Genomic DNA, 230,686 nt, shown 5'->3' with positions numbered 1-230,686 from the left:
CGAGCATGTGAACTGACTCCGTCAACAATGGCGGCTGTGCTGGGACTGGCTGATGAAGCCATTGAGCAGGTATGCGCCCAGATTACAGAAGAAATTGTGGTACCCGCCAATTATAACTGTCCGGGCCAGGTAGTTGTCTCGGGAAGTGTTGCGGGCATTCAACTGGCTGAAGAACGCTTAAAGGCGGCTGGTGCCAAGCGTGTGGTGCCATTGGCGGTCAGTGGCGCCTTTCACTCTCCGTTTATGGAACCGGCACGTACTGAATTTGCTGAGGCCGTTCAGACGATGTCATTTATTGCCCCCCGCTGCCCGGTTTATCAAAACGTAAACGCTCAGGCAACCACAGACCCAGAAACCATAAAAGCGAATATAATTGCACAACTAACGTCACCAGTACGTTGGACACAATCCGTTGAGCAGATGGTGGCCGACGGCGCTACCGAATTTTATGAGTGTGGTCCTGGCAAAGTGCTTCAAGGGCTGATAAAAAAGATTAGTCCAGCCACCCCCGTTTCAGATATTTGATCAATAAGTAGGCACTTGTGAATCAGTAGATAAGTCGTTTGTCGTCGTGAAAATGTCATTTTTTTTGGGCGTGTATTTGTTTTTAACACCCGGCAAACATTATCTTTGCACTCGCAAATGCAAAATAGCCCGATAGTATAAGGGTAGTACAACAGATTTTGGTTCTGTTTGTCTAGGTTCGAATCCTGGTCGGGCTACAATAAAAAAAGCCGCTTGACAAAATCAGGCGGCTTTTTTGTGTTTAAAAGATAGCTGTCTTTTTCGTTTAGAAAGCTCTGAAAATCAAAAAGCCGCTTTCGTAAAAGCGGCTTCGAACTCATCTATAGGCTAGAGGACCTAAAAGTGGTCCCGGAAGGGGAAATTCAGGATGTAGATTAAAAGAGTTTTTTGATGTCAATCCGGCGGTGCATGTGCTCCTCATCTTTAAAGGGCAACATTACAACCACTTTTCCGTGTTCGTGCGCAGCTTCGATATGATCGGCATCAACAAACGAAGGAATATCCAGAACTCGCAGAAACATAGGAACGGCCAATCGCTGGCTGCTTCCTTCCTCCTGCTGTACAGATGTGCTTACCAACAATGTGTAAAGAACAAGTTTATTGCCCTCAACCAGTACGTTAAATGAGTTGGCTTTTACACCGGGCGCCGATAGGGTAATAACCAGACGTTCATCTTCACGCTCAACATTCATGGTCGTCTGAGTGGATCCACCATAAAGCGTATTTAATAAATCAATCTGACCGCCTGTCCCCTGAAATACGTTTTCTATAGCTTTCATAGTGGATGTCGTTTACTGTTCAAGTACTAGTTAATAGACAAACCTCGTGCCTAACGAATTGATGTCCTTTTTCTCCGTCAAGCTGTCAGTAATTTGCTATTGATTTTAGCGTGAATATGCCTTTTTGACACGATAGAGGCTTACTTATATCTTTTTACTACGTATGTACGTAAATTCAATAGTGTTGCGATTTATGGTCTGTATGTGGTTCTCTTTCTACACATCTCCACAGATACACTCCATTAGCAAAAGCTGGCTGGCTTGCCGTACCTTTGTAAAATTATGCATATCAGAATTGGAACGCGCAGTAGCCGGTTAGCAGTCTGGCAGGCGGAACACATACAAACGTTACTACAGAAAGGCGGCCTGACGTCGGAGTTAGTCCTGATCGAAACCAAGGGCGATTTAGTATTGGATCGGTCGCTGGCGAAGATTGGCAGCAAAGGCGTATTTACGCAGGAGTTAGAAGATCAACTTCGGGACGGCACCATTGACATTGCGGTTCATAGTGCAAAAGATTTGCCATCGAACCTGCCATCTGACCTCAGTATTATTGCCTTCACTGAACGCGAACTGGCCAATGATGTACTGGTGAGTCGAAACAAAATGCTGTCGCTTGGCGGTGGTGAGGCTTTCCGAATTGGTACGTCATCTACACGACGAGTGGCCATGCTTAAGCATTATTGTCCGCATCTCGCTACGGTTGATATGCGAGGCAATCTGCAAACTCGAATCCGTAAGCTCGACGAAGGTCAGTGCGATGCCCTTCTACTGGCCTACGCGGGTGTTCACCGAATGGGGTACGACGACCTGATTGTCGAGCACTTGCCGATTGCCGATTTTACACCCGCCGTCGGACAGGGCAGTATTGCTATTGAAATTGCCGGTTCGTTAGACAGCCAGATCGTTGAGGCCATCAAGCGCGCTATAAACCACGAGCCCACAGAAGCCTGCCTGCGGGCCGAACGTGCCTTTTTGGCACGGCTCGAAGGAGGTTGCAGCATTCCATCCTTTGCGCTGGCTCACTGGACAAACGACCAACGTATCAGCCTGACGGGCGGTTTAGTTAGTCTGGATGGTTCTCAATTACTTCGCGAAACCTTCGCCGGAGCGCCGGAAGAAGCTTCACTACTGGGACATTCTCTGGCGGAAAGTATTCTGGAACGGGGTGGCGACCAGTTATTACAGGAAATCCGTTCACAATTATGACCGTAGTTATTGCCCAATCCGATGCCGACATTGAGCGGTGTTTACCCGCTATGCTGGTGCTACGTCCTCACCTCACACCCGAGAAGGCGTTAGAACAAATCCGCTTTCAACAAGCCAACGAAAACTTTGTACTGGCGTTTGTTGAGGTGATGCCGCATTCCGATGGTGATTCTCCTGAACCGGCTCCGGCTGTCATAGGCTACCGGTACATGACGTTATTATATAGCGGCAAGACACTCTATATCGACGATCTATCGACGCTCCCCAGCGCCAGGGGGAAAGGCTATGCCAGTCAGTTGCTGGATTTTGTCATCGATCAAGCCCACCAGGCGGGTTGCCAATGTGTTTCGCTGGATTCCGGTCAGAATCCAGCTCGTTATGATGCCCACCGTCTATATCTCAATAAACGATTCAACATTGCCAGCCATCATTTCAAACTGGACTTGTAATAGGGTTGCAATTCAGTAATTTGCGTCTGCCTTTTTCTGCTAAAAACAGTATTGATCCGGTATTATGAATCTGTTTCGAATTAGTTGGAGTAATCTGAGAGATAAACCGCTGAGCAGCTTTTTGAGTGGGTTATTGATGACATTTGGCATCACGATTATCTCGTTGCTGCTGTTGCTCAACAAGCAACTGGACGACCAATTTCGAAAGAATATTAAAGGGATCGACATGGTGCTTGGGGCTAAGGGCAGCCCATTGCAATTGATTCTGTCAAGTATCTATCAGATTGATTCACCAACGGGCAACATTCCACTCGAAGAGGCCGAACGACTCACGCGCAACCCCATGATTAAAACGGCGATTCCGTTATCCATGGGCGATAATTACCGATCGTTCCGCATTGTTGGCACGAACAAAAAATACCTGGAGCATTTTGGCGCTACTGTAGCACAGGGTACACTATTTCAGAAGGATTTAGACGTAGTGATTGGCCCGCGCGTTGCCAATGTGGCAGGTTTAAAGATCGGCGATACGTTCTCTGGATCGCACGGGCTCGATGCCGAAGGCGAAGTGCATGCCGATACGAAATATAAGGTAGTAGGCATTCTGAGTGCAACAAATACCGTTGCCGACCAGCTTATTCTAACACCCATTTCGAGCGTGTGGGCAATCCACGCGCACCATGAAGAGCACAACGAAGTGGGAGAGGCACACGAAACTGGGGAAGAACATGAGGCTGGTGATAAACATGCACATCATGAAGGTGAAGCCCATGAAGCCGAAGAGCACCACGACGACGACGCTCCGCGCGAGATTACGAGCATGCTCATCAAGTTTCGGAACCCAATGGGCATGATGCTGGCGCGGGGCATCAATAGTAACTCCAAATTACAGGCTGCACTGCCTAATATTGAAATCAACCGGCTGTTTTCGTTGCTTGGCGTCGGCGTTGAAACGCTGCGTGGCCTGGCCATCGTCATTATGCTCATTTCCGGCATCAGCGTGTTCATATCGCTCTATAACTCCCTGAAAGAGAGACGCTACGAAATGGCGCTTATGCTATCCATGGGCGCCACGAGAGCCCAGCTTTTCGGGATGCTGGTCCTCGAAGGGCTTGTCTTATCACTCATTGGTTTTGGTTTGGGAATTCTGTTTAGCCGCGTTGGATTGTGGTTATTTTCGAGCAGCGTATCTGAAGATTACCACTATAATCTGGCCGCCTTTGGCATCCTTCCCGAAGAGTGGATTTTATTGGGTGTTGCCATCATTATTGGCTTACTGGCCGCTGCACTCCCTGCTTTAGGCGTCTACCGCATGAACATTTCGCGCACGCTGGCCGAAGAGTAGAATAGATAGATATAGGATGTAGGAGATATGATGTAGCTGACGCGAAAGCAATATATCATACCTCCTATATCATCCATCTCTCTCATCATCCCAATACGTTGTAGATAATCACCGGTGCGGCTTTATTTTTTAGGGTTACCTCACCGATACGCTCACACGTAAAGGATTCGGCCACTTGCTGTTGTGCTGATTCAACAATGACAATCTGGCCAGCTTGTGCTACCGATTGCAAACGTTGCGCCATATTGACCGCATCACCAATCACCGTGTAATCCAGCCGCCGTAGCGTAGCAGAACCGATATTACCAGAAACCATTTCGCCACTATTGATGCCAATGGATACCTGCGGATGATAATTCGGGTGGTTAGGCAGGTTGTCTTCGAGCGTGGCTACCTGCGCCCGTATGGCCAGACCGGTTTCAATGGCCCGATCGAGGTGGTATTCGCCCCGGTAAACGGCCATCACAGCATCGCCCATAAACTTATCTACGTAGCCGCCCTGGGCGATTATCTCCTTAACCATTACGTCGAAATAGCGATTAACCAGCCGCACAACCGTATCCGCCGATTCGCGTTCGGAGATGGCGGTAAATCCGCAGATGTCGATGAATAGTACGGTGGCTACAATGGTTTCACTGGCCGACAGCGACGTTTCAAACTCGGGCCGACTCATGAACGTAAGGACCGATTCATCCACGTACATCCGCAGAATATCGTTTTCTTTTATGGCTTGCAGCGTTTTCCGGAGTTGCTCTACATACTCCATCGTTTTCTGCATTGTCCGCTCCAAATCCTCAAAATTGACCGGTTTAGTCACGAAATCGAACGCGCCCCGGTTCATCGCTGTGCGGATGTTATCCATGTCGCCATAGGCCGATACAATGACGGATTTAAGCATCGGGTTAGTTTCGTGTAGCTTGACCAGCAACGTTAAACCGTCCATACCAGGCATATTGATGTCTGTCAGCACCATGTCAATATCCGGCTGTTCAGCCAGGACCGCCAAGGCTTCCACGCCGTCATGAGCATAGACAAATTCGTATAGCTTCTCCCGAATCTGGCGCCGGAATTTCTGCTTAATAAGCAGCTCCAGGTCAGTTTCGTCATCAACTACCAAGACTTTTGCCTTCATACGATCTCTTTAAGTTTTTGTTTCAGAACCGCAAAATCGAGCGGTTTTGTCAGGAAGTCATTTGCTCCCAGATCGACGGCCATTTGCTCTGAGTTAGGATCGCCATAAGCCGTAATCATCATCACAACGGGGGATGGAGGAGTATTAAACTCTTTCCGAATCTGACGTAACAACTCGAACCCGCTCATGCCGGGCATATTGATGTCAGACAAAATCAGGATAACTTCGGATGCGTGCCCGTTGAGGTAACTCAAAGCCTCTTCGCCGGAATTGGCAAAATCCAGGCGAAACTCTTCATTCCGAATTTCGCGTCGGAAACGCTGCTGGAACAGGTCTTTTACGTCCGGTTCGTCATCAACTACTAATATTTTCAACATACCTGCGGAACCCATCAGTGATACGTATTGAGTGAACTAGTTTTAATTTTCAAAGAGGTCATTTGGTAGCGCTGGGTGGCGTTAGGTACCGCGCCAGAAACCGATAAATTTCATCACGCGAATCGCGCGCCAGCTTGGTATCGAGCCGGTTGAAGCTATGGCCGCCCGGCGCATCCTGGTAAATTTTGTACTCAAACTTTTTGTCATGGGCTTTCAGCGCGTTGATCAGCGATTCAACTTCCAGCACATTTACATCTTCGTCGTTGGTATTGGTATGGATCAGGAGCGGTGTTTTAAGCTTCTGGGCGTTCCAAACCGGCGACCGACGACGGTACTCCGCTACGTTGTCGGACGGATCTTTCCCGATATGCGCAGCATCCGAAAATATGGTTCGATACGCAGCCGGTTTGTAACCCAGCCGGGCAATAATATCCGAAACGGGCACACCGGCATACGCTACTTTATAATCTTCAGGATGATCGAAAATATTCATCAGCGAAATCATACCACCGTGACTCCAGCCTATAATGCCCACTCGATCGGTATCGACCTGTGGCATGTTTTCAACAGCCCAGCGCTTACCAGCCAGTACATCGTCATTTTCGTAATCACCATAGTCAATTTGCCGGTAGAATTCACCACCGTAACCAACGCTGCCCCGGTATTCGGGGGCGAGGATCAAATATCCCTGGTCCAGCAACTCACGGACGACATGTGCATAGAGCGTACTAAAATCCCCGTGGATACCATCGTGGACAAAAATAAGCAGGGGCAGCTTTTTCGCCGACGCAAACTTCTTCGGAGCGAAGGTATAGGCTGGGATCACAACCGGGTTCGTGGCACCTTGCCCGGTCGGATTTTTGATCACGTGGGGTGGCTTACTCCCATACCGAATTTTATCAATCGTCGCTACGTCGCCCAGTTTCTGGTACCACAGTAAATCATCGACGTTTTTGGCTAGTCCCTGATTGGCATAGCGAAGGCTTTCTTCCAGCATCCGAACCCGCTCGTTCAGGTCAGGTGATGCAGATGGAGTGGGCGATGGAGCAGGTGACGGTGCGGCCATTTGGCCATACGTAGTGACATGAATGAGGCTGATTAGTAAGAGGATATACAGGTTGTGCATGAGTTGATGAAGGTATTGGTTAACTATCAGTAGGCTTTCAGCGAGCACCGTAGCATAGCACTATTCGAAAGTCCTGTATCTTTTTCTCAGCTCAGGCCGAGTGTTGTTACGTGTATCAGGCGGGAATCGTGATTTTAAACGTGGTGCCTTCGCCTTCTTTGCTATTTACTTCCAGGGTTCCGTTATGCCCCTTAGTCACAATGTCATACGCCATGGACAAACCCAGGCCAGTTCCTTCGCCGGTGGGCTTGGTCGTAAAAAAAGGCTGAAAAATCTTTTGTTTGACAGCCTCCGGCATCCCCGTACCATTATCGCCGACGGTAATTACTACTTCCCCATTCACGCAACGTGTACTGACCGTTACGGTTGGCTTATAGTTGGGATCACCCCCCTCTTTCTGGCGTTGCTGAACGGCGTAGAAAGCATTGGTAAACAAATTGAGCATTACCCGTCCCATATCCTGCGGAATCATGTTAACCAGGCCGAGAGACGTATCAAAATCACTGGTGAACGTAGCGTTGAAGCTTTTGTCTTTAGCCCGTAGACCATGGTAAGCCAGTCGCAGGTATTCATCGGAGAGCGCGTTAATATCGGTGGGCTCCCGCTGGCCGGTGCTGGTGCGGGAATGTTGCAGCATGCCTTTCACAATAGACGCAGCCCGACCACCATGATGCGTGATTTTCTGTAGGTTCTGCTTAAGGTCGGCCAGTATTTCCGTTTCCAGTTCAACGTCCCGATCTGGCTTGGCATGTTCCTCTTCCAATTCGTCGATTAACTCAATGCTCACTTCAGAGAAGTTGTTGACGAAGTTGAGCGGATTCTGAATCTCGTGCGCAATACCCGCCGTCAGTTCACCCAGCGAAGCCATTTTTTCGCTCTGGACGAGCTGCGTTTGCGTCGTTTTCAACTCTTTGAGGGCCTCCTCCAACTCTTCTTTCTGGCGGGTAATCTCAGCGGTACGTTCGGCAACTAAATATTCGAGTTCGTTCTTTTTATTTTCAATGATGCGCCGTTGCTCAGCTTCTTTCTCTCGCTCCAGACGTATTTTTTCAAGCGATTTTTTCTGGTTCGCAGCAATAACCGCAAACGTGATCAACCAGATAATTGAGAACGTAGCACCCGACTCAAAATAATCATCGGTTTTTTCATAAAAAGAATAGGAAAGCGATTTTGCCAAACTTTCCAAACAACTGATTATGGCATAAGGTGCTATGGCAAATAATAAGGTCCGGGCCGGACGGAAGTCATACAGTTGCCAGACGGTATAAGCAATTGACAGGAAGACGATTAACTGGAACCAGATTAGCCACGGACGCGGAAATACTTCCCCAAGCCCTATCAGTATGAAGCCTGTAAGCCAAACCCGTTTAAAGTACATGTCCCACTCCGGTAGCCGAGTGGGCGTTTCCAGGAAATTGCGAACGTAACGGATTACGAAAAATGCAACAAAAATCGCGACGTATGACTCTCCATCTGCCCAGTTCATACGGCTTGTTCGTTTACAGGGTTTGACTGACGGGCAATAAGTGCGTTCTGCCGACGGATACGCCCCGACAAGCTCCGAACGATGCTACGTAGCACTTCGCCCCGCTCTTCCATGAGATCATAAAAATCGTCCTGATCAATGCGCAACAGCCGAACATCGGTGATGGCTTCGGCCGTTGCCGAACGGGCTTCGGTATCCAGCAAGGCCAGTTCACCGAAGAAGTCACCCCGGCTAAAACGAGCGAGTTCGGTCTCGCCATCAAGAATAGCGACTTCGCCCGTATAAATGACATACATGCCCGTACCGAGATCCCCTTTATGAAAAATGGTATCACCGGTCTGGTGCTTCTCTTCTTTCATGATCGGTGTAATACTGGCCAGTACGTTGTTAGGCGTCAGATCGAATAAACTGGTATGCGCCAGTAGCAAGACCCGGTCGTAAGCTGAAATCTGATCGGCTGAATGCGGTGAGTGACTCATAAGCAAGGGAGATAAAGCAGAAAAGCGCGATGCTAACCGTTGACGAGCTGCCGATGCATCTTCCGAAGGCAAACTCCGCAAAACAATACTAACCGTCCAGGCCGAAAAAACCGTCTCACCCGCTCGCAAAATAAACTCCCGGATGGATTCGGATTCGGGCATTGGGCCAAGTTCTGCATCAAGTATACGTATTTTTTCGGAGCGGGGCAGATCATCGACCAGTACCTGCAAAGTTTGGTACGTCACTCTGGGCACCAAATTATCGAGCATTTCGAGCGCATTGGCCCGGCGTTCGCGGGCGTGATGCCCAATACCCATTCTGGCTCCGGCAATCGTTTCGGAGTCGTAGAGTTGCGTCAATATATCAAACAACCGCTGGATTAGTACCGATAGCTCATAATCAAGCGTTTCGGTCAGATCAGGATCGGTCAGACTTCCCTGCATGAGTCGTTGTGCCAGGGCAACTTCATCGCGCATCAGACCGCGAAACATATCGTCGTCAGCAGGATCATTCGGGAAACGACGTAATGCCCGCAGGGCAGCACTACGTATCATCAAATCCGGTTGCTGAGCAAGGGAATTCAGTAGCTGACGGCTTTCGGCGGTATGAATAGCCCCACAAATGGCGGCAATACGTTCCAGCGTCAGTCGGTCAGGCGCTGATTTTCGCATCTGATTCAGGGCGGGAATCGTTTCGTTACCTCGGCTTTTCAATGCCTGCGTAACAGTCCGACCAATAGTTTTATCCGTCAGGTTGCTCAGTAAATAAGTCGTTAGTCCAGCATCGGGTAAGTAACCGGCCGCAGCAATAGCCGCTTTTTTTACGTCAAGATTAGAACTTGCCAATCGCTCAGTCACTAGCGGCACAAGGTCATTCAGTCGCAGCGATGCAATCAGTGTCAAGGCAATTTTCTGGTGCTCGGGATCGGCGTCGTTTGCTAATTGCGTTACTCCCTGACGAGCCGCCACATCCCGGGGGTTCAATTCCAGTACCCCCCTGATAGCCCCCTGCCGAATATATAAATCGGTATGATTCAGCAACGGCGCCAGTTCGCTCGGTTCGGCACTAATACGCCGTCCCAGCAAATAAGCCGCCTGTTGCCGCAACAACGGTTCTGCATCGGTCAACGCAATGTGCATCAACTGGCGTACAGGTACAGACTGATTCTGATGGGCAATTGCATCCATCGTTCGCCGTCGGATATCGGCATCAGGATGGGCTAGCAACGGCAGCGTTTGATGCGCCAGTTCAGCAGGATTGTAGGCATCGAGCCAACCGATGGCCATTAGTACGTCATCGGAATTAGCGCTTTGCAATTGATTTACCAGACTCTTTTTGGCCGCGGTGGGCATCGCCAGTTGCTCACTCTCCAGAAAGCGACGACCAATGGCATCATTCAACTCATGCAAATACCGCTGGTACGTATGGCGCAGTAACCATATGGCCCCAGCCAGTGCTCCAATCCACACCAAGGGTACCCATGACTGGAGGTTAGCATGGAGAATAAAAATCATGAATCCGGCAATTCCCAGACCCAATGGCTCATAAAGCCCCTTCGCCAGCGTATGGCCTTTAAGCCGCTGGGGAGGTAATAAAGGCTGAAATAATACCAGAAAGACCGGATCGAACAACGCCCGACGAACGACTTCGAAGACCAGATAAAGCCCACAGAAATAGACGAGCAATACGGTTTCGTTCGTAACAAAGCGGTTCAGAAATGTTAGGATTACCAATCCGGCTAAGGCTACCCAGGGCAGAACGAGCAGGGAGCGCTGTACACCAAACTGGTCGAGCACCTGACGCGACAGGAGTAATTTAGCCAGCATCGCCAAGCCATACGTCAGCGCCAGTACGTAGCTAACGTAGCGAATGACATCGGTCTGGTCGTGAAACCGGTGTTTGACATTAATGAAGAAGTTATACTCGATTTCAGTCGCCACAGCCGCTAATGCCGCCAGGCTGACACACATATAGAACACCAGTTCGCTCCCACCAAACCGCTGACCTATCAGTCGCGACGGTTCGCGACGGGCGGGGCGCGGTGGCTGGTGGGGCGCGTGCACATCGTGCGACTGAATGGTTAACTGAAGCACATATAGTGCCGCCAAAAACGCCCCGAAGGCAACGAGTATCAGACGGAGTACATCGGCATGGGCATGTACTAAAGCCGTTAGAATACCGCCTATTGCTTTGGCTGGCATATCGCCTGAACTGATTACGCCAAACAAACGCTTGCTTTGCCGGGTATCGAAGACAACGGCCGAAACGCCCCAGAATTCAAGATTTGTCAGTAGATATATGAGTCGATAGCCCGTCATAATCGCTACCGCTGCCGCAACCGAGTGGCCCACAATAACCAGAATTCCAACGACAAGGGTCATGACAACAGCCGCCACTAATACCCGTACAGCCAGACTACGTAGCACCAGTTGATGCTCAAAATAGTCGTATAACCGACCGACAACAATCATCGCCACCGCCGATGCAATGTAGGCAACGGGCAGACTGGTTTCAGGATGGTTTTCCAGCAGAATGGCATTGGCAGCCACATAAATGAGGATCGTGCCAATACCTAAAAGAAAATTATGGACAAAAAATAGCCCTACCGTTCGGCCTTCATCTGGCCGAATACCCAGGGCACGCTGCCATCGTTGAGTAAAAGGAGAAGGTTGATAAGTAGGGGCTGCACCAACGTTCATAAGCAGGTTCTGCGACACGATTTATCGTCAAATATAATCACCTGTCTATAAGAAGACGACAGCTTGCCGAGGAATATGGCCCTATATTAGCCAAAAGCGGGTTATGGCTAATATCTCGTCCTATTGTTCTGCACTACGTCCTCCCCTTTTGCTCATATTGACACGGTACTTAATACGGTACATATCATTGAACAAGATCGCTCGAAATTGGGTTGGAGGCACCAAGTTTTTTTAGAGTACACCACCTGTCCGTCAAACTTTTACCGTACTTTTGCACCCAATTCTTTAATCAATTGTCTAAATTATTATGAAAATCGCAGTCGTTGGGGCTACTGGCTTGGTCGGTGGCGAAATCCTGAAGGTGCTGGCAGAACGCAGCTTCCCTGTTTCTGAACTCATTCCCGTTGCTTCCGAGCGGTCGGTTGGTAAACAGGTCGAGTTTAAGGGTAAATCATATACGGTTGTTAGCTTCGAGGATGCCATTGCTGCCAAACCTGCCATTGCGATTTTTTCGGCGGGTGGTAGTACGTCGTTGGCCCTGGCCCCCAAATTTGCGGAAGCGGGCATCACGGTTGTCGATAACTCGTCGGCCTGGCGCATGGACCCCAGCAAAAAGCTGGTCGTTCCCGAAATCAATGCGAACACGCTGACGCCCGAAGATAAAATTATTGCCAATCCAAATTGCTCAACGATTCAGATGGTGGTGGCCCTGAAACCACTCCATGATCGCTATAAGATCAAACGTGTTGTCGTTTCGACCTATCAATCCGTAACGGGTACGGGTAAAGCCGCCGTCGATCAGCTTTACGCCGAACGGGCCGGAGATACCGACGCACCGAAAGTGTATCCCCACCCGATTGATCTGAACGTACTGCCGCACATTGACGTCTTCCTCGACAATGGCTATACCAAAGAAGAGATGAAGATGGTCAATGAGACCAAGAAAATCATGGGCGACGATTCGATTCAGGTAACGGCCACCACGGTACGTATCCCAACGATCGGTGGGCACTCCGAAGCCGTGAACGTCGAATTTGAAAACGAGTTTGATCTCAGCGAAGTCGTTGACTTATTGACGAATGCCGAAGGCGTTATTGTCCAGGACGATCCGAAAAACAAAATCTACCCGATGCCGCTGACAGCGCATGGTAAAGATGAAGTCTTTGTGGGTCGTATCCGGCGCGATGAAAGCCAGCCCAAAACACTGAATATGTGGATCGTGGCCGACAATCTCCGCAAAGGCGCGGCAACCAACGCGGTCCAAATTGCTGAATACCTGCTGAAACATAATCTGGTGGAAGCGGAAGCAGTAGCCGCGTAACCATTCTTCCTGAATAAAGACCAAAAGTCCCGTTCGGCAGTAAGCTGGGCGGGACTTTTCGCTTATATTACGTAGCGAATTTACCGTATACAGGTTGTTTTCAATGGAACAAGAATCTTTTTCAGCAAGCGTAACGACAGCCCCTCCCGTTATCCAACTTCAGAATATTCATAAATCATATGGCTCAACGCCGGTTCTGAAAGGGATTGATTTAAGCGTAGCGGCTGGTCAGGTCGTCGGCTACATTGGCCCGAATGGCGCCGGAAAATCAACGACCATCAAAATCCTGATCGGTATGCTGCCCGACTACACAGGTGAAGCAAGGGTATTGGGTATGGACGTAAAAACCCAGTCACTCGAGATTAAGCGCCGAATTGGTTACGTTCCCGAAAATGCAGCCCTGTACGATACGCTGACGCCCATGGAATATCTGCAATTCATCGGTCAGTTGTACAGCCTGGATGCTACAGAAATCGAGCGAAAAGCCCTTGATCTGCTACGTCTGTTTCAACTCAGCGATCATGCAAACGCCCGCATGACAACTTTCTCGAAGGGGATGCGCCAGAAAGTCTTGCTTATTTCGGGGCTGCTCCATAATCCCGATGTTATTTTCCTGGATGAACCCCTGTCGGGTTTAGATGCCAACGCGGTGGTGCTGGTCAAGGAAATCATCCGGCAACTGGCAAACAGTGGCAAGACAATCTTCTACAGTTCGCACATTATGGACGTAGTGGAAAAGATTTCAGACCGGATTATCATTATCAATCAGGGTCAGATTATTGCCGATGGTACGTTCGCCGAATTGCAGCACCAACGGCCCGAATCGCTTGAACAACTCTTCGCCGAGCTTACCGGCAGCGAAGGCCAAACGGGCGTAGCGGAGGAATTTATTCATACGCTGAAGAATTAGTGTTTTTGTGATGCTGGCGAAGGAAGCATCTTCGGAATAGACAATAACTGCTGTTAGCGAAGATGCTTCCTTCGTCAGCATCACAAAAACATGACAACCTTAATCCTTTGGCTTCTCGATCGGCTGCAACCGCTGATTCGGGCGCTGGGTGCCGATTATAGCCAGCTTCGGGCGATTGTCCAGGTCAAACTAACGATGGATAACCGCCGACCAAGTGTCGGGCTGGGTCGTTATGGCAAGCAATCGGCCGAAAGCAACAACAGCTTCACCCGCGTCCTCCTTGTCTACACCTTAATTGGCGGGCTGATTAGTCTGGCCATGCTGGCCGCTCCCGAACGAGACAGGCTATTTTTTCCACTTACGCTGCAATTCTCGTACATCATGGCCCTGTGCGCTATGACGCTCATTTCTGATTTTTCGTCGGTCATTCTGGACTCGTCTGACAACCAGATCATTTTACCGCGACCCGTCAACAGCCGAACGCTCTGGCTGGCTCGCGTGGTGCATATTACCAGTTACCTGGCCTCCATTGCGTTATCCTTATCCATAGTGGGTGTGCTGGTTGTCACCTATCGATTTGGGGCACTGGCTGGCCTTTTGTATTTATTAATGAGTCTGCTATCGGCCGTACTGATGGTGTTTTTGACCAATGTATTCTATCTCGTCCTGATGCGTTTCATCAGCGAAGAAAAGTTACGCGAGGTCATCAACTACTTCCAGATCGTGATGGCAATCCTGTTCTACGGTGGCTACCAGCTTTTACCCCGCCTGATGAACGCGCAAACGATGCTGACCGAAGCCTTAACGCATCAATGGTGGCATTACCTGATTCCACCGATGTGGATGGCGGGCGCTGTCGATATGGTTGTTCGCCCTATGGTTGACGCAACGCACCTGATTTTCGGAGCACTGGCCTTACTGACGCCCTTCGCTGGGGTATGGTTCATGAATCGGTTTCTGACTGCCGGTTTCACGCAAACATTAAGCCGTATTGATCAGGAAAGTTCTACCGTCATTCCTGCTACGTCAGCACAGGGGCAACACCAGGGTCAAACGGGCTGGATCGAACGCCTATCCGATTGGTTTACCGACAGCCCGCTCGAACGGGCAGCCTTTGCGTTTACGTGGCGCATAACGGGCCGCGATCGAAAATTCAAGTTAAAAACGTACCCTCAGTTAGGGTTTGGGCTGGCCTACGTCGTGGTTATGTCGGTTCGGGGACAGAGTTTTGGATCGACCGGCTTTTTCTATCTGTTTGCGCTTTATTTCGCGAGTCTCTACGTACTGGTGGCGCAAAATCAACTGGGTATCTCGGATAATTACCGGGCGTCCTGGGTTTATGGCAGTGCACCCATCCGTAATCCAGGCGATGTATTATCAGGAGCCCTGAAAGCGCTAATGGTCAAATTGCTAGCCCCATTTTATATCGTCGTGTCAGCCTATATTCTGTATCGATATGGCACCGATAAAATTGACGATGTCTTACTCGCGTTCAGTAATTCATTGATCATGCTGGTTAGCGCGGCCTCACTCTCAACCCATTATCTGCCGTTTTCGACACCCCCGGACGCGTTAAAACAAAACAACACGGCCCGCGGCCTGCTGATCAGTATTGTTCTGGGGATTGTTGGTTTCTCACACTACGGCCTGACTTTCCTACCCTATGGCGTCTGGATAGCCATCCCCCTATCAGCGGGTGCATTCTGGTATTTGCTACGTGTGTACCGAAAGACGAGTTGGGACAAAATCGAGATGGGGTGATAAAACTTACAAGATTATCTTCTTACAGTTATTGCTATTATAGGTTTTTCTACTTGAGGTTTTACATCCTCCTGCCACAAAGAAAAAGCTGCAATTGATTGTAAATCAATTGCAGCCGTATTATGTGCCGAAGGCGAGACTCGAATATACTTAATTTCAATATTTTGCGCATACACTAAAAATTAACAAAAATGCCCCTTATTTAATCAGAAACGGCATTTTTGATTAAACCTAAGATTAACTTGAATTAAGTACTATTCAAATAAATTAAGCAATTCCGTCCCCCATTCCGTCCCCCAATATTATATTTGTGCTGAAGTAATTATCCTTTTTCAGCAATGGCACGATCAGCAGAAAGCCCTATATCCTACGTTCTTCGAGACCCTAACGGAAAGACCGCAACTCCAATAATTGGCTTAGTGCGATTTAACAATGAGCGTTTGAAAGTGGCTACAGGCTTTAAGGTCAAACCAGCACATTGGAACGAAGACCGTGGACGGGTAAAGAACGTAGTTGATGCACTCGATAAAGATGAAATCAACGGATACCTAGAACGGACGGAGAAAGCCGTTGGTAGTATTATCGCTGACCTTAAATCAAATCTTATTCCATTAACGAAGGAGACAGTCAAACAGCGAATAGATGATTATCTAAATCCAGTTGTTGAGGTTGAAAAACCAAAAACACTATTAGACTTTGTTCGCTGGTATATCGAAACGTGTCCTACCCGTCTGGTACGTGGCTCAAAAGCCAGGACAGGACGCTTTATTTCTCCTGACACTATCAGACGATACAAGACAACGCTAAACGGCCTAGAAGCCTTTGCTAAGAGCTATCCTCGTCCTCTCTTATTTGATAACATAGACGGCGCTTTCTATAAATCATTTACGGCCTGGCTTACTGCAAAAGACTATGCCACCAATAACGTCAGCAAGTACATAGAAAATGTTAAGGGCTTTATGAGTGCTGCCGTCGATGAGGGCTTTACGTCAAATATGGCCTTTCGCAAGTTTGCTAACCTTCGAGAGGATGCCGAAAACATTTACCTGACTGAAGCTGAATTACAACGTATCTACGAGCTTGATCTAAGCAAGGTTACCCGATTGCAGCAAGTGCGTGATTTGTTCATCTTTGCCGCTTGGACAGGTTTGCGTTTTTCCGACTTCTCTACGCTGCAACCTGAACATATTAAAACCGATGAAAGCGGTAACCAATACCTTGACTTACGACAGCGTAAAACGGGCGGACGTGTGCAAATTCCTATCGTTCACGAAGTCGTAACGCAACTACTAACAAAGTATAACAATAGCTTACCGCCTGGCATCTCGAATCAGAGGACGAACGACTACTTAAAAGAGATTTGCCAGCTAGCCGAAATAAACGACCGGATTCTAAAGCATGTCACTAAAGGCGGTAAAGCTGTTGTAAAGACTTCTGACGGTTGGGGTAAGATGTCAGCAGGTGTTGAAAAATGGACGCTTGTAACTACGCATACAGCGCGTAGGAGCTTTGCCACCAATATGTTTAAACGAGGTATGCCTACTCTACTAATAATGAAGCTGACAGGCCATAAGAAGGAGAGTGAGTTCCTGAAGTACATCAAGGTTGATGCCGCCGAAACCCTTGATTTGATGCGTCAGTATTTGGGACCAAAGATGAAGATTGCCTGAACTTATAAAAGACCGAATTATTCACGCTACGAAGCCAGATAACTAAACATAGAGAATACACCTGATCCAATTAAGCCCGACTAAGTGTGAATGTCAGCCCATCGTTCACACCTAGTCGGGCTTAATCGTGCTTATCAAAAAGCCGTTTTGGTCACCTTTGTTTTATAAATAAGTGCTCCCAAAAACAGCTAAAAACACGAAATATGGACATGATATTAATGCCTGCCGATCAATTGAGGATGTTGATGTTTGAAGAGGTCAGCAGGGCTGTAAAAGACAATTTATTAACAGTCATACCAACTGCAATACCTGACGAATTACTTACGCCAGAAGAAACAGCTAAGCTTTTAAAAGTATCTAAGGTTACTCTATGGCAATGGAGTAAGCCAGCACTTGGCATTCTAAACCCGCGACGTATAGGCAACCAGGTTAGGTATTTACGAAGTGAAGTAATGGCAGCAGCCAGACCAACTAGAGGCTAAATATGACTGCTACAACAGAAACCCGATTGATAGGGTATTACAAAAACCGGAGTACTATTGAAGGCTCTGACATTACGATCCAGCAATTTTTAGACTGGATAGCTTTAGGCCAATGGAAAAACCATGTTGAATGGGTTCGTGAACCAGGGATTGAGCCGAAGGAGTACGACCGACGTAAAAGCCTAAGCCCTTGTGTAACCATTGCTGGAACCTTTGAGGGGGAAAAGAAAGCCGACAACCTACGGGAATCGTCTGGACTGCTGGCGGCTGATTTAGACCACTTAGGCGAACGAACCGAATCAATCCGGTTTCAGCTTTCACAAGACCCCTACGTTTTGGCCGTATTTAAAAGTATTGGCGGTAAGGGCTTATGCGTAATTTTTAAAATTGAGCCGAGCCGTTTTGCTGATTCGTTTCAAGGGATTGCGGATTACTTGATTAGTACTTACGGCTTGGTAGGCAAACAGTTTGATCCTTCGAGTAGTAACGTAAACCGCTTGCGGTATATCAGCTATGACCCGGATTTATTCACCAACTGGAAAGCAAAGCTATTTGCCAAATATCCCAAAAAGGATAAGAAAGCGCCTAAGCCCAAACAGTACATTCATACGGATGACGACATACAATATATTTTAGACCAGATTAATAGTCGGGCGCTGGACATTACCGGAAGCTATCAAGAATGGTATAAAATAGGCTGGGCGCTTATCAGTAAGTACGGCGAACAGGCACGGGATTACTTTCAACAGGTAAGCCAGTATAATAGCTCTTACGATCCTGACGAATGCGATAAAAAGTTTAAGTACCTAACCGATACGTTACCTCACTCTATAACTATCGGAACCTTTTACTATCACTGTCAACAGGCGGGGATAGACATAATGACTCCTAGCACAAAGGAAGTCGTCAGCGTGGCCGCAATGTCAAAGCGTAACAAAGTTACAAAGGCTTCGGCCCTTGACACTATGCTGAAAATGACAAGTGCTAAGGAAGAACAGGCCGAATTAATCATAGATCAAGTCTATGCCAGTAATGAGCCTTTTGATACACAAGACAGCTTATTCGACCAGCTTGAATTATTTCTGAAGCAAAACTATCCGATGCGTCGGAATGAAGTTTCCCGCTATATCGAAGACGAAAACGGAAGGGGCTTAATTGACGAAGATTTCAACGGAATCTGGGTTCATGCCGTGAAAGCGTTAGGTGACAAGGTAAGTGATAAAATGGTGAACAAATTAATCCACTCATCCTTTACCCCAACTTATAACCCGTTTAAAAACTTCTTTCAGGAACATAAGAAACGAAAGCCAGAAGGCGTAATCAAAGCCCTTGCTGAAACGATAGAAACCAGTACCGGACTTGAAGACAATTCGTTCTTCCCTGATTATGCCGAATTCATTATTCGTAAATGGTTATTAGGGCTAGTATCGGCTGTCTTTGATGAACACTGCCCGCTTGTGCTGGTACTGACAGGGAAAAAGGGGACTGGAAAAACAGAATTCTTTCGCCGTCTATTACCTCCTGAACTCAAGCGATACTTTGCCGAAACAACCTGGCCTATTAGTAAGGATACGGATTTACTAATGTCAGAAAATATAATAACCTGCAATGACGAATGGAAAGGTAAGACAGTGAAAGACCCGGAAACGCTAAAGGGCTATGCATCGATTGACGTATTCACTTTACGCGAACCCTATGGTAAGTCAATGGTAAAACGTCGTCGGTTGGCTCTGATGTGTGGCACATCAAACCCGACACAGATTATTAGCGATCCCGACAATAACCGCAAGATCGTAGCGATCAACGTCAAGTCAATTGATTATGCAGCTTACAATGCCATAGACAAGATCGATTTACTGATGGAGGCTTATCATGCCTATATGAGTGGAGAACGTCACCACTTGTCTAAAAACGATATAGAACGGCTTGCGGATGAGGTAAGAGGTTTTGAAGATTACTCTCTCGAACATAACCTAATCACTGAGTATATCCAAAAGCCAACCGGGACTATTGGGGAAGATGTTCAGCGACTCAGTACCACTAAGATCATGCTCTATCTGGAAAATAAAGCCAATGGTCGAAAACTATCTGAAACGATGGTTGGTCGGGAATTGGCCGCCATTGGCTACGAGAAGAAACGCTACCGGGGGGACAACCAAAAGCGACTATACGGGTATGATGTCATTTTAGAAGGGTAGTTGTCCCTGCTTTTGGGCCTGTCCCTACTTGTGTCCTATGGTTTTTTATGACAAGGTGGGACAACTAAAATGCACTAAATCAATCCCTTATAGACTCTGTCCCTACTTACCCTACTTTTTTTATAAAGATATATTATAAGAGTAGAGAGGTAGTGATATAAAGCACATATCATAAAAATACATACACTATATGTATAAATTTTGAAAAAGCCGAATCATGTAGGGAAGTAGGGACAAAATAAGCTAAAGTACTCATAATCAGACATATAAGCGTCCCTAGTAGCTAAAAATTAAGTAGGGACAAAGCAGGGACAGTGAGAAGAGTAAGGACAGTAAAACCAAATCAAAAAATGCATAACACAATTCGATTTATCCGGCCAACAGGCCAAACCGACATGCCCTATTACAATCTGGGAGACCTAGTTTCCTTTCTAACCGCCAAAGGCATTATTCGTCAAGGTGAGATCAAACCCAAAAAGGGTAAAAAATGGCTGAAGATAATTGATGATCAGATTTATTTTCATTGGGCTACGATGGACGCTCTAATGGCACAATTCAAAAGGCGACTCATAAACCCTTCAGATTGGACCAACAAACAGAGTCTTTTCCGCAAAATCTATTTCGAAATAGATGACCCAAACCATCTATTTCAAGGCTTTGGCCGGGAAGAAGTAACACAATTTTTTCAATCAATCTAAACTCAGTAAAATAATGAATACCCAAATAGAAACACCTGCCTACGTAGTCAATGTCTGTTATCCTGTCAAAACGCAACGAAATAAATCATTTACGTTTAGAGGTCCCGATCTACTAAGTGCAAGGCATATTGCTTTCCAGGCAGCACAACAGATAGCCGTTGAGAAAAACCCAAACGACGTCATAGATATAACCATAGAGTTAGTCGAAACGTGTCGTAGCATAGTAGGGGGCAAACATCGTTCCATAGCGACGATTGTCAATCAGCGCCTTAATCGTACTTCCTTCATATCCGAAGAAGACATCGACTTACTATTGGAGGTTGATCGTAACTCGTTGTTCGCAAAGTCACTTCCTGATTCAATCTTTTTGACAATCGGCCTGAACCGAAGCCATAAAGACGGCAACTCTTTAGAGGTCATACAGAAGGTATTAACTGCTGATGAACTAACCTATTATCAGCAACACGGGTACGTAACAAACCTACCTCAACACCAAGAATAACCAATTAACTAAAAACAGCTAAAGAAAAGAAATGGCAAGACCAACACAATACAATCCCAACGTACACCCTGAACAAGCTAGAAAGTTTTGTTTATTGGGTTACACAGATAGGGATTTAGCGAAAGAATTCGGCATAAGTGAAAGTACCCTGAATCGCTGGAAAAACAAGTTTCGGGAGTTTTGGGAGGCACTATTAGAAGGGAAGCAGATTGCAGACGCCGAAGTAGCACAAGCGTTTTACAAAAGAGCAGTTGGCTTTGAGTACCCGTCTGAAAAGATTGTAACTATATCCGTAGGTGACGGCTGCTCACGGGTTGAAAGAGTACCTATTACCGTCGTTGTTTTACCTGATCCCTCAGCCGCTTTGAACTGGCTAAAAAATAGACGCCCTAAAGAATGGCGGGATAAGGTAGAGGTTGAACATTCAGGAAAAATTGATACGAATGATCTTTCTACGCTGTCTGACGAACAAATAGAAGCTAGGCTAAAGGAGTTAGAAGCTAAGAAATCCAATAAATAAAATAGACCAATTCATGTTCAAAGGTGTCGGATTCGATGCCTTTAAACATGGAGGTCAAAGACAGCAAAAGACAATTATGAACGATCAAATTGACGGATTATATATTTCGGGCGTATGGGTTTGCGAAGCGGACGCCGTGTTAACATTTCAAGGTAACGACCTTACGCAACCTGACGCCCGTACTGCTTCATACTCGAATAGTTTCACCTTACCCGACAGCCTAACCGTTCGGGACTTATTACAAGGTGCTGAACAGGTTGACGCGGGCGGGGGGCTTATTTATCAACAGTTGCCCGCTCAGCTTATAGACGAAGGCGAAGTAATATTTAGGGGTGTCGCTGAGTTCGTTAGTTTTAAAGGGGGTTGGAAAACTAACCTTTATGACAGTATGATTTCGTTCTTTGATGCGATCAAAAAAAAGAACCTGCAAGACCTCGATTTAAGCCGCTTAGACCACAGTTGGACCCTTGACTATATCACTAAGATTGCGGGCGCTGCTGAGGGCGTTGTTTATCCTTTAATCGACTATGGCGGTATTGATTCGGGCGTTGTGCCGTATGACACGATGACGCCCGCAATTTATGTTAAAGACATAGTAGCTCAAATCTGTAAAGAAGCGGGTTATAGACCTGTTGGCGACTGGTTAGACGATCCTTTGTTTAAAGCGCTGGCGTTGCCGTTCGTCGGGCAAGACCCTAAATCACACGATCAAGATTGGATAGACGACCGAAGCGCCAGGGTAACGACGCCAGCGGATAACGCTATCATGCTGAAGAATGGAAGCCCGATTAATATGCTGTTGCCGCTGTCAAATGACTCCTCAAAGGGTTATGAGCAAGGCAAGTTAAAGCCCTATAGTACTACGCGTTACGCTTACGTAGTGCCCCAAAATATGCGGGTGCTAGTTGAGGCACAAGTTCTTTTCTACTCGTTAACCAGCTACGGCGCTGCTGAAGTGCGGTTGATACTTGAACGGAACGGACAGGAAGTAAGGCAGGAATATTTTACAGTTGGCGGGTATGCGGATCACATGGATGCTGGCGATTCATTGATGATTAACACGTCGGTAGATTGTCTAAAAGGGGACGAATTGACGCTACGGCTTACGGGATCATCCCGTACCAGCATATCAAAATATCAGTACTTTTTTACGCAAGCCGTGGGCGATATGTGGGCTGACTTCAAACCTGATGCTTCAGTACATTTGGGAGACTTATGGCCCGTTTCGGCCAATATGCCTGACGTGTCTTGTAGCGATTTAGTGCTTACGATTGCTAAGGCCATGTGTGGTACCTTTGAGGTCGATAGCTTCAGAAAAACCGTTCGATTAAACCGACTAGACAGCGTTTTAGAGAATCGGGCAAACTGTCGGGACTGGTCCGAAAATGTAGACGAAAGTGAAGAACCTGAATTATTCGTACAAATTGAGCCTTACACGGGTAAGAATTGGTGTAGATGGAAAGAGAACGATAATAAGTCAGATATAGGCTACGGGGACGGTTTTTTAAGCTGTGGCAACTCTCCGAATCCAGCCGAAACCCCGCTATTTGACTTGCCATTTATGGCGTCTGTTCAGTCGGCTAATACGGTTAATTCTTACGGTGCCCCTATCCTGATTAAAACGCGGTCTATTTCGGTTTCTGGCGACAGTACAACCATTGACAAAAACGATGCAGCGCCCCGCTTGATCCTGATAGAACCAACAAAAAAGGTTGAAGTCCAGACCAAAGTAGCCAGCACGGACGGGGCTATTCGGGAAACTCCTGTAACGCTTACGGCTTGCTGGTTTGCCGTTCGCCCCGAAGGTGCCCGAACGGAAAGTAACAGCTTCAGCCTGGCGTTTTCTCCGGTACTAGGACAGACCGAAGAACCGCTATTAGTCCGCTATTTTGCAGCCCTTAAGCGAACGTTACGGCGTCCCCGAATGCTAACGGTGTCAATGTACTTGCAGCCCTCAGACATTGCCATTTTAGACCTGTCTATACCTATCCGCCTGCAACGGGTTCGGGCGGGTTCGCTTGATCTAAACGACGGCTACTATTATCTAAATAAACTAAGTTCCTATCGGTCTGGTCGAACCTGTAAAGCAACTCTAATCGCGGTTTAAGGTAGCTTGATGAATCACTACCAATAAATTTGACCGATCTTCAAAAAATCAGGATTGAAAATCTATTCAAGTTATGCAACTATAAATAAAATAGGATTATACATTAATCTGATTCTTGTTTTATTTATAGTTGCATATTATTGAAATCATTTTACTTATCTTCTTCTTTTTTCTTTTCTTCTTTTAATTCTTCATAAACTGCGTCTTCAACGGTACCTATTTCATCAGATGCCGGTATTTGATTTTTATCAAAAACTTTATCAAGCGAAGATGTATTTTCAACTATAAATTGAGATGATTCGACTCCGTGTAATTTAATAGTATTTTTATATTCTTGCTTTAATAACTCTAAAGATTCCGTATCGTTGTTTAGCCTTGCATATTCCATTTCTTCTTTTAAGAAATTTAATCGATGTTGCGTTTTTGCTGTCAATCTTTCTAATCTTTGAAAGCTTTTACCACGCCATAATATAACTGCAATAATTCCACCTATTAGTGCTCCAGCGCCACCCGTTGCGACAATAGTAACACCCCCAATGATCCCAAGAGTTGTTCCCAAGGTTGCACCAGTTGTAATACCCAATGCGCCATACAATACGCTTGATGGCTCTTTATTTATCCGGTCAGAAAGGTCAAGTGCATTCTTGGGGTCGCTATAATCTATCTGTTTTTTTGCGTCATCAACTTGATTGATAGCGCTTTTAATTTCATTTTTTTTTAGAGCGCTCATATCAATAATTTAATGCAGTGTCAGATTTAATAATTTTATGCCCCCTTTTCAAAGCTTGTTCTGCTTTAAATACGGCGATACTTATATTTAACAATTGCTTTTTATATGACAGAAACTTATTATAAGTAACATAGATAAAAAATATCATTATTAACATCACAACTATTATTAACACTTGTGCATAAGCTGAAATATTTATTGAAGATATAAATGACAGTATAAGCGCGTAAGAAAGTAGCAAAAAAAGTGCTATAGATATTATTAATGACAAAAGTGGAGCTAGAGAGTAAGTTTGTTCCTTTTTGAATTTTAACAATTCTAAATTATCTTCTAAATCTTTAAGTTTAAAGCTGAGTTCTGAAATCAACAATTCTGTAGACTTATCATCACTTAAATTATTATCATTAGGAAAGTCATCAGCCGTCGTCATAGCCAAATTAGTATTTAGTACTTGTTTAATATTATCAATAAGCTAACAATGTAACATGTATCTTACATTTTATTTTGAGCGGTATATTAGTTAGATCATTTATAGTTGAAGCCCTTAACTCTCAAGTGCTTTACACTTTGCAAGAACTGTAATCGACCACGTTTTTCCTACGGGAAAAACACCCTTTTTAAATGTAAAATCTCAAGAATCAACATTTCTAATAACCTCTTATGGGCCAATTGACTAAACAGTTGCTTTTGCAGGACATACCGCTTGCTCAATCACGAAGTGACCTGTGCAATATCGTCAGGTCTACAATATTGAATAATATTGTATATTTATACCAACACAGCTAAATGGTAATGGCAGACATTAAACAGCAGATAGGTCAACAGATACGGGAGGCTAGGAAGGCAAAGGGACTAACACAGAAGGAGTTAGCAGTGAAGTTAGGCGTTGGAGAAACGACAGTCAGTCATTATGAAGCTGGAAAGCAAAATCTTACTATCGAAACCCTAGCCAAAATAGCCACCGTTTTAGAAGTAAAGTTTGATCCTACATTTAAATAAATATTTTTTTACCACATAGGTTGGTATATATATGCAGTTTGCTTAATATTGTTCTATAATGCAAGTGAAAATCACTTGTTTAAACATGGATAACCCCAACGCTACAAACTTGGCGGAATGAACGTTGGGGCCATGTGTCAAATCTAATCTTTCAATTAAAATGAACACGAACCAAAACTACGTGGGTGGGGGAAATTATGCAAGCTCTATTGAGCAAACGGCGCAAAACGCAGCCTCAACAGGTTCTATTGAAGTAAACACGCCAGGAAACATCTTGCACAGACATTGGCAAAGTCCAACTGTAGAAGGAGTTGTATCAACGTACTTTGAAGCCAATAGCGCAGCAGATACCATTGATGCTATTACAAAAATGCTTGGTGCTTGGTTAACTGAGACAAACAAAGTAACTGGGGAGCTTCGAAACGACTTGCGGACTATTGACGGAGCGAACACGCTATCTACTGCTTTTCGGCTGATAAACTTGATTAGTGAAGTTGAAGAAAGAAATATATTCTCAGTTTTAAGGGATATTAATAATTAAATAAAAAGTATTTCTCTAGAAATTTATTTATTCTAATACGCCTGGTTTTATATACTAAAAACAGGCGTATTTTTATGACCAAAAGTAAAATATGTTCAAAAGAATGAAATATATGAAAAGTATAAGTAGTAAGGAAAATCTAATGCAACTAAGCTTAATAAAATATGGAATATTCCATATTTTATTAACTGACATTATGGAATATTCCATAATGATATAATATAGCCAGTAGCGAAATAAAAAGATTTTATTATAATGGTTAAAGTAAGCATATACTAAAATATACTTTAATAAAACTAAATTAAGTCAAATACTAAAAGTCTTTCTAATCTCTCCAGTTGCATTGAAAGTTTACAGGTACTCTTTTTTATGACACTACATACATTTAATATAGAACTTTCTAATAAACCGGACAGAACGGGAAGGTCGTCTGTAATGATTCGCATTCATCTAAGAGGGCATAAACCAGCCAGGGTTTTAACGTCCGTCAAAATTGACAAGGCAGTTAAATATTGGAACCCAAAAAAAACTTGGGGAAAATGGGTTTTTAAGCATCCTAATAAAGAAAGCCTAAATATTGAAATCGAACATGAATACCTACGAATAAAGGAACAGGTTCAAACTTGGCAGCGGGACCAGCCCAACACCTTGCAAATTCCTTTGCTACTAGCCGAACGTTTCCGAATTGGTATTTCAGATTTGTATTTCGATTGGACAGACAAGGTATTAGACGACGCCAAAGAACAAGCTTTTCAGACCTACAAAAACAAGCGGATAGCTTGCACCCTATTTGAAAAATTCGCGGGTTCACAGACGCCCTTAGAATCGGTTTCGTCTACACTGGTCCGACAGTTTCAGGATCATTTACGAAAGGAAACATTACCGCTTACCGGGAAGCGCCGTAAGGGGTCAACCATTAACGGGATATTGACCCGCTTACACAAAGTACACCAAGACGTTTTAATCAAGCGGGGGATTAGTCCGAAGCGGGCTAAAACGCTTTCCCCCTGGCTGGATGCTGAAACGCTGGCCACGCTGAAGCCGAAGAAAGCAAAGCTGAATGAATCGAGCATAGCGAAAGTTTCGACCGTTCGGATAAAAACGCAAAAACGAACCATTACGCCAGAGGGAACACTAGAAGTCTGGATGCTGGCTTATTCGCTTGCTGGTGCCCGCTTTGGCGACGTAATGAAGCTAAGGTATAGGGAGTTTGAAACGGACGAATTTGGAACCCCTGTAAGCTTGCGCTATGAAATGATGAAAACGGGTAATGTAATGAATGTTCCCGTTTTTGCCGACGCTTGGCAGATACTTAAAAAGTACTGGAAATTGGGCGCTAAGCCAACAGACTACGTTTTACCTTATCTGAAGAATACAGCGCCTTACGCTAAACTTGTGACCTATGAGCAGTACCGAACGGCACCCTTCGAGCTAAAGCAAAGGTATTCTGTAAAAATCACTTCACTTAACACAAAAATGAATGTTTGCCTAAAAGAAATCGAACGCGCAGCCGGATTAACCGAACCGTTACGCTTTCACAATTCCCGGCATAGTTTCGCGGACCTGGCACGGCGAACGATGGAAAAAGACGGCAGCATTACAATGTATGACATTCAAAAAATGATGGGACATAGTGACTTTAAGACAACTGAAATATATACAAAAGACTTGCAAGAGCGGGACACAACCCAGGCCATGAATGCAATTTTTAACAGGAAGATAGGCAAGGCTGCTGATTGCGAAATGGCTTCAAAATAGAAGCAGCATGTAACAAGCAAACCAATTGGTGAAGACGAAGCCGCTGCTTACCTAAGTCGCGATCTTGACACGCTGAGGTACTACCGAACGTTAGAGCTGGACTCATTTAAGAAAGGCGGTTCACGCTGGTATACTAAAGGGATAATAGACGACTGGCTTACTACGGGTAGGGTTAATCAGCATCGAAAACGGTAAAAAATGGCTTCGCAGTAGTCAGGATGTTTTGTTTCTTAGCTACTTCAGTATATTGAATGTAACAAAACTATCTACCGTATAGTCAATTCATTATGAATGCCTTTGATGTTTTCAGAATTTACGATTGATCAAAATAGTAGTTGAGAAAAAAAAGCAGTTTTACTACTTTTTTCCAAAACAACGCTTTATTATTCACTAATTGTCACAAAAAAATGACAATATTTCCATATAATATTCTGTAAGTAATCCACCAAAGCCGCATGGGGACATTAAGGCTTTCATATCTGGCTATTGTGTGAAACAGTCCCCCCCTGGTAGGGCAAGTAAAAGAGAATAATATAAAAGGGGGCACGGCTCGACAGGCAGTTTGTGGCTCGTTGGTACGCTCCGGCCGACACGAGAAACGCTTAAAAACCAGCAACAATTATAAGTAACGTTCCCACAACACGGCTACTAATGTATGAAAGTTTTGGATTGTATATATAAAATGGACTCACTGATGAATAAAGATGAAATTCTTACTGGTTTATACAGCTATTTAATCAATAATCTGCCACAAGCTGGTTTAGCCGTCATAATAAAGAATGATATACGTGTTGAGAACTTCTTTACCGTTTACTCAGGTATGTATTTGAATACTCTACTGCAAAATGACCAAATTAAGAGCTTCTCGCTTCAAAACACACTTCTCTTAAAAGGTCGAAAAAGAGTTCATATAGATGTTGTATTTACAGATGCAGAAAACTGTACGACTTATATAGAGTTTAAACATTTCTCTATAGCGCAAACGAGAGGTAACGGGCGGCAATTATCTTTTTATACAAGTAACTCAGCCGAAGGTCGAAAAGTCGGTATAGTTGGAGACTGTATAAAGTTTGACCAACTACGTAGTAAAGCAGAAATAAACGATACAATTAATTTAGTTTGTTGTGCCTTCACTACTCCAAAGCCGACTCAATCAAAAATCGATGATATGATTTCACGTTTTGATGAATATCCCGAATTATCTGGTTGGAAGTTGCAATTTCCAGTTCCTTTTGCTCAACAGACCTCTACATTTGGCTTAATAACTTTACAAAAAGAAGCAAGTTCAATGCGTTAATTTTTCGCTTTATATGGGCAGTTTCTCGGCGACAGGAAGCAGGCCGCAGAGTCAACGCGGTCAGCCCAAACAAACGAGGGTGTAAAGGTTGATGTTGCGTTTGTTGTCTTGAGTGGTTTCTTTATCTATTAACCCCTTTGGGTATTGGGTGATGAGAATAGCAAATGACGTAGTAGTGGGCTCGCATGCGATAAGTAGCACTTGGGGTTTGGCAGCTTTGGGCTTTAAGGCAAGTCACCTGAGAAAAGTCAAACGCCCCGGTTAGGCAGGTTCAAAAGGTCTCCATTTCCAAGTTCCGGCTGACAAGCTAACCGTCCCGGTTGGGCAGAAAAGCGAGTTAGTTGGGTTCCGGGCGCCAATATATGTCTTCTCACGAATCAAGTTTGAATGGATAAGCTTTTAAGCTGTTTTAAGGCAATGGTTCATCTGCTCACGCAGATAAATCTATCAATTCATGCGGCAGAAAAAATTAAAGAAGAATCAGAAGTATTCCGTTTTCTGATTCAATTTGATGGGTACTATTCCAGATTTCCGGCAGACTTAGCCGTCGGAGCAGTTCTTTATAATCAAGCCTTATTGCTTTCTTGTTCTATGCTGGATGAGTTCCACCGAGAATTTACAATCCATGCCTGTCCCGAATGGAAAAACAGAATTATAAAATTCAAGCGTCAAATTAGACCTGTTACAAAGAGGATAGCCAAATGGACTGATTTGAAAACGTACCGAAATGAGATTTTGGCTCATCCTTTGCGAATCGAAGGGCAGTCCATTTTTGAAAAAGCAGACAAGAGCCTGAAGTATAATATTCCTTTCACAAACCGGGAAATTAAACTCCTTTGTGAATTACTAGGTCTTATTACCAAAAACATTGGTGTTGAGTTTCCAGAGTTAAGAGATAGATTAGTATTCACAGAAATCATTAACGACAAGATAGTACTTGACTTCACAGAAATTGACTTTGACGCTGAATTTCAAGCAGTATGCGAAGAAATAAAAATGCTAGGCTTGGCAATGACCTAGCAATCGCATCTTTCCTAATAGGTACATCGTCGCCGAAGCAATGTAGCTGTTTTCACAGCCCCTATAGCAATTCTCGATAAGCGAGCAGAATCGAACTGCACTTTCAATTTCCGAGTCTTGGTTGACAAGCCGCCCCCCCGTAGGCATACTTTGAAAAAATAAGGTGGTTGCCGTGTGATAACCCGAACGCCCCCGTTGACAGATTAGACAAACAAATAAATTTAGTCAGTAACTTGCTATGGAAAATACATCAGTAAACATGAAAGAAATTATTCAAAGCCTTAATCTCCCAAAGCAAATACTTGATAAAACAGAGGAGTTGATGAAAACTCTTTTCGGTCCTGCTACGAAAGAACTTGGTGAACTATTTGCTGACAAGATGCGGTATCGCAGACTTAAAAACCAAATAAGTATTTTCAACAAAACTGTTTACTTATTAGAACAAAATAATCTAAAGCCTAAAGAACTTAAACTTAAAACTCTTGTCCCCTTACTTGAGCAATGCTCTTTAGAGGAAAACGAAGAGTTACAAGAAAAATGGGCAAATCTACTTACTAATATCGCAACCTCACCTGAAAATGGACTAGAACCGAGGTTAGTAAAGACTTTATCTAATTTAACTCCATTAGAAGCTCAAATATTAGATTTTTCGTTTGATGAGATGCATAAAAATAGAGCGGAGGCACTTGAACAACGTAAAAAATGGGGTAAGCCATTTATAAATGATACGCTCGAAAGTATCAAACTGAACAGTATTATAATTAGAGCGGATAATATTAAGAAACGATTCAAAATAGACGATCAATTTATATCTATTTGTATAGATAATATGATATTACTAGGATTACTCAAATATGAAGACCCTGAAGTAGAAATAGACAATGGCTCTTCAAATGGAGAATTAGTCGAAAATGAAGATAAGAAACAAAAAGTTGAATTAGATTTAAATGTATCTGCCAGTTTTAATCAATCAAATGACTTTAAAATCACACCTTTTGGTAGATACTTTGTAGAAAGTTGTAAAACTCCGAAAATTCCTAAATAGTAGTTATACATATTAAATCTGATTTAAGCTGCTGTGTAGTCGTATTTCGCCTCTACCATTGACTAGTATCTTTTCATACTTAATCAGAATCTCTTTAGTAAAATATTTGATACTAATATTATTCTAGCATAGCTATCGCTTTTTACTCACTAAAAAATGCCTAAACTTCTTATGAAGCAATCCAGGAAATCATACTATAATCCTAAATGGCATGAATTTTCTAAACAAGTAAAGTATAGAGACGATTTCAAATGTTTAAAATGTCATAGAAATGAATTAGAAACCACTCTCCAAGTACACCATAAACACTATATTCCCAAACGTCTACCTTGGGAATATGCTTTAAGCGATTGTATTACATTATGTAAAGGTTGTCATGCAAGAGAACATAAAAAAATTGAGCCCGCTACAGGATGGGTATTAATTTCAGTTGATGACTTAGGGGGTCTCAACGGTACTTGCGAGCGTAGTGGATGTGGTAATGAATTGAGATTTGAGCATCTAATTTACCATCCAAATTGGGGCTATATGAGTGTAGGAAGTTCTTGTGTAGAGAATTTAACTCAGGAAGATAGGAATTTGAGTGTTGAAATTTTAAAAATTTACAAGCGTATCAGTGACTTTATTAATAAAATGATCTGGGAGGGTGGAATTACTCGAAATGGTAAAGATTACATTTTTACTCATTATAAACAACACACGTTGAGGATTTACGGAAAAGAAAACGATTTTGCTTTTCAAATAGGTTTAAAACTAAAAGAAAAAAAGAAATACGAGTATGGAAAAATAATTAGGGCAGTGAACAAAAATTTAATGCAAACCAAAGAGTTAGCTTATATTGTTCTAATAGGTACAATTGCGGAATCAGAACAAATGAAAGAAACACTTAGAAACATTTATATAATGACAAGATAAAGTATAAATTTTATTAAAAAATTATTCAATAGAGGTATTTAAAATACTATATCAATTTTATTAAAATTATCTATATTTTATACAACATATCTAGGGCATTGAAAAAGAGCCTATAAAGTATTTCGCCCCACAAGTGATTCAACCACTTTAAAAGTAAATTTATTGATTTTCAAATCTGTTGTGAATTTGTACTAAAAATTACATTTTATGAAATGACATCATTTTAGCAGTTTCAGAAAATAAGTTTATATATTAGCAACTATAACTGCGTTCAAATAGGATAGCTTTATTAATATCTAAAGATTTTTTTCTTCGTTTTCTTGCACTATCAGCCGAATGTAATAGCTTCTCTGTAATCTGTAAATTAAAAGGCTGAATATCAGTTGGATTATAATATATTTTTAATTCTTGATCTACATTAAAAGACCCTAGACCAATATTATATTGTTTGAATACAGCTAAATTATTAATAGCGGGGTTTACATATTTTTCATCTAAAATTACAAATGATTTATTCGAAAAATTTAAATATCTGAAAGCTTGTATTAATGCTCTTCTCCAATTCTTTAGTTTTAACTCAACTGATATAATATAATATTCATTTTTCAAACTTGAATCAAATAGTATGAAATCAGGAATACCAAACAAACCTTGATATTCTTGCAAGACAAGACTTGATCCACCTTTGATATAACTAAAAAAATGCTTTGCCATTTCGGCTTCGCTATTAAATTTATTCATGGCCCGAAGTTAAGAACTTCTCATACATATTCAAAACAGTTGTCCAAATATATAAATGTGATCCGTCGCTATTTGGGTCAAGTAAAACTCCAGAATCCGATATATTTGTGAATAATTTTATAGCTGCTGCGAAAGCGTTTTTCAAGTAATTTATTCTTTCGCTCAAATCTTCAGGCAATGATCGAACTTGATTAAAAAATACATAAAAGTAGTGTAAATATGGTTGAGGCTTTGCAAAATGCCATTTATATTCTGGTACAAACATCAGTGGTTTATACTCACTTTCCTCGAATAATTCTTCATAATTTGGATATAAGGTTTTTAAGCCAGCTAAATATGAATAGTCAATCCATTGGAATAATTTACCACTATAAATTCTAGCGTTTGGGCTTCGTTGAACTGAATTTTCAAGATCAAGGAAACGTTTGTAATTAAAAGATCGTAAGTTTTCGTATGAGCCAATAGATATTGAATCTGGATTAGCTACAGAATAAAGTAAACCTTCAACATTTGAATAACCTATATGCACTTCCAACTGATTTATCTTTAATGCATTAATGAAAATTAAGGCACTGTATAAATAATTAGTATCTTTAATTTGCTTGCTGGTAAAGCTATTCTCGAAAATAACATAAATACCGTCAATATTTTGTATTCCTGTTATCCAATTTAGCAGATCTTCTCGTTTCTGCTTGTCTGTAAGCATAATAGATTTAACTATAACAGTAAGTAAAATTTTCTTATCAATATTATTTAATCTTATATATTCGCAAAACGGATTTATAAAATATTCAAACTGTTGTTCAAAATAACTCGATGGTATTTCTTCATAGTATCTTGCTGGTATAATAATATATTCAAAATTATTTTTCAATTGAAAAGAAACACATTCAGACGCTAATTTGCCGTAATGTTCCGAGAAATCAACCGTATTGAAATTATCAACTATATTTACAGGAAAATAAGAATATGTTTCTAACATGCCCTTGTTTTCACTAGGCAAGTAAATTTGAGGGTCTAAAAAGCTGGTTTCTCTTAAAGACAAATCTAATTTTTCAATATCACTAGATTTAACATTAACTGGTGAATATATTAGGCCGTCACCTACAGAATTTGTTTCAAAGGAAGAAATATTCCACTTATGGCGGAACCCTGTCTGATGAAAAACTTTCATATTAATTTATTTAAGGAATTTTTTAAAATTTCTACAGTTCTAAATCGCCTATAAGGCTGTTGAGCAAGCAAAGTATTTACAAAAATATTGAAGTCTGCCCCACCTTCAGGTTTGACATCAGGCTTAACATAGTGACCATTTAAAATATTTTCGGGTATAGATGATGAATTTCCAATAAAAGTTGGATCAAAAGGATGATAACCCAAGTATATCTGTAAGATTATAATACCTAATGCAAAAAAATCTGTTCTTTTATCAATATTATTTTTCTGGTTTAACAGTTGCTCAGGAGAAGCATATATAGGTGTGCATGGACCCATCGAAAAGAAAGACCTTGTAAGCGAATCTTGGTCCAAGAATCGTGCAATTCCTAAATCCAATATACACGGTGTTAAATCTGGTCTTATTATAATGTTATCAGGCTTAAGATCGCGATGAACAATATTCATTTCCCATATTATTGTAAGTGCATTTATTAATTGACTTAATAGTTTGATTATGCTGTCTATGTCTGTAAACAAAGCAGTCGACTTTGTTAATGTGTTTCCTTCTATATACTCTTCAATAATGTAGAACTTATTATTAATAAGATCAATTTCAAAGAAATAGTGTTTTGGATAATAAATTGAGTTGATAGCTTTAAATGCTTCAATCTCTCGCCTTATCCGCTCTAATGATGAAGCACTACTGAATGATCCCTCTTTTAATACTACTTTACCAAAAGTTGGGTGATTCGCACTGTACACAGACTTTTGCCCACCCACTGCTACTCCCACCTGATTTGTACACTTAGCAAATTCAGCGTTCATCTGTTATATATGATATATACAAAAAGTTTAATTAAAAATAACAAAAATTATATTTTAATTATTCGATTTATGTTTCAAAAGAAATTTTAGTAGTACTGAAAGATTTCATAGGATATGTTTTACTTGTATAATAGCAAAAAAAATGCTAATTTAATATCGATTGAGCACTGAACTTTAACGGCAATGCAAGTACCACATACTAAGTCAATATGTTTTAATGGTATTGGAAAGAGATACAATAACGAAGATGCTTTGTATCCAAAAATCCCAAATTCGTATACTAAAATATTTATTGTCTGTGATGGAGTTGGTGGGAATAAATGTGGGGAGATTGCGTCAAGAATTATGGCAGAATCAATTGCATATCAGGTTAACATATGCAATGAGGGTCTTGACATTGCATATCAGTTGAGTTTGGAAAAACTTAGACATTATGCTTCTGATTTTCCACAAAGTAAGGGAATGTCAACAACTGTAGCTTTAGTCAATTTTAGGAATAATTTTTGTGAAATTGGATGGATTGGCGATAGCCGTGTGTACTTTGTAAGAGATGGTAGAATTCTTTACCAAACTAAAGATCATTCTTTAACCAATAAACTGGTGGAAGAAGGTCGATTGACTTATGAGGAAGCAAATAATTCTCTTTTAAAAAATTATATTCTTCGGTCAGCTAGTAGTGATAGTGCAAATAGCAGCTTTCTGGACAAAATGATAATAAATGACTTAAGGGTAAATGATTACTTTTTATTATGCACAGATGGCTTTACAGAAGCTGTCTCGAATGAGATGATTGAAGATTTATTGAAAAGCTGTAATGATCTAGATTTTATTAGTGATTATTTTTATAATCAATGTACCTATAAGTCTAATGACAATTATACAATGTACTTGATCAAATATATCTGCTAAAAACAACTAGTACGAGCAGATGACTCTTAATTTGTTTCTCAGATTTCTATATGGGTAGTGAGTCATAATTAAATTTACAACGCTTTAGTCAAGACAAAATTAAATTCCGTCCCCCATTCCGTCCCCTACCCACAAAGAAAAAGTCGCAACCAACTGATTTACAATTGATTGCGACTTAATTCTGTGCCGAAGGCGAGACTCGAACTCGCATGTCCGTAAAGACACACGCCCCTGAAACGTGCGTGTCTACCAATTTCACCACTTCGGCAGCTCGTTTCCCCGTGTTGGGATGGCAAAGATAAGGTTCTCACGTCTGATCACGCAAGCCTTTTATTGAAATTTTTTCGACCCTACCGATCAAATAGAAGCCGTTGACCCGGTTTTTCCATCAAAAACTGGCCGTTTTGATAGATTAATTCGCCCGATACAATTGTGTGGGTAATACTCGCGCCGAACGTATGGCCTTCCAACGGCGACCAACCGCACTGATACAGAAGGTTTTGCCTGGAAACGTTGGTCGTATGTCGCGCATCGACCAACACCAGATCGGCCCAATAGCCTTCACGAACATAGCCACGCCGGTCAATCTGAAAACAGTCCGCGGGTGCGTGGCACATTTTCCGGACAACGGTTTCAAGCGAGATTTTACCCTGCTTTACGAAATCGAGCATTAGCAACAGGGGATGCTGTACCAATGGCAAGCCCGATGGCGCCTGCCAGTAGCCTTGCTGCTTTTCAGCCCACGTGTGGGGGGCATGATCGGTAGCAATAATATCCAGTCGGTCATCCAGGAGGGCAGCAAACAAGGCTTCTTTATGATGCGGAGCCTTTATTGCCGGATTGCACTTGATTTGATTTCCCAGCCTTGCGTAATCGCTACTGTCGAACCAGAGGTGATGCACACACACTTCAGCGGTGATCCGTTTCTGAGTAAGCGGCAGGTCATTATCAAAAAGAGCCAGTTCGTCGACCGTCGAGATATGCAGTACGTGCAAACGAGCGTTATGCTGCCGGGCCAGCCCAACAGCCAGTGATGATGAGGTCATACACGCGGCCTCATTCCGTATCAGGGGATGTAATGCCGCTGTGGCTTCGTCGCCGTAGTTCTCCCGATAGTATTCAGTGTTAGCGCGAATGGTAGCTTCATCCTCGCAATGGGTCGCAATAAGCATTGGGCTCTGGCTGAACAAGCTATTCAGCACCTGTTCATTATCGACCAGCATATTGCCTGTCGATGAGCCCATAAATACCTTAATACCACAAACAGTATGCGGATCGGTACGTAGCACCTCGGCAAGGTTATTGTTCGAGGCACCCATGAAAAATGAGTAGTTTGCCAGCGACGTCCGGGAAGCAATCGCGTACTTATCGGCCAGCAACTCCTGCGTCAGCGCATTCGGGACCGTATTGGGCATCTCCATAAAGCTGGTCACTCCGCCAGCCACAGCCGCCCGTGCTTCGGAGTGGATCGTTGCTTTATGCGTTAAACCCGGTTCCCGAAAATGTACCTGGTCATCAATGACGCCTGGCAACAAATACTGACCTCCAGCATCTATGACCTGATAAACGCCGTTGTCAGACAGTCCTGATTTAATCTGAGCAATGAAGCCGTTTTCTATCAGTACGTCGGTCTCAATGGTACGTCCTTCATTAACTAAACGCGCGTTACGAATCAGAAGTTTACTCATAACAAGCGTGCGGCTTCTTTCGCGAAGTAGGTCAAAATCACATTGGCACCGGCCCGTTTAATGGCCATCAGCGATTCCATCATCGCCCGTTCGCCGTCGAGCCAGCCGTTTTGCGCAGCTGCTTTAATCATGGCGTATTCGCCACTTACGTTATAAGCAGCAATAGGCAAATGGAAATTGTCGTTCAACAATTTGATGATGTCCAGATAGGCCAGCGCGGGCTTGACCATCAAGAAATCAGCGCCTTCTTCATAATCAAGCTGGGCTTCGATGAGGGCTTCCCGACTATTGGCAGGGTTCATCTGGTACGTTTTCTTATCGCCAAACTTCGGTGCCGAGTTAAGCGCATCACGGAAGGGACCATAGAAAGCACTCGCGTATTTAGCGGCATAGGACATAATCGCTACGTCGTGAAATCCACCTTCATCCAGTACCTGCCGAATGTAGCCAACGCGACCATCCATCATATCGGACGGACCAACGATAGTAGCGCCAGCCTGTGCCTGTGCAAGAGCCATTTTACCCAAAACCTCCAGCGTAGCGTCGTTCAGAATTTTGCCATCCTCAACAATGCCGTCGTGCCCATCGGAACTGTAGGGGTCCATCGCGACATCGGTCATGATGACAACATCAGGGAAACGATTTTTTATGGTCCTGATGGCTTGCAGATATAGACCGTCGGGATTGTAGCTTTCGGTAGCGTATTTATCTTTTTTCCCATCAGAAAGGTTGGGAAATAAATCAAATGATTTGACGCCCAGATCAACACATTCCTGAATTTCTTCCAGCAATAAATCGAGCGAGTACCGATGAATGCCCGGCATCGACACCACTTCCGAACGAACGTTCTGCCCTTCGGTAATGAAAATTGGCAGGATAAAATCAGTAACCGACAGGCGGGTTTCCTGCACCATATCGCGGATAACAGCCGACTGGCGATTCCGACGAGGACGACGTATTAAGTTCATAGTTTTCGGTATTCGGTATTCGGTTTACAGTTTATTCATCAGCCAGCTAACCGAAAACTGTAAACTGAATACCGTCAAACAATCAATTTAAATCCTTCGCCGTGTACGTTGACAAGCTGAACTGCGGGGTCTTCTTTGAGGTATTTACGCAGTTTCGTTACGTACACGTCCATGCTTCGGGCGTTGAAATAGGAATCGTCGCCCCAAACCATTTTCAATGCAAAACTACGACTGACGGGCTGATTCAGGTTCTGTGCCAGCAACTTTAATAATTCTGATTCCTTGCTGGTTAGTTTCTGAGGCACTCCGTCGGCGGCATCTGCCAATTGATTTTCGGTCGCCCGAGATAGCAGTTGATGCGGGTAATCAAATGAAAATGAGCCAATCTGATAAACACTCGGTTCGACGGAATCCGTTGACCGCTGATACCGGCGGAGGATCGCCTGGATACGTAGCAACAGTTCCTCCATGCTGAAGGGTTTGGTCATGTAATCATCCCCGCCCACCTTAAATCCCTGAATCGTATCTTCCTGCATGGATTTAGCCGTCAGGAAGATAATAGGAACGTCGCGGTGATCCATCCGTACTTCCTTCGCCAATGTGAAGCCGTCTTTTTTGGGCATCATTACGTCGAAAATGCAGAGGTCGTACTTACCTGCCATGAATAACTGTAACCCCTGATTCCCATCAGTGGCGCGGTCGGTTTTATAGCCTTTCATGGTCAGGTATTCCTGCACCAGTGCACCCAGATTGGGATCGTCTTCTACGAGGAGAATGGTTGGCATAAAATAAGTAGTCAGTCAATAGTTATTAGTCGATAGTACGTTTCAGGGATGACCACTATCGACTAATGACTATTGACTTTCTTGTTTATAAGGTAAAATCACTTCAAACGAACTTCCCTTGCCGGGATGGCTTTCGACATGAATATGGCCGTGGTGCTCGTCAATCATTTTTTTGACGTAGCTCAGACCAAGGCCAAACCCTTTCACATCATGCCGATTTCCGGTGGGTACCCGATAAAACTTTTCAAAAATCCGACTCAGCTGATCCTTGGTCATCCCAATGCCCTGATCGGCAACCGTAATGCTGACGCCTTCAGGTAGACTACGTGTACTGAGCGTAATATGCGGACTTTCGGGCGAGTATTTCAGGGCATTATCCAGAAGATTATAAACAATGTTCGTCAAGTGTAGTTCGTCGGCTTCAACGACCTCCTGATCGGCATCGAAGTGTAAATCAAGCTCACCACCGCGCTGCTCAATCTGCAAACCCAGGTTGTTCAGAACTTTTTCAACTACGTCGTGCACATTAACTGACGAAAAATTGAGCTTGATCTCACCCCGGTCCAGTAGCGCCATTTGCAACACCTTCTCTACGTGCGAACCAAGCCGTCGGGTTTCATCCCGGATAATACCCATGTAGCGGATCAGCCGCTGGTCGGGTTTTGTAGCAAGTTCGGGTGAAGTACCGTACTCATTTTCTGCTACGTATGCTGGCCGCAATTGTTCCTGCGCCATTTCGACGGCCAGTGAGATCGTCGAAATGGGCGTTTTGAACTCGTGGGTCATATTATTGATGAAGTCATTCTTGATGTCAGCCAGTTTCTTCTGCCTGACAATCGTACTAATGGCAATGTAGAAACACGCCAGAATGACCAGAATCAACACCACTGACGCGCCAAACGTAAAGCCTAGTCTCCCCAGAATAAACTGCTGCTGGGTGGGGAAATAGACATAGACGTAGTTGCCTGTTTCGATAAAATTATTGGGGAAAAGAGCCGCTTTATAGCCGTCAACATCAAATTGTTGAGCGCCCATACCCAGGGATGTAAACAGGAACTGTGGTTGTTTACGCGTTCGAACCGCATACGCAAATGGAATATTGATCCCTCGCTCAACTAAGGCCTGCCGAAGCAACGTATCGATCGCCATTCGATTAACGCGATCTTCAACTGGGCGATCAGATAATAGCAAGCCTTTTAATATATCCTTGATTCTATGCGCCTGTTCTTCGGCCCGATGCTGGCTCATACTCGCCGGGCGCGTAACCAAGCCTGAAGTGGCAGAGGCAACAGCATTTTCCTGCTGGGCTTTCCGCAGTTGCGTAGCCTTGGCACGTTTTCTATGGGCGCGTGCTATTGAATCATTCTGACGTGCCAACTGATCTACCTGGGTATTGATTCGATTCAGTTCGTTTATATATATTTTTTCAGCCCAGGCATTAAATTGTTCCTGCTGAGCCAATTGCGCTTGCCAGTCACCAACAGCCATCAATTCCTCCTGCTTACGAAAAAACTCTTCCACAATGGCCGTTTGTTCAGGAGATAGCGGCTGTACAATTGGATGTAATACATCTGATTGGACAACCATCGTGCCCGCCGGAGACAGTTGTCGGGTGCCTGCCTGTCTGCCCGACGTAGCATAATCACCCTGCTTTGAGTGCGCCAAGTAATCGGATTGAGTAGGCGTATTATGTTGAATAGTCGGTTTCTTTTTTATTGCCCTGTCTTCTTTTTTAGCGATGGCCATGAGTCTGCTCTGTTGCTCACGAGCTTGGTATCGCCGTTTTGTTAAGTAAAGTATCTCCTGGCGTTCCAGCGTCCGGACAACTTCCTGGAGGGCGTCGGTCACTTTATAGGCAAACTGTTCTTTCTGCAATTGCAGCGCACTGCTAATCCAGTATAGCTGCAAGCCAACCAGACCCAACAGCCCTATGGTCATCAGGGCTACAATCCAGCGTATGCGTTGTTTAGACATTTTTTTTACTCCTCATGCAACCTTACCCCAACTTTTACATCTATAAGAAAGCCATCGTGGTGGTCAGTAAAAGTACGAACCACGAAGGCTACAGATTGGCTTGTTAACAAACTTTAACAACCCCAGTATCAATCGGTTTCGCAACGTATCGTTCTTTGTTCCCAATTATTTACTGCTATGAAAAAAACAGTTTTTGTAGGTTCCCGGTTCGTTCCGGCTCTATTGTTGGTAGCCACACTAAGTGGAGTTGCTACCGCTCAGAAGACAGTATCTCCATCGCCTAAGTCGGAGAAAAATGACCTGAATGTCAGAATCATCGAACGGAATGGCAGCGAGGTTCGGGAAATTGAACGCACGTATCATATTGACGGCATGAGTGACCCTGAACGCGATAAATTGGTGACGAAACTAGTCGATTCGCTTAAAGCAACCCGGAAAGGGGGTGCCCAACGCCAGATGACAATCATTGTTGAGGATACTAATGGCGATCAGCGCGTCACCCGTGAGCGGCTTAAAATGAATAAGCGCTCCGTTCCCGCCGATGCTTACGTACTACGTGGCCGGATTCCTAAATCCAATCAAGACTTTTGGAATAATCGGAACTGGCGCTACGAGTTTCGTAAAGGGACAGATTCACTCGCAGATCAATTCAATCGGTTCAAATTTCAAATCCCCCGAGATTTTGACCGGCAGATTGCCCGGCCTTTTGAAGATTGGGCTCGCAATCTCAACGGAAAACCGTCGACCATTCGTGGCCTGGATGCCTACCCTAACAATCCAGACCACAATCAACTGAATGTTCGCTTCACCGCACCGGCAAAGGGCGACGTCAGCATTATTGTCACGAATCCTAAAGGAAAAGAGGTAGCTAAACGCGAAATCAAGGACTTCTCAGGCGAGTTTGTCGGCCAGATTGACTTAGGCAAGAACACGCAGGGAGCCTTTTTCATAACCGTCACTCAAAATGAGGATGGGGCAGTTAAACGAATTGTCGTAGAATAATATACGTGGTGGCGATTGGTCGCTGATTGAAATGAGTCACCAATCGCCATTCACCTCATTTTCAAAATAATTTAAAAAATTTAGTACTATGTATTGCAAGATACCAATCTAAACCTATATCTTTGCATAGTAAATAAATCTAAAGGCTATGAAAACCCTCCTAATTGTCGGAATCTTACTGGTAGGCATAAGCGGACAGGCGTTCAGTATGGGGCATCCGCACAATATGTTTGCGGCCCGGAAGCAACTACGTGCTAAAACATCGGCATCGGTAGCCAAAACCAAAACCTCCACATCGCTATCCTTACAGCAGACTGTTCAGGTAGCCAAAACTACACTGGGAGATCGCTTGATTGCCGTGCTTTCTCATGTGCGCCCAGCGCAAGCCTATTAATTTAGCTGTTTTCTAAAGTGCCATCAGACGTTTCATTGTTGCGACATACGGGCGCACCACGTCTATCTTCTCTCCTTGTCCATCCAGGACGCTCTTTGCATAACGTACTGATTACGTTGCCATAAGGGCCACAAAAAACCGACTGACCACTGTCAGTTTCTCTTTCAGCCAGTGCCTTGGGAACTTACCGAATAATAAATCATTATATAAATACTTATCCGCTACACTTATATAAAGCAGGATTACTCATTTTTAATTTTGTATTAATCCGTTGCGAATATCATTTAATCTACATTATTTCGTTAAAAATTTAGACAATTCAACGACAGCTCTTAGTTTTTGATAGGATTAGGCTATTTTTATGGTTCGGCCCGAAACCATCGATTGCTGACCGTACCCTTTTACTTACCGAGTGCCCATGCGGAACATTGTTGTACGACCCCTTTTACTTGTCGGCCTCCTGTTCGTCAGTCTAGTAACTGCGTTTGGATTAATGAAACCGGGTCGCCATATGTGGGCCCGGCTCTCTCATAAGGCACATTCAAAAACGACCCACAAACGGGTAATAGCTCACGTCGCACCCAAAGCTGTCCTTGCGTCCTACGTTTATGGACCAGCAGCCAAACCGGTTGAGGTGTTTACCATGACAGACAGTGGTCAACATTGGGTAGATAGCGTCTTTCATACGCTAACGCCAGAACAAAAGGTCGGGCAGTTTTTTATGGTAGCTACATTCTCCAATCGCCATGAGAATCACTATCAATATATTGACCATCTGATTCAGAGTAATAACATTGGCGGATTGATTTTCTTTCAGGGTGGGCCTTATCGGCAAGCAGCCCTGACGAACCGCTATCAGGCTGAGTCGAAAGTACCTTTGCTTATTGGCATTGACGGCGAATGGGGTTTGGGCATGCGGCTGGACAGCACCATGGAATTCCCTAAGCAAATGTCGCTGGGTGCCATTCGAAACAACGAAGTGATTTACCGAATGGGCGCCGAAATCGGTCGGCAATGCCAGCGACTGGGTATTCACATCAACTTTGCCCCTGTCTCCGATATCAACAGCAACCCAACTAATCCGGTCATTGGAATTCGATCATTCGGCGAATCGAAGGAGAACGTAGCCCTCAAAGCGTCGGCCTACATGCGGGGATTACAGCAAACACATGTCATTGCAACCGCCAAACATTTTCCGGGGCATGGCGATAGCAATGCCGATTCGCATCACACGTTGCCAACGATCAGCCGGTCGTCGGAGCAAATGCGGGAAATTGATCTTTATCCATTCCGCAAACTTATTGCCGATAGCCTGATGGGGGTCGTGACGGGTCATCTGCACGTACCGGTTATGGACAATACACCCGCACTGGCTGCTACGTTGTCGGAGAAGATTGTTACTGAACTATTGAAAAAAGAACTCGGCTTTCGAGGATTGGTCTTTACCGATGCCCTGAATATGGGCGGTATCAGTAACCGATCGCCGAAGGCGCTGGACGTCAATCTGCGGGCCTTAATTGCAGGCAACGACATTCTGCTTTATCCGGAAAACGTTCGCGACGCCACCACAAACATTTTAAATGCTGTTCAGCAGGGGATTATTACTCAGGAGTTTATTGACGAAAAAGTCAAAAAAATCCTGCGGGCAAAATATTGGGCGGGACTCAATAACTACAAGCCGATCAATCTTGGTAACCTGGCCGCCGACCTGAATTCTCCCGAAGCTGAATTACTAAAGCAGGAACTTTGCGAACAGTCGGTTACGGTGGCTGACAATAAGAATGATTTGCTTCCATTGAATCGTTTAGATACGTTGCGATTAGCGTCCATTGCCATTGGTGCTGAGCCAGGTAATGTATTTCAGAAAACACTGAACCAATATGCACCGTTTCAGACAGTTGCATTTCCGGGCAAATTAGCTTCCGAAATTGACTTGAATAACGCGCTGGCTCAGCTTGGCGATGTTAATACGGTGGTGGTTAGCTTTCATAAAATGAGCGAATCCGCTTCGCGGAAATATGGCATTACCAAACCTTCGATTGATTTAATCGCACGACTCAAACAGCGGGGTATAAAAGTGATTGTTACCGCCTTTGGATCACCCTACAGTTTGACTCAGTTCGCCGGGGCCGACGCGTTGGTTTGTGCCTATCAGGAGCTCGATGATATGCAACGGGTGGTGCCACAAGTCTTATTCGGTGGTTTGGGCGCTCGGGGTATGCTACCCATTTCAACGGGTGATATGAAAGTGGGCATGGGCCTGACGTTAAATCCCGAAGGACGACTCTCGTCCGGATCGCCGGAAAGTGTTGGTATGAAGTCAACGGTTCTAAACCAGATCGACGCGATCGTGCAGGGTGCCGTCAAGAATCACGTAGTGCCTGGCTGTGAGGTCCTAGTCGCCCGGAAAGGAAAGATTGTGTACAGCAAAAATTTTGGTGCGCTGACCTATTCGCCCGGTGCCGAAAAAGTAACCGATGAGACGTTGTATGATCTGGCTTCGCTCACTAAAGTACTGGCTACGTTACAATCCGTAATGGTGTTGTATGACCGTAAGCAGATTGATCTGAGTCAGAAAGCGTCCTTCTACTTACCTGAGCTACGAAATACGAACAAGCAAAACATTATCATTCAGGATCTGCTCTGGCATCAATCGGGTATGGTATCGTATTACCCGACCAGTTGGGACCGTACTCGTTTACCAGGCGGAGGATTAAAAGCAGAGTACTATTCTACGACCCATGATAGTCTGCACACGCTTCAGATTGCGCCAACGCTTTGGGGTGTACCAGCGCTACGAGATTCCGTTTGGAAATGGGTAGTTCACTCGCCCATGTCGAAAAAAATGGACGAGTCGGGCAAGCCCGCTTACATTTATAGCGACCTGAACTTCCTGACATTGCAGAAAATTGTGGAGCGTGTTAGTAAAGAGCCTTTAGATAAGTTCGTTACAGAAAACGTATACAAACCACTGGGTCTGCACCAGCTCGGCTTTACACCTTTACTACGTCTTCCGCACCCACAATGTGCTCCAACGGAACAGGATACGTACTACCGGAATCAGTTACTGGTGGGCACTGTTCACGATCAGATGGCGGCCGTACAGGGTGGAATTTCGGGTCATGCCGGTCTTTTTGGTAATGCTCATGACATTGCTACCTTATTGCAAATGAACCTTCAGAAAGGCATATACGGCGAACAGCGCATCTTTCAGCCAATGACGGTTCCGTATTTCACCCAAACCCTGAGTAACCGTAGCCATCGCTCATTAGGATGGGACAAGCCAAACCCCGAAAGCGCGAGTAGTGTCTATATGGCTCAGCAAGCCTCCCCGCGCTCATTCGGGCATACGGGCTTCACGGGAAACGTAGTGTGGGTTGATCCCGACGAAGACCTGATATTTGTTTTCCTCTCTAATCGTATTTATCCCACAGCCGGGAATACGTCTATTAATACCACGAAGCTTCGCCGACGGATTCACGAGGTGATTTACAGCGCCATTCAATAATATTCCGCGGCCTTCAACCAACCAATAAAAGTAAGAAGACTGGCCACTGGTCTTTTATGGTTGAATTTTATCCTGATAGAAACCAATCCATTTTTCTTCCTCATTGGCAATCATTGTACTGCTTGCTGCTTATCTCTATATCGACTGAACGGTGCTATTGTCTGAGCACCACGACAAGATCGTGAGATCATCTATAAATACCTTAACTTTAGGCCCAGAACTGTTTCATTGTTATTGCTTATGAATGGACGTAATTTCTACTCCTATTTATTTATCTGGTTATGCATCTCTGGTTTAGTAACCCGCAGTTTTGCTCAGACCATCACGACCATTTCGCCTGCCAGCGTTTGCCCAGGGGGAGCCGTTACCATTTCATATACAATAAGCGGCACATTTACTGCTGGAAATACATTTACGGCTCAATTATCCGACGCGGCTGGCGCCTTTACAGCTCCAGCCAGTATTGGCAGCGTGACCAGCACAAGTGCCGGATCGGTTAATGCCACGATTCCAGCAACAACGGCCAACGGAGCAGGGTATCGCATTCGGATTGTTTCCAGCGCTCCCGCTGTGACTGGCACGGCCAGTGCCCAGTCACTAACAGTTAATGCACCTTCGGCACCGGGTGTCACTCCTCCTACAGGAGGTTACTGCCAGAATACAACGGCCCCTGCTTTGATAGCGACCCCTTCCGCAGGGGGCATCCTCAACTGGTATGGCACGAATGCCACGGGCGGTGTAGCGTCTAACCTCACTCCTACGCCCAGCACGACTCAGTCGGGAACCTTTACCTACTACGTCAGCCAGACCGTCAATGGCTGTGAAAGCTCCCGAGCCCCCATTCCGGTGACCGTCGTGCCAGCTGCCAATCCTCCAGTCACGGCTAACCTCAGTTACTGTGTAGGACAAACCGTACCGGCTCTGACAGCCAATGGCGAGAATTTGAAGTGGTACTTAACCCAAACAGGAGGCACGGCGTTGCCCGCGGCCCCCACACCGGCTACCAATGCGGCTGGTTCGACCACATACTATGTTAGCCAGGTCGCGGCCTTTACCTGTGAAAGTAGCCGGGCCAGCCTGGTCGTAACCGTCAACGCGATACCTTCGGCACCGGGTGTCACTCCTCCTACAGGAGGTTACTGCCAGAATACAACGGCCCCTGCTTTGATAGCGACCCCTTCCGCAGGGGGCATCCTCAACTGGTATGGCACGAATGCCACGGGCGGTGTAGCGTCTAACCTCACTCCTACGCCCAGCACGACTCAGTCGGGAACCTTTACCTACTACGTCAGCCAGACCGTCAATGGCTGTGAAAGCTCCCGAGCCCCCATTCCGGTGACCATCGTGCCAGCTGCCAATCCTCCAGTCACGGCTAACCTCAGTTACTGTGTAGGACAAACCGTACCGGCTCTGACAGCCAATGGCGAGAATTTGAAGTGGTACTTAACCCAAACAGGAGGCACGGCGTTGCCCGCGGCCCCCACACCGGCTACCAATGCGGCTGGTTCGACCACATACTATGTTAGCCAGGTCGCGGCCTTTACCTGTGAAAGTAACCGGGCTAGCCTGGTCGTAACAGTCAACGCAACGCCTTCCGCACCAGGCGTAAGCCCTGTTGGTATCTGTTTGAATGGTTCTTCTTCTCAATTGTCAGCAAATGGTACAAATTTGAAATGGTATAGCGCCACGGATAATCTATTAGGAGAAGCCCCTACACCTGGTACAGGTGCTGTAGGAGATCAGGTATTTAAAGTGTCTCAAACATCAGCAGCTGGCTGTGAAAGTCCCAAAGCGACGCTGACCGTTACCATTAAGCCACTACCCAATGCGCCGGGTGTAGTGAATCGGGCTTTCTGTTTACAAACGCAGGATCAGCCAGCACAAAATGTGGAAGCGCTGAATGCGTTTGGTGAAAACCTGAAATGGTATAATCCGGATGGGACGTTTACTACGATTGCGCCTGTACCCCCAATCAGTCAGACTGGTGTGCAAACTTATTCAGTTAGTCAGACGTACAATGGATGTGAGAGCCCAAATAGATCTACTCTTCTGGTAACAGTAAGTACTGCAGCCCTGCCGGTTGCTATAAAGTCGCTGGTTACATACTGCATAAACGACAAAGCTGTGCCGCTGGAAGCTACCGGCGAGACGGGTGGCAGTCTGCGCTGGATTGACCCCTATGGAAATGTTTCGAACGTAGCCCCTACCCCTCTTACACTGAATACGAGCATTCAGGCCGGCGGTGATCCTTTTTACGTCTATCAGATCGGATCAAACGGTTGTTATAGTGGGCGAACAACGATCAAAGCGCTTGTCAATGCATTGCCAACTCTCTCACTGGTTCCCTCTGCAACCAGCATCAATCTGGGACAGCGGGTCGGCTTGCAGTTGAAGTTTACGAGTGCAGCTCCGTTTAGCTATACCCTTACAAATGGCCTCACAGGTGTAGTGAACAAATCAGATACAACGCTTTCGTTACTGCCAACCAGTACGACAACGTATCAAATTGTGACAGTAAAGAACAGCTGTGGTGTTGGGCTACCGGGTAACCCAGCAACAGCAACTATTGCCGTTCGCGTACCTACAATCACGACCAGCACGTTGACGCAGTTAACTGCCTGCGTTGGTACGTCGCTTTCGGTTCCGTTCACGAGTACCGGCGATTTCAACACGGGAAATTTATTTAGATTTGAACTGGTAAGTGTGGCTGATACGTCAAAAAAATTCAGTGTACAAGGAACAGCTACTGCTTCGCCTGTAACGGCACCCTTACCGCTGACGCTGGCTAGTGGCCAGTATTATGTCCGCGTTAAAGCGGATAATCCTGAGATTGCCATTATCGGGAGCAAAAGTCCGACTCCATTGACAATACGATCACTGGCCACGGCGACAATGACAGGTACGCAGAAAATTTATGAAGGGTACCCCGGCAGTCTAACCTTTACATTCGGGGGAGATGGTCCCTGGACTGTTACGTATGCAGACAGCGTCCAGAGTTACTCGGCAGTTGCCACAACCAACCCATATCCAGCAGAAGTTCGGCCTACCCGCACAACTACGTATCGCCTGACAAGCGTTGCAAACGGATGTGGCACTGGTACGATTTCAGGGACAGCAGTTATTACCGTATTACCTCTATTGGGCATCGATGACAATTCCCTCGATCCGTTGGTAAAAACTTACCCCGTGCCAACGACGTCTATCCTTACGGTGGAAGTCGACCTACCCCTGACTCGTGACCCAGCAACCCTCTCTCTAACTACAATGAGCGGTCGGCCAGTCTTACAACAGACGACGCGTAACAAGCGTCACGAGCTTGACCTTACTGCGCAACCAAGTGGTTTGTACCTTCTCCACATACAGGTTGGAGATCGGCAAACGACGCGAAAAGTGCTGAAACAGTGAAAATAGTGGGAAGTCAATGAGGGCAACTGCTATTGGCTTCCCACCAATGACTAGTTTACTCATGCCCGACGAATACTTTATGGAGATTGCACTTGGTCTGGCTGAAGAAGCTGCCACCGATGGTGAAATTCCCGTTGGTGCTGTTATTGTTTGTCGTAATCGAATCATTGCCAAAGCCCGCAACCAGACGGAACGGTTAAAGGACGTAACAGCTCATGCCGAACTGATGGCCATTACATCGGCCACGCAATACCTGGGCAGTAAGTATTTAACAGATTGTACGTTATACGTCACCCTGGAGCCCTGTGTGATGTGTGCAGGCGCCTTGTTCTGGGCGCAGATTGGTCGATTAGTCATTGGCGCCAGTGATCTCAAACGAGGTTACAGCCGAATTGAGCCGTCGGTATTACATCCCAAAACCCGGCTCGAAACAGGCGTTTTGGCCGAAGAAAGCCAGATGTTGTTAACGAAGTTTTTTAAACACTTAAGAACATAAATTTAACCAGGCTTGTTAACTTACCCGAATAGTCTTCCATTCTAACAAAATAGTAAAATGGCTTTTGTATTAGATCCCCTGCCCTACCCTAGCGATTCGCTCGAACCCAATATTGACAAGCAGACCATGGAAATTCACCATGGAAAGCACCACAACGCCTACGTAACGAACCTGAATAATGCTATTGCCGGAACTGACATGGAGAATAAGTCCATTGAAGATCTGCTGGCTAGTGTGAGTAAGGCTCCTGTAGCTGTTCGTAATAATGGAGGTGGGCACTATAACCACACGTTGTTCTGGAATACAATTTCTGGCAACGGCGGTGGCCAACCTACGGGTACGCTTGCAGAAGCTATCAATCAGAAATTTGGCTCCTTCGATACGTTTAAAGAAGAATTCACGAAAGCGGCAATCACTCGTTTTGGTTCAGGCTGGGCGTGGTTACTCGTAACTCCCGAGGGCGAGCTAGCGATCGCGTCTTCGCCTAATCAGGATAATCCATTAATGGACATAGCCGAGGTGAAAGGCTTTCCAATAATTGGTCTCGACGTATGGGAACATGCTTATTACCTCAAGTACCAGAACCGTCGGCCAGACTATATTGCTGCTTACTTCAATGTCGTGGACTGGACTGCCGCGGAAAAACGGTACCAGCAAGGAAAAGCAGCGTAAGATTTTGTCGATGAATTATGGATGGTGAATGATGGATTAGGTTAATTCAACAAAAAAAGTCTCATTCACCATTCATAATTCGTCTTTGAATCTTATCTTTGCACTCCTAAAACGGTGATTGTAGCTCAGTTGGTTAGAGCGCCGGATTGTGGTTCCGGAGGTCGCGGGTTCGAGCCCCGTCTTTCACCCTTCTAAAAAGCCCTGAATTTCAGGGCTTTTTTTGTTTATATATCTATTCTTTTCTTCTCTGTTTCACGATTGCTCTCGCTATTATCATAAGGAATAGCCACCGGTATTTTGTTTATTCTTTTACAGAAAAAGTTAAACAAAATGATAGTAATAGGGTTAATAAGCGTATCAGAGGGTGGTGGAAGACGAGATAGATTCCGGCAACTACTGTTTTAGAAAAAGTCTATTTTCCCTAAATTTCGTTTCAATAGTTAGCCTATCAATTGTTTTCCATGAGTAGTTACTCTATTAAAGATTTGGAGCAGCTTTCGGGTATTAAGGCCCATACACTGCGCATCTGGGAACAACGCTATAATATCATTGCTCCGCAACGTACTAATACAAATATTCGGACCTACGATGATCAGGATCTCAAGCTAGTCCTGAATATTTCGTTGCTAAAAGATCACGGATACAAAATCTCGGAAATTTCGAAAATGTCGATGGAGGAAATGCACCTTGAGGTGCTTAAAATTTCGTCCCGGCAGCTCAACTACCCTGACCAAATACAAGCACTGACTCTGTCTATGATTGATCTGGATGAGGAACGTTTCGAAAAAATTATCAGTACGAATAGCCTGCAATTCGGCTTCGAGAATACGATGATTCATATCGTTTATCCTTTCTTAAGCCGTATTGGTACGCTCTGGATTACAGGATCAATAGGCCCGGCCCAGGAGCATTTTATGACCAATCTGATCCGGCAAAAACTTATCGTAGCCATTGATGGTCAGATGAGCAAGCTTTGGCCAACGGGTAAAACATATATGTTATTCCTGCCTGAAGGTGAATTTCATGAGATCAGCCTTCTTTTCGCCAATTACATGATAAGAAGTCGTGCGAATAAAGTCATTTATTTGGGGCAGAGTATGCCATTCAACGAATTGATCTTTGTATATAAGCTTTATCAACCAGACTATCTCTTTACAGTACTAACGTCAGTGCCCACCAATCACGAAGTTCAGCCTTTTGTGAATCGGTTGTCCCAGACGTTTCCTAATTCACAGGTACTGCTAACCGGCTATCAAGTAGTTGGGCAAGATATCATGGCTCCGGAAAACGTTAGGATCATCAACCAAATTGAAGAATTAATAGGAATAGCAGGCCCCTAAGTTCCCACCTACCTCGAAACCAACTAGTACGTTGCTGAAATAACGTAGCGAAATAGTAATATCATCAAGAGGGAGCTAAATTAACTCCTGAACAAACGCCAGCGCTCGGCGTTCAGCATACGTATGCGAATCACGAACTACCTGAAAACCAACGTGTCCACCTGTTAGGGGCGTTTCCAGAAAAATGTAGCGATGCGTTTCAGCCAACCAGCCGGGTGAGCATTCAGGTGATAGGAGCGGATCATTTTGGGCATTCAGCACTAAAGTCGGCACCGTAATACCAGCCATAAAGTTAATGGCTGATGCCTGCCTGTAAAAATCGTCGGCATCATGGTAATTGTTAACTGGAGCCGAAAAAAATTCATCGAAATCGCGCCAGCGTCTTACTTGCTGCACTTTACTCATATCTAACCGTCCAGGAAAACGGTCGGCTTTCTGGTTCAATTTGACTAGTAACTTTTTCATAAACCGATTGCGATAGAAGCGATTCGATGGGCGGTCGAGAAGCACTGCGCTAGCGCCCAGATCTGTCGGCGATGAAATGGCAACACCTCGTTTAATGGCATCAGGCAATTGATTTCCATGTACGCCAAGATATTTCAGCGTAATGTTCCCTCCCATACTATAGCCAATAAGTATTATTTCACCGTATTGCTTTGTATGCAGTGCATGATGAATTACTTCATTCAGATCCCCAATTTCACCGTGATTATAAAGCCGAAACGCTTGGTTCATTTCACCACTGCACGAACGACAATTCCAGGCCAGTACGTCGTAACGATGTTGAGCAAAAAGCTTGGCAGTTCCGCGAATGTATTGTCGATTACTGTCGCCCTCCAGTCCATGCGTCAATACAACTAACCGATTATGCCCAGCCTTTATCCAATCCAGGTCAACAAAATCACCATCGGCCAGGATAAGGCGTTCACGTTCGTAGGTTACGCCTAAAACCTTTCGCGTAAGACTAGGAATAACGGTCTGCATGTGACCATTATATTGATAGGCGGGGGGGCCAGGATAGGCCGAATGAATCAGTGGCATAGCTAGCCGATTACCGACTCACCGACTGTGGTGCCGATGTGGCCGACTTTTTGCGGAAATCTCCCTGTGAGAAATATTTTTCAATCAAACAGTACATTAGGATAAAAAAGTACCGGCTGCCCATTTCTTTAATTTTCAGTTTTGATTCACCGTATTTGCGATTCGTCCAACTGTTTGGTACAACTGCATAACTGTAACCGCGTACAATCGACTTCAGTGGTAGTTCGACCGTGAGATTAAAGTGGGGTGACAAGAAAGGTTTTATGCCTTCAATTGTCTCCCGTTTGTAGAGTTTGAAAGCATTGGTGGTATCGTTGTATTTAATGCCCATTACTAGGCGAACAATGAAGTTGGCAATGCGGTTGATGAATTTTTTGAGCGGTGGATAGTCAATTACTTTACCCTCTTTCTCCCAACGCGACCCGAATACGGCGTCAACATCGGTTTCCAGCATTTTATTGTAATACTTTACTAAATCTTCTGGATCATCCGATAAGTCAGCCATAAAGACGGCTACACAATCGCCCGAAAAGCGCTCCAGCCCATACCGGACGGCATACCCAAAGCCGTTAGGACCCGGATTGGTATGATACACCAACGTCGGGATTTCTGTAGCGGCCAGATTCTGCAATACCTTTAGCGTATTATCTTTCGAGTTGTCATTCGTCACAAAAATTTCGTGCGGAATCCCATACTTAGCCAGTGTCTGGTACAAAGAACGTAGCGTTGGCGGCAAAGACTCCTCTTCGTTATAAGCGGGTATGACAACACTCAATTTCATATATGGACTGTGGATACTTTACGTAGGAATAAAACGGATATCTACCAATTAATTAACCAGACAACGCATCTCACCGGTGTGGTAAAAGCCGGAGTGAACTATAAAGTTTTGAGATTGGCTCCGGCACAATATAATCACGAATGACATCTTTCGTCTTTTCCCAATCTGGTTTACCCAGGTAAATGTATTTGAGAGCCAGCCGGGCACGCCGGAAGTAACTTCCTTCGTATTGCTTGGCGTCGAGCATCATCCGGTAATACCGGGCAATATTCCGGCGCAAAATGGAATCATAGCGGTAATCCAGCTCACGATTAATATCACGATACATCTGGATTCGATTGCGCAGGAACGTCTCATCACGCTCGTTGTCGTGGAAACTGGCCCCCGCCCGATTCTTCCGATACACCGACATGACGTCTGGTATGTAGCCAATCTTACCAAGTTTAGCTTTTAGAATCAGCCGGGGAATATCACCACTCGACGACTCCCGGAACCAGCTTGGGTATTCTTTGATATTGTTCCGATACATGGTACTCGATGTAGCCATGAACCAGATTTCACTTTCGCCAATGAGATCGTCAACCGTGTAAAAGGGCTTCATATCCGGCCCATTAAGCAGGTGCGAAGGCGCGCCGTCTTCATACGTAATGAGCGCGTTATTAAAAACTGTCGAGTAATCGGGGTGAGCGTCCAGGAAATCAGCCTGTTTTTGCAATTTCAGCGGATCAGTCCAATAATCATCGCCATCCATCAGCGCATAATATTCGCCCTTGGCGAGTTTCAGCGTATCCAGAAAGTTGATACCTCCGTTTTTACCCAGATTGCGCGGATGTAGTACCCCTATCACCAAACCAGGATATTTCTTTTCGTACTCCTGAATAATCTCCCGGGTACCATCACTCGAAAAATCATCGCCGACGAGGATTTCGATCGGAAAAGTTGTTTTCTGCTCGAGGGCGCTATCGATAGCCTTACGGATGAATTTTTTTTGATTGTAGGTAATAATCAGGACACTGACTTTGATCATACGCGAAAAATGAACCCGGTCTGAACGCTACGTATCGGGCGTAAAGACCGGGCTCTTTAGTTAGCCGTGCAAAGATAGTAACCAGAAGTACATTCTGGTTCATTCGTTGAATGGTAGTGCCTGATTAAACGGCAGCCTCCGATGGCGTATTCTTAGCCGCTTGAATCTGGGTTTTCCATCCCTGAGGCTCATCTTTATCGGCAGGAGTTCCCCATGGATTATAGAAAGGCAGGATAGCCACCCACCGCCCGGCGGGATCTTCCCAACTGAAACGGTCTGCGAAACTCGACGGACTTACCCAGTGCGGCAGGTCATACCGGAACAGCGTCATGTCGCCAATATCCTGAAAACCCTCAGTTTCTACAATGTGATCGTTGATTACATAACCCGTCCCTCCCGAATGATAGTCTTTACCATACTGATTCAGGGCCAGAATCATCCCGACTTTCTGTGGATTGAGTGGATGCCAGTGCCGACCAAAGAAGCTGCCTCCTAGCGGATAATGAGTCACTTGTGGATGGAAATAGGGTTCGCCTTTGCGAATACCATATTCCTCATTATTACCTGTCAGGCTGTTCCAGAACTGACGCATCGGATCAAAAACGCTCAGCAACGTTTGCTTCATCGGCTCATCGAGATCCAGCATGGCGTCGAATGTATGATCGTGAAACAACTGCGGTGCTTTCTGAATTTTGGCAATGTGCAACCGCTGCTTATGTTGATTGTTGTCGAACGTATCGGGGCCTTCAGCTAGTGGGGTTTCGGCTGCCCAGGCACGCGTTGTATCAATTATGGCCCGGAGCGTGTTCTCTGGTATGCCCGTTTTTATGATAACTATATTTGGTTCATTCACCAAACGCATTACTTCTTCGTATGGAATCTCGGGAACAATCCGGCCATCCTTGAATTCAGCGTCAACTTTTATCAGGTATTTTGCTACTTCTTTCATAGTTTTTCGCTTACTGATTTAATACAAAATAGGAGGCTGCACGCGTAAAATGCAAACGCCCTGAAACTGATTTTACTCAACATAAGGCTGACTTTGATCAGTTACCGGTTGTGTCGCGTAGCCAAATCCCGATGCACCAAAGCCATTCCCGTTATAAAACATCACCCACTGCTCCTTATGAGGAAAAATGTGACAGTAATCCATCATCAGCGAATCCCAGCCTTCGGCCGATCGTTCGATGCCAGCCAGTTCATCTTTCCGTTCCCAGGTAATACCATCTTTCGACTCAGCGTATCCAATGCGATAACTACGTTGTACGTCAGTGCGGTAGTTGGTTGCGTTTCGATAGGAGAAATACATTTTGTATAAATCGCCATCTTTATAAACCGTCGGCCGACCGATCGCATCCGTAAATTCGTCATAGCCTACGCAAACGTGACCCGTACGTTCCCACTTGATGCCATCCTCCGATTCAGCGTATTTGACGTCATAAAAGGGTTCAGGATGACCATTGATCACTTCGATTTTTGTACAGGATAAGTACCACATCCGCCACCAGATCGACCCATCCGCTTTCTCTTCCCGCATCACACACGGCTGTGCAATCCAGACCTGATCGTAAATAGAGCGATCAAGCAAAGGGCCATCATATTTACGCTCAAAGGTCAGCCCACCATCCCGGCTGATGGCCAGCCCAATACCTAACCGGTAACTGGCCGTTTCGCTTTTGTTCCAACCCGTATAATACAACCAGATTTCATCGCCTACGGGTAAAAACCACGATGGCATGGTTCCTGTTTCATCGAACATGCCCACCGCCCCTTTGCTCAGACAGGCTTTGTCATGTATGTAGGTTACCTCGGATAAGTTGTCGGGATTAAGCTCAACAAAAGAAACAGCCGATGAAATAGCCTCATCCCGCGTGGAAAAATAGACGCGCAGTTTGTCGCCCATTGGGTAACCAAAAGGCACTTGCGCATGCGTCCGGCTGAAGGCTTGTGAGCCATCGGGTTTATAAATTAGTCCGTGTTTTGTCCACATTTGATGTAGTTGTTAAGGTTGGCTGTTTATACCGATCATTCCGTGCATAAACACGTGTTTGATCAATCTCACCAACGTAGCGGTAATTCGTGTCGATATAGCGTTTAAGTTCGGGAAACGTCTCGTAGCCATACCTGGCCCGGTCATTGAGCCAGGTTGAATGAGGTCCCACGGCATCCAGAAAAACAGGTGGTCGCGATGCCTGGATATTTCGCATATAGCGAGCACGGTGCACTTCCTGATCGCTCCCCATGACCTCACGAATTGTATGATTATCACAAACGCCCTGCGGCATTTGCGTTTCAACGTTAAAATTAGGTGCCCACCCCCATACGACCAGGTCTTCACCCGGTTTAGCCAGCTTCAATACTTCCTGTGCCGTTGGTGATACGTAGAAATGACGTAGTGCGAAAGGAATCTGACGATATTTATTCGACGGATTATCTCCTTCCATCAACGCATTTATACCAACCGAACCTAGAATTGCAGCCACCCAGAAAACGGTATGAACCGGCCTGCGAAACGTATCGAGGAACCAGGCATTCAGCAAACAAACCGGAATCACCAAATAGAGCAGGTAATGGGTAAACTCATTCCCCGGTTTGATAACGGCATAAGCACTTGAAACCAACACGGCCACACTGAAAAACAATACGTCACTTTTGCCATTTCCTTTACGGGAAAAAAGAATCCAGGCGATAACCAGGGCTAGAGTGGGCAATAGGAAAACGACAAAATCGCTGGTATGGCTAACGAAAACAGGAAAATGAGCAAGAAAGACCAGGAAACCGGCACCGGCACTATAGGCCAGATTACTCTGAATGTAAAAATGGATGAAGTCGCTAAATACACCAAAAAACAAGGTCAAACCGATGACGAAAACTGGAAACAGCAATCCACCGATCAATAGACCGCCCAACGCCCGCCAGAAACGGGAAGGTGTTAAGATTGGATATTGCCGGATCAATCCAATAAGCGCAGCGGCCACAATAATAAGCACCGTAGGCGTACCCTGTAATTTGGCAAACGGAACCAGGCTACTGACAAACCCTAATAAAAATAAACCAGCAACCGAATCAAAAGCTCGCTGCTTCCATAAGCGGGAATATTGCCAGATGGCCAGCCCAATCAGGGCCAGCGAGAGGTGTTCATTGGTGGCATGCAGAAAATCCAGATGCGTCGTAAATGCCAGAAAGGCAATGGCTGGAAAAATCGCCAGCCGGGCCGCCCGTGGGCTGAAGAAGTTTTCGATAGCGAAATAACCACCGGCTACACTTAGTAGCGTACACCCAAAAGCGAGCCAGCGAATAACTACATAATTGAGGGGTACACCAAAGAAGCCGGGTAAGGAAACAAAATAACAACTTAATGGCCCCATCGTGGCCCCATCCACGTATTTCCAATAAACAGGGTGATAACGTAGTGTAAGAGCCTGGGAAAGGAGTTGGCTTTCGTCGGGATTGAGCTCCCGGTTAATGAAAAGAACCAGAACTCGCTTAAAACATAACAAACCGATTAGCGCGACCAATAACCCGATCTGCTGCTTACGTGACAGGTCACGACCAAAATCAGCCCACATGCATAAACCTCCCACAAACAGAAAAGCGAGCCAGCCTCCTACTTCCCAGAACAGGGGAGATAATAACAAATTCATTGCAACTTTAAATCAATGACGCTCATGTCGAACGAAATGGCAGGTGAGTGTTTCTCCACTACGTTAGTAATCAACGGCCTAATAGTGGAGATATGATTTTTCTGTAGCCTTGCTTCCTTCAAGTATCACAGGGAAACAAGGCTACAGAAAATATGACGTTATTTTTGAAGTAACAATCGGGCAGCCATGCTATCGTGAATCTGGCCCATCGTCTCTTTTAAGTCGAAGGTCCAGTCCCAGCCGGGGTAATGCTGCTTAAATTTAGTCAGGTCAGAAATGTACCAGATATGGTCGCCACTCCGATTGGTTTCCGAGTACTGGTAATTCATTTTGTTACCCGAAATTTCTTCACATAGGGCGATAGCCTCAAGCATCGAACAGTTGGCGTAACGACCTCCACCCGCGTTATAAACCTCACCTGGGCGGGGATTCTGATAGAAATGCCAGAACATATTCACCAGATCCCAACTATGGATATTGTCGCGTACCTGTTTGCCTTTGTAGCCAAAAATGGTGTACTGATTGCCCGTTATGGCGCACTTCATCAGATAAGAAAGGAAGCCATGCAACTGCGCTCCCGAGTGATTGGGGCCCGTCAGGCAACCACCCCGGAAAACACCGGTATTCATACCAAAATAACGACCGTACTCCTGCACCATAATATCGGCAGCTACTTTGGAGGCACCAAAAACAGAATGCTTGGTATGATCGATACTCATGAACTCATCGATACCATTCTCGAAATAGGGATGGTTATGATCGATTTCCCAGCGGGTCTCGGTTTCAATGAGCGGCAGGAAATTGGGATTATCCCCGTAAACTTTATTGGTCGACGTGAAAATAAACACAGCCTCCGGACAGTGTAAACGCGTCATTTCGAGCATGTTCAACGTACCAACCGCGTTGACACCGAAATCGGTAAATGGCTCGCGGGCAGCCCAGTCGTGACTAGGCTGAGCTGCCGTATGCAAGACTAATTTTATATCTGTGCCAAATTCCTGAAAAATCGTCTCTAACTGACTCACCTCCCGAATATCGGCTGGACGATGCAGGTAGTTACTGTATGTTTCAGACAGGCGATTGCGATTCCACTCCGTTGAGCCATCAGCTCCAAAGAAGTATTGCCGCATGTTGTTATCAATACCAATGATAAGATCAAATTTATCAGCAAAAAAGGCAACCGCTTCGCTACCTATTAATCCAGCCGAACCCGTAACTAATGCAATTTTCATGTCGTTATACGTGCATAGGGCAAGTTATATACCCAAATAATACTACTTGTCAGGAAGTTTAACTGAACAAAGTAACGCAAATATCTCTACTTACGTTGCTTTTTAAGTAGTAAGTCTGACAAACGACCGTCGCTATTTAGCAAACGGTGAGGCAAAATAATAGCGATGAATCAGCGGGTATTCGCTTATCCATCGCTACTATTAATTGTATTTATCTGTATTAGGCGCCCTGCTGAAGCGATCCCTTTCCAAACAGTTTCTCGCGAATTTTCTGCGTCCGCGCGTCTAATGCTGGATTTGGTGTGTATTTATATTTCGTTTGTACAGCCGCCGAATCACGACCGGTTCCATATACTTCAGGATCACCAGCCCGGTAGTCAGCACGATAGTCGTCTGCCCGGTAATCGTTTTGACGGACCGTGTTATATTTCTGATAGTCGCAGGATGCCAGTGATAACATGGCTACCACCAATAAACCTGCACTGAATACGCGTTTCATAGCTACTTGATTACGAATTGATTCGACAAAAATAAGAAACAGTCGCTAGCCGACAGTCATTAGTCCTTAGTTTTTTTGTCATTGAGTCCTGATGACATAAAAATCAACCTCTACTGATTCAGTTTTCTGATTTCTTCCCAAACAAAACGCATCAACTCCTGTATATGCTCGCGAGAGAAATCAAACGGTACGTTGGCAGCAGCATAAATTTCGCGAATAGGAGCTTTGTAACCCAGACTCAAGGCTTTTTTGTAGCCATCCAGGCCCGCTTTTGGATCTCGGCGGTAGTTACGCCACACACCAATCGCGCCCAGCTGAGCAATGCCGTATTCAATGTAGTAGAACGGAACTTCATACAGGTGCAATTGCCGCTGCCAGATGTATTCCTGGTAAAAAGCAAAGCCATCCCAGTTGGTCACCGTGTCGGCAAATTGATTATAAATCCGAAGCCAGTTTTCACGCCGTTCAGCGTCCGTATGGGTAGGATTCTCGTAAATCCAGTGCTGAAATTTATCAATCGTAGCGACCCACGGCAATGTTTCGATGATGGATTCGAGGTGCTGTAATTTGGCGCGACGCAGCTCATTAGCATCATCAAAAAACACGTCCCAATGATCCATCGACAGCAATTCCATGCTCATTGACGCAAGTTCAGCCACTTCCATCGGTGGATTTCGGAATGCTTTCAGGGGCAAGTCGCGCGTCAGGAATGAGTGCACGGCATGGCCTCCTTCATGAACCATCGTCACTAAATCGCGCAGGCTCGACGTAGCATTCATGAAAATAAACGGCACCCCAATTTCCTCAAGTGGGTAATTATAACCGCCGGGCGCTTTTCCCTTTCGGGACTCCAGATCGAGGTGGCCCATGGCCCGCATGATGCGCAGATCATCACCTAACTCTTTATCGAGCCGGTCAAAGCAGGTAATGGCTTTTTCGAGCAGTTCGCTACCCGTAGCAAAGGGTTTTAAGGGGGGCCGACCTTCCACATCCACTTTGGTATCCCAGGGACGTAGCGGATCTACACGTAATTTCTGTTTCCGCTCGCGAGCTAGCTCATTCAACAAGGGCACAACGGCCTCCGCTACCGACTCATGAAAGTTAAAACAATCTTCCGGCGTGTAGTCGAAGCGACCCAGCGCAGCAAATGAATAATCACGAAAGTTGGTAAAACCGGCGTTAACGGCAATTTGATGGCGGAGATCCCGAAGGCGATCAAACAGTTGATCCAGCACCTCATGGTCTTTGTAGCGTCGCTCCCAGACTTTACGCCAGGCTTCTTCACGAACAGCCCGGTCGGTCGATTGAAGACGGTCACTGGCTTCGGGTAGCGTCATTTCCCGACCGTCAATGGTTACCGTCATGGCGCCAACGATAGCGCCGTACTTGCGTTCTTCGGTCTGAAGCTCGGTTTGCAGTGGAATGTTTTCTTCCCGAAAAATTTCAATGGCCTTTTTCATGCTACGTACCATCACGTCGTAGCCATCATCAGTCAGCTGACTCAGAAAAGGGCTATTAACAGCCATCAGGTCGAGGTCGTTACCGTAGGTGGTCATGGAGGGCTGAATCTCCTCAATGAAAAAATTCAGCTCCTTTACCAACTCTTCATTGGCCGTATCGCAGGTCATGCGAATATATCGCCAGGCGAAATTCTCGGACAGATAAGATTCCAGTTCACTACGATCGACCAACCACTGTTGAAGTTCTTCAGCGTTGTCGATGGAGCGATCAAGCAACTCCTCATAAAGTGGCTTAACATCGTCCCAGCTTTTCAATTCGATCGTTTCACCAATGAATGAACGGGTGGGCCGGGCAGGCAGGTTAATGGTTTCGTTTGACGTCATAGTACAAAGTAACGTAGCTGGTCAATGGCCAGTGAGCTAGTTATAATAAATTTTTTGTGCCTTCCAGTAAGTCGGTGTCTTTTCGCAAGAACAACGAGTAATGACTTAACTGTAAGCAGTTGGAAAACTTTTTTGTTCATAAAATTTGCATCTACGAAAAGCTTCGTATATGTTTGCTACGAAATTATTCGTAGATGAATTATGAGGCCAACTGACTCGGAATTGGAAATCCTGCATGTACTCTGGGCTAATGGTCCCAGCACTGTGCGGCAAGTGCACGAAAAATTGAGTCAAAGCCGCGATATCGGCTATACAACGGCGCTGAAACTGATGCAGATTATGTATGAGAAAGGCTTGCTCTCTCGCCAGGAAGACGCCCGATCGCATACGTACACGGCAACGGTTAGTCAGGAAGATACGCAACGAAATCTGGTGGATCGCTTTGTTGAAACGGCCTTCCGGGGGTCAGCCTCGAAGCTCGTGATGCAGGTACTGGGGCAACACAAAGCCTCCCGCGCCGAATTGGATGAAATCAAAAATCTCTTAAATGATCTGAACCGGGATGCCGGACGCCCGGACGATTCTGATTAAGCGAATTCATCCGCTCTCAGTAAACTGATTTTTCTAAACCAACGGACTTTACACAGCTTATGAACACGTTTAATTTTCTATCGAGTCCAGTGGCCGACGCTTTAGGCTGGACCTTGCTTCACGCCTTCTGGCAGGGATTCGCGCTGGTGCTACCGGTAGCGGTAAGTCTGCATCTGCTTCGTAATCAGTCGAGTGTGCTACGTTACCGCGTGGGCGTACTGACTTTGTTAACGCAACTTGTGGCCTCAGTCGCTACGTTCATCTGGTACTACAATCCCGCATCGGCCTTGCCCGTTCCTGCTACGTTAACAGGAGGTCAAATAATGTCCATTCGGTGGCAGACGGTTACCCAAACACTTCCCTGGCACCAGCAGATGCAGCAATTTCTGGAGAGTCATCTGAGTCAGTTCGTGCTGACCTACCTTATTGGCGTAGCCCTGTTTGGCGTGCGGCTTGCGGGCGGCTGGGTCTATTTGCAACAGCTAAGTAAAACGGCCAGCCTTCCTGCTACCGTCGTTTGGGACCATATGACAGATCGGCTACGGACGGCACTAGCTATTGGGGCCGTTGTGCAGGTTCGCGAGTCGGCCCGAATTGCGATGCCAATGGTTGTCGGTATTCTTAAACCCGTATTACTTCTACCGATTGGCCTGGCCACTCACCTGAGTATCCGCGAAATCGAAGCCGTACTGGCCCACGAACTGGCCCATGTCAAACGGCACGATTATGGAGTCAATCTGTTGCAATCGATCGTAGAGATTCTGTATTTTTTCCATCCAGCACTATGGTGGCTTTCCGCACGGGTCCGGGAGGAGCGCGAGCATTGCTGCGATGATCTGGCGGTGCAGGCTTGCGGGGGCGACGGACGTATTCTGGCCCATGCACTCGCCCGCATCGAGGAATTACGGCTTACACACCTTGAGACACCGGCGCTTGCCATGGCTTTTGCTTCGAAGCGGAAACATTTGCTGCATAGGGTTCGGCGGATGCTGGGCGCTCCAACTCGACCGTTCATATCAAACGGCAGTCTGGCCGGATTAACTCTGGCGACAATTCTGTTGATGAGCGTGTCGGTTTACGCCGTTCAACAGCAGGATAAGCCGAAGCCACGTAGTACCCAACCTCAACCAACGCGACGCCATAAGGCAGGCAATGGTACCGAATTCGGCATTACTGATACTAAGAAAGTAGATTATATTATCTGGAAGGGACAGAAATTACCCGCCAAACGCGTAGTTCAATTGCAGCAGCAGCTCGATCAGGTCATGGCTGGTCAGCTCTCCCTCGACGCCGTAAAGAAAGCGGACCGTGATATTTTATTGACTATTATCGAAACAAATCAGGGTTTTGGTGAAGGAATGGACGCATTGGGTAAAGGCTTAGCCCATATTGACTATGACAATATTGTCGCGTCGGCCCTGAATAACGTACCGCTTAGCCCGGATGGAACCGTAGAAGGTCTGGCTAAAGTTGATTACAATACCTTGATTAGTGATGCTTTTGCCTCATTAGATGCGTTAAAAACCCTACCCGATTCGCTTGTCAAACAACGTGCGTATCAACAGCATCAGATAGACAGCTTAAGCCAGCTTTTGGCCCAACGGTCGCAGCAGGCGCAGGCACTACGTTCACAGATGGAAAAATTCAGGTTTCCGGTTGACGAACTGAACCGGAATCAGGAAGTATTTATGTGGCGGCAACATAAGTTGATGGCACAGCGGGAAGCCCTGATCGAAAAACATCAACGGTTGCTGGAAAATGAAGGCAAGCAAAAGTTGAGTCAGGCGGAGATTGAAAAGCAGTTGGCCGCCCTAGAGCCGGAGATTAAAAAAATTGAAGGAAACGCGGAAGAGTTGACGAAACAGGTGGATCAACTCAAACTAAAACAGGATGAGTTTAAACGGCCGATGGACAAGTTAACCCGTGAATCGGAACAGCTCGACGCCCAGATCAATCAACTTGCCGACCAGCTTGGTAAATATGGTGACGGGATGGCCCGACTTGCACCAGAGGCAATGGAGCCATTAGAACGACTAGAAATACCCGAAGTTCCAGAGCTGCCAGAAGTGGCTCCCCGCCCGGCTCGTGCACCACGAATCAGGCATATGCCACGGCCAGCCATTGCGCCAAACGCTATTCATCAAGCAACACCGGCTGCGCCAGCACGCCCGCACCTGGCACCCATTACGCCTGCTCCCGCTGCTCCTCGTGCAAAAATTGCCAGACCACAACAGGCCAAGAGCCCTGTAGCCCCGAAAGTTGAAAACAAGTGACGAGATAACGTAGCGCGGGTGGAAACCCGCGCTACGTTATTTACTCAATTTCAATCACTACGTCCCGCCCGACGGGGTGAGCTACACAGGTCAGTACGTAGCCTGCTTTCAGCTCTGAATCCGACAGGCCATCTTCTTCATCCAGTTTCACTTTGCCCGAGATGCAACGACCCAAACAGGCTGTGCACATGCCCGCCTGACAGGAATACGGCAGGTCAATATCTAAATCCAACGCTGCTTCCAGAATGGTTTGATGCGGGGCAACAGCAAACTTATACTCACTGCCTTCATACAACACCGTCACTTCCGGCGAACCGCTTTCTGCGGCCGTTACCGGCTCTTCCACTACGTCGCCAGCGGGAACCGGAGCCGTCGCGTAACTTTCTTTATGTACACGCTCGGTTGATACACCTACCAGCGTCAATGCCGATCGGGCTTCGGCCATCATGCCATCGGGCCCGCAGAGGTAGAAACTAGCGTTCTGACGCTCCACGGCTGGCAACTGATCGAAAAGTTTGGTTAAAGTATGCTGATTTAAACGACCCTCTGCGCCTGTCCAGCCATTCGACGGCTGACTTAGAATATGCGTTACCTGAAACCGTGATCGGCCATAGGCCTGCTCCATCGCATCAAGATGCGCTTTGTAAATAATAGATTCCTGATTCCGATTGCCGTAGATCAACCAGACGCGGCTATTTGGCTCAACGTGCAAGGCCGATTTAGCCATCGAGAACAAGGGCGTAATACCACTACCTGCCCCGATCAGCACAACGGTCCGACGGCTCTGCGCATCAAGCTTCGGCACGAAAGTACCCATTGGCTCCAGCGTTTCCAGAATATCGCCCGGCTTGATCCGTTCGTATAAATAATTGGAAGCAAGCCCACCCGGTACGCGCTTTACAGAAACTGATAACGATACGTCGACGTGGGGCGACGATGCCATGGAATAAGACCGCCGTACTTTTTGGCCGTTGATGTTGAGCAGAAACGTTAAAAACTGGCCAGGCTGGTAGCGAATTTCTTCGCTGATAGGATGCCAGAAACTTATGGTCACGGCGTCGGCTGTTTCCCGAACGACGTCTTTTACTTTCAAAAAATACCGATTTGCCATTACTATTCAGATTGTCTTTTAATAAAACACTGAGGGAGCTACACGCACTACACAGAGTCTTCTTTGTGTAACTCGGTATAGCTCCCTCAGTGTTTTATTAAATTCTTTATACAAAGGTACGGCGAACCGCCGGAACTCACTCATCTTTATGAAATTCAACTAACCGCTCGATGGGCGCCTTTAGGATATTTCCCAGTTGTAACCCTATTTTTTCTACAGCCAGACGTAGCGGTTCGTTAAAATAATAGGCGATTGATCCTACAAAATTAACCGGCCATTGGCCCGCTTCGGGAAAGCGCTCAACGTAGGTAGTCAGGAAAAGCGTAAATGCGTCACTTAGTAACGTAGCGATATACGGGTGAGCGAGATGATCGGCAAGAAAGGGCGTAAACGACGCGAAATAGCGATTCGGGTATGGCTTTTGATAGGCGTTTTCTAGTAGTGTTGCCCGGTCGAGGGCATAGCGATTCTGGAAAGCTTCTTTAAGGTCGGCAGGGAGTCGTTCCTGAAAAAAATCGCGCACGAGCGTCTTACCCAGATACCCCCCGCTCCCTTCGTCACCCAACCAGAACCCCAGTGATTGGATGCCCCGTATGATTTGCGTTCCGTCGTAACAGCAGGCATTCGACCCAGTCCCTAAAATACAAATAATGCCGGGTTCGTGTCCTGCACTTCCTCGGGCCGCCCCCAGCATATCGCTGTTCACAGTAACGGTTTGCAAACTGGGCAATACGGCTCTCAGGGCATCGGCAACGATATAATTTACGGTTGGGCCAGTACATCCGGTTCCATAAAAAAACACGTATCTAACATCCGCAGCGTTCAGGTGCGGTGTCAGTTGAATACGTAACGTAGTGATTATTTGATCGGTAGTCTGATAATATGGATTGAATCCATCCGTTTGAATAGCGCGGGGCTGTCCATTGGATGTTACCAGCCGCCAATCGGTTTTTGTAGAGCCACTGTCGGCGATTAAAAGCATACATAATACGGTTTACAAGTCAACATGTATGGCTCACGGCTTACTATAGATCCATTAAATTAATTGTCCTACTACCGGAAATCGGTTGAATACGCCATCGGTATGCGGAGCGTCAATCAGTTCGTTCGTCAGGTCCTGACCGGCCCAGTGTTCATAATGGTGACCATTACGCCACAATCGTGAAGCTGATACGTCGTAAATAAGGCCTTCGTAAGCACACCAGATTTCGTCGCGGTCCTGTCCGTTACGTAAGGCTAACTGCGAGCGGGTAAACGATAGCATCGAATTGGTAAAAGTTGGACAGTTTGCTCCATTAAGTCAAACAAACGAATTATTGGGTATCGATTTTGCGAGTGACCACAAAATTAGCGTAACTTAGCCACTTCTGTTTATATGTATCAATTGATTATGAGAAAGACTTCCGTCGTCACTTTGCTTTCGGCAATGGTACTTGTCGGTTCATTAATGGGGTGTAAAAAAACATCCACACCGCCTGTTTCGGAGCTAATTGCCAAAGTTTGGACAGCCACCAAAGTTGAGGAAAACAACGTAACAGTCTATACAAAAGGGGGAACGAGTAATGTTCGGGACTATACTAAATTTAAACTCGATCTGAGCAAAGCACCGACAGCCAGTTATACCGAGTATGAGGGCAATACATTCGTTGGGCAATATGCGGTTCCTGATGATCAAACCCTTAACCTGACGAACCTGAACCCGCCACCGAGCGATGGGCCGACTATTCCGTTTACCATCAATTCCATCGACGACAACACTTTAGTGATTACGAAAACAAAGGGCAGCTTAAAAACGGGCGGCACCATAAATAAATACACGCTTACGAGTCAGTAGAATTACGTAAACTAATTACCGCATGAAGCCGTTCCGTACATCAAGCGGAACGGCTTTTTTGTTCAAGCCTATAAGGTTTCAAAAACTGCTTCGGTACGGTCCGCCGTTGCGGGTCCGGCTTATAGGTTTAGATTTAACATTATGACTGATTTAAACACACTGGGCGAAATTGGCCTGATTGAACGCATTCGACAGGCAACGCCTACGCCCACTCATACTGAAACAATACGAGGTATCGGCGACGATGCCGCCGTCTTTGCCTGGGGCGATGACTACGGGCTACTGTCTACCGATATGCTTGTAGAAGGCATTCATTTCGATTTGACCTACGTACCGCTAAAACACCTGGGTTATAAAGCGGTTACGTTTGGCGTCTCTGATATTGCGGCTATGAACGGGCTCCCCATACAGCTAACCGTCAACATAGGGCTGAGTAGCCGGTTTCCGGTTGAAGCCATTGATGAGTTGTATGAGGGCATTCGGGCGGCTTGCGTAGCTTATAATGTTGATTTAGTGGGTGGCGATACGACAGCTTCCCGTTCGGGACTTATCATTTCCGTTTCGGTATTGGGTAAGGTTCCGAAAGACCTGATTACGTACCGCCATACAGCGCAACCCAACGATGTCATTTGCGTAACGGGCGATCTGGGTGCAGCTTACCTTGGCCTGCAATTACTGGAACGGGAGAAACAGGTGTTTCTGGCTGACCCAAACATGCAGCCTAATCTTTCGGAAGAGCGAGCGTATCTGGTGCAGCGTCAATTACGTCCCGATGCCCGCACCGACATGGTTCATGAGTTGCGCGACCTGGGTGTTCGACCCACGGCGATGATTGACATTTCGGATGGGCTAGCCTCTGAGCTGCTTCATCTTTGCCACCAGTCGGGCACGGGTGCCATCATTTTTGATGAGAATATTCCCGTTGATGACCAGACGCTCCTGGCTGCCGACGAGTTTAAGATCAGTCCGATTACGGCTGCGCTGAACGGGGGCGAAGATTATGAGTTGTTGTTTACAGTTAATCCGCACGCCTTTGAGAAACTGGCAAACAACGCCCGAATCACGGCTATTGGCTACCTCACTGCTGACCCAACGCAGATTGTGTTATCAACCAAAGCTGGTCAGCAAACACCCATTCGGGCGCAAGGGTGGACCAACGTAACGACGTAGTAGTTGACTAGCCACGTAGCGACCTGACCACTTGCTGCAAATTTTAGTAGTGTAGACAAATGCAAAAACGGGTCAAATTTGATTTTGAGTACTATTTCACTAACGGCGGCAGCCTGAAGGGCGAAGATTTCCGTCTGGATATTGATGGTGTTGCAAATTTCCGGTTCGGACGTTAGTCAAGCTTTATTGATAGTCGGGATAGGCAAGTGCCTATCCCTGCGTGACGTATTGATAAATCCATTCAGACAGCGTAGCCATAACATCCAACGTAGCCTTATCATCCTTTATATCCTTCGACAAAAGAACCAGCACATACTTCCGGCCGTCGGGCAGGAAAACTATGCCCGAATCATGTCGAACGCCAGCTACGGAGCCGGTTTTGTGCGCCACTCTGACCCCGTTCGGCAGCTTGGCCGGTATGGCGGTATTGAATTTCTGATCCAGCAACGTAGCAATCATCGCTTTCGAAGCTTCGGGACTCACCGCCTTTCCCGTAGCAATCTTGTCGAAAATTACCATTAGGTCATAAGCTGTCGTCGTGTTATTGAGCCCTTGCGCGAACGCTTTGTTATCTTCCACCCCCCGCCGAACCTGAATATCCGTTGCACCCAGGTCGCGCATGGTTTTTGTTACGTTCTGGGCACCTACGCGCTCAATCACCAGGTTTGTAGCCAGGTTGCTACTCACGGTAATCATGTCATAAACTAAGGCGGCCAATGTCCGCTTGGTTCCAACGGCCTTGTAAATGCTGGTGTCACTATCATCCGTAGCCCGTAAACTGTATGGACTGCCATCGACAATGCTTTTAAAGTCCGTTGTGATCGTCACGGAATCAGACAGGTTCATTTTATGCTGATCGACCTGTTTATATACCTCAATCATAACGGGTGTTTTCATGGTACTGGCCGCATGGAAGGTGTCCCGTTCCCGGATCAGCAGTTCCTTACCCGTCCTTAAATCCCTGAAAGCGACAGCAAAGGTGCCAGTCTGTTTAGCTAGTTCAGCGTTGATTTTCTGGGTCAGCTGATCTAATGTTAGCTTGGTTTGTGCTGACGCCGACGACCAAGTAGTAAAGGCACACAATACCATCATGACCGCGGTCAACTTCTTGCTTTTCAGACTCATTGGCAGGTATTTGTTTAATCAAATTAAGGATAACCAGTATTCGGTACACTAGTTTCTAACCTTTACTCAACGTACGCGAAGAAACTTAGAATAGCAGTATTGCTCGCAAAATGGCTTCAGCAATAACGTATCTTTTTTAAACTCCAGGCCTTGCAGAAAAGGGACATTAGCCCGGTTCGTACTAATGAAAAAATTAATAAATAGATTGTCGGGGTAAGTTGGGTCGATTCGGTAATATTTAATCGGGGCGTAGTACGTCATTTCGGTACCGTTGCGACTCAGTGTGCCGTCGGTACCGAATGTTAACGTTTGAGGAGGGGCGCTCGGGTAGCGTTTTGTAGTGTAAAAAGACGTATCCCGGCTGACACGTATCGTATCAATTGTTACGACGTAAATGGAGTCTTTATTACGAGTAGAATCTTTTTGTTGTACGTATGAATACAGGATCGAATCTTTAGAAAATCGTCGTTCATAAAGCTGCCACGAGCCAGTAAGGCGTGAGTCAACGGTGCCGGGCGAAAAATCGGCGTTTTTTTCTTTACATGTGATGAGCAAACTGGCCAGAAATAATGCCAGACTTAAGTAGAGAACTTTTTTCACAAGTTAATCAGCAGTTCGTACAGCTAACGAACAGAGTGTTTCCGCCATTGTATAATATGGTCAGGAGGTGGTCAGTATGATTAGGAAGTAGCCAACAATAACGGACTATTTCCTGACCATACTGACCACCTCCTGACAACTTATCTACACAAACTCAGCGCCCCGCTCTTTAGCGTCGGCAACAAAGTTTTTCACCTTTTGCTCTTCTTCCTTGCGGCAAATCATCAATACGTTATCGTATTCAGCGACAATGTAGCCGTCTAAACCATTAACCACCACCAGACGATCTTTCGGCGTTTTGATGATACAGTTTTTGGTATCATACAACATGATATGGCCGTCAATCACGTTGAGATCGTCGTTCTTGTCCGACACTTCATAGAGCGATTTCCACGTACCCAGATCCGACCATCCAAAATCACTCAGCACGACATAGACGTTCTTGGCTTTTTCCATCACCCCGTTGTCAATCGACACACTACTGGTGAGGGAATAGGCCCTGTCAATAAACGCTTTCTCGTGGCTGGTATAATACTTGCCCGTTCCTTCGGCAAAAATCTCAGCGATCTCCGGTAAGTAAGCCTCGAAAGCTTTCATGATAGACTGGACGTTCCAGACGAAAATACCCGCATTCCACACAAATTCGCCACTTTCTACAAACTGCTGGGCTAGTTCAAGATGCGGTTTCTCCGTAAACGTCTTAACTTTTTTGATCGTTTTCTCCGACTCAGGAATGTACTGTATGTAGCCGTAGCCCGTATCAGGGCGGCTGGGTTGAATACCAAGCGTTACCAGAATGTCCTGGTCTTTCGTCGCATCCAGCGCCGACTGAATGGTACGTTTGAACTCCTCTTCTTTTATAATAATGTGATCAGCCGGAGCCACTACGATGTTGGCTTCGGGATCTTGCTGCGCAATTTTGTAGCAGGCGTAGGCGATACAGGGCGCGGTATTCCGGGCAATGGGTTCACACAGCACCTGATCGTCGGTCAGTTGGGGCAATTGCTGCTGGCAAAGGTCTTTGTAAAGCGCACTGGTAACGATAAATATATTTTCGGAAGGACAAACGCCCTCAAAACGATCGGCAGTTTGTTGAAGCAACGTTCGGCCCGTGCCGAGTACATCGTGGAATTGCTTGGGATAACTCGTCCGGCTGAAAGGCCAGAACCGTGTTCCTACCCCTCCCGCCATAATAATAACATACGTATGGTTCATTGATACTAAAAAGTAATGTTGTGACAAAGTTGCCACTAACTTACAGTTTTACGCTGGAAAAGTTTAGGATTTTGACTTAGAGGTATCACTAGACCACCGGATTCTCTAGTAGTCGCCCCCCACAGACCGGAGCAATGCCACAGCATACTGAACTTCCTGACTCCGAAGCTGCACTAACTGCTGTTCGGTAGTCAGTATCGTTCGTTGAGCATCGAGGACTTCCAGATACGTAGCAAGTCCCCGAATATAGAGTTCACGGTTGTACTGCTCCGTCCGACGAGCCAGCGCCAACGTTTGTCCTTGCAGGTCAATTTGCTGGCGCAACAACGTAAGATTATCCAAGGCAGTTTCGGCATCACGCTGCGCTACCTGTAACGCCTGCTGATACGTTTGCTGGCTGGTTTGTGTCAACTGCCTGGAAAGCGCAATGTTTTGGCGGGCGCGGTGACCTTCATAAAGCGGCACCGACGCATTAATGCCCACAATGTAGGTGGCAGCGCTGGGCGTAACCCAGTTGCCAATCTTACCGGAAAGTATTCCACCAGACCCTACCAGCGTCACACGTGGCAACGTAGTGGACTGCTGAAGCGTTACCTGCGCAGCCGCAATTTGGTTCTGTCGGCTGAACTGCAATAGATCGGGGCGACGCTGAATCTGTTCGGGCGCCACACTGGCATAGGGATAAACAGGAACGGCCGTAGGCAACGTACCGGACGAAATCGAGAATTGCGTGGGGTCTTGTCCACATAATTGCGCCAGTCCATTCACCAACTCAATGCGTGCCCGTTCAAGCCCTTTCAGCGTAACCTGCAAACCAGCGTAGTCGGTTTCGGCCCGTTGGACGTCAATCTGGTTGATCAAGCCAACCCGGAAGCGCTCACGAATAATTGCCAGCGTCGTATCGCGCGATTGAATATTACGTCGAAAAACGGCCTGCTCAGCATCATTGCCCCGAATAAGCATGTACGTCCGGGCAATATCGGAGGCCAGACTCAGGCGAAATGCCTGGTAATCGGCATCGTTGGCCTGCGCCTGTAAGTCCGCTACGACAATACCGTTCCGAATCCGTTTGAATAAATCCAGCTCGTAACTGGCATCAATGGGTAATAATTGAAAGGTGTTTAGCTGAAACCGTGGCAACAGATCAGCCTGATTCGCCACCGAAAGTGGCCGACGCTCCGACAAACTCTGGGTGGTGATTAAAGCTGAACTTCGCAGCGACGGCGATAAAAATGACTGCGCGATCTTGACCCGAATCCGGGCTTCTTCCAGCCGACTCAGCGCCGATTTGATGTTCGGACTATTATCCAGACCCAACTGAAGCAGGGACTCAAGCGTTGGATCACCAAAGCGCTTGAAACCACTAATCGTGAAAGCTGGTGCCTGGCCGTTCGGATAGCCAACGGCTGCCGACGTAGCACTAGACCCTGGCCCCGCGTTGGTCGTTGGGGCCTGTGGCTGAATCGTTACGGCACCTCCCGGCGCGTTGAGTGGCGTGGTTTGCGCCGTTGCCTGAAAAACTAGACTACTTACTAAAAAAGCACTACTAAAAAATTTGTTCATCGCAACGCTACGGTTTTTTCAGCAACGGACTTCCGAAACCGAACTTTCTGACCATCACGCAGACGGTCGTTTGGATTAGTAATAACAAGCTCCCGACCGGTTAACCCACTCGCGACTTCGAGCGTAGTGCCATAGTCGCGGCCGAGCGTGATGGGCACAAAGCGCACCCGCTGATCAGCTTCCACCACAACGACTTGTGCCCCTTGTGGAGTCATTTGCAAAGCATTGGCCGGAATCAGAATGGGCGAATTGGCCGCAATCATATCAAACTTGACCTGACTATACAAACCCGAAGGTAATTCCCGTTTCGGGTTTGGAATGGCAACTTCGGTTAATAAGGTCCGCGAATCGCTCCGTAACGTACCCGATGTGCGCACAACCTTACCAGCAAATGTCCGGTTTTTCAGCTCAGGTATGGTCACCGTAGCGGGCATGCCTACCTTGATGTATTGATAATAGGTTTGCGGTACGTCGATGAACACCCGCAGCATGCCTAACTCTGAGATAGTAAACAACGGCTGCCCCGCTCCCGGCGATACTAAATTACCATTTTCGGCGGTGCGGCTGGTAATTACTCCGCTAAACGGTGCCCGGATCTGTTGCAAATCCTTCAAGGCTTCTAACCGCCCAAGATTGGCCTGCGCGACCGATACCCCAGATTGCCGGGTATCGATATCCTGTTTGGCAATGGCGCCCGGCAATTGAACACTCTGCAAGCGTTCAAGGTTGGTTTTTGCCAGTTGCTGATCGGCTTTGGCTCGGGCAATATCCTGATCAAGTTCGGGCACATCGATGGTCGCCAAAACCTGACCTTCTTTTACCTGAGCACCAATATCGACGTACCACCGACGCAGAAAGCCCTGTGTGCGAGCATAGAGCGGTGTTTGTCGATACGGTTGAATCTGCCCGGGCAGCGTTAGCCCCGTCGTGTCCGACGAGTGTTTCAATAGTACGGTATTTACGATTGGATCGCGATTTTTTTCCCGCTCGGCAGCCGCCTGTAATTCCTGCGTGTTGCGAATGCGGGGCAGTACACCGAAAAACACAAAGATGGCGATCAGTGCCAGCAGTGGAATAGTGATGCGAAAGAATTTCATATAAGTACTTAAAAAACAATTAGTTCAATTTTTCAATAGCTATTACTGCGGTTTTGTTGAGCGGCCCGTACAAATGCGGAAACAGTTCATTATTGGTAGCCCTTTCGTAGCGTAATTCCTGCGTTAGCTTATCTACGTCAACATGCAGTAGTAACAAATCAGGTACGTTCTGATAATAGCGTCTCAGCACACCATCCACCTGTTTTTTTGTCGACATGTGGATAAAGCCTTCCGTTTGTAAACTACTCGCTTCATAATCCAGCTGGCTTTCCTGCGTCGCCCAGTCTGTTGCGGAAACGATGTGATAAATCAGATTCATTTTCTGAATTCGTTTAAGCTGTTCTCTTTTTACCGGCCAGATAACTAAATACGACGGGGACGAAAAGCAACGTAGTGAAGGTTGCCAGCAGCAAACCCCCAATTACGGCCCGACCCAGTGGCGCATTCTGTTCGCCCCCTTCGCCCAAACCCAGCGACATGGGTAACATCCCGATGATCATGGCAATCGCCGTCATCAGGATGGGTCGCAGACGGGTTCGACCGGCTTCCAGCGCTGCTTCGTAGGCACTTCCACCTACTTCGGGCAGATGATCTTTTGCAAAACTTACCAGCAGAATACTGTTTGCTGTGGCAACGCCCACGCTCATGATAGCTCCCATCAGCGACGGAATACTAAAAGTCGTGCCAGTTAGAAACAGCATCCAGACCATACCGCACAACGCACCGGGCAAAGCCGTAATGATAATAAACGGATAGCGGAACGACTGGAAATTAACCACCATCAGCAGATAGACCAGCAAAGCCGCAAACACAATACCTATTCCCAGCCGATTGAAGGCGCTTTCCATACTTTCAACCTGTCCCCGAATAGAGATGGTATTACCCGGTTTAAGTTGCGTTTTATAGTCAGCCTTAATTTTTTCCAATGCCTTAGCTACCGATCCCAAATCCGTTTTCTCGACAGAGGCATACACATCGTAGCTTGGCTGCGTGTTAACCCGGTTAATAATGACGGGCGTCGTCGTGCGCTTCACGGTCGTTACGTTGCTCAGCAACTGGGGCGAAATCTGACCCGGTATGATGGGCGTACGTAGCAGTTTTTCGTAGGAGTCCAGTTTATACGGTGGCGTCTGTACGGCAATCAGATACGGAAATCCGGTGGCTGGATCGGGCCAGAAGTTCGGCCGGGTTTGTCCGGTACCGCTCAACGAGATATTCATGTTCGTTGCAACACGCTGCTCCGTCAGGCCCAGTTGACCGGCCCGTTCGCGGTCAATATCCAGATACAGCTCGGGCGCGTCCAGTACCTGATGCAGGTGTACATCGACAGCCCCCGGAATCTGGGCAATTTTCTCGCGCATTTCGCGGGCAACCTTCAGATTATTGGCCCGGTCGAAACCCGACACCTGCACGTCAATGGCCGATGTCAGTCCGAAGTTCAGAATCTGGCTGACAATATCGGCAGGCAGGAAAAAATACGTAACGTCAGGCATTTCTTCCCGCAAACGAGCGCGTATTTCACGCACATAATCGTCGGTGGCGTGCGACCGCTCTTCATTGAGCGAAATCAGCAATTCGGCATCAGACGCGCCAACGGAGGAGTTGTCGGTAAAGATAAAGTTGTAGCGCTCCGAGGTTAGTCCGATGTTGCTGATGATCGAACCAACCTCTTCTTCCGGAATTACTTCGCGAACGATTTCGGCGGTTTTAGCGGCTACCTGTTCCGACGCTTCGAGTCGCGTTCCGCCCGGTGCCCGCATGTGCAATTTGATTTGCCCAGCATCAACCCGTGGGAAGAAATCACGACCGACAAACGGAATCAGGAGGCCGGTAAAGATGACAACGCCCAAAAATAAGGCTAGGACAATCTTACGATTCGCCAGAACCCATTCCAGTGCACCAATGTATTTGTTCTGAAAACGCTCGAAACCCGCGTTAAACCGGCTGTATAACGTAGCGCGGGGCGTTTCCCCATGCTCCATGCCCGCTGCTCCATGCTTCTCCCCACGTAGCATCAGGTCGGCCAGGGCTGGAACCAGCGTTCGCGACAGAACGTAAGAGGCTAGCATGGCAAATACTACAGCTTCGGCCAGCGGTCCAAACAGGAATCGAGCTGGTCCTTCCAGAAACAGCACCGACGTAAACACAATACAGATCGTCAGCGTCGACACGAGCGTTGGCGTCGCAATCTGTTGCGCACCTTCCAGAATAGCCTGACGTAGTGGCATGCCTAACTCTTCGTTGCGGTGAATGTTCTCGATCGTCACGGTTGCATCGTCCACCAGAATCCCGATAGCCAGCGCCAATCCGCCGAGGGTTTGGATATTCAAAGTTTCGCCCAGTAGGTATAGGGTTATAAGCGAGGATAGAATGGACAGTGGGATTGAAATAGCCACGATGAGCGTACTACGCCAGCTTCCCAGAAACAGCAGAATCAGGGCCGCCGTTAGCAAAGCGGCAATCATACCTTCAACCAATACGCCTTTGATCGACGCCCGCACAAAAACTGACTGGTCGAAAAGCTCCTGAATGCGCAAATTCGACGGAGCAGCCGCCCGAACGGTTGGTAAAATGGTATTACGGATCTTATCAACAATCTCCGTTGTGGAGGCATTCCCGGTCTTAACGATGCTCATCAACACGCCCTTACTGCCATCCTGCTTCACGATATTGGCCTGAACTGCCGCTCCATCGTGCACGTTAGCGACGTCGCGCATGTGAACAGTTGTGCCGCCAACCACCTTGATCGGTACGTCGTTCAGCGTCGTAATAACATCCGGCTTTGAATTCAGGCGAACATTGTATTCCCGCTCGCCTAAACGTAGTGAACCGCTCGGCAAAGTCAAATTCTGGGCAGAAACTGCGTTCGTAACTTCCTCAGGCGTTACGTTATAGGCAATTAGTTGGTCTGGTTCCAGATCCACCATGATCTGGCGGGTTTTACCACCAAATGCCTGCGACAGGCGACTGCCCGGCACGGTCGAAATTTGCGGACGTACGCGCGTTTGGGCATAATCGGTAATTTGGGGCTCAGTCAGGCTATCCGACGAAAGACCCAGCTGAAGTACCGGTACGTCGGTGGCATTATAGCGGACAATGAGGGGTGGTTGCGTGCCCTGTGGCATTCGGACCAGAATCGTCTGCGAAATAGCCGTTACCTGAGCAATGGCTTCCTCAATTTTTACGGATGGCTGAAAATAGATTTTCAGCACCGCGGTACCATTATACGTCTGCGATTCGAGCCGCTGAATGTCGCTAACGTTGTTGATGATCGACGTCTCGGAGAAGTTGGTAATCATCTTCTCCATTTCATTGGTCGAAAGGCCATTGTAGCCCCATAAGACCGATACAACAGGGATATTAATACGCGGAAAAATATCGGTCGGCATCTGCGTAACCGCCAGCCCACCCATAATCATTATCAGCAACGCCATAACGGCGATGGTGTATTTTTTTTCTAACGCTAAGCGGACAATCCACATAGTAAGCTTGAGAAGTGATTGGCATCAACAGAGTTACGTATTAACTCTATCTGGTAGTGGGACAAAATTACCAGTGGTCCTATCAGCGAAACAGGTAGGTTTTGTAGATTCACTGGTAAAAAATGCAGATTCCTAAAGTTGAGACAGTAAAATTACCAGTCACCCTCGGTTTACGCAGCTAGTGCATATAGCTGATCACGATAAGCCCGGGGAGTTATGCCCATAATGCTTTTAAAGAACTTCGTAAAATTTGATGGGTCTTCGAAATTAAGCCGGTAACCAATTTCGGCTACAGTAAGATCTGTATTACGGATCAGGTTCTGGGCTTCAAAGGCCGTCCGCTCGCGAATATGCTGCAGCGCTGTTTTACCCGTATATTTTTTCAGAATATCACTCAGATAATGCGGATGTATATGCAGTCGGTCAGCAGCTTCATGAACCGTTAATAACATGGGTGCCGTCTGATTGGGATCCGGCAGGTAATACATCTGTAGCAGGCTCTGGAATCGTTCAACCAATGATACAGGCTGCGAATAGTCGGTTGCCGAAAGCGTTTCACGGTAAATATGCCGACTCTTAATCATCAACGCCTGTAGCAGATGATAGGTTATATCCAGCCGGTCAGCTTTCGAGCGCGTGGGATGGGCAAATTCCTTATCGATCAGCTCAATTTGACCATATAGCTCAGCCACGTCAGCGGGCGCAATATGAATGAGTGGCTGGGCACCTTTCCGATAAAAAGGATACTCCCGCATTGGGTCGGAAAGCACCGACCGTTTTGTTACGTATTCCGATGTAAACATCAGCACGTAGCCGTGCCATTGATCCTGTTTGTGTATCGACCGCACCGTCCAGGGACGCAGGAAATAGAGGGTGCCTGGCTGGACACAGTATGGAACACCGTCCAGATGAATGGTACCTGTTCCTTCGGTTACCAAAGCCGCTACGTAGGTGCTGCTCCGAAAAGGTGGAATCACCTCACCCGGACCACCGAATTGCTCGAATGGAAACAAGCCGAAGCAACGGTTTGTGGAGTCGATTGATTTTACGGCCTTCAAAAAATCAGGCAAATTATCGTAGTACGGGATCGATTGATTTTCCACAGCGACGTATCGTAATAGACTATTCCAAAAAGAACCAAATCAGCAAGTAGTGAAACCTACCAGAGTATTACTACTTAATAACTAAAATAACGTTGAGTAGTATTGAATAAAAACAAGAAGCTAACAGGTAGTGATTTTCCTTTCCAACTTATAGTCAGGCAATTTAGTTGCATTTTTTCAAAAAAGCGATCTCAAAAATAGTACTATTTAAAGAATAAATTACTATGTAAGTCAAACTTACAGGAGTCAGACGACATAGCTATTAGCGCTTTACTGCTGATTATAGGCCTGAATGTAGGCGGCCATTTTCATACATATTACAGGCTGAGTCTATACAACACAATTATTGGAAAGTACCTGAGCAAGCACGTTAATCGGCGGCCTTCATATCAGATTCCAACAGAATAACTTTTGTTCTGTGCGGACCGGAAATCATTGTAATTTTGTTACCACAACAAAAAATAATTTAGGTTATGCCAAAGGCACAAATGAATACCGACAAGGGCACCATGCTTATCGAGTTTTACGAGAAAGACGCCCCCAAAGCGGTTAACAACTTTATCACGCTCGCCAAAAAAGGGTTCTACGACGGTGTTAAATTTCACCGCGTTATTCCAAATTTCATGATTCAGGGGGGAGATCCAACCGGCACTGGTGCGGGCGGACCGGGTTATACGATTGATTGTGAACTAACGGGCGAAAATCAATACCACGACCGGGGCGTTTTGTCAATGGCTCACCGGGGACGTAATACGGGCGGCTCGCAGTTTTTCATCTGCCACAACCGCCAGAACACAGCCCACCTTGACCGCAATCATACTGTTTTCGGAAAGGTTGTTGACGGTCTGGACATAATCGACCAGATTCAGCAGGGCGATAAAATTAACAGCATTACGGTGCTGGAAGACGAAGCATAGAAGAATGTAGTGTGGGAGAAAGGTCTCCCACACTACGTATAAACGGGTGTCTTTCGGTTTAATAAACCTCTAACAGCCAGAACGACCGCGCTGATTGCGCCAATCTCAGCCGTTAGCTGAACCGGGTTATAGTCACTTTGCTCTACGGCAATCGCTACGTACGCCCAGGCAAAGACCAGAATATAAGCTACACTTCGGTATCGGTTGAAGACGACTGTCCCCACCAGCAACCCAACGATCAGGATAGTCACTGCCCAGGTTGGCTCACTAAAGCCCATTAAACTAAACTCAGTTGCTTTCAAAAAGACCGCTACGTTCAAAATAGTGGCGACGGTTAGCCAGCCGAAATAAATCGAAAACGGAATTCGGGCTAGCCAGGTCTCCGTTGGAGAAGCCGCCGATTCAGGAAGAGTAGTTCCCTGATCAGTGGACACTAGCGGCATATGGGGTCTCGCTAGTAAACGTTGCTCAATGATCACCAGCGAGAAAAGCATCACCAGAATAATCACCAGAGCCAGACCGATCCGTTCATTATTGAAAAGTGGACTCCAGATGGCATTACAACCTGCGTTTAACACCACCCACCAGCCCACCGCTCGAAAACGCTGATTTGTTCGCTGTGAAGGCAATGCCTGATAGATGGCAAAAGCCAGTAATCCCAGAAAAATAATCCCCCAGATGGAAAACGCATAGCCCGCCGGCGTTATCAGCGTCTGGTATTTCCGGGAAACATCGCCATTTGTTTGTCCGCCGAACGCACCGGCGTTGGATAGGTAATTCATCACGATCAGCAGTACAATGCTGAACACGACAAAAAACTGCCGAAGTTTATCGTTTTGCATAAAAAAGAGGTTGATCGATATAACTATCAACCAACCTCTTTGGTGAATGTTTCCAGGACTTGTTACAACTCCAGAATCTTGATTTCTGTCCGGCGATTGCGCTGGTGTTCTTCCTCAGTTTTAGCATTTTTAACTACTAAACGAGTCTCGCCGTAGCCTTTTGCAACTAATCTATCTGCCGAAATACCCTGCGACACAATGTAATCGACCGCTGCTTTCGCCCGATTCTGCGACAGTTTCATGTTATAGGCATCTGGCGCACGAACGTCGGTATGCGAACTGAGCTCAAGCTTGAGCGTAGGGTTGTCTTTCAAAATCACGACGATCTTGTCGAGTTCGGGTGATGCATCAGCACGGATATTGTACTTGTCCAGATCGTAATAGATATTTTCCAGAACGAACGTCTTGTTCAGCACCGACTTATCCAGCAGAATCGCTACGTTGAACGTAGTATCGGTTTGCGGCTTGGTCAGAAAAACTTCGGGAATGCTTTTACCCTGCATCGTAAACGGCTCCCGACGTGTTAGATAGCCTTTTCGTTCAGCCAGAATCGTATAATCCTTGCCTTCCTGCAATGGATACTTGCCAAACGTACCCGGCTGTCCGGTCGTTACCTCCGCAATTGGCTGACCTGTTGCATCATCCAGAATTCTAACTCTGGCCGAATCCAGTGGAGCAACAGGCGTTTCATTGGCCGAGACCGTTCCGGCAATAAAGTAACGTACCGTTTTCGGCGCACTGCTGGCGGGCGGATTCTGAGCAATGGTTGGCGTTGAAGGGGTGAGCCCTTCCTGGAAGAAATAAATGTCATCGTCACCTTTGCCACCCGCTCGATTTGAGGCCATAAAACCATTGGCATCTCCCGTGTAAATCAGGCCAAAGTCATCGGCAGGCGAGTTAATAGGCTGCCCCATATTCTCAACCCGTGTTACCCCGCCTGAGCGTGTCGCTACAAAAATGTCCAATTTCCCTAAGCCTGGATGGCCATCGGAGGCAAAATACAGTTTCGCGTTGGGTGCTACGTATGGAAACATCTCATCGCCGGGTGTATTGATATCGCGCCCCATATTAACCGGGCGACTAAACCGACCCGACGCATCAATACTGGTACGGTAAAGGTCGATTCCTCCTGCCCCACCCGCTCGATTTGAGGCAAAATAAAGCGTTTTGCCATCCGCTGAAAACGCAGGAGAACCATCCCAAGCGGTCGAATCACTAATGGGAAGACGTAGCGGCTGGCTCCACGCGTTGCCATCCCCTAAGCGACTGATGTAAAGATCCACATCCAGGCCGCCTTTGCGCTTACCATTATTGCCACGCGCCAGAATCATCGTCTTGCCATCCTTCGAAAAAGCGGGGGTTCCTTCGTTCACGTCACCCTCAAAAACATTCGTACTAAACAGCTCGGGAGGTCCGGTCGGCGCAATGCTCCCTGTTTCGTCCGGATTCTGGGGTAGTTTGGTTTTGTATAAGCCCAACATCGGCAGGCCGTTATTTTTATAGACCTGATCCTTTCTTGAGGCCGTAAAAACCAATTCTTCACCCCGCACAACGGGTGCAAACTCAGCACCAGCCGAGTTGAGACTTCCCATGTTTTTGAGTGTAATGAGCGATTTGGTTTTAGCGATCATATCAATCGCCCGTAAGGTTTCCACTTCGCGCCTGGCCTTGTCGAGCGTTGCCTTGGGTGCGGACTTTGGCGCGTTAGCAACGTACTGTTGCAATTGCTCCAATGCCCCAGCATAATTACCCTCCGCTTTTAGCGCGTACGCATAATTAAAATGGGCCTCTGGTTCGGTCGTATTGGCAGCAAGGGCCTTCTGATAAAATGGAGCTGCCTCCGCGAATCGGTTCGACAAGCGATACGATTCCGCCATATAGTAGTTCAATCGGGCGGGGTCAATGGTGCCCGTAGCGGCTTTTTGGAACTGGGTCAGGGCTAAATTATATTCCCCAGCATCGTAGTGATGAACTCCTTTTTTATACGCCTGCATGGCCGAGTTGCAGCCCGTCAACCCGGTGGCTACTGCCATCGCTACCAGCATTACAGACAACGTATTGATTCTCATATGGATTATTGAGCAAAAACAAATACTCGCCCAAGATAAGGCAAATTCAGGCGGGTCTTACTTTTAACGAACACAATCCATGATTTATTGAACGCAAAGCGGGTGGAAATCCACACTTTATAGGCTCCAAAATAGGACGGATATAAAGTGTGGATTTCCACTCACATTACTCTTACTCTACAACTTAGTTACGCCTGCTGCGCTACGCTTGCTTCGTCGGCGACTTCTGTTTCATAGGCTTCCACAGGTACGCAGGCACAAACCAGATTCCGATCGCCGTAGGCGGAGTCAATCCGGCTGACACTCGGCCAGAATTTACGAGCGCGTACCTGTGGCAGTGGGAACACCGCTTTCTCCCGACTGTAGGGCCGATCCCATGTATCACTCAAGGCTACGGTAGCGGTGTGAGGAGCGTATTTCAGTACGTTAGCCGTACGGTCCGCTTCACCATTTTCCACCTCCCGAATTTCGTTACGGATGGCAATCATGGCTTCGCAGAAACGGTCGAGTTCGGCTTTCGATTCCGATTCGGTGGGCTCGATCATCAGCGTACCCGCTACCGGGAACGAAACCGTTGGTGCATGGAACCCATAATCCATTAATCGCTTGGCAATATCTTCAACCTCAACGCCCGCAACGGCTTTGAATGGACGGCAGTCGATTATCATCTCGTGAGCGCAACGACCGTTGGTCCCTGTATACAGCGTATCGTAGTGTCCTTGTAAGCGAGCTTTGATGTAGTTCGCATTCAGGATGGCTTTCTTCGTCGCATTTGTCAATCCTTCACCACCCATCATTGCAATGTAGGCGTATGAAATCGTCAGAATGCTGGCCGAGCCGTAAGGAGCCGCCGAAACCGCATGAATCGCCTGACTACCACCAATGTGTACCATCGCGTGGCCGGGCAGGAATGGCACGAGCTGGGGCGCTACGCCGATTGGTCCCATGCCTGGGCCACCGCCACCATGAGGAATACAGAACGTTTTGTGCAGATTGAGGTGGCAAACATCCGCACCGATCGTTGCCGGAGAAGTCAGGCCAACCTGCGCATTCATATTCGCTCCGTCCATGTATACCTGCCCGCCGTGCTGGTGGATGATATCACAGATTTCTTTGATGCTTTCCTCAAACACACCGTGTGTTGATGGATAGGTAGCCATCAGGCAGGACAGATCAGCACTGTACTGTTCCGCTTTTGCTTTAAGATCGGCCAGATCGATATTACCGCGCTCATCACATTTCACAATCACCACCTTCATGCCTGCCATTACGGCGCTGGCCGGATTTGTACCATGCGCCGATTGTGGAATCAACGCAATATTCCGATGATGGTCGTCCCGGCTCTCATGGTACGCCCGGATCACCATCAGGCCCGCGTATTCGCCCTGCGCGCCCGAATTGGGCTGCAACGACATGGCAGCAAAACCGGTGATTTCGCAAAGCCAGGCATTCAGTTCTGTAAATAGCTGCTGGTAGCCAGCCGTCTGTTCTTTAGGGGCAAACGGATGAAGCTTACCAAATTCAGGCCACGTAACAGGAATCATTTCTGCCGTTGCATTGAGCTTCATGGTGCAGCTTCCCAGCGAAATCATCGAATGAACCAGCGACAAATCTTTTTCTTCCAGCGATTTGAGATAACGTAGCATCTCATGCTCGGTGTGATGCGTGTTAAAAACCGAATGCGTCAAGTAGTCTGACTTACGAATAAGTTGCTCCGGCCAGGTAATTTCCAGTCCTTCCAGAATCGCATCAACGTCGGTTTTTACGCCAAATACCGTCAGTAATTCGGTCAGGTCGTGCAGCGTTTTTGCTTCATCGAACGAAATACTTACATGCTCACCATCAGGCAGATACCTAAGGTTCAATTGAGCCGCCCGCGCCGATTTTTTCAGCGATTCAGTATCGTCAACCCGAATCGTGATGGTATCGAAATAGTTTTGGGTGCTCACTTCGTGCGAACTCCAGCGTAGCGCCGTCGCAAAGATTTTAGTCAGCGCGTGTACCTGTTCGGCGATGGCCCGAAGCCGCTGCGGACCATGATAAACGGCATAGCTGCCCGCCATGACGGCCAGTAAAACCTGCGCGGTACAGATATTTGAGGTTGCTTTTTCGCGCCGGATATGCTGTTCCCGCGTTTGCAGGGCCATACGTAGCGCAGGTCTCCCTTCAGCATCCTGCGATACACCAATGATCCGGCCGGGAATCTGCCGTTTGAACGAATCGCGGGTCGCAAAAAAAGCCGCATGAGGACCACCGTACCCCATTGGAACCCCGAAGCGTTGCGAGGAACCAACCACGACGTCGGCCCCCATTTCGCCCGGAGGAGTCAACAGCGTCAGGGCCAGCAAATCAGCGGCTACAGCTACGGTGATGCCTAATTCGTGGGCGGAAGCAATTAGGTCTGTATAATCGAACACTTCGCCATCAGACGCTGGGTATTGCAGCAATAGCCCAAAAATAGAGCCATTCGTGAGGTCAACCGTGTGGTGATCACCAATCAATACGTCGATACCTATAGGGGTGGCCCGGGTTTTGATAACATCAATCGTTTGGGGATGGCACCGCTCCGAGACGAAAAACGTTTCAGCCGATTTTTTAGATGCCGGCCGGTTCGCATAGAGCATGTTCATGGCTTCAGCAGCCGCAGTGGCTTCATCAAGAAGCGATGCATTGGCCAGATCCATGCCTGTCAAATCAGAGACGACCGTCTGGAAATTCAGCAGTGCTTCGAGCCGCCCCTGCGCAATTTCAGCCTGATACGGCGTATAGGCGGTATACCAGGCTGGATTTTCCAGAATATTGCGAAGAATAACGTTCGGAGTGAGTGTATCGTAATAACCCGTACCGATATAGGATTTGAAAACTTTATTAAGCCCGGCAACTTTTTTAAAGTCAGCCAGAAACTGCATTTCTGACTTAGGTTCGGGCAAATTGAGTGGTTTGGATAGTCGAATAGCCGCGGGTATGGTCTGTCCAATTAGCTCGTCGATCGATTTGGCGCCCACTGTTTTGAGCATATCGGCCTGGGCCGCATCAGTTTGACCGTGGTGACGGTCTTCAAATATGTCTGTCTGCTGAAGATTTAGTTTCATGCCGGAGTTGCCCACTATTTCGTTTTAATGGAAACTCAAATTTACGCCAAAATGTGCAAATTGCCGGTACGTTTCGCCAGACAACGTCCATCAAGTCATTTAAATATATGTCTTTTGTTATCACGCCGTTGATAGATGTAATAAGGATTAACTATGGAATTGATTTGATGCGACTACCATTCACTGCTATGCCTGCCCTCTTATTTTCATGAAAGTTGTAATTCTCGCTGGCGGCCTGGGCACTCGCTTAAGCGAAGAGACCGTTGTCAAGCCTAAACCGATGGTCGAAATTGGTGGTATGCCTATCTTATGGCATATCATGAAAATCTATTCGGCGCATGGCTACAACGAGTTCGTTGTTTGTCTGGGCTACAAGGGTTATATGGTCAAGGAATATTTTGCCAACTATTTTTTGCATCAGTCCGACGTAACCATTGACCTGAGCACTAACCAGGTACAAATTCACGATTCATACGCCGAACCCTGGAAAATTACGCTTGTCGACACAGGGAAGGATAGCATGACGGGTGGACGTATTAAACGAATCCGGCATCACATCGGCAATGAACCGTTTTTATTGACGTATGGCGATGGGGTAGGCGATATAAATATTACGGAGTTAGTAGCTTTTCATCAGGCAAACGGCAAGCGCTGCACCTTGACGGCCGTTCAGCCATCGGCCCGCTTTGGTGCGCTGGATGTGAGCGATTCGAAGCACGTAAACTCATTTCTGGAAAAACCCAGGGGCGACGGAGCCTGGATCAATGGCGGCTTTTTCGTTTGCCAGCCCGAGGTTTTCAACTATATTGAGGGCGATCATACAAGCTGGGAACGGTATCCATTGGAAACACTGGCCGCAGAAGGCGAGCTAATGGCTTTCCAGCACACTGGTTTCTGGAAACCAATGGATACACTACGTGATAAACTGGAGCTGGAAACGGCCTGGAACGCCGGGACTGCCGACTGGAAAATTTGGTAAGCAATTTTATCTTATGATGCCATTCTTTGCGGACCAATACCGGAACAAAACTGTCCTGCTTACGGGTCATACGGGCTTCAAAGGTTCATGGCTGGCTTATTGGCTTCATCAGCTTGGGGCCAATGTTGTTGGCTATTCTTTACCTGCTCCCACGGATCCCAACCATTGGGCCTTGCTCGACTTACCCATCATCAGCGTAGTAGGCGACATACGTGATCTTTCCAGACTCCAGGAAATATTCCTATCCTATCAGCCTGATATTGTGATCCATATGGCGGCTCAAGCGCTCGTTCGCTATTCATACCGGCACCCAATAGAAACCATTGAAACCAACGTAACGGGCACGGCAAACGTACTGGAATGCGCTCGACAAACGCCTTCGGTGCGAGCCGTTGTGATTGTAACGAGCGATAAATGTTACGAGAATCCAGAGGATGGTCGTCCCTTAAAAGAAACTGACCTAATGGGTGGCTATGACCCCTACAGCATGTCGAAAGGCGCGGCTGAACTGGTCACGAGTAGCTATCGGAACTCGTTTTTCAACCCCGCCCAATACGGCAAAACGCATCAGACACTGGTAGCCAGCGTCAGAGCGGGCAATGTCATTGGCGGGGGCGACTGGGCTGAAGATCGACTCATTCCCGATCTGATAAAGGGTAGTAACTCTAATCAGCGCGTTACCATCCGCAACCCGGATTCAGTACGTCCCTGGCAACACGTACTGGAACCGTTGTCTGGTTATTTACTGGTTGGACAGCGGTTGCTACTGGGTGATACGTCCGTTGCCAGCGGTTGGAATTTTGGCCCCGCGCTAACTGACATATTACCCGTTCGGGACGTAGTTCGGCAGGCACAATCTCGCTGGCCAACGATCGGCTACAACGAAATGTCTTCTCCTGATAATCCGCATGAAGCGCATTTGCTACGTCTCGACTGCACGAAGGCACATGCGCAACTGAACTGGCATCCCGTTTGGGATATGCAGATAACTATTGCTCGAACCATCGACTGGTATCAGGCTTTTTACGAGCAAAAGCTACTTTTGACACAATCTGACCTAGCGGCTTATGTGCAACAGGCACGAGCGTCTAACCTAATCTGGACGCAATGATCTTTACGGAGACTCCCCTAGCTGGCGCTTATCTGGTTACATTATCGCCCCACAGCGACGATCGGGGTTGGTTCGTTCGGACGTACGACAAAAACGCGTTTGCTCAGATTGGTCATACAGGTACCTGGGTGCAGATGAATCATTCGCTCACTCGCCAGGCAGGTGCAATTCGGGGGATGCATTTCCAATATCCACCACATGCTGAAATTAAATTAGTACGGTGCATTGCCGGAAACGTCTTCGACGTCATTGTTGACCTTCGGGCTGGTTCACCAACATTTGGGCAGTGGTTTGGTGCAGAATTGTCGGCGACAAATCAGACGGCCATGTACGTTCCAAAAGGATTTGCGCATGGCTTTCAAACGCTAGCGCCGGATTGCGAATTAGTGTATTGCCACAGTGAATTTTATACACCCGAACACGAAGGAGCCGTTCGATTTGACGACCCGCAACTTGGTATTGATTGGCCCTTGCCAGTTACCGATTTATCCGTCCGCGATGCAAACCATTCACTTCTTACATCGTCCTTTACTGGCTTAATTGTCTGACTTTCATGGATTGTCGTTTTTGTAAAACTCCTTTACAGCATGTTTTTATCGATCTGGTCAATTCACCGGCGTCAAATTCATACTTAACGTATCAGCAACTTAACGAACCCGAAACGTTTTACCCACTGAAGGTCTTCACCTGTCACAATTGCTTTCTGGTTCAGGTCGATGAGTACAAAAAGTCGGATGCGATTTTTGATAATGACTATGCCTATTTCTCGTCCTTTTCAACGAGCTGGCTGGCACATGCCAAACGCTACGTTGCGGCCATGACGGAGCAGTTCAGCCTGACGGGTGATTCGCAGGTTATTGAAATTGCGTCGAACGATGGGTATCTGCTTCAGTATTTTGTTGAGCGGCAGATTCCGGTGCTGGGTATTGAACCCACAGCCAATACTGCCGCCGTGGCAATTCAAAAAGGCATTCCTTCGATGACCCGATTTTTTGGCACCGAATTAGCGCAGGAACTGCTCCAACTTGGCATGCAGGCCGATTTATTGCTGGGAAACAACGTACTGGCGCACGTGCCCGATATTGTTGACTTCGTGGCTGGTATGAAGCAGGTATTAAAACCCACAGGTGTTATCACAATGGAATTTCCGCACGTGTTAAATCTCGTTGAACAAAACCAGTTCGACACGATCTACCACGAGCATTTTTCGTACCTGTCATTCTACACCGTAAGCCAGATTTTTGAGTCACAGGGATTGACAATGTTTGACGTGGAGGAAATTCCAACGCACGGCGGTTCACTACGTATCTACGCGAAACATCAGGCTGATGACACGAAGGCCATCTCACCAAACGTAGCAGCCCTGTTGCAGAAAGAAACCGAAACTGGGCTCACGCGCCTGGATTATTACGAGGGATTTACGCAGAAAGCCTTTGAGGTAAAATTAAGCTTACTTGAGTTTTTGACGGCCCAAAAACGGGCGGGCAAAACCGTAGCGGCCTATGGCGCAGCAGCCAAGGGTAATACATTACTGAATTACTGCGGCATCAAAAACGATTTGATCGAGTTTGTCGCCGATGCCAATCCAGCTAAGCAGGGTAAATTTCTGCCTGCGAGTCATATTCCAGTGGTACAGGAGCAGGTTTTGCAGGAAAGGAAGCCAGATTTTGTTCTGATTTTGCCCTGGAATCTAACCGACGAAATTACCCGGCAGTTAGCGTATATTCGTGAATGGGGCGGCCAGTTTGTTGTACCGATTCCATCGGTCCGAGTACTATGAAAATTTTAGTCACAGGCGCCACCGGCTTCATTGGGCAGTACGTTGTTCGGCAGCTTCTGGCCGACGGTCATACGGTGGTAGCAACTGGCACCAGTCAAGTTAAAGCCAGCCAAGTTGACTGGTTCGATCAGGTAACGTTTGTCGAATATAACCTTCCTGTCGGAGGTGATAACCAGAATCTGTACGACTATTTTGATCAACCCGACGCGCTGATTCACCTGGCCTGGCAGGGATTGCCGAACTACAAAGCGACATTCCACTTTGAACAGAACCTTTTCCCACAATATCTCTTCCTTAAAAATCTCATCCATAACGGATTACAAAATTTGACCGTAACGGGCACGTGTTTTGAATACGGCATGCAGGAAGGGTGCCTGTCAGAGGATCAATTGTCCATGCCCGCAAACCCGTACGCGCTGGCGAAAGACACGCTACGAAAAATGTTACAAGCTTTGCAAACAGAGCAACCGTTTAGCCTAAAATGGGCGCGATTGTTCTACATGTACGGCGACGGTCAAAACCCAAACTCAGTCATACCGCTATTGGAGCGGGCAATTGAGCAAAGAGAAACGGTGTTTAATATGTCGGGGGGCGAGCAACTTCGTGACTATCTACCGGTTGAAGACGTAGCGATTTACCTTTGCCGGATAGCCACACAGATGAACGTATCAGGTATCATTAACTGCTGCAGTGGTCAGCCAATCTCGATCCGGCGGTTCGTAGAACATTACCTGCATACCAGGAACGCGACTATTTCCTTAAATTTAGGCTATTATTCATACCCGGACTATGAACCGATGGCCTTTTGGGGGAACAACCAGAAGCTCACTAAACTCTTACTAACCCCTGATGAATCCCATTGAAGCCTTCAAGCAGGAACGTGCTGACCGTATTGCTGGCTATGCCGATAAAAGCGACTTAAAAGCAGCAGCCTCCGTTTTTAACGAAGTATCCAATCGCGAACAATATTCCTATAATTTCACCTGGATGGGTCGGCCTATTATCCAGTACCCGCAGGATATGGTTGCCATGCAGGAATTGATCTGGCGCATTCAGCCCGACCTACTGATCGAGACCGGTATTGCACATGGCGGATCGCTGATTTTCTATGCTTCGTTGTTCGAGTTGATTGGCAAAGGCGAAGTCATTGGTATTGATATTGACATTCGGGAGCACAACCGGCGGGAAATCGAAGCGCACCCGATGTTCAAACGTATCACAATGATTCAAGGGTCGGCTATTGATGAAGCGTTAGTCGCTGAAGTAGGGAAACGGGTGAAAGGCAAACAAACGGTGATGGTTTGCCTCGACTCAAACCATACACACGCTCATGTACTACGCGAACTGGAATTGTATTCGCCCTTTGTGACGGTCGATTCGTACCTGGTTGTATTCGACACGATTGTGGAAGACATGCCCGTTAAAATGTATGACCGCCCCTGGGACAAGGGCAACAACCCCAAAACGGCTGTCTGGGAATTTTTGACGCAAACCGACGACTTTGAAATTGACCACTCGATTGACAATAAGTTGCTGATTTCGGTGGCACCAGAAGGGTATTTGAAGCGGATGAAATGAACACAGACAGCGCATTGCCATTAGTTAGTATTGTTATTCCGGTATATAATCAGCGGGTAGATTTTTTCCGGGAGGCCCTCTTGAGCGCGCTACAGCAAACGTATACTAACCTAGAGGTCGTGGTATCGAATAATCACTCAACGAACGACGTACCAGCCTATCTGGCAACCGTTAAAGACGCTCGCTTACGCATAGTTCAACCGACTATTTTTTTGCCAATGGTTGGTCATTTCCAGTTCGCTGCCGACCAGGCGCAGGGCGAATGGATACTATACCTCTGCTCCGACGATTACATATACCCTGACTGCGTCGAAACCTTGATGGCACACCTCGCTACAGGGCCTGCAACTACGGTGGCAGCCTATGGCGAGATTGAAAGTGTCGAGCACCAGAATCTGTCCGACGTTAAGTTCTATTACAATCGGCGTAAAACTGGACCACGCACGGCCGCTGAATCGATGAATGAGCTCCTGCAGGCACGTCCGTTTATAGCCTGGATGCCAGGTGGTATTATCCGTCGGTCTGCTTATAAGCAGGTGCGTCAAATTCTGTCGGGGGAATTCACGTATGCATTTGATCTGGCCCTGTTATTTAAATTACATGAACTCGGCGATGTATTTTACGTAAATAAGCCCTTGGGTAAGTTCCGATTCTGGACAGTAAAGGATGGTAAACTTGCTAACGACCGCTTTCTGGAATTCATAGGCGATACAGGTAAGTTGTGTTCACTCGTCGAGCAATCCCCCAAGCTACTGTCATACCTGACCGATGGTATGGCAGCGATGCAAAAGTGGCGTCAATACCAGGCGCAGCGCTGGTTGCTGGGGTTGCTGGTTGGTTACATAGCTGGTGACGTCGAAGCCGATAAGTGTAAAGCCGCGATTCAGGCTGTCGCTGAACATATTAGCCCTAAAATGCCGTTTTCGCATGTGTTACGCTGGGCTGTAAGTCGGCCACAATCGCTGGTTTTACGTCCGTCACTACGTAGTATGCATCGTGTGTATTCGTACGTGCAGTCAAAAATAAAGGTACCTTTTTAAGTAATCAACCCCAGCATTATAGATGGGGTACTTTCCCGGTATAGGATGAAAATTCTGATGTTATCCAGTTCTTACCCTCCCGACGCCTGCGGTGGGGCAGACTATGCCTATATGCTCGTAACGCATCTGGAGAAACTGGGTGTTGACGTGGAGGTATTTCATCGGTTTGACTGGAAAAACAATACCAGAGTCTTCGATTTTTTTCGGGAGCTGAACAAACGAACGTATAATATTGCCCATTGGCAGTACCCGACCGCCAATTTTGGTTTTTCGCTGATTCCGCACCTGAACAGTCTGGTCCGACGAAACATCATGACGTTGCATGAGGTAAGTTATGCGCATATCCTGCACCAAATTTCTTACTTACCATTTTCGCAGATTGAAGACCTGATTTTTACCACACCGTTTGAGCTGGAGTACTTCCAAAAACTGTTTCCCTGGCGACGAAAGAACCTGCACATCATTCCCATTGGCTCTAATATTCCACAGGCGCCCCCTGCGCCGATTCGCACCCGCGAAGTGCTGTATTTCGGGTTAATCACTCCCCGAAAAGGCGTTGAAAAGGTAATTGATCTGGCACAGCAGTTGAAAGAAAAAGGTAGTCAAACCATTCAGAACATTGTGATTGCCGGTCGTATTCCAGATGGGTATGAAGGGTATTACAATGACCTCAAACAGCGATCGGAAGGATTGCCCGTTACGTGGGAGATGGACCAGCCAGCCGAGGTTGTAGCCCAACGAATGGCAAAGGCATCGGTCGCGTACATTCCATTCCCCGATGGGGCTTCTGAACGACGGGGATCACTTAAGGCAACTTTACTAAATGGTCTTCCTACTATTGCGCCCGTAGGTAAGGCGACTTACAATGATTTACGGCAAGTCCTCATTCCGGCTGCCGATACGTCCGAAGCAGTACTCCATCAGATCGATGCCCTACTGCAGGATCAACCGACATGGCAGCGCTACGCGGATCAATCAGCCACGTATGCAACCCAATTTGACTGGCCTCAAATTGCCCGTCAGCACATTCAGGTGTATGAAGATCACCTGCGCCGATACCCGAAAAAATAGTTACCGAAGCCACTTCGGGATAAGTAGCCGATAAATATTACCTATCGTTAACCTGTTTACCAACGCGCCGAGTGGTTTGGGAAGCACCGAGCCAATTGGTAAAGACAATTCACTGCCGGCCAGCAATTCTTTGTCTGATATAGCGGCTGGCTGCTCTTGAAGTTTCGTTCTTTCCTGCTGAATTACAGCTCGATTTTTCCACAAATAGCGATACGTCTGAAAGCGGCTTTTTAAGAATGGCCAGCCACGCAGTCCATAAACCCACGTTATTAATTCAGTTAATAGCATCGCGGGGAAAAGAGCCACCAGCGTTTTCCGGGAAAAGAGTTTTAGAAAAGTAAGTAGCCGATTACGTTCCAGGTAGTAAAACTTAGCTGCGTTCAGGTTAAGTGTATAATGGTGTACAATCCTCGCCCGACCTTCACACAACAACGTAACGCCCTGCCGACGTGCCCGCAGTGACAGATCTGTGTCCTCAAAATACATAAAATAAGTTTCATCGAAGCCACCTAATTGCTTAATAAGCGCTGTCGGCCCAACAATAGCGGCCCCCGACAGCAATGAAACCGTATGCAGGGTAGCTAACGAATCGCCAGGTTGATTCAGGCCACGGCAGGTCGTAATGCCCGTAAAATGCATTTGATTTCCACAGGCATTGATCGTACCGTCGGGATTAAGGAGTTTAGGCGTAATTAATGCATCAGGAAATTGATGAGCCGTTTCCAGTAATCGTTGTAGACTCCCCGGCTGCAACTCTACGTCAGGATTCAGCAGGAACGACCATTGACCGCGGGCATGCGCCAGACCCAGGTTATTTCCACGGGCATACCCCGTGTTGGTGGTATTAATGAGTACTTTGCTATCGGGATAAAGGGTATGAATCCACGCTACCACTCCGTCGGCACCGTGGTTATCAACCACGATAATTTCATAGGAAAACGTAGTAGCCTGACCCAGAATCGTGGGCAGGCAACGTTGCAGATCACTCAGGCTGTTGTAAGAAACCAGTATAATACTGAGGTCAATGGTAGCATGCTGCGCACTGAGATCGATAGGCAATGCATCGGTCATGCCTTTTTACGGAGAGTCTCCATGTCAATCGTCAGTTGGGTTGATTTCTGTTGCTGCGCCATTTGCTGTTTGAGGTAGGCAATTTCCTGGGCGAGCGTTTTGATCTGATTCTGTAGCTTGGAATTAACAACGGACAAGTGGACTAAAAAAGCAATGATGGCAAAAATGGCCGCAATAAAGATCAGTGATGGCGGATAGTAAACGCCCAGCAACAGTGAAATCTGCTCCAACCCCCGACGCCAGATGGAGAAGATGATAAGAATGATGGTGCATACGATCCAGATAATTGAATATTCTTCCCGCAAACGTCCTTTAACGATCAGCCGAAAAAGCATGAACATGAACACAAACGCCACTATCAGGCCGATAATCTGGATAGTAATAGATAACGAAGCCATGCGATCAGGTGATTATGTTCGTTCAGGTTCTTTATTTCTAACTAGCCTGACGTAAATAAATAAAATGCCAAGTGTCACTTTAAGCATATAATAGAGCGCCCGGCTAGAATTGATAGAGGAGACGCCCCCCTGTCGTTCGCGCATTACAACAGGTACCTCCCGAATGCGTAAATTCGACAAACCAAACTGCACAATTGCTTCAGGTTCAGGATATTCATCAGGATAATAGCGACTAACAATCGCTAATGTCCGCCGGTTGAACGCCCGAAATCCCGACGTACTGTCGTGCACGGTCTGACCAATCAGCAATTGATTCAGCCAGCGAAAATAACGGATACCCAGCCTGCGCATACCTGTTGACTGAAAACCCGTTCGCTCCAGAAAGCGAGAGCCAACCACTACATCGGCTTCATCAGCTAAAATAGGCCGTACTATTTTCATTAACTCGTCGGCTGGATGTTGCCCATCGCCATCCATTTGTACGGCAATATCATAGCCTTGATCGTAAGCATACCGATAGCCCGAATGCATGGCACCACCAATACCAAGATTAACAGGCAAGTCCAAATGCAGGCAATCCAGCGAGCTAATGACAGACATTGAGTTATCCGTCGAGCAATCGTTTACTACTAATGTATCCAGATTCAGGCCATGCATCGCCTTTACACGATTGATGTCGGCCACCACCGAAGCAATGACCACTTCTTCGTTAAAACACGGGACAACAATCAATATACGGGGCTGAATGGGCACCATATGCTTACTCGTTAATCCGGTAAACCAGAATGGATCCCAGACTTGCAACCTGTTTCATACATCGGATTTCAACTGGCTGCGGCTGCTTATCGAATACTACATATTTTACGTTCAACTGCTTGAATCGAGGCGAACAGGGGTCCATCGCGACCACGCACCCATCCTCAAAGTTATTCTGAATATAGACGCTGTCAGTGCCGTTGATGAACGACGCATAAACCGTGTGTGCATAACGATTATAAGACGAATCACGACGCATCTGCGGGTCAAGTACTTTATAGATGTTTCTGGGTGGAATGTATTTTACGCCACTGAGTAAATCAATACCTGTCGCCGTCAGCAGATACGAAATATATTGACTACCGAATACTACCCAGCGCGCCTTGGGTTCCTGCTCATGAATACCCTGAACAGTTTTGTAGAGCGTATTTTCCGAAATTGGCGAAAGTCCTTTTGAGACGGGGTTTAATTTAAGATTCGGTAATAAAAACAAAACGATACCCACACTAAAAATAGCATTCCGGTAGGCAGGCTGCCAGGTTGGTATCAGTAGAATTCCCAGCGCCGTAAAAAATAGGATGGGCACGAAAAGTTGATACCACTGAAAAAAACCAGCGGAGTCGTTCACATTGACGTAGCCGGCGTATAGGATAAAGCCCAGAACGGCCACCCCACCCACAAAGGTGTATAACGAATTTTGCTGTTTCACCGAATGCCTGGACAGGTAATTTAAATACAGTACTGTCAGCAACACATTAGCAATACCAAAGGGAATTTGTGTCCGGCGCGTCGGGCTCATGTTCAATAATGTCAGCTTTGCCAGCGATTCAGGGAAACCCACCTCGATCCAGACATAGAGCAGAATAATGTATAGCCCCAGCAGCAATAAAGCCCAGTCTACTTTGCGATTCTGGAAAAATAAGAAGGCCATAAACGGCAGAATCAAGGGCGCAAACGTAATGTAATGCGATAGTTCGCAATGGTTCAACCAGTTTGTTGGAAACTTCGCATCGGACACTAACCAGCTAAAATACTCGGAAAACCAATTGGCAATAAATCCTGTCCCCCCCAATTCACTACGTTTCCCAGGGTATACGGTGCCGGTTATCGCATCGAAAGTGGGCTTAAGATCATGCAGGAAAAAATAGAATGTACCCCCAACGATAGCCAGCGCCAGCAGCCCTCCAGCTATTTTTAATGGCCAGTTCAGCTGGACTCGCTTCCACTCCTCGTTGTTTAGTACGTAACCAATAAATAGCAGACCGATAGCGTAGGCCAATGGAACCTGATAAGGTGGATACAGCACTAACGCAAAACTGACAAATGACCAGCCCATACCCAGGGCTGCGACCCAAATCTGTCGCTGACTGCGCGCATATAGCAGATAGGCAGCCGACACGAACAGCAGACAGGCACCTGGCACGGCATGAACGGCATTATAGAACCACGATTGTGTACCGGATGAAAGTAGAATCCAGACGCTACCAAATACTGATAACCAGAAATTGTTGCCTGTTAGTAAAAGCAATAGCAGGGTTATAGACCCCAATGCCATAAAAATAGTCATATTGACTCCCCAGGCGAAACCTCGATCTACATCGAAAATAAAATAACCCCAGTTTGTTGGGCGAAACAGGACCGTAAAATAGCGAGTAGGTGTAGTGAGAACTGGCGCTTTCTCTCCGCCGATGGTTTCATTTTCGAGCGGGTAGCCTTTCTTGGCCTGCGACATAATCCAGGGAATACCAACGGCATAATCATCCATCCGAATCCTGCGTGGTTGACCCGAAATCAGGCCACGCTGAGACGAACTTCCATCGGGAATAATCTGATTCCAGATCGCTACCGAACTGTAATTAATATTTGCTAATGTCAGTAGCAGAAACAAACCTACACAGATGCCAAGGAACCATTTCAGCCGCTTGTCAAAGCGGATCAACTCAAAACCCACGGATATACCTGGTGTAGTTGGAACAGCCACGCCAGGTTTAACAGGTGCATCGGCAGCTCGGCGCGCTGGTTCGGGTATTGGCTTTCGTTTAGAAGTTTTTGACATGATTGTTTCGCATCCGCGGAGTAGATTTTACTGCCTCGTTTGCCAGACGACGTTTCACCAAAATTAGAGCCTTGCCAATTCTGGTCCAAATAGTCGCCTTAATTTCAATCAGTTAAATTTTGGTAACTTGGCGGCTGCTTTTTCTATCCTATGTCTCCATTTATTAAGCGAATTGTTCCGCTGTTGCTAGCTATTGTGCTACTGGCTTATGCGCTCAAGGACATCTCATTCCGCATCATTGGCGAACAGTTTCAGCAAGCCGACTATGGCTTGATTGCTTTAGTTGGCCTGGTTACAGCAGGAAGCTATTTTTTACGGGGTAAACGCTGGCAACAACCCCTTCAGGCCATGGGCTATCATCCCACCGCCTTTCGGGCAACTGTCGCTATGCAAACAGGTGTAGTAGCTAGTATGATTGTGCTTGGCTCCGGCGAGATTACTCGTTGTGCTACCTTACAACGCACCGACGGCGTCCCTATCTCGCAAGGTATAGGCTCGGTTGTGGCCGAACGTATCATCGACCTGTTTATGCTGGTAGTGGTCTTACTACTGACAGTCTTGCTGGAATTTGCCCGAATGAAAACGTACCTGATTGGCTTGACGCTGGCTGTACCCAATACGTATGTTATAGTATGCACAGTAGGAATTATTGCGGTAGCAGGTCTTGGTATTTTCTGGGTAATACGTACCGATACGATACGAAATCACCCACTGATGATTAAAGTAGTCAACTTGTTTCAAGGATTCCACCGGGGATTCATGGCCATCCGTCAACTGCCCCAACCGGGCTTATTTATAGGTCTAACGTTGCTCAATCAGGTTTTAGCCTGGCTTGGCACCTACCTGCTGTTACTGGCCGTTGACTCAACACAGAACCTGCCCCCCACGACTGCACTTACGATTATGGCTGTTAGCTCATTAGGGGGGCTGGCAGTTCCAACACAGGGGGGTATCGGCACGTATCATTTTCTAGTTAGCCGTGCCCTGGTGCTGTACGGCTTCACCTTGGTCCAGGGTGCTGTTGTGGCTACGTTTCTGCACGCTGTCGGCTTTGGCATTAACTTGCTGTTAAGTAGCGCCAGTTTCCTGGTAGTGCCAATGCTGATTGCCAATGGGCCTGTAAAATCAGCTGAGAACGTATTAAAGTAAATAGTTGGCCGACCAGATTAGATGCACGCGAATTTATTTTTTAAAAGGATGCCCCAGGTAAATCATCACCAACGGCATCAGCAGAAATGGAATTTCCATCAAGGTAATTTTCAAGTTGCCAGTTTTTAAGGATAAAGCCATGATTGAAAGAATCATGACTGCATTAATCAGGTTGCCCGTGAAAAACGTCGGAGGAAATAAAACCATCAGCCCGACAGCTATAGACAGTAAGCTTATGAGTAAAATTCCGGTTTTACCGATACCAAGTTGTGTAAATAGGTTTGGTTCATCCGGTTTAACATCTACCGTCAATCCCTCCCAGCCGTGTTTGAAACTCAAAAAGGCTGTAGTCAGAATCAGGATTCCGCTTATGATTTTCATAGTTGACAAGGTATAGAGAATGGTTTTTTTGGGGAGCAGTCTAAAAATCAGTGCTTAATAACGAAGCTGTTTAGGATTATTCTTCTCCAGGTTCACTATCTCATTTTGTCAGTCTGCTTTACCCCTAAATCCCCTAAAGGGGACTATACTCAGGTACGTACCAAGTCCCCTTTAGGGGATTTAGGGGTAAAGCAGACTAGAAATAATAATCCTAAACAGGTTCAACTTTAATTCCCCCTCACTTCATGATGAAGTGAGGGGGAATTAAAGTTATTAAAGATTCATACCGCCCGAAACCTCAATACGTTGTGCGTTGATCCAGCGGGCTTCATCAGTACACAAAAACGCCACAACGCCACCAATATCATCAGGCTGACCGGTTCGTCCTAAGGCCGTAATCTCAGCAATATGTTTGTTGACCTGAGCATTATCCCGAACGACGCCACCACTAAAGTCGGTTTCTATGGCGCCCGGTGCAACGACATTCACCGCGATTCCACGCGCGCCCAGTTCTTTAGCCATATACATCGTTAATGTCTCAATGGCGCCTTTCATCGATGCATAAACAGCGCGCCCAGGGCTCGTAAAGCGCGTTAAACCCGTAGAAATATTAATGATACGACCACCATCATTAATAATCGGCAGCAATGTCTGCGTCAGGAAGTACACGCCTTTGAATTGAATATTCATCAACTGATCGAAGTCCTCCTCACGCGTAGTACCGATGGGGGTATTAAGGCCAATGCCCGCATTATTAATCAAGAAATCGAAATGGTCGGTGGCAAAGGTATCTTTTAAAACAGTGGTTAACTCGCCCAAAAAAGCGTCGAAACGGTTTACCTCTCCAGCGCTAAGCTGCAAGGCAACGGCTTTCTGTCCAGCCCGTTCAATCTCGGCTACAACAGCCTCAGCTTCCTCTTTTCTACTGTTATACGTCAGCACTACGTTGATGCCTTTATTAGCCAGACTCAACGCCATATTTTTGCCCAGTCCGCGGCTTCCGCCGGTTACTAAAGCGATTTTACTAGTAGTTGTCATTGTTTTGAATTGTTGTGAACTTACTTAACAGGCAATAAATTTTGTACCTACCTAGCCTGGTCGCTGGTTAAAATTTGATGGTACAAAGGTGGGACGGAAAGCAGACGGGTTGTTTGCAAACATCAATCCATTGTTTGCAAAATTCAAATCAGCCGCCTTAAGAGCGGAATCCCAGGGGAGATAATGAAGTCTGTTTCCTGAAAAAGTTGGAGAAGTGAGCGACCTGTTCGAAGCCCAGGCAATAAGCGATTTCAGAAATGTTCCAGTCAGTTTGTTTTAGCAGAATTTTAGCCTCTTGTACAATCCTGCCACTAATGATATCGGTAGTTGTTTTGCCTGTGTTTTCCTTTAATACTTTATTCAAATGGTTCACGTGAACGGCCAGGCGGTCTGCATAATCTTTGGCCGTACGCAGGCTCAGTTTTTGATGGTGGGATTCAATCGGGAATTGCCTTTCCAGCAACTCAATAAACAACGACGTAACGCGGGCAGAAGCCGTGTGAGCGGGGTATAATGACGTAGCGGGTTGCAGTTTCTGGCCGTAATGAATCAGTTCGAGTACATAATTACGGATCAGGTCGTACTTATAGACATAATCAGAAGACATTTCTTTGTAGATCTTCCTGAATATGAAGGCTATATCGTCCGATTCTTCATCAGAAAGCTGGAAGACAGGGTACCCGCCGGGCTGAAAAATCGGTAATTCATCCAAGACAACACCACTTTTGGTTTGAATTAAAAACTCATCGGTAAAGACGCAGAAATACCCGGATTGGTCCCAATCCTGAGGCAGCCAATGGTAAGGCACTTTGGGCGTAGCAAACAAGAGTGCATTCTTTTCAATGTCTATCACCTTGTCGGCATACTCGGCTCTGTTCCGCCCACTAATCCAACTTATTTTGTAATAGGCCCGTCGATTATACGGCATAAAAGGTTTTACTTTAACCTTAGCCATAATATCGGCCACGTTGAAGATATTAAAGTGGCCTATTTCTTTATTTATGCCTTCTGGCAAAAGCAGGTTCAAGCCATCTATGCCAGGTGGTGCAATTTGTTTGTAAAATTGATCGAGTGAGATAGTTTCCATAACCTGATTTGTAAAATTCAAATGTACGTATTTTGGCATAACTTTATCTCCATTGAAAATTCTACTCCGCATAATGACTGTCGTTACGTCGTTTTACGATTGCGTTGTATCTTAGCCAATAGATAGATTCATTAAAATACCCGATCATTTTTGATGACGTACAAGCAGTTACTACTAGGCGCCAGCTTACTGGGTCTGCCTTCTTTAAGCTTTGGTCAGGAAAAGTTTGCGACCACGATCACAGCCGCTGACCTCGAAAAACACCTCCGCATCCTAGCGGCCGATGATATGGAAGGCCGCGAAACCGGCCAGCCCGGCCAGCGCAAAGCCGCCGAATACATCGCCAGCCAATTTGCCGCCGAAGGGCTCAAGCCGATCGTTAAAACTGACGACGGAAAACTGGCCTACCAGCAACAATTCACCCTTTACAAGAAAGGTTGGGGCGAATTTTACATAAATGCAGGCGGCAAAAAATTTGAGTACCTGAAAGACTTCCTGGTAAATGGCCTGCTCTACTTGCCGACCGAAACAAAATACGAATCCGTATTTGTCGGCTACGGCATTGGCGAAACAAACTACGACGACTACGCCGGGCGGGACGTAACGGGCAAAGCCGTTGTCATGCTGGATGGAGAACCTAAAACCGCTGACGATAAACTGCTGATAAGCGGCACCAACCAGGCCTCCAAATGGGGTGGACCCAACGGCTGGCGAGCGAAAAGTCTGCTGGCCAAGGAAAAAGGCGCGGCTCAGGTTTTCATTATTTCGGCCGAATCACCGGAGGCATTTAAGCAATTGCTCGCGCAACGTAGCGCGTTACAGGCTCGTTTCAATAGGTTGACTCTGAAACCGGGCGCCGAGAATGTAGGATCGGTAGGCGTCTTTCTCATTACAGCCGAAACAGCGTCCGCTTTACTCAATACCTCGGTCACTACGCTTGACCAGACCACGACACAACTGGCGCAATCGGCCAAACCCGTTACGTCATCGCTGGCGGGCAGCGTAAGCGTCAAGGCCGATCGGGTGGAAGAAAAAGCGCAATCCTCGAACGTACTGGGCTTTATCGAGGGTAGCGACAAAAAGGACGAAATCCTGGTGATTTCAGCACACTACGACCACATTGGCATTAGCGCCGATGGCCAGATCAATAATGGGGCTAACGACGATGGCTCCGGCACGGTATCCGTTCTCGAAATTGCGCAGGCCTTTGCTAAAGCCAAAGCTGCCGGAAAAGGCCCACGCCGGTCCATTCTGTTCCTGACCGTCTCAGGCGAAGAAAAAGGCTTACTGGGATCAGAATATTATGCCGATATGAATCCGGTGATTCCGCTCGAAAAAACAGTTGCGGACCTGAATATCGACATGGTTGGCCGGGTGGATGACTTACATCAGGGCAAATCAGAGAACTATATTTACGTGATTGGTTCCGACAAGCTTTCGTCTGATTTGCACAAAATCAGTGAAGCGGCCAATCAGAAATACGTAAAAATGGAGCTGGATTATAAATACAACGACCCGAAAGATCCTGAACGGATTTATTACCGCTCCGACCATTACAATTTCGCCAAGCACGAGATACCCATTATTTTTTATTTCAACGGTCTGCACGCCGACTATCACCGCCCCACAGACGATATTGAGAAAATTGACTTCAACCTGGCGGAACGTAGTGCCCGGCTCGTATTTTACACCGCTTGGGAAATAGCTAACCGCGAACAGCGCCTGGTAGTAGACAGCCATAAGCAGTAAGCCAACGGCCATTCGTGAAGGTTGACGATTGGAATTTGATTAATGATTGTATAAATGAATAGCCCTAATGTACCAAACCTTGTACATTAGGGCTATTGCTACGTAGCGAGCGTAATTTTTATCGGTTAATTCTTACCACCCGACACCTTACCTGGTTTTGGGGCAACTCCCGGTTGGGTAATTTCAAAATTTTCTTTCTGCTTGGCATCAACGACCATCTGGCGAACATCGGCCAGCAGTTTTTTGGCGTCATAAACGATACCATCTTTCACCGTATACGTAACACCACCAACGCGCTCTACCTCGTTCTTTTCGTTCAGGTGAATAGCGCCCGTGCCGTACAATACTTTCAGATTCGCCAGCGGATTTTGGTCAACAATCACAAAATCAGCGAGTTTTCCTACTTCAACAGAACCAATTTGATCATCCATCCCAAGCGCTTCGGCCCCTTTTAACGTAGCGGCACGAATCACTTCAAGCGGATGAAAACCGGCTTCGCGCAGGAGTTCAAGTTCGCGGATGTAGGCGAAGCCGTAAAGCTGATAAATAAACCCGGAATCAGAACCGGCTGTGACGCGCCCTCCCCGGTTTTTGTAGTCGTTGATGAACGCCATCCAGAGTTGGTAATTTTTCTTCCAGGCTACTTCCTGCTCCGTTCCCCACGATTGCCAGTACGACCCGTGCGAAATCCGGCTGGGCCCATAGAACCGCCATAGGCTCGGCATCGTATAATCATCATGCCATTCGGCCCGGCGAGCCAGCATCAATTCGCGATTGGCTTCGTAAATATTGAACGTAGGATCGAGCGTAAAATCCAGTGCGATCAGTTCATCCATCACCTTATTCCAGCGGGCGGTACCCGGCTGGGCGGCCTGTTGCCATAAGTTGCCCGCTTCTTCGAACCGGTTTTGCTCGTTGCTGTAATTATATGTAACGGGGTAATTCTGAACGGTTTTATCTTCAAACAACGCTTCTGGAAGACCATACCAGTGTTCCAGCGATGTTAACCCTGCTTTGGCTGTGGCTAAGGCGTTCATCCGGGCCACTTCAAGTTGTGCATGGTGGCAAGCCGACCGAAGACCAAGTTTTTTATTTTCCTCCAGTGCTGCCTTAAATATGTTTGGCTCCGCCCCAAAAAATTTAATGCCGTCGGCTCCCCGTTTGGCATTCAGTTGTACCCAGGCGCGGGCTTGCTCGGGTGTGCTGATTGGTTCTTTAGCCCCCTGGCCAAATACCGTATACGCTTTAATACGTGGCGCCGTAATTTCGTTACGTTCACTTTTGGCGCGGTGTTCGAGAACCCAGTCGAGGCCATTGCCGCAGGATGGGTCACGAACGGTGGTGATCCCATGTCCAAGCCACAGCTTGAAGACGTACTCTGCACTAGCCCCCTGTGCCTGGCCACCAATATGCCCGTGCATGTCCACAAAACCTGGCATCAGGTACATGCCTTCGCAGTTCAGTTCCTTATCACCAGCGTTCGCTTTCGGGCGACTTTTCGGATCGATTGGCACACCGGGGTAGCCCACTTGCTTAACCTGAGTGATCTTGTTTTTCTCTACCACAATATCTACCGGCCCAACCGGGGGAGCACCAGTGCTATTGACGAGGGTGACACCCCGGATGATGAGTTTACCGAAGGGGCCTTCGCCCTCATGTCGTGCCGGGGATTTTGCAACCTGAGCCGTGAGAGAATGGACAATGAGGAGTGAACACTGCAAAAGAAGCAATGATCGGACGTAGAAGCGTGTCATGCGTAGGAAGTTGATTGAAGAAACAGTTGTAAGATAAGCGAAACTAGCGGACTTTTGCAACGTAACGTAGCAGATAGCGCGAAAGCAAAAGATAACTTTATAGCCTCTGGTGCCGTTTTAGTGTAAATTATTCGCGCCAATCACAAAAATCACAACCTGCCTATCGTCAGTATATTACGGTGGGCAAAACAACTAAAATTGCGTTTTGTCCCCCTTCTTCCGACGCTACGTCTTAACTAGGTCAGGCGGCAGACACTACGACAAATGACCAAGATCTTATGAGCCGCATTTTCATTTGCCTACTTTGTATCATTACGCTGGCCTGCTCCAGCAATAGCGACAAAACTAAAACCTCGACCGACGAACCCACGTATACGCTGATCTTTTTGGATAAAACACGGAGCGTTAATGTTGATAAAGCCTTTATTGCCCGAAAATACCAGCAGGCGCTGACCGACATTATTGACCAGAATATTAAGCAGAAGGGTGATAAACTGGAGGTCTACTTTATTCACGAAAATACGTCCAAAGCCCGCGCCCTGAACATAACAGCGCGAACGGAGATGGAAGACGTATCAGCAGCCAGTCCAACCGATCGTGAAGCCGCCGAAACCGAATTTTCATTAGCCTTGAACCGCGAAAAAGCGCTGATTCGGCAGCGGGTGCTGCAACAGTTGGTCGCACAAAACACGGGCGCATCGAATCAGGAAACCGATATCTGGGCGAGCTTACCCGTTATTGCCAAAGCCAACGAGACGGGCGCAACCGTGAAAGTGTATTACCTGAGCGATATGATCGAAAGCGTTAAAGGAACCACCCGGCGGGATTTTCAGGTAAAACCACCCAAGGACAACGCCCAGGCCGATGAATGGGCCAAAGCTGATGTCGAGCAATTGAAACGCTACACCATTGGCAGTCCAGACATCACCATGATTCTACCCTTTGAACCAAACGCATCCGTCAAAGAAAACAACCCCGCCGTGACGCAATACTGGCAAAAACTGTTTTCAGAACTGGGCGCAGGGAACGTGACGGAAGAATAATTCCAGGCATAAAGGCGTCTTTTAGCCATACGCTTCTCTCAACACAGTTGCTCTTCAAGCAGGTCAGGTTCAGGACATAGGTACCGAAATATTCGTCAGTACGCGCCAGTTAGGCTGAAACCTCCGCTGGAATCTCAAAGTGATAACCCTCAGAAAAACCCGAAAAATCTTTTTTCAGACAGTAGGACGTTAGCGATAATCCATCACCTTCTCGCCGGACGGATAAATAATGAAACATAGGCTTGTACTCTGTTGCCAGATCGGGCAGGCGGGTTGGGGAGGTATTTAAGGGTTGCCGCAGTCCACCGCCACCACCAATGACCAGAAACGTTTTTCCCTCAAACTCATACCGTTCGAAAGCGTGCGAATGGCCGGTTATAAACAGACGCCCTTTTTGAGACCGAATGTAATTTGGCACAAAGCGTTGCTGTACTAATTTTGACGAGCCAACCAGCTTGCTATTCGAGTAAGGCGCGTGATGGCACGTAACGATAACAACTTTCACCTCAGGATCGGCATCCAGCTCGATCAATGTCTGCTCGTACCAGGTTTGCTGCTTGACTAAATCGGCTACTGACAACGTACTGAAATTAGAGTTCAGCATCACCACCGCAATGCCGTCCGTCGTTTTCACGTATCCCGTAGGAATATGTTCCGGAAAACGTTGTTGAAAATTTTTGGCCCCCTTTCTCGGCCGGCCCATTACGTCATGATTACCCATGATTGCGTAAACGGCCGTTTGAACCTCCGTACATTTTAGCAGAAACTGATCAATAATCCGCCACTTATTAGTGCGGTATCCCAACGAGACAATGTCGCCTAGCCAGTAAAGTACCGCTGGCTTTATCCGCAAAATTTCGGCAAAAATAGTTTGAGTCGCTTTTTTATTCTGATGCGTTCGCAGCACCAGTTTCTCTACCCACATGGGGGCCTGTGTATCACTTAAAAAAAGAATTTCCCGTTTGTTATTTTCCCCTTCCATAACGCTCTATTTTCTCAATCAACCACGTTTTATACCTCGCCGATTGCTATTTACCATGAAAATGGCCGCCATACGAACTGAATTTCGGCGGTAAATGCGGCATTTTCAGCCGCTACGGCATCATACCATTTTAATTCACCCGCTACCCGAACTCGACGGCTAACGGGATAGGTATAGGAAGCAGCTGCCATCCATCCTAAACTATTCGTATTGGCCATGACGGTACCCGCATAATCGAGCCGTGAGTGATTGATATAAATACCAGTGCCTCCAGTAATAGACAGTCGCCGGGCAATACTCCGCTCGGTCCCGCTCAGCCAGGCCAGCGGCATCGAAAACACTAGTAAAACGGGCACGACCGATACGTACATATGGGCCGTTTCATTTCCTACCAGCCCCCGGTAACTGTACATAGTCGTCCAGCCAGTTTCCAGACCCATGCGCAGCCGGTGATCGGGATACCACATGGCACGTAGCGTGGCAGGAACCCCAAAACGGCTGACGTGAGTCTGTTCCAAAGCTGCCGGAACACCCAGGTGCGTTGAGTAGTAGGATAGGCCACTACCTGCCGAGACAACGAGTGTATAAGGACCTCGCTTTGGAACAGTCTTGACCGAGTCCGGACCTATTTGATTAGATAACTGTTGCTCAAGCGATTGCGCTCGAACGGTTACGTTGCCAGCAAACAGGCAGGCCATACAGGCTATAGTCGCAAAATGAACCTTCATACTATTGCTGTTCTACGTAATGGTAATATGCAACGATCGGCGAATAATTAGACAGAATACCGTCGAAATTGTTCTGACTAATAAATTCCTGAATAAATTTCGGCTCATCAAGTGTCCAGACAAATACTGTTAGCCCGGCAGCTTTCATAGCGAGTACTTCCTGCGTTTGAGGGCCTAATGTCCAGCGAGGAGCCCAGATACGTGCGCCCAAACCAAGTGTAGTAGCCGTGTCCAGTTCGCATAAGATGGGCGTATTTTCTTTATTAGCGAGAGCCTCATAGGATGCCACCGCGTCGGTAGAAGGCAAGCCAATAATAATTCGAAGATCCCGACGAGCCAGGATAGCCTTCTGTCGATATTTCTGCTGGATAGCCTGTACTTTGTCCATCGGCCCAATGTATTTAGTATCAAGCCAGACAAAACTTAGTGATGTATTATTGAGAACGGTTTCCAGTGCTTCTTCCAGCGTTGGAATTTTCTCCCCATTTACCAGTCGAACAAGTGTGCTCAGTTGTTGGTACGTGTAGGCTTCAATAGGTCCGGTTAATCCACTTTTTTTTATAAGTCGAAGATTCAGCGTATTATCATGGTAAAGAATTGGTACCCCATCTTTGGTATAACGTACGTCTATTTCAATACCCGTTGCGCCCAAACGTGAAGCTAGTTTAATAATCTCTATCGAGTTTTCTGAGGCAGGCAGCAAATCCGATGTTCGTCCTCCACTCCGGTGCGCCAGAATCGAAAAGGGCCTTTGATTCAGGGGCCGCCGGTACGTTAATGTTAATTTTTGCGTTGGTGTCCCGCTATTTTCGCCGTACAGTCCATCGACAACCAGTGTATCACCAGTAGCCAGGCGACCAGTGTAAGGTACTAATACGCCATTATGCTTTGTTCGCACTGTCAAGCGAACAAGACCTGTCGCCGTATTGACTAATTTTCGCCAGTACCCATTTAGCACCAGACTATCCGCTTTGGAATCGCCTTCCAGATTAAAATAGCCAACGTCTACGCCCGTAAAAATGGACAGATAATGCGTGGTATCAGCGCCATTTAGCACGTATGTCCACTTCAGCGCCACCTGATCGCCGAATTGACCCACTCCATCGGTAACCCCATAGACGCCCTCCATCGTTTGTCGGACAGAGGACACAAATCGACCGGAACCAGGTGTGTTGGCAAAGGTGTAAGGCACGGGTGCTTCGTACTCTTTTCGGCAGCTCTCAAAACCGATAAGCAGTAAGCCCAGCAGGATATAAACAGACGATTTCACAGGATAAAGCCGAAAATAAGTTGTGGGTAGAACAGGTTTCGATCGAACGTATCGTATAGCGACCAGAGTTGCCAGTTAAAATTGGAATAAGCCGCTCTAAACCCTAACGAAACGTGTTTGTTTCCATAAAAGGGCTGTTCCAGTACCACTGTAAATGCTACGCCATTGACACGTCGCTGATCATATACAACGGCTAGATTGCCGACCTGAGATCTATAATATAAATCCAGAATTGCTTCTGTTCTAAGCGATAACTGAACGTCTCTCGTTAAACGATACCCTACCGACAGACTGGGGAAGGTTTGAACGCCGTACGCCTGGCTATTAAAGACATCTTTAATTTGCAACGCTCCAAACCAGCCGTTCAGGTCATAACCAGCCCCTATAAATGTCCGTTTGCTGACCTGAGTAGCCCAACGTAAGCCTATCCCTAAGTTACTTTGGACGACTTGTGTCTGTATGCGGCCGGCAAAATACAAGTGCTTTGTTAAGCCTCGCTGGATGTTGAAATCAATAGCTGGTACACTCACCCGCACTTCTTCAGTCAGCTCGGGGGGCGTCGTCGTAAATACAGCGCCGATTGATCGACGCCACTTACCGGGAACGGGTGCCTGTGGAAAATAAATTTCTGGCTGTTGCGTATCGGGCGGCACGTAGCGTGGATGTTCCGGCGAAAAGACACGTCTTTCACGCAATTCCGGCTTTTGGCGCTGTCTTTGTGCCTCAGCCGACGAGCTCATGAATAATAGGCCAACTACCCATGCATACAGGCAATTGCGTATAAGTAACGAATGTATCACTTGCGAATGATGGTAGACGCTTGAGTGAGATAAACCCAGAATAGAGGGGTTATGTTATGTTGACGGGCTGAATGCAAAAAAGGTCACTGAAATTCAGTGACCTTTTGCTTAGTAGCGGGAGCTGGACTCGAACCAGCGACCTTTGGGTTATGAGCCCAACGAGCTACCAACTGCTCCATCCCGCGATGTTTGGACTGCAAAAGTACGGCAACTTTTTGAAAAAACAAGTACCTTTGTAAAAAAAGTTTATTCTCGATTGGAAACGTTTTTTTTCATCGGGGAGTTGTTTGCTAAAGCCACTGGTAATCAACCAGCGGGATCACCTACGAATGAATCCAGAAAATAGTGCAAATTTCCCGATCGGCGATCATAAGGCAGGTTTCGTTAGTATAGTCGGCAAGCCAAACGTCGGCAAGTCAACCCTGATGAATCAATTGGTCGGTGAGCGGCTGTCTATCATCACCGCCAAGGCTCAGACTACTCGTCACCGGATTATGGGTATTCTTAACGGAACCCACAACGGCCAGGAATTCCAGCTCGTCTACTCTGACACTCCCGGTATCATCAAACCGCTGTACAAACTTCATGAATCCATGATGAGTTTTGTTCGTGGTTCGATCGAAGATGCTGATGTTGTGCTGTTTGTCACCGACATTTTTGAAGAGCACGACGAAAACGACGTAATAGAACGGCTTCAGAAATCGGAAGTTCCGGTTCTATTACTCATTAACAAAATTGACCAGGCAACTCAACAGCAGGTTAATGAGAAAATCGTCTATTGGCAGGAACGCTTCCATGCGCAGGAAATCATTCCGATTTCAGCCCTCAATGGCTTTAATATGGACTTCGTATTCGAAGGAATTATTAGCCGACTGCCGCAGCATCCTCCTTATTTTCCAAAAGACGAATTGACCGATAAACCCGAACGGTTTTTCGCATCGGAAATCATTCGGGAGAAAATTTTCCTTAATTACAAAAAGGAAGTTCCTTATAGCAGCGAGGTTGTTGTAACAGCATTTAAGGAAAAAGACGATATCATTGTCATTCAGGCCGAAATCCTCGTTGAACGCGCGACCCAACGGGCTATCCTGCTTGGTGAAGGGGGCAAGATGATTAAGAAAACGGGTATTATGGCCCGCGAAGAACTCGAACGCTTCTTCGGTAAGAAAGTATATTTAGAACAATTCGTTAAAGTAGAACCCGATTGGCGGCAGAAAGAGCGTATGCTCAAACGCCTTGGGTATGACGAGTAGTTGTAAGCTGTACGTCGGTAAAGTATAGACACACTTTATGTCAGTTGCCGACGAGAATTACACTTACGACTTATTGACTCACGACTTCAAATCATGGCAAACATCGTTGCAATCGTTGGCCGCCCAAATGTGGGCAAGTCCACGCTGTTTAACCGGTTAACGGAACAGCGGCAGGCCATCATGGATAACCAAAGTGGCGTTACACGCGACCGGCATTATGGCACGGCCGAGTGGAACAATAAATATTTTACAGTTGTCGATACAGGTGGCTACGTGGTTGGATCAGAAGACGTATTCGAGGAGTCGATCCGCGAGCAGGTTGAAATTGCCATCCAGGAATCAACGGTGATCCTGTTCGTTGTCGACACACAAACTGGCATCACCGGTTTGGATGAAGACTTTGCTAAAGTGCTACGTCGGTCAAAAAAGCCGGTTTATATCGTAGCCAACAAAGCCGAAACAGCCGAGCGCTCGCAGGGGGCAGCCGAATTCTATGCGTTAGGTATGGGTGACCCCTATCCAATCTCGTCGCAAACCGGGTCTGGTACAGGCGATCTGTTAGATGAGGTCATTAAGCATTTTCCGAACGAAGGTGTTGAAAATCCGGATGCTGGTATCCCCAGGATTGCAATTCTGGGACGCCCAAACGTGGGCAAATCGTCGTTTCTGAATGTATTGACCGGGCAGGATCGTAGCATCGTCACCGACATCGCGGGTACCACACGTGATGCGATTGATACGCGATACAAAGCCTACGGAAAAGATTTCATTTTGACCGACACGGCTGGTATCCGGCGCAAAGCCCGCGTTGATTCTAACATTGAATTTTATTCGGTGCTACGTTCCATCAAGGCAATGGAAGATGCGGATGTATGTATCATTTTGCTCGATGCAACCCGTGGCCTGGAAGCGCAGGATTTAAACATTATCGGCCAGGCTGTAAAGGCTAAGAAAGGTGTCGTGATTATGGTCAACAAGTGGGATGCGGTCGAAAAAGATCACCGTACGGCCGACACGTTGCGAAAAGAGATGATTCAGCGAATGATGCCTATTGACTACGTGCCCATCATTTTTGCGTCTGTTCTCGAAAAACAACGAATTTTCCAGGTAATGGAAAAAGCGATGGAAGTCTATGAAAATAAGACCAAGCGGATTACTACCTCGAAGTTAAATGAGGCTATGCAACCCGAAATCGAAAAATACCCGCCACCGGCCACCAAAGGCAAACATATCAAAATTAAGTATATGCTACAGGTACCGACGCCTTCGCCAACGTTCGTTTTCTTTTGCAACCTGCCACAATACATTCAGGAAGCCTATGAACGATTCCTGGAAAACAGGCTTCGGGAGCATTTTGATTTCACGGGTGTGCCCATTACAGTTTTCTTCCGCCAGAAATAAAGTAATTCAAATTTCAGTCGGTCTGCCGAAGCGGTTCTCTGGTTACGATTGGTCTATTCAATACCAATCGTAACCAAAGAACCGCTTCGGCTTTTGAATAGGAGTTATTAAATTCACTACGTAGGCGTTATTGGATTTCTGATCGTTTGGCATAGAAACAAGCAAGCTATACGGCTACTAAGCGACCAGGTAAGCCTTACCCGATCGAATGTTAAATCTTGTTCTTAGTTAATAAAACAGACGAACATTAGCATACAATTAGCAATAATAGGTGACTAACGCTACGTATAAACGTACTTTCATTGTATAATAGGATGGAAAAACAACCTTTTAATAAATTCTGTCTTATTCAAATGAGATTAGTCAATTTTAAATATCAACTTTCAGCATAAATTCCTCTGTTTCACACCGAATAACCAAAATAGCATGGCTACAGAAGTACTAGACGAAGAAAAAAGAATTGACAAAGCTGCTTACGTACTAAAAGCTGTAGCGCATCCACTGCGTATTAAAATCATTCAGATTCTACATGACAACAAAGAGCTGAATGTTTCGGCAATTTATAAGCATCTTAATGCGGAGCAGTCATTGATTTCTCATCACCTGATCAACATGCGCGATAAGGGTATTTTAGATATTCGGCGCAGCGGCAAAAACATTTATTATTTCCTGGTCGATTCGGCCGTAGCCGACGTAATTGACTGCATTTATAAAAGTAAAATCCTGAACTGATTCCACATCAGGAAAAACGATAATGGGTTCGGAGAAAGACGTAACAAATGATCTTTCTCCGAACCCATCATCGTTTTACGTCCAGCGTTTAATTAAATAACTCTCCGGTTTTATAGGGGGGCACAATACCAATATGGATATAGGCTCGCTCTGTAGCTTCCCGTCCTCGTGAGGTTCGCTTTAAAAAGCCTTCCTGAATCAGGAACGGCTCGTAAACTTCTTCAATCGTTTCAGACTCTTCTCCGCAGGCCGTAGCAATCGTAGAGAGACCCACTGGCCCACCTTTAAACTTCTCGATGATCGTGGTCAGAATGCGAATGTCCATCTCATCCAATCCATGCTGATCTACTTCAAGCGCACTTAAGGCAATTTCTGCGATTTCTACATTAATATAGCCATTGCCTTTTACCTGAGCGAAATCGCGGGTCCGGCGCAATAGGTTGTTGGCGATACGAGGTGTGCCGCGGCTCCGGCGAGCAATCTCGTAGGCTCCTGTCTCATCAATCGCGGTGCCTAAAATAGCTGCCGACCGTTGCACAATAGTGGTTAGCAATTTGGCATCATAATATTCCAGTCGACTGCTGATCCCAAATCGCGCCCGCAAAGGTGAGGTAAGCATACCAGCGCGGGTAGTTGCGCCAATCAACGTGAACGGATTAAGTTTGATCTGTACCGTCCGGGCGTTAGGGCCAGAATCGAGCATAATATCGATCTTGTAATCCTCCATTGCGGAATACAGGTATTCTTCAACAATGGGATTGAGCCGGTGAATTTCGTCGATGAACAGCACATCATTTGGCTGGAGATTCGTGAGCAAACCGGCCAGATCACTCGGCTTATCCAACACAGGCCCGGAGGTCATTTTGATGTTGGCATTGAGTTCATTAGCGATAATATGCGACAGCGTGGTCTTACCCAGACCTGGGGGACCATGAAGTAACACATGGTCGAGCGCTTCGCCCCGTTGCATAGCCGCCCGAACAAACACTTCGAGGTTTTCGAGCACTTTTACCTGCCCCGTAAAGTCCTCGAACGAAAGGGGCCTAAGCGCCCTTTCTATCTCTTTATCGGTAGCCGTCATCCCGTCGTTCGAACCTTTCAAAAAGTCGTTTCGCATGATTTTGGTTAGTACAGATCTGGTCAGAATTCAGGCAAAAAGCGCCTACTTCTGACCAGATCGTTTACATCAAATATACGAAAAAATACGCAGAAAATCGCTACCGAATTAGCATAACTGTACCTCGTTTAACGACACGCGGTCGATCCGGAAATGACTCACTTTTGAAGCTGACAATGTAAGGGTATAGCATGGATGGATAGGTCGATCCATGATACGTACCGTCCCATTTCTGGTCGGGATTGTTACTTTCAAAGATCACCTCGCCCCACCTGTTATAAATCCGGAACTCGTAATCCGTGATATAGGACGTGAATACCTTCAGATCGTCGTTAACCCCGTCATTGTTAGGCGTAAACGCATCGGGTACGCTAAGTCGCGGCTCGCACAGATTGACAACTTTGGATAGACCTACGGCTGTACATCCCTGTGGGTCAGTCACTTTCACCTGATAGTTCCCTGGCGTATCAACCAATATGCTCTTCGTTGTGTCACTTCGAGGGCTCAACCAGAGGTACGTTAACCCGGCTGCACCACTTGCTGTAAGCTGAGCTTTTCCCTGATCACCTTCGCACAGCGCAACCAGATCCGTAAGGGAAAAGACTGGTGGCGGAGGTGGGGGTAACAGGAAGGACGTATCAACTTTACAGGCATAAATTGAATCGGTTACCTGGATTTTATACGTTCCCGGAGCAAGCGCCGTTTGCCGACTTGTCGTATCAGCAAATAGGTTTCCTGATGGACCCGTCCAGCGATAATAATACGTTCCTGGCGTTAACAACCGTACGGCAATTGCACCGTCTGATATCGTACAAGATTTAGGATTGGTAAGCGTCGCTGCCATTCTTAGTTTAGGCAATTCACTTACTTTGATCGTATCCGAATTTTCACATCCGGCGAAGTTCTGCGCTGTCACGTAGTATGTACCGGCTTGTGATACGTCTGTGCTTCGATTCGTGCCACCATTGCTCCATTGGAAAGTTGACCAGGTTTGCTGAGGGACCGTCAGTTTCACCGAAGATCGATAACAGAAAACCGTGTCAGGCCCGAGGTCGAGCGATGGCGGGGGCTTGATTTGTACCTCAATCGTATCGCTTTTAAAGCATTCACCATTGGCTGCCAATGCGATTACTCGATAGAAGCCGGGCCTGTTAAGTGTGATCGTCTTTTGCCTACTCGCAATCGACCCGTTGATCAGCCAGACGTACAACTTCGCCTGTACTTTCATATCGAGCACAATTCCCTTTTTATTACATACGGCGGTATCAGCGCCTAATTTTATATCGGGCGGCAGTTCCACAATCGTTAGTGTATCTTTAATCAAGGTATCTTTACAGATGCCTCCTGCGCTGGTTCTGGTAACGATACGTAGGGTGACGAAGTACTGGCCCGGTTTGGCGTATCCGTGTGTAACTGGTTGTGTGGCCGTCGTTGAATACGGGCGACTTCCGTCACCATAATCCAGCGTATATGTCTCCTTTAATTTCGGGCAGTTCGGCCCAATCTGGAAGACAGTGGGTGCATTGACGCACGTATCGGCGTAGGTTAGCCCCGGCCCACTAGACTGATCATTGAAGTTAGCGACTAAATTCGGCAAGCCCAGTTGACTGATTTGCCCGCCTAATGTTTGCCCTGATGGGTTAAATATCAAGCTGTCCAACAGCCCTCCGTTTGGATTGTCGATGGTTGCCAGGGTCGAACTGCCTTTAACGGCGATATACAACCGGCCATCGGGACCTATCTGTACGGAGCCATATTGCCTCGTAGTACTACTATCCACCACAGTTTTAGACTGCGTTAGTAAGGAGTCTTTCTGCGTTAAATCATACTTCAACACATAAGACGCTCCTTTCTGGGTACCATTGGCATTGGTATCAGCCAGCATTGTTACGTATAAACTCTTACCGTCAGGCGAAAACTCGGCACCATAGGCCTTTGGCGGAGCAGGCCCAATAACAAGCGTTCGATTAAAGGTCATGTTGCCTGTCGAATCATTGAACGTATAGAGGTCAATGGAGTTGGTAGGCGGCCCGGGAATAACAACAGCCATCGGGCGATTGCCTTCATTACCACCCGTTGTGTCGGCAGGACCAATTTTAATATAGCCTTCTGCATTCGCCAATGAATCAATGACCTGTCCACCCTGATACGTTGTTGTAGTAGGCTCTTCACTACGCGTCAGGTGCCGGATCTCAAATTTATTGGTACCATAGATCCGGGTGATAACCCAATACGTCGAATCGCGCTTATTTTCTACAGCGGCTGACTGCTCAGTGCTTTCGCCGGATATGGGAATATTTTTCTCTACAATAGCGCCTTTACCGGCATTCTGGCGCATATCAACAACACTATACGTCAATGTCTTCTTTCCACGAATTTCGGACGTAGTATATACGTAATACAGATACTCGCAACCCCGGCAGGTAGGTTTGGGGACAATCAAAGCCGATTGGGTAGAGTGCGTATTACCATTTAAAGGAATCTGAACCGCATTTGTATCACCCGGCACCAGCGATTTCATCGGTTTCCCATCCTTTTCATAAATCGTGATGCCGTCCGTATAAAACAGTAGAATCCCTTTGGTATTAGCGATAGACGATGACCCCTCAATGGTACTTAAATTACCATCGGTAATTGGTTTGGGATTTCCTCCTCCTCCAAAATCTAGTCCTGCTTTCTGACCAAAATACCACTTAACACCCTGACTCTCTTTCTTTTCTCCGCAAACATCAACGTTTATCCGATCCTGATAGGAACATCCATTAGGGCTAATGGCTTCAACCGAATAACAGCCCGAACTATCGACCTGAATGCTTTGCGTTGTATCACCTTTTGGATACCAGAGGTACCTAAAGCCCGACTGAGCGTTTCCAGCATAAGGGTCCAACGTAATTGTTTCGCCCTTGCAGATTGTGGTATCTGTACGCCAGTTGGTGAATGATGGCGGTCGATTGTTTATAGTAATTTTTTGGGGCTCAGATACTGTCGTCTTGCCATTTACGGTTCTGGTTAGAGTAATTGTATAACTACCAGCATTTTGGTAAACGTGCCGGGCTACAGAGTCATTTTGTTTAGTTACGGTCGTTCCATCACCAAAATTCCAGACACGCGTTGCAACGTTACTAAGCACACTGTCAGTAAACGTAATAGAGTCGGCTTTACACTCCTGGTCGGGCACACAGGCCTTGCCACTAATCTTAAAACCCTGCGCCCAGGTCGTGGTGGTTCCTGCCAGCAGAAACAGCACGGCCCAGAGTCCAATTACACGTATGTATTCTCTAAAGATTAACATGAAGCAACACTGAATAAGGCCACCCTCGCAAATTCGTTCCTCAGCATAACAACAACGGGGGCGTTACGTTAGTATAAACGAAGGTGGCTCGTTAAAATTTTATTGCCAGATACGCTAGAAAGCACCTAAAATCCATCTAATTTTATCGGTTACCATGCTGTTAAATACTTCGTTTGTATCGCCAACGTTGCAACATTGAAGTTGACTCAGCTTTTGCACGACTTTGTCATTATGATTAAGAAATACGTACTGACCGTTTTGGCGCTTGCCCTGAGCCGATTGGCTCTGGCACAGGACCCTCAGTTCACTCAATTCTACGCGGCTCCTCTTTACCTGAACCCCGCTTTTGCCGGTTCGGCACTCGCTCCACGTATCACCGCTAACTACCGCAACCAATGGCCGGCCATCACCAATTACGTGACGTCTATGGTGTCGGTAGACCATTTTATTGAGAAATATAATAGCGGTGTTGGTTTGTTGATTCAAAGTGACAATCAGGGTCAGGGTAGGATTCAATCGACGGACATAGGGTTGCAATACGCCTATCAGTTTCAGGTGAGTGAATCATCCTTCGTACGCTTGGGCTTACAAGGGTCCTATGTTAACCGAAATATCAACTATTTTGGTTTGACTACCGGCGATCAATTCACCGACCGGGGCTTTATTACCGGTAGTGTTTCCGCTGACCCTACCCTACTAGCGGGCTCTCCCAAAAATAAATACCTGGATTTCTCGACGGGTGGGCTTTTTTATTCAGACTGGTTTTGGGTTGGCTTATCAGCGCATCACATCAACCGGCCCGATCAGGGATTTTTCGTCAGTGGGACCGAGCGCTTGCCAATGAAAACAAGTATTCAGGCGGGTTTGCGTATTCCGCTTGGCGGCTTTACGGGCCTGGCAGATGAGCAGGATCGGGAGATTAGTATTTCGCCGGTGGTGATGTATAAGCATCAGGGCAAATACGATCAACTGGACATTGGCGCTTATCTAACCTACTCGCCCATAACCATCGGCGCTCATTACCGCGGCATTCCGTTCAAGAAATACGACCAGACGCTCAACAACCATGATGCTATTGCTGGACTGATCGGTTATCGAATGGATAAATTCTCCATTGGTTACAGCTACGACGTAACAATTTCCACGCTAGGCAACAGCGGTGGCTCCCACGAAATATCGATTTCCTACATTTTCGACAGGCCCGAAAAGCGCCAGCCAGGCGTCCGCAAACGGGACAAAAAACTTCCTTGTCCGAAATTTTAATAATACTCACAAAAAATAAGGGCCAACTTTTGAAAGCTGGCCCTTATTTTTTTCATCCCAGTTTCTTATACCGAATCCTGGTCGGTGTCGCGTCTGAGCCTAAGCGTTTGCGACGATTTTCTTCGTACTCTGAGAAATTTCCTTCAAACCAGTAGACTTGTGAATCGCCTTCGAAGGCTAAAATATGCGTGGCAATCCGATCCAGAAACCAGCGATCATGGCTGATGACTACGGCGCATCCGGCGAAATTTTCCAGTCCTTCTTCCAGGGCTCGTAGTGTATTGACATCGAGGTCATTCGTTGGCTCATCCAACAGCAACAGATTGGCACCTTCTTTCAAGGTCATGGCCAGATGAACGCGGTTGCGTTCTCCGCCCGATAACGTAGCGATTTTCTTTTCCTGATCCGCTCCGGCGAAGTTGAAACGACTGACATAGGCACGGGCATTTGATTGTTTCCCGCCCATCATAATCCACTCACTACCACCCGAAATCGTTTCAAACACGGTTTTATCGGGGTCAAGCCCGTCGTGTTCCTGATCTACGTAAGCCACTTTGACCGTGTCACCTACTTCAAACGTACCAGCATCGGGTTTGTCGCGACCTGTAATCAGCTTGAACAATGTGGTTTTACCTGCTCCGTTAGGACCAATGATTCCTACAATGCCCCCCTGCGGCAATCGGAATCCTAAATGCTCGAACAGTAATCGGTCGCCAAAGGCTTTTGCTACGTCTTCGGCTTCAATAACTTTCGCTCCCAGACGTGGGCCCGCCGGAATAAAAATTTCGAGTTTATCGTCTCGCTGTTTGGCATCTTCATTCAGTAATTTCTCGTAGGCTCCTAAACGCGCTTTGGACTTAGCCTGACGCGCTTTGGGCGCCATTTTTACCCATTCCAACTCGCGCTGGAGTGTCTTTTGCCGCTTCGACTCTGTCTTTTCTTCTTTGGCTAACCGATTCTGTTTCTGCTCTAACCAGGACGAATAGTTTCCTTTCCAGGGAATACCCTCCCCCCGATCCAGTTCAAGAATCCAGCCTGCTACGTTGTCCAGGAAATAGCGATCGTGCGTTACGGCAATAACTGTGCCCGCATATTGGCGTAGGTGTTCTTCCAGCCACAGGACCGATTCTGCATCGAGGTGGTTAGTTGGTTCATCCAACAACAATACATCGGGTTGCTGCAGTAAAAGACGACACAAGGCTACCCGGCGTTTTTCGCCCCCAGACAAGTTATCAATGACCGCTTCGGCAGGTGGGCAACGTAGTGCATCCATGGCCCGCTCGAGTTTCTGGTCAAGTTCCCAACCGTTGAAATGGTCGATTTTTTCCTGTACTTCACCCTGGCGGGCAATCAGTTTATCAAAATCGGCGTCAGGATCACCAAAAGCTTCATTGATTTCGTCAAATTCCTTGAGAAGATTTACTACTTCCTGAACACCTTCTTCAACTATTTCACGAACCGTTTTACCAGCGTCAAATTTCGGCTCCTGATCGAGCATACCAACCGAGTAGCCAGGTGAGAAAACGACTTCGCCGGTATAATTTTTGTCCAGGCCTGCGATGATGCGAAGTAACGTAGATTTACCAGAACCATTTAAGCCCAAAACACCTATTTTAGCACCGTAAAAAAAGGAAAGGTATATATTCTTTAGGATTTGTCGGTTGGGCGGAATATTTTTACTCACGCCTGCCATAGAAAAAATTATGGTTTCCTGACTCATTAATTTCTGATAGATTTGTGGTTGGTAATATTCCTCAAATTTAACCCACAGCGCAGCCTTAACCAAGTACAGTAATGGAAAACGCTTCACTGGTAGATGAATACGGTTACGTCAAAGACGGAAAGGTATTTTTGAAAGGCTACCTGAATTATGAAGACCGCCAGATTGGCGAAGTCAAACGAACTGAGCAGGAAGCGCTCGATTATTTTAAAAATCGCTTCATCATTGCCCAAAACAAGGTCACTCAGCTAGAGAATGACATTGCAGAGGCACAGAACAAAGGGTCGTACTTAACCAAACTGGTGCAGCTCCGTAAGAAACTCATCGGCTTCGATGCGCTCGGTGATTTTCCGCCCCTGCTCGACCGTCTGGATGCTCAGGAAAAATTGTTGGCTGATTTGATTACGGTTAATCAGCTTAAGAATTACGACATTAAACGAGCCCTGATTGCCGAAGCAGAAGCGGTTGTCGACAGTACTGATTGGCGAACAACGGCCGATGCCTTACAGGAAATAAAGACGAAATGGATCAAAACCGGACCTGTTGACAAGGCAGTCGATGCCGAAATTGAAGGCCGGTTCCAGGAATTACTGGATGGTTTTTTTCAACGTCGACGCGAGTTCTTTAACGAGCAAAACAAGGTCATTCAGGAACGTCTGGACAAGTATGATGAACTCATCCGGTTAGCCTTCCGTGCAAATCGGCTTGGCGATCTGGATGCTGCTTTTCAGGAAGTTCGGAAACTTAACAACGCCTGGAAAGCCGTTGGTGAGGTCCCGATCAAGAAAAGCGGGAAACTGTACAAGCAGTTTAAGAAGGCGACAACCATGTTTTACGCTAAGTACAACGACGCTAAAGGCATTGTCATCGTCCCGAAACTTGATCCGCGTATTGAAGCCCAGATGAAAATGGCTGACGAAGCCGAAAAGCTTTCCAAACAATCTGACATTTTCGCGGCTGCCGAGCGGGCAAAAGTGCTGCTCAATAGTTGGAAAGAAGTTCGCGTGCCGTTCAAGTTGCAGGACAAAACCTTGAATGAACGTTTTCGGGCCGCCTGCGACAAGATTTTTGAACTGAGCTACCTCGGCCGTGTTTTAACACGTAAGTATCCAGCTTTTGAGCTAAAAAGTCAGCCAGAGCAGATTCGGACGAAAATTCGGGAGATGGAGTACCTCGTTAAGCGGGAGAAAAACGATCTCCAGTTTGCTTTACAGGACGCCGACGGTCTTGATCCCAACAATGACGAAGACAAACAGGTGTTGAACAAGATTAATACCCAAAAGCGTAAAATCGCCATGAAAGAAACCATTCTGCGCGAATTACAGAAGCAACTGGAAACGGTAGGGTATTGATCAAAAAATATCCGTTGGCGTTAATAAAACGAAACGTGCCCCAGTTTAGAACCGGGGCACGTTTCGTTTTACTACGTTGTTTACCAAGTATGGAAACTATATTAAATCAAACTGACATTATCACGTCCGACAGTGATTTTCGGGCAGCGATTGTTCCTGGCAAATTCGTTCGTCTTGAGTACTTAACTGATTTAAACGAATTCATCAAAACCGACGTAACCATTAAGCAAGTCGTTCCTCAGAATGGTATCGAATATCTTGAATTAGCCACTGGTGACGTAGTGCCTCTTGACCGTGTAATCAGTGTTTCAGGCATATTATCACCTCGTTACCCAGGCTATACCAATTACTCATGCGACTGTTAATCGATCGTCTCAAATCCGCAATACGGTACCAGCACCTGTGGGATTTTGATACCTTCTGGCGTTTGATTATTTTCCAGAATCGACGCCAGAATACGGGGCAGTGCCAGTGCCGAGCCATTTAACGTGTGCATAAGTTGCATTTTCCCGTCAATTTTCGAACGTAGCTTGAGTCGATTGGCCTGGTAAGTTTCAAAATTCGACACAGAACTGACTTCCAGCCACCGCTGCTGTGCAGCCGACCACACTTCCATGTCATAAGTCAGGGCTGACGTAAAACCCATATCGCCCCCGCAAAGTCGTAGCACACGGTAAGGAAGTTCCAGCTTTTGCAACAGCGACTGAACATGCAGGCTCATTTCTTCTAGAGCAGCGTACGAATTTTCGGCTTTCTCAATCCGAACGATTTCAACCTTATCAAACTGATGCAACCGGTTTAACCCCCGAACGTGTGCACCCCATGAGCCCGCTTCGCGCCGGAAACAGGGCGTATAGCCAACATTTTTAACTGGTAGCTGATTTTCGGGTAATATTACGTCGCGATAAATATTCGTTATCGGCACCTCAGCGGTCGGAATTAAATACAACTTCTCTTCCGTAACGTAGTACATCTGACCTTCTTTGTCAGGGAGTTGGCCCGTGGCAAAACCAGAATCTTCGTTGACGACAATCGGTGTCTGTACTTCAATGTAACCAGCTTTCATAGCTTCATCGAGGAAGAAGTTGATCATCGCCCGCTGGATTCTGGCTCCTTTGCCCTTGTACACAGGAAAGCCGGCCCCGGCAATCTTGACACCTAGTTCGAAGTCAATAATATCATACTTCTTAATCAACTCCCAGTGCGGTTGAGCCGTGTCGTGGAGCGTTGGTTTCTCGCCATGTTCAAGTACCACTACGTTATCTTCGGCGCTACGTCCTTCAGGAACACTACTATGCGGCAGATTCGGAATCGTCACCATAACGGCCTGTAGATCAGCCTCAATTTGTCGGAGCGTATCAGCAAGGTCTTTCGACCGTGCTTTCAGGCTGGCGGTTTCGGCTTTAGCGGCTTCGGCAGCAACTTTATCTCCGGCTTTCATTAAAGCGCCAATCTGACCCGCTTTGGCGTTGGATTGCGATAACACATCGTCAAGCTCCCGTTGCGTATCGCGCCGTTGTTGGTCGAGCGTTAGCACCTGATCAACCACAGCCTCGGCATTGGCGAAGTGCTTCTTATGCAGACCAGCCAGCGTAGTTTCTTTATTATCGCGGATAAAATTGAGTTGCAGCATGGTATTAGTTCTGGCAAAAAGCCAGTATTAATCAATTAAGGATTTAGCAAACCCAGCGTCCAGGCACTGGCGCTGCTCATATTACACCGAAAACAGTCCGTCGTTCAACGCATTGAGGGCTTCGGCCTTATAACGGCTATGTACGAGCAGGGATAAGTTGCTTTCAGTACCACCATACGAGATCATCCGGATCGGAATGTTCTGCATTGCGTTGAAAACACGTACCGCTACGCCCTGATTATCAGCGCTGAAGTTGCCTACAATACAAATGATAGTTTGGTCGTAATCAGGTTCTTCAAGCGTACAGAATGTATTCAACTCATCAGTAATCTCCTGAATGCGCTCCGTATTATCAATCGTAACCGACACTGATACTTCCGAGGTAGTTATCATATCGACCGGTGTTTTGTACTTCTCGAAAATCTCGAAAATTCGACGCAGAAATCCATAAGCATTCAGCATACGGGTCGAGTGGATATATAAAGCCGTAATGCCGTCTTTAGCAGCGACAGCTTTAAATACCTCACTTGATGCGGCCGTCGCTCCGGGACGATCTGCGATCAGCGTACCGGGCGCGCTGGGTTCCATCGTATTTTTCAGACGTACCGGAACGCCGAACATTCGAGCGGGTGTAATAGTCGACGGGTGCAAAATCTTTGCCCCGAAATAAGCCAGTTCAGCGGCTTCATCGAAGGTTAATTCACGTACCGGAAACGTATTTTTTACGATACGCGGGTCATTGTTATGCATCCCGTCGATGTCCGTCCAAATCTGGATTTCTTCCGCCCGAATCGCTCCGCCAATCAGCGACGCTGTATAATCAGAACCGCCCCGTTTGAGATTGTCTACTTCGCCACGAGGATTACGGCAAATAAAGCCCTGTGTTACAATGATTTGCTTATCCGCATGGGAAGGCAATATCTCGGCAAGTTTTTCTTCGGTATAATGAATCTCTGGTTCGTTGTCGGCGTCAATCCGCATAAACTCCAGCGCGGGCAACAAGGCCGACGTAACCCCTTCCTCAACCAAATAAGCCTGAAAAATCTGAGTACTCAGTAACTCACCTTCGGCTACCAACTCCTTCTCCTGTTTAAGTGTAAAAGGCTTGATACCCGTCAGCGACCGGATAAATGAGAACTCATTCTCGACAACTTGTTGACCAGCCGCTTTGCCTTCGGCTGATTTATACAATTCACTGATGAAGCTATCGTAATGGGCTTTCAGCGTATCAATTTTTGCATTAGCCTCGGCATCATCGTTTGCTTTGAGCGATTCGCCGATAGCCAATAATGCGTTGGTAGTGCCGGACAAAGCCGACAGAACGACGATTTTACGGGTATCGTCGCTGGTAATCAGGTTTCGGATGGAGTGCATACGCTCGGGTTTCCCGACCGACGTGCCGCCAAATTTCCAGACGTGCATTTTTAAAAAGTTTTCAGTTTTCAGTCTACGGTGGGCTCACGCACCAATAATTCTATGCGTCAAGCTAACGTAAATTGAAAACCTATTTAAATTGAAATGAATAAACTTGTTCCTGTAATCCTAGCATTTTAACGGCGGTGATAGCAGCTTCATCACCTTTGTTGCCGTGTTTACCACCCGCCCGGTCAATCGCCTGTTGCTGATCATTCGGCGTAAGCACACCAAATATGACAGGCTTACCAGTTTTCAGCGATACGTTCGTCAGCCCTTGCGCTACAGCATGATTGATATAATCGTTGTGTTTGGTTTCGCCCTGAATTACACAACCCAGCGCAATAACAGCGTCAATATCAGCACGTTGTGCAAGCCACTGAGAGCCTAAACTCAACTCATAGCTTCCCGGTACGTTACCTCGGATGATGTTTTCTGCTTTCGCTCCATGCTGGAGTAACGTTTGATAAGCTCCTTCGAAGAGGGCTTCGGTAACCTCCGTGTTCCATTCGGATACCAGAATAGCAAATCGCCGATGACTGATATCGGGTAATTCGTCCGTTGAAAAGACGCTAAGGTTTTTTAAATCAGATGCCATTTTCTCGTTTGTCTTGCTGACGAAGGAAGCATCTTCGCGCAGAGCATTGGTAAGTATTGATACTATTGATTGGTGAAGATGCTTCCTTCGTTATCGGGCTGGCGAACCGGCATGACAAAAATCCAACAAAAAAGGACAAAACCGGTTCGGCTTTGTCCTTTGCAGTATTGAAGTATTCCAGTACGCTTACGACTCGCCGACGGTTGCCTCAAGTAGGGATTTATACTTTTTGGCACTAGCAGCTTCGGCGGATTGAGCATACGTAGTAATGATGCTATTATAGGTTTCGATAGCCTTATCATTTTGCTTAGCCTGCTCCTGAGCAATGGCTAGTTTCAGCAAATAACCGGGCGTAAAGAATTTGTTCGGTTTGTAGTCAGCTGCCTTACGGTAGTAGTCAGCCGCTTCGTCGAAGCTCTTTTTCTCCATGTAGGCATCGCCAATAAGCGCATAAGCACGTGCCTGAACCAATAAGTCAGACGAATTGAAACTCTTCAGACGCTCGATGGCGTCGTCATATTTACCTTCTTTCAGCAAACCGATACCAGCATAAAACTCAGCCAGATCACCAGCTGGTGTTGAACCATAATTATCAGCGACCGCTAACAAACCTGGGTTTCGGCCATCACCACTGAGTGCTTTTTTTAATGAGTCGGCTTCAATCTGATACACAGAAGGGAACAGCTCAACCTGAGCGGTTTCGTCCTGTGTACTTACGTAGTACCGATAGCCAAAGAAGCCAATAACCAGCAGCGCGATGCCACCGAGTATACCGAGTACAATGTTTTTGTTCTGCTGGAAGTAATCACCAACATCCTCCAACCTTCCTTCTAATGCGTCCGGGTCTTCTAAAAAGTCCAGGCCGGGATTCTTCTTGCTCATGCTTTTGCAATTTGGATTGCAAAATTAGGAATATTTACCATTACGGAAAAGCGTAATCCTCAAAAGTTTACGAATCAGTTCCTTAATCTACGGCCATATCCCGTACAGCCAACATTTCCGAGGCCCTTACATCCCGAATTTGGTGTGGCAATAACGTTTCCACTGCAACAGCTTCGCCAGTCAATGTGACAAATTCGACTTCGAATGCTTTTCCTTCGTTATAGACGGTTAGGATAGTACCAACGTCGCCTGCTTTTAAGCGACCGTCGGCTACGTCTTCCTGTAACACAACTAAATCAAACTCATTCATGCGTAACGTAAAAAATGCTCCTAAAATAAGTAACGCCCGATTTGACGTCTTGTTTTGTTAAAATTGAGTTAACTTTGCTCCCGCTAATCTTATTAAGGGGTGCCCCAATATAACGGGCTGAGATTATACCCATTGAACCTGGGCGGGTAATGCTGCTAAGGGAAATGTATTCACGAATTAGGTTCGTGAGTAGTTGCCAAAAATCATCTCTAACCAAAGATAGGTCCGGCCCCTAGCCTATCGTCTATTTTTTCGTCATGAAAAAAACGACGACTTATCTTATTTTGCTTATAGCCTTATTTTGGCTATTAAATCTACCCGCGTGGGCTCAATTCACCATTACGGGAACCGTTAATGAGGCTGACGGCGGTACGTTGCCCGGTGCGGCCATTACAATCGACGGCACCTATAAAGGTACCTTCACCGACGCCAATGGGGCCTTTCAACTCACAAACCTGAAGCCGGGCCAATTATCGCTACATGTTTCGCTATTGGGCTTTGAGGCCCAGACACAAACGCTCGACCTGACGCAGAGTACGAACATAACGGTTACGTTACAAAAAGCGGCCATTGCCGTCGATGAGGTTGTTGTGAGTGCCACGCGCGCCAATCAAAAGTCGGCGATTGCCTACACCGACGTGACACGCCGGGAGTTGAACAAACTCAATTTAGGTCAGGACATTCCACAGTTGCTCAACTTTACGCCCTCGATCGTCACAACATCCGATGCGGGCGCGGGCGTGGGATACACAGGTATTCGTATTCGCGGGTCGGATGCAACGCGGGTGAACGTAACGCTCAATGGCATTCCCTATAATGACGCCGAGTCGCAGGGGACGTTTTTTGTAAATATGCCCGATTTTGCGTCTTCAGTCAGTACGGTTCAGATTCAGCGGGGTGTCGGTACGTCGACCAACGGAGCTGGTGCCTTCGGCGCTTCAGTTAATATTCAGACGAATAAGCTGGAAGAAAAACCGTATGCCGAAACAAACGTATCAGCCGGCTCATTTGGAACCCGCAAAGTGAACGTATTAGTCGGTACAGGTCTACTGAACAATCATTTCGTGCTGGACGCGCGACTCTCAAAAATTCATTCCGACGGCTATATTGATCGCGCGTTCTCAGATTTGAAGTCTTTCTATATATCTGGTGGCTACTACACGAAAAAGAGTTTTTTCCGGCTAAACATATTTTCGGGTCAGGAGCAAACGTATCAAGCCTGGAATGGCGTACCGGAAAATTTACTGAAGACCAACCGCACCTATAACTCGTTTACGTATGATAATCAGACAGACAACTACCAACAGGATAATTATCAGCTGATTACATCACATCAACTAACTAAAAACTGGCGTGCTAATGTGTCATTCTTCTATACAAAAGGTAAAGGGTATTATGAGGAATTTAAGCCAGCCGACAGCTTCAGTAAATACGGTTTACCCAATGTCGTCATCGGTGATTCTACGATTACACAAACGGATCTGATTCGTCGATTGTGGCTGGATAATGATTTTTATGGGGGCGTTTTTTCATTCGATTACAACAGTTTTGGCAAGCTGACGGCCAATATTGGTGGCGGTTGGAACCAGTACACAGGCGCACACTATGGGGAAATTATCTGGGCAAGAGTAGCTGGAAACGCCAATATCCGCGATCGGTATTATGAAGACAACGCGACAAAACGTGATTTCAATCTGTATGCAAAAGCGTTCTACCAGTTTACCCAGGGCTTAAATGGTTTTGTTGATGCCCAGATCCGCACAATTGATTATTCGTTTTTGGGATTCAATAGTCAGTTGCAAAATGTTCAGCAGGATGCCAAACTAACCTTTTTCAATCCGAAAGCAGGGCTGACCTACACAATCAACGACCGCAGTACGGTATATGCCTCTGTGGGAGTAGGGCAGCGGGAACCGAATCGCAATGACTACACACAGTCAACGCCCGAAAGTCGTCCCAAAGCCGAGAAGTTAATTGATTATGAAGCAGGCTATAAAATCCAGACGGAGAAACTGGCGTTTACGGCTAATGCTTACTTTATGAATTACCGAAACCAACTGGTGTTGTCGGGACAATTGAACGACGTAGGCGCGGCTAACCGGGTAAACGTACCAAATAGTTACCGGATGGGACTGGAGTTAGAGGCTGGGGCACGGTTAGCCAAACAACTCCGCTGGAATGTAAACGCTACGTTCAGCCAGAACAAAATCCGGAACTTTACCGAATACCTGGACAACTTCGATAACGGTCAACAGGAGAGTCGCCAGTATAGCCAAACGGATATTTCGTTCTCACCCAATATCATTGCCGGATCGCAACTGCTATTCACGCCCACCAAAGGGCTGGAATTGGGTTTACTTTCCAAATACGTTGGTAAGCAGTATCTGGACAACACCTCGAACGAAAGCCGTAAATTAAATTCCTATTTTACCAACGACATTCGGCTAATTTACAGTCTTAAACCCAAATTTGCGCAGGAAATCGCGTTTACGCTACTCTTTAATAATGTACTTAATGAGCTTTACGAATCGAATGGCTATACCTACGCTTATATTTCAGAAGGTAAGGTAGCCGCTGATAATGGGTATTATCCACAAGCCGGACGGAATTTTCTGGCGGGCATTCGGGTAAGATTTTAATTAGCAGACTGTCTGAACCGGGATTTAGCTGATTTGGGAATTTACTGGATTTTGTTAATTGATACACTAGAAACAAAATCCAGTAAATCCCCAAATCAGTTAAATCCCGGTTTAGATTAACTTATCGCCCGCTCCAGGTCCTGAATCAAATCTTCTACGTCCTCAATACCAACGCTAAGTCGGATGAGGGTATCCTTCAGGCCATTTTTCAGGCGCTCTTCTTTCGGGATACTGGCGTGAGTCATACTGGCCGGATGCGTGCACAGCGACTCGACGCCCCCTAATGATTCACCCAGCGAAAACACCTCAAAGCTTTCCATAACGCGAACCGCTTCGGGCATGGAATCGCCTTTCAGCTCGAATGACAACATGCCCCCGAAGCCCCGCATTTGCTTTTTGGCCAGCTCGTGGCCCGGATGCGACTCCAAACCCGGATAATGGACTTTACTCACTTTAGGGTGCTGCTGCAGATACTGAGCAACCTTGATTGCATTTTCGCAGTGACGCTGCATCCTGATATGCAGCGTTTTAATACCACGTAGCACCAGAAAGCAGTCCTGTGGACCAGGTACTGCACCGCAAGCGTTTTGGATAAATGCCAGCCGTTGCGCGGTTTCATCGTCGTTCAGGATAATGGCCCCCATAACGGTGTCAGAGTGACCGCCCAGGTATTTCGTAACCGAATGCATAACAATATCAGCGCCAAGGTCGAGTGGATTTTGCAGATAGGGCGATGCAAATGTATTATCAACTACAAGCTGAATGTTGTGCGGTTTCGTAATGGCGGCAATGGCTTCAATGTCCACCAAACGTAGCAGTGGATTCGTCGGCGTTTCAATCCAGACCATTCTTGTAGCCGGTGTAATCAGCCCTTCAAGATTAGCGGGGTTTGATAAATCGACAAACGTAAATTTTAGACCAAATTCCTGAAACACACGTACCATAATTCGGTACGTACCCCCGTAAAGATCATTACTGGCAATTATTTCATCACCGGGTTTAAATAGTTTCAGAATTGCGTCTGTTGCGCCTAATCCCGACGAATAACAAATACCGTGTTTCCCGTTTTCGAGCGCTGCGAGGTTATTTTGCAGGACTGTGCGCGTTGGATTCTGCGTCCGGGCATATTCGTAGCCCTTATGCTTACCCGGCGATTCCTGTACGTAGGTCGACGTTTGATAAATAGGCGTCATGATTGCGCCCGTTGTAGGGTCCGGCTCAATACCGGCATGGATGGCTTTTGTTCCGAATTTCATGTTCAAAGGTAATGAAGATTATAACGTAGCCCAGACGCTGGCTCGGCTTACCTAAAACCACAGTCACCATTTACCAGTTTGATATACTGTGAAGTTATCTATTCCTAAAACACTTACCGGACCAGCCATTGCTGGTGTCATCTTATCGGTGACGCCCATTGCGTTTACGTCTTTCCTAACTTACTACGCCGTCGTTCATGAGGCTCAAATCGCTAGTCTTACTGGCTGGCAATGGGCGGCTATAACAATCGGATGTGCCATTACGTCGGCGGGGTTAACACCCCCTACAATGCTGGCCCTTATATTTGGTTATTTTTTAGGCTGGCAGGCCGTATTGCCTCTTTTCGTAATCAACTTTGGCGGCATTCTGTTCATTAACCTCATCGTTCACTGGTTTGATCACGATCGATTTTTGAGGTTTCTTCGACAAAATCCAAAAGCACAATCGGTACTGGATCGCATTTTAAGTAACGAGCTGGAAGTTATTTTCTTTGCCAAGCTCTCTCCGATTCTACCGTTTGGCTTAACAAATTTGATGTTCGCACTATCGGGAGCGAAACTTAAAAATATTCTGCTGGGTGGATTTTTAGGAATGACTCCACGAACGTTACTGGCCATATGGTCGGGTCACGAAGCGCGCGAAATCAAGACACTTTTAGAACATCCTAATCAAAGCGCCTGGACTCAAATCGTTATTATCGGTTTGATTATTGTTTCTATAGCAGGACTGTGGCAGGTTATACAACGATCATTAAAGTAGGGTCAATCGTCTCGTTATCCACAACAATTATTTCTGGACCAGTTTTTCAGCCGTCAACTCAATCAGGTGATTATGACCCGTTTTGAAAATAGTAAGTTCATAGTGCCGAAGCTGTTTCGTTAGCGGAGAAATATACGTACCCGGCACAAGCCGGTCGAAGGCGCCAGTGAAGAAACGCACCCGCACAGGATACGTATTCAGCAATTTACTAATCGTCTTTAGGTCGGGATGAATTAATCGAAACTGCGTCCAGCTTTGGTAAACCAGGTCGCGCTGTTCAGATGTACCGAGCGACATTTCGGCAAATCGCATAACGGTTCGATTCAGTAAGCTGAGTTGTGTCAGGGTGTGCCCGATAGTGGTAAGCATGGGTAAATGACGTAGCAAATATCGAAATAGCCGGCGTCCGACACCCGAATTTGTTGCTAACCTATACCAACCATTACGGGTGATGCCATCTGGCGCAATTAAAATAAGTTGATCCAATCTGTCGGCAAAGGCTTCGACAGTTGCCAACGCGAACCGCCCCCCCAAACTAAATCCCACCAGCGAAAAATGATGGATGTCGTGAGCTTGTAAAAAAGCGCCTATTAACCTTTGCCAGTCTGTTTTGGTTAGAAGATTACAACTGACGTACTGGCTATTTCCGTGAAAAAATAAATCGATGGCAAAGACAGTGAACTGACTGCCAGCCAATGAATTGAATGGTTTATAGGCCAGGCTACTCTGTCCAAATCCATGAAAGGCCAGCAGCATTGACGCGCCGGTGCCCTGTTTTCGGTAGGCCAAGCGATTCCCTTCAAACAGAAAATTATACGTAGTGGCCCCAGTCATATCAGCAAAATTGCAAAAAACTTACTACCTATGCTCACCTTCCCGAACCTGGTTGCTTTTTCGGGCCATACCGGGCAATCGCTTGGCGAAACAGACTACGTAACAATTACGCAGGAGATGGTCAATCTGTTCGCCGAAGCCACCGGCGATCATCAATGGATTCATACCGATCCTGAACGAGCCGCCCGCGAATCGCCCTACCAAACAACTATCGCTCATGGTTTCCTAACACTTGCGCTGGCACCGAAACTGATGGCCAAACTTTACCGCATTGAGGCAGTCAAAATGGGTATAAATTACGGAGCCAACAAAATCCGATTCACGAGTGCCGTTCCAGTTGGCAGTCAACTGCGTATGCAAGCACACCTGAAACAGATCGAACAGCACAATGAAACAACTGCGAAGGTTTTTATCGAATGTATATTTGCCATCGAAGGCGAATCAAAACCCGCTTGCGTGGCAGAACTTATTACTTTATTAGTTGAATAAGCCTCAATGATCTCTATAGTATGCATGCATACTATTTTCCTGTTTATTCTTATATTTACCCCATTCTCAACAAACGACTTTATCAACCAAAACAACGCAATTCAGATGGCATCAGCGGCATTGGAGTTACAGGGTTTAAATTTTAATTTATCGGAGGAGCACCTGGCCGTGCAGGAAGCCGCCCGCGATTTTGCTCAGAATGAACTGTTGCCGGGCATTGTCGAACGCGATAACGAAGCCCGGTTTCCGACCGAGCAAATCAAGCGGATGGGCGAGCTGGGCTTTTTAGGTATGATGGTTTCACCGGAGTACGGTGGTGGCGGCATGGATGCTGTCTCCTACGTATTGGCGATGGAAGAAATATCAAAAATTGATGCCTCAGCGTCGGTCGTTATGTCGGTTAACAATTCACTGGTGTGTTATGGGTTAGAAGCCTACGGTACCGAAGAGCAGAAAAAGAAATACTTAACCCGCCTGGCCACTGGCGAGATTATCGGCGCTTTCTGCCTATCGGAACCGGAAGCGGGTTCTGATGCTACGTCACAAAGTACGACCGCAGACGATAAAGGTGATTATTATTTAGTGAATGGCACTAAAAACTGGATTACTAACGGGAATACGTCAAGTGTTTGTCTGGTTATTGCCCAGACTGACCGCGAAAAAAAACATCGCGGTATTAATTGCCTGATTATTGAGAAAGGAACACCCGGTTTTGTCGTAGGCAAGAAAGAAGACAAAATGGGCATTCGGGCATCTGATACGCATTCGCTACTCTTCACTGACGTAAAGGTTCCTAAAGAAAACCGCATTGGCGACGATGGTTTCGGCTTCAAATTTGCCATGTCGACACTCAATGGCGGCCGGATTGGCATTGCTGCTCAGGCACTGGGCATTGCAGCCGGAGCGTATGAACTAGCGCTAAAGTATAGCCAGGAACGTAAAGCCTTCGGCAAGCAACTATTTGATCATCAAGCCATTCAGTTCAAACTCGCAGAAATGGCCACAAAAATAGAAGCTGCGCGGCTCTTGGTTTATAAGGCCGCACGCTTGAAAGACGAGCATAAAGATTACGTACAGGCGGCTGCAATGGCCAAATTATTTGCCTCTGATGTAGCCATGTGGGCCACTACTGAGGCCGTACAGATTCATGGCGGTTATGGCTACGTAAAAGAATTTCACGTAGAACGCCTAATGCGTGATGCCAAAATCACTCAGATTTATGAGGGTACTTCCGAAATACAAAAATTAGTAATAGCCCGGGAACTGGTTCGCTAGGCGTTTTCTTGGTAAAATCGAATTTTCTTAAACTGATAGTACGTGTTCTTGCTGAATACGTACTATTTTTTTTATTTTTTGGAAACTTTTATAGTTGTATTAGTTTTGTACAAATTATTAGTTTTGTGCAACTTTAAGCGCCGAACTAAAAAAATAGAGATATCCCCTTTCTGCTATGGAAGATTACAATAAAATAATCGAATCGTTGGGTGTTAAGTTTATTAAGGCCCGTAATATTCGGATTTTACAACCGATCACCATCAAAAATTTCTACGATGTTGAAAACACGCTGTTGATATTGTTCAATGGCGACGTTTCAATTGGCGATGAGAAAATAAAAGTGGATGTTGGTGACATGCTATTCATACCTGGTGGCAAGCACGTTACAGTCACGTATGGTGATCCATCAAACCCCAAGACCGTCTCGAATGAAGAATTCATGACGCATCGGGAATCGTACTGGGAAGGCAACCATGACCCAAAACTTATTGGTCATCTGCCTAATTCCTTTGGATACGTATCCTTCGAAGCCAAAGTTTTCGACTCGGTTAACTTTTTCAATTCGCTGGATGTGCCTCCGTTTATTATCAAGCGGGAAGAACATTTAGCGACAACCATTGATCAGATTCTGGCCGAAGAAATGACCGATCTGGCTGGGAAAGGCCGTATTATCAAAATAAAGACGGAGGAAATTGTTATTGAAGTTGTTCGGTACATTCTAAAAAATCACCTGTTTGTTGAGCAGTTGGTGACGAACAGTACCTACTTTAAAGACCCACGTCTGATCGACATTTTTGCCTACATCAAAGAAAATCTCGGCGGAGACCTGTCCAACAAAGTCCTGGCAAACGTAGCAAACGTTTCAGAAGATTACGTTGGACAATATTTCAAGATGCTGACGGGCATCAACCCGCAGGATTATATTGAATACCAACGTATGGAAGCCGCCGTGGGATTACTACGCACGAGCAAAAAGAGCATTCGCGCGATCGGTGCCGAAGTAGGTTACAAAGACACGGCTTATTTCTGCCGCCGATTCAAGATGATGTTCGGTATTCCAGCCGGGAAAATGCGCCGTCGGGAGTCACTGATGAATGTATAAAACAAAGTTAAAAAGCTGATAGTCTTTAGTCAATGGTAACTACTTGCCGCTCAAAGGCCTGTTATACTATTGACTGACGACTATCAGCTTTTTTGACTCTTATCGCATGTTTACTTCTATGGGCAGCGTGTAGAATACCGCTACAGGATTACCTCCTACCTCACCCGGACGCCAGCGGGGCATCTTTTCGATGGCTGCAATCACAGCGGTCATAAAACCCTGCATTCTCTTTAGTGTTTTTTTGTCGAGCGGTTTCGTCGTTACCCGAATATCATGCACATAGCCCAGGTCGTCAATAATGAATTTGGCTGCGATTGGTCCAGTATCATAATTTTTTCGTACTAGCGCGTTAGGAACCTGTATATTCTCAGCCAGAAATAGACTCAGCGCAGCTTTTCCTCCTGGATACTCTGGCTGACGCTCGGCAACGGTATAAATTTTTCCTTTAACCGACTGCGCCATTACCTCAGTACGTCCGATGAATAAGAGCATATGGGCTACAACCGTCAGATATAGCAAAGGGGAAGCAAAATGTTTCATGAATTAAGCTTGTACTACTGATTGATTGAACTCTCGCACTACAGCTGACAATTGCGGCAATAAGTCCGGGTCCTGCTCGATACCATTCCCAACCACAATCATATCAGCGCCTGCTTTCAAGGCTTCATATGCTTTCTCACCAGAATTAATTCCTCCGCCCACAACAATGGGTAAATCAACAGATTTGCGAACAGCGGCAATCATTTCGGGCGATACAGGGCGACGTGCACCACTGCCAGCATCCAGGTATATTAATTGCAGGCCAAGCATTTCACCCGCCATAGCGGTACAGGCCGCCACACCAGGCTTATCATAAGGTAATGGCATCGTACCACTAATGTATGAAACGGTCGTTTGCGTACCGCTATCTACCACCATATACCCCGTTGGCAGAATTTCCAGCCCGCTTTTTTTGAGTAGTGGAGCCGCAATAACGTGTTGCCCGATTAAAAATTCTGGATTTCGGCCTGAAATGAGCGAAAGGAGTAAAATAGCATCGGCCGATGCCTCAATGTGAAGCGGGTTACCAGGAAACAAAATAATCGGCGTGTGACTATGGCGCCGAATTATAGAAATGACTTCCTTATGAACATAATCGGTTAACAGACTACCACCAACCAGGAAAAAGTCGACTGGGTTTGTGACCGTTTGAGCAAGCAAAGCAGAAAGTGCGTTCTGCTCAATCTTATCGGGATCGAGCAGAACAGCAAAGGCCTTTTGACCAGATAACCTGTACTTACGGAGTGTAGTCAACAGGCTCTGTGGGAGCTTGTTTGTGGTATTCAGTTGGTTCGGCAGTTGGATTGATGGCATTATTAGTACGTATGCGGGCTAAAAATCCGGTTAGCTGCTCACGAGCGATGTTCGTTAGAACAGAGGTGACTATACCTCCAATCAGGCCACTCGTGGCTGCCGACTTTTGAATTTTATTTGCCTTCTGCTTAGCAACTTTTTGATTTGACGGCTCGCCTGAAAATTCGTCATCCTCGTCTTCATCATAGTCATACTCCTCATCGTCCGGCTCACCATATTTTTCGGCGTACCGATACTCATCGGATTTAGGCAGAATGGCATTTACAACCAAATATACGGCTAAAGCGGCACCTGCAACAAACGCCGTCGTTTTGCCAACTTCTGTAGCGTCGCCTTTTATAGACTCAACGCCATTGGTAATTGAAGTTTTAAATCGCTCTGTAGCAGCCATTAATTCCGCCCGACGAGCCGTCGTATCAGCGAATAGCACTTTAGGGTCTTCCATTTTCTTTTTTCCGATTTCGTATAAATAAGTGGCGTATGCAGTAATTTACTAGTCTGTTTATCAGCTCATTTGAAAAACCATCCGTCGATTGTGTTAGACGCTACGTTCGGTATCGCTCATAGATGACCGCGTTTTCGCCATTAGCTCCTGAACAGCATCCACCTTTTCTTCAATCTTTTTCTCCTGGCTCTTTTTTATCGCACTGTAAGCAGCTACCCGAATTTTCGATTTAAAGAAATCTTTTGCAGCTACCCATATCAAGCTTAAAATCAGAAAAAAGCCAGCCACAATCAAAAAACCCAGATACCGACTACTTGTCAGTTCATTTATATAGGCAGCTAGTAGAATAAATAAAAAGATAGTTGTCATAGTCGCTAATAGAGCCAGCACAATACTATGAACACCTACGACAACTCCTTCTTCAATTTTCCCTCTGCTTTCCAGCGTAAACAACTCGATACGGGCTTCCAGATAACGAAATATATTTTCCCGGATTTCTTCCAAGCGTTCTAGCATAATCGTAGATAATTTAATTTCACTCTGCCGTATTTACAAAAAAGCGCTCAATTTGTTTGAAAACAGGTTAAAATAAAACGGCTTCGGTACATAATTATGTACCGAAGCCGTTTTACAAAACTATTTAATACTCAGGCTTCTCTAAGATCAGTGCCAGTTATGGCCACACAAACAAACACTAAACCATTTGAAGAATGGTTAGCTATTTATCCATTGGGTATAACACAACCCTTTAGCCCGCCCCTCCTTTTATATTATCGCGATTGGCGCAGTTTAGCCTCGATAGTCTGTTGTGTGTGTGGCACAGCCCGGAGCCGTTCTTTTGGAATCAATTTACCCGTATCCTTACATACGCCATAGGTTCCGTTTTTGATCCGTACCATAGCCCCATCCAATTGCTGGATAAACTTTTGCAATCGAGCAGCCAATTGGCTTAAGTTTTCGCGCTCGCTAGTATCAGCCCCATCTTCAAGCAGTTTGGAGTTGCCCGACGTATTATCCGTGCCACTATCATTTCGCTTGCTCAGTGTTTCTTTTATGTAATTTAGCTCACTACGGGTCCCGTCGAGTTTCTTACTAATCAGTTCCTCGAACTCCTTCAAATCTTCTTCCGAATAGCGCTTTTTTTCTTCCTGAACCATATCAAGTACTTACGTTAGATGCGGTACCTTATTTTGGCCACAAAATTAAGGGTTTGTCATCAGGAATTCAATCAATTAGCTAAGTATAAACACTTTTTTTGAAAATTTACCAAATTGCGATTATGTAATTACCCAAATGAATCTTCTGCGTATCCTATTCTCTGCTAAAAACTCTTTGGATTTTTAAATAATATAAGAATGATTCTACTGAGAATTTAATATTATATTAATCATAGAAAAAATATACTTTTCATAGTATTATCTATGATTTGCTAAGTTTGTGGGACACTTCAGCAGCAATTTTGTTCTAAAAACAGAAGTTATAGTAAAGTCATGGGATATATTGAACCAGCTCCAATAAAAGATAAAGAGAATCCACTTGAGTCAATGATGTCGCGCTTTGATGCTGCGGCTAAGTTAGTGGGCATTTCAGACGAAATGTATGACATATTAAAAGTACCAGCCCGGCAGGTAATCGTTGGGCTACCCGTCACGATGGACAACGGGGCTATAAAGGTTTTTGAAGGGTATCGCGTTATTCATTCTAATATTCTTGGGCCTGCCAAAGGGGGAATTCGGCTAGATCCAGCCGTGCACTTAGACGAAGTTCGGGCTTTGGCTGCCTGGATGACCTGGAAATGTGCCGTTGTGGATATTCCCTACGGGGGCGCTAAAGGTGGCATTGCGTGCAACCCACGGGCTATGTCGGCGGGTGAGATTGAGCGGCTTATCCGACAATACACGGTGGCCATGCTCGACGTGATCGGTCCCGACAAAGATATTCCAGCCCCCGACATGGGCACTGGTCCGCGCGAAATGGCCTGGATTGTGGATGAATACTCTAAAGCGAAAGGAATGACCGTTAACAACGTAGTGACGGGAAAACCGCTTGTACTGGGTGGTTCGCTGGGCCGTACTGAAGCTACCGGACGAGGGGTTACGGTGGCAGCTCTGGCAGCAATGGATAAACTGCGCATGAATCCTTATCGCACTACAGCGGCTATTCAGGGGTTTGGCAATGTTGGTTCGTTTGCAGCCGAACTCCTTCACGAACGGGGCGTTACAGTAGTAGCGGTCAGTGATATTTCTGGCGGCTATTACAACAAAAGCGGAATCGACATTACAGCAGCTGTAGCCTATCGCAATGCCAACAAAGGGACGCTGGAAGGCTTTGCTGGAGCCGAGAAAATTTCGAATGAAGAACTACTCTCGCTGGCCGTAGACGTATTGGTACCGGCTGCCAAAGAAGACGTTATTACGGAAGATAATGCGGCATCCATCCAAGCGAAAATGATTGTGGAAGGCGCTAATGGTCCTACGTCAGCCAGTGCCGATGAAATTATTAATAGCAAGGGCATATTAGTTGTGCCTGATATCCTGGCAAATGCCGGTGGTGTTACGGTTTCCTACTTCGAGTGGGTGCAGAACCGGATTGGCTACAAATGGACACTCGACCGCGTTAATCGCCGGGCCGACCGGGTAATGAAAGATGCGTTTGACCGCGTCTTTGAAACCTCGCAACGCTATCAAGTACCATTACGTTTAGCCGCTTATATAGTGGCGATTGACAAAGTAGCCAGCACCTATAAATACCGGGGTGGATACTAAACAGAATGTATGATGTGTGATATAGGATGTCTAATTTTGTGAATTGAAGAATCCTTTCAATACGTCATACATCCTATATCATATATTATTTCATGCGCCTACACCGCGAAGGTAAAACCATTATGATTACCACAGCGCTAGTTCTGCTAGTACTGGACTTGCTTGCCGCTGTCTTTCTGTTTTCAGACAATCCAACCGCCATTACACTACTCGTGATCGTAAGTCTGGTACTGTTGGTGCTTGTAGTGCAGTTCTTCCGTATTCCGAATCGGCTGCTAACCACGGGTGAATCCCAAGTGATTGCTCCTGCCGATGGAAAGGTTGTTGTAATCGAGGAAACCATTGAGAGTGAATATTTTAAAGATCGCCGACGGCAGGTTTCGATTTTCATGTCGCCCCTGAACGTTCACGTTAATCGGAATCCTATCACGGGGATTGTGCGTTATTTTAAGTACTTTCCTGGCAAGTATTTGGTTGCCTGGCATCCAAAATCGAGCACGGAAAACGAGCGTACCACGGTCGTTATTCAAGCAGCAAGTGGTACCGAAATATTGCTACGTCAGATTGCAGGCGCCGTGGCCCGACGCATTATTTGGTACGTAAAAGAAGGACAGCCCGTTCAGCAGGGAGAGGAGTTTGGCTTTATAAAATTCGGGTCGCGTGTGGATGTGTTTTTGCCGCTGGACGCCCAGATCAATGTCAAGATTGGTGACGTTACAAAAGGAGGAGTCACGGTGATTGCTGAACTAAAATGACACTGAATTAAGCTTTCACAAGGTAATACTCAGCAATTGGCCTCGTTCCGTTTCGGTTACGACCAGGCCTAACTCACCTGTTGGGTCGAAGGCGCAATTCGAGGGATTCTGTCCGGGCAGATGAATGTCGCGGACAAACTGGCCTTCATCCGAAAATACCCTGATAAGGCCAGCCCCGAACACGGCTACGTAGAGCTGTCCATCGGGGCCAACTGCCATGCCATCGGGGCCGGGAATGTCGGCATCAAGGGGCACATCAATGACGTTTGCCCAAACGCGGATAGTCTCCCAACTTACTCCTTCCTTGTCCCAGTAGCCGCTCCAGATACGTTGTTTATGCGTTTCAGCAATTAGCAATGTTTGCTTATCTGGAAAGAAGGCCAGTCCGTTTGGGTAAAACAAGCCATCTGCAATAATCTGCACAGAACCAGTTGGTGAATAAACCGCTACGTAGCCCGACTTACCGTCATTATAAGGACCAGGGCAAGAAATAAGTAAGTTATGGGCGTCATCGAAGAGCAGGTCATTAGGCATATTGAGTGGCTGACCGCCAACTTCGCTGACAACGGTCTCAATTTCACTGGTTTTTATATTTATCCGCCGGATTGAATTCTGCCCCGAATCGCAGAACCAAAGGTGACCAAGATGGCAGGTCAATCCATTTGGCCGTCCGCCTGTATGAATTCGTTTTGTATGCCCGTTAGTAGTTCGACAAAATAGCCCCTCCCCTTCTTGCTCTACGCACCAAAGATTGCCCTCTCCATCAAATTCTGGACCTTCAGGAAATCGTAAGTCTGTTGCCAGTATACGTATATCGTCCATAACGAGGTAAAATTGAATAGCATTATTTGACTAAATAATCTTTCTTTAAAGCTGTTTAAACAGGCTAACGAAAGCAGTCAACCTCTTAATACTGTATTAAGAAAAGGCACTGACATTTTGTTTACAAAACTAGCTTATACCTCGGTGTGTTTCCTTAAAAAGTCTTTATAAAATATAATTTCAATGAGTATAATGCTAAAATTTGTAGATTTTGTCGTGCTTACACTGATCGGAAGTAGTTACTTCTACACCCTTCGACTACATAGTTATACGAGTAAGATCGGCTGAATAAATCACCTCTCTACCGACTCTGCTACGTTAGGACTGCTACAGCAGGCAACCGGGCTGTTATTACAATTGTAGAGAAACAACCGGTAGCTCATCAAGAGGAACTGGTTTAGCCGATGAAAAATGGCATATCTAAAACGTCGCCAGCTTGTTAATATTCCGCTCAACCGTCTCCATGACAACAATATTTGGCCGTTCTGTTCGAATCAAGTCCAGGTCAAGTTTGCTGTCACGAATGAAATAGGACTTGCGGAAATAGCCTGGCAGATACTGCATCATGCTATGGCTGAATGAATCGCCAATAAACAGCAAACTGTCGGAACCAGAACCGACGAACCGCGTTGATGGAAAATCCAGTTTGGGGTCTTTGATAAGGGCAGTCTGCTTACCAACACGATTCGCAACGGGCGTGATTAGATAGAATACAGGATCTTTCATCTCATCCTGTAACGTCAGCATCGTTGTCAGATCGCCCCCAATCCCACGCTGTTTCTCTATACGAAAATCATTAACAGAAATAGACGGCGTTGTAGACTGGTCGCGCTGAATCCGTTTTATCAGGGCTGCACAGCCAATCAACGTTCCATAATCATTCCAGTGCGTATCGGTTTGATAGTAGACAACATGGTCGCGTTTGGCAGCCCAGAGTGTATCACGAATATCGATAAATGGAACCGGTGTCTGGCCCATTGCCTTTTTGAGCCTGTCTAGACGAGATGGCTCTGGGCTAACCTGCAAATGATCAGGCAAATTTTCGGGATAAATCGTGTGCGAATCCGGCGCAATGAAAATATACAGTCGGATACCCTGTTTAGCTAACTCTTGTTGACGGGATACAATATGGTTAGCAATGATACGGGCCGAATCGGGCGAGAGTGGCAATAATCCCCGGTGTTGATCGACCACATTGTTATAACTATTACCGAGATAGAACCAGCCTTTTTTGCCAACAACCACTTTTTCGGGAAGGGGCGATTCACCCAATACGTTAAATTTCCAGCGGCTGTAGGCATAGAACAGCGCATTACGCCATCCGAAATTCTCTTTATAATATCGATCGAACTGACGGGCGAAGCTTCGGACATGGGGAAAGTTTACCGGAGGCATTCCACTCAACTGACGGTTTTCTGTGCTGCTAAACCGCGACGACAGCCCCAACACCTGATCGAGCGTTGGTAAGAAAAGCAGGATGGCGAAGGCGAAGGCGGCTAGTTTAAAGCGAGCTGTATTCATAGACTGTAACCGACCAACGTCAGAACCGGAAATAAATAAATGGATTATACGTATCGGCCGCCAGATAAGACACTGCCATAACGAACAGCCCCACCAGACCAAGTACATAGACCGTGTCCAATGTCAGGCGGGTAGGTGTTGCCACAACCCGCGCCAGCAGGCGGTGCCAAAACGTCTGAAAACGGTGATAAACGGGCGTCGCCAGCACAATGCCGAGTAGTAGAGAAACGATTACTTCGACGCTTAGGAAATACGACAGTGGGTAGGCTAATCGCGCTGTTGTTCCAAAACCCACCATTTTCTGTAAGTAGACAACCGCCGACGTCAAATCGACAGCCCGAAAAAACACCCAGCCAACCAGGACAACAAGGAGCGCATATATATGAGCAAGCGGAGCCCATGTTTGCTCCAGGCGCTTGCCAAGTCCCGCTCGTTCGATGAGAAGAAACAAGCCGTGATAGAGCCCCCAAATAATGAAGTTCCAGCTAGCTCCGTGCCACAGTCCCGTGACAAAAAAAACAATCAGCAGGTTGCGGTACGTGCGGACTTGGCTGCCCCGATTTCCACCAAGTGGAATATAGACGTAATCCCGAAACCAGCTCGACAGCGAGATATGCCAACGTCGCCAGAAATCCTGAATCGACCGGGCGATATACGGATAATTAAAGTTTTCTTTGAAATCAAAACCAACCATTTTGCCCAGGCCAATGGCCATATCCGAATAGCCCGAGAAATCGAAATAGATCTGGAGCGAATAAGCAATTATGCCCAGCCAGGCCGTTGCCGTTGAATAACTGTTGGATGGAGCGTTGAAAATAGTATCCGCTATTCCCGCGAACGTGTTGGCTAACAACACCTTTTTAGCCAGCCCAATAATGAATCGCTCTGCTCCCATCCCAAATTTTTCAACTGAAACAGATCGATCAGCGAGTTCGGGAGCAATATCGGCATACCGTACAATTGGTCCGGCAATCTGGTGCGGAAACATCGCTACGTAGGTGCCGTAATCCAGGAAGCTACGGTTGGCTTTGATACGCCCCCAGTAAATATCGAGCGTATACGAAATGCCCTGAAACGTATAGAAGCTAATGCCAATAGGCAGCGCAATCTGCGACAAAGTCAAACTGTCTGTGATCGGGAGCGCAAAAGCCTCAGCAAAACCACGTACCGAATCGACCAGAAAATTGGTGTATTTATAGTAGAACAGCAGCGATAAGCTTCCAATCAATGACAACAATAAACCGGCCCGGCGCTGTCCTTTTTCAACGAGTCGCCCGGCTACGAAATTGATAAGTGCCGATAGCAACAAAACCAGCACAACCAGCCCTTCACCCCAGGCGTAGAACAGCAAACTAGCTCCGAACAAAAAGGCATTATGCCACCGGCGGGGCAGCAGGTAATAGGCAATCAGGAAAAAAGGAAGATACAGAAATAAAAAAATGGCCGAACTAAACAGCATATTAACGGACGGTAAGTCAGGCCAAAGTTAAGACAAAACCTAAACTCATACCACCACGCGCAATTTCGCGAAGCTCAGCAGCAATACCTTTTCGCCCTCTGTATCAAAGTGTATCGTAGCTTTACGTTCGGTGCCGTTCACATCCAGGCGTTTAACAACACCAAAACCGAATTTAGCATGTTCAACCCGCTGCCCGGCGGCTAATTCGGCCGTGCTCGTGGGCGCGAAATCGGCCGACGGTGTGTGCGATACTTTTTGTTGAGGTGCCTGCGAACGAGCTGTTTTCTGCGCCAGCGACCGCACGAAGGCCATCGAACCTGTCGATGTGCTTTCACTTTTATCCCGCTCAGGACGGTCGAAATCCATCCGGCTCGGTGCCGAACGTAACTTCGACGCTTTCAGGTATTTCTGATCGATTTCCATAATAAACCGACTCGGTTCGCACATTTTCAGGCGGCCGTAGTGATAGCGCGTTTCAGCGTAAGAGATCGTCAGGCGTTTCTCGGCGCGGGTGATGGCCACGTAAAATAAACGTCGCTCCTCTTCCAGATCATTACGACTTTCAAGCATCATCTGGCTTGGGAATAAATCCTCTTCCAGCCCTACAATATGCACATTCTTGAACTCCAGCCCCTTAGCCGCGTGAATAGTCATTAACGTTATTCTGTCGTTATCACCATCATCTTCTTTTTCATCGGCCGTTGTCAGCAGTGAGACCGATTGAAGGAATGCGCCAAGGCTTTTTTCCTCATTATCAGGATTGTCGACAAATTCTTTGATGGCATTCAGCAATTCCTGTACGTTCTCGTAGCGAGCCAAGCCTTCAACAGTCTTATCGTCATACAGTTCCTTGAGCAAACCCGACGCTTTAGCAATATGCGACGCGACTTCAAACGCATCTTTCTGATCGAGCAGAAGTTTAAAACTTTTGATCAGGTCCGCGAAACCTTCAATGGCAATGGAAGAACGACCTGCTACGTGTTTGCCAATGTCAGCCACGATTTCCCAGACAGAATCCTGCTTCTCGGCCGCAATGACACTGATTTTAGCCACCGTCGTGTCACCAATGCCCCGTTTTGGCAGATTGATAATCCGTTTGAAGGCTTCTTCGTCCTGCTGGTTGACGGTAAAACGCAGGTAAGCAATCAGGTCTTTAATTTCTTTACGCTGATAGAACGACAAGCCACCAATGATGCGGTATTTGAGACTGACCTTACGTAGTGCTTCTTCAAATGCCCGCGACTGCGCATTCGTGCGATACAGGATGGCAAAGTCATTGTTGGCCAACGATTCGTTCATCTTGGCTTCAAAAATAGCCGAGGCTACCAGCCGCCCTTCTTCATTGTCCGATGAAGCTTTAATGACATCAATCAGCGGCCCGTCTTCATTATTGGTAAAAACCGATTTCTCCAGCTGATTTTTGTTACGGGAAATAATCGAATTGGCCGCCTGTACAATGGTTTTTGTGGAACGGTAATTCTCTTCCAGCTTCACAATCTTGACATTCTCCTTGCCGTAATCACGCTGGAAATTCAGGATATTCTCGATGTTGGCGCCCCGGAACGCATAAATACTCTGGGCATCGTCGCCCACGATGGCAATATTCTGGTGAACAGCCGCCAGTTTGCGCGTAATGAGGTACTGTGATACGTTCGTATCCTGAAACTCATCGACCATTACGTGCTGAAACTTATGCTGGTATTTGTTCAGAATATCCAGGTGATCGCGAAACAGTACGTTTGTGTTGAACAGCAAATCGTCGAAATCCATCGCGTTGGCCGCAAAACAACGTAATGCATACTGCTTGTAAATCCGGCCAATGTGCGGCATACGGGCCGACTCATCATCGGCCTGAATGACAGCGTTGTTAATATACTCTTCGGGGCCAATGAGCCGGTTTTTTGCCCCCGAAATCCGGCCGAAAACGCTGTTGACCCGATACACTTTATCATCCAGCCCCATTTCCTTGACAATGCTACGCAGCAGCGACTTCGAGTCGTCGGTATCGTAGATCGAGAAGTTGCTGGTGTACCCAATGGCCTTCGCTTCGATCCGTAAAATCTTGGCAAAAACCGAGTGAAACGTACCCATCCAAATATTTCGGGCTTCCGTACCAACCACTTTCTCAATACGGTGACGCATCTCTCCGGCCGCTTTGTTGGTAAACGTCAGCGAGAGAATTCGGAAAGGATCAACACCATTTTCAATCAGGTGAGCAATGCGGTAAGTAAGTACACGGGTCTTGCCCGAACCCGCTCCGGCTATAATCATCAACGGGCCGTTGCCGTGCATGACGGCCTCCCGCTGGGGTTCATTTAATCCAGAAATATAATCAACCATTCGGCTTGTTTCTATCCTTCTATAACAAGTAAAACTACGAAATAATTTGGTAGAGAGCTTTCCAAAAAAGGGTATCTTTGAACAAGAACCAGCCTGCGCAACGCTATGATCGCCACTCCAGCATCGTCCCCATCGTTACCAACCCATCTGCAAACTGTCGAAGAATTTGAGCAGTGGGAGCAACAGTATGCACACGAAGGCAGCTACGAGTTTGTACACGGGCGGATTATTGAAAAACAACCTATGAAGCAAAACGAACTAGACCTAATTGATTTTTTAATACGATGCTTTATAGAGACTCCTCAATTCAAACAAAAACATACATTATATTCCGAAATAGATTCTTATATAGACAATTTTCGGAAGCGTGTTCCAGACTTGACATACTTCACTGCGGAGCAACGCCAGGCTATTCGGCAAGGGGAGCGGGTCAATACGTTGTTTGCTATAGAAATTCTATCTGATTCTGAATCATACCAGGATGTACTGGATAAAATTCAGGATTATTTTGATGGTGGTACGCAGTTAGTTTGGTATATCGTACCCAAGCAGCAGAAAATATATGTCTACACATCGCCCGACGAGTCAAAAGCATATAAAGGAACGGATACTATTTCGGCCGCGCCAGTTGTGCCGGACTTCCAATTCGTTGTCTCAGACTTGTTTGCGTAATTCTTCACAGAAACACGCCTAAATCAATACCCAGTAGCTCTGATACCGACGAGCTAGTTGCGGCACCTCCGTCACCTTTTCGGTAACGAAACCACTCACGAGTTTTGTCATTGTAGACGAACCCTTCCAGAATACCGTAGTCATCATCTTCAATGAGATGTATGATTTTTTGCACGTCTCGTTTAGTTCTTCGAGGCTGCGTGACGTCTATGATAATACGCGTCAATTCAGCTTCATTATCAAATAAAAGTATATCTGAAACTTGATGACCAGGGCCTTCAGCTAGTGGAGTTTCGGGTAAAGGCTCCAATGTAATACTTCATTTATGGTAATAGAGGACGCCTAACTCAACCGCCAATTTGCTGACTACACGTTGGTGTTCTAAAGGTGAGTTCGTACCATCATCTTCATGAACCATCGGTGTAAAGCTATGTTTTGATCCGTACATCGTACATTAGGCTAGTTATTTAGCTACCTAAAGTACAGAAAAATAGTAGCTTAGTTGAGGTGACGAAAGAAACGCGTATTTTTTCTGAATTATTGTGCAACATCTGTGATATTCCTGCATCTTTCTCCTGATTAACAACCTAAACCACCCCGGAGCTGAACCTGTTGGAATCGAACCGAAACGTCGGACCGCCGTACCCAGACCGTCATGCTGAACTGGTCAAACGCTGCCAACAGGGTGAGCGACGAGCGCAGTATGAGCTATATCAGCAGTACGTCAAGGCGATGCACAATGTGTGTCTGCGAATTGTTAATCACGAGGCTGAGGCCGAAGATGTATTGCAGGAAGCTTTCATTGACGCGTTCAGCCATATCAATTCATTTCGGGGGCAGAGTACGTTTGGGGCTTGGCTGAAGCAGATTGTAGTGAACCGGGCCATTAACCATCTGCGCAGTCGGCGGTTAGAGTTTGTAGACATTGAGTCGTCTCGTCTGGGCGAAGACGATGGTCTGGATTACGCTGACACGGAGCCTTACGACGAAGAAGGGACTCAGTTGGAAGTGGAGCGGGTACGGCGCGCCATGCAACTGCTTCCTGAGGGTTATCGTGTGGTCTTATCCCTCTATTTATTTGAAGGCTACGACCACGAGGAAATTGGTAACGTACTGAATATTAGTGAAACAACGTCGAGAACTCAGTACTTGAGAGGGAAGAAACGATTAATGGAATTGCTGTAAATTGGCTATTCGGCCAGGTTATAGATAGAATACTAGTGATAAAACACGATCGGCAACTCGAAAGGCTGTCGTCAAAAATATGAAGAAAGATAATCTTGAACGTTTCGTCCGTGACAACAAAGAAGCTTTTGATAATAAAGAGCCATCGGACGATTTATGGCTGAAGATAGAAGCCGGTTTGAAGAAAGTTGACCTGGAAAAGTCTGGTCTGGATGGCTTTGAATCAGCGAAGGAGCAGCCTGCAAAGGCCTCACCTTTCTTACAGGTTCATAAAAACCCAGCTCAGTTGGAAAGCCGTCCAACTAGCCGAATTGGATGGCCGTGGCTCAGTCTCGACTGGCGCGTAGCGGCTTCCATTACCATACTGTTGCTGGCAGGCTGTTTTTTGTATATGAACCAACAATATGGTGTTACTCATCAGCCTGAGGTCGTGGCCGCCAATCCGACGTACGCCAAAGAAGTAGTGCAATACACACGGTTGATTGATACTAAGCGGGCTGAGTTAAAACAGATGACGGAAGACAATCCGGCCCTCTATAAGGAGTTTGCTACCGATCTGGACCGGCTCGAAAAGTCTTACCAGTCACTAAAGGCGGATTTGCCGCAAAATCCGAATCAGGAAATGTTGATTCAGGCGATGATTCAGAATCTGCAATTCCAGATTAATCTGCTTAATGAACAGTTGCGTGTTATTCAACGCATTAAACAACAAACCAATGAAAGTACTCCTGTATAGCCTATTGCTCTGCTTCTGCCCACTATTCAGTTGGGCAGAGGACCCGATTGACATCGGCGCCGTAGAAAAAAAGAAGACAATCATCAAAATTTTCGATGTAGATGCCAGTGATAATTTAGTCATAGAAAATCAATACGGACAAGTGTCCATTGGCCTGTGGGACAAAAAAGAGATTCGGGTTCAGATCACGATTGTCGCGAACTCCGAGTCCGACGAACGGGTGCAGCAGTTCATCGACGCCGTTTCGATTGAGGAAAAACGCACCGGGAATCAGATTCTCGTCCGCACGAACTTTAGCCAGAGTACTATGTCGAACTGGAGCTTTAGCAAGTGGAAGAATGGCGGTGAGCGGAATTTCGTCAAGATCAATTATGAGGTCATGATGCCCAAGCAAAATGCGCTGACGGTACGTAACAAGTTTGGCAACACAAGCATCCCGACTTTCCAGGCACCCTTAACGATTCATAGCCGCTACGGTAACTTTAGTGCCGATGATCTCACGGGCCGTCAGAATGACATCGACGTGGCCTATGGTAAAGCTGATATTGGCACGCTTGGTCAAGGAAAACTGGATATTGCCTATGGAAGTCTCGAACTCTCGAAAGCAAACGTATTGGTGCTGACCAATAAGTTTGGCAAAATGAATATTGGTGATGTCGGTAAATTGGATGCCAACATCAATTATTCGGGTGCAAAGATTGGAACGCTACGTGAATCCGGCAAAATCAAGCTCGAATTTTCGGGTGGATTCCGCATCGATCAGTTATCTAAAACGGTCGAAAATGTTGATATTCAATCCTCTTATTCATCAGTTGCCCTGCCGATGGATAGTGGTAACGACTGCGATTTCGACGTAACGGTTAGCTATGGCAATTTCAATTATGGATCGGGTTCGGAAATGCACTTTAAATCTCAGCCGAGCGATAACGACAATCACCACGGTCCTCGCCTGAAGAAGCAATATATCGGTAAAATAGGCGATGGCACCGGCACCAAAGTCCGGGTTGTGTCAACGTTCGGTAATGTGAATTTCAAGTAGTCAGCGTCTCAATTACCGACCGATGCTGTGGAAATTCGGCCAGTAGAGTCGCCCGATCTGCCATCTCGAAATCAGCAAAATCGAAACCGGGGGCAACGGTGCAGCCCACCAGCGAAAAATCTGTTCCTACGGCTGGTTTAGAACCGAACCAGCTTCCGGCTGGGACGACCGCCTGAAATACTTCGTTCTGGTCGGGATTACGGCCTAATCGAATAATTGTCAACTCGCCAGTTGGCGAAATAACAGAAACCTCCAACGTACCGCCCTCGTAAAAGTGCCAGATCTCATCGGACTGGATACGGTGCAGCGCAGAAATGTGATGTCTTTCTAGCAGAAAATAGATCGCCGTTCCAAACGCTCGCGCTCCATTAAATCGATCAGGTAAGGCAGCCTGCGAAATTGTTTCGGCTGACCGATATGTCTCAGCAAAATAGCCGCCTTCAGGATGAGGCAACATGTTTAGGGTATTGGCGTAGTATGCTGCGGTCATGATTAATGACGAAAGAGCGAATGAGTGAAAGAGCGATAAATTTAAATTACGTATTTACTTAGTCACTCTTGCGCTCTTTCATTCTTTCGCCTTTAAAGTTACTGGGCTGCTTTCACTACCGTTGTAAAATCACGCGATTTGAGCGAAGCACCGCCAATTAGTCCGCCGTCAACGTCGGGTTGCGCAAAGAGTTCAGCTGCATTCTGCGCATTGGCACTGCCACCGTATAAAATCGTGGTATCCTGTGCTACCATATCGCCGTATTGGCTCGCAATGTGCTGCCGCAATTCAAAGTGCATATCCTGTGCCTGCGCCGATGAAGCCGTTAAACCAGTACCAATAGCCCAGATGGGTTCGTAGGCAATAACAACCTTGCCAAACGACTCAGCCGACAGATGAAACAAGCTATCCGTAATCTGGTCTTTCACAAAACCGATATAGTCACCGTTTTCGCGCAGATCGCGCGATTCACCACAGCAGAAAATAGGTATCACGTTATTTTCAAGGGCGATGTTGACTTTCTCAGCCAACTGTGCGTTGGTTTCCTCAAAATATTGCCGCCGTTCGCTGTGACCCAGAATCACGTATTTAACGCCAATAGATTGCAGCATTGGTGCCGAAATTTCGCCTGTGTAAGCGCCCGATGCTTTCTCGTGGCAGTTCTGAGCACCTATCGAGATTTTACCACCGGGTGTTAGATACTGCTGCGCCGTGGTCAGGTAAAGCGCGGGGGGGCATAACACCACCTCGACATCACCCATAACTTCGTCTTTAATCATGTTCACGACTTCCGATAATAAAGCGGTTGCTTCTTCGGCAGTCTTGTTCATTTTCCAGTTCCCGGCAACAATTTTTTTACGCATAATAAATAAATAAGGTGGTCAAAATCAGTTTTCTAAACCTGGCGAACGTAGTGTTTATTCGCTATTTAGGGGCGAAATTAGAACATTTAAACCGAACCTATTGTCAGCTATCCAGTAAATTTTGTGCAGCCGTTCATATGCAGAACGCTGCATACATAAACGCGAAAAACCAATCACTAATTTTTTGTGTTATTTGGATAAAAAAATGCGTAATTTCAATGTCTATACAAAAAGGAGATGAAAACGCTGGTGTTGGTAATTGGGCTATTAAGTATATGTCTGGCCAGTCGTGCCGACGACCATAACAAACGCGTGCCCGACAAGGAACGCTATGGATTCTTTATTGCTGACAACCACTCATGGACACGTATTCCATTTCAACTTCATTCCAACCTGATCATCGTTCCGGTACGCGTAAATGATTCTGATACATTACGTTTCATTTTGGATACGGGCGTAAGCAACACCATTATCACCGATCCTAGTGCTTTTAAAAAGAAACCTCTTACACTGACTCGCAAAGTTAAACTCGCCGGTGCCGGAGAAGGCGGTAGCCTGACCGCTTCCATTGCCATCGACAATACCCTTAGCATGGGTGGCTTACGGGCAGCTCATCACAATCTGGTCCTTCTGGACGAAGACATTCTTAAACTTTCAGAGTACGTAGGAACCCCGGTACATGGCATATTTGGTTACGAAATATTTGCCAACTTCGTCGTAAATATTGACTTTCAGCGGCATGAGATCATGTTGATGAAGACCAATAAATACAAATATCGTAAGGGGAAAGGCGATCGATATCCTATCACTATTCAGGATACAAAGGCTTATACGGACGCCTTATCAATATTCGACGGAGAGAAAGTAACTCCTTTGAGGGTAATTCTGGACACGGGCGCAGGACACGCCTTATTGCTCGATCAGGCACGTAGTTTAGTGGCTATGCCGCTTCCCGAAAAGAGCATTCGTGCCCAATTGGGCCGGGGGCTAAACGGCGTTATCAATGGTCGTTTGGGCCGAATTCAAAAGGTTCGATTTGGACGCTATGAGCTGGAAAATATTCTGGCCTCATTTCCAGATAGTATGGCTTTCGGTATGAAGCTAGTCGATATGCCCGAACGTCAGGGTAACGTTGGCTGCGAATTACTACGTCGGTTCAACGTTACATTCAATTATCCTGAGCAATACATTGTCATGAAGCCTATTAAACGGCTTATGCGGGAGAGTTTTGAGCATGACATGAGCGGTCTCGAACTCCGGGCCAGGGGCGAAAGTTTTCGTAACTACTACGTTGACAAAATTCTGGAAAACTCCCCCGCCGAGATGGCGGGTTTGAAAGAAGGCGATGAAGTACTTTTTGTAAACAACAGCTCAACTAACAACCTATCAATCAGCGACATTTACAAAATACTACAGAAAGGCGAAGGCCGCGAGGTATCAATACTTGTCCGGCGGAATGGCCAAATGGTTATAACGAGTTTTGTCTTGAAACGATTGATTTAATACTACCGCAGCGCAGGCTATACTATAAACAAATCTAAACTGGTTTGTGGTTTTCACCGGCGCTACATCAATCCATGCGCTCCAGCTTAAACCGGAACGTAGTGCCTTTCTCCACTTTGCTCATTACCGTAATTTTGGCTTTGTGAGCGCTCAGGATATGCTTTACAATAGCAAGTCCTAAGCCAGTACCACCACGATCTTTTGAGCGGCTTTTTTCCACCCGATAAAATCGCTCAAAAATTCGACTCAGGTGCTCAGGTGGAATGCCCGGGCCGTTATCCCGAATGGATACGAGAATATGTTTTTTGTCTTCCTCCAACGTAACGACCACGCGCCCAAGTTCGTTGCCATATTTCACGGCATTCTCGATTAAGTTGGTCATTACCTGGACAATACGTTGTGAATCAGCTTTTACCCAAACAGGGCCAGGGTGCGGCTTGGATAGCGTCAGCGAGGTGTGTTTAGCCTGAGCAATGTCTTCTAACTGATCAAAAATTTCCTGCGTTACGTCGGCAAGATCGACCCGACCGAAGGTCATTTTCACTTCACCCGTTTCCAGTTGCGATAGAGCTACCAGGTCTTTCACTAACGCATCGAGGCCGTCTAGACTTTTAGCTGCTTTAGAAAGGAATTTATCACGCACTTTTTCGTCATCAACAGCGCCGTCGATAAGCGTATGAATAAAGCCTTGAGCGGCAAAAATGGGGGTTTTTAATTCATGTGATACGTCAGCCAGAAACTCCCGCCGGAATTGTTCCAGTCGTTTCAACTCATCGATTTCCTTTTGCTTTTTAGCAACGTAGACAAAAATCTCGTCGTTCAGCTTTTTAAACGGATTCGTGTTCTTGATAATGGCTTTACGGGAGATATTAAAGTCACGAATTTTCAGTTGATGTATGGTTTTATACATTTTGTTCACTTCCCGAAAAACCAGCAACTCAATAGCGTAAAAAACTAAAAAAAACGAGAGCACAAAGGAAGAAACACCTACTACAAACAACATAGTGCTTGTGACACCCTCCACAAACGTCAGAAACGTAAGCGTCAGGGATGAGATCAGGCAGGCCAGCAAGAGCGCAATAATGCGGGGACTCAGGGACATAGAGCAAAGATAAAAAGAGGGAAAGGGTGAACGAGCAAATGAGTGAAAATGGTTCTCGCCAGTTTTTCACTCATTCGCTCGTTCACCCTTTCCCTCTTTATTCAGGCTGGTCGGTAAACATATAGCCTACGCCTTTAAGGGTTCGGATATGGGTGTCCCCGATTTTTTCCCGGAGTTTGCGAATATGAACATCCACTGTGCGTTCAAGAACGTAGATGTCGGCACCCCATATTTTCTGAAGTAACTCTTCACGGCTGCAAACTTTATTAGGGTGTTGCGCCAGAAAAAACAGCAATTCAAATTCTTTCTTGGGCAAAATTACCGACTTGTCGTTCTGGCTGACCGAATAATTTTTCCGGTTAATTAACAGATCGCCAATGGCAATCTGCTCCCCTGGATCGGATTTCTGGGCCTCGCGTCGAAACAACGCGTTAATACGACTCATCAGCGCTCGGGGCTTGATGGGCTTAGTAATGTAATCATCGGCTCCTACATCAAAAGCCGCGACTTCGGAGTATTCCTCCGAGCGGGCCGTCAGATAAAGAATATAAGTCTGCCGTAACTCGGGAATATCACGCAATTGCCGTCCCGCTTCGATGCCATCTAAATGGGGCATCATAATGTCGAGCAACACTAATTCGGGTAAATAAGACTTCGCAACGTCAACGGCTTTCCGGCCATCAGCAGCGGTGCGAACATCGTACCCCTCTTTAGTGAGGTTGTATTCTAACATCTCAAGGATGTCGGCGTCGTCGTCAACGACTAGAACGCGATGTAGGGGTTGAGCAGCTTTAGCAGCACTCATACGTAGTAAAGTTGGTGAGAATGACCATTCTGTTGGTACATTGCCGAACGGTTGGCGACCACGAAGTTACGTGGCTTATCCGCAACGTTACCAATGCTGAACGCAGACTTAACAATAACTTAACAGCCTGTCAATGAATTCAGCCTTGTACTCCTGCCTGAACACGAGTTTATTAATTGGGCATTAATAAACAATATTCCCCTAAACAATGCCAGTACTAGCTGGTTCGTACTTAAGTAATATTACCACATGCTTAAGGCAATAACGGCAAAGATAGTTATTGCTTTTATTTACTTATATGAATATTCGTCCCCGGGAAATTATACTTCCCTCTTACGCCAGACTGGTCTGCATACTACTTTCACTAGTAGTTATTGTTTATGGGTTACATACGCTGTCAGGCTTACTTATCCCACTGGTTTTCGCCATTTTATTTTCCGTTTTGCTCTTTCCATTAGTACAACGGCTTGAAAATTGGCACGTACCCAGAATACTAGCTATTATTTTGTGTCTTTTACTTGCCTTAGCGGTGCTAACGGGTTTGTTTTATGGCATTTCAATTCAAATTAGCAGTTTTGCCGAAGTCGTTCCGCAATTCGTCAAGCGCGGAAATGAGTACATTAACAGCATACGAACGTTTGCCGACGAACACCTGAATATTGATCGACAACGGCAGGTCGACGAAATAAAAAAGTATCTGAATCAGGCACTGGCCGAAGGTGGTACGATTGTCACATCGACGTTACTGGCTACGACCAGTATTCTCACAAATCTCTTTCTGGTTTTACTATTTGCTTTTTTCTTCCTGCTCTACCGCGATTTTTTTCGATCATTTTTTTACAGAGCTTTTAGCGATGCACGACCATCAAAGATTGACGGTGTAATGGCGGGAATTTATCAGGTCGTTAAAGATTACCTCGCTGGATTGGTGCTGGTCATTATTATTATTGGCACGCTCATGACCATCGGCCTGCTCATTCTGGGTGTTGATTATGCTGTATTTTTTGGGTTCTTCGGAGCCTGTCTGGTACTGATTCCGTACTTTGGCATCTCACTGGGGTCCTTATTACCAGCGGCCTACACACTTGTCACTCAGGATAACCCCCTAAAAGCCCTGGCGGTCGTTGGCGTTTTTTTATTCGTACAGGCGTTAGAGGGGAATTTTATTACACCTTACATAGTCGGTTCAAAAGTTAGTATTAATCCACTGGCGGCCATTATTGTACTGATTCTTTGGGAAAACATCTGGGGCTTGCCTGGCCTGGTGCTGGCTCTTCCTATGACGGCCATTCTGAAAGTCATTTTCGATGCCGTAGACTCGCTCAAACCCTACGGGTTTTTGATTGGTGAAGCGGAAAAACCCCGCCCACCCATCAAGAACCTGAAGGAATTAGCCGACCAATTACCCAAACGAGCCAAGAAAGTGGGAAAGGTAGAGGAAAAAGAATGAGCGAAAAGCTCTGGGTTATTTTTCGTTCATTCACTGCCACGGCGGGCCCTTCTTTCGCTCACCGACTGTCAAAAATTAAGCGGATCAAGATTCTTAAAGTGGCCGTTCATGCTGATACGCTGCTTTGTACGCTCCATATCCGACAATACAGGTAATACTTTGTTGATATGCTGAATCAGGAAAAGCTGCCGTTCGGCTTCCGTTTCGAGCGTCAATAGTTCATACTCCTGTTCTACCGATAAGCCAACCCTATGCGCTACTTTGTAAGAAAGGTTCTCTGTTGTAGCCGTGTAGTCTTTTTCTATCTGTAAGAAATTGTAGAGTAGTTCCAGCCGCTCAGTCAGGGCGGTTGAGTGAGCGCTAAAACCATCACCCGCTTCAATCAACTCTACTTCTCCACCAGCATAGAGTTTGCCGGGCAACGGGTTTTCAAAGTTTACCAGCCGAAACACGGCCAGTCCCTTGGATTTGATATCCATTCGCCCGTCGGGATAGCGTTTATGCAGTGTTGTAACGTGCATTTCGGTGCCATAACCCGGCAATTTGTTATTGATAAACGTTGGGATACCAAACGTCCGTTCGTCTTCAAGGCACTCGTTAATGAGTTGGCGATAACGTGGCTCGAAAATATGGAGATTCAAATCCTCGCCGGGATAAACAATCAGATTGAGCGGAAACAGGGATAGCGTCTTTTCCATAACGCCGAAAAATACAGCTTTTTAGTTGAAAATTTCATCTGACTCCCTAAAACGAACACCGCTAGCCTGAGCTTCAGCATAGATAGAATCGGCGAGATAGCCTAAACCCGTTACGTCCGACATGCAGTCACTAACCACGACAAGCTTCTGCACCAATCCAGGGGCAAAGTCCAGAATTTGTTTCAGACTATTCGCCACGCAGTGTGATTTAGCCTCACCCATTAGATAGACCGCATCAAAACGATCCAGGTCGGCAATAAGGGACGTGTTGAGTTGCGTTTCGGGCACGGCCGGGTCGGGTACCTGCGCCTGAAAAATGCCAAAATGTTCTGACAGTGGGTATAGCCCTTTCTGAACGGCTACATAGTCGCGGTCGCGTTTTCGCGACCAATCTTTAAGCGCCTTCAGTAACGTATCATGCAAGGCGGCACCCCGAGAGCCAATCAGGCAATGTTCGGGCCAGATAAAATGCGAGAACTGACCGTCGGCTTCAAGATCATGAACGTATTGACGAGCCTTTTCGGCTGAGAAACGCGGTATCCACTGGCCAGCGTCAACCTCCGCGGCCGTAATACGCGTGAATGGCGCGGGATGATTGCCCGACGTATCGTGCCAGAAAAGCGGGTGAGCAATATCTAAAATATGATGCGTATCGAGCGTTGTTACAATATGGTCAATCTGGTCGGCATGTTGCTGGATAAGACCGGCAATACGGTCAATATCCTGCTCAGCGCCAGGTACGAACAGCGCTCCCTCGGGATGGCAAAAGTCAAATTGGGCATCAATAATTAGAAAAGCGTTTTTCATAACTCACTACATCAAAATTAACGCACGTTTTTGCTCACCGGGTTAAAACTGCCTGCAAGGTAAAGTGTATTAGTCAACGACAAAAGTGAGGAAACAGACAAAGTAAAATCCGGGTCAACGCTTTATATCGTTTATAGACTAAGCCACAGTCTGCTTTTTCGTTACTTTGACCTATGAATTATATTGAACTCCAACTGCGCCTGTCGCCTGATTATACTGATATCCTCACCGCCGAACTCGCCGAACTTGGCTTCGAGTCATTCGTTGAAACTGACGCGGGTCTGAATGCTTACATTACTGAACCGGATTTTGATGAAAAGGCTGTACAGGAACTCATTGCTAAATACGACAGCCAGACTGCAATAGCCTATGAAGTCAGTTCGTTAGAAAAAAGAAACTGGAACGCCGAGTGGGAGCGCGATTATGAGCCGATTGAAGTAGCGAGCCAAGTCCGGGTCCGGGCCTCCTTCCATACGATGGAGGCCCGGTTTCGTTACGACATCATTATTAACCCCAAAATGTCGTTCGGAACGGGCCATCACGAGACCACGGCTATGATGCTGGAGCAACAGCTTAGCCTTGATTTCGCCGACAAAGCAGTGCTTGATGTTGGTAGCGGCACGGGCATTTTGGCAGTTTTGGCGGCTAAAATGGGCGCACAGAACGTATTAGCCTTCGATATTGAAGAATGGGCCGTTGAAAATGCCCGCGAAAATGCCGAGCTTAACGATTGCCCGCAGGTGACGGTTTTTCAGGGAGCGATTGCCGATGTTGACCCAAGCAACCGATATGATATAGTACTGGCCAATATCAACCGGAACGTACTGTTGGCCGAGATTCCGATGTATACTAATTTACTAAAAGCAGAAGGCTATCTGGTCGTGAGTGGTTTTTATGAACACGACGCTCCAGATATTCAACAGAAAGCTATTGAAGCGGGTCTTAGACCTGTTAGGAGCATGACGAATCGCGAATGGACTTCGCTCGTCTTTCAAAAATAGATATGAAGCGTAACTATAAGTATAAGATACAGACGTCAAAAACCGCGATCTTACTGTTTTTCCTAACAACTGCCGTTAGTTTCGGGCAGGCCGTTCGGCTTTCCGACAAGCCCGAGCAGTTCATGACGGAAATGCAAAAGCTGATGGCAACGGGCGGACCAGTAGCCGTACGGGCCGGAACGAATTTACAGTCGCTGTGGTCCGAAAATAAATTATCGCCCCAGCAGCAGGAGCGCATTATGGCGTTAAGTCGCAAGTTGAACCAGAAGCGTCTTCAACCAGCTACTCACTTCGCTCCTTTCTACGAATCGCTTTATCAGGCAAGCCAGCAACCAGCAACGTCTGCTACGTATGTGGATGGGATTTTGACTATAGCGGAGAAGTTATTTGAGGCAAATGATCCTAAAGTTTTTGCCCGCAGTTTAGAAACTGCTCGACGGTTCATGGAACGCCGTGAATTGTATACCAGTAACTACAATAAGCTCTACGCTCTGGGTGGTACGTTCGAGTTTCGCTACGTAGGCAATGTTCCAACGACTAGTCAACCGGGTGCACCGCCAACGGCTGCCGATTCAATTGCTTCGGTGAAAGCCTCCATCGAACGTTCCCGCTTTGACGGCTGGGATACCCCGGCAACATCAGACTCAACACAGCCCCGTTCACTGGGGGTGCAGTACACGCCACAACGTCGGCCAATCCCTTCGGTATCAGGGGCCGTTATCACGTTAAAAGACGTAACACTGGCGATGATTGCCAATGGGGATTCAGCCGTTCTGTCGAACACCAATGGTGATTTGATGCTCAAAGATGGCGTGCTGGTAGGTAACGGGGGGAAATTCACCTGGGCAACCGCTGGGCGACCGGATATCTTCGTCACACTCAGTGAGTATTCACTCACAACGATGAATCCGCGCATACAGGCCGACGATGTAACGCTGACCTACGGGACCACCAAGCCAATAAAAGGCGTATTTGAATACGTTAGCAAGAAAAAAGGCGGGCCGGTGACCTACCCTCGGTTTATGTCCTGGCAAAATGATGTTAAACTACCTGACCTCGGACCAGACATTGACTATCGGGGTGGTTTGGCCCTGTCTGGCACCCAGATGGTGGGGGCATCGGCGAGCGGACAGCCCGCCCAATTGACGATTAAGTACAATGGCAAAACGGCCTTCAAAGCCAGCAGTCGCCGGTTCGACTTCAGTAGTAAAATCGACTCCACATCAGCGGGCCTGACCCAGTCGGCGGCAAAACCTGATTCAACCCAGAATGGAGGATTTAATACGTCGGGATTTAGCGGAACCAGTGGGGCAAAATCATTGATTTCGGCGAATTCAGCGTCATTTGTCGGCTATGTGGATACGGATTCCGTTACACATCCTTCTGTGAAATTCCGGTACGATAAAAATCAGCACATTGCCTGGCTCGACCGTGAACAACGTACCGACTACGCCCGCGTTCCTTATTCTGACTCATACCACAAGTTCTATATTCTGCCCGAAGTTGTGCGCTGGGATTTGCCACGCCGAAAGGTGGATTTTTATCAGGTTGGCGCGAAGCAGGAAGTGCCCGTACGTTTTGAATCGTTCGATTATTTCCACCCGCAGCGCTATTCCGACTTAACTGTCGATTACGGATTTCACCCGCTGCAAATTGTGGCGAACTACGTATCGACCAAAAAGCAGCAAACGTTTCTGGAAGGCGATATTATCGACTTTACAAAAGCCAATAAAGTTAGTCCGGTGGCACTACGCGGGGCACTGAACCGCATGGTGCTGGAAGGCTACCTTGATCGCGACGCGAATTCGGGGTTGATGCGCCTGAGTCGTAAAGGTGCCCTGTACGTACTGGCCTATGCGCAGAAACGCGACTACGACAATTTCCAGGTGCAATCTTATTTTCCCTCGAACGATAGTACCAAGAACGCAACAATCAATCTGGACGACAAAATGCTGACGATCCGGGGTGTTGAGCGCTTCAACCTGTCCGATTCGCTGAAAATTTTCGGTATTCCCTCCGACAAAACATTACGTATTGGAAAAGGGCGGGCCTTCACCCTGAATGGGCAGCTCAAAGCCGGAACGCTACGTTACGCAGGCCGTGATCTCAAATTCGATTACGACAAATTCGCCATGAACCTCAACAAGATCGACTCCATTACGTTCTCGTCGCAGAAGTTGCCGGGTCAGGAAATGGGGGGCGACATTAAGTATGAGAATCCAGGAACGGTCTATCTTAGTAGCGCGGATAATAAGTCGGGACGTATTGCCGGTAAGAAAGCGACGCAGCGGCTGGTCATGCCCGAGGGTATGACCGTCTATTTCAATCAACCCGCCCGTGGTGACCGTACCTACGATCAGAAGGTTTATTTCAAAATTCCGGCGGTTGACAACGACAGCCTCGGCAAGGGGGATATTGCCTTTATGGGTACGTTCTACTCCGATGGAATTTTCCCCCCTTTCAAAGCGGAACTTAAAACCATGCCCGATAATACGCTGGGCTTCGTGCACAAAGCCCCGGCAACGGGTTATCCGGTTTACAGCGGCAAGAAAGGGTCAGCAGCCTCAACGGTGAAGTTTACGGGCGATCTGACGATGGACAAGAGCGGTTTGCATGCCGACGGCGTACTGAATCACCTGACGGCCAGCCTGAACGCCAAAAATATGCTGTTCATGACCGATTCGTTGACAGGATCAGGTGAGAAAGGCGAAATCAAGGAAACGCTGGCGGGACAAACCGGACCATCAAAAGCCTATTTTCCGCAGGTACAGCTGAATAACTACACCATGAAATGGTGGCCGAAAGCCGATAGCATGGTCATTGTTACGCAGAAGAAAAATTTCAATTTCTACAATGCGACGACCAATCTGGATGGTGATCTGGTGCTACGTTCATCGGGTTTGTTCGGTCATGGCATCCTGCGCCGGAAAGATTCGGAAGTCATTTCGGGCAGCATCAAATTCAACAGAGAGGGTTTTCTGGCTAGTAATGCACAATTTAAAGTCCTGTCCGACAAGGTCGTAAACGGAACAGCCACGGTTGCCAAACCAATGCTGCTGGGCACGGCAATCGATGTGGACTTCAACCAGACGAAAGGCATTGTTGGGCTGTCGATTAATAAGAATTTAAGCATCACCGATACAGTACAGTCAAGCCTGGAGTTCCCATCGGCGGCCTATAAAACCAGCATCAGCAAAGCGCAATGGAACATAAACGCCAAAACGATTGCCATGAAAGGCGACGTCAAAACGTCAACCTTCACCGCCACCGCCGAAGAACAGGAAGGCTTAACTTTTAATGGGTCAGGTGCTCTGTACGACGTGGAAAAAATGACGCTCAACATTAGTGGCGTTCCTTACGTAACCTCAGCCGATGCACGAATCTATCCCGACAAAGGCCTGGTGAGTATTAAGCGTAATGGCGAGATGATGGCGCTTAAGAATGCCAAACTTGAACTAGATACCGTCAGTTTGTTTCACAGGCTCAAGAATGGCAACATTCAGGTTCTATCCCGCACCCGCTTTACTGGCGATGCTACGTATCAATTTGCTACCGCCAAGGGCGATACAGCCAGCATAAAAATGGGCAGTTTCGAGTTGAAAGAAGCGCCAGCCGTAGCCGCCAGCACGTTGACCGCCGATACCAAAAAATCGAGTCGGGGACGGAAAAATGCAACACAACCAGCTACTACGTATTTCACCGTTGCCCGGGCGGAGGTTGACGAAGATGACAACCTCCAGTTAGCGCCGAAAATGTTGTACAAGGGCACTATTTCCATGCAGGCGCCCCAGCCCGATCTGGCCATGGATGGCTTCATAAAACCAGCGCTGAAAAAACGGCAGGATCTGGTTGGTGGCTGGATTCCGTTCAAGGAAAAGGTAGCCGAGCGACTTGAGATAAAAGTGGATAAAAATCTCAAAAACGAAGGTGGACAGCAATTGGTGGCCGGTATTCATTTCCGGGAAGGCAATGCCGGACTCTATCCAACCTTCCTGTCGCCTAAAGAAGATCCAAGAGACGTCGACCTGTTCACGGCAACGGGCATTATGCACTACGATGAGAAAGACAAGGTCTATCGGATTGAGTCGAAAGGAAGCGAGTCGTCTGTTGGGCAATCGACGCTGGCTACGGCAGTTGCAGCGGCTGCGCCAGCCGATAGCGTCAAAACTGATCTTGTAGTGAAAGTTGATAGCACTGCCAAAATGGTAGGGGCCGATAGTACAGCTAAACTTGTCGGCACCGACAGTACCGCACGTATTGACAGCTCTGCCCGTGTGGCAGCCGTTACTGAAACGGTTGTAGATGACGTTGAAAATGCGTTTACGTTCAACGATTCGCGCGGGCTGATGACGTTCAAAGGAAAGCTGAATCTGTTGAATGCGGCTCCGAACGAATATCTGCTAGCTTCTGGATCGGCGCGAATCAACATTGACAGCACTCAATACCGGTTCAATACGTTGCTGGCCTTTACGTTTCCGGTGCCCGACCCGATTAATACGGCCATTGGTGATCGAATTGTGAAGGCGAATCTGGAAGAGAAAAACGACGAAGCAGCCGATGATGACCTGAACCGACTTTCAGATAAACTATTGCCGCTGATCGGCCAGCAGGCGGTGGATGCGTACCGATTAAAAGCTCAAAATCAGCACGCACCACTGAGTCAGGCATCGCCAAAATTAGCTACGACGCTTGTTCTGGCGAACGCCAATCTGCGCTGGTCTACCAAGTTCAATGCGTTTTACAGCACCGGCCAGTTGGGTGTCTCGAACATAATGGCGACCGATGTCAACGCGCAGATGGATGGTTTCATCGAAATACGTAAATCAGCCAATGGCGATGAAGCCACCATTTACCTTGAGTCTTCGCCGGATGTATGGGTGTATTATGACTACAAACCGGGCAGCACACCCTCGTCGCAGGGTGAGTTAGCCATCATTACGTCGGAGCAGGAAATCAACGATCAACTAACAGCGCTGAAACAATCCAGCAAATCTTCGCTTGACGTGATGGCGGCCACTGTCGATGAGAAAACGCTCTTTGTTGACCGGTATCTGGATCAGTATAAGACGAAAGCCAAAGCCGCTCCAAAACCCAAACTGCAACCCGGCCAGAAAGTGGTGAAGGAAGAGAAAAAGAAAGACGAGAAGAAAAAAGATAAGGAAGCCGAAAAAGAAGGATTCTGATTTCTGTTGAATTTTGTCATGGCTCCGGCGGGCCGGTCTGACCGGAGCCATGACAAATACTATATGAAAGCTCTCTGGCACGACCTTCGTGACCACCTCCGCACTGACTTCCGACTTGATCTCTACGTAGCAACCGCGCTTTGGGCTACGTTGCTGCTCACCGTCAATTTCTACTTCGATCTCGAAGACGCGTATATCGACTCATTTCAGGGAAAGCCCATATGGCCGGTCCTGTATTTTTTGCTCTATGCTACCGCCTACTACGTTAGCGTCTGGCTCTGGACACATTTCCATCAACGTCCCGACATCTGGCGAAACCGTGTCTTTTGGCTACGTAGCCTCGTTGCCCTAACTTGCTATTCCACCTATGCGGGGTTTTATGCTCACAACACATGGAGCCTTACACTCTTTGATGGGCAGATCTATCTATTCGCCTACCACTGCCTGCACAACCTGCAATCGGTACTAACGATTGTGCTGCCCCTCTTTCTGTTTTATAAGTTTGTAGAACCCCATGTAAGCCAGTCCAAACCCGACAATTTTTATGGCATGGCACCCAAGCGGAAAGGCCTGATTTTGTATGCTTTATTGTTAGCCCTAATGATCCCGCTCATTACGGTGGCCTCATTCCAGCCAGATTTTCTCCAATCGTATCCAACCTACCACGACACCAACGCTAACGAGTTTTTCGGTGTATCAGAATGGGTAACGGCGCTCATCTACGAGCTTTGTTATGGCTGGGACTTCGTCCCAACAGAACTGCTTTTTCGGGGATTTCTGGTTATCGGTATGAGTCGAATTCTGGGGCCGGGAGCTGTATTGCCCATGGTCGTTTGGTACTGTTCCATTCACTTCGGACGTCCGCTGGGCGAAGCGATCTCGTCGCTGTTTGGCGGCTATCTTCTAGGCGTTTTAGCCTTGAGCACCCGTAGCATCTGGGGCGGTTTACTCATTCATATCGGCATTGCCTGGGGCATGGAAATTGCTGCTTTTTTGCAGAACGCCAGCCGGTAACTCATGCGATAAATTTCCCGGTGCTCTTGCCTCTGCCTTCACATTCTTTGCGTTTAAAGTAAAAGACCTAACCCATCATGAGTCACCGCCATATGTCCGCCCAACCGCCTATCCCATCCGGCAAAAAATTCGATGCCATAGTTGTCGGCTCTGGCATTAGCGGGGGTTGGTCAGCAAAAGAATTGTGTGAAAAAGGGCTTAACGTACTGCTTCTCGAACGGGGGCGCATGATTGAGCATGTTACTGACTATCACACGGCTACCAAGAACCCGTGGGATTTTCCGCATCGGAACCAGGCTATGCCAACGGAGTTACTAAAAAACTACCCGGTGCAAAATCGAACGGGGTTTACTATTACGGAGGCCACACATCATCATTTTGTCAACGATCTGGAAAATCCCTATGTCGAAGAAAAGCCGTTCGACTGGATTCGTGGGTATCATGTTGGCGGGAAGTCCCTGATGTGGGGGCGGTATTCATTCCGATTTTCTGATCTCGATTTCGAAGCCAACGCCAGGGAAGGGATAGCCACAGACTGGCCCATTCGGTATAAAGACATTGCGCCCTGGTACGATTACGTTGAGAAATTTGCGGGAATCGCTGGCGATCGGGACGGTTTAGCCCACTTGCCCGACGGTCAATTTCAGCCCGCCATGCCCGACAATTGTGTTGAAGCACATTTACGGCAATCTGTAAATGAACAGTTTGCCGACCGCAAGGTCATTTCGGCACGAGCGGCCCACCTCACGGCGCCAACGCAGGAGCAAATGAATTTGGGACGGGCCAAATGCCAATACCGGAATCTGTGTATGCGAGGTTGTCCGTATGGTGCCTATTTCAGTACGCAATCCGCTACGTTACCCGCAGCTCGACGTACCAAACGGCTGACAGTTCGACCACATTCCATCGTCAACTCGATTATTTACGACGAAAAAACAGGTCTCGCTACGGGCGTTCGCGTGATTGATGAGCAGACGCACCAGTGGCACGATTTTCACGCCAGCCTTATTTTCCTGAATGCCTCGGCGCTGGGATCGACCTATATTCTAATGAATTCCAAATCGAAACGGTTTCCGAACGGTATGGATGACAGCGGGCAATTGGGCCGTAACCTGATGGATCACCATTTTCACGTTGGCGCCACCGCCGATTATGATCACGATCTGGACAAATATTATTACGGTCGCCATCCGGCAGGCTTATACATTCCTCGCTTCCGTAATTTACCGGGCCAGCGCAAACAGTCCTTTACCCGCGGCTACGGTTTCGAGGTCTACACCAACCGCGAAAACTGGGACCATGCCTATCATGACGAGGGCTTCGGAGTCGATTTCAAGGAGAAAGCAACCCAGTTTGGTACGTGGAAAATCACACTAGACGCTTTTGGCGAATGCATGCCGTATGAAGATAATCGGGTATCATTAACGAGTGACGTGACTGATAAATGGGGACAGCCCACGCTAAAAATGGACGTTCATTACCGGGACAACGAAACACTGATGCGCAAAGATGCTCACGACCAGGCAGTGCTCATGCTCGAGAAAGCGGGATTCTCGAATATCAACGGTTTTGATAGTCAGGCGCATCCAGGCCTGAGCATTCATGAAATGGGAACCGCCCGTATGGGTACTACGCCCAAAAATTCGGTTTTCAATAAATTCAACCAACACCACGGTGTCAAGAACGTATTTTGCACTGATGGAGCCAGCATGACCTCCTCTCCCTGCCAGAACCCTTCGCTTACCTACATGGCGTTATCGGCGCGGGCGGTTGATTATGCCGTGAAAGCGCTGAAACGGGGCGATATACCTCGCTGAGCCGCTGATGTTAAGAGTAAGAGTTTATCAATAGCATCTTTTGACATTGGTTTAAACGCCCAGTCATGAACGCCCGGATTCTTCTCACCGTCAGTTACGTAATCATAGCCTTAAGAGCTGTTGCTCAGCCAAATCCCGAACGGCCTGACTTATGTCAGGGGGCTTATTTTACAGAAGCCCAGGGAGCTGATGCATTACGTAGTTTTGCCAAAACTTACCATGACAAGGCCAGTTGGGAAACCCGCGCAGCAATGATTCGGAAAGGCATTCGCGATGGAATGAATTTGCCCGGTAAACCAAACTTTGCGCCCCTTAAACCTATTCGTCATAGCCTGCAAAAGCTCAACGGATACACGGTTGAGAACGTAGCGTTTGAGAGCGTGCCGGGATTTTTTGTAACGGGCAATTTATACCGGCCCTTGAAAACATCGGGCAAAACGGCAGGTATTTTGTGTACACATGGACACGGTGCCGATCAGAACAACCGCCTGATGGAGTACACGCAGCAACGATGTGCTACGTTAGCCCGCATGGGTGCTGTTGTATTTGCGTACGATATGATCGGTTATGGGGATTCGAAACAATGCGATCATAAAATTCCTGAAGCCTTAAAACTCCAGACCCTGAATAGCCTCCGTGCGCTGGATTTCCTGACCAGTTTGCCTGATGTTGACACGACACGAATTGGCATGACAGGCGAATCGGGCGGGGGCACGCAGACATTTCTGCTCACGGCGCTTGATCCACGCATAAAAGTATCAGCCCCCGTTGTTATGGTTTCCGCGCATTTTTTCGGGGGTTGCGTCTGCGAAAGTGGGATGCCTATTCATAAGCGCCCCACACATCAGACCAGCAACGTAGAAATTGCCGCCCTGACAGCACCCCGGCCTTTGCTACTGGTTTCAGACGGTAAGGATTGGACAAAGAACACGCCCGACGTTGAGTTTCCTTACATCCAGACTATCTATGAATACTATGGCGCAAAAGATAAAGTTCAAAACGTACATCTACCAACAGAAGGACACGATTATGGCCCTAATAAGCGTGAAGCAGCGTATCGGTTCCTGGCTAAAAACCTAAAATTAAACCTGAACAACGTATTGAAAGACGGAAAGATCGACGAATCGTCCAACACCGTACTTACTCCTGCGGCTTTGCAGGCATTCAATGCAGAACATCCACGCCCGGCCAGCGCCGTTGTCGGTAATGATGCCGTGACGGCGTTACTGAAGTAGACTCACCCCAGTGTTACCAGTTCTTTCAACTCGGCATCGCTCAGGTCGCCCAGCCAGAGATCTATCCATAAACGCCGAACTGCTTTAAATGAGCAGATAAAGTTACTATACTACAAATCCATACTCCCAAACGCAGTTCATCATCGGCAGCACCGGGCGTAACAACTAACAACGGAGGGTTATTCAAATCTTGAAGAGCAACTGTATTACCTTTTCGTAAGGTTGGATGGTTAGATAACTTAATCTCTAAAGCAAGAACAATTTTTCCACTTTGTTCTAAAACCAAATCTAGTTCAGCCCCTTGCTGAGTTCGATAGAAATAAGCCTGAGTACTCGTGCTCAACACGGCAATAACTTGCTGAATAACATATCCTTCCCAGGAACCACCCGCCACCGGATGGCCCAGCAAAGCATCTTCATCATAAAGCCTCAATAAATGATGCAGCATGCCTGAATCACGTATATAAGCTTTAGGAGCTTTGGTAAGCCGCTTACCCACATTGACGTTATACGGAGCTAATCGGCGGACAAGAAATGCTTTCTCTAAAAAATCAATATAACTCTGCACGGTTGTCACAGCCAAATCCAGCGAGTTCGCCAACGTAGAATAATTGAGTAGCCCTCCTTGCTGGCTAGCCAGCATAGTCAACAAGCGACCAGTAGTACGCGGGGCTGCCGGTAAGCCTAATTGGGGTAAGTCACGTTGCAGATATGTACTAACAAACGATTCAAACCAGACCTGTAACTGCTTGGCATTAGGAGCTAAGTAGGCTTGTGGGAAACCACCTCTAACCCAATGCAGGCGATAATCGGCTGACATAGGCAACTCCTCAAGCAAAAGTGGGTGCATTTCTATATAAATAACCCGTCCTGCCAACGACTCCGACGTATTCCGCAATAATTTTGGAGAGGCTGACCCTAATAATAAAAATCGACCTGCTACCCGATGTTGGTCTATCAGCCCGCGGACCAACGGAAACAGGTCCGGGAATTCCTGAACTTCATCCAGAATAATAGTTTGATCTTGACGACTTGCTAAGTAAAATTCAGGATCAACATCTAATCTGGCCCGCTGGGAAGGCACTTCTAAATCCAGATAAATGGATGGACGAGATAGTTGCGCTTGAACCGTTTTTACCAACGTTGTTTTACCTACCTGCCGCGGTCCTACTAAGACAATTGCTGGGAAATAATCAATCTGCTCTCTCACAAGAGATTCTAATAATCGCTGAATCATATACAATATTCATGCAAATTTTTGAATAAGCGAAAAATTTACATGAATACTTTAACCATATAAATCACCCCAGCGTTACCAGCTCTTTCAACTCGGCATCGCTCAGGTCGCCCAGCCAGGTTTCGCCGGTTTTGACGCTGAGGTCGGCGAGTTCGCGTTTGGAACGTATCATGGCGTCGATTTTCTCTTCCAGCGTTCCCTGGTTCATTAGCCGGTACACCAGTACGTTCTTGGTTTGGCCAATACGAAAAGCCCGGTCGGTTGCTTGGGACTCAACGGCCGGATTCCACCATAAGTCGTAGTGAATGACATGGTTCGCCTGGGTTAGGTTGAGGCCTGTACCACCGGCTTTGAGTGACAGAATAAAGGTGTGATCGCTACGGTTCTTCTGAAACTGCTCGACCATCCGGTCCCGCTCCGGACGGGACGTACCACCGTGCAGAAACAGGGGCTGCATACCGAACACCTGTTGAATAAACTGGGCCAGCAATTCGCCCATTTCGCGGTATTGCGTAAAAATCAAGACTTTTTCGTGGCTCGCGTAAATATTTTCGAGCAGATTTAACAACAATGTCGCCTTACCCGACAAAGAAGGAACTTCAGAACCCCGCTTGAGATACTGATACGGATGGTTACCAATCTGCTTGAGCGCGGTCATAAGTTTCAATACCAAACCCCGACGCGCAATGCCGTCTTTTTCCTCAATGGCGCGTAAACTTTCCTGCACGACGCTTTCATACAAAGCAGCCTGTTCCGTGGTGAGCGCGCAAAACTGATTGTTCTCGATCTTGTCGGGCAAATCGCTGATGATGCTCCGGTCAGTTTTAACGCGCCGAAGTAAGAACGGACTCGTTACGCGCCGGAACTGATCGAGTTTTTGCTGATCGCGCTCCTGCTGAATCGGCTTGCCAAACTCCTCATTGAACTTACTTACACCGCCCAGATAGCCTTTATTCACAAAATCCATGATGCTCCACAACTCCGACAGCCGGTTCTCAACGGGCGTGCCACTCAGGGCAATCCGGATCGGAGCTTTCAGGGCTTTGACCGCTTTCGTCTGCTCGGTATCCGAATTTTTGATGTTCTGTGCTTCGTCAATAATGACAATAGCCCAGGTCGTTTTCTTGAGTGTATCGAGATCACTACGTACCACGCCATAGGTTGTCAGCAGCAGGTCGTAGTCGTCAGTCGTCATTGGTAGTTTCCGGTTCGAGCCGTGATAAATCCGGGCTTGCAATTCGGGGGCGAACCGGGCAATTTCTTTCTGCCAGTTGGTGAGCAGTGTGGTTGGTAGCACAACAAGACCTTTCTGTTTTTTAAACCGGCCTTCCTGCCTGAATTTAAGCAGTAACGCAATCACCTGAAGCGTTTTACCTAACCCCATATCGTCGGCCAGCAAACTACCCATTCCGAGCGCCGTGTTTTTGATAAGCCAGTCATAGCCGCGCTGCTGGTAGGGCCGTAACGTAGCGTTCAGCGCGTCGGGCAGGGGTTGCGCAGCACTTTCGGTAAACTGCTTCACCAATGTTCTTACTTCGGCCGATAATCCCAAGCGCCCACCTCTGTATTCTTCCGATAAGGCTGCTCTCAGTAACTCAGAACCTGTCAGTTCAGGTGGATTTTCGAGTTGTTTGTATAGTTTGGTTAGCTCATTCGGGTCCACCAGAACGTATTGGTCTTTGATTTTTACCAAACCTGTCGAACGGCCTACCAGCTTCTGAAATTCTTTGACACTCACCATTTCATCGCCCAGCGCTACCTGCCAGTCGAACGTCAGCATATCATCCAGTCGCATGAACGCATTATTAGCCGAAACTTTGGCCTTGAGTCGCCCGCCTGCCTGTGGTCGAACCCAGTGTTGCAACGATTTTGGCAACCAGAGCGCAATGCCGAGCAATTGCATCCGGGGTAACGTATCGAGCAAAACCTGCACAAATTGCTCCGGCGAGTAGGATAAATACTCGGAGCCAGGCCCCGTTTTGGTCAGCTTTGTCAGATCAGGGAAATGCCGGGAGAGCACTAGTAAGTCCTGCAAAACCGCCATTCTGATACGTTCATGCTTCTTTTTTGTGAGCAACTCGGGCAGTGGGATTGGCTGTTCCGGTTGGATAGAAGCCTTTTTCCCAGACACTCTGTTGCTAGTAGTATTAGCTGCTTCGCGATCGCGGATCAGTAGACTTAGTCGAAATTCATCGCCGAACTCACTGTCTTCAACGGCCAGGATCGGTACGAACCGCTTGTGTGTCAGAAAGAAATCATTCACCCAGAGTTGCATCGCCAGCGGCATCTCTTTCCGGCCGAAACCTTCAAAGCGTAGTGTCTCAACACCGAAAAACAGCCGGTCGGCATCTTCGAGGGGCCAGCGCTCCCACAGTTCGATGGTTGCGGGTTTGATTACCCGGCGCAGAAACAGCGAGCAAAGCGTCAGAAGCTGCTGCTCGTCGGGTAAAGCCAGCCAGTCTTTTTGCCAGCGAACCGTCAGCAGCGTTGGCGGAAGTTGCGTAGCCAGCAAATCGGTCTGGTGCTTGACCGATTCGTTGAGCGTTGCCGGGAGCCAGCGCACCCGGTATTGATCTTCGGTTGGCCCCACACGTAGCAGTTGCGGTACCACCGCCCCCCGACGCAGCAACGCAGCCGAAAACTGATGCGTCAGATACAAAGCCCGCACGGAATCACTCATTTCGGGCCAGTCAGCTTCAGTAAGTGTATCGAGCCAGGCCGCCAGATCGCTCATTTTGAACCCAGAGAGGGATCGTTGGTCGCCGTGTTCACTAAATATGCTGATCTTTTTTACTGACATTAGCTCATCGAGCTGTAGCTCAATGCTATCGCTGAAGTCGGGGGATACGTCGTCAGGCGTTTTCGCGTGTATGTCTGACAAGGGCTTGCTGAACAGCTTGTACGCCTTTGTGAGCGACTTGTGAAAATCGCCTTTGGTGAACGTAACGTCTGGCGAAAGTAAACCCAGTAATTGATCGGCTAACAGCGGAACTGTGGCAAAATCGAGACCGGCACGCGCTTTTTCATCAGGATGCCAATCCTCATCGTCGGGCAGGTCGTCGGTACCGAGGTCTTTGAACGACAGCACGCTACTCATAGTCCCCCCAATAATATCAGTTTGCCCTTTCTGAAGTTCCGCCAGAATATCCAGGCCTTTTACCTGAAAAACCAGAAACGGATTTCGATCAATTTCATTGGCGATCACATACACCACGGCCGCCAGATGCTTGCAGGGTACAGCCGCATCCGGACAGGAGCAGCCCATCACCAGATCCCGAAACGAATGTGGAAACAGTTGAATGTCCCGTTTATCCGCAAACTCGGTGAGTTCGGGCGGAAGCTGGCGGTTAAGAAGCTGCGCCAACGTAGCCGGATTCTCCCGAATTTCGGTCAGCAGCGTTTCTTTCTCCTGTTCCGTGAAGAGCGGCACCGATAGTTTGATCTTATACGGCCTTGGCGCTGATCCTTTAACGGATGCACTAAACTGATTTTGAGAAATGGTCAGACCTTGTACCGCTCCCTTATTTGCATAGGTTTTGCCACGCGGCAGGCGGTTAGCCATGTCAATGCTTGTCAGGGCATTGAGCCACTGCTGCCCCCACCATGTTTTGCCGTAAGCGATGCGTTCCGCCATTTCTGCTAGATCAATTAATTGCCTGCAAAAATAACGTATTCGCCGTACAGCAACGTGTATTGCCGAGTTTAGAGAAAAAGACAGGTTCTTTTTTGACAGGATTTACAGGCAGGCCGCCTATACTGTCAAAAAGATGCTAACGTAAAGGCAAGATCAAGTTTACCGTATAGCTATCTACCTTACTGTCAATAAGAAGTTCATGGCCAGGATAGAGTAAGGATAATCGTCGCTGGACATTCGCCAGCCCCAAACCACCCGGTTTTGACGGCTCAGTCAGCGGTTTGCTATTCGCCACCATTAGGCGAAGATTTGTTCCTTCCACTTGCACGGCTATGTGCATCCAGGCTTTTTTACTGGTGCTTTCAACGCCATGCTTGAAGGCGTTTTCTACGAACGTGATCAGAATGAACGGCGCAATTTCGAGCGATTCGTTCATCACATCCGGCAGTTCTAGCTGGAGTGTCAACCGTTTGAGGGTACGAGTTTGCTCCAGCGCTACGTAATCCCGGATGAATTGAAGCTCTTTTTGAAGCGATACATACGTTTCAGCCGTTTCATACAGACTATAGCGCATCATAACCGACAGTTGTTCCACAAGCAGAGCCGCGCGTGGGCTGGCTTCCTCCGTTAAAGCGTAAATACTATTGAGGACATTGAACAGGAAGTGTGGATTGATCTGGCTCTTCAGGAAGTTAAGTTCGAGTTGCGTGTACTGCTGCTGTAGTCGGGCATTACGTAGTTGCCGCCGATAGACTTCGACTAACAGCTTGATCGCCAACGGATAGAAAGCCCGCTCAATAATGAACAGCAAGTGAAAAAATGTAGCCGAATGACGTAGTGCTTCCCAATAAGAATGCCGTTCAAAATGAGTGATAGAGCCCGAATAGTCATCGGGCAGCCCAAAATAATCCTTGACAATAAAGGCGGAAAAGTAATAAAATGTGAACAGCACCACGTAGTAAACAATCAGACCGATTACCAGCAAAACAGGCTTATGAACGTAATGCGTAAATACGAACACCAATACGTAGTACTGCAATACGACGCTAAGTCCATCGCGCAACACAGGCCCAACATACGTTTTGAAAGGTATGTCAGCGGCTGTCGTTGGGTACAGAAACCAGGGCACATAGGCGGAGAAAATGAGCAGAAAAATACCCAGGATCAATAACCCGTGAAAACCGATCCGTGTCCAGCCATGATAACGCGTTTCGTCGGCAACAAGAGCAAGCCGTAAATTGGCCATAGGGATGACAATGAGTAAGGCAAAGTAGACCGTTTTGCCGATGTGCAGGCAAAATTTTCGATGGATAATGAATTTTATTCGATGAAACTCCAACCTAGCCATTCACCGAAAAGTAGGCAGTGTTCATCGAATTAATTTATGGATCGAGGTGACGCCCGCTAGTTTCGCTGTCGATACGAACACAGCGAAACCCCGGCCAGCTATGAAAATCATTTCATTCCTATCTGTACTTCTGACCTATTCTTTATTGACATCCGCTCAGAAAGCGCCCGAAAAAATATACCTGATAAAGGCGGGCAAATTCTACGACAGTCAGAAGGCGGTGTTTCTAAAAGATCAGCAAATTCTGGTAAATGGCGACAAAATTGTGGAAGTCGGCCCGACTGTCAGTGCGCCCAGGGAAGCACAGGTGCTTACTTTTAGTGATTGTACGGTTACGCCCGGCCTGATTGACGCCCACACTCATCTCTTATTTTCGCAAAAACCGAATGCTCCACTGCATACGGATCTTTGGGAGAATTCGGATGTCGACCGGGCGCTACGTGCCGTAGCCTTTGCCAAGTCCTACCTGGAATCGGGCTTTACCACGGTCCGGGATGTGGGCAATTCGGGGCAATACCTGGATGATCAGCTTGACAAAGCAATTCGCGCGAATCATGTTGTTGGGCCAAGAATGTACGTTTCGGGGCCCATTCTGAGTCCGCCGAGCGGTCAGTTTTCTCGCTTAGGCACACAGAACCAACGCCTGATCGATCAGGACTACCGAGTTGTCAAAAATGCAGATGATGCCCGATTGGCGGTAGAAGAACACATTGGCTTTGGGGTTGACTTTATTAAGGTGGTGGTCAACAATGACCGCATCGTTATGGATTCTGATGCCCTCAAAACAATTGTCCAGACCGCCCACCGAAATCACTACAACGTAACGGCCCACGCTACGCATGAACAGTCTATTCTGGAAGCCATCGACGCGGGGGTGGATGGCATTGAACACGGGTATTCCCTGTCAGACAGTGCGCTGACGCTTATGAGTAAGAAAGGTATTTATCTGGTGCCAACTGATATTTCGTTCGATACGTACAAGCGTTCGGTACCGATCAGTGGTTACTCGATCAGTGATGAAGAAATTCGCACTCAGGTAGCTGCCTTACAGGATCGTTTGCGAAAAGCCATCAAAAAAGGGATACCGATTGTAGCCGGTTCCGATGCCTATCTGGACCTTAACATGCCGCGTGGAGCCTATGCGAAGGATGTGCTGGTCGCCTATTATGAATCCGGGGTTAGCCCCGCCGACGTGATGGCCTTCGCCACCCGGAACGCTGCCAAAATCCTGTGGGCTGAGAACCGAATTGGTGTGGTGAAGAAAGACAGCTACGCCGATCTGGTTGTGTTTCAGGGCGATTTAGAAAAAGACTTCAAGAAAGTACTCTACAACGTTCGGCTCGTTATGAAAGGAGGCACTGTCTACATTAATAAGCCTGAGGACACCTTTCTAACTAAAGCCCGTTGATACGCTTGCAATCAGTTGACCAACCACTTTTTCAAGGCATCTTTCACGACGTCCCGGTAATTGGGGCCGATGGTAAGACTATGACCCGTAGACGTAGTGACCATGTTGCCGTCGAGCGTTTTGATGTACTGAAGCTGCACGGTGTACGAACGATTGATCCGCAGGAAGCGATCAGCAGGAAGGTTCTCGACTAATCTGGTCATAGTAAGGTGCGTAACAACGTAGCGATCGGGCAAAAATACCTTCAGGTAATCACCCAGTGCCTCGACAAAGACAATATCGTCAAATCGAATCTGCTCTAATTTCTTGTCCGTTTTGAGATAAATAAAGTCTGGTGGCTGAGAAACAGCTTGCAAAGTGAATACATCATCGGCAGTCAATTTAGAAATGACCGCAGCATCCACTTTGTTAAATTCTCCATCTGCTTTACCGCGAATCCGACCAATCGTTTTCAGAAATCGGTCGAAGGAAATAGGTTTGAGCAGGTAATCCATCACCCCCAGATCGAAACCATCCAGCGCGTGATGTGGGTTAGCGGTTGTCATTACGACAATTGGATGGGGCGCGGGATAAGCTTTCAGGAACTCAATACCCGTCATTTCGGGCATGTTTATGTCCAGAAAGATAACGTCTGGCCGAAGGGCGGGAAGCTGCTCAAAAGCGGCAATGGCATCATCGAACGTACCGACCAGCTTGAGCGACGACACGCGCCGAACGTATTTTTCGAGCAGTTCCTGCGCCAGTGGCTCATCTTCAATTATGGCGCAACGAAGTAAATCCATTAGTAAACAGCACAAGTTAGGGTTGTTGGCGGAACGTAGTGATTTCAGTGTTAACCCTCCAGCATCTGCACAAAAGCGGCCCGGTCATCGACAAAAAAAGAAACCTGCCGAACCTTCTTTTTCAAACCGTAAGGACCGCTAATCTCAACTGGCTTAGCAAATATTAGCAGTACGTTCGGAGTCGTCAGGAAGGCGCCATTGAGCCGGTCGGATTGCCGGGTCGGTTTCTCGTGAATGAACGTAGCATCAGCAATTACGGAACGTGGAATCTGACTCTGCCAGCGCACGCCCAGCCGTAAATACAGGTGATCGGACGTCAGATAGGATAGGCGTTTGAGGGTCGCGATGATGTCGGCCACAAAAAAGAGCATGCCGTAGGCACTGAGCATTGTCACCCATAAGGCTACGGTAGGATGCCAGCGTGCCAGCAGTAAATGCACAGCTACGGCCTCAATTATACCCACCAGCACCAATCCTATCGTCAGCGCAACTTGTCCCGACTCGCGGTGGGTTGTTAACGGGTTCCCACCGGCTGGTACATCCGATTGAAGCCTCCAGCCCAGCAGAACGTAGTAAAGCGTTAGTCCTTCGCCAACAATAATTCCGGTCACTTTCTCGCCAAAAACGGCAGCAAAACTACCTCGCAACGCAGTTTCGGCACCCGTTAACGGGCGTAATTGTCGATACGTTCGCCTAATGGTACGAATACGCAGGCCAGCAATAATCAAGACCACTCCCTCACTTAGCGCCAACAGGAAGGGCCACAGTTGGTTAGGTAGCCTAGAAGCTTGAGGTAAAACAAATAAGGCTACTCGTAGCATCAGCAAGGCAATCAGAATGAGCCGATTGGTTGCCAGGCGAAGTGGACGAGCCACCATCCAATAAAAAATACCTGTCGTCACAAAAACCAAATCGAAGAGTACACTTACCGACAGAACTGCCGGGTGTTGGCTAAAAGCCCATGTGTGCGTAACCATTACCTCTGTCCAGATGAGCAGAGCGGTAAGAATCAGAAAGGCCCACAGACGGGGTGAAACAAGCGGCCGAAGTACCATTGGTGTGCAGTTACCAAAAGGCTTATTTACAAGCTATTGCGCCTTATTGAACTCGGCAAAAATACGTGATTCAAGCATGCAACGACGGCAATTTATCACGGTATTGAACGAAATTTTGGATAGTACCCTGATTCGTCATAAATGAGCAAAGAAATAACCCCAGAAAGCGCTTTTACGGCCTAATCAGGCATAGGGAAGTCATTCTTTTTTCTTTACTTTTACCTACTCCCCATGTTCAATTAGATAATCGTTCGTATGGTTCTGGACACACCCGCCACCGATACGCCCCTTGGTCGAGGTATCAAACACATTGGCATTGGCAAGTACGGGAGCAAGCCTCTCCCACCCGATTTGCTCGCTGAATGCCGCATCGCCCTGACGGACCCAATGACGCATCCGCTCCAGCGAGGGGCTTTTTTGGGGGCGTTACTGGCCAAAGGTCCAACACCAGAAGAGAAGACGCTGGAGGAGGTAATTGGCAAAGGAGCGTTCAGTCATCCGACGTTTTTCATCAATAAAGTTTGCCCTGATTTACCAGTTGGCCTGCTGCCTATCGCGACTAAGTTAGTCCGGGGCGCGAATTTGCAGGTAACCGAAGCCCAGCAGCTTGGCAATTACCTGTTCGGGGAAGGAGAATGCGAAACATTTCGGGGTATGGCCGCCAGCATTATGCGTGTCCGGCATGAAACCAATGAGGAGTATCATGGCTTAATGCGTTCCGCCGAAGAAACATTTACACCCGGATTTGGGCCGATAAGCTGCGCCGACCGCCCCTTAATCCAACTCGCCGAACCGTTCGATGGAGTTGAAAATAGCTACCTCACAACGCCCTTGCTAGCCCAGTTTTTTCAGAAACGAGGCTACGGCGCGATTTCGTTAGTCGGCCGGTCGGGTGGACCAAAGTTTACGCTCAATGCACTCGATTTATACATGCATTTGGGTTGTCAGTTTTTACAGAGCAACCACGAACTCGATACGCCTTTAGGACAATTTGGTTGGGTGCTTGACCAGAAAGCGCTCTCTCCCGCCCTGAATCAGTGGGTTGATCGGCGACAGGTAATCCTGAAACGTCCGTTTCTGGCTACACTCGAAAAAGTCTTAAATCCCTGTCATGCCCGTGTCTTGGTCACGTCAGTGTTTCACATAACGTATCAGATGAAAATGGCGGAACTAGCCATGTTGGCGGGTTTTGATGCCGTCATTGTCCTTAAACGTGGGCTCGAAGGAAGTCTGGCTCCCTCAACCAGCCGTTCGAGCGGAATTCTATGCGCGGTTCGAACCCCACGCGGACACTTGTTCTACCAGCATTTTGAAGGTGATGCCCCCGCGTTTGCGTCGTTCCGCACCGAAACAGAAACCGTATACGACCAGCCACTAGCTACTGACAACGCCCGACTCGTACGACAGTTTATGAATAATGGCCACACCAGTGATCCTGACTTCGACAACAGGATTCGATTCGCTCATGCTCTGTACGGGCGTGGACTAGATTGGATTGAAGGGCAATTGCGATAAACCGCTTGTCTGTCGAATCTACCTTTTATCCAAATTCACTGTTTTCAACTCGGTTTTCCTCATCTTTTTGGCGGTAAACAAAAAACGATAGAAGACCAGTAAACAACAGATAGCTAAAGGAGAGGGTGCAGCGAGGATATCGTTGCACCCGTTTTTTTTGCCCATTGCGCCGTACCTTTGTGGATAAGTGTCCGACAGCATTTCGCTGGCAGATACGTTGACAAGCATGACAGACGTAGTAATTATTGGCGGAGGCATCGTTGGCCTGGCTACCGCGTTGCAATTGAAACAGCAACGACCTGATTTAAAGGCCGTTTTGATAGAAAAAGAACCAGCAGTGGCTCGTCACCAGACCGGCCATAACAGCGGGGTTATTCACTCCGGCTTGTATTACAAGCCGGGGAGCCTGAAAGCTACCAACTGCATTCGGGGCTATCAGATGTTGATTGACTTTTGCGACGCCGAAAACATACCGTATGACCTCTGCGGAAAAATTGTGGTGGCGACTAAACAGGAAGAATTACCACAGTTAGAAACCTTATACGAACGCGGTCAGCTCAACGGCCTGGGCGGTCTGAAGAAACTGACGCTGCCGGAAATGCGTGAGATTGAACCGCACGTTAAAGGCGTTGCGGGTATGTTCGTACCGCAAACGGGCATCATCGATTATAAGCAGGTGTCCGATAAATACGCCGAAAAGTTTCGGGCATTGGGTGGCGAAATCAGGCTCAACGAACGCGTTGAGCAGGTAACCCCCGGTACAAGCCTAAGCATTGTCGTAACGAATAAAGACCGCTACGAAACCAGGCTCGTTGTCAATTGCGCGGGTTTATATTCCGACAAAATCGCCCAGCTAACACAGCGGGACCCAGTCAACGTACGTATCGTGCCGTTCCGGGGTGAGTATTTCAAGATCCGGGCGGAAAAACAATATCTGGTCAAAAACCTGATTTACCCCGTTCCCGATCCGAATTTCCCGTTTCTGGGGGTTCATTTTACGCGTATGGTTCATGGTGGTGTAGAGGCTGGCCCGAACGCGGTGTTGGCCTTTCAGCGTGAGGGGTATACCAAATCAGACATTAACCTTAAAGAACTGTTTGAAACGCTGGCCTGGCCTGGCTTTCAGAAGGTAGCGGCTAAATATTGGCAGACGGGCTTGGGAGAAATGTATCGTTCATTCTCAAAGTCGGCGTTTACCAAAGCGTTGCAGGAACTCATTCCAGAGGTGCAGGAGTCTGATTTAGAAGACGGTGGCGCGGGCGTACGAGCGCAAGCCTGCGACCGTACCGGTGGACTGCTCGATGATTTTGCCATCCTGGAAACCGATAAAGCCATCAACGTAGTGAATGCACCGTCGCCAGCCGCTACGTCGTCGCTGGCTATCGGACAAACGGTATCGCAGAAAGTGTTGGCGCGGTTTTAAGCCAGTTTTAACAAACAATAGCGGGTAAATGAGGTTTTGAGAAGTAAGTTTTCTACGAACAAACCCGCATTACTCATGACTGCTATTAATAAAGTTAAGCCATTAGACACACCTTCCGACCTTGAGGAAAAAGGCCGAGAGAAAGTAGCCGAGGCCTTGAATCGACTCGTTGCTGATTCGTTCGCCTTATACATCAAAACCAAAAATTACCACTGGCATATGTCCGGTCGGCATTTCCGCGACTATCACCTGTTGCTGGATGAACATGCCGATCAGATTTTTGCCACCATTGATCCACTCGCCGAACGCGTTCGAAAAATCGGAGCGAACACAATTCGGTCAGTGGCTCACATTGCGCAATTGCAACGCGTGAAAGACAATGACGAAGATTTCGTGTCAGCACCCGATATGCTGAAAGATTTGCTGGCCGAAAATAAAAAGATGGCCAAAAATATGCGCGACGCGCACCAGATCTGCGACGATGTAGAGGACGTAGCATCAGCCAGTCTGCTTGAAGTTTATATCGATGAGACCGAACGACGTACCTGGTTCCTGTTTGAAACCACGCGCGATTTGAATTAATGCTTTTCTCCTGCGTCAGCAAGAGAAAACGAAAAGAGCGGTCGTCTTTTCCAACAAAAAATTGGGAAAGGCGACCGCTCTTTTATAAGTTGCCAGCATGAAAGTCCGTCCGTCTGCCCTTATCTGGCGCCAACAGGCCAACCAAACTGAAGTTCTGCTCATGCGCTACAATTATGGCGGACAGGATGTTTTTGCGTTACCCGGCGGCAACCCCGATCGGGATGAAACATTACCCCAAACGATCATCCGCGAAATCCAGGAAGAATTAGGCGTATCGGTTGACGTTGGCGAGATGATCCTGGCGGGCGAAATGCTTCTGTCGCAACGTAACGACGATGTACTTCATATTGTGTTTGCCGCCCGCAACCTCCAGGGCGAACCCAATTTAAATCCCGCCGAAACGACAGCCCTCAATTTAGCCTGGATCCCTGTTTCTACCCTGAACAAACTAAATTTATATCCGAATATTGGTGCCAAAATCCAGCCGTGGTTCAATAGTGCTACGTATCTCGGCTATATCGGACGGATTGAGCAGCAATATTTTGGGTAGCTTCCTAACTATTATGCTTGTAGAAACCCTAAAATTACTTTTCCGCCGGGATCTCAACCGGCTTAGGCAGGAAATTGACGCTTATAAAGACGAGCAGAAAATCTGGCATATTGAGAAAGGCATTGCCAATTCGGCCGGAAATCTATGTTTGCACCTCATTGGGAATCTGAACACCTACATTGGCGCCGAACTTGGCAAAACGGTTTATATACGTCAGCGGGAACTGGAATTTTCATTGAAGGATATTCCCAAAGCGGAACTGCTGCAGAAGATTGACGAAACGATCACCGTTGTTGATAGGGCGCTTGACAACGTATCGGATGAGCAGCTTCAACAGGAATACCCGATGCTAGTTTTTAACGAAATGACATCGACGGAATACCTTTTAGTGCATCTGGCAACGCACCTAACGTATCACCTCGGCCAAATCAATTACCATCGGAGATTAGTGGACTTATAACCGTCGTAGGTTTGCTCAACAGGCTACCCACTATCATTCCCAACGTACTGGCCAGCAGTCCCCAAAGCATCGGCGAATAGTCAGTTTCCTGCCATAAACAGAATAACCATACAACAAAACCAATCACCATCGAATAAAGGCAGCCCGTTAAGTTAGCGCGCTTCCAGTAGATGCCAGCCGCCAGCGGTACGAACAGTGATACCAGACTAAAGGCCGATGACTCCCCCACAAGATCGAAAATATTCGTGTCGCGGGTCGTGCTCATCAATACGCAGATAACCGTGATGACTACAACCGTCCAGCGGATGGTTTTTAACAGGCCTTCGTCGCTAATGTCAGGCCGGAAGAACTTGACAACGTTTTCACCAAAGACCGTTGAAGGGGCCAGGATCGCTCCACTGGATACGCTCAAAATGGCCGACGTAACAGCGCCAAAGAACAACACCTGCAAGGGTAAACTCCCATGTCGCATCACCATATTGGGGATAATGAGCTGGTTATCTTTAGGCAAATCGGGATGAAGTATCTTGGCGCTTAAGGCGATGAACAATGGGAGCATCGCTATCGTTAGATACATGCTCGACGCCAGATACGATGCGCGTACTGATGTATTTTCTGTTTTAGCAGCCATCACCCGCTGAAAAACGTCCTGCTGCGGAATTGATCCCAGACCAATCGTGATCCAGGCCGCTACGTAGGCCAGCCAATCTTTAGCAGTCGATTGGGGCAAGAATCGAAAAAAGCCCGCTGGTGTTCGTTTTTCAATGACTTCCCAGCCACCAACGTCGTTCCATAGCAAAACACCTAATACCGCTAACGCTAGAATAATGATGAGATTGTGAAAAAAATCAGTCACCGAGATAGACCACATGCCACCTAACAGCGTATACGCCATCACGACAGCCGCACTGGCAATGATGCAGTACTCACGAGGAACGTCTGTTACGACGCTCAATACGATGCCAATGGCGACCAGTTGAGCAGCAATCCAACTGAAATACGACGGGATGACCATAAGCGCCGACAGTAGCTCCGCTGATCGTCCGAATCGAATCCGAAAATAATCAGAGAACGTAGTGATGTTCAGCCGATAAAGAGGCCGGGCAAAAAAGGCGCCCACCAGAAACAGACACAGTGCCGACCCAAAAGGCTCTTCAATGACGGCCAGAAAGCCCCCTTCCACGAACATTGCCGGCGCACCCATAATCGTTTCGGAGCCGAACCAGGTGGCAAACGTAACCGAGGCCGCCAGCATCAACGGCAATCGCCGACCGGCCAGCACAAAATCCTGCGATGTTGTGACACGCCGGGCTGCCCAGGCACCAACGGCTACGTTGGAAAGAAGATAAAGGCCAATGAAAAAGAGGAGCATAAGGCGAATATAAACACAGAGAAAACAGAGACCGGCACGGAATACACAGAATTTTGCGAATCCTCTGTATACTCCGTGCCGGTCTCTGTTTTCTCTGTGTTTAAAGCAACTACAATTTGAGCGTAGCGGGCAAATATTTGGCGATCAAATCCTCATAATACGGTTTCAATTCGCTGACAACTGGCGGCTTGGGGCTCTTGGAGTACAAATCGTAGGGATTGAATTTGTTGACCCACTTAAACATCTCGCGATCATGATCGTCCAAAAGGTGATCATAAGCGCCCTCGCGGTGTTGCGAGTAGAATGAGTGGTACCGCATCATGTATAGAGCCGGTTCGGGCATGTAATCTTTCATGATTTGATACAAATATTCATCGTGCCCCCACGACATATGCACGTTACGCAGGCCACAATTCGGCTCATAAACGCCGTATTTCGTGTTATATCGCTCGTCGTAACTATCGGGGTTATTCACAAAATATTCAGGATAAACAATCTTGTCGGAATGCTGGCAGCCTACGGGGAACGTATCACCCACAACCGCCCACTGTGGCTCACCGAACAAGCACAGTACTTTACCCATATCGTGCAGAAAGCCGGTCAGAACGAACCAATCAGGATGACCGTCGGCACGGATGGCTTCGGCCGTTTGCAGCAGATGTTGCAGTTGATCGAGGTCCGTATCTGGGTCGGAATCATCGACAAGTGTATTCAAAAACTCCATCGCCCCCCAAACAGGCAATTCCTTTTTATTGAAGGCCAAAAACTCGCGCTCTTTCTCCCGAACGAAGTCGTAAGTCTGATACGTATGATTAAGTCGGTAAAACTCCCGGACGGTATCACGCTCCGGCGTATCGTAGTTCCGGTAATCTTCCTTCGCCTTATGTTCAGGCTCTGGGTAGCGGAGCAGTAGGTCGTCTTCCCACTGATCGAGGCTGGCAAGAGGGGCGGTTTCGCTAATCATTTCCAAATGAAAATTTAAAGGACAAATCTACAAATTTATTGCTGTTAACCAGTAAGATAGATCGAATGTTGGTTTGTAATTTATTAACGGGTTAGGTCATCCAAAACCAGTATATCGTCGACCTCCGTTTGCCCGGAATCGGCCAGGATTTTCAACATAGCTGCAGCATTGGCTTTGTTGTCAGCCCGATTTGAAAAATACGCCATCAGAAACCGTTTTTCGGGGATCATAATCACGTAGTTATTGAAACCGCATGTACTACCCGAGTGGAATAAAACGGGATTGGCTGGCCGACGAAAAAACCAGCCTCCGCCGTACCTACTGCCCGACGTTGCGTCTATCGCCTGACTCGTTCGCGCCAATGCCGCCTTTAAATCCAGTAGCGCACCGTTTTGCAGCGCCTGGCTCCACTTCTGGTAGTCGGTTAGCGAGGTATAAACACCACCATCTCCTTTAGTCGCGCTCGTTACGCTTTGATCTGAAAGAATGAACGTACCTACTTTGTTTTTCGCATAACCCATTGCCCGGTTAAGAACAGGTTTCGTGGACTCATACACAATGGATTGCGTCATGTGTAACGGTTGAAAAATTCGTTGCTTGATAAACGAAGCAAACGACTGCCCCGATACACGCTCGATAAGTAATGCCAGCAGACAATAACCTGAATTGCTGTACTGAAATTTACTCCCCGGCTCGAAGTAAAGGGAATCCCGATCTTTTAGGAGCATCAGTACGTCGGCGTCCAAGAGTTGTTTGCGCTGGTTAGGCTTCATCACCGACTCATAATCCAGAATCCCTGATGAGTGGGTCAACAGGCTACGAATCTGCACTTTTCGGGCAACATTCCCCGTAAACTCAGGAAAGAATTTGATAAGGGGATCATCAAGCGACAACTTGCGATCTTTCTCTAACAACAAAATGCCCATCGCCGTAAACTGCTTCGAGACGGACGCCATCCGAAAATTGGTTTCGGGCGTAATGGGTGTTTTCGTCTTGACGTTGGCTAACCCGTAGCCTTTTTCGTAAATAGGTTTGCCATTCAGTTCAATCAGTAAAGCCGCACCGGGCTGATTAGCCTGAGTTGTAGCCCGCATGAGGGAATCAAGTCGTTCACGTAGCTGCGCCATTGCCGATGTCGACATTAGTACTAAGCCCGCCATCAACATTTTCAGCATTGGGGTCACCAGAATTTGGTATACAGGACGGCCAATATACCGAAAATACCCACCGACCCGATTACGAAGGAGGGCGTTACTCGAAACATGCGCTGGTCAACGTCAATGGTTTTTCCGGTTGCATAACCCGCTGGATCGGTGAGGGACACAAGTATCATCAGGACAACATCGATACAGAAAACGATCGTTGCTCGATGCAGAAATGGAATAGAATCCGCCTGTACACCAATAAGGTCCATTAATTCAGGCCAGAATTTGAGCAACGTCGAGAAGGGGATCGTTAAGATTGCAACCGTCATGGCCGCCCGGTTTGTGGCTCGTTTCCAGAAAAAACCCAGTAGGAAAATGGCAAATACGCCAGGCGTAATGAAATTAGTGTACTCCTGAATGTACTGATAGACCTGATCGAGCGAGCGAAGCATGGGCGCCAACAGAATCGCGATGCCAAATGACACGACGATAGCCCATCGTCCCACATTAACCAGCTTTTGCTCCGACGCCGATTTATCGACGTATTTCTTGTATAAATCAAGTGTAAAAATCGTCGAAATCGAGTTGCATTTCCCGGCCAGCGAGGCTACTACGGCGGCTGTCAGGGCGGCAAAGGCCAACCCTTTCATGCCCACCGGCAACAGGTTCATGAGCACGGGATAGGCATGATCGGGCTTTACAACGCCCGATGCATCGGTCATGGCTTCACGAAACGGACCATGTTGATATAGTACAAAAGCCGCAATGCCCGGAATGACCACAATCACCGGAATAAACAGTTTCAAAAACGCAGCAAACAGAATGCCACTACGGGCGGTCTTCAAATCAGCCCCTAGCGCGCGTTGCACAATGTATTGATTACAACCCCAGTACGAGAGATTATTGATCCACATGCCACCCGTCACCAGCGCCATGCCCGGCAGGACTTCATACTGCGGATGTCCTTTGGGCAGAAACATATGAAAATGACTGTCGGCCTTAGACTTCAGGGTTACCAGCCCGTTCCATACGCTTGCCGTACCATTCGTTTCCTGCGAAACCAGTTGCAAAGCTAAATACGTAACTACCAGACCACCAAAGATTAGCACAACCACCTGAATAACATCGGTATAGCCAATCACTTTCATCCCGCCAAGCGTAATAAAAATGGCGAACAGCGCCAGGCCAATCGTACACGTAGTGAATGAAATTCCGGCTAGTGACTCAATAGCAATGGCGCCCAAATAAAGAATAGACGTAAGATTGACCAACACATACACCACTAGCCAGAACACCGCTAATATAGTACTGACCGTGTCGCTGTACCGCTGCGCCAGAAACTGAGGCATGGTATAGATGTGATTTCGAAGATAGATCGGAATGAAAAATACGGCGACAATGATGAGCGTTGCGGCTGCAAACCATTCGTATGACGAGATGGCCAGTCCCATTGCAAAGCCCGAACCCGCCATGCCAATAAAGTGCTCTGCCGATATATTGGAGGCAATCAATGAAGCGCCGATCGCCCACCAGGTCAGTGAGCCTTCAGCCAGAAAAAAATCGGTTGTATTCATCTGGGCCTGGCGCTTGCGCTGATAAACCCAGTAACCATACCCAACAACAATGATAAAATAAACGAAGAAAACGATGTAATCGGCCGTAGCGAGGTGATTCATGTAGGCAATAAAAAAACGGATGTCCTGACTATAAAGCAGGACATCCGTTTTTTATACCAGATAACGTAGCGAAGCCAGTCCGCGCTACGTTACAAATTACTAAAATCGAACGTTTCCAGGAACGACGTCGTGAACTGACCAGAGCGAAACTTAGGGTCATCCATAAGTTTAATATGGAAAGGTATCGTCGTTTTTATGCCTTCAATAACGAACTCCTGCAACGCCCGCTTCATTCGGGTGATGACTTCATCCCGCGATTGGCCCGAAACGATCAGTTTAGCAATCATCGAGTCATAGTTCGGCGGAATTGTGTAGCCGCTATATACGTGACTATCGATGCGAACACCGTGCCCACCCGGAAAGTGTAGGTTCGTGATTTTACCGGGCGATGGACGGAAACCGTGTGCTGGATCTTCGGCATTGATTCGGCATTCCATGGCGTATAGTTTCGGCGTATAATTCCGACCCGAAATTTCAGCGCCAGCGGCCACTTTAATTTGCTCTTTAATCAGGTCAAAATCAGTCACTTCTTCCGTGATTGGGTGTTCAACCTGAATCCGGGTATTCATTTCCATGAAATAGAAATCCCCGTGTTTGTCGACTAGAAACTCAACGGTTCCTGCGCCTTCGTAGCCAATAGCCTGTGCCCCTTTGATGGCTGCCTCACCCATTTTCTCCCGAAGTTCGGACGATACAATCGGCGATGGCGTTTCTTCTACCAACTTCTGGTGACGGCGCTGAATCGAGCAATCGCGCTCGGAGAGGTGACAAACTTTACCATACTGGTCACCCACAATTTGAATTTCAATGTGGCGCGGCTCTTCTACATATTTCTCCAGATAAAGTCCATCGTTACCAAAAGCGGCTCCGGCTTCGGTGCGGGCATCATTCCAGGCTTTCTCAAACTCGTCTTCCGAACGTACGATACGCATACCACGTCCACCGCCACCAGCCGTAGCTTTCACAATAACCGGATAACCCATTCCAGCGGACAATTTCTTACCCTGCTCAACCGATTCGAGTAGACCATCGGAGCCGGGAATGACGGGTACACCAGCGGCTCGCATAGTTGCTTTTGCGGTAGCTTTGTCGCCCATACCATTGATTTGCTCAGCCGTAGCGCCGATGAATTTAATACCGTAATCCGTGCAGATTTGCGAGAATTCAGCATTTTCGGACAGAAAGCCGTAACCAGGATGAATGGCATCAGCGCCGGTTACTTCGGCCGCCGAGATAATATTGGGAATGCTTAAGTACGATAACTTGCTGGTTGGCGGCCCAATACAGACGGCTTCATCGGCAAAGCGCACGTGCAGACTGTCACGGTCAGCTGTTGAGTAAACAGCTACCGTTTTTATACCCATCTCGCGGCACGTACGAATGATACGTAGCGCGATCTCTCCCCGATTGGCGATTAATATTTTTTTGAACATGATGTAAAGAGCGAAAGAGCGAAAGAGTGAAAGAGCGAAAGACTGGTTTCCAGCACATTCGCTCTTTCACTCTTTCGCTCTTTATTTTAGTTAGGTTCGACGAGGAACAATGGCTGATCGTATTCGACCGGCGTAGCGTTCTCGACGAGTATTTTTATAATACGGCCCGACACTTCGGACTCGATTTCGTTGAACAACTTCATGGCTTCGATGATGCAGACGACTTTCCCCTCCGTAACACTATCACCGACTTCAACAAACATAGGTGACTCGGGATTAGCCGACCGGTAGAACGTCCCAATCATCGGCGATTTGATGGTGACGTAGTTCGACGTATCGGCCTTTGGTGCCGTAACCGGAGCGGCTGGGGTTGTTGGGGCTACGTACTGAGGCTGAACTGCGGGTGCCTGTGCTACTGGTGTCGCGGGGGGCGGAGCGATCGTTTGAGTTACAGGAGCGCCAGAACCGTAACGCTTGACGCTGATTTTCAGGTCGTTCGTTTCAATATTAACTTCATCCAGGCCCGATTGCGAAATGAAGTCGATTAGTTGTTGAATGTCTTTTGTACTCATAGCTTTTGAATAATGACCGGGTTGCCGTTGCAATGATGAATAGTTAGCCTCTCTGGTTATGAATGACAAGCATCTTGGTATGCTCATCATTTATAATTCATCATTCAAAAGCTTATTTCACGCGTTCTACGTAGTCGTGTGTCCGTGTATCGATCCGAATTTTCTGACCCGACTCAATAAAGAGCGGTACCATAATTTTCGCGCCCGATTCTACCTCAACCCGTTTTTTGGGGCTGTTAGCCGTATCGCCCTTAATACCTGGTTCGGCGTATGTCACCTCCAGTTCAACGAAAGGCGGCAATTCACACGATAGCGGTGTATCGCTATCGGCATTAATCAGGATTTCAACTTCCTGGCCTTCTTTCATCAGATCAGCTCCTTCTACGATCTTCTCGCCCAGATTTATCTGATCAAACGTCTCCTGGTCCATGAAGTTATAACCAGCTTCGTCTTTGTAAAGGTATTGGAATTTTCGACGTTCGACCCGTACCGGATAGATTGTTGCACCTGAGTTGAACGTATTGTCAATGACCCGCCCGGTCGTCAGGCTTTTCAACTTGGTACGCACAAAAGCCGCGCCTTTGCCCGGCTTCACGTGTTGAAATTCAGTAATTTGAAAAAGGTCGTTGTTGTAGTTTAAGACCAGTCCGTTGCGGATATCTGCGGTCGTTGCCATGTTTTATAATAATGTATGATATAAGATCGGGGTCGCCCGTGCGATATGGCGTATGATATAATTCGCAGGCACATTCATACCTCATATATCATACCTCATATATAAAATTAATACGCCCATTTCACATAAGCGGCTCCCCAGGTAAAGCCTCCTCCAAACGCTGCTAACACCAGATTATCGCCCTTTTTCAGACGCGATTCATAGTCAAATAAGCAGAGTGGAATCGTGGCAGCCGTGGTATTGCCATACTTGTGAATGTTCATCATTACCTTGTCGGTATCGATGCCCATTCGGTGTGCCGTGGCGTCAATAATGCGTTTGTTGGCCTGATGGGGCACAAGCCAGGCGACATCGCTGCCAGCCAGGTGGTTGCGCTCCATAATTTCAGCGGATACATCAGCCATATTTTTGACCGCAAATTTAAATACCGACGGTCCATCCTGATAAACGTAGTGCCAGCGTTTTTCTACCGTTTCGTGCGTAGGCGGATAGCGACTTCCGCCCGCTTTCTGAAATAAATGACTTTGCCCAGACCCATCCGACTTGATAATGGAATCCAACAGGCCAAAGCCCTCCTCACCAGGCTGAAGCATAACCGCCCCGGCTCCGTCCCCAAAGAGAACACAGGTAGTCCGGTCAGTATAATCGACAATGGCCGACATTTTATCAGCACCGACGACAATTACCTTTTTATATTTACCCGTTTCGATAAACTGAGAGCCGACGGTCAGTGCATACAGGAATCCGGAACAAGCTGCCTGAATATCGAAACTACCAACGTTACGAATACCAACCATATCGCAGATCAGGTTCGCCGTGCACGGAAATACGTAGTCGGGTGTAGTGGTAGCACAAATAAGCAGATCGACTTCTTCGGGCTTGATATTCATTTTTTCGAGCAAACCTGCCACAGCTTTTGCTCCCATGTGCGAAGAGCCCATACCCTCGCCTTTCAGAATGTGTCGTTCTTTAATACCCGTTCGGCTTGTAATCCATTCATCATTTGTATCCACCATACGCTCCAATTCGGCATTGGTCAGCACATAGTCGGGAACGTAACCATGGATTCCAGTTATGGCAGCTTTACTCATAGGTTGGGAATGCGGGTTGAAGACAAGTCTCTGGTCTAAGCCAGGGCTTGTGCAATTTTAGTGTATGCGTCGGATTCGACCTGCCGGATGGCCAGACCAATCATATTTTTTATGGCCAACGGCGACGAAATGCCATGAGCAATAATCACATTGCCATTGACGCCCAAAATTGGACTGCCTCCAATGGACTCGTAGTTGGTTTTGTCTAGAAAGTCGTCACTGATGCCTCTTTGTTTGGCTACCGAATAAAACGACTCTCCTAGTTTAAACATCGTATTACCCGTGAAGCCGTCTGTCACAATAACATCAGTTGCTCCCGTAAAAAGATCACCGCCTTCAATATTACCAATAAAGTTGATCTTAGTGCTTTCTTTCAGCAGTTGGTGCGCAGCCTGAGCAACCAGCGATCCTTTCTGATCTTCGGTACCGATGTTCATGAGGGCTACGCGCGGCTGTCTTATACCAAATGTATATTGAGCATAAACAGACCCGATTTCACCAAACTGAGCCAACACTTCGGGCTTACAATCGGCGTTTGCGCCAATATCGAGCATCACAGCGTAGCCTCCCGTGATCTGAGGCACTAGGCCAGCGATGCACGGGCGCAAAACACCAGCAATTGCTTTAATGCTAAATAAGGCCCCTACGTGCATGGCTCCTGTGTTCCCTGCACTACAAAATGCCTGAACCTGACCTTCTTTTAAAAGTTTAAACCCAACCCCGATACTGGAATTGGGCTTCTGGGAGAGCGCCTTGGTTGGGTGCTCATCCATTTCGATAACGTCGTCAGCATGAACCAATTCAATATTGGCAACTGCGTGGATATCGTGTTTTTGGGTTAGTTCCTGGATGACAGACTGCTTGCCAATCAGCACAATAGCTACATTTTCCGGCAATTCAGCAGCGGCCATCACAACTCCTTCCACAATTGCGTCGGGAGCGAAATCGCCACCCATTGCGTCCACTGCAATTTTCATTGACTCTGTTTGTTCAATACCTCCCAGTTAAGCTGGCTTCAAAAATAAATACGCGTAAAAATAGGGAGGTGACATGCAATAAAAAAGTATTTCGCGTTCATCTTGAGAAAGACATCAGCGAAATACTCTTCAGAAATCAGCAAGCTTTAAGCCGTTTTGGCGTAATTCTCAATAATCATTTGTCCTTTGTAGAACAGATTTCCTTCAAAAACGTGGGCGTGGTGACGCTCGTGTACTTCACCCGTTTGGGCATCCGTCGAGAGAGTTACAGCCGTAGCCTTGTAATGCGTTCTGCGCTTATCGCGCCGGGTGCTGGAGTGGCGTCGTTTGGGATGTGCCATGATTCAGTCTATAGTTATAAAGTTATATAGTCGTATAGTTTTCGAGTTGCAGGTTGTTCTTTAGCCACGAGTGACCGCTACGGCGAGCCGTTTTACAACCTAATAACTCTACAACTGCAATTAGTTGTCGCTCAATTTACGTAGTGCCTCCCAGCGTGGGTCAATATCCGACTGATCGTCACTATCGTTAGCTGCTTCCGAGCTAGATTGGTAAATTAACTTACTGTCCTGTTCATCGTCCAGATCCTCTTCATCTCGAAACCGAGGGTGAAGGCGTTTCATTGGGAGAGACAGACTGACGAACTCGAAGATATAGCGCGCTACGTTGATAGTCGACGTATTGCGTTCGATAAGTTCAATTTCGTCACTTAACTCCTCATTATGGTCGCCGAATTTCAGCAACATCGTCTGTTGCGTATCTACAGGCTCATCATATTCATCGAGGCTCCGATCGCATACCTGCTCAACGGTGCCAACGATATGAAAATCAAGGCGAATCATCGTTTCAGACTTGTCCAGTAGCACATGCGTCTGGATATTGCCTTTCTTGATTAACTCCTGTTCCATCGCAGCAAAAAACGAATCGTCCGACGTAAAATCGTATTCGTATCGTTTTTTCTCCAGACCAACAATGTTGATGTCGTATGCGCGTAGTACGTTCACCTTTGCACCTCCTCTCAAAAAATAAGACCGCAAAGGTACGAAACGTTTGTTAATCAGGAAAGTACTAAACGAAAATTTAGTTGACCGGATCAATTAACAACTGATTTAACAACTCAACTACCCTACTATTTAAATTCCCTGACAATCAGCAAAAAAGTGCAAGCTCGATGAGAGGATATACATTACTACATTTATATTGTGGCAATTGACCTGAGACGATGCTCCTATTCACTGGTATTACCCTCACTACCATTACCGTACTAGTCCGTATTGTGGCGAATCCGCTGGCCAACGTGTTCCAGAAAAAACTGACGCAGCGCACCGCCGATCCATTATTTGTTATTTCAGCGACCTATGGACTTCTAACCTTGTTCTGTTTAGCCTTCCCAGCACACCTTCAATTTACGGGCCTGTCTCCCCTATTCTGGCAAAGCAGCCTGCTAACCAGCATACTGGCCATGTTCGGCAATGTCTTTCTGGTAAAGGCGCTGCACATCGGAGATTTATCTGTATTGGGACCCATCAACGCCTACAAAGCGGTGGTAGGTATGGTGGTCAGCATTTTTCTTTTGAACGAAATTCCGGGTTGGTGGGGACTTGCCGGTGTTTTTCTGATTATCATTGGCAGTTATATTGTCCTTGGTCATAATGGGCAGCGTAGGGATTTTTCCTGGCGGTCAGTTGGAACCAGCCTGTTTCAACGGCCCGAAGTCAAACTACGGTTAGCAGCCCTGGTATTTTCGGCTATCGATGGCGTATTTCTGAAAAAAGCCATTCTGGTATCGAGCCCGGCCACGGCGTTCTTCTACTGGTGCTTATTGGGTTTTCTGCTCACGTTGATCTGGGTATTAGTAACACTACGTAGCCAATGGCGGCACCAGATAGACATTTTGCTCAATCATAAACTTACCTACGTAGCGCTGTGCCTGGCTGTTGGCATAACCCAGTTGGCCAGTAATGTTGCCCTGGCCAGAATGCCTGTTGGCTATGCCTTGGCCTTGTTTCAAACGTCGGCCCTGATAAGTGTTCTTTTTGGCTATCAGTTTTTTAAAGAGCAGGATATTGGCAGGAAACTCATCGGCGCCAGTGTTATGGTTATTGGAGCAGTATTGATTACAATCCTTGGGTAACTATCTGGCCAAAAATTGGGTTATCGTTACCTAACCAATTAAACTATTATGGCAACGTACCACCTTGTTGACAAAAACGCGATTGAGCACCACAATGAATATTATGAAGTGCGCACTACGCAGGATGGAGATCACCCTAAAAGCCTGTTTTTCACCACCAATGAAGAAAATTTAGAGACTGTCGCCAGTGATATTATTGCCGATAATATGCCGGGAGTGAAGCATTGGACGGTAATTCCGCACCGGAAAGACAGTTAGATACACATTCACCTTCTTTGGCAAACCTACGTCAGACAAAATTTTAATAAAGTTTAAAACAATTTTAATTGATTATAGTTACGCCAAATCTTATCTTCACGAACGAATACTAACCAGTCCCTAGAGCTGGTTAACACCGTAACGTGTAACGATGAAGATTGGTCAAACTCTGCTTTTTGGGAGCTTGTTGATCGCGCTAAGCGGCTTAGTTGCTCCTGCTCAAACCATTACTCCAGCTCAGGCTCGCACCGACTTAAGTTATTTGAAGCGAAAGCTTGATTTGCTCCATCCTGGCATGGGCTTTTATACGCCCCAGCCCCGGATGGAGCAACTGTATGATTCGCTGTATAATCGGCTGACGGCCCCCATGGATTACCTGACGTTCTATCATCACGTAAGCCCGCTTGTGGCTGCCTTGAAAGACGGGCATACAAACCTGAATCATCGTAAAAACTACATCGGTAAGCATACCCGATTTATACCATTTTATATTCGTCCTGTAGGCTCCCAGTATTTTATTAGCCACAATGTGTCGGCCGATACGAGTCTCCAGCGCGGTACAGAATTGCTTACAATTAATGGCCGTACCATTGCCAATCTGCACCAGGAATTAATGAACGCTGACCATTCCGGTTCGGATGGCGATAATGTAACCGGTCGTCAGCAGTGGAGTCTGGTACAGTTTGCCGACTATTATGCAGCCTGGTACGGGTCGGTCGATTCGATCAACATTACCTATCGGCTCGTGGGCGACACACTCGTTCATAGTACCCGCTTAAAATGTCCAACGCTAACTGGCTTTCGGGAAAGAATACGGCGTCGATATGGCGTTGAGATCGGTCAGCAACCTAATCTATCCGTACGGATGGTCGATACGCTCACCCATACAGCCGTGCTACGTGTTTCATCGTTTATGGGACTGAAGAAAAAAGACCCCTTTCAGTGGGCTTTTAATCGTCGGTTGAAACGGGCCTTTAGACAGTTACGCGATGAGAATGTCCAAAATCTGGTGGTGGATATGCAGGGAAATGGGGGCGGCATTGTGTTGAACTCTGCCCGGCTGCTACGTTACTGGATGCCAAAACCGTTTAAGATCATGGAGCATGAAGAGATGAAACGAGCCGCTCGATCCGAACTCGTAACCCGCTGGAATCCAATAGCGGCCCTGAATTTCAGCTTACAATACAAATCAGATGGCGCTGGTGGATTTTCAAGCCGTTCTGCTAACCGACGCTATCGCCCTCGCCGTAAAGATGCCTTTAAAGGGAATTTGTATTTCATGCTGAATGGCGCGTCTTTTTCGGCCACAACATCCGTACTGGCTAAAACGCTCGATGCGGGCATGGGCACCTTCGTCGGTGAAGCTAGTGGCAGCGCGTACTGGGGCGACTTCGCGGGTCATTTTAAAACCGTCACCTTGCCTAACTCAAAACTTCAGGTACGTATACCTTTAAAGAAGCTCACCCACGCCGTTGTAGCCGATCGGGCGAATGGATTTACGGTTGAGCCAGATTTTACGGTTACACGCAGTTATGACGATTTAATGACCAACCGCGACTACGTACTGGATTACACTCTCCGGCTAATTCGTCAGGGAGTCGTTGCCCGTCAACCGATGCAAACACGGCCCTTGCAGGTGTATAGCCCAGCTCGCCAACCCAATAACAGTGAACTCATTACTAACTGATCGCTGTTTACTGGTCTGATAACTGATATTTTGTGTACTGTATCGTTGACGTTGAAACTACAGGGGGCGTAAAAGGCCCTACCCGACTTACTGAAATTGCAATCTTCCGCCACGACGGACAGCAGGTTGTCGACTCGTTCCACTCACTGCTGAACCCCGGTTGTCCAATTCCACCCTTTATCCGCCATCTGACCGGCATTTCCGATGAGATGGTTCAGGACGCGCCCACGTTTGCCGACGTAGCAGCCGACGTAATAAACATTACGCAGGACGCCATTTTTGTCGCTCACAACGTTGGGTTCGACTTCAATTTTATTCAGAAAGAACTAAACTGGCTGGGCCACGACTATTTCCGACGGACGCTTTGCACCGTCCGGACGAGTCGCAAATTGATACCGGGTCACCCCTCCTACAGCTTAGGGAAACTCTGTCGTTCACTTGGGATTCCCCTCAATGGGCGTCACCGTGCCCAGGGTGATGCAGCGGCTACGGTTCTGCTGTTCGAGATGTTACTGCGTCATGATTCACAGGGGCTTATCCCGCACATCACTCCCCAGAATAAACAGACCCACTAATTTAATTGTCCCGTGCCATCTACCCAAAAGTTCTTTGGCTTGGTAGTCTGTTGCTGTGCACCTATAGTTTCATCAAGCCTAACACAGCAAGAAGCCAGACAAGCAATTTGATTGGCGAAGGCTGGGGACGTAATTTGTGACTAGTTGGTTCTTTTTCCTGTTATCCTTCATCATCTTATGGCGTTTACTCCATCTCTTCGATTGTTACTTATGCTGAGTTCATCAACGGTGCTGGCCCAGAGTGGTCCCCCGCTTACGTATCCCACCGCCCGTAAAACCGATCAGGTTGATACCTATCACGGTACTCAAGTTGCTGACCCGTATCGCTGGCTTGAAGATGACCGTTCGGCCGAAACGGCTGAATGGGTCAAGGCCGAGAACAAAGTAACCTTTGACTATCTGGCGCAGATTCCATACCGGAAACAGTTGCAGGACCGGCTGGAACAGATTTATAATTACCCAAAATATTCAGCGCCTAGCCGGAAAGGAGAGTGGTTTTATTTCTCAAAAAACGACGGCTTGCAGAATCAGGCCGTATTATATCGCCAGAAAGGTCTTGACGGAAAGCCCGAATTGGTGATCGATCCAAATAAATTATCGGCCGATGGCACTACGCGGTTAGGCGCATTTTCATTATCGAAAGATGGAAAATATGCCGTAGTCGGTTTATCCAAAGGCGGTTCCGACTGGCAGGAATATCAGATTATGGATTTGGCGACGAAGCAATACCTGCCCGAGAAAGTCGAATGGGTCAAGATATCTGGAGCGGCTTGGCAAGGAGATGGTTTTTATTACAGCCGCTACCCGAAGCCCGAAGGCAGCGCGCTGGCGTCTAAAAATGAAAATCATCAGGTATTCTTTCATAAATTGAATACGCCCCAGTCAGCCGACAGGCTGGTCTATGAAGATCCGAAGAATCCACAGCGATTCCATATCGCCAGCACGACCGACGATGAGCGGTTTGTGCTCTTGTCGATCAGCGATCGGGGCCAGGGGAAAGATGGCAACTCCCTGTTTTTTATGGATGCCAAATCAGCTCAGCAAACGTTTACGCCCGTTGTTGCCGAGGTAACTGATTTTAGTTACGGTGTGATCGATAATGACGGCGATCGGCTGCTGATTCTGACGAACGAGAAGGCGCCAAACAGCAAAGTCATTACGTTCGACACCAAGACAAAGGCATTTTCGACGCTTATTGCGGAGAGACCCGAACCCATTGCCGAAGGAAGCGTGAGCGCAGCCGGTGGTAAGCTATTTGTAGAGTACGCGAAGGATGTGACCTCGAAAGTAGAAGTTTTCAATTATGCAGGAAAGTCTGAAGGTGACGTACAATTACCGGCGATTGGTTCAGCGGGCGGCTTTGGGGGCGAAAAAGACGACAAGTTTGTCTTCTACAGTTTTACATCGTTTACCTTTCCACCAACCATTTACCGGTATGACATTGCCACCCGCAAAAGCACCGTTTTTCGTGCTCCTGAAGTCGACTTCCGGCCAGGCGATTACGAAACAAAACAAGTCTTTTACACGAGTAAGGATGGCACAAAAGTACCCATGTTCCTGACGTACCGGAAGGGCCTGAAACTCGACGGCACAAATCCGACCCTGTTGTATGGTTACGGTGGGTTCAATATAAGTTTACCCCCTTCATTTGGACCGCTCCGCATTCCTTTTCTGGAGCAGGGTGGCGTATACGCACAAGCGAATCTGCGGGGCGGCAGCGAATACGGAGAAAAATGGCATGAGCAGGGTATGAAGCTCAAGAAGCAAAACGTTTTTGATGATTTCATTGCCGCTGCCGAGTATCTGATTGCCCAGCACTATACAAGCCCGGCCAAACTAGCTATTCAGGGTGGTTCAAACGGTGGGTTGCTGGTTGGGGCGGTCATGAATCAACGGCCCGATTTATTCAGGGTGGCAATTCCGCAGGTAGGTGTTATGGATATGCTACGTTTCCATAAGTTCACCATTGGCTGGAACTGGATTGCTGACTATGGCAGTAGCGATAATGCCGACGAATTCAAGGCAATTTATGCGTATTCACCTGTTCATAATATAAAGCCTGGTCTGAATTACCCAGCCACCTTGATCACTACTGCCGACCACGACGATCGCGTGGTTCCGGCTCACTCGTTCAAGTATGCCGCTACGTTACAGGAGGTTTATAAAGGACCGAATCCGGTACTGATACGTATTGATACAAACTCGGGTCACGGAGCCAGCAACACGAAAAAGAATATAGAAACAACCGCCGACATCTACTCGTTTATCCTCTGGAATATGGGCGTGAAGAGTTTGAAAGAGATAGCCAGTAAGTAAATGTTTTTATAACACATAAAAATGGCCATCTGATGAATCAGGTGGCCATTTTTATGAAATTGATCTACCTAGAATTTGAATGTAACACCTAATTTTAACGGAGCAATATCCGAAGCGAGCTCAGCGAAAGCTCCTACTTTCTCATTGAAAAAGTAACGGCCTCCAAGATGAATTGGAACAATAATTCCTCCGCTACTTCCATAGAAATAAGTGCCTGAGTAACCTTGGTAACCTAACCCAATTCCTGCGTATAGGTCTGCCTTTTCAGAAGAAAGGTTCAACAACTCATTAAAATGGTAGGAACCACGTGCGCCTATAGAAAAAGAGGATACGCCATATCCACTAAGGCCGCTATAATTTAATCGCCGATAGTCTACAAAACCCCCGACAGTAATATTTCTTACAACGCCAATTTCAAGTGATGCGCCAAATGATACACCAGAGCTATATCCTATTCCAAGTCCATAGCCGCCAACGCCTATCCCTACGTTTAACAGCTTGGAACCTTTATCTGGAACATATTGGGCAAATGATTGAGTACCGACTAACAAGCCAAGCACCAGTAAAATAGAAAAGTGGATTTTTTTCATTTGGTTCAACTGATTTAAAAGTAAAATTTCGGACAAAGTAAATGCGAATCTTTTGGGCGACCAAGCAAAACTGTAAACGTCTTATTAATCGGTCATATATAGACTCTACCACTAAATACGTACTGAACTTGCGAAATTTAAACGTACCTGGCTATAAATCGAACGAAAGCATATAAACCAAAATCCTCATAATCAACAACTTGTTTTCCAGCAAAAAATAACAACATACTTTGTTCACCAAAAAAGTAACTCATAGCCAACTTGCATTATTTATAAATAAATATACCAATATAGCGCAATAAGTAACTTCCAAATTCCATTTCGGTTCAAATACCTTTCCAAAAAGGTGGCTTCTGATAGGTTAATCGTGGGCTTGGTTACGAATTTCCTTTGACTGGCCAATCACGGTTAAGTACTCGTTGCCAGGCCAAAGATGTAGAGAAGGGCAATCGGGCATATAGCTGACGACGTGGTGTTGCAACCATTCGTCAGGTTTGTGGTTGTTCAATGATAGCCTATAATTACCTGCATAAAATTTGCCCACTAAGCCCGTGAAAGATTTCGATACCAACCGGTTCCGCTATGACGGAGACAAGGAGTTTAAAATTAAAAAAGCACCCACAGACGTGGATAAGCTTTACGAAGATAAAGATCATTATGAAGCCCTGCTGCGGCAACAGGCGGCCGACATTGACAAGTGGCAGGAACGAATGTATGCCTACAACCGGTATGGCGTAATCGTGGTGTTTCAGGCACTGGATGCAGCTGGCAAAGATGGCACGATTCAACACGTTTTTACGGGTACAAATCCAGCGGGCGTACGTGTCTATTCGTTTAAACGACCAACTGATCAGGAGCTTGATCATGATTTTTTATGGCGTAGCTGGCGCGAATTGCCTGAACGCGGGACCATTGGCATCTTTAACCGCTCCTATTACGAAGAAGTGCTGGTCACAAAAGTCCATCCGGAGATTCTGACGCAAAGCCAGCGATTGCCCGAAAAAACAACCAGTGATCTGAATAAGCTCTTCAAACAGCGGTACGAATCCATTCGGGATATGGAAAAATTCCTCTACCGAAACGGCTTTATAACAATTAAGTTTTATCTGCACGTTTCTAAAAAAGAGCAGGCAGATCGCCTTATCGCCCGGATTAAGGACCCCGAAAAAAACTGGAAGTTTGAAGAAGGGGACGTTAAGGAACGGGAGTTCTGGGACGGCTATCAGGATGCCTACCAGGAAGCGATCAACGAAACCGCTACGGACAACGCGCCTTGGTACGTGATTCCGGCCGACGATAAAGAAAACATGCGTCTGCTAGTCGGTCAGGTAATTATTGAGGAACTTAAGAAGCTACCTATTGCCAAGCCCGATCCCGACGAGAAGCGATTTAAGGAGTTGCAAAAATTAATATCTGTTATTGAAGGTCAATAACGCAGCTGGAAAGCCGCGATTATCTAGTAATGAAATCGCGGCTTTCCAGCTGCGTTACATCATGAAAAAACTCAACACTAATACGTTCCGATACGACGGAAAAAAGCCATTTTCATCTAAGGCGACCCCCACCTTGGTTGAATCATCCTATGCCGACGAAGCAGATCTTGATCGCCAGCTGGATGAATTAGCCGAGCGAATGGATCAGGCCCAGAACCGGATGCACGCCGATGAACACTACGGGATGCTGGTGGTATTTCAGGCGATGGATGCCGCAGGCAAGGATAGCAGTATTCGGCGCGTTTTCAAAGGCGTCAATCCGTCCCGCTTTCAGATGGCACCGTTCAAAAAGCCAGCGGAAGAAGACCTGAAACACGATTTCCTTTGGCGGTTTTGGCAGGAGCTTCCCGAACGGGGTAACATTGGCGTATTCAACCGGTCTTACTACGAAGAAGTGCTTGCGCTACGTGTCCATCCGGAACGGCTGAAGCAGCAGTTGATTCCAGAAAATTTGCTCCCTGAAAATGACCAGACGCTTTGGAAACAACGGTTTGGCGACATTGTCCACTTCGAGGATTATCTGTTCCGAAATGGTTTCCCAATTGTGAAATTCTACCTGCATGTTGCCAGGGAAGAACAGGGGAAACGACTGATTGCCCGCCTGGAAGACACCGAAAAGCAGTGGAAATTGAGTGCAAACGATTTAGAAGAACGAGCGTTCTGGCCTGAGTATATGCAAGCCTATGAGGATACCATCAACGCAACGGCCACTCGTCAGAATCCCTGGTATGTCATTCCGAGTGATGACCGCAATAACCAGCAGCTCATTATTGCTCACATTCTGACCGATGTACTGGAATCACTGCCCGTATCGTTTCCTAAGACGGACGAAAAAGAAGCGCAGAAACTAATAAGGCAAATCAAGAAGCAGGATGGTGGCAAATAACTTCTCGTTTACTGTACGCTCATTTGATATTTATTGGTTTTGTCCTACGTCCAATACCGTTCACGACTAGATTTAGTCGGTTCATCTAATTTCTGCTTAATCCGAGTAGTGCCCTTCCTATTTTTGCGTTAATTACCTGATCCATCATTCCGTGAATGTGTGGCCAAATGATAACGCAATGAAACAGACTATACGATTCTGGCTCTACTGTCTCCCGCTCGCTTTTCTACTTGTGGGCAACAGCGAAGCACAGACCACCAATACACTCGAAAAATCTCCAGGTAAGACTGTCCATGCGGGCTATACCGTCAGTGGATACATTAAGGACGCGGCCAACGGTGAAGGACTGATTGGCGTGTCGGTTTACGTAAAGGAAACGGGTACGGGAGCGGTCACGAATAGTTATGGCTTTTTCGCAGTAACCGTCCCATCGGGAACATACACACTGGTAATCAGCTACGTTGGTTACGCCAGACAGACCAAGACGGTTGACCTGACCGAACGAAACGTACGGCTTGACCTCGAACTCAGCCAGGAAGGAAAGCAGCTTCAGGAAGTGGTTGTTTCGACAACCCGCGAGGACGACAACGTCAAGAATATTGAAATGAGCGTCAATAAAATTGACGTTAAAACGCTGAAACGCATTCCCGCACTCCTCGGCGAAGTAGACGTAATACGCAGTATTCAGCTGCTGCCGGGGGTCTCAACCGTGGGCGAAGGCGCCACAGGATTCAACGTTCGGGGTGGAAGTATTGATCAGAATCTGGTGCTGCTCGATGAAGCACCGATTTACAACTCCTCCCACTTATTTGGCTTTTTCTCGGTTTTTAACCCCGACGCCGTTAAGGACGTAAAGCTTATAAAAGGCGGTATTCCGTCGAACTATGGAGGACGTATTTCCTCAATCCTCGACGTCCGGCTGAAAGAAGGCAACGCTAAAAAAGCCGAGTTAAACGGCGGTATCGGCCTGATTTTCAGCAGACTTTCCTATGAACGACCGCTTTTTAAAGGGAGGGGCTCTTTCATCGTGGCAGCCCGTCGCTCCTATGCTGATATTCTGGCCCAGCCCTTTTTAAATAAAGATTTGAAAGGCGCTAAATTCTATTTCTACGATCTGACGGCGAAAGGCAATTACCGCATCAACGACAAAAACACGGTGTTTCTCTCGGGCTATCTTGGTCGCGACGTATTTGGGTCGGATTTTGGATTCAACTGGGGCAATGCGACGATTTCGGCCCGCTGGAATCATGTATTCAGCGACCGTTTGTTTCTAAATACGACAGCTTATTACAGCAATTACGATTATTCGCTGAACACCGACCTGAAGCAGAAAAGTCCGGATGACTTTTTTCGGACCGACTCCCGTATTGTCAACTACAGCATCAAACCTGACTTTTCGCTTTTTCTGGGCAAGAACACAATTACGTTCGGTGGGCAGGCGATCATCCATGATTTCCAGCCGGGAACGGCCACCGCTGCCAGCTCGGGCGCTGTTAGAAGTTTCGGCGTAGCTAACAAACATGCGCTGGAAAGTGCGTTATACATAGGTAATGAGCAACAATTCACGCCAAAACTGCAACTTCAGTATGGCCTGCGCTATTCATTATTCAATTATAGAGGACCGGGCGAGGCCTATACGTTTCAGACCGACGTTCCGTTTGGAACACGGCGCGAAGTCGTAACAACGGTGGCGTACCGGGGAAGCGATGTCATAAAGACCTACGGTAACTGGGAACCACGCTTTTCTGCTAAGTATGATTTGAGCCCCAACAGCTCGCTGAAATTAAGTTATAATCGACTGGCCCAATATATTCATCTGATTTCCAATACAACCGCGTCGACACCGCTGGACGTCTGGACAACGTCGACCAATAACATCAAACCACAAATTGCTGACCAGATCGCCGGAGGTTATTTCAAGAACTTCGGGCGTTCCACTGGAACGGGCAGCGAGTTCGAAGCCTCCGTGGAGGTTTATTACAAATGGCTTCAGAATCAGATTGATTACATTGATGGGGCCAGCCTGATCCTGAACAAATACCTCGAAGGCGATTTGCTAACTGGCAAAGGCCGTGCTTACGGAGCCGAGTTTTTTGTAAAACGGAACACAGGTGTCGTAAATGGCTGGGTTAGTTATACGCTGGCCAAAACGGAACGGCAGGTGGATGGTATCAATAACAACAACTGGTATCCAACGCGCTTCGACAAACGGCACGTACTAACCACGGTACTTCTGTTCGATCCCCCAAATGCTAAACGCTGGAATTTCTCGGCTACGTTTACCTACGCCAGCGGCACGCCCGGTACGTTCCCGACAGGCCGCTTTGAGTATGACGGGCACGTAACGCCCATCTACGAAGCACGCAATAACTACCGAATTCCGGCCTATCACCGGCTCGACCTGGCGGCAACGTTGCAGGGCCGGAAGCGGGCGGGCAAACGGAAAGATGACAACTGGGTATTTTCGGTCTACAACGTATATGCTCGAAAGAACGCGTTTTCGGTTTATTTTCAGCCGAATACTGACAATCCGCGTGTGACGGAAGCGATTCGATACTCCGTTTTTGCTACCCTGATTCCATCCGTGACCTATAATTTCAAATTCTAGTAGGATCGGCCTGCTGGGCTGGCCGATATACAGATAGACAATCAGCCCGCTGGGCCGGTACTATACTATGAAAGCATTACTTATTTTCTCATTCCTTGCCGCGGCTGTTCTCACATTGAATAGTTGCACGACCGTTATCGACGCCAAACTCGACACGGGTCCGACGGAGCTTTCGGTAGACGGAACAATTACAGATCAGCCCGGTTCGCAAACGATTCGACTGACCCAAACAGCGGCTTATTTTGATAACAGTCAACCCTCTGCTGCCATCAGCGCAAGCGTTACCGTTTCGGATAATGCCGGGAAGACCTATCAATTTTCAGATCCCGATAATGATGGTTACTACGTCTGGCAACCAACCGGAAAAGATACGCTGGGACGTATTGGACGGACGTACCAACTCAACATTACGTATCAGGGAGAGACGTACAAAGCCAGTTCGAAAATGAACAAAGTGCCGCCCATCGACTCAATTGTTTTCGTGAAACGAAAGCTGAATCCACTGTCAAAAAACGAAGGGTATCGGGCGGAGTTTTATGCTATTGATATTCCAAATGAAGTAGACAATTACCGGGTTAAGTTTTTCCGGAACGGCGAGTTTCAGAATAAACCCCGAAATATTATTACGACGCAGGACGGTGGATTCGGCGGCAGTAACAACGGCGTTACGGATGGGTTGATGTTTATTGCACCCATTCGTCGGTCCATAAATCCCGATAGTTTATACGTACTGAATGATGTAGTGCGGGTTGAGCTTGGATCATTACCCGCCGAAGCATTAACATTCTGGCAACAACTGCGTACTCAGATCACGAATGGTGGCTTATTCGCAACGCCCCCCACCAATGTTCCAACAAACATCCTGAATACCAACCCAAACGGACGAAAGGCAACGGGTTTCTTTATTGCCTCGGCCATTCGCACCCGCACGGCCGCCGTAACCGACGCCAATATTCGAGTGCGACCGGATTAGCGTTCTGTCAGTCCGACGCCGGAGGAATCTTAAGCTTGACCAATAGGAGACTTTAAGATTTCTCCTGCATCGGAATGACAGAAAATGAACCGCCTATTTCTTCATAATCACTTCTCCCGGCAGCAACCAGACTCCCCGCGCTGATTGCGAATAAAATGACGTTCCGAAGGGAATTTCCTGACGTCTGATACGTCCATTTTTAAGACGAATATCAACAACGGTTATGCGCGTGTCTACAGGTGTGAACGTCTGCGGTTGCTGAACGGCAAACACACGTAGCGGTCCCCGGTTTTCGGTGACGGCCAACCGACAATGTCCTTGCGCATCAGGCCAGCTAGCCAATGCTTTGGCATTACCGGGAACATAGAACCCCGATTGGGCTAGTGTCAATGGCTTAAAGCCTCCTTTACCGTCGCCTTTGAGAACAAGCCCGTTGAAAGCATCCATTCGCCCCGCCACCATGTCGCTACCGTGATCATTGCCAACCAGTACGGCATCCAGATTTCCATCACCATCTACGTCCTGCGCCAGCATTCCAAATACAGGAGCCGTTTGAGCCATTAGCGGCAAAGGTCGAACCTCGAACTTGCCATTGCCTTTATTCTCAATGTAGCTGCTTGGCACATAGGTTGCCGATAGTTTCAGTGCCTGATTTCGTTCATCTTCCGTCAGAATCTGGTTCATGGTTGCCTCACCAAACGCTCCGTATTTAATATATCGACGTTTAATTCCGATCATTTGTTTTACCATGTCGTCCCAGCCGAAGTATGGATACTCTTCATACTGGCCTTTGGCGTTCCTGAAATAAACGGACGGAAAGGCATCGTAAAACCCGTTGTTATCGAAGTCACCAGCGTAGATACGTACGGGCCGATCAGTACTGGGCCGAAGCAGATTATTCTGCCCCAGGTTACCGGCCAGATAATCCACGTCGCCGTCGTTGTCGAAGTCGCCAGCGGTCAGTGAATTCCAGAAACCCGTTTTCTCTGACAACCCGCTATTATCGAGCGGTTTTAATTGACCTTTTTCGTTGTAAAGCACTGTAATGGGTGCCCATTCACTGGCTAGCATCAAGTCAATATAGCCGTCGTTATCGTAATCCGTCCAGAGCGCATCGCAGGTCAAACCACCTTTGGCAAGAATGGGCGCAACCTGAGCCGTTGCATCCGTGAATTTCGGTTTACCCTTCACGCTTTCATTACGTAGCAGATAACTTGGCACCGACATCGGGTATTTATTGGGTTCAACGCGCCCCCCAACGAACAGGTCCAGATCGCCGTCTCGATCAAAATCGGCAGCTTTCACACAGGAACCATTTACCTGAAAATTGGGTAAGGCACTGGCATCCAGCGAAAAGTTACCTTTACCATCGTTCACGTAAAGCCGGTGGCGCATGGCCTCTGCCAACTGATCCGGGTTAAATTCGGGGCTGCCACTGGCCGCATAAAGATCCAGATCCCCGTCGGCGTCGGCATCGAACAACAGCAACCCAGCATCTTCGGAGAGTTTGGTCGGCAAGGTTTTCACCGTAAAATGGTCCGATTTGTCCTGTAAAAGCACAGCTGCCGAATGTCCGGCACTTCCACCCAAAACCATGTCAGCCAGACCATCGCCGTTTACGTCGCCCACGGCCAGCGCTGGGCCATATTCGGTAAGTTTATGCAGGAGCGTTTTCTGCAAATTAAAGTCAATAATGTCCGTTTCTTCGTGCTTATACGTAATACCAAGCGCGCCCGTTACGTCCTGAAATAGCTGTTTAGGAGCCTGAACAATAGTGGGCGCGGCTGACCGGGCGTCAGTTGCTTTGACTGTGATTGTCTGATCGGCGTTGACGCTGGGCAAGATTTGTACCCGACCACCGGGCCAGGTTACTTTCAGGTTTTTCACTACCTTGACCTTCCCTAAACCCAGATGCGCCACCGGCTCCACGCTGGACAAAAAGCCTCGGTAGGGCGTATGTTCATAAAATTCTTTATGGCCGTTGGGCAACTCATACTCAACCGTTGCACCAAGTCCCATCAGGTTAGCGCCATCACCCTGAAACTGAATACGGAGATAATGCGTGTCTGACTGCTGATCGGTCAGGTTATTCCGGTAGACGAAGGCCTCGTCGTTGATGTTGTTAATAACATAATCCAGATCGCCATCGCCGTCAAAATCGGCATAGGCTGCGCCATTCGAAAAACTCGGCTCGGTCATCCCCCATTTATCCGTTACGTTCTCGAACGACGGACCGCCGGACCGATCATCGCCCTTATTTCGATATGCATAATTACTGACCTTCACCTGAGGCATTTTCTCGGTCAGGCTTTTGCGTAATCCGTCACTCAAATAGGAGTCAACTGAGCTATAATACGTAGTAAAATCGCGGTCGGTCACGTCACGCGGGAAGCCATTCGTAATCATTAGATCGCGATTACCGTCATGGTCAAAATCAGCCAGCAACGCCGACCAGCTCCATTCAGTTTCAGCAACACCCGCGAGCATACTTATCTCACTGAAAACCGGCACATTAGCCGTTGATGTATCCGACGGCCGTACTCCGGAAGGCCGTACCCCCTGATTCAGTTGCAAGGTATTGCGGGCGTACTGGTGTTCGTAGCCCATGCGGTCCCACTCCTGATAGGCGAAATAGCTGCTGGGACCCATCAGACTTTTCTTGCGCAGGTTGTCTTCGGGCAGCATGTCCATAACAATAATGTCGGCCAGACCGTCGCCGTTTATATCCGCTACGTCGTTGCCCATCGCCGATGAGCTGGTGTGCTTAAACGAATCGTGAGCGCGGTTTGTGAACGTTCCGTTGTGATTATTGATGTACAATACGTCGTTGGTGGCAAAGTCATTGGTTACGAAAATGTCCTTCCAGCCGTCGCGGTTGATGTCGCAGATATTGACCCCCAGGCCAAATCCTTCGGCTAATGTTCCAGCCAGTTTTGTTACGTCGGTGAAATACGCATGGCCGCGCTTGGCGTCGAAATCATTTCGGTACAGTCGGTCGGTGTTGGGCGACGTACCGTCATTCACCCGAGCGCGCAGGTTCGTTGGATTGCGGGGATCATCTATCTGGTCAACCAGTACAAATAGGTCAAGATCGCCGTCGTTGTCGTAGTCGAAAAAAGTAGAATGGGTAGTATACGTTGTATCCGCAATACCGTAGTCGGCAGCCATTTCGCGAAATTTCGGCGCACCGTCGGCGTCATTTCCCTGGTTGACATACAGCAAATTAGCCCGTTGGTTGGCTTTTTTGTGGAGTGTAGTCGATACGTATACGTCTAACTTTCCATCCGCATTAATATCAACCACCGACACACCCGAACACCAGCGTCCTCCTCCTCCAACACCCGCCACCTGTGTGATATCTTTGAAATGAAGTTTATCGCCGGCAGACTCTGTCTCATTGATATACAGCTTATTCGACACCTGATTACCCGCAAAAAATACATCGGGTTTCTTGTCGCCGTTGAAATCGCCGACGCCAACACCGCCACCATTGTAGATGTACTGGTAATTAAGAATGTTGAGCGTATCGCTATCCGTGATGATATTGTTAAACGTAATGCCCGTTTCTGATGACGTAAGCAGGTCAAACAGCGGTTTCTCACGACAGGCCGTGAATAAAAATAGAAACGCGACAGGCAGAAGCCAAGCGCTGTTTCGCAGAGTTGATTTCATGAATTGAAAGGAGCCATTTACGGTGGCAGTAGTAACAGATTATCTCCAAATTTATCTATAAAAAACACCGTACCGACACAGCGGTAGCTTTTTTGTAACGAACGTCTCCTTCTTGAAGGTATACGAATGGAGGTGGTTCTGTTACGTATGAGAAACGGCCTCAAGGCTGGTCTTGCAGGAAGATTACTTGAGAGGCATCGGACTCTTCCGTTTTCGGAATCGAGCGACCATCGGCAGGATGGTATCCCGCTCAATTAACAGCACCGCAGCGACGAAAAGTAGGCAAAGTGCCAGATGCACGGGTACAGCAATCCATAAATTAGCAATGGGAAACTGCCAGGATACGTAAATCAATAGCCCGGCGCCAATCACATAGCCCGCTGCCGATCGAATGTCGTAGGGGACCGGATAATGCTTTTCGCCCAGAAAATAACACATCGCCATCATGACGAAACTGGATATCAGAAAGGCAACGGCGCATCCCATATAACCCATCACTGGAATCAGCACGATATTACCAACGATTGTAACGACAGCCCCGACCGCTGTAATAAGCGTACCAAATTTAGTTTTGTCACTCAGCTTAAACCAGAATGAGATGTTGTAATAGACACCCAGAAATAAATTGGCGAGTAACAACAGCGGCACTACGTCCAGACCACGCCGGTAGAGCGGAGCGACGACTAAGCCCACTACGTCGAGATTCAGACTGACACCCACCCAGATTAGTACGCAAACGATAAGGAACCACTTTGTTACGACAGCGAGCAGTTTAGGCGAGTTTTTGTCTTCGGCCTGGCTGAAGAAGAATGGGTCGGCGGCAAACTTGAAGGAATTGATGGCCAGCGCCATGAAAATAGATAATTTCAGGCAGTTACCGTAAATGCCCAATGCATCTTCCGACGTGAGATCGGGGTAGAATCCTTCCGGCAGGAACCGTCGGAGCAGGAGCCGGTCGGTCAGGGCATTGAGTACGCCCGATAAGCCCGTGAGCATGATGGGAAGTGAATAAAGAAGCAGTGATTTTGCCACCGGCCACTTGAACGTAAAACGGAAACCGGTAAAAGCATTTCGCAGGATTACGAAATAAAGAGCATTGGCGATTAAGTTCGCCAGCAGAATGTAGCCGGGACCAATTTCCGGGCGATAAATCCACGACGCCACTGGTCGCAATGCAGGCAGATAATCCCCTTCAGCAATGTCTTTGCAGATCACGATAAAGAAGACGTTGAGCGCTACGTTCAGCAGGATGTTGATGACTTTGGCCATTACAAACTGCCGGGCTTTGTTTTCGGCCCGCAAGCGGGCAAACGGGATGGCCACAATACTGTCGATAGCAAGCAGCAAAGCAGCCCAGACCACCATCAAACCCTGCCCCGGATAATTAAGCCACTGGGCAATTTCCGAAGCAAATCCAATAAGCACTAGTGTAGGCAACAGGCTTGCCAATAACACCAGGCTGGTGGTTCGGTTGAAGACCTGCAGCCGCTCTTCCGCATTTTCGTTGCTTTTAGCCCGAGCTGCGAACCGAAAAAAAGCCGTCTCAAGACCCAATGTATAGACCGTCAACAACACCCCAATCCAGGCGTAAAGTGTTACGTTCGACGACAATTCGGACGGTCGTTGAAAGGCATACGTCTGAATGGGAGCCAGCGCAAAGTTGATAGAACGGGCCAGAATGGTGCTGACACCATAAAGCGCCGTGTCGCTGGCTAATTTTTTAAATTGACTCATTATAGCAAAAGAAGTCCCTACTCGATTCGTACTACGTGTTCTAACGCTACATGATACGCACTTCGCATCGGGTACTACGTATCACGGGCTGACAAAGTTACCTGATTGCTTAGTGTCTCCCAATGATCGACAGGGGAAACGATACGGTTTATCATTTACAACGGCATTGTTGAACCAAACTCGTTTGCAGCCTTATTGCCCAATGAGCAGGCATTTATTGGATTTGTGGCAATTGCGCTGTTAGTGGTTTGGTCAATGCTCGGAAAGAAACAGGCACTTAACGCATTAGTGATCTGTGGACTATAGGCAGTCTACGTGTTCATTCGGGAAAACGACTTAGTCACGACTATGACAATTCTGGATTTACAATTACCATTTAACCTAAATCCTGTAGCCAGCCGTGGGAGATTTCCAAGTTGTTAACTTTTGTCTATACGCTGGGTTTGGTCATCAGTCAGTTTAGAGAGTGCGTGAAGTTATTAATATCCAAAGGTTGCGTAGATTAGCAACCTTTCTGCTTTTGTAACAAACATTAGAGTGACGTATGAACTTTACTACTGTATCTGAAGGCCACAATTGTAACTGCTATAACAACGCATCTGAGAATTGTGTTGACACCTTTGCTCGCAAGGTTAGTGATACTAAAGACTTAAAGATAAGAGATTTTAGGACCCACTCCGAAAGGGGGTTGATACCTGATAACGATTCATGCGATGAGATATGCGGGTACAAAGGACTATCAATTAACTTATGGAATGACCAAAGTAAACGCTCTGTTACTGACAAATTTTCGTTAACTTTAGCAATATCTCCAATGATAAAAAAACCGAGTAGTAAAATTGGAGTATTTAAATTTTTACCCGATGCCGGAAAAGTAAAACATACGCCTAATCAAAGAAATGGCGTTGATACTTATCACTACGACCTTTACAAATCTGACGAATTTGTTATCGAAAAAGTAGTCCTAATTGAAATGATTTCTTTCGTATAATTCAGATGTTCGAGGTTCAAGATCAATATAAAATGGTACCTTCGGAATGGATGAACATCTCGGAAAATTTCCATGTATTCCATTTTGATGAATTTCCTATTTTATACGCAGGAACCAATTATTTAGGGAATAAAATTATCGGCTCACTGGCCTGTGAAGAAGATGATATGTTTAGACATTTTAGCCTACTTATTTCAAACAAACAATACAATGATTTTGTGAAACGAAAAGTATCTTACAGAGACTTAATACTATCTAACCAGAATATATCCATTGTAGACAAAGATATTAACGGAAAACAATTAGCGACATATTATCTGCCAACTCAATTATTGCCACTTGATTATTTACCTTTAGAGAATGTTTTTTGTCCAAATGTAGAACGAGCTATCGGCTTTGATTATATGGTTAGTTTACAGGGTAAAATAGCCGATATTCATGAAGCATTCTCAAATACTGTTGCGGAAGTAGGGAAATCCGCCGACAAAATACTAAACCGGATAGGGGATGCATTGAAAATAAAAGCATTGAATGCACAGGTGTTTCAGATGCCTTCTATAGAAGGTAGCTTTGAGCTCAAATTCAGGGTCAAAGTAGATTACGCAGGGCTTTTTTTTCAAGAACAACTTATAAAAAGGTACTTTCAACTTTGCCTTGAATATTCGGTCAATACGTTGCCGGGAGAAGCAAAACAGTTAGCCACAGGTGAGATTTCAGGCACATCATTCGAGAGGGATATTATTTCGTCAGCAAGGCAGGTTTATGAATCTTTTTCTTATAAAATTGAAGAAGATAATATTCAAAACTTTACCACTAACATCCTTAAAAATATGGATGAAATTGAGAGTATAAGTGCTCAAGTGGGTAAAGGTTTTAATACTATAGAATTTTCAGGTTTTGATGTTGAAAATAAGGAAGTTTCAATTGGCTATATTGACAAACAATATGCAGACGAAATAGAAGAAATCAATCAATATATAGCAGAGATCCCACATAAAGGAGAAATCCTTGATGACTCCTACCAAGAGTATAGAATCTTAGTCTATGATCTTAATATAGATACCCGGAAAGGTACAGCCCACATTAGTAATGGTGTAGATGTTGATATAATGGATAATCCTAAAATTAAAATTGAAGGCGAAGGGGATTTAGCTGGCAGTGTTTTTACTGAAAGCCTACACTTCAATAAATGGATTATTGTCAAAGCAAAAGCAAAGACTATAAGTGGAAAATTTAAGTTTCTGAATATATTTTTTCAAGACTAATTATCGATTTGTTAAAAATAATACCTCAACTCTCATACTTCATCCCAGAAGTCCCCAATCTGTTCCGGTAGAAGTATTTCTGCTTTTTTTCTACTTTAAACGTTTTAAAAATAAATGCAAACAGCCCTATTAATAGTCAGGCTATTTGCATTTATTGCCTATGGTAGTTATTGCTTTTTCCCGACAAAAACTGTACCTAGGGGGTTGTTCCTGCTATCGTCTGTATAGTCGGAATACAAATTAAGTGTTAAGACATTTGTTAAAAATTGACCGTTTCCGCTAAAAGCTATATAAATTTGATAGCCTTGCATTAACATTGGAGTTATAGTAAAACTGCCTTTTTCGTCAGGCGTTGCTGTAAGATCAAGGTGTGGTGTGGTGCCCGTAAAAGAAAAAGATAGATTTCCTTTGTTTCCTTTCGTTACTACTATTTCACCCTTTAAAATGGACGACTGATCGAAGCTACCAGTATAGACACCTACATATTGCTCAAGCGTATCAATGTCTTCTTTTTTGCAGCCAGATAAAGGAGATAGCATAAGAAAGACTAACAGTAAGCGTTTCATCATCTGGGTTTTACAGTGATTATATCGAACTAAAATTTATCAAAAGTACACTACCCTTTCCATTCTTGAGCTACACGACTAATTGAGATACGCCGATATTTCTTCACTTGGCCGGTTGTTAATACCTTACTTTTCTCATTACAGTTAAATCTGCTACGTTTCGCCATCCAACTAATTCTAGCCGCACCCATAAACTCACTGATTGTACAGATAGCGCCGACTAGAGAGCCCTTCGGTTAACGTTAAAGGGAAAGTTAAGACCTTTGATTATCTTTGCCCCTTGTCTTACTGAAACAGCTTTTTGGCCATTTCGCGTAACTTGTCATTCTTTTAGAAATAGTCTGGCACTGGCCACCGCCGGTCTATTCTCAACCGACCTCATGTCTCTTAAAATCTCCTCCGCGCTGATTTCCGTTTTCTACAAAGACGGACTCGAACCGTTAGTACGGCTGCTGCACACTCACAACGTCAAATTGTATTCAACGGGTGGAACCCAGGCGTTCATCGAACAACTGGGTATTCCGGTTACGGCCGTTGAAGACCTTACGGGTTATCCATCTATTTTCGGTGGACGGGTTAAAACGCTGCATCCGGCCGTCATGGGCGGTATTTTGTATCGGCGCGAACTTCCCGAAGACCTGGCCCAGGCCGAACGGCACCGGATTCCGCCTATTGATCTGGTTGTGGTCGATCTTTATCCATTCGAGGAAACTGTTGCCTCGGGCGCGTCGGATGAGGACGTTATTGAAAAAATCGACATCGGTGGTATTTCGCTGATTCGGGCGGCTGCCAAAAATTACAACGACGTAGTGATTGTCTCTTCGCGGAGTCAGTATGGTTGCATCGTCGATCTGTTGACGGAGAAAAAGGGAGCCACGGACCTCAGCGATCGCCGTCGCTACGCAGGTGAAGCTTTTGCCGTTACGTCGCACTACGATACCGCCATTCAAGCCTACTTTGCGGGTGAGACGTCGGAAGAAAGAGAGAGTCAGCATATTTACGATTTCAAAACGTTACCGGCCAATCACCTTCGTTACGGCGAAAACCCGCATCAGCAGGCAAGTTTTTATGGCAACCTGGACGCCATGTTCGACAAACTGCATGGTAAAGAATTGTCGTATAACAACTTAGTGGACGTCGATGCGTGTGTGAGTCTGATTGATGAATTTCCGGCTACGGATGGATCGGCCGCGTTCGCTATCATCAAGCATACGAATGCCTGCGGTATTGCCACGGCTTCGACACCTAAAGAAGCCTATCTAAACGCTCTGTCCTGCGATCCTGTGTCGGCTTTTGGGGGCGTCGTCATCACGAACGTAGCAGTCGATCTGGAAACGGCCGAAGAGTTGACTAAACTGTTCATGGAAATTCTGATCGCGCCCGACTATTCAACCGAAGCCTTGAGCCTGCTCAAGTCGAAAAAGAACCGGATTCTATTGAAGCGTAATGCCGTGGCCTTACCGACAGTGATGTTTAAGACCATTTTGAACGGCGTACTGGAGCAGGATAAGGACAACCAGACCGAAACCGCCGAGCAGTTCAAGACGGTTACAGACAAGGCGCCTACCGATAGCGAAGTTCGGGCATTGGAATTTGCGCTCAAAGTCTGCAAACACACGAAGTCAAATACGATTGTTCTCGCCAAAGAGGGACAATTGCTGGCCAGTGGCGTAGGCCAAACCTCCCGCGTTGATGCGCTACGTCATGCCATCGAAAAAGCTCATTCGTTCGGTTTCGATCTGGCGGGATCGGTTATGGCGTCGGATGCATTCTTCCCGTTCCCCGACTGCGTTGAGATTGCTGGTCTGGCAGGTATTACGGCCGTTGTGCAACCCGGTGGCTCCATCCGGGATCAGGATTCGATCAATTATTGCAATGAGCACGGCCTGGCTATGGTTACGACGGGCGTGAGACATTTTAAACACTAATGTTTTTGTCCTGCTGACGAAGGGAAGCAGGACAAAAAAGAACCCATGCAACTGCTTTACACAATCTGGTGCGCTGTTTATCTCGTGGCGTTGTACATCGTGCTGTTTCCGATCCAGTTTGTGTGTTTGCAACGCGACGACTGGAAGCCACTGGCGCACAAGATCAATTACATCTGGGGAAAGCTGTTCTTTATTGGAATAGGCATGCCGGTTCGGGTTGAGCGTCGTTTCCATCCCGATCCTAATCAGACGTACGTGTTTTGTGCGAACCATTTTTCTTATCTGGACATTGCCGCTATGGGGCTGATCGTCAGGAACTACTACGCGTTTGTGGGTAAAAGTGATGTAAAACAAATTCCGCTGATAGGGTATATGTTTGCGAAGCTTCACGTTCAGGTCGATCGGAATCAGCCCAACAGTCGGGCCTATTCTCTGGCCAAATCCATTCGAACGCTGGCATCGGGACGTAGCATTATGATCTTCCCGGAGGGCGGTATTCGGGCGACAGAAATACCCCAGATGGTGCCCTTCAAAGATGGCGCCTTCACGATGGCGATTCAGCAGCAAGTACCCATTGTGCCAATTACCTTACTGAACAATTACCAGATCCTGCCCGATGAAAGTCCCGTACGATTCCACTGGCATCCCTTGCGGGCGATTGTTCACCCGCCAATCGAAACCGCGGGAATGACCCAGGACGATGTGGAACGGTTAAAGCAGGAAACATATAGAATTATTGATACTGAGTTAATGAGAACAATGAATGTTGCGGCCTAATCATTCACTCTTCACTCTTCACTCATTGATTATGAAAGTAGATCACGAAACATTACATAAAATCGCCCATCTGGCTCGTCTGGAGGTAAAACCCGAAGAAGAAGCCGAATTACTTAATAGCCTGAATGGCGTATTAACGTGGATGGAGCAACTTAACGAAGTGGATACAACCGGCGTTGAACCCTTAACCCACATTTCGGATGAAACCAACGTGCTACGTGAGGATGTGGTTGGTAATCACCTTCCGCGTGAGCAGGCGCTGGCCAATGCGCCCCAGCACGACGATAAATTTTTTGAAGTCCCCAAGGTTTTAGAATAGGGTGGCTTACCCGTTTTAGTTACTCCGTAGGGCCAGCTAGTTTCAAGCCAACGATGCCGATAGTGATGAGCACAATGAAAAAGAACTCAGTCCATGACCAGTTCATTTTCAGCCAGAATACATCGGCGGCTTTAAGAAATACCAGCGTTGAAGCCATCCAGACGGCAAACGCGGTCGTAGTTGGAATGGTGCGCATGGCGCTGGCCAGCAGCACGGTATTGACAATGCCGAAGACAACGTAGGCCAGCCACGGGAGCAGAGCGGGCAAGCCGCCATCAAGTCGATAAAACGTAGTCCAGCGTAGTGCTTTCAGGCCATCCAGGCTAACGTATTTAAGTGAGTACATCCAGGCCGTTTGACAGGCGGCAGCACCAATCAGATACAACCAGGACAGCATTGTTGGCTTGATCACAGCGATTACCTGACGAAAGTGAAACGAATGTAACGAATCAAGAGCTAAGCTTGAGTAAGAAATTGTTGCCTTTTCAGGTAATAACTAAACTATCGCTCAACTGTCTACGGCTCTGCTGATTATTATACGTTTGCTATCACTTTTTCGGCCGGACGTACTATTTCAAAAGTAAACCCCTTTGATCTGCCCGTTGAATACCTACGCCAGAATTGGCTTCACAACCATTCCCGCTACGTCGGTTAGCCGGAATGGACGTCCCTGAAACTGATACGTTAGTTTGGTATGATTGAAGCCGAGTAAGTGCAAAATGGTAGCCTGCAGGTCATGAATATGCACTTTGTCTTTCACGCCGTAATAACCGATGTCGTCGGTTTCACCGTAGGAAAAGCCCTTCTTGACACCACCACCGGCCATCCAGACCGTGAATGCTTCTAGATGATGGTCGCGGCCCATGAACGGCAACACCTGACCATCGCGGTTTTCCTGCATCGGTGTCCGTCCAAACTCTCCGCCCCATACGACCAACGTATCGTCCAGCAACCCGCGTTGTTTTAAATCGTTCAATAGCGCAGCTACGGCCTGGTCTGACTCTTTACATTTCGTTTTCAGCCCAACATCAATGGAACCATCGGCGCTTGTGCCGTGCGTGTCCCATCCCCAGTCAAACAACTGAACAAACCGAACACCCCGCTCAACCAACCGTCTGGCCAGCAAACAATTGCGGGCAAATGACCCTTTATTTGGGTCAGCACCGTAGCTGTCCAAAATGTACTGTGGCTCGCTTTTGATATCCATGGCGTCGGGCACTGACATCTGCATCCGAAACGCCAGTTCATATTGCGCAATGCGGGTTAGAATTTCGGGATCGTTGACGTCTTCGTACTGTTGCTGGTTAATCTGACTGATGGCATCAATAGTCTGTTTGCGAACGTCACGACTGATACCCGCCGGATCAGACGCGTAAAGTACAGGATCGCCGTCGGTACGGCACTGCACGCCCTGGTAAACTGTTGGCAGAAAGCCACTTCCCCATACGGATTTCCCCGCGTCGGGTTGTTTTCCGCCCGATGCCAACACGATATAGCCGGGTAAGTTATCATTCTCCGTACCAAGGCCATAGGTCACCCACGACCCCATGCTGGGACGTCCCAGTCGAGCACTCCCCGTATGCATGAGCAACTGAGCAGGCGCATGATTAAACTGGTCAGTGTGCATCGCCTTCAGGAACGTAACATCGTCCACGACACCCTGCAAATGCGGCAGATAATCGGACACCCACGCCCCCGACTGACCTCGTTGCGCGAACTTTCCCTGTGGACCGAGCATTTTGGGCACCCCCCGGATAAAGGCAAATTTCTTTCCTTCGAGTAATTCCTGCGGGCAATCTTTACCATTATACTTCGCCAGTTCGGGTTTATAATCGAACAATTCTAACTGACTTGGCGACCCGGCCATGTGAATGTAAATGATCCGTTGCGCTTTGGGAACGTACTGCGACGGGTGCGGAGACGTAGCAGGACCACCCGATAATGCAGGCGCGCCAACGTCATTAGTCGTCGGGTCGCTTTTTCCAAAAAAGCCGCAACTCCCCAGGGTTGCGCTAAGGGCCATCGCCCCTAAGCCCGTTGAACAGGTATGTAGAAAATGACGCCGGGTTTCGCGTTCGGCCGCTGCTCGTTGAAGTTCTTGCCAGAGTTTGTTCATTTCTTAAACACAGAGAAAACAGAGATTTCACAGAGAAAACAGAGCATTTTGAAACCCCTGTTTTCTCTGTGTTAAAAAACTCATTCTTTCGTGATCACTTCATCCAGATTCAGCATTGTATTGGCGGCTACGGTCAAGGCTGCCTGCTGGGGTGTGAGCGTAGCGCAATCGACGCCCAATCGGTCCAGCAAAGATTCTGCCTCGCCTGGTTTCTGACGGTAATACGCTTCGGTTGTTCGATAAAGTTGCGTCAGGACAGCCAGCTTTTTTGGCGGTAAATCATGCATCATGATACACCGAAACCCGGCTTGAAGCTGGTCCTCGGGCGTTCTGCCATGATCACGCATGTAATCAGCCAGATGCTGGGCGGCTTCCACGTAAACCGGATCATTAAGCGTCACTAATGCTTGCAAAGGCGTATTGGTCCGAATACGACGCGATTGACAGAATTCGCGACTTGGGCTATCGAACGTCACCATTGACGGGTAAGGCGCCGTGCGTTTCCAGTACGTGTACAAGGCCCGCCGGTGCAGGTCATCGCCTGTACTTTGTTTCCAAGTTTCTCCATCGTAGGGCGATTGCCAGATACCATTGGGCTGTATTGGCATGACGCTTGGCCCATACATTTTTTGGCTCAGTAATCCACTCACGGCCAGTGCCTGATCGTGCACAGCTTCGGCCGACAAACGAACGCGCGGCCCGCGAGCCAGCAATTTGTTAAACGGATCTTTAGCCAGCAACTCCGGCGACACATGCGATTGCTGCCGATACGTAGCGGACATGACTATTTTTTTCAGAAGCTTCTTAATACGCCAATGGTCTGTTTCCATGAACTCAACGGCCAGATAATCCAGCAGTTCGCGGTGAGTAGGTGGTATTCCCTGCGTACCCATGTCCTCAACCGTTTCGACAATGCCGGTACCGAATAATTGCTCCCAGAACCGATTGACAGCTACGCGGGCTGTTAACGGATGTTCCCGACTCACCATCCAGCGGGCCAGTCCCAATCGATTTTTGGGTAATTTGGGATCCATGGCCGGGAAGGATTTCGGTACGTCGGGTGTGACCCGTTTCCCTTTCACCATCCAGTTACCCCGTTCAAAAACATACGTATTGCGGGCCAGATCACCCGATCCATCAAGCAGAATCGGGGTCTGTTCAGCCTCTGCATTCAGGATTTCCAGGAGTTTTTTATCCTGTTCCCCAACAGCATCCGATGGTTGACCTAGCAATATGGGCTGGAACGCAACCCATTTAACCATTACCCAGTCCTTGGGCTGTTTAGGGCTGTTCAGTGACAGGTATAAACTGTGCTTCCCCTGAATTGGCGGCAAAGGAATCATTTGAATCGTATCATTCCATTGATTCCCTGTTTTTGGAACGGGTACAACCGCTACAATTGGGCCATCTGGCTTATCCTCCCTGAATGTGACGGTTGCATCGGGGGCCTTTGTACCCCAGGCGATTAACATGCGGGGACGTCCCGTGAGTGTTACGTCTTTAATACGCGCCGAGCCTTTGTCCTGAACACCAAAGTATTTAGCATCCAGTAACGATGCATTGACAAGTTGATCGAAATCGTGCGAGTTGATTTTTGGTTCAATCGTCCGAACAAGGTACGTAACCCGATTTATATCAGCTTTCGCCTGCTTCGAATCAAGGACGGCCGACGCAATGTATTTTTGGAGATCGAGGATTTTGAGCGAGTCAGCCGGTTTGTAGAAACGTAGCGTTGGCGTGTCGCTTGTTACGTCTTCGTCGCGGGTGTTGTTGAAAAACGCGAGGTATTTGTAATATTCTTCGTGAACAAACGGGTCGTAAGGATGGCTATGACACTGAATGCAGGCAAACGTAGTGCCCTGCCAGACATCCCAGGTTGTGTTGACCCGATCCAGCACAGCCGCCGTTCGGAATTCCTCGTCCTGCGTGCCGCCCTCATCATTGGTCATCGTGTTCCGATGAAAACCCGTGGCAATTAGATTAGCATCATCGACACCACTGTTCGGCAACAGATCCCCTGCCAGTTGCTCAATCGTGAACTGGTCGAAGGGTTTGTCGGCATTGAATGCTTTGATGAGCCAGTCGCGGTATCGCCAGATTTTCCGACCGGGGTCACGTTCATAGCCTTTGGTATCAGCATATCGCGCTAGATCGAGCCACATGCCTGTCCACCGTTCGCCATAAGCGGGCGACTTGAGCAGTCGATCGACAACTTTTTCATAGGCACCAGCCGATTTATCATTCACAAAGTCGCTGACCTCTTTTTCGGTCGGTGGAAGGCCCGTCAAATCGAGCGATACCCGACGAATTAACGTAACACGGTCAGCTTCAGGTGATGGGGCCAACCCGTCCTGTTTTAATTTATCGAGGACAAAATGGTCAATTTCATTTTTAGCCCAGTTCGCTTCGTCACTTTCAACAACACCCAACCGACTCCAGAACGTACCAATTTGCGGCACATCTGGCTTTTTAACAGTCTGATAGGCCCAATGATTGCCCCACTCGGCACCCTGATCAATCCACTTACGCAGCAGGTCGATTTCGTCGGGTTTCAAGGCAGGGTGATCGAGCGGCATTCGTTCCTCGGGGTCGCTTAACGTTAAGCGCCGAATCATCTCGCTGCCATTAGCATCGCCAGGAATAATAGCCGGTTTACCCGATTTGGCCGGAGCTACAGCTTCGTGCCGGAATAAGAGGGAAAAGCCCGATGCTTTTTTCACACCCCCGTGGCAAACAATGCAGTTTTTGTTGAGCAGCGGCTTAATTTGCGTATTATAGTCTACCCGACTCTCAAAAATGCCGAGAAACGACGAGAGCATTAGCGCCACCGCGATCCCGCCTGCACCAATAAGAATCCACTGCGTTTTCATATATCCGGTATAGCCAAACAATACCTACTACTGAAAGCATAAGAACCACTTTTTGTACTATAAAAGTCACGGATAAGTTTAATTTTAACGAAGAATCAGGCTAAACCGTTCAGTTAAAATTTGGGGTGGGAACAGACAAATCAACTACTACAGCACACTCACCCTGTTAGCGCACACGTATATCGATCTGGGTAGTATCGTCTTCGCCATTGGTGGTTCCATTGCCCGGAACAGAGTCCGGATCAGGCACACTGGATGCTGTTAGTTGAGCGCTGCAAATACCTTGGCCCGCAGCCGCTGCTGTAGCCCGAAAATGTAACGTAACACGGCTTCCAGCGGCTAAACTGCTGATATCACCCAGCAGGGTCCCACCCGACAGTGTCAGGTCATCACCCGGCACAAAGGTCTGATTAGCGGGCAGATAGGCTGCTACACTCAGACCTGTTGCCGCTAAACCACCCTCATTGGCGATCGTCAGGTTGTAGGAAATAACGTCACCTACTGTAGGAGCAAGCGTATTGACGGATAATCTTATACTTACGTCAGCTTTGGCGGGGTCAGGGGTGGGCTGGTTACCGATCACATTGGGTAATGGCACCTGATTGGGATTCGGCGATGTAAATTCAGCACCGCCACCCTCGCGGGTACGAAAGTCCACTTGAGCGGCATCATCCTGGCCGTCACCCGTACCCGAATCTAGCTGACTGTCAGGATCATTAGGCGTAGACTGCGTAATCTCGGCTGCGTTTCGATACGTACCGGCGGCCGTTGGCTGCGCCATGAAACTGAGCGTTGTCGATGTTCCGGCGTCCAGGCTGGCAATTGTACCGGTTACTACGTTGCCATTAGCAGCCATGCCCGAGCCGGAAATAAAAGCCAGGTTATCGGGAAGCCGATTTCGAACGGCTACGTTCGTCGCCTGATTTGGACCGTCGTTTCGTACAGTAAGCGTGATTGTAACGGGTTCATTCAAATTCGGTATGCGCTGATTAATAGTTATCCCCAAACTTAGATCGGCGGTTGGCACATACTGTGTAATACGAAACAGGTTCGATGGTACGGCCGACACAGCCGCTGAGGTGGACACCACCCGTACCTGATAACGGCCACTCTGATAGGAGCCTGGCAGCGTCGCCTGTATGGGACTTGTAGAACCGCTTCCCAAAACGGCCTGATAATGACCCAGCGAATCCAGTAGCTGTACCTGCCACTGCGTGCTGGGATCGAACGTTCCGAGCGTAGTAAATGATACGTTCAGCGTGGCACCGGGCGTTACGTTATCGGCCAGATTATTCGTCACGGCGAACTGCACGGGCGTAATGGGCTGGGCATTCTGAAAAAAAGTATTATCCATACTCGCATTCCAGTTGCGGGCGAAACGCGACAGGCCCATTTCCTGCGGAATTGCAGTTGGATTCAGAAAATAGTTTGGATGAGGAGATGGCCGCGATGCGTTCCGAAAATGCACATCCTGATTACCCGCGTTGCGGCCTTGGATCGTATCACTGAGTGGGCCCTGAAACACGTTTAGGCCTGGCGTATTTATGACCTGTTGCTGGGCTGCCACTACTTCCGGACGTGTTACACTCCCGTCGAACGAAACCCGCGCCACCAGCCACGGAACATTTCGACCACCAAAATCCTGACGTGATTTGTTGATGAGTGCAGTTAATCGATCAGCATAAAAGGGTACACTCGTATTGTTGCTGTCGAAATTATACTCGGCTTCACCCTGGTGCCAAAGTATAGCCCGCACACCCGCCATGGACGCATAATACGTTAAAACGTTCTTCAGGTTGGTGTATGGTTGCAGGTTCGGCCAGTTCTCTACGCAGTAATAGCGGTTACAGGTGGGAATCCCATTGGCGCTATTAATCCAGTTTTCGACTGTTGAACCATCCCAGCCCACTACATAAAACGCCACTGGCACATTGTAGCGATTCACGACGTAATCGCCCAATTCGCCCCAGGCCCATGAACTCTCGGCCATTGGAAAAACATTCCGGGTCGCAGTCAGGGGTTTAAACACAGCTACTGGCGACGGATCGCCCGACGAGACAAGGGACTGCGCCCCAGGCGGATACGAGTGATTGATGGAATCTATGGCATTGACACGATCTGTATTAGAGCCAAGATCGTTGTCGCCAATACCGAGGCCACGAGCGTTCGATTGGCCCGCCGTAATAAACACTTCACCAATACCAACCGGTTGTACAGTTGCCTGCGCCGTTACGGTTGCGCCAACGATTGTGCGGACCGTCAGGACGTACCAGCCGCCCGCCCCCGTAACGTATCCCAGAAAAAGATTATTAGTGGGACTGGTTTGTACCGTTTGCCAGCCCGTATCGACACCCTGACCCGCCGAAACGGCTGTCAATTGGGCCTCTACCCGATCTACCTGGCTAGTGAGCCTGCCCGATACGTAAATCCGCCCGTTACCATCAGCACCACGCTGCACAACCAGACGGCCCATCGGGTGGGAAATCTGTAGCTGTGCAACGGCAAAAAAAGGCCAGCCGATTAGCAGCACAACCCATATAAAAACCTTAAGCATGCGTAGTGGATAGATTTACACCACCACGAAAATAGGGGAAAGTTTACAACTGGCTATGCACTGTTAAATAACTGAAAAGGTATTTACTTATCTACCAATACATTAGCAGAAAAAATGTATTGATTTTCTACTCTTCTTAATTTTTGGAAAGAAGAGTAGAAAATCAATACAAATGAAAGTGCAGACTCAGACTTTTCCCCTTAGGTACTCTGCCGTGTGGTTCCCGTCTGTCAGCTTCACCATTTCTTCGGGTGTACCCGTGAACGTAACGTAACCACCGGTTTCACCACCTTCGGGGCCAAGGTCGATGATGTGATCAGCGTTTTTGATCACTTCCATGTTATGCTCGATGATGATAACGGAATCGCCCTGATCGACGAGTGCGTTGATAGCCGACAGTAACTTACGGATATCATGAAAGTGCAGGCCCGTAGTTGGTTCATCGAAAATAAACAACGTACCGCCTTTGTTGGGATTACCTTTGCCCAGGAACGATGCTAGTTTGACCCGCTGAGCTTCTCCACCCGAGAGCGTGTTAGCCGATTGGCCCATGCCAATATAGCCTAATCCAACATCCCGCAGGGGCTGGAGTTTATCCGCCATTTTTGCATCGAATGCACGAAAGAAGTCGATGGCTTCGTCTACAGTCATGTCCAGAATATCTGCGACGTTTTTGTCATGCAGCGTCACCTCCAGCACTTCCTGCTTAAAGCGCTTACCGCCACAGCCCTCACATTTGAGGTAGATGTCGGCCATGAACTGCATTTCGATTTTGACTTCGCCTTCGCCCTGGCAAACTTCGCAGCGGCCACCGTCTACGTTAAATGAAAAGTGACTTGGTTTATACCCCCGCGCTTTAGACACCGGTTGATCGGCCATTACCTGACGGAGGTAATCATAGGCTTTAATATACGTCACCGGGTTTGAGCGACTTGATTTCCCGATTGGATTCTGGTCGATCATTTCCACGGCCGCAATTCGATCGAGTGAACCACCCAGACTGTCATATTTACCCGATTCTTCAGCAGCATCACCCTTTTGCCGCATCAGAGCGGGATAGAGCACTTTCCGAATCAACGTGCTTTTGCCTGAACCAGACACACCCGTGACGACCGTTAACGTATTGAGTGGAAACCAAACATCAACATCTTTGAGGTTATTCTCCCGCGCGCCCTTCAACTCGATAAAATTCGCCGATTTCCGACGAAAGGTGGGCACAGGAACGGTTTCACGACCCGTTAAAAAATCAAGGGTGTGGGAGGGCATGGGGTCCTGGCCGTTAACTTCCTCCGCCCTCTGCCCTCTGCCCTCCGCTATTTCTTCCCACGTTCCCTGAAAAACCAGATGTCCGCCCAGGGTGCCAGCATCGGGGCCGATGTCAATGAGCTGGTCGGCGGCCCGCATGACTTCTTCTTCGTGTTCAACAACAATGACCGTATTGCCCATGTCGCGCAGGGATTCCAGCACGCTGACCAATCGTTTTGTGTCGCGGGGATGCAGGCCAATACTGGGTTCATCCAGAATATACATTGAGCCAACAAGTGCCGACCCAAGCGACGTAGCCAGCTTAATCCGTTGGTATTCACCACCCGACAATGTGTTTGTCAGGCGATTGAGCGTTAAATAGCCCAGGCCAACCCGTTCCATGTAATCGAGTCGGTTGCGGATTTCAACCAATATTCGATTAGCGACCTGCTGCTGGTGCTCGGGAAGTTCGAGTTCGTGAAAGAACGTAGTGACTTTACCCAGAGGCATCAGAACCAGATCCGTAATCGACTTCCCGGCTACTTTTACGTAGCCAGCATCTTTCCGCAAACGCGACCCACGGCATTCCGGGCAGGTAGTTTTGCCCCGATAACGCGACAGCATGACCCGATATTGAACCTTAAATGTCTGGCTTTCAACGTAGTTAAAAAAAGCGTTCAGGCCATCGAAATACGTATTACCCGTCCAGAGCAATTCCTGCTCAGCGGGTGTCAGATCTTTGTAGGGACGATGAATTGGGAAGTCGAAGCGAATGCCATTTTTGAGCAGCGGCTTCAGAAACTCTTCGCTCATTTTTTCGCTCCGCCAGGGCGCAATGGCCCCCTCGAAGACCGACAGGTTTTTGTCTGGAATGACCAGATCAGGGTCGATACCCAGCACTTTACCAAATCCATCGCACCGTCGACAGGCTCCATAGGGATTGTTGAACGTAAACAGGTTTACGCTAGGCTCCTCAAATACAATCCCGTCTAATTCGAATTTATCGGAAAAAACGCGGGACTCCCTACCTACTACGTCAACCCGGCACGTACCGTCGCCTTCATTAAAAGCGGTCTGTACAGAATCCGAAAAACGATACTGGTTGTCTTCGTCGGGCTTTCCATCAGCGTCATATAAAACCGTTCCCCGGTCAACGAGAATTTCGAGCGCGTTGGGCGTTGAGGCATTGACACCCATTTCATCGGCTTGTGCTCCATTCTCCAGTACCTCTTCTATCTGTAACACCTCCCCATCGGCCACGATACGGGTATAGCCCTTCTGAAGCAGGATATTCAACTCGTAAGCCAGTGTACGATCCTCTCGGACCCGCAAGGGTGCCATGATCATGACGCGTTGTCCGGCCTCGTAGCCGTACATAAAATTGACAACGTCCGTAACCGTGTCTTTACGTACCTCCTGCCCCGACACGGGCGAATAGGTAGTGCCCGCCCGTGCGAAGAGCAATTTCAGGTAATCGTAAATTTCAGTAGACGTACCGACTGTTGAACGAGGGTTTCGAGTCGAAACTTTCTGCTCAATGGCAATAGCAGGCGAAACGCCTTTAATGTATTCGACCTCAGGCTTTTCCATACGCCCCAGAAACTGCCGGGCGTAGCTGCTAAGGCTTTCGACATACATTCGCTGGCCTTCGGCAAACAACGTATCAAACGCCAGCGATGATTTGCCCGAACCCGACAAGCCGGTTAGAACAACCAATTTGTTACGGGGTATGGCAACGTCAATTCCTTTAAGATTATGTACTTTCGCCCCTTTAATAATAATAAACTGCTTTGGGCTGAGGTGGTCAACAGAACGTAGCGGTTCGGTTTCCGTGGTATGAGTCATTCTAAGTTAATGAGGGTAAACTCTATCTAAGTTTTAACGGTTTATTTGAGGATATGGTTTCTCTCAAACCGATAAGGTTTTACAAACCGGGTAGGTTTTGCAACGAGATTCGATGAAGTACCGTATTGACTAGTGAAATGAATTTTGAACTGGAAGACCTTATCCGATTGAGCGTGGCGCTGGTCATGGGTGGATTAATTGGAGCCGAGCGTGAATACCACGGCAAGGCGGCTGGTTTCCGCACCATGATTATGATCTGCGTTGGGTCAGCTTTGTTTACGCTGGTTTCGGGACGTGTTGGCGGCTCAGGTGACCGTATTGCAGCCAATATTGTTAACGGCATTGGCTTCCTGGGCGCCGGTATCATTTTTCGGGATGATAACCGTATAAAAGGACTTACTACAGCTGCAACCGTTTGGGCCGTATCCGCGTTAGGGATGTGTCTGGGGGCAGGTCAATTCGATCTGGCACTCATTGGTTTTGTGTTTATTCTGGGCTCGCTGCTGTTGCTGGTAGGATTTGCCAACCGGATTCAGAAATTGAATCAAACGCGTAATTATAAAATCGTAACGGCCTTTCATAACAGAACGCTGAATCAATACGAGAAACTCTTTGAAGAATATGATCTGTTGCCAACCCGGAGCCAGCAACAACGTATTGGCACAGAGATCATTGGTCACTGGAGTGTTGATGGCTCGGCGCAAAATCATGAAAAGTGTATTAAACGTTTGTTGAACGACCCCGACGTAAAAGAATTTACATTCTGATTTCGTTACATACTATGAGTTTTTATCCTGCATAAAACCACCATGAATCATATCCAGAAGTTACTCTTTATCACAGTTTTATTAAGTAGCAGCGTAGCATTCGGGCAACTCACCGAAGACCCCGATGAGCGCCGGGATCAGGGCCGTGATCCACTCAGAACCCAGACCCCCGAAGGTCGTCCGTTGCCATTCGGACAGCGGTTGCGGTTTGGGGGCGGCATCAACGGGTTTCGCTTTGGTAACCCGTTTAGTCTGGGCATATCGCCGGTGGTTGCTTACCAGGCAACCGAGCACATGATCGTTGGTATTGGCGGAAGCTATACCTACACGCGCTACAAAGCTTATACAAACACCGGATCAACGGTTCCATACCTGACGTATAACCAGTATGGCGGACGTGGTTTTGTGATGTACGAGTTTATTCCGTCGATTCTGCCCAACCTGTACCTGCATGGCGAGGTTGAGAGCACAACCATTCAGCAGACGGAGAACCAGACGGGTCGGACGGCGGCATTCGCCCTAACTTCCCCCTTGCTTGGGTTAACGTACTCGCAGCCGATAAGCCGCCGGTTTGGTGTTAACTTAACGGCTTTGTATAACCTGAACTATTCGAATAACGCCGTAGCCAGCTTGGTGTATAGCAGCCCTTTTGTGCTTCGCTTATCGTTCTTCTAAAAAAAGCGATTGAATTTAGCCTAATTATGGGATTTGAGTGAGCGGGATGCCCAGCCTAACGGTTCGGCATCCCGATGGTTTTCATACAAAACCCGCACTCACAGTCGTTTTGTCTAGACCGTATCCACTATCACGTATCACCTCATGAATGCTAACGGTGCTGTTGTCGCCAGCCTGCTTTTCCTGTCTATTTCTGTGTCGACACACGGGCAACCGGGCAAAGACTCAACCACATCGGCCAGTCAGAATCTCCCGGCAGCGAATCGTGCCCCATCACCAGAGCCGCCCCCAGCGGTTGAAAACCTTGGCAATCTGGTAAATTCGGAATACAACGAAATCAATCCGATGATTTCGCCCGACGGAAAAACGTTGTACTTCGCCCGAATCAGTCACCCTAACAATACACACGGTACTAAAGGCAGTCAGGATATCTGGTATGCCAAACTCGATACGCTGACAAACAAATGGGGGCCTGCCCAGCGGATGGGTCAGCCACTGAACAAAGACGAGTACAACTGCGCTTATAGCATCACGCCCGACGGCAATACGATGCTTATCAAGGGTCAGTACGACAAAGGCAATTACGAAACACGCGGATTTTCGATCAGTAAACGTACCGCTACAGGTTGGGCAGCTCCCCAGAAAATAGACATTCCTGGCTACGTGAATATGAGCAAGGGTCAGTTCGACTGCGGGTTTATGTCGTCGGATGGAAAAGTCCTGCTGATGGCGTTTAGCGAGAAGAAAAATAGTAAAGAAGATGACCTATATGTGATTTTCCGGCAGAAAGATGGGTCATGGACAAAACCAATGAACCTCGGCCCGGAAGTCAATACCAAGTTTACCGAAACGACACCTTTTCTGGCTCCTGATGGTGCAACGCTGTACTTTTCGAGCGATCGGGAGGGTGGCTTAGGCAGCAATGACATTTATGTCTGCAAACGAGTCGACAAAACCTGGAAACACTGGTCGAAGCCGGTTAACCTTGGCCCCAAAGTCAACACGGACGGTTACGATGCCTACTATACTCTGGCGGCTTCGGGCGATTATGCTTATTTGACGACCTTTAAAAATACACTGGGCAAAGGCGACATTGTCCGGGTCAAACTCTCCGACGGCTCATCAATCGATCAACCCAGCAAGGTGAGTAATGGCGACGATGTGGCGGGAAAAACCGGTGCTGATGCAACACGACCCGATCCTGTTGCGCTCATTAGTGGTAAGGTGATTGACCAGATTACGGGAAAGCCGGTTGAAGCCCGCATTATTTATCAAACACTTCCCGACGGTGCCGAAGCGGGTGAAGCTACCTCGGACCCCCTGACGGGTGAATATAAAATTGTGCTGCCTTACGGGCAGAAATACACCATGCGGGCGGTTGCCAAAGATTTCATTGCCGAGGGTGACAATATTGATTTGACCAAAATGCAGGGGTATCAGGAAATTAAAGGCAAAGACCTAAAACTAGCGTCGATTGAGCCGGGACACGTAGTGCCATTAAACAATATTTTCTTTGATACGGGAAAATCGGAACTTCGCCCTGAGTCGGCTCCTGAGTTGGATCGTCTGGTGATAACCCTAAACGAATTCCCCAAAATGACGATTGAAATGCGGGGACACACTGACAACACCGGTTCCAATG

General features: G+C 47.2%; 193 protein-coding genes and 4 tRNA genes (2 of these 197 only partly in view). 94 read left to right on the top strand and 103 right to left on the bottom strand.

Features of this window, described 5'->3' with window-relative positions:
- Both fabD and ACYVEA_RS15285 read left to right on the top strand, forming a co-directional pair.
- On the top strand, positions 1-525 hold the 3' portion of the coding sequence (gene fabD, locus ACYVEA_RS15290) for an ACP S-malonyltransferase (protein WP_461114311.1). Its footprint begins 351 nt before the window's first position; 525 of the gene's 876 nt are visible here — the last part of the coding sequence; the start codon falls outside the window, past its left edge; its stop codon occupies positions 523-525.
- Positions 526-651: 126 nt separating this feature from the next.
- Positions 652-722 (top strand) — tRNA-Gln (locus tag ACYVEA_RS15285).
- A 177-nt stretch (positions 723-899) separates the two neighbouring features.
- On the opposite strand, the gene ACYVEA_RS15280 is transcribed toward ACYVEA_RS15285, so the two are convergent.
- Positions 900-1,304: an Hsp20/alpha crystallin family protein gene (locus ACYVEA_RS15280; protein WP_093830147.1), complete on the bottom strand. Its 405-nt coding sequence runs from the start codon at positions 1,302-1,304 to the stop codon at positions 900-902.
- Positions 1,305-1,586: 282 nt separating this feature from the next.
- Here ACYVEA_RS15280 and hemC point away from each other — a divergent pair, with 282 nt between their 5' ends.
- From hemC to ACYVEA_RS15265, 3 genes are all read left to right on the top strand, one after another.
- The gene (hemC, locus tag ACYVEA_RS15275) at positions 1,587-2,513 is read left to right on the top strand and encodes a hydroxymethylbilane synthase (protein ID WP_461114310.1); all 927 of its coding nucleotides are present in this window, start codon (positions 1,587-1,589) and stop codon (positions 2,511-2,513) included.
- The gene (locus ACYVEA_RS15270) at positions 2,510-2,962 is read left to right on the top strand and encodes a GNAT family N-acetyltransferase (RefSeq protein ID WP_461114309.1); all 453 of its coding nucleotides are present in this window, start codon (positions 2,510-2,512) and stop codon (positions 2,960-2,962) included. The genes hemC and ACYVEA_RS15270 overlap by 4 nt, the downstream gene beginning before the upstream one ends.
- A gap of 64 nt (positions 2,963-3,026) precedes the next feature.
- On the top strand, positions 3,027-4,307 hold the full coding sequence (locus tag ACYVEA_RS15265) for an ABC transporter permease (protein ID WP_461114308.1): 1,281 nt from the start codon (positions 3,027-3,029) through the stop codon (positions 4,305-4,307).
- A gap of 85 nt (positions 4,308-4,392) precedes the next feature.
- Here the strand turns inward: ACYVEA_RS15265 and ACYVEA_RS15260 are convergent, their stop codons facing one another.
- The 5 genes from ACYVEA_RS15260 to ACYVEA_RS15240 form a co-directional block, all read right to left on the bottom strand.
- A complete protein-coding gene (locus ACYVEA_RS15260; protein ID WP_461114307.1) occupies positions 4,393-5,439 on the bottom strand; it encodes an adenylate/guanylate cyclase domain-containing protein in 1,047 nt (348 codons plus the stop codon).
- Positions 5,436-5,816: a response regulator gene (locus tag ACYVEA_RS15255; protein WP_461114306.1), complete on the bottom strand. Its 381-nt coding sequence runs from the start codon at positions 5,814-5,816 to the stop codon at positions 5,436-5,438. The genes ACYVEA_RS15260 and ACYVEA_RS15255 overlap by 4 nt, the downstream gene beginning before the upstream one ends.
- Positions 5,817-5,874: 58 nt before the next feature.
- Complete coding sequence (locus ACYVEA_RS15250; RefSeq protein ID WP_461114305.1) at positions 5,875-6,942, bottom strand: alpha/beta hydrolase family protein; 1,068 nt, start codon at positions 6,940-6,942, stop codon at positions 5,875-5,877.
- Positions 6,943-7,057: 115 nt separating this feature from the next.
- Positions 7,058-8,428 (bottom strand): sensor histidine kinase, encoded by a 1,371-nt coding sequence (locus ACYVEA_RS15245; protein WP_461114304.1) that lies wholly within the window; start codon positions 8,426-8,428, stop codon positions 7,058-7,060.
- A complete protein-coding gene (locus ACYVEA_RS15240) occupies positions 8,425-11,607 on the bottom strand; it encodes a cyclic nucleotide-binding domain-containing protein (RefSeq protein WP_461114303.1) in 3,183 nt (1,060 codons plus the stop codon). The genes ACYVEA_RS15245 and ACYVEA_RS15240 overlap by 4 nt, the downstream gene beginning before the upstream one ends.
- A 307-nt stretch (positions 11,608-11,914) precedes the next feature.
- Between ACYVEA_RS15240 and ACYVEA_RS15235 the strand changes: the two genes are divergently transcribed.
- From ACYVEA_RS15235 to ACYVEA_RS15190, 10 genes are all read left to right on the top strand, one after another.
- Positions 11,915-12,928, top strand: a complete 1,014-nt coding sequence (locus ACYVEA_RS15235) for an aspartate-semialdehyde dehydrogenase (RefSeq protein ID WP_461114302.1) — start codon at positions 11,915-11,917, stop codon at positions 12,926-12,928.
- A gap of 103 nt (positions 12,929-13,031) precedes the next feature.
- Positions 13,032-13,838 (top strand): ABC transporter ATP-binding protein, encoded by an 807-nt coding sequence (locus tag ACYVEA_RS15230; RefSeq protein ID WP_461114301.1) that lies wholly within the window; start codon positions 13,032-13,034, stop codon positions 13,836-13,838.
- 90 nt (positions 13,839-13,928) lie between these two features.
- Entirely contained in the window at positions 13,929-15,599 is a 1,671-nt protein-coding gene (locus tag ACYVEA_RS15225) for a hypothetical protein (RefSeq protein WP_461114300.1), read from the top strand.
- Between the two features lie 338 nt (positions 15,600-15,937).
- Positions 15,938-17,269 carry a tyrosine-type recombinase/integrase gene (locus tag ACYVEA_RS15220; RefSeq protein WP_461114299.1) on the top strand — a complete coding sequence of 444 codons (1,332 nt, stop codon included), beginning with the start codon at positions 15,938-15,940 and terminating at the stop codon, positions 17,267-17,269.
- Between the two features lie 203 nt (positions 17,270-17,472).
- Positions 17,473-17,751 (top strand): helix-turn-helix domain-containing protein, encoded by a 279-nt coding sequence (locus ACYVEA_RS15215; RefSeq protein WP_461114298.1) that lies wholly within the window; start codon positions 17,473-17,475, stop codon positions 17,749-17,751.
- 2 nt (positions 17,752-17,753) lie between these two features.
- A complete protein-coding gene (locus tag ACYVEA_RS15210) occupies positions 17,754-19,949 on the top strand; it encodes a VapE domain-containing protein (RefSeq protein ID WP_461114297.1) in 2,196 nt (731 codons plus the stop codon).
- 395 nt (positions 19,950-20,344) lie between these two features.
- The gene (locus ACYVEA_RS15205) at positions 20,345-20,647 is read left to right on the top strand and encodes a hypothetical protein (RefSeq protein WP_461114296.1); all 303 of its coding nucleotides are present in this window, start codon (positions 20,345-20,347) and stop codon (positions 20,645-20,647) included.
- Positions 20,648-20,660: 13 nt separating this feature from the next.
- Positions 20,661-21,149 carry a hypothetical protein gene (locus ACYVEA_RS15200; RefSeq protein WP_461114295.1) on the top strand — a complete coding sequence of 163 codons (489 nt, stop codon included), beginning with the start codon at positions 20,661-20,663 and terminating at the stop codon, positions 21,147-21,149.
- 31 nt (positions 21,150-21,180) lie between these two features.
- Complete coding sequence (locus ACYVEA_RS15195; protein ID WP_461114294.1) at positions 21,181-21,669, top strand: helix-turn-helix domain-containing protein; 489 nt, start codon at positions 21,181-21,183, stop codon at positions 21,667-21,669.
- Positions 21,670-21,745: 76 nt separating this feature from the next.
- Positions 21,746-23,776: a hypothetical protein gene (locus ACYVEA_RS15190; RefSeq protein ID WP_461114293.1), complete on the top strand. Its 2,031-nt coding sequence runs from the start codon at positions 21,746-21,748 to the stop codon at positions 23,774-23,776.
- Positions 23,777-23,927: 151 nt separating this feature from the next.
- Here ACYVEA_RS15190 and ACYVEA_RS15185 read toward each other — a convergent pair whose 3' ends face one another.
- Both ACYVEA_RS15185 and ACYVEA_RS15180 read right to left on the bottom strand, forming a co-directional pair.
- Complete coding sequence (locus ACYVEA_RS15185) at positions 23,928-24,506, bottom strand: hypothetical protein (RefSeq protein ID WP_461114292.1); 579 nt, start codon at positions 24,504-24,506, stop codon at positions 23,928-23,930.
- A gap of 1 nt (position 24,507) precedes the next feature.
- Positions 24,508-24,936, bottom strand: a complete 429-nt coding sequence (locus ACYVEA_RS15180; protein ID WP_461114291.1) for a hypothetical protein — start codon at positions 24,934-24,936, stop codon at positions 24,508-24,510.
- Positions 24,937-25,298: 362 nt separating this feature from the next.
- Here ACYVEA_RS15180 and ACYVEA_RS15175 point away from each other — a divergent pair, with 362 nt between their 5' ends.
- The 7 genes from ACYVEA_RS15175 to ACYVEA_RS15145 all read left to right on the top strand — a co-directional run bounded on the left by ACYVEA_RS15175 (position 25,299) and on the right by ACYVEA_RS15145 (position 32,081).
- Positions 25,299-25,505 (top strand): helix-turn-helix domain-containing protein, encoded by a 207-nt coding sequence (locus ACYVEA_RS15175; RefSeq protein ID WP_461114290.1) that lies wholly within the window; start codon positions 25,299-25,301, stop codon positions 25,503-25,505.
- A 160-nt stretch (positions 25,506-25,665) separates the two neighbouring features.
- Positions 25,666-26,046, top strand: a complete 381-nt coding sequence (locus tag ACYVEA_RS15170; RefSeq protein WP_461114289.1) for a hypothetical protein — start codon at positions 25,666-25,668, stop codon at positions 26,044-26,046.
- 435 nt (positions 26,047-26,481) lie between these two features.
- The gene (locus ACYVEA_RS15165; protein WP_461114288.1) at positions 26,482-27,804 is read left to right on the top strand and encodes a tyrosine-type recombinase/integrase; all 1,323 of its coding nucleotides are present in this window, start codon (positions 26,482-26,484) and stop codon (positions 27,802-27,804) included.
- A 694-nt stretch (positions 27,805-28,498) separates the two neighbouring features.
- Positions 28,499-29,101 carry a hypothetical protein gene (locus ACYVEA_RS15160; RefSeq protein WP_461114287.1) on the top strand — a complete coding sequence of 201 codons (603 nt, stop codon included), beginning with the start codon at positions 28,499-28,501 and terminating at the stop codon, positions 29,099-29,101.
- A 387-nt stretch (positions 29,102-29,488) separates the two neighbouring features.
- Positions 29,489-30,121, top strand: a complete 633-nt coding sequence (locus ACYVEA_RS15155; protein WP_461114286.1) for a hypothetical protein — start codon at positions 29,489-29,491, stop codon at positions 30,119-30,121.
- A gap of 238 nt (positions 30,122-30,359) precedes the next feature.
- Complete coding sequence (locus ACYVEA_RS15150; RefSeq protein WP_461114285.1) at positions 30,360-31,166, top strand: Abi-alpha family protein; 807 nt, start codon at positions 30,360-30,362, stop codon at positions 31,164-31,166.
- Positions 31,167-31,322: 156 nt separating this feature from the next.
- Positions 31,323-32,081, top strand: a complete 759-nt coding sequence (locus ACYVEA_RS15145; RefSeq protein ID WP_461114284.1) for an HNH endonuclease — start codon at positions 31,323-31,325, stop codon at positions 32,079-32,081.
- Between the two features lie 252 nt (positions 32,082-32,333).
- Here ACYVEA_RS15145 and ACYVEA_RS15140 read toward each other — a convergent pair whose 3' ends face one another.
- Genes ACYVEA_RS15140 through ACYVEA_RS15130 form a run of 3 tightly spaced genes read right to left on the bottom strand, consistent with a single transcriptional unit; the run spans position 32,334 to position 34,805 of the window.
- Positions 32,334-32,822, bottom strand: a complete 489-nt coding sequence (locus tag ACYVEA_RS15140; RefSeq protein WP_461114283.1) for a hypothetical protein — start codon at positions 32,820-32,822, stop codon at positions 32,334-32,336.
- Positions 32,815-33,996 (bottom strand): hypothetical protein, encoded by a 1,182-nt coding sequence (locus ACYVEA_RS15135; RefSeq protein ID WP_461114282.1) that lies wholly within the window; start codon positions 33,994-33,996, stop codon positions 32,815-32,817. The genes ACYVEA_RS15140 and ACYVEA_RS15135 overlap by 8 nt, the downstream gene beginning before the upstream one ends.
- A complete protein-coding gene (locus ACYVEA_RS15130; protein WP_461114281.1) occupies positions 33,993-34,805 on the bottom strand; it encodes a serine/threonine-protein kinase in 813 nt (270 codons plus the stop codon). The genes ACYVEA_RS15135 and ACYVEA_RS15130 overlap by 4 nt, the downstream gene beginning before the upstream one ends.
- 183 nt (positions 34,806-34,988) lie before the next feature.
- Here ACYVEA_RS15130 and ACYVEA_RS15125 point away from each other — a divergent pair, with 183 nt between their 5' ends.
- Positions 34,989-35,714, top strand: a complete 726-nt coding sequence (locus tag ACYVEA_RS15125) for a PP2C family protein-serine/threonine phosphatase (RefSeq protein ID WP_461114280.1) — start codon at positions 34,989-34,991, stop codon at positions 35,712-35,714.
- A gap of 184 nt (positions 35,715-35,898) precedes the next feature.
- Here the strand turns inward: ACYVEA_RS15125 and ACYVEA_RS15120 are convergent.
- The 5 genes from ACYVEA_RS15120 to ACYVEA_RS15100 all read right to left on the bottom strand — a co-directional run bounded on the left by ACYVEA_RS15120 (position 35,899) and on the right by ACYVEA_RS15100 (position 41,129).
- Positions 35,899-35,982 (bottom strand) — tRNA-Leu (locus tag ACYVEA_RS15120).
- Positions 35,983-36,064: 82 nt separating this feature from the next.
- Entirely contained in the window at positions 36,065-37,402 is a 1,338-nt protein-coding gene (locus ACYVEA_RS15115; protein ID WP_461114279.1) for a dihydroorotase, read from the bottom strand.
- Complete coding sequence (hemB, locus tag ACYVEA_RS15110; protein ID WP_461114278.1) at positions 37,399-38,370, bottom strand: porphobilinogen synthase; 972 nt, start codon at positions 38,368-38,370, stop codon at positions 37,399-37,401. The genes ACYVEA_RS15115 and hemB overlap by 4 nt, the downstream gene beginning before the upstream one ends.
- A 74-nt stretch (positions 38,371-38,444) precedes the next feature.
- A complete protein-coding gene (locus ACYVEA_RS15105; RefSeq protein WP_461114277.1) occupies positions 38,445-39,155 on the bottom strand; it encodes a response regulator transcription factor in 711 nt (236 codons plus the stop codon).
- A 69-nt stretch (positions 39,156-39,224) separates the two neighbouring features.
- Positions 39,225-41,129 carry a sensor histidine kinase gene (locus ACYVEA_RS15100; RefSeq protein ID WP_461114276.1) on the bottom strand — a complete coding sequence of 635 codons (1,905 nt, stop codon included), beginning with the start codon at positions 41,127-41,129 and terminating at the stop codon, positions 39,225-39,227.
- Between the two features lie 177 nt (positions 41,130-41,306).
- Here ACYVEA_RS15100 and ACYVEA_RS15095 point away from each other — a divergent pair, with 177 nt between their 5' ends.
- The 8 genes from ACYVEA_RS15095 to ACYVEA_RS15060 all read left to right on the top strand — a co-directional run bounded on the left by ACYVEA_RS15095 (position 41,307) and on the right by ACYVEA_RS15060 (position 51,946).
- Entirely contained in the window at positions 41,307-42,131 is an 825-nt protein-coding gene (locus ACYVEA_RS15095; protein WP_461114275.1) for a T9SS type A sorting domain-containing protein, read from the top strand.
- 148 nt (positions 42,132-42,279) lie between these two features.
- Positions 42,280-42,525: a hypothetical protein gene (locus tag ACYVEA_RS15090; protein WP_461114274.1), complete on the top strand. Its 246-nt coding sequence runs from the start codon at positions 42,280-42,282 to the stop codon at positions 42,523-42,525.
- A gap of 418 nt (positions 42,526-42,943) precedes the next feature.
- Complete coding sequence (locus ACYVEA_RS15085; protein ID WP_461114273.1) at positions 42,944-46,033, top strand: glycoside hydrolase family 3 N-terminal domain-containing protein; 3,090 nt, start codon at positions 42,944-42,946, stop codon at positions 46,031-46,033.
- A 240-nt stretch (positions 46,034-46,273) separates the two neighbouring features.
- Positions 46,274-49,438, top strand: a complete 3,165-nt coding sequence (locus tag ACYVEA_RS15080; protein WP_461114272.1) for an Ig-like domain-containing protein — start codon at positions 46,274-46,276, stop codon at positions 49,436-49,438.
- A gap of 61 nt (positions 49,439-49,499) precedes the next feature.
- A complete protein-coding gene (locus ACYVEA_RS15075; protein ID WP_461114594.1) occupies positions 49,500-49,934 on the top strand; it encodes a nucleoside deaminase in 435 nt (144 codons plus the stop codon).
- A gap of 57 nt (positions 49,935-49,991) precedes the next feature.
- Complete coding sequence (locus ACYVEA_RS15070) at positions 49,992-50,606, top strand: superoxide dismutase (protein ID WP_461114271.1); 615 nt, start codon at positions 49,992-49,994, stop codon at positions 50,604-50,606.
- A gap of 113 nt (positions 50,607-50,719) precedes the next feature.
- Positions 50,720-50,795: transfer RNA gene (locus ACYVEA_RS15065), tRNA-His, on the top strand.
- Positions 50,796-51,067: 272 nt separating this feature from the next.
- A complete protein-coding gene (locus tag ACYVEA_RS15060; protein WP_461114270.1) occupies positions 51,068-51,946 on the top strand; it encodes a MerR family transcriptional regulator in 879 nt (292 codons plus the stop codon).
- A 75-nt stretch (positions 51,947-52,021) separates the two neighbouring features.
- On the opposite strand, the gene ACYVEA_RS15055 is transcribed toward ACYVEA_RS15060, so the two are convergent.
- The 9 genes from ACYVEA_RS15055 to ACYVEA_RS15015 all read right to left on the bottom strand — a co-directional run bounded on the left by ACYVEA_RS15055 (position 52,022) and on the right by ACYVEA_RS15015 (position 62,014).
- On the bottom strand, positions 52,022-52,987 hold the full coding sequence (locus ACYVEA_RS15055) for a YheT family hydrolase (protein ID WP_461114269.1): 966 nt from the start codon (positions 52,985-52,987) through the stop codon (positions 52,022-52,024).
- 10 nt (positions 52,988-52,997) lie between these two features.
- Complete coding sequence (locus tag ACYVEA_RS15050; protein ID WP_461114268.1) at positions 52,998-53,768, bottom strand: glycosyltransferase family 2 protein; 771 nt, start codon at positions 53,766-53,768, stop codon at positions 52,998-53,000.
- 70 nt (positions 53,769-53,838) lie between these two features.
- Positions 53,839-54,795 (bottom strand): glycosyltransferase family 2 protein, encoded by a 957-nt coding sequence (locus tag ACYVEA_RS15045; RefSeq protein WP_461114267.1) that lies wholly within the window; start codon positions 54,793-54,795, stop codon positions 53,839-53,841.
- A 124-nt stretch (positions 54,796-54,919) separates the two neighbouring features.
- Complete coding sequence (locus ACYVEA_RS15040; RefSeq protein WP_461114266.1) at positions 54,920-55,744, bottom strand: hypothetical protein; 825 nt, start codon at positions 55,742-55,744, stop codon at positions 54,920-54,922.
- Between the two features lie 72 nt (positions 55,745-55,816).
- Entirely contained in the window at positions 55,817-56,785 is a 969-nt protein-coding gene (locus tag ACYVEA_RS15035) for a hypothetical protein (RefSeq protein WP_461114265.1), read from the bottom strand.
- Complete coding sequence (locus tag ACYVEA_RS15030) at positions 56,757-58,439, bottom strand: hypothetical protein (RefSeq protein WP_461114264.1); 1,683 nt, start codon at positions 58,437-58,439, stop codon at positions 56,757-56,759. Before ACYVEA_RS15030 ends, ACYVEA_RS15035 begins: the two co-directional genes overlap by 29 nt.
- A gap of 158 nt (positions 58,440-58,597) precedes the next feature.
- A complete protein-coding gene (locus ACYVEA_RS15025; RefSeq protein WP_461114263.1) occupies positions 58,598-59,671 on the bottom strand; it encodes an NAD-dependent epimerase/dehydratase family protein in 1,074 nt (357 codons plus the stop codon).
- A gap of 220 nt (positions 59,672-59,891) precedes the next feature.
- Positions 59,892-60,170: a hypothetical protein gene (locus ACYVEA_RS15020; RefSeq protein WP_461114262.1), complete on the bottom strand. Its 279-nt coding sequence runs from the start codon at positions 60,168-60,170 to the stop codon at positions 59,892-59,894.
- Between the two features lie 110 nt (positions 60,171-60,280).
- Positions 60,281-62,014, bottom strand: coding sequence for a M3 family oligoendopeptidase (locus tag ACYVEA_RS15015; RefSeq protein WP_461114261.1), 1,734 nt, complete (start codon positions 62,012-62,014; stop codon positions 60,281-60,283).
- A 201-nt stretch (positions 62,015-62,215) separates the two neighbouring features.
- Between ACYVEA_RS15015 and ACYVEA_RS15010 the strand changes: the two genes are divergently transcribed.
- Together ACYVEA_RS15010 and ACYVEA_RS15005 are read left to right on the top strand one after the other, a co-directional pair.
- Positions 62,216-62,605: a BlaI/MecI/CopY family transcriptional regulator gene (locus ACYVEA_RS15010; protein ID WP_461114260.1), complete on the top strand. Its 390-nt coding sequence runs from the start codon at positions 62,216-62,218 to the stop codon at positions 62,603-62,605.
- A gap of 59 nt (positions 62,606-62,664) precedes the next feature.
- Positions 62,665-64,878: a M56 family metallopeptidase gene (locus tag ACYVEA_RS15005; RefSeq protein WP_461114259.1), complete on the top strand. Its 2,214-nt coding sequence runs from the start codon at positions 62,665-62,667 to the stop codon at positions 64,876-64,878.
- A gap of 40 nt (positions 64,879-64,918) precedes the next feature.
- Here the strand turns inward: ACYVEA_RS15005 and ACYVEA_RS15000 are convergent, their stop codons facing one another.
- The 3 genes from ACYVEA_RS15000 to ACYVEA_RS14990 form a co-directional block, all read right to left on the bottom strand.
- Entirely contained in the window at positions 64,919-65,989 is a 1,071-nt protein-coding gene (locus ACYVEA_RS15000; protein WP_461114258.1) for a 2Fe-2S iron-sulfur cluster-binding protein, read from the bottom strand.
- A gap of 136 nt (positions 65,990-66,125) precedes the next feature.
- Complete coding sequence (locus tag ACYVEA_RS14995; protein WP_461114257.1) at positions 66,126-66,971, bottom strand: BadF/BadG/BcrA/BcrD ATPase family protein; 846 nt, start codon at positions 66,969-66,971, stop codon at positions 66,126-66,128.
- Positions 66,972-67,025: 54 nt separating this feature from the next.
- A complete protein-coding gene (locus tag ACYVEA_RS14990) occupies positions 67,026-67,253 on the bottom strand; it encodes a cytochrome b5 domain-containing protein (protein ID WP_461114256.1) in 228 nt (75 codons plus the stop codon).
- A gap of 126 nt (positions 67,254-67,379) precedes the next feature.
- On the opposite strand from ACYVEA_RS14990, the gene ACYVEA_RS14985 reads away from it, so the two are divergent.
- Complete coding sequence (locus ACYVEA_RS14985) at positions 67,380-67,823, top strand: hypothetical protein (RefSeq protein WP_461114255.1); 444 nt, start codon at positions 67,380-67,382, stop codon at positions 67,821-67,823.
- Between the two features lie 141 nt (positions 67,824-67,964).
- Positions 67,965-68,993, top strand: coding sequence for a thiamine-phosphate kinase (thiL, locus tag ACYVEA_RS14980; RefSeq protein ID WP_461114254.1), 1,029 nt, complete (start codon positions 67,965-67,967; stop codon positions 68,991-68,993).
- 210 nt (positions 68,994-69,203) lie between these two features.
- Here thiL and ACYVEA_RS14975 read toward each other — a convergent pair whose 3' ends face one another.
- The 8 genes from ACYVEA_RS14975 to ACYVEA_RS14940 all read right to left on the bottom strand — a co-directional run bounded on the left by ACYVEA_RS14975 (position 69,204) and on the right by ACYVEA_RS14940 (position 79,178).
- The gene (locus tag ACYVEA_RS14975; RefSeq protein WP_461114253.1) at positions 69,204-70,118 is read right to left on the bottom strand and encodes a serine hydrolase; all 915 of its coding nucleotides are present in this window, start codon (positions 70,116-70,118) and stop codon (positions 69,204-69,206) included.
- A 66-nt stretch (positions 70,119-70,184) separates the two neighbouring features.
- Entirely contained in the window at positions 70,185-70,718 is a 534-nt protein-coding gene (locus ACYVEA_RS14970) for a hypothetical protein (protein WP_461114252.1), read from the bottom strand.
- A gap of 144 nt (positions 70,719-70,862) precedes the next feature.
- Positions 70,863-71,933, bottom strand: a complete 1,071-nt coding sequence (locus tag ACYVEA_RS14965; protein WP_461114251.1) for a mannose-1-phosphate guanylyltransferase — start codon at positions 71,931-71,933, stop codon at positions 70,863-70,865.
- A 105-nt stretch (positions 71,934-72,038) separates the two neighbouring features.
- Positions 72,039-73,496 carry an efflux transporter outer membrane subunit gene (locus tag ACYVEA_RS14960; protein ID WP_461114250.1) on the bottom strand — a complete coding sequence of 486 codons (1,458 nt, stop codon included), beginning with the start codon at positions 73,494-73,496 and terminating at the stop codon, positions 72,039-72,041.
- Positions 73,493-74,593, bottom strand: coding sequence for an efflux RND transporter periplasmic adaptor subunit (locus ACYVEA_RS14955; RefSeq protein ID WP_461114249.1), 1,101 nt, complete (start codon positions 74,591-74,593; stop codon positions 73,493-73,495). The genes ACYVEA_RS14960 and ACYVEA_RS14955 overlap by 4 nt, the downstream gene beginning before the upstream one ends.
- 19 nt (positions 74,594-74,612) lie before the next feature.
- Complete coding sequence (locus ACYVEA_RS14950) at positions 74,613-74,912, bottom strand: DUF952 domain-containing protein (protein ID WP_461114248.1); 300 nt, start codon at positions 74,910-74,912, stop codon at positions 74,613-74,615.
- Between the two features lie 13 nt (positions 74,913-74,925).
- Positions 74,926-78,075, bottom strand: coding sequence for an efflux RND transporter permease subunit (locus ACYVEA_RS14945; protein WP_461114247.1), 3,150 nt, complete (start codon positions 78,073-78,075; stop codon positions 74,926-74,928).
- Between the two features lie 170 nt (positions 78,076-78,245).
- Positions 78,246-79,178 carry a helix-turn-helix domain-containing protein gene (locus ACYVEA_RS14940; protein WP_461114246.1) on the bottom strand — a complete coding sequence of 311 codons (933 nt, stop codon included), beginning with the start codon at positions 79,176-79,178 and terminating at the stop codon, positions 78,246-78,248.
- A gap of 473 nt (positions 79,179-79,651) precedes the next feature.
- Between ACYVEA_RS14940 and ACYVEA_RS14935 the strand changes: the two genes are divergently transcribed.
- Complete coding sequence (locus ACYVEA_RS14935; RefSeq protein ID WP_461114245.1) at positions 79,652-80,095, top strand: peptidylprolyl isomerase; 444 nt, start codon at positions 79,652-79,654, stop codon at positions 80,093-80,095.
- A gap of 32 nt (positions 80,096-80,127) precedes the next feature.
- Here ACYVEA_RS14935 and ACYVEA_RS14930 read toward each other — a convergent pair whose 3' ends face one another.
- The 3 genes from ACYVEA_RS14930 to gcvP form a co-directional block, all read right to left on the bottom strand.
- Positions 80,128-80,937 carry a tryptophan-rich sensory protein gene (locus ACYVEA_RS14930; RefSeq protein WP_461114244.1) on the bottom strand — a complete coding sequence of 270 codons (810 nt, stop codon included), beginning with the start codon at positions 80,935-80,937 and terminating at the stop codon, positions 80,128-80,130.
- Between the two features lie 62 nt (positions 80,938-80,999).
- Positions 81,000-83,006 carry an OmpA family protein gene (locus tag ACYVEA_RS14925; protein ID WP_461114243.1) on the bottom strand — a complete coding sequence of 669 codons (2,007 nt, stop codon included), beginning with the start codon at positions 83,004-83,006 and terminating at the stop codon, positions 81,000-81,002.
- A 188-nt stretch (positions 83,007-83,194) separates the two neighbouring features.
- Positions 83,195-86,098, bottom strand: coding sequence for an aminomethyl-transferring glycine dehydrogenase (gcvP, locus tag ACYVEA_RS14920; protein WP_461114242.1), 2,904 nt, complete (start codon positions 86,096-86,098; stop codon positions 83,195-83,197).
- 208 nt (positions 86,099-86,306) lie between these two features.
- On the opposite strand from gcvP, the gene rfbF reads away from it, so the two are divergent.
- From rfbF to ACYVEA_RS14880, 8 genes are read left to right on the top strand one after another with little or no spacing between them, the layout of a single operon-like run.
- Entirely contained in the window at positions 86,307-87,077 is a 771-nt protein-coding gene (gene rfbF / locus ACYVEA_RS14915) for a glucose-1-phosphate cytidylyltransferase (protein WP_461114241.1), read from the top strand.
- A gap of 13 nt (positions 87,078-87,090) precedes the next feature.
- On the top strand, positions 87,091-88,188 hold the full coding sequence (gene rfbG, locus ACYVEA_RS14910; RefSeq protein WP_461114240.1) for a CDP-glucose 4,6-dehydratase: 1,098 nt from the start codon (positions 87,091-87,093) through the stop codon (positions 88,186-88,188).
- Positions 88,185-88,736, top strand: coding sequence for a dTDP-4-dehydrorhamnose 3,5-epimerase (gene rfbC / locus ACYVEA_RS14905; protein WP_461114239.1), 552 nt, complete (start codon positions 88,185-88,187; stop codon positions 88,734-88,736). The genes rfbG and rfbC overlap by 4 nt, the downstream gene beginning before the upstream one ends.
- 5 nt (positions 88,737-88,741) lie before the next feature.
- Positions 88,742-89,968, top strand: coding sequence for a methyltransferase domain-containing protein (locus ACYVEA_RS14900; protein WP_461114238.1), 1,227 nt, complete (start codon positions 88,742-88,744; stop codon positions 89,966-89,968).
- A complete protein-coding gene (locus ACYVEA_RS14895) occupies positions 89,965-90,831 on the top strand; it encodes an NAD-dependent epimerase/dehydratase family protein (RefSeq protein WP_461114237.1) in 867 nt (288 codons plus the stop codon). Before ACYVEA_RS14900 ends, ACYVEA_RS14895 begins: the two co-directional genes overlap by 4 nt.
- The gene (locus ACYVEA_RS14890; protein ID WP_461114236.1) at positions 90,818-91,546 is read left to right on the top strand and encodes a cephalosporin hydroxylase family protein; all 729 of its coding nucleotides are present in this window, start codon (positions 90,818-90,820) and stop codon (positions 91,544-91,546) included. The genes ACYVEA_RS14895 and ACYVEA_RS14890 overlap by 14 nt, the downstream gene beginning before the upstream one ends.
- Positions 91,543-92,586, top strand: a complete 1,044-nt coding sequence (locus ACYVEA_RS14885; protein ID WP_461114235.1) for a glycosyltransferase family 2 protein — start codon at positions 91,543-91,545, stop codon at positions 92,584-92,586. The genes ACYVEA_RS14890 and ACYVEA_RS14885 overlap by 4 nt, the downstream gene beginning before the upstream one ends.
- A gap of 45 nt (positions 92,587-92,631) precedes the next feature.
- The gene (locus ACYVEA_RS14880; protein ID WP_461114234.1) at positions 92,632-93,657 is read left to right on the top strand and encodes a glycosyltransferase family protein; all 1,026 of its coding nucleotides are present in this window, start codon (positions 92,632-92,634) and stop codon (positions 93,655-93,657) included.
- Here ACYVEA_RS14880 and ACYVEA_RS14875 read toward each other — a convergent pair whose 3' ends face one another.
- The 4 genes from ACYVEA_RS14875 to ACYVEA_RS14860 are packed head-to-tail and all read right to left on the bottom strand — an operon-like array spanning position 93,658 to position 97,938.
- The gene (locus ACYVEA_RS14875; protein WP_461114233.1) at positions 93,658-94,728 is read right to left on the bottom strand and encodes a glycosyltransferase family 2 protein; all 1,071 of its coding nucleotides are present in this window, start codon (positions 94,726-94,728) and stop codon (positions 93,658-93,660) included.
- Positions 94,725-95,126, bottom strand: coding sequence for a DUF2304 domain-containing protein (locus ACYVEA_RS14870; RefSeq protein ID WP_461114232.1), 402 nt, complete (start codon positions 95,124-95,126; stop codon positions 94,725-94,727). The genes ACYVEA_RS14875 and ACYVEA_RS14870 overlap by 4 nt, the downstream gene beginning before the upstream one ends.
- Positions 95,127-95,138: 12 nt before the next feature.
- Positions 95,139-95,882, bottom strand: coding sequence for a glycosyltransferase family 2 protein (locus ACYVEA_RS14865; RefSeq protein ID WP_461114231.1), 744 nt, complete (start codon positions 95,880-95,882; stop codon positions 95,139-95,141).
- Between the two features lie 4 nt (positions 95,883-95,886).
- Entirely contained in the window at positions 95,887-97,938 is a 2,052-nt protein-coding gene (locus ACYVEA_RS14860) for a DUF7657 domain-containing protein (RefSeq protein ID WP_461114230.1), read from the bottom strand.
- 150 nt (positions 97,939-98,088) lie between these two features.
- Between ACYVEA_RS14860 and ACYVEA_RS14855 the strand changes: the two genes are divergently transcribed.
- Positions 98,089-99,087 (top strand): lysylphosphatidylglycerol synthase transmembrane domain-containing protein, encoded by a 999-nt coding sequence (locus ACYVEA_RS14855; protein ID WP_461114229.1) that lies wholly within the window; start codon positions 98,089-98,091, stop codon positions 99,085-99,087.
- A gap of 33 nt (positions 99,088-99,120) precedes the next feature.
- On the opposite strand, the gene ACYVEA_RS14850 is transcribed toward ACYVEA_RS14855, so the two are convergent.
- The 3 genes from ACYVEA_RS14850 to ACYVEA_RS14840 all read right to left on the bottom strand — a co-directional run bounded on the left by ACYVEA_RS14850 (position 99,121) and on the right by ACYVEA_RS14840 (position 101,593).
- Positions 99,121-99,426, bottom strand: a complete 306-nt coding sequence (locus tag ACYVEA_RS14850) for a hypothetical protein (RefSeq protein ID WP_461114228.1) — start codon at positions 99,424-99,426, stop codon at positions 99,121-99,123.
- Between the two features lie 315 nt (positions 99,427-99,741).
- The gene (locus ACYVEA_RS14845) at positions 99,742-100,506 is read right to left on the bottom strand and encodes an SDR family oxidoreductase (RefSeq protein WP_461114227.1); all 765 of its coding nucleotides are present in this window, start codon (positions 100,504-100,506) and stop codon (positions 99,742-99,744) included.
- 157 nt (positions 100,507-100,663) lie between these two features.
- A complete protein-coding gene (locus ACYVEA_RS14840; protein WP_461114226.1) occupies positions 100,664-101,593 on the bottom strand; it encodes a helix-turn-helix domain-containing protein in 930 nt (309 codons plus the stop codon).
- A gap of 153 nt (positions 101,594-101,746) precedes the next feature.
- Here ACYVEA_RS14840 and ACYVEA_RS14835 point away from each other — a divergent pair, with 153 nt between their 5' ends.
- A complete protein-coding gene (locus tag ACYVEA_RS14835; protein WP_461114225.1) occupies positions 101,747-103,342 on the top strand; it encodes a M28 family peptidase in 1,596 nt (531 codons plus the stop codon).
- Between the two features lie 125 nt (positions 103,343-103,467).
- Here the strand turns inward: ACYVEA_RS14835 and ACYVEA_RS14830 are convergent, their stop codons facing one another.
- Positions 103,468-105,096 (bottom strand): amidohydrolase family protein, encoded by a 1,629-nt coding sequence (locus tag ACYVEA_RS14830; protein ID WP_461114224.1) that lies wholly within the window; start codon positions 105,094-105,096, stop codon positions 103,468-103,470.
- Positions 105,097-105,374: 278 nt separating this feature from the next.
- Between ACYVEA_RS14830 and ACYVEA_RS14825 the strand changes: the two genes are divergently transcribed.
- Positions 105,375-106,139, top strand: coding sequence for a hypothetical protein (locus ACYVEA_RS14825; RefSeq protein WP_461114223.1), 765 nt, complete (start codon positions 105,375-105,377; stop codon positions 106,137-106,139).
- Between the two features lie 109 nt (positions 106,140-106,248).
- On the opposite strand, the gene ACYVEA_RS14820 is transcribed toward ACYVEA_RS14825, so the two are convergent.
- The 5 genes from ACYVEA_RS14820 to ACYVEA_RS14800 form a co-directional block, all read right to left on the bottom strand.
- Positions 106,249-107,121: a metallophosphoesterase family protein gene (locus ACYVEA_RS14820; RefSeq protein ID WP_461114222.1), complete on the bottom strand. Its 873-nt coding sequence runs from the start codon at positions 107,119-107,121 to the stop codon at positions 106,249-106,251.
- A gap of 50 nt (positions 107,122-107,171) precedes the next feature.
- On the bottom strand, positions 107,172-107,849 hold the full coding sequence (locus tag ACYVEA_RS14815) for a hypothetical protein (RefSeq protein WP_461114221.1): 678 nt from the start codon (positions 107,847-107,849) through the stop codon (positions 107,172-107,174).
- A gap of 1 nt (position 107,850) precedes the next feature.
- Entirely contained in the window at positions 107,851-109,119 is a 1,269-nt protein-coding gene (locus ACYVEA_RS14810) for a glycerophosphodiester phosphodiesterase (RefSeq protein ID WP_461114220.1), read from the bottom strand.
- Positions 109,116-109,859 (bottom strand): hypothetical protein, encoded by a 744-nt coding sequence (locus tag ACYVEA_RS14805; protein ID WP_461114219.1) that lies wholly within the window; start codon positions 109,857-109,859, stop codon positions 109,116-109,118. The genes ACYVEA_RS14810 and ACYVEA_RS14805 overlap by 4 nt, the downstream gene beginning before the upstream one ends.
- Positions 109,860-110,031: 172 nt before the next feature.
- Positions 110,032-110,104 (bottom strand) — tRNA-Met (locus ACYVEA_RS14800).
- Positions 110,105-110,248: 144 nt separating this feature from the next.
- On the opposite strand from ACYVEA_RS14800, the gene era reads away from it, so the two are divergent.
- The 3 genes from era to ACYVEA_RS14785 all read left to right on the top strand — a co-directional run bounded on the left by era (position 110,249) and on the right by ACYVEA_RS14785 (position 113,305).
- Positions 110,249-111,172: a GTPase Era gene (era, locus tag ACYVEA_RS14795; RefSeq protein ID WP_461114218.1), complete on the top strand. Its 924-nt coding sequence runs from the start codon at positions 110,249-110,251 to the stop codon at positions 111,170-111,172.
- Between the two features lie 93 nt (positions 111,173-111,265).
- The gene (der, locus tag ACYVEA_RS14790; RefSeq protein ID WP_461114217.1) at positions 111,266-112,573 is read left to right on the top strand and encodes a ribosome biogenesis GTPase Der; all 1,308 of its coding nucleotides are present in this window, start codon (positions 111,266-111,268) and stop codon (positions 112,571-112,573) included.
- 426 nt (positions 112,574-112,999) lie between these two features.
- Entirely contained in the window at positions 113,000-113,305 is a 306-nt protein-coding gene (locus ACYVEA_RS14785) for an ArsR/SmtB family transcription factor (protein WP_093829999.1), read from the top strand.
- Between the two features lie 88 nt (positions 113,306-113,393).
- On the opposite strand, the gene ruvB is transcribed toward ACYVEA_RS14785, so the two are convergent.
- Both ruvB and ACYVEA_RS14775 read right to left on the bottom strand, forming a co-directional pair.
- Positions 113,394-114,422: a Holliday junction branch migration DNA helicase RuvB gene (gene ruvB / locus ACYVEA_RS14780; RefSeq protein ID WP_093829997.1), complete on the bottom strand. Its 1,029-nt coding sequence runs from the start codon at positions 114,420-114,422 to the stop codon at positions 113,394-113,396.
- A 100-nt stretch (positions 114,423-114,522) separates the two neighbouring features.
- Positions 114,523-117,714: a T9SS type B sorting domain-containing protein gene (locus tag ACYVEA_RS14775; protein WP_461114216.1), complete on the bottom strand. Its 3,192-nt coding sequence runs from the start codon at positions 117,712-117,714 to the stop codon at positions 114,523-114,525.
- A gap of 231 nt (positions 117,715-117,945) precedes the next feature.
- Between ACYVEA_RS14775 and ACYVEA_RS14770 the strand changes: the two genes are divergently transcribed.
- Entirely contained in the window at positions 117,946-118,977 is a 1,032-nt protein-coding gene (locus ACYVEA_RS14770) for a PorP/SprF family type IX secretion system membrane protein (RefSeq protein ID WP_461114215.1), read from the top strand.
- 52 nt (positions 118,978-119,029) lie between these two features.
- Here the strand turns inward: ACYVEA_RS14770 and ettA are convergent, their stop codons facing one another.
- Positions 119,030-120,697 carry an energy-dependent translational throttle protein EttA gene (ettA, locus tag ACYVEA_RS14765; protein WP_461114593.1) on the bottom strand — a complete coding sequence of 556 codons (1,668 nt, stop codon included), beginning with the start codon at positions 120,695-120,697 and terminating at the stop codon, positions 119,030-119,032.
- Between the two features lie 74 nt (positions 120,698-120,771).
- Here ettA and ACYVEA_RS14760 point away from each other — a divergent pair, with 74 nt between their 5' ends.
- Complete coding sequence (locus tag ACYVEA_RS14760) at positions 120,772-122,049, top strand: DUF349 domain-containing protein (RefSeq protein WP_461114214.1); 1,278 nt, start codon at positions 120,772-120,774, stop codon at positions 122,047-122,049.
- An 89-nt stretch (positions 122,050-122,138) separates the two neighbouring features.
- A complete protein-coding gene (locus tag ACYVEA_RS14755; RefSeq protein ID WP_461114213.1) occupies positions 122,139-122,414 on the top strand; it encodes a hypothetical protein in 276 nt (91 codons plus the stop codon).
- Here ACYVEA_RS14755 and serS read toward each other — a convergent pair.
- From serS to ACYVEA_RS14730, 5 genes are all read right to left on the bottom strand, one after another.
- Positions 122,411-123,682, bottom strand: a complete 1,272-nt coding sequence (gene serS / locus ACYVEA_RS14750; protein WP_461114212.1) for a serine--tRNA ligase — start codon at positions 123,680-123,682, stop codon at positions 122,411-122,413. The two genes, ACYVEA_RS14755 and serS, sit on opposite strands and share 4 nt — an antisense overlap.
- An 81-nt stretch (positions 123,683-123,763) precedes the next feature.
- The gene (locus tag ACYVEA_RS14745) at positions 123,764-125,104 is read right to left on the bottom strand and encodes an aspartate kinase (RefSeq protein ID WP_461114211.1); all 1,341 of its coding nucleotides are present in this window, start codon (positions 125,102-125,104) and stop codon (positions 123,764-123,766) included.
- Between the two features lie 82 nt (positions 125,105-125,186).
- Entirely contained in the window at positions 125,187-125,693 is a 507-nt protein-coding gene (ribH, locus tag ACYVEA_RS14740; protein WP_461114210.1) for a 6,7-dimethyl-8-ribityllumazine synthase, read from the bottom strand.
- A 186-nt stretch (positions 125,694-125,879) separates the two neighbouring features.
- Complete coding sequence (locus tag ACYVEA_RS14735; protein WP_461114209.1) at positions 125,880-126,575, bottom strand: tetratricopeptide repeat protein; 696 nt, start codon at positions 126,573-126,575, stop codon at positions 125,880-125,882.
- Positions 126,576-126,657: 82 nt separating this feature from the next.
- On the bottom strand, positions 126,658-126,885 hold the full coding sequence (locus ACYVEA_RS14730) for a DUF4926 domain-containing protein (protein WP_461114208.1): 228 nt from the start codon (positions 126,883-126,885) through the stop codon (positions 126,658-126,660).
- Between the two features lie 257 nt (positions 126,886-127,142).
- Between ACYVEA_RS14730 and ACYVEA_RS14725 the strand changes: the two genes are divergently transcribed.
- Positions 127,143-129,524 carry a TonB-dependent receptor gene (locus ACYVEA_RS14725; protein WP_461114207.1) on the top strand — a complete coding sequence of 794 codons (2,382 nt, stop codon included), beginning with the start codon at positions 127,143-127,145 and terminating at the stop codon, positions 129,522-129,524.
- Positions 129,525-129,640: 116 nt separating this feature from the next.
- On the opposite strand, the gene ACYVEA_RS14720 is transcribed toward ACYVEA_RS14725, so the two are convergent.
- On the bottom strand, positions 129,641-130,780 hold the full coding sequence (locus tag ACYVEA_RS14720; protein ID WP_461114206.1) for a cystathionine gamma-synthase: 1,140 nt from the start codon (positions 130,778-130,780) through the stop codon (positions 129,641-129,643).
- 88 nt (positions 130,781-130,868) lie between these two features.
- On the opposite strand from ACYVEA_RS14720, the gene ACYVEA_RS14715 reads away from it, so the two are divergent.
- The gene (locus ACYVEA_RS14715) at positions 130,869-131,540 is read left to right on the top strand and encodes a TVP38/TMEM64 family protein (protein WP_461114205.1); all 672 of its coding nucleotides are present in this window, start codon (positions 130,869-130,871) and stop codon (positions 131,538-131,540) included.
- Between the two features lie 27 nt (positions 131,541-131,567).
- Here the strand turns inward: ACYVEA_RS14715 and ACYVEA_RS14710 are convergent, their stop codons facing one another.
- A complete protein-coding gene (locus ACYVEA_RS14710; protein WP_461114204.1) occupies positions 131,568-132,374 on the bottom strand; it encodes an alpha/beta fold hydrolase in 807 nt (268 codons plus the stop codon).
- Between the two features lie 30 nt (positions 132,375-132,404).
- Between ACYVEA_RS14710 and ACYVEA_RS14705 the strand changes: the two genes are divergently transcribed.
- From ACYVEA_RS14705 to ACYVEA_RS14695, 3 genes are all read left to right on the top strand, one after another.
- Positions 132,405-132,863, top strand: coding sequence for a MaoC family dehydratase (locus tag ACYVEA_RS14705; protein WP_461114203.1), 459 nt, complete (start codon positions 132,405-132,407; stop codon positions 132,861-132,863).
- 105 nt (positions 132,864-132,968) lie between these two features.
- Positions 132,969-134,138: an acyl-CoA dehydrogenase gene (locus ACYVEA_RS14700; RefSeq protein WP_461114202.1), complete on the top strand. Its 1,170-nt coding sequence runs from the start codon at positions 132,969-132,971 to the stop codon at positions 134,136-134,138.
- A 175-nt stretch (positions 134,139-134,313) separates the two neighbouring features.
- On the top strand, positions 134,314-135,240 hold the full coding sequence (locus tag ACYVEA_RS14695) for an AraC family transcriptional regulator (RefSeq protein ID WP_093829969.1): 927 nt from the start codon (positions 134,314-134,316) through the stop codon (positions 135,238-135,240).
- A 99-nt stretch (positions 135,241-135,339) separates the two neighbouring features.
- On the opposite strand, the gene ACYVEA_RS14690 is transcribed toward ACYVEA_RS14695, so the two are convergent.
- The 5 genes from ACYVEA_RS14690 to ACYVEA_RS14670 form a co-directional block, all read right to left on the bottom strand.
- Complete coding sequence (locus ACYVEA_RS14690) at positions 135,340-135,780, bottom strand: energy transducer TonB (RefSeq protein WP_461114201.1); 441 nt, start codon at positions 135,778-135,780, stop codon at positions 135,340-135,342.
- Between the two features lie 3 nt (positions 135,781-135,783).
- Complete coding sequence (locus tag ACYVEA_RS14685; protein WP_461114200.1) at positions 135,784-136,593, bottom strand: phosphoglycerol geranylgeranyltransferase; 810 nt, start codon at positions 136,591-136,593, stop codon at positions 135,784-135,786.
- Positions 136,517-137,038: a hypothetical protein gene (locus ACYVEA_RS14680; RefSeq protein WP_461114199.1), complete on the bottom strand. Its 522-nt coding sequence runs from the start codon at positions 137,036-137,038 to the stop codon at positions 136,517-136,519. The genes ACYVEA_RS14685 and ACYVEA_RS14680 overlap by 77 nt, the downstream gene beginning before the upstream one ends.
- A gap of 93 nt (positions 137,039-137,131) precedes the next feature.
- Positions 137,132-137,554, bottom strand: coding sequence for a phage holin family protein (locus ACYVEA_RS14675; protein WP_461114198.1), 423 nt, complete (start codon positions 137,552-137,554; stop codon positions 137,132-137,134).
- 254 nt (positions 137,555-137,808) lie between these two features.
- Positions 137,809-138,195, bottom strand: a complete 387-nt coding sequence (locus ACYVEA_RS14670) for a TraR/DksA family transcriptional regulator (RefSeq protein WP_093829961.1) — start codon at positions 138,193-138,195, stop codon at positions 137,809-137,811.
- 333 nt (positions 138,196-138,528) lie between these two features.
- Here ACYVEA_RS14670 and ACYVEA_RS14665 point away from each other — a divergent pair, with 333 nt between their 5' ends.
- Positions 138,529-139,803: a Glu/Leu/Phe/Val family dehydrogenase gene (locus tag ACYVEA_RS14665; RefSeq protein ID WP_461114197.1), complete on the top strand. Its 1,275-nt coding sequence runs from the start codon at positions 138,529-138,531 to the stop codon at positions 139,801-139,803.
- Between the two features lie 92 nt (positions 139,804-139,895).
- Positions 139,896-140,558, top strand: coding sequence for a phosphatidylserine decarboxylase family protein (locus ACYVEA_RS14660; RefSeq protein WP_461114196.1), 663 nt, complete (start codon positions 139,896-139,898; stop codon positions 140,556-140,558).
- 15 nt (positions 140,559-140,573) lie between these two features.
- Here the strand turns inward: ACYVEA_RS14660 and ACYVEA_RS14655 are convergent, their stop codons facing one another.
- The 4 genes from ACYVEA_RS14655 to ACYVEA_RS14640 form a co-directional block, all read right to left on the bottom strand.
- Complete coding sequence (locus tag ACYVEA_RS14655; RefSeq protein ID WP_461114195.1) at positions 140,574-141,380, bottom strand: SMP-30/gluconolactonase/LRE family protein; 807 nt, start codon at positions 141,378-141,380, stop codon at positions 140,574-140,576.
- A gap of 420 nt (positions 141,381-141,800) precedes the next feature.
- On the bottom strand, positions 141,801-142,901 hold the full coding sequence (locus tag ACYVEA_RS14650) for an alginate O-acetyltransferase AlgX-related protein (RefSeq protein ID WP_461114194.1): 1,101 nt from the start codon (positions 142,899-142,901) through the stop codon (positions 141,801-141,803).
- A 19-nt stretch (positions 142,902-142,920) separates the two neighbouring features.
- Positions 142,921-144,360 carry an MBOAT family O-acyltransferase gene (locus ACYVEA_RS14645; RefSeq protein ID WP_461114193.1) on the bottom strand — a complete coding sequence of 480 codons (1,440 nt, stop codon included), beginning with the start codon at positions 144,358-144,360 and terminating at the stop codon, positions 142,921-142,923.
- Positions 144,361-144,405: 45 nt separating this feature from the next.
- Positions 144,406-146,700 carry an ATP-dependent helicase gene (locus ACYVEA_RS14640; RefSeq protein ID WP_461114192.1) on the bottom strand — a complete coding sequence of 765 codons (2,295 nt, stop codon included), beginning with the start codon at positions 146,698-146,700 and terminating at the stop codon, positions 144,406-144,408.
- 105 nt (positions 146,701-146,805) lie between these two features.
- Here ACYVEA_RS14640 and ACYVEA_RS14635 point away from each other — a divergent pair, with 105 nt between their 5' ends.
- Entirely contained in the window at positions 146,806-147,372 is a 567-nt protein-coding gene (locus tag ACYVEA_RS14635) for a Uma2 family endonuclease (RefSeq protein ID WP_461114191.1), read from the top strand.
- Between the two features lie 4 nt (positions 147,373-147,376).
- On the opposite strand, the gene ACYVEA_RS14630 is transcribed toward ACYVEA_RS14635, so the two are convergent.
- Positions 147,377-147,547: a hypothetical protein gene (locus ACYVEA_RS14630; protein ID WP_461114190.1), complete on the bottom strand. Its 171-nt coding sequence runs from the start codon at positions 147,545-147,547 to the stop codon at positions 147,377-147,379.
- 437 nt (positions 147,548-147,984) lie between these two features.
- On the opposite strand from ACYVEA_RS14630, the gene ACYVEA_RS14625 reads away from it, so the two are divergent.
- The 3 genes from ACYVEA_RS14625 to ACYVEA_RS14615 all read left to right on the top strand — a co-directional run bounded on the left by ACYVEA_RS14625 (position 147,985) and on the right by ACYVEA_RS14615 (position 150,332).
- Positions 147,985-148,557, top strand: coding sequence for an RNA polymerase sigma factor (locus ACYVEA_RS14625; RefSeq protein ID WP_093829950.1), 573 nt, complete (start codon positions 147,985-147,987; stop codon positions 148,555-148,557).
- A gap of 79 nt (positions 148,558-148,636) precedes the next feature.
- On the top strand, positions 148,637-149,293 hold the full coding sequence (locus ACYVEA_RS14620; RefSeq protein ID WP_461114189.1) for a hypothetical protein: 657 nt from the start codon (positions 148,637-148,639) through the stop codon (positions 149,291-149,293).
- On the top strand, positions 149,274-150,332 hold the full coding sequence (locus tag ACYVEA_RS14615) for a hypothetical protein (protein WP_461114188.1): 1,059 nt from the start codon (positions 149,274-149,276) through the stop codon (positions 150,330-150,332). The genes ACYVEA_RS14620 and ACYVEA_RS14615 overlap by 20 nt, the downstream gene beginning before the upstream one ends.
- On the opposite strand, the gene ACYVEA_RS14610 is transcribed toward ACYVEA_RS14615, so the two are convergent.
- Positions 150,325-150,822, bottom strand: a complete 498-nt coding sequence (locus ACYVEA_RS14610) for a cupin domain-containing protein (RefSeq protein ID WP_461114187.1) — start codon at positions 150,820-150,822, stop codon at positions 150,325-150,327. The two genes, ACYVEA_RS14615 and ACYVEA_RS14610, sit on opposite strands and share 8 nt — an antisense overlap.
- A 98-nt stretch (positions 150,823-150,920) precedes the next feature.
- A complete protein-coding gene (gene tpiA, locus ACYVEA_RS14605) occupies positions 150,921-151,685 on the bottom strand; it encodes a triose-phosphate isomerase (protein ID WP_461114186.1) in 765 nt (254 codons plus the stop codon).
- Between the two features lie 237 nt (positions 151,686-151,922).
- Between tpiA and ACYVEA_RS14600 the strand changes: the two genes are divergently transcribed.
- Positions 151,923-153,188: an aspartyl protease family protein gene (locus tag ACYVEA_RS14600; RefSeq protein WP_461114185.1), complete on the top strand. Its 1,266-nt coding sequence runs from the start codon at positions 151,923-151,925 to the stop codon at positions 153,186-153,188.
- A gap of 67 nt (positions 153,189-153,255) precedes the next feature.
- Here ACYVEA_RS14600 and ACYVEA_RS14595 read toward each other — a convergent pair whose 3' ends face one another.
- Positions 153,256-154,290 (bottom strand): sensor histidine kinase, encoded by a 1,035-nt coding sequence (locus ACYVEA_RS14595; protein WP_461114184.1) that lies wholly within the window; start codon positions 154,288-154,290, stop codon positions 153,256-153,258.
- A gap of 97 nt (positions 154,291-154,387) precedes the next feature.
- Positions 154,388-155,095, bottom strand: coding sequence for a response regulator (locus ACYVEA_RS14590; RefSeq protein ID WP_093829936.1), 708 nt, complete (start codon positions 155,093-155,095; stop codon positions 154,388-154,390).
- Positions 155,096-155,393: 298 nt separating this feature from the next.
- Here ACYVEA_RS14590 and ACYVEA_RS14585 point away from each other — a divergent pair, with 298 nt between their 5' ends.
- Positions 155,394-156,545, top strand: a complete 1,152-nt coding sequence (locus ACYVEA_RS14585; protein WP_461114183.1) for an AI-2E family transporter — start codon at positions 155,394-155,396, stop codon at positions 156,543-156,545.
- A 68-nt stretch (positions 156,546-156,613) separates the two neighbouring features.
- Here ACYVEA_RS14585 and ACYVEA_RS14580 read toward each other — a convergent pair whose 3' ends face one another.
- Positions 156,614-157,243 carry an LON peptidase substrate-binding domain-containing protein gene (locus ACYVEA_RS14580; protein WP_461114182.1) on the bottom strand — a complete coding sequence of 210 codons (630 nt, stop codon included), beginning with the start codon at positions 157,241-157,243 and terminating at the stop codon, positions 156,614-156,616.
- Between the two features lie 21 nt (positions 157,244-157,264).
- Entirely contained in the window at positions 157,265-158,050 is a 786-nt protein-coding gene (locus ACYVEA_RS14575; protein ID WP_461114181.1) for a cysteine hydrolase family protein, read from the bottom strand.
- Between the two features lie 173 nt (positions 158,051-158,223).
- Here ACYVEA_RS14575 and prmA point away from each other — a divergent pair, with 173 nt between their 5' ends.
- The 5 genes from prmA to ACYVEA_RS14550 all read left to right on the top strand — a co-directional run bounded on the left by prmA (position 158,224) and on the right by ACYVEA_RS14550 (position 168,300).
- The gene (gene prmA, locus ACYVEA_RS14570; RefSeq protein ID WP_461114180.1) at positions 158,224-159,051 is read left to right on the top strand and encodes a 50S ribosomal protein L11 methyltransferase; all 828 of its coding nucleotides are present in this window, start codon (positions 158,224-158,226) and stop codon (positions 159,049-159,051) included.
- 2 nt (positions 159,052-159,053) lie between these two features.
- The gene (locus tag ACYVEA_RS14565; protein WP_461114179.1) at positions 159,054-164,234 is read left to right on the top strand and encodes a hypothetical protein; all 5,181 of its coding nucleotides are present in this window, start codon (positions 159,054-159,056) and stop codon (positions 164,232-164,234) included.
- 63 nt (positions 164,235-164,297) lie between these two features.
- Positions 164,298-165,248, top strand: coding sequence for a CPBP family intramembrane glutamic endopeptidase (locus ACYVEA_RS14560; RefSeq protein WP_461114178.1), 951 nt, complete (start codon positions 164,298-164,300; stop codon positions 165,246-165,248).
- Positions 165,249-165,325: 77 nt separating this feature from the next.
- The gene (locus ACYVEA_RS14555; protein ID WP_461114177.1) at positions 165,326-167,065 is read left to right on the top strand and encodes a GMC oxidoreductase; all 1,740 of its coding nucleotides are present in this window, start codon (positions 165,326-165,328) and stop codon (positions 167,063-167,065) included.
- 65 nt (positions 167,066-167,130) lie between these two features.
- Entirely contained in the window at positions 167,131-168,300 is a 1,170-nt protein-coding gene (locus tag ACYVEA_RS14550; RefSeq protein WP_461114176.1) for an alpha/beta hydrolase family protein, read from the top strand.
- A gap of 61 nt (positions 168,301-168,361) precedes the next feature.
- Here the strand turns inward: ACYVEA_RS14550 and ACYVEA_RS14545 are convergent, their stop codons facing one another.
- From ACYVEA_RS14545 to ACYVEA_RS14535, 3 genes are all read right to left on the bottom strand, one after another.
- Positions 168,362-169,537, bottom strand: coding sequence for an ATP-binding protein (locus ACYVEA_RS14545; RefSeq protein WP_461114175.1), 1,176 nt, complete (start codon positions 169,535-169,537; stop codon positions 168,362-168,364).
- Between the two features lie 64 nt (positions 169,538-169,601).
- Positions 169,602-173,171 (bottom strand): SNF2-related protein, encoded by a 3,570-nt coding sequence (locus tag ACYVEA_RS14540; protein ID WP_461114174.1) that lies wholly within the window; start codon positions 173,169-173,171, stop codon positions 169,602-169,604.
- A gap of 136 nt (positions 173,172-173,307) precedes the next feature.
- Positions 173,308-174,417, bottom strand: a complete 1,110-nt coding sequence (locus tag ACYVEA_RS14535) for a sensor histidine kinase (protein WP_461114173.1) — start codon at positions 174,415-174,417, stop codon at positions 173,308-173,310.
- 202 nt (positions 174,418-174,619) lie between these two features.
- Between ACYVEA_RS14535 and ACYVEA_RS14530 the strand changes: the two genes are divergently transcribed.
- Complete coding sequence (locus ACYVEA_RS14530; RefSeq protein WP_461114172.1) at positions 174,620-175,927, top strand: amidohydrolase family protein; 1,308 nt, start codon at positions 174,620-174,622, stop codon at positions 175,925-175,927.
- 11 nt (positions 175,928-175,938) lie between these two features.
- On the opposite strand, the gene ACYVEA_RS14525 is transcribed toward ACYVEA_RS14530, so the two are convergent.
- Positions 175,939-176,709 (bottom strand): LytR/AlgR family response regulator transcription factor, encoded by a 771-nt coding sequence (locus tag ACYVEA_RS14525; RefSeq protein WP_461114171.1) that lies wholly within the window; start codon positions 176,707-176,709, stop codon positions 175,939-175,941.
- Between the two features lie 50 nt (positions 176,710-176,759).
- A complete protein-coding gene (locus ACYVEA_RS14520; protein ID WP_461114170.1) occupies positions 176,760-177,764 on the bottom strand; it encodes a hypothetical protein in 1,005 nt (334 codons plus the stop codon).
- Between the two features lie 255 nt (positions 177,765-178,019).
- Here ACYVEA_RS14520 and ACYVEA_RS14515 point away from each other — a divergent pair, with 255 nt between their 5' ends.
- The 5 genes from ACYVEA_RS14515 to ACYVEA_RS14495 all read left to right on the top strand — a co-directional run bounded on the left by ACYVEA_RS14515 (position 178,020) and on the right by ACYVEA_RS14495 (position 182,294).
- Positions 178,020-179,279 carry an anthranilate phosphoribosyltransferase gene (locus tag ACYVEA_RS14515; RefSeq protein ID WP_461114169.1) on the top strand — a complete coding sequence of 420 codons (1,260 nt, stop codon included), beginning with the start codon at positions 178,020-178,022 and terminating at the stop codon, positions 179,277-179,279.
- A gap of 226 nt (positions 179,280-179,505) precedes the next feature.
- Complete coding sequence (gene lhgO / locus ACYVEA_RS14510; RefSeq protein WP_461114168.1) at positions 179,506-180,702, top strand: L-2-hydroxyglutarate oxidase; 1,197 nt, start codon at positions 179,506-179,508, stop codon at positions 180,700-180,702.
- A 75-nt stretch (positions 180,703-180,777) separates the two neighbouring features.
- Positions 180,778-181,284, top strand: a complete 507-nt coding sequence (locus ACYVEA_RS14505; protein ID WP_461114167.1) for a Dps family protein — start codon at positions 180,778-180,780, stop codon at positions 181,282-181,284.
- A gap of 97 nt (positions 181,285-181,381) precedes the next feature.
- A complete protein-coding gene (locus ACYVEA_RS14500; protein ID WP_461114166.1) occupies positions 181,382-181,834 on the top strand; it encodes an NUDIX hydrolase in 453 nt (150 codons plus the stop codon).
- Between the two features lie 13 nt (positions 181,835-181,847).
- Positions 181,848-182,294, top strand: a complete 447-nt coding sequence (locus tag ACYVEA_RS14495; protein ID WP_461114165.1) for a DinB family protein — start codon at positions 181,848-181,850, stop codon at positions 182,292-182,294.
- Here ACYVEA_RS14495 and ACYVEA_RS14490 read toward each other — a convergent pair.
- The 11 genes from ACYVEA_RS14490 to ACYVEA_RS14440 form a co-directional block, all read right to left on the bottom strand.
- Positions 182,263-183,666: a high affinity choline transporter 1 gene (locus ACYVEA_RS14490; RefSeq protein ID WP_461114164.1), complete on the bottom strand. Its 1,404-nt coding sequence runs from the start codon at positions 183,664-183,666 to the stop codon at positions 182,263-182,265. The two genes, ACYVEA_RS14495 and ACYVEA_RS14490, sit on opposite strands and share 32 nt — an antisense overlap.
- A gap of 109 nt (positions 183,667-183,775) precedes the next feature.
- On the bottom strand, positions 183,776-184,630 hold the full coding sequence (locus ACYVEA_RS14485) for an inositol oxygenase family protein (RefSeq protein WP_461114163.1): 855 nt from the start codon (positions 184,628-184,630) through the stop codon (positions 183,776-183,778).
- 83 nt (positions 184,631-184,713) lie between these two features.
- Complete coding sequence (locus ACYVEA_RS14480) at positions 184,714-185,805, bottom strand: serine hydrolase domain-containing protein (RefSeq protein WP_461114162.1); 1,092 nt, start codon at positions 185,803-185,805, stop codon at positions 184,714-184,716.
- 5 nt (positions 185,806-185,810) lie between these two features.
- Entirely contained in the window at positions 185,811-187,451 is a 1,641-nt protein-coding gene (locus ACYVEA_RS14475) for a sodium/sugar symporter (protein WP_461114161.1), read from the bottom strand.
- Positions 187,452-187,540: 89 nt separating this feature from the next.
- The gene (accC, locus tag ACYVEA_RS14470; protein WP_461114160.1) at positions 187,541-188,884 is read right to left on the bottom strand and encodes an acetyl-CoA carboxylase biotin carboxylase subunit; all 1,344 of its coding nucleotides are present in this window, start codon (positions 188,882-188,884) and stop codon (positions 187,541-187,543) included.
- Positions 188,885-188,970: 86 nt separating this feature from the next.
- On the bottom strand, positions 188,971-189,456 hold the full coding sequence (gene accB / locus ACYVEA_RS14465) for an acetyl-CoA carboxylase biotin carboxyl carrier protein (RefSeq protein WP_461114159.1): 486 nt from the start codon (positions 189,454-189,456) through the stop codon (positions 188,971-188,973).
- Positions 189,457-189,568: 112 nt separating this feature from the next.
- Positions 189,569-190,132: an elongation factor P gene (gene efp, locus ACYVEA_RS14460; protein ID WP_093829890.1), complete on the bottom strand. Its 564-nt coding sequence runs from the start codon at positions 190,130-190,132 to the stop codon at positions 189,569-189,571.
- 107 nt (positions 190,133-190,239) lie between these two features.
- Positions 190,240-191,223 carry a beta-ketoacyl-ACP synthase III gene (locus tag ACYVEA_RS14455; RefSeq protein WP_461114158.1) on the bottom strand — a complete coding sequence of 328 codons (984 nt, stop codon included), beginning with the start codon at positions 191,221-191,223 and terminating at the stop codon, positions 190,240-190,242.
- A 35-nt stretch (positions 191,224-191,258) separates the two neighbouring features.
- Positions 191,259-192,200 carry a phosphate acyltransferase PlsX gene (gene plsX / locus ACYVEA_RS14450; protein WP_461114157.1) on the bottom strand — a complete coding sequence of 314 codons (942 nt, stop codon included), beginning with the start codon at positions 192,198-192,200 and terminating at the stop codon, positions 191,259-191,261.
- A gap of 146 nt (positions 192,201-192,346) precedes the next feature.
- Positions 192,347-192,541, bottom strand: a complete 195-nt coding sequence (rpmF, locus tag ACYVEA_RS14445) for a 50S ribosomal protein L32 (RefSeq protein ID WP_077923042.1) — start codon at positions 192,539-192,541, stop codon at positions 192,347-192,349.
- Between the two features lie 120 nt (positions 192,542-192,661).
- Positions 192,662-193,204 (bottom strand): YceD family protein, encoded by a 543-nt coding sequence (locus tag ACYVEA_RS14440; RefSeq protein ID WP_461114592.1) that lies wholly within the window; start codon positions 193,202-193,204, stop codon positions 192,662-192,664.
- Between the two features lie 218 nt (positions 193,205-193,422).
- Between ACYVEA_RS14440 and ACYVEA_RS14435 the strand changes: the two genes are divergently transcribed.
- From ACYVEA_RS14435 to ACYVEA_RS14415, 5 genes are all read left to right on the top strand, one after another.
- A complete protein-coding gene (locus ACYVEA_RS14435) occupies positions 193,423-194,334 on the top strand; it encodes an EamA family transporter (RefSeq protein WP_461114156.1) in 912 nt (303 codons plus the stop codon).
- 48 nt (positions 194,335-194,382) lie between these two features.
- Positions 194,383-194,592 (top strand): hypothetical protein, encoded by a 210-nt coding sequence (locus ACYVEA_RS14430; RefSeq protein ID WP_461114155.1) that lies wholly within the window; start codon positions 194,383-194,385, stop codon positions 194,590-194,592.
- Between the two features lie 151 nt (positions 194,593-194,743).
- Entirely contained in the window at positions 194,744-196,279 is a 1,536-nt protein-coding gene (locus ACYVEA_RS14425) for a S41 family peptidase (protein ID WP_461114154.1), read from the top strand.
- Between the two features lie 32 nt (positions 196,280-196,311).
- Positions 196,312-196,854 (top strand): 3'-5' exonuclease, encoded by a 543-nt coding sequence (locus ACYVEA_RS14420; RefSeq protein WP_461114153.1) that lies wholly within the window; start codon positions 196,312-196,314, stop codon positions 196,852-196,854.
- A gap of 210 nt (positions 196,855-197,064) precedes the next feature.
- Entirely contained in the window at positions 197,065-199,170 is a 2,106-nt protein-coding gene (locus ACYVEA_RS14415; RefSeq protein WP_461114152.1) for a prolyl oligopeptidase family serine peptidase, read from the top strand.
- Positions 199,171-199,238: 68 nt separating this feature from the next.
- On the opposite strand, the gene ACYVEA_RS14410 is transcribed toward ACYVEA_RS14415, so the two are convergent.
- Positions 199,239-199,760 (bottom strand): hypothetical protein, encoded by a 522-nt coding sequence (locus ACYVEA_RS14410; RefSeq protein ID WP_461114151.1) that lies wholly within the window; start codon positions 199,758-199,760, stop codon positions 199,239-199,241.
- Between the two features lie 551 nt (positions 199,761-200,311).
- Here ACYVEA_RS14410 and ACYVEA_RS14405 point away from each other — a divergent pair.
- The 4 genes from ACYVEA_RS14405 to ACYVEA_RS14390 all read left to right on the top strand — a co-directional run bounded on the left by ACYVEA_RS14405 (position 200,312) and on the right by ACYVEA_RS14390 (position 205,720).
- A complete protein-coding gene (locus ACYVEA_RS14405; protein ID WP_461114150.1) occupies positions 200,312-201,193 on the top strand; it encodes a PPK2 family polyphosphate kinase in 882 nt (293 codons plus the stop codon).
- A gap of 61 nt (positions 201,194-201,254) precedes the next feature.
- Entirely contained in the window at positions 201,255-202,139 is an 885-nt protein-coding gene (locus ACYVEA_RS14400) for a PPK2 family polyphosphate kinase (RefSeq protein ID WP_461114149.1), read from the top strand.
- Positions 202,140-202,317: 178 nt separating this feature from the next.
- Positions 202,318-204,747, top strand: a complete 2,430-nt coding sequence (locus ACYVEA_RS14395) for a TonB-dependent receptor (RefSeq protein ID WP_461114148.1) — start codon at positions 202,318-202,320, stop codon at positions 204,745-204,747.
- 67 nt (positions 204,748-204,814) lie between these two features.
- Positions 204,815-205,720, top strand: coding sequence for a DUF4249 domain-containing protein (locus ACYVEA_RS14390; RefSeq protein WP_461114147.1), 906 nt, complete (start codon positions 204,815-204,817; stop codon positions 205,718-205,720).
- A 93-nt stretch (positions 205,721-205,813) separates the two neighbouring features.
- Here ACYVEA_RS14390 and ACYVEA_RS14385 read toward each other — a convergent pair whose 3' ends face one another.
- Complete coding sequence (locus tag ACYVEA_RS14385; protein WP_461114146.1) at positions 205,814-209,392, bottom strand: VCBS repeat-containing protein; 3,579 nt, start codon at positions 209,390-209,392, stop codon at positions 205,814-205,816.
- Positions 209,393-209,575: 183 nt separating this feature from the next.
- Positions 209,576-211,126: a polysaccharide biosynthesis protein gene (locus ACYVEA_RS14380; RefSeq protein WP_461114145.1), complete on the bottom strand. Its 1,551-nt coding sequence runs from the start codon at positions 211,124-211,126 to the stop codon at positions 209,576-209,578.
- A 544-nt stretch (positions 211,127-211,670) separates the two neighbouring features.
- On the opposite strand from ACYVEA_RS14380, the gene ACYVEA_RS14375 reads away from it, so the two are divergent.
- Together ACYVEA_RS14375 and ACYVEA_RS14370 are read left to right on the top strand one after the other, a co-directional pair.
- Positions 211,671-212,117, top strand: coding sequence for a hypothetical protein (locus ACYVEA_RS14375; protein ID WP_461114144.1), 447 nt, complete (start codon positions 211,671-211,673; stop codon positions 212,115-212,117).
- A gap of 50 nt (positions 212,118-212,167) precedes the next feature.
- Positions 212,168-213,382: a hypothetical protein gene (locus tag ACYVEA_RS14370; RefSeq protein ID WP_461114143.1), complete on the top strand. Its 1,215-nt coding sequence runs from the start codon at positions 212,168-212,170 to the stop codon at positions 213,380-213,382.
- Between the two features lie 167 nt (positions 213,383-213,549).
- Here the strand turns inward: ACYVEA_RS14370 and ACYVEA_RS14365 are convergent, their stop codons facing one another.
- On the bottom strand, positions 213,550-213,948 hold the full coding sequence (locus ACYVEA_RS14365) for a hypothetical protein (RefSeq protein WP_461114142.1): 399 nt from the start codon (positions 213,946-213,948) through the stop codon (positions 213,550-213,552).
- A gap of 380 nt (positions 213,949-214,328) precedes the next feature.
- On the opposite strand from ACYVEA_RS14365, the gene purH reads away from it, so the two are divergent.
- Genes purH through gatC form a run of 3 tightly spaced genes read left to right on the top strand, consistent with a single transcriptional unit; the run spans position 214,329 to position 216,972 of the window.
- The gene (gene purH / locus ACYVEA_RS14360) at positions 214,329-215,876 is read left to right on the top strand and encodes a bifunctional phosphoribosylaminoimidazolecarboxamide formyltransferase/IMP cyclohydrolase (RefSeq protein ID WP_461114141.1); all 1,548 of its coding nucleotides are present in this window, start codon (positions 214,329-214,331) and stop codon (positions 215,874-215,876) included.
- A 45-nt stretch (positions 215,877-215,921) separates the two neighbouring features.
- On the top strand, positions 215,922-216,653 hold the full coding sequence (locus ACYVEA_RS14355; protein WP_461114140.1) for a lysophospholipid acyltransferase family protein: 732 nt from the start codon (positions 215,922-215,924) through the stop codon (positions 216,651-216,653).
- Between the two features lie 31 nt (positions 216,654-216,684).
- Positions 216,685-216,972, top strand: a complete 288-nt coding sequence (gene gatC / locus ACYVEA_RS14350) for an Asp-tRNA(Asn)/Glu-tRNA(Gln) amidotransferase subunit GatC (RefSeq protein ID WP_461114139.1) — start codon at positions 216,685-216,687, stop codon at positions 216,970-216,972.
- A gap of 19 nt (positions 216,973-216,991) precedes the next feature.
- Here the strand turns inward: gatC and ACYVEA_RS14345 are convergent, their stop codons facing one another.
- The 5 genes from ACYVEA_RS14345 to uvrA form a co-directional block, all read right to left on the bottom strand.
- On the bottom strand, positions 216,992-217,384 hold the full coding sequence (locus ACYVEA_RS14345; RefSeq protein ID WP_461114138.1) for a DMT family transporter: 393 nt from the start codon (positions 217,382-217,384) through the stop codon (positions 216,992-216,994).
- A gap of 198 nt (positions 217,385-217,582) precedes the next feature.
- Complete coding sequence (locus ACYVEA_RS14340) at positions 217,583-219,088, bottom strand: DUF1501 domain-containing protein (protein ID WP_461114137.1); 1,506 nt, start codon at positions 219,086-219,088, stop codon at positions 217,583-217,585.
- Between the two features lie 80 nt (positions 219,089-219,168).
- Positions 219,169-221,958, bottom strand: a complete 2,790-nt coding sequence (locus tag ACYVEA_RS14335; protein ID WP_461114136.1) for a DUF1553 domain-containing protein — start codon at positions 221,956-221,958, stop codon at positions 219,169-219,171.
- 166 nt (positions 221,959-222,124) lie between these two features.
- Entirely contained in the window at positions 222,125-224,512 is a 2,388-nt protein-coding gene (locus ACYVEA_RS14330; RefSeq protein ID WP_461114135.1) for a DUF11 domain-containing protein, read from the bottom strand.
- Positions 224,513-224,698: 186 nt separating this feature from the next.
- Positions 224,699-227,602 (bottom strand): excinuclease ABC subunit UvrA, encoded by a 2,904-nt coding sequence (gene uvrA / locus ACYVEA_RS14325; protein ID WP_461114134.1) that lies wholly within the window; start codon positions 227,600-227,602, stop codon positions 224,699-224,701.
- A 137-nt stretch (positions 227,603-227,739) separates the two neighbouring features.
- Here uvrA and ACYVEA_RS14320 point away from each other — a divergent pair, with 137 nt between their 5' ends.
- From ACYVEA_RS14320 to ACYVEA_RS14310, 3 genes are all read left to right on the top strand, one after another.
- Positions 227,740-228,369, top strand: a complete 630-nt coding sequence (locus ACYVEA_RS14320; protein WP_461114133.1) for an MgtC/SapB family protein — start codon at positions 227,740-227,742, stop codon at positions 228,367-228,369.
- Positions 228,370-228,411: 42 nt separating this feature from the next.
- Positions 228,412-229,044 (top strand): hypothetical protein, encoded by a 633-nt coding sequence (locus tag ACYVEA_RS14315; protein WP_461114132.1) that lies wholly within the window; start codon positions 228,412-228,414, stop codon positions 229,042-229,044.
- Between the two features lie 144 nt (positions 229,045-229,188).
- Positions 229,189-230,686: the 5' portion of an OmpA family protein gene (locus ACYVEA_RS14310; RefSeq protein WP_461114131.1), read on the top strand. The gene runs 185 nt beyond the window's last position; only the first 1,498 of its 1,683 coding nucleotides appear in the window; the start codon lies at positions 229,189-229,191; the stop codon falls past the right edge of the window.

It is taken from the genome of Spirosoma jeollabukense (genome assembly GCF_054777855.1).
Note: the sequence above shows the minus strand (reverse complement) of the source record. Positions and strands in the feature narration are given on the sequence as shown.

Excerpts from the sequence above, each read along its gene's own strand:
- ACYVEA_RS15280 (WP_093830147.1), bottom strand. The coding sequence starts at position 1,304 with ATGAAAGCTATAGAAAACGTATTTCAGGGGACAGGCGGTCAGATTGAT.
- hemC (WP_461114310.1), top strand. The coding sequence starts at position 1,587 with ATGCATATCAGAATTGGAACGCGCAGTAGCCGGTTAGCAGTCTGGCAG.
- ACYVEA_RS15270 (WP_461114309.1), top strand. The coding sequence starts at position 2,510 with ATGACCGTAGTTATTGCCCAATCCGATGCCGACATTGAGCGGTGTTTA.
- ACYVEA_RS15265 (WP_461114308.1), top strand. The coding sequence starts at position 3,027 with ATGAATCTGTTTCGAATTAGTTGGAGTAATCTGAGAGATAAACCGCTG.
- ACYVEA_RS15260 (WP_461114307.1), bottom strand. The coding sequence starts at position 5,439 with ATGAAGGCAAAAGTCTTGGTAGTTGATGACGAAACTGACCTGGAGCTG.
- ACYVEA_RS15255 (WP_461114306.1), bottom strand. The coding sequence starts at position 5,816 with ATGTTGAAAATATTAGTAGTTGATGACGAACCGGACGTAAAAGACCTG.
- ACYVEA_RS15250 (WP_461114305.1), bottom strand. The coding sequence starts at position 6,942 with ATGCACAACCTGTATATCCTCTTACTAATCAGCCTCATTCATGTCACT.
- ACYVEA_RS15245 (WP_461114304.1), bottom strand. The coding sequence starts at position 8,428 with ATGAACTGGGCAGATGGAGAGTCATACGTCGCGATTTTTGTTGCATTT.
- ACYVEA_RS15240 (WP_461114303.1), bottom strand. The coding sequence starts at position 11,607 with ATGAACGTTGGTGCAGCCCCTACTTATCAACCTTCTCCTTTTACTCAA.
- ACYVEA_RS15235 (WP_461114302.1), top strand. The coding sequence starts at position 11,915 with ATGAAAATCGCAGTCGTTGGGGCTACTGGCTTGGTCGGTGGCGAAATC.
- ACYVEA_RS15230 (WP_461114301.1), top strand. The coding sequence starts at position 13,032 with ATGGAACAAGAATCTTTTTCAGCAAGCGTAACGACAGCCCCTCCCGTT.
- ACYVEA_RS15225 (WP_461114300.1), top strand. The coding sequence starts at position 13,929 with ATGACAACCTTAATCCTTTGGCTTCTCGATCGGCTGCAACCGCTGATT.
- ACYVEA_RS15220 (WP_461114299.1), top strand. The coding sequence starts at position 15,938 with ATGGCACGATCAGCAGAAAGCCCTATATCCTACGTTCTTCGAGACCCT.
- ACYVEA_RS15215 (WP_461114298.1), top strand. The coding sequence starts at position 17,473 with ATGGACATGATATTAATGCCTGCCGATCAATTGAGGATGTTGATGTTT.
- ACYVEA_RS15210 (WP_461114297.1), top strand. The coding sequence starts at position 17,754 with ATGACTGCTACAACAGAAACCCGATTGATAGGGTATTACAAAAACCGG.
- ACYVEA_RS15205 (WP_461114296.1), top strand. The coding sequence starts at position 20,345 with ATGCCCTATTACAATCTGGGAGACCTAGTTTCCTTTCTAACCGCCAAA.
- ACYVEA_RS15200 (WP_461114295.1), top strand. The coding sequence starts at position 20,661 with ATGAATACCCAAATAGAAACACCTGCCTACGTAGTCAATGTCTGTTAT.
- ACYVEA_RS15195 (WP_461114294.1), top strand. The coding sequence starts at position 21,181 with ATGGCAAGACCAACACAATACAATCCCAACGTACACCCTGAACAAGCT.
- ACYVEA_RS15190 (WP_461114293.1), top strand. The coding sequence starts at position 21,746 with ATGAACGATCAAATTGACGGATTATATATTTCGGGCGTATGGGTTTGC.
- ACYVEA_RS15185 (WP_461114292.1), bottom strand. The coding sequence starts at position 24,506 with ATGAGCGCTCTAAAAAAAAATGAAATTAAAAGCGCTATCAATCAAGTT.
- ACYVEA_RS15180 (WP_461114291.1), bottom strand. The coding sequence starts at position 24,936 with ATGACGACGGCTGATGACTTTCCTAATGATAATAATTTAAGTGATGAT.
- ACYVEA_RS15175 (WP_461114290.1), top strand. The coding sequence starts at position 25,299 with ATGGCAGACATTAAACAGCAGATAGGTCAACAGATACGGGAGGCTAGG.
- ACYVEA_RS15170 (WP_461114289.1), top strand. The coding sequence starts at position 25,666 with ATGAACACGAACCAAAACTACGTGGGTGGGGGAAATTATGCAAGCTCT.
- ACYVEA_RS15165 (WP_461114288.1), top strand. The coding sequence starts at position 26,482 with ATGATTCGCATTCATCTAAGAGGGCATAAACCAGCCAGGGTTTTAACG.
- ACYVEA_RS15160 (WP_461114287.1), top strand. The coding sequence starts at position 28,499 with ATGAATAAAGATGAAATTCTTACTGGTTTATACAGCTATTTAATCAAT.
- ACYVEA_RS15155 (WP_461114286.1), top strand. The coding sequence starts at position 29,489 with ATGGATAAGCTTTTAAGCTGTTTTAAGGCAATGGTTCATCTGCTCACG.
- ACYVEA_RS15150 (WP_461114285.1), top strand. The coding sequence starts at position 30,360 with ATGGAAAATACATCAGTAAACATGAAAGAAATTATTCAAAGCCTTAAT.
- ACYVEA_RS15145 (WP_461114284.1), top strand. The coding sequence starts at position 31,323 with ATGCCTAAACTTCTTATGAAGCAATCCAGGAAATCATACTATAATCCT.
- ACYVEA_RS15140 (WP_461114283.1), bottom strand. The coding sequence starts at position 32,822 with ATGAATAAATTTAATAGCGAAGCCGAAATGGCAAAGCATTTTTTTAGT.
- ACYVEA_RS15135 (WP_461114282.1), bottom strand. The coding sequence starts at position 33,996 with ATGAAAGTTTTTCATCAGACAGGGTTCCGCCATAAGTGGAATATTTCT.
- ACYVEA_RS15130 (WP_461114281.1), bottom strand. The coding sequence starts at position 34,805 with ATGAACGCTGAATTTGCTAAGTGTACAAATCAGGTGGGAGTAGCAGTG.
- ACYVEA_RS15125 (WP_461114280.1), top strand. The coding sequence starts at position 34,989 with ATGCAAGTACCACATACTAAGTCAATATGTTTTAATGGTATTGGAAAG.
- ACYVEA_RS15115 (WP_461114279.1), bottom strand. The coding sequence starts at position 37,402 with ATGAGTAAACTTCTGATTCGTAACGCGCGTTTAGTTAATGAAGGACGT.
- hemB (WP_461114278.1), bottom strand. The coding sequence starts at position 38,370 with ATGAACTTAATACGTCGTCCTCGTCGGAATCGCCAGTCGGCTGTTATC.
- ACYVEA_RS15105 (WP_461114277.1), bottom strand. The coding sequence starts at position 39,155 with ATGCCAACCATTCTCCTCGTAGAAGACGATCCCAATCTGGGTGCACTG.
- ACYVEA_RS15100 (WP_461114276.1), bottom strand. The coding sequence starts at position 41,129 with ATGTCTAAACAACGCATACGCTGGATTGTAGCCCTGATGACCATAGGG.
- ACYVEA_RS15095 (WP_461114275.1), top strand. The coding sequence starts at position 41,307 with ATGAAAAAAACAGTTTTTGTAGGTTCCCGGTTCGTTCCGGCTCTATTG.
- ACYVEA_RS15090 (WP_461114274.1), top strand. The coding sequence starts at position 42,280 with ATGAAAACCCTCCTAATTGTCGGAATCTTACTGGTAGGCATAAGCGGA.
- ACYVEA_RS15085 (WP_461114273.1), top strand. The coding sequence starts at position 42,944 with ATGCGGAACATTGTTGTACGACCCCTTTTACTTGTCGGCCTCCTGTTC.
- ACYVEA_RS15080 (WP_461114272.1), top strand. The coding sequence starts at position 46,274 with ATGAATGGACGTAATTTCTACTCCTATTTATTTATCTGGTTATGCATC.
- ACYVEA_RS15075 (WP_461114594.1), top strand. The coding sequence starts at position 49,500 with ATGCCCGACGAATACTTTATGGAGATTGCACTTGGTCTGGCTGAAGAA.
- ACYVEA_RS15070 (WP_461114271.1), top strand. The coding sequence starts at position 49,992 with ATGGCTTTTGTATTAGATCCCCTGCCCTACCCTAGCGATTCGCTCGAA.
- ACYVEA_RS15060 (WP_461114270.1), top strand. The coding sequence starts at position 51,068 with ATGAGTAGTTACTCTATTAAAGATTTGGAGCAGCTTTCGGGTATTAAG.
- ACYVEA_RS15055 (WP_461114269.1), bottom strand. The coding sequence starts at position 52,987 with ATGCCACTGATTCATTCGGCCTATCCTGGCCCCCCCGCCTATCAATAT.
- ACYVEA_RS15050 (WP_461114268.1), bottom strand. The coding sequence starts at position 53,768 with ATGAAATTGAGTGTTGTCATACCCGCTTATAACGAAGAGGAGTCTTTG.
- ACYVEA_RS15045 (WP_461114267.1), bottom strand. The coding sequence starts at position 54,795 with ATGATCAAAGTCAGTGTCCTGATTATTACCTACAATCAAAAAAAATTC.
- ACYVEA_RS15040 (WP_461114266.1), bottom strand. The coding sequence starts at position 55,744 with ATGAAAGAAGTAGCAAAATACCTGATAAAAGTTGACGCTGAATTCAAG.
- ACYVEA_RS15035 (WP_461114265.1), bottom strand. The coding sequence starts at position 56,785 with ATGTGGACAAAACACGGACTAATTTATAAACCCGATGGCTCACAAGCC.
- ACYVEA_RS15030 (WP_461114264.1), bottom strand. The coding sequence starts at position 58,439 with ATGAATTTGTTATTATCTCCCCTGTTCTGGGAAGTAGGAGGCTGGCTC.
- ACYVEA_RS15025 (WP_461114263.1), bottom strand. The coding sequence starts at position 59,671 with ATGAAAATTGCATTAGTTACGGGTTCGGCTGGATTAATAGGTAGCGAA.
- ACYVEA_RS15020 (WP_461114262.1), bottom strand. The coding sequence starts at position 60,170 with ATGAAACGCGTATTCAGTGCAGGTTTATTGGTGGTAGCCATGTTATCA.
- ACYVEA_RS15015 (WP_461114261.1), bottom strand. The coding sequence starts at position 62,014 with ATGACGTCAAACGAAACCATTAACCTGCCTGCCCGGCCCACCCGTTCA.
- ACYVEA_RS15010 (WP_461114260.1), top strand. The coding sequence starts at position 62,216 with ATGAGGCCAACTGACTCGGAATTGGAAATCCTGCATGTACTCTGGGCT.
- ACYVEA_RS15005 (WP_461114259.1), top strand. The coding sequence starts at position 62,665 with ATGAACACGTTTAATTTTCTATCGAGTCCAGTGGCCGACGCTTTAGGC.
- ACYVEA_RS15000 (WP_461114258.1), bottom strand. The coding sequence starts at position 65,989 with ATGGCAAATCGGTATTTTTTGAAAGTAAAAGACGTCGTTCGGGAAACA.
- ACYVEA_RS14995 (WP_461114257.1), bottom strand. The coding sequence starts at position 66,971 with ATGCTTTTAATCGCCGACAGTGGCTCTACAAAAACCGATTGGCGGCTG.
- ACYVEA_RS14990 (WP_461114256.1), bottom strand. The coding sequence starts at position 67,253 with ATGCTATCGTTTACCCGCTCGCAGTTAGCCTTACGTAACGGACAGGAC.
- ACYVEA_RS14985 (WP_461114255.1), top strand. The coding sequence starts at position 67,380 with ATGAGAAAGACTTCCGTCGTCACTTTGCTTTCGGCAATGGTACTTGTC.
- thiL (WP_461114254.1), top strand. The coding sequence starts at position 67,965 with ATGACTGATTTAAACACACTGGGCGAAATTGGCCTGATTGAACGCATT.
- ACYVEA_RS14975 (WP_461114253.1), bottom strand. The coding sequence starts at position 70,118 with ATGAGTCTGAAAAGCAAGAAGTTGACCGCGGTCATGATGGTATTGTGT.
- ACYVEA_RS14965 (WP_461114251.1), bottom strand. The coding sequence starts at position 71,933 with ATGAACCATACGTATGTTATTATTATGGCGGGAGGGGTAGGAACACGG.
- ACYVEA_RS14960 (WP_461114250.1), bottom strand. The coding sequence starts at position 73,496 with ATGAACAAATTTTTTAGTAGTGCTTTTTTAGTAAGTAGTCTAGTTTTT.
- ACYVEA_RS14955 (WP_461114249.1), bottom strand. The coding sequence starts at position 74,593 with ATGAAATTCTTTCGCATCACTATTCCACTGCTGGCACTGATCGCCATC.
- ACYVEA_RS14950 (WP_461114248.1), bottom strand. The coding sequence starts at position 74,912 with ATGAATCTGATTTATCACATCGTTTCCGCAACAGACTGGGCGACGCAG.
- ACYVEA_RS14945 (WP_461114247.1), bottom strand. The coding sequence starts at position 78,075 with ATGTGGATTGTCCGCTTAGCGTTAGAAAAAAAATACACCATCGCCGTT.
- ACYVEA_RS14935 (WP_461114245.1), top strand. The coding sequence starts at position 79,652 with ATGCCAAAGGCACAAATGAATACCGACAAGGGCACCATGCTTATCGAG.
- ACYVEA_RS14930 (WP_461114244.1), bottom strand. The coding sequence starts at position 80,937 with ATGCAAAACGATAAACTTCGGCAGTTTTTTGTCGTGTTCAGCATTGTA.
- ACYVEA_RS14925 (WP_461114243.1), bottom strand. The coding sequence starts at position 83,006 with ATGAGAATCAATACGTTGTCTGTAATGCTGGTAGCGATGGCAGTAGCC.
- gcvP (WP_461114242.1), bottom strand. The coding sequence starts at position 86,098 with ATGAAACTAAATCTTCAGCAGACAGACATATTTGAAGACCGTCACCAC.
- rfbF (WP_461114241.1), top strand. The coding sequence starts at position 86,307 with ATGAAAGTTGTAATTCTCGCTGGCGGCCTGGGCACTCGCTTAAGCGAA.
- rfbG (WP_461114240.1), top strand. The coding sequence starts at position 87,091 with ATGATGCCATTCTTTGCGGACCAATACCGGAACAAAACTGTCCTGCTT.
- rfbC (WP_461114239.1), top strand. The coding sequence starts at position 88,185 with ATGATCTTTACGGAGACTCCCCTAGCTGGCGCTTATCTGGTTACATTA.
- ACYVEA_RS14900 (WP_461114238.1), top strand. The coding sequence starts at position 88,742 with ATGGATTGTCGTTTTTGTAAAACTCCTTTACAGCATGTTTTTATCGAT.
- ACYVEA_RS14895 (WP_461114237.1), top strand. The coding sequence starts at position 89,965 with ATGAAAATTTTAGTCACAGGCGCCACCGGCTTCATTGGGCAGTACGTT.
- ACYVEA_RS14890 (WP_461114236.1), top strand. The coding sequence starts at position 90,818 with ATGAATCCCATTGAAGCCTTCAAGCAGGAACGTGCTGACCGTATTGCT.
- ACYVEA_RS14885 (WP_461114235.1), top strand. The coding sequence starts at position 91,543 with ATGAACACAGACAGCGCATTGCCATTAGTTAGTATTGTTATTCCGGTA.
- ACYVEA_RS14880 (WP_461114234.1), top strand. The coding sequence starts at position 92,632 with ATGAAAATTCTGATGTTATCCAGTTCTTACCCTCCCGACGCCTGCGGT.
- ACYVEA_RS14875 (WP_461114233.1), bottom strand. The coding sequence starts at position 94,728 with ATGACCGATGCATTGCCTATCGATCTCAGTGCGCAGCATGCTACCATT.
- ACYVEA_RS14870 (WP_461114232.1), bottom strand. The coding sequence starts at position 95,126 with ATGGCTTCGTTATCTATTACTATCCAGATTATCGGCCTGATAGTGGCG.
- ACYVEA_RS14865 (WP_461114231.1), bottom strand. The coding sequence starts at position 95,882 with ATGGTGCCCATTCAGCCCCGTATATTGATTGTTGTCCCGTGTTTTAAC.
- ACYVEA_RS14860 (WP_461114230.1), bottom strand. The coding sequence starts at position 97,938 with ATGTCAAAAACTTCTAAACGAAAGCCAATACCCGAACCAGCGCGCCGA.
- ACYVEA_RS14855 (WP_461114229.1), top strand. The coding sequence starts at position 98,089 with ATGTCTCCATTTATTAAGCGAATTGTTCCGCTGTTGCTAGCTATTGTG.
- ACYVEA_RS14845 (WP_461114227.1), bottom strand. The coding sequence starts at position 100,506 with ATGACAACTACTAGTAAAATCGCTTTAGTAACCGGCGGAAGCCGCGGA.
- ACYVEA_RS14840 (WP_461114226.1), bottom strand. The coding sequence starts at position 101,593 with ATGGAAACTATCTCACTCGATCAATTTTACAAACAAATTGCACCACCT.
- ACYVEA_RS14835 (WP_461114225.1), top strand. The coding sequence starts at position 101,747 with ATGACGTACAAGCAGTTACTACTAGGCGCCAGCTTACTGGGTCTGCCT.
- ACYVEA_RS14830 (WP_461114224.1), bottom strand. The coding sequence starts at position 105,096 with ATGACACGCTTCTACGTCCGATCATTGCTTCTTTTGCAGTGTTCACTC.
- ACYVEA_RS14825 (WP_461114223.1), top strand. The coding sequence starts at position 105,375 with ATGAGCCGCATTTTCATTTGCCTACTTTGTATCATTACGCTGGCCTGC.
- ACYVEA_RS14820 (WP_461114222.1), bottom strand. The coding sequence starts at position 107,121 with ATGGAAGGGGAAAATAACAAACGGGAAATTCTTTTTTTAAGTGATACA.
- ACYVEA_RS14815 (WP_461114221.1), bottom strand. The coding sequence starts at position 107,849 with ATGAAGGTTCATTTTGCGACTATAGCCTGTATGGCCTGCCTGTTTGCT.
- ACYVEA_RS14805 (WP_461114219.1), bottom strand. The coding sequence starts at position 109,859 with ATGAGCTCGTCGGCTGAGGCACAAAGACAGCGCCAAAAGCCGGAATTG.
- era (WP_461114218.1), top strand. The coding sequence starts at position 110,249 with ATGAATCCAGAAAATAGTGCAAATTTCCCGATCGGCGATCATAAGGCA.
- der (WP_461114217.1), top strand. The coding sequence starts at position 111,266 with ATGGCAAACATCGTTGCAATCGTTGGCCGCCCAAATGTGGGCAAGTCC.
- ACYVEA_RS14785 (WP_093829999.1), top strand. The coding sequence starts at position 113,000 with ATGGCTACAGAAGTACTAGACGAAGAAAAAAGAATTGACAAAGCTGCT.
- ruvB (WP_093829997.1), bottom strand. The coding sequence starts at position 114,422 with ATGCGAAACGACTTTTTGAAAGGTTCGAACGACGGGATGACGGCTACC.
- ACYVEA_RS14775 (WP_461114216.1), bottom strand. The coding sequence starts at position 117,714 with ATGTTAATCTTTAGAGAATACATACGTGTAATTGGACTCTGGGCCGTG.
- ACYVEA_RS14770 (WP_461114215.1), top strand. The coding sequence starts at position 117,946 with ATGATTAAGAAATACGTACTGACCGTTTTGGCGCTTGCCCTGAGCCGA.
- ettA (WP_461114593.1), bottom strand. The coding sequence starts at position 120,697 with ATGAGTCAGGAAACCATAATTTTTTCTATGGCAGGCGTGAGTAAAAAT.
- ACYVEA_RS14760 (WP_461114214.1), top strand. The coding sequence starts at position 120,772 with ATGGAAAACGCTTCACTGGTAGATGAATACGGTTACGTCAAAGACGGA.
- ACYVEA_RS14755 (WP_461114213.1), top strand. The coding sequence starts at position 122,139 with ATGGAAACTATATTAAATCAAACTGACATTATCACGTCCGACAGTGAT.
- serS (WP_461114212.1), bottom strand. The coding sequence starts at position 123,682 with ATGCTGCAACTCAATTTTATCCGCGATAATAAAGAAACTACGCTGGCT.
- ACYVEA_RS14745 (WP_461114211.1), bottom strand. The coding sequence starts at position 125,104 with ATGCACGTCTGGAAATTTGGCGGCACGTCGGTCGGGAAACCCGAGCGT.
- ribH (WP_461114210.1), bottom strand. The coding sequence starts at position 125,693 with ATGGCATCTGATTTAAAAAACCTTAGCGTCTTTTCAACGGACGAATTA.
- ACYVEA_RS14735 (WP_461114209.1), bottom strand. The coding sequence starts at position 126,575 with ATGAGCAAGAAGAATCCCGGCCTGGACTTTTTAGAAGACCCGGACGCA.
- ACYVEA_RS14730 (WP_461114208.1), bottom strand. The coding sequence starts at position 126,885 with ATGAATGAGTTTGATTTAGTTGTGTTACAGGAAGACGTAGCCGACGGT.
- ACYVEA_RS14725 (WP_461114207.1), top strand. The coding sequence starts at position 127,143 with ATGAAAAAAACGACGACTTATCTTATTTTGCTTATAGCCTTATTTTGG.
- ACYVEA_RS14720 (WP_461114206.1), bottom strand. The coding sequence starts at position 130,780 with ATGAAATTCGGAACAAAAGCCATCCATGCCGGTATTGAGCCGGACCCT.
- ACYVEA_RS14710 (WP_461114204.1), bottom strand. The coding sequence starts at position 132,374 with ATGACTGGGGCCACTACGTATAATTTTCTGTTTGAAGGGAATCGCTTG.
- ACYVEA_RS14705 (WP_461114203.1), top strand. The coding sequence starts at position 132,405 with ATGCTCACCTTCCCGAACCTGGTTGCTTTTTCGGGCCATACCGGGCAA.
- ACYVEA_RS14700 (WP_461114202.1), top strand. The coding sequence starts at position 132,969 with ATGGCATCAGCGGCATTGGAGTTACAGGGTTTAAATTTTAATTTATCG.
- ACYVEA_RS14695 (WP_093829969.1), top strand. The coding sequence starts at position 134,314 with ATGGAAGATTACAATAAAATAATCGAATCGTTGGGTGTTAAGTTTATT.
- ACYVEA_RS14690 (WP_461114201.1), bottom strand. The coding sequence starts at position 135,780 with ATGAAACATTTTGCTTCCCCTTTGCTATATCTGACGGTTGTAGCCCAT.
- ACYVEA_RS14685 (WP_461114200.1), bottom strand. The coding sequence starts at position 136,593 with ATGCCATCAATCCAACTGCCGAACCAACTGAATACCACAAACAAGCTC.
- ACYVEA_RS14680 (WP_461114199.1), bottom strand. The coding sequence starts at position 137,038 with ATGGAAGACCCTAAAGTGCTATTCGCTGATACGACGGCTCGTCGGGCG.
- ACYVEA_RS14675 (WP_461114198.1), bottom strand. The coding sequence starts at position 137,554 with ATGCTAGAACGCTTGGAAGAAATCCGGGAAAATATATTTCGTTATCTG.
- ACYVEA_RS14670 (WP_093829961.1), bottom strand. The coding sequence starts at position 138,195 with ATGGTTCAGGAAGAAAAAAAGCGCTATTCGGAAGAAGATTTGAAGGAG.
- ACYVEA_RS14665 (WP_461114197.1), top strand. The coding sequence starts at position 138,529 with ATGGGATATATTGAACCAGCTCCAATAAAAGATAAAGAGAATCCACTT.
- ACYVEA_RS14660 (WP_461114196.1), top strand. The coding sequence starts at position 139,896 with ATGCGCCTACACCGCGAAGGTAAAACCATTATGATTACCACAGCGCTA.
- ACYVEA_RS14655 (WP_461114195.1), bottom strand. The coding sequence starts at position 141,380 with ATGGACGATATACGTATACTGGCAACAGACTTACGATTTCCTGAAGGT.
- ACYVEA_RS14650 (WP_461114194.1), bottom strand. The coding sequence starts at position 142,901 with ATGAATACAGCTCGCTTTAAACTAGCCGCCTTCGCCTTCGCCATCCTG.
- ACYVEA_RS14645 (WP_461114193.1), bottom strand. The coding sequence starts at position 144,360 with ATGCTGTTTAGTTCGGCCATTTTTTTATTTCTGTATCTTCCTTTTTTC.
- ACYVEA_RS14640 (WP_461114192.1), bottom strand. The coding sequence starts at position 146,700 with ATGGTTGATTATATTTCTGGATTAAATGAACCCCAGCGGGAGGCCGTC.
- ACYVEA_RS14635 (WP_461114191.1), top strand. The coding sequence starts at position 146,806 with ATGATCGCCACTCCAGCATCGTCCCCATCGTTACCAACCCATCTGCAA.
- ACYVEA_RS14620 (WP_461114189.1), top strand. The coding sequence starts at position 148,637 with ATGAAGAAAGATAATCTTGAACGTTTCGTCCGTGACAACAAAGAAGCT.
- ACYVEA_RS14615 (WP_461114188.1), top strand. The coding sequence starts at position 149,274 with ATGAAAGTACTCCTGTATAGCCTATTGCTCTGCTTCTGCCCACTATTC.
- ACYVEA_RS14610 (WP_461114187.1), bottom strand. The coding sequence starts at position 150,822 with ATGACCGCAGCATACTACGCCAATACCCTAAACATGTTGCCTCATCCT.
- tpiA (WP_461114186.1), bottom strand. The coding sequence starts at position 151,685 with ATGCGTAAAAAAATTGTTGCCGGGAACTGGAAAATGAACAAGACTGCC.
- ACYVEA_RS14600 (WP_461114185.1), top strand. The coding sequence starts at position 151,923 with ATGAAAACGCTGGTGTTGGTAATTGGGCTATTAAGTATATGTCTGGCC.
- ACYVEA_RS14595 (WP_461114184.1), bottom strand. The coding sequence starts at position 154,290 with ATGTCCCTGAGTCCCCGCATTATTGCGCTCTTGCTGGCCTGCCTGATC.
- ACYVEA_RS14590 (WP_093829936.1), bottom strand. The coding sequence starts at position 155,095 with ATGAGTGCTGCTAAAGCTGCTCAACCCCTACATCGCGTTCTAGTCGTT.
- ACYVEA_RS14585 (WP_461114183.1), top strand. The coding sequence starts at position 155,394 with ATGAATATTCGTCCCCGGGAAATTATACTTCCCTCTTACGCCAGACTG.
- ACYVEA_RS14580 (WP_461114182.1), bottom strand. The coding sequence starts at position 157,243 with ATGGAAAAGACGCTATCCCTGTTTCCGCTCAATCTGATTGTTTATCCC.
- ACYVEA_RS14575 (WP_461114181.1), bottom strand. The coding sequence starts at position 158,050 with ATGAAAAACGCTTTTCTAATTATTGATGCCCAATTTGACTTTTGCCAT.
- prmA (WP_461114180.1), top strand. The coding sequence starts at position 158,224 with ATGAATTATATTGAACTCCAACTGCGCCTGTCGCCTGATTATACTGAT.
- ACYVEA_RS14565 (WP_461114179.1), top strand. The coding sequence starts at position 159,054 with ATGAAGCGTAACTATAAGTATAAGATACAGACGTCAAAAACCGCGATC.
- ACYVEA_RS14560 (WP_461114178.1), top strand. The coding sequence starts at position 164,298 with ATGAAAGCTCTCTGGCACGACCTTCGTGACCACCTCCGCACTGACTTC.
- ACYVEA_RS14555 (WP_461114177.1), top strand. The coding sequence starts at position 165,326 with ATGAGTCACCGCCATATGTCCGCCCAACCGCCTATCCCATCCGGCAAA.
- ACYVEA_RS14550 (WP_461114176.1), top strand. The coding sequence starts at position 167,131 with ATGAACGCCCGGATTCTTCTCACCGTCAGTTACGTAATCATAGCCTTA.
- ACYVEA_RS14545 (WP_461114175.1), bottom strand. The coding sequence starts at position 169,537 with ATGATTCAGCGATTATTAGAATCTCTTGTGAGAGAGCAGATTGATTAT.
- ACYVEA_RS14540 (WP_461114174.1), bottom strand. The coding sequence starts at position 173,171 with ATGGCGGAACGCATCGCTTACGGCAAAACATGGTGGGGGCAGCAGTGG.
- ACYVEA_RS14535 (WP_461114173.1), bottom strand. The coding sequence starts at position 174,417 with ATGGCCAATTTACGGCTTGCTCTTGTTGCCGACGAAACGCGTTATCAT.
- ACYVEA_RS14530 (WP_461114172.1), top strand. The coding sequence starts at position 174,620 with ATGAAAATCATTTCATTCCTATCTGTACTTCTGACCTATTCTTTATTG.
- ACYVEA_RS14525 (WP_461114171.1), bottom strand. The coding sequence starts at position 176,709 with ATGGATTTACTTCGTTGCGCCATAATTGAAGATGAGCCACTGGCGCAG.
- ACYVEA_RS14520 (WP_461114170.1), bottom strand. The coding sequence starts at position 177,764 with ATGGTACTTCGGCCGCTTGTTTCACCCCGTCTGTGGGCCTTTCTGATT.
- ACYVEA_RS14515 (WP_461114169.1), top strand. The coding sequence starts at position 178,020 with ATGGTTCTGGACACACCCGCCACCGATACGCCCCTTGGTCGAGGTATC.
- lhgO (WP_461114168.1), top strand. The coding sequence starts at position 179,506 with ATGACAGACGTAGTAATTATTGGCGGAGGCATCGTTGGCCTGGCTACC.
- ACYVEA_RS14505 (WP_461114167.1), top strand. The coding sequence starts at position 180,778 with ATGACTGCTATTAATAAAGTTAAGCCATTAGACACACCTTCCGACCTT.
- ACYVEA_RS14500 (WP_461114166.1), top strand. The coding sequence starts at position 181,382 with ATGAAAGTCCGTCCGTCTGCCCTTATCTGGCGCCAACAGGCCAACCAA.
- ACYVEA_RS14495 (WP_461114165.1), top strand. The coding sequence starts at position 181,848 with ATGCTTGTAGAAACCCTAAAATTACTTTTCCGCCGGGATCTCAACCGG.
- ACYVEA_RS14490 (WP_461114164.1), bottom strand. The coding sequence starts at position 183,666 with ATGCTCCTCTTTTTCATTGGCCTTTATCTTCTTTCCAACGTAGCCGTT.
- ACYVEA_RS14485 (WP_461114163.1), bottom strand. The coding sequence starts at position 184,630 with ATGATTAGCGAAACCGCCCCTCTTGCCAGCCTCGATCAGTGGGAAGAC.
- ACYVEA_RS14480 (WP_461114162.1), bottom strand. The coding sequence starts at position 185,805 with ATGCTGAAAATGTTGATGGCGGGCTTAGTACTAATGTCGACATCGGCA.
- ACYVEA_RS14475 (WP_461114161.1), bottom strand. The coding sequence starts at position 187,451 with ATGAATCACCTCGCTACGGCCGATTACATCGTTTTCTTCGTTTATTTT.
- accC (WP_461114160.1), bottom strand. The coding sequence starts at position 188,884 with ATGTTCAAAAAAATATTAATCGCCAATCGGGGAGAGATCGCGCTACGT.
- accB (WP_461114159.1), bottom strand. The coding sequence starts at position 189,456 with ATGAGTACAAAAGACATTCAACAACTAATCGACTTCATTTCGCAATCG.
- efp (WP_093829890.1), bottom strand. The coding sequence starts at position 190,132 with ATGGCAACGACCGCAGATATCCGCAACGGACTGGTCTTAAACTACAAC.
- ACYVEA_RS14455 (WP_461114158.1), bottom strand. The coding sequence starts at position 191,223 with ATGAGTAAAGCTGCCATAACTGGAATCCATGGTTACGTTCCCGACTAT.
- plsX (WP_461114157.1), bottom strand. The coding sequence starts at position 192,200 with ATGAAAATTGCAGTGGACGCAATGGGTGGCGATTTCGCTCCCGACGCA.
- rpmF (WP_077923042.1), bottom strand. The coding sequence starts at position 192,541 with ATGGCACATCCCAAACGACGCCACTCCAGCACCCGGCGCGATAAGCGC.
- ACYVEA_RS14435 (WP_461114156.1), top strand. The coding sequence starts at position 193,423 with ATGCTCCTATTCACTGGTATTACCCTCACTACCATTACCGTACTAGTC.
- ACYVEA_RS14430 (WP_461114155.1), top strand. The coding sequence starts at position 194,383 with ATGGCAACGTACCACCTTGTTGACAAAAACGCGATTGAGCACCACAAT.
- ACYVEA_RS14425 (WP_461114154.1), top strand. The coding sequence starts at position 194,744 with ATGAAGATTGGTCAAACTCTGCTTTTTGGGAGCTTGTTGATCGCGCTA.
- ACYVEA_RS14415 (WP_461114152.1), top strand. The coding sequence starts at position 197,065 with ATGCTGAGTTCATCAACGGTGCTGGCCCAGAGTGGTCCCCCGCTTACG.
- ACYVEA_RS14410 (WP_461114151.1), bottom strand. The coding sequence starts at position 199,760 with ATGAAAAAAATCCACTTTTCTATTTTACTGGTGCTTGGCTTGTTAGTC.
- ACYVEA_RS14400 (WP_461114149.1), top strand. The coding sequence starts at position 201,255 with ATGAAAAAACTCAACACTAATACGTTCCGATACGACGGAAAAAAGCCA.
- ACYVEA_RS14395 (WP_461114148.1), top strand. The coding sequence starts at position 202,318 with ATGAAACAGACTATACGATTCTGGCTCTACTGTCTCCCGCTCGCTTTT.
- ACYVEA_RS14390 (WP_461114147.1), top strand. The coding sequence starts at position 204,815 with ATGAAAGCATTACTTATTTTCTCATTCCTTGCCGCGGCTGTTCTCACA.
- ACYVEA_RS14385 (WP_461114146.1), bottom strand. The coding sequence starts at position 209,392 with ATGAAATCAACTCTGCGAAACAGCGCTTGGCTTCTGCCTGTCGCGTTT.
- ACYVEA_RS14380 (WP_461114145.1), bottom strand. The coding sequence starts at position 211,126 with ATGAGTCAATTTAAAAAATTAGCCAGCGACACGGCGCTTTATGGTGTC.
- ACYVEA_RS14375 (WP_461114144.1), top strand. The coding sequence starts at position 211,671 with ATGAACTTTACTACTGTATCTGAAGGCCACAATTGTAACTGCTATAAC.
- ACYVEA_RS14370 (WP_461114143.1), top strand. The coding sequence starts at position 212,168 with ATGAACATCTCGGAAAATTTCCATGTATTCCATTTTGATGAATTTCCT.
- ACYVEA_RS14365 (WP_461114142.1), bottom strand. The coding sequence starts at position 213,948 with ATGAAACGCTTACTGTTAGTCTTTCTTATGCTATCTCCTTTATCTGGC.
- purH (WP_461114141.1), top strand. The coding sequence starts at position 214,329 with ATGTCTCTTAAAATCTCCTCCGCGCTGATTTCCGTTTTCTACAAAGAC.
- ACYVEA_RS14355 (WP_461114140.1), top strand. The coding sequence starts at position 215,922 with ATGCAACTGCTTTACACAATCTGGTGCGCTGTTTATCTCGTGGCGTTG.
- gatC (WP_461114139.1), top strand. The coding sequence starts at position 216,685 with ATGAAAGTAGATCACGAAACATTACATAAAATCGCCCATCTGGCTCGT.
- ACYVEA_RS14340 (WP_461114137.1), bottom strand. The coding sequence starts at position 219,088 with ATGAACAAACTCTGGCAAGAACTTCAACGAGCAGCGGCCGAACGCGAA.
- ACYVEA_RS14335 (WP_461114136.1), bottom strand. The coding sequence starts at position 221,958 with ATGAAAACGCAGTGGATTCTTATTGGTGCAGGCGGGATCGCGGTGGCG.
- ACYVEA_RS14330 (WP_461114135.1), bottom strand. The coding sequence starts at position 224,512 with ATGCTTAAGGTTTTTATATGGGTTGTGCTGCTAATCGGCTGGCCTTTT.
- uvrA (WP_461114134.1), bottom strand. The coding sequence starts at position 227,602 with ATGACTCATACCACGGAAACCGAACCGCTACGTTCTGTTGACCACCTC.
- ACYVEA_RS14320 (WP_461114133.1), top strand. The coding sequence starts at position 227,740 with ATGAATTTTGAACTGGAAGACCTTATCCGATTGAGCGTGGCGCTGGTC.
- ACYVEA_RS14315 (WP_461114132.1), top strand. The coding sequence starts at position 228,412 with ATGAATCATATCCAGAAGTTACTCTTTATCACAGTTTTATTAAGTAGC.